The sequence below is a fragment of the Curtobacterium sp. BH-2-1-1 genome (assembly GCF_001806325.1).
In the GTDB taxonomy this organism is placed as follows: Bacteria; Actinomycetota; Actinomycetes; order Actinomycetales; family Microbacteriaceae; genus Curtobacterium.
The window spans coordinates 2,937,485-3,168,170 of the sequence record NZ_CP017580.1; the positions used below are offsets into that span (position 1 = coordinate 2,937,485).

The window sequence follows — 230,686 nt, forward strand, 5'->3', positions numbered from 1 at the left end:
ATCGTGCAGAACGTGTCCGAGGCCGTCACCGGGCGGACCGACATCTCGTTCACGCTGCCGAAGGACCAGGGCCAGGGCGTCCTGACCGCGCTCGAGGTCGCGAAGGCCGACATCGGCTACGAGGGCATCCAGTACGACGACCAGATCGGCAAGCTCGCCCTGGTCGGCGCCGGCATGCGCACGAACGCGGGCGTCTCCGCGGCGCTCTTCCGCGCCCTGCACGAGGCGTCGATCAACATCGAGATGATCTCCACGTCGGAGATCCGCATCTCGGTCGTCACCCGTGCCGACACCCTCAACGAGGCCATGCGCGTGGTGCACAACGCGTTCGGCCTCGACGCCGACTCCGAGGCCGTCGTCTACGCCGGCACCGGCCGCTGACCCGTCAGGAGCACCGCATGAGCACCCTCACCGTCGCCGTCGTCGGCGCCACCGGCCAGGTCGGCGCCGTGATGCGCCGCCTGCTCGAGGAGCGCGCGTTCCCGGCCGACCACGTCCGGTTCTTCGCGAGCGCCCGGTCCGCCGGCACCACGCTGCCGTTCCGCGGCGAGCAGATCGTCGTCGAGGACTCCGAGACCGCCGACCCGTCGGGCATCGACATCGCACTGTTCTCGGCCGGTGCCACCGCCTCGCGGGCACTCGGGCCGAAGTTCGCCGCCGCGGGCGCCCTCGTCGTCGACAACTCCAGCGCCTGGCGCATGGACCCGGACGTCCCCCTCGTCGTGAGCGAGGTGAACCCGCACGCCATCGACGATGCGCCGAAGGGCATCATCGCGAACCCGAACTGCACGACGATGGCGATCATGCCGGTCCTCAAGGTGCTCGACACCGAGGCCGGCCTCCGTCGCCTCGTCGCCACCACCTACCAGGCGGTCTCGGGTTCCGGGCTCGCCGGCGTCGAGGAACTGCTCGGCCAGGCGCGGGCAGCGCTCGAGCAGGACACCGCGGTGCTCACGCACGACGGCTCCGCCGTGACCTTCCCCGAGCCGGTCAAGTACGTCCGCCCGATCGCGTTCGACGTCATCCCGCTCGCGGGCAGCATCGTCGACGACGGGCTGGGCGAGACCGACGAGGAGAAGAAGCTCCGCAACGAGAGCCGCAAGATCCTCGAGCTCCCCGACCTGCTCGTCGCCGGGACCTGTGTCCGCGTGCCCGTCTTCACGGGCCACTCCATCTCGGTCAACGCCGAGTTCGCGCGTCCGCTGTCGCCCGAGCGTGCGACCGAGATCCTCGCCGACGCACCCGGGGTCGAGCTCGCCGACGTCCCGACGCCGCTGCAGGCCGCCGGGCAGGACCCGTCCTTCGTCGGCCGCATCCGTGCGGACCAGTCCGCACCCGAGGGACACGGCCTCGCGCTCTTCGTCAGCAACGACAACCTCCGCAAGGGCGCCGCGCTGAACGCGGTGCAGATCGCCGAGGCGATCGTCGCGCGCCGGACGGTCGCTGCGTAACCCTGTGCGATCCAGGAGGCGCGGTGCCAGCTGGCACCGCGCCTCCTGGCGTTCCCGGCCCGGCTTGTCAGCCGACGCCGCTAGCATTGTCGGGTGGCAGTGAAGCAGGTGGACCCCATCGACGTCGTCCTGGTCGGGGGAGGGATCATGAGCGCCACCCTCGGCGCCATCATCCACCGGCTCGAACCCACCTGGAAGATCCGCGTCTACGAGCGCCTCGGCACCGTCGCGCAGGAGAGTTCGAACCCGTGGAACAACGCCGGGACGGGCCACTCCGCGCTCTGCGAGCTGAACTACACGCCGGAACTGTCGGACGGCCGTGTCGACATCAGCAAGGCCGTGACCGTCAACGAGCAGTTCCAGGTCTCGCGCCAGTTCTGGGCCCACCTCGTCGAGACCGGTGACCTGCCGGAACCGTCGAACTTCATCAACCCCACGCCGCACATCTCGTTCGTGTGGGGTGCCGACAACGTCGAGTACATGCGCAAGCGGTACGAGGCGATGAAGAACCACCCGCTCTTCGCCGGGCTCGAGTTCTCCGACGACCCGCAGCAGATCCGGAAGTGGGCGCCCGCGCTCATCCCGGGTCGGAAGAAGGACCAGCCGATCGCGGCGACGTACTCCGCCGCCGGGTCCGACGTGGACTTCGGGTCGCTCACCCGGCAGCTCTTCGACCAGCTCGAGATCGACGGTGTCGAGTTCGAGCCGTCGCACCAGGTCACGAAGCTCACGCGTTCGACCGTCAGCGAGGGCTGGGTGCTCGACGTCCGCAACGAGATCGGTCGGTCGACCCAGCGCATCGCGGCGAAGTTCGTCTTCGTCGGCGCCGGGGGCGGGGCCCTCCACCTGCTGCAGAAGTCCGGCATCCCGGAGATCCGCGGGTACGGCGGGTTCCCGGTCTCCGGCGAGTTCCTCCGCACCGACGATCCCGAGGTCGTCCAGAAGCACTCGGCGAAGGTCTACGGCAAGGCCAGTGTCGGTGCGCCGCCGATGTCCGTCCCGCACCTCGACACCCGGATCGTCGACGGCAACGCCTCGCTCATGTTCGGGCCGTACGCGGGCTTCAGCCCGAAGTTCCTCAAGCAGGGCTCGCTCTTCGACCTCGTGAAGTCGATCCGGCCGCACAACCTCCGGCCGATGCTGAGTGTCGCGTTCTCCAACTTCGACCTGGTGCGCTACCTGATCGGGCAGCTCCTCGCCTCGAAGCAGACGAAGTTCGACGCCCTGCGCGACTTCATGCCGAGCGCCGAGCCGGGCAACTGGCACCGCATCACCGCCGGACAGCGCGTGCAGGTCATCAAGCCCGACAAGGACAAGGGCGGCGTCCTGCAGTTCGGCACCGAGGTCATCACCTCGGCCGACGGCTCGATCGCCGGCCTGCTCGGTGCGAGCCCGGGGGCGTCCACCGCGGTGCCGATCATGCTCGGCCTGCTCCGGAAGTGCTTCCCGGACCGCTGGGACCGCTGGGAAGCCGCGGTCCGCGTGATGGTGCCCACCTACGGGCAGGACCTCGGGTCCGACGCGGCGCTCGCCGACGCGACGCTCGAGCGCACGGCGAAGGTGCTCGGACTCCACCACTGAGCCGCTCCCGCTTGCGTGTCGTTCGAACGTGTGTTCGAATGACTGCATGCGGTGGAGTGGGCAGGCGATCGATGCCTCGCGGAGCGATGCGCTCCCCGGGCTCGAGTCGAACAGCGGGTTCGTCCGGAGCGTGACGACGCCGGAGTTCGCGGGTGTCACCTTCCACGAGGTCCTGGCCAAGAGCGCGCTGAACCGCGTCCCGAGCGCGGACGGCAGCGGGACGTACGGGTGGACGATCAACCCGTACCGGGGCTGCAGCCACGCGTGCGTGTACTGCTTCGCCCGCCCGACGCACACCTACCTCGAGTTCGACGGGGGAGCGGACTTCGACCAGCAGATCGTCGTGAAGACCAACGTGGCCGACGTCCTGCACCGCGAGCTCACGAAGCCGAGCTGGGACCGACACCCGGTCGCGCTCGGCACGAACACCGACCCGTACCAGCGGGCCGAGGGCAAGTACCGGCTGATGCCCGGTGTGATCCGTGCCCTGGCCGACTCGGGCACGCCGTTCAGCGTCCTGACGAAGGGCACCCTGCTGCGCCGCGACATCCCGTTGCTGGTCGAGGCCGCGCGGTCGGTGCCGGTCGACCTGGCGATGTCGATCGCGGTCTACGACGACGAACTCCAGCAGCAGGTCGAGCCAGGCACCCCGACGACGGCGGCGCGCCTGGCGACGGTCCGGGCCATCCGTGACGCGGGCCTGACGTGCTCCGTGTTCCTCATGCCCGTCCTGCCGTACATCACCGACACCCGTGCCCACCTCGACGACGCCGTCGGGCGAGCCGCGGCCGCTGGGGCGTCGAGCGTCATGTACTCCGCACTCCACCTGCGTCCCGGCGTGAAGCCCTGGTGGTTCGCGTGGCTCCAGCGCACCCGGCCGGACCTCGTCGAGCGGTACCGGTCGATGTACCTCGACAACACCTTCGCGCCGAAGGACTACCGGCGCTGGTTGTCGGAGCGGGTCCGTCCGATCCTGCGCGCGCACGGCATGGGGCTCGGCCACGTCGATCCGGCGACGGGCTCGATGGGGTTCTCGAACCGGCTGAGCGACCCCGGGGCAGCGCCCGCGACGCCGGCGGGAGCGATCTCCGGACCGTCGCCGTTCGAGGAGCAGTCCCGTCCGACGTCCTCGCCGCTCAAGCGCGCCGATCCGGGGTTCGACCAGCGCCTGGTCCCACGCACTGCACCGGTCGTGCCGACGCTCTTCTGACGGGCGTCCGGCACGAGGGCGTCGGTCCGCGTTCGGGGGACACCGGGAACACCCGTGTGCCGGTATCATCGAGCGGGTCGCCGATCACTCCGACAATCGGGGTACACGGTCGCACCAACCGTGGTTGGATCGTGGGCGGCGTTCCCCCACGTCCGGAAGGACCCCCACCCGTGCTCGGCATCCCCACGCACCTCGCTCCGCGAGTGAACGCGTGGTCGACCGTGCGGGCCTTCCACGCCGCGGCGATCGGTTCGCTCGCCGCCGCCGCGATCGCCCTGGTGCTCTACCGCCTGGCCGAACCGGACGTCCGGGTGATCGGTGCCGTGCTGGCGCTGGTCCCGATGCTCGGAATGATCGCCGTCCACGTGCAGTTCGGCACGTGGCGGTCGGCCGTCGCGTTCCTCGTCGTCGGCGGGGTGTGCGCGTGGTGGTTCGCCGTGGTCGTGCAACGCGAGGTCCCCGCCGGGTGGGTCGCCTCGTACCTGCTCTCCCTGTCGATCATCCCGCTCGTGCTGGTGGGCGGTGCCGGCGCGGTCGCGGGGCGGGTGGCACTGTGGTCGATCGCCGGGTTCCTGGTCGGTCGGGTCGCGACGTCGATCGCGATCGCGCAGGCGGGCGGTCCCACGCACCCCCTCGTGCTCGCGTGGGTGACGCTCGCGTTCGTCATCGCCCTCGTGCTCATCACGAGCCGCAACACCGCCCGCTCCGAGCGTGTGCAGCCCGAGCTGCTCCGTTCCGCGCGCGAGGAGCACGTCTCCGCGTACCGCGCCGGGGTCGAGGCCGAGGCAGCGGCCATCCTGCACGACACGGTCCTCAACCACCTCGGTGCGATCGCCCTCGCGCCCGACGGCCCGATGGACCCGCAGCTCGCCCGCACGGTCGAGGCGGACGTCGCGATGCTCACGGGCAAGGAGTGGCTCGCGCCGGGGGCCCGCCCGGCCCGCGCCGAACCCGGTGCCGCGGTGCGCGCGTTCGAGCAGATGGTCGACGACCACCGGGCGCTCGGACTCACGGTGACCGTCACCGGTGACCCCGCGGCCCTCGTCCGGTTGGACCAGGCGGCGATGACGGCGATCCTCCGTGCCGTCGGCCAGTGCCTCGCGAACGTCCGGAAGCACGCGGGCACCGACGCGGCCGAGGTGAGCGTGTTCGACGACGGGGTGGCGTGCACGGTCATGGTGGTCGACGACGGGCGCGGTTTCGACGAGTCCACGACGAGCCCCGACCGGATGGGCCTGCGCGGGTCCGTGCGGGAGCGGATCGGCCGGGTCGGCGGCGACGTCCAGGTGTGGTCGTCACCGGGCTCGGGGACGAGCGTCATGATGTCCGTGCCGTACGGTGCGGTCACCGGGACGACCCCGGTGCCGAACGCCGGGTCCGAGGTCGGCCGGTGACGCGCCCCGGTCCCGCCCGCGACGCCGGCCGCACCGCGCAGCAGTACGACCCGCTCGGCGCGATGGGGTCCCGCCCGCTGGCGATCGTGCTCGGCGCCTGCGGTGTGCTGTGGGCGCTGTTCGTGTCCGTCTTCGACCGGGACGTGGTCGGCAGCCCCACCCTGAGCGCCCTCACCGTGCTGCTCGTCGCGGCCTCCGGAGCGGTCGTGTTCGTCGCGTCGAGTCCGTTCCGCGCACCGTTCCCGCGCTGGGCGTTCGTGGTGCACGTGCTGCTCCTCGCCGCGGCGACGATCACGAGCGTCGCCGCCCAGTGGGGTCCGGACCGCAGCGCACTGAACGACTTCATGTCCCTGCTCGCCGCGACCGGCATCGTCATGACGGCACCGTACCGACCCTGGACGGACCTGGCCCTGGGCGGCCTGCTGCTCGCGGTCGTCACCGGGGTCTCGTGGGGCATCGTGGCGTGGGCGTTCCCGCACCACGTCCCGATCGGCGTCGCGGCGTTCCTGGCGGCAGCGCCGACGCTCGTGCTCACCGCGGCCTCGGCGGTGTTCGCGTGGACGTTCGCCGGGCTCGCCGAGCGCGTGCAGATCCGTGCCGGGTCGTACTCGGTCGAGCGTGCGGAGCGCGACGGCATCGACGCCAGCGTGCAGCAGGACCGTTCGACGATCCTCGCCCGCGACGTCGCACCCTTCTTCGCCGAGCTCCGCACGCGCGAGGTCATCACCGACGCCGACCGCGCCCGGGCCCGGTCGATCGCCGACGGCATCCGGCGCTCGATGGTGGCCGACGCCGACCGGACCTGGTTCGAGCAGGCCGTCCGCACCGACGGGGGCACCGACGCCGTCGTCGACGACCCCGACGGGCTCATCGCCACCCTCGACGCCGACCAGCGCACCGTCGTCCGGACGTTCCTGCGGGCCGCACTGCGTGCCTCCACGGTCGACCCCGCCGGGTTCCGCGCCACGATCCGACGGACGGGGACGGACGACGGGGCGGCCGGTGACGCGGACGGAGGCGCAGGCGGCGACGAGCGCACCAACGGCACCGCGCAGCCGCCCGCGACCGGCCGCGGAGTGACCGTCGCGATCGACCTCGCCGTCGCCGATTCCGACGTCGGCATCCACCGCACCTTCGACCCCTACTTCGCGGTCCTCCGCGTGACGTTCCCCGATCTGGACGTCGCGGTCCGACCCTCCGCCCTCGCACTAAGGTTCTCGTATGACCAGCACTGACCCGAGCCGGATCACGGATGGTGCGCCCGCCGTCCCGAACCCGGGGACACGACGCGTGCGGCTGGCGATCCTCGACGACCACGAGGTGCTGTTGGACAGCCTGTCGAGCTGGATCGCGGTGAACGCGTTCGACTTCGACCTCGCACTGACGGCCCACACGTGGCTCGAGATGGTGCACAGCGAGAACTTCCCGACCGACCTGGTGTTCCTCGACTTCCAGCTCAAGGAACCCGTCTCGATCGAGGCCCGCGTGCGCACCTGCCGTGCCGCCGGGGCCAAGGTCATCGTCCTGTCGAGCGTCGACAGCCGTGAGTCCCGCGACCGTGCGCTCGCCGCCGGCGCCGCCGCATTCCTGTCGAAGTCGCTCCCCATGCGCGAGGTCATGGACGTCGCGCGCGAGATCATGGGCGTCGCGCGGGACACCCCGCCGCAGCGCGACTGGCGTCCGTTGCCGACCGGGGCGAACGCGCACCAGCGGCCGAAGCTCAGCCACGGCGAAGAGGAAGCGCTGCGCCTGTACGTGTCGGGCTACTCGACGAACGAGGTCGCCGCGCAGATGAACGTGCAGTACGAGACCGCGAAGACCTACCTGCGCCGCGTGCGCGAGAAGTACAGCAAGGTCGGCCGGCCCGCGTCCAAGAAGTCCGACCTCATTCGTCGTGCGGCCGAGGACGGGTTCCTCGCGTAGTGGCGAAGCTCTACTTCCGCTACGGCGCCATGAACAGCGGCAAGAGCACCGGGCTCCTGCAGGCGGCCTACAACTACGAGGAACGCGGTCACCGGGTCCTGCTCGCGAAGCCGTCGGTCGACACCAAGGGCGACCGTGAGATCGTCTCGCGCCTCGGGGTGACCCGCACCGTCGACATCGTGTTCACGCCCGACGCCGACGTCCGTGCGGCGGTCACCGAGGCCGGTGCCAGCGATCCCGAGTCGGACCGGCTCGACGGCATGGTCCGGCCGGTCAGCTGCGTGCTCGTCGACGAGGCGCAGTTCCTCACGCCCCGCCAGGTCGACGACCTGCTGCGCATCGCCGTCCTCGACGAGGTGCCGGTCATCACGTACGGCATCCGGACGGACTTCCGCACCGAGGCGTTCCCCGGCAGCGCCCGCCTGCTCGAGGTCGCGCACTCGCTCGAGGAACTCAAGACGATCTGCCGCTGCGGCCGCAAGGCGGTCTTCAACGCCCGCAAGGTCGACGGACGGTTCGTCTTCGACGGATCGCAGGTCGCGATCGACGGGGTGGACGTCACCTACGAGTCGCTGTGCGCCAACTGCTACCTCACGGAGTCCGGCGGACGCCTCGACGGCGACTGACGGGTCCGCCGGCCCGCCTTGAGCAGACGCGACCGTCTGCCGGCCTGGAGGCGCGGGTCGGCGCCGACCCGCGCCTCCAGGCCCGCACACGGTGCGGAATGCACGTCGGCCGGGTGGCGTTGGCGACTGCATGAGCGACGCATCCGTGCACCTGTCCGTCCTCGACCTGGCGACCCGCGAGTACGGCCAGTCCAACACCGAGGCCCTGCAGGGCTCCATCGACATGGCGGTGCACGCCGAGAAGCTCGGCTACGAGCGCTTCTGGGTCGCCGAGCACCACGGCATGCCGGGGATCACGTCCTCCGCGCCGGCGGTGCTGCTCAGCGCCGTGGGTGCCGCGACGTCCACCATCCGGATCGGTTCCGGCGGCGTCATGCTCCCGAACCACGCGCCGCTCGTCATCGCGGAGCAGTTCGGCACGCTCCGCGCGCTCTACGGCGACCGGGTCGACCTCGGCCTCGGGCGTGCCCCGGGCACCGACGGCGCGACCGCGATGGCGCTGCGCCGCACCGACCGGCTCGACGTCGACGACTTCCCCGACCGGCTGGCCGACCTGATCGGCTTCTTCACCGGGATGGACCCCTCGAACCCCCTCGCCAGGATCCAAGCGGTGCCGGGCTACGGCGACGTGCCGGAGTTCTGGCTGCTCGGGTCCTCCGGGTACAGCGCGCAGGTCGCCGGTGCCCTCGGTGTCTCGTTCGCCTTCGCGCACCACTTCGCGTCGGACAACACCGAGGCCGCGCTCGCGCTCTACCGTGACTCCTTCCGGCCGTCGCGCTTCCGGCAGACCCCGAACGCGCTGATCGGCGTGCAGGTCGTCACCGACGAGGACCCCGCCGTGATCGACGAGCAGAGTGCCCCGGGCATGATCTCGTTCATCCGGATGCGGCAGGGCGCGAAGCCCGAGCCGGTGTCCATGGAGGAGGCCCGCGCGTACGAGTTCAGTGACCTCGAGCGGCGGTTCATCCAGGCACGGACCGAGCGTCAGGCGTACGGCACCGCGGACGAGGTCGCGGCGAAGATCAACGCCCTCGTGGCCTCGACCGGGGCGAACGGCATGATCGTCGCTCCGGGGGCTGCCCAGGCGCGGTACCGGCACCAGGCGCTCGACGTGGTGGCGGGGCTGCACGCGGAGGGGCGGCTCGTGGCTGCGGGGGAGGGCGCGTCGGTCTGACGCCCTGGCGAAAGCAGAAGGCCCTGGTTCCGGAGAACCAGGGCCTTCTTCATACTGTCTCAACACAGTGTCGGGGTGACAGGATTTGAACCTGCGACCTCCTCGTCCCGAACGAGGCGCGCTACCAAGCTGCGCCACACCCCGCGGTGTGGTCACTCCGTACCGGAGCAACCCCAGAAGTCTATCCGATGATCGGGGGTGGTCGTGACCATCCGGCGAACTCCCGGGCGCGTCGTGTTCAGTCCGTGCGGGCGGTCAGGGTGACCACGACGGCCTCGGGTCGGCAGGCGAAGCGGACCGGCGCGTAGATCGACGTGCCCAGGCCCGCAGAGACCTCGAGCCACGACCAGTGCCCACGGTGCTGCCACTTGTGCAGCCCGCTGACGTACCGACGCGGCAGGTCGCAGTTGGTGACGAGCGCGCCGACACCGGGGACCTGGACCTGTCCGCCGTGGGTGTGCCCGGCGAAGATGACGTCGGCGCCCTGGGTGACGAAGGCGTCGAGCACCCGGCGGTACGGCGCGTGGGTGATGCCGAGGGCGACGGGGGAGGGACCGTCCTCGTCCTCCGACCAGGGCACGTCGCCGCGCATTTCGTCGACGTTGGTCGGCAGCAGGTCGAGCCGGTCCCAGTCGCGGTGGGCGTCCGACGTCCCGAAGAGCTCGAACCGCGATCCGCGGAGTTCGATGGCGTGTGCCTGGTCGTTCACGTCCAGCCAGCCGAGGGACTCGAAGAACGCCGTCTGCCGGTCGATGTCGAGCTCGACCGGGCGGGTGCCGTGCTTGTGGGTGCTCGGGCCGCCGAAGTACTTGAGCGGGTTGCGCGGCGTCGGCCCGTAGAAGTCGTTCGACCCGTACGCGAACGCGCCGGGGACGCCGCGGAACGGCTCGAGCGCGTACTCCACCGCAGCGTTGGCCGTGGGGTGCCCGAGGTTGTCGCCGGTGTTGACGATGAAGTCGGGCTCGACGAGGCTCAGGTCACGCAGCCACTGCTGCTTGTCGGCCTGCCACGGCGCCATGTGGATGTCGGACAGGTGCAGCACGGTGACGTCGCGCGACCCCGGCGGGAGCACCGGGATGGTCTCCCACCGGATGCCGAACCGACGTCGCTCGACGAGCGTGCCCCAGGCCGCCGACGCGGCACCGACGGCCGCGCCCGCTGCGATGACCCCCAGCGCAGCGCGACCGCGACTCACTTGCAGTCCTTGGGCGCCTTGCCGTTCTTGTCGCCGTAGAGGGTCAGCGTCACCGCGGAGTCCTTGCTCGCCGCGGCGTGCACGCCCGGGTCGACCGAGGCCACACGGCACGTCTTGCCGGCGCCGCCCTTGACGTACGAGTCGGAGATGCTCACGTTCGAGAATCCGAGCTCGTTGAGCTTCGACCGTGCCGTGTCCAGCGTTGCTCCGGCGATCGCGGGCATGACGATCTGCGAGCCGTCGGAGGTGTAGACGGTGACGCTCGAACCGCTCGAGAGCAGCGAGTTCGCCGACGGCGAGGTCGACGAGACGGTGCCGGCCTTCGCGGAGCCCGGCTGCGCGCCGCCGTCCACGTAGGTGAACCCGGCGCCGGCGATCGCGGCCTTCGCCTCGGCAGCGGTCTTGCCGGTCACGTCCGGGACGGCCTTCGCGTTGCCGCGCAGGGCCGAGGACGACGGGTCCGTGAAGGCACCGGCCGGGTACAGCGCGTTCATCGGGGTCTGCGCCTGCCGCCAGACGTCCGCACGGGCGCTCGCGTAGGTGCCGCTGACACCGTTGCCGTAGTGACGGAGGTTGTTCTTGCCACCGTCGGTGTTGCCCTGCCAGTAGGCCGTGGCGACGCGGGTGCTCGACCCGACGAGCCAGATCTGGTCGGCGTCGTCGGTGGTGCCCGTCTTGCCGAACAGCTGGGTGCCGTCGTAGGTCTGGGCGCCGACCGCGGTACCGCCGGAGATCGTGCCCTTCATCGCGTAGACCGCGGTCTGCGCGACGGAGGGGTCGAGGACCTGCTTGCAGGCCTTCGGCTGGCCGCCGAGGCTCTTGCCCTCGGCGTTGGTGACGTTGTCGATCGCGATGGGCTCGCAGAAGGTGCCGTTGTTGGCGACGCCGGCGTACGCGGCGGCCATCGTCAGCGGCGCGATGTTGTTCGTGCCGAGGATGGACGACGGGTACGAGTTGAGCTCGGTCTTGTCGTCACCGGAGTGCACGCCGAGGTCCTGCGCGGTCTGCTTGATGTCGCAGAGGTCGAGCTTGGCGGCCATCGAGGCGAACGCTGCGTTCACCGACAGGGCGGTCGCACGGGCGACGGTGTAGTTGCCGTTCTCACCCGCGGAGTCGTTCTTCGGCGCCCAGTTCGTGTAGCTCGGTTCGCCACAGTGCTGCCAGACGGCGGTGTTGTGCGGCGTCCCGTTCACGGTCTCGTTGAGGCCGTGACCGGCCTTGAGCCACTGCAGGAGCGTGAAGAGCTTGTACGTCGACCCGACCTGGAAGCCGATGCCGCCGCCGTACTTCTTGTCGACGCTGTAGTTGATCGACGTCGACGTCGGCGGGGACTGCAGCGACTGGTCGTAGTCCTTGTTCTGCGCCATCGTCAGGATGCGACCCGTGCCGACCTCGACCGAGTCGAGCGCTGCGCCGAGCTTGAAGTTCGTCTCGGCCTTGTTGTCGTAGGTGTTGAGCACCTGCTTCTGCTGCGCGTTGGCGTCGATGTCGAGCGTCGTCTGGATCTTGTAGCCGCCGTTGCGCCAGGCGGCGTCGCGCTCCTTCTGGGTTGCGCCGAGCTGCGACATCTCCTTGACGACCTGCACGGCGTAGTCGCAGAAGAACTGCGAGCCGTCGCCGACCGAGGCCTTGCAGCCCTGGGACGGCTGCGTCAGGTGGACGTAGTCCTTCGGGTTCGACTTGACGGCTTCGTCGTACTCGGCCTTCGTCAGGTGCTTCTGCGCGTACATCGACTTGAGGATGACGTTGCGGCGAGCGACGTTGGCGTCGTAGTACTTCGGGTTCGACAGGTTGCGCGTGTTCGGCGACTGCACGATCGCGAGGATCGAGGCGGCCTCGGCCGGGGTCAGGTCGGTCGCGCTCTTGTTGTAGTAGTGCTGCGCGGCGGCCTGCACGCCGTAGGTCTGGTCGCCGAAGTAGGCGATGTTGAGGTACCCGGTGAGGATCTCCTTGTGGGTGTACTTCTTCGCGAGCCCGATGGCGAGCTTCATCTCCTCGAGCTTGCGGGGGATGGTCTGCTCGACCGCGTCGTTGTACGCCTTGAGACGCTCTTCCGGAGTGGTGAGCTCGAGCGCCTGGTTCATCTTGATGTTGCGGACGAGCTGCATGGTCAGCGTCGACCCACCGCCCGACTCGCCGAGGCCGCCCGCGAGGGAGCCCACGCCCGCACGGACGAGCGAGGTCATGTCGACGCCGCCGTGGTCGTAGAAGCGCTTGTCCTCGCCGTCGATCGCCGCGTTCTTCAGCTGGTCGCTGATCTGGTCGAACTTCAGCTCCTGACGGTTCTGGTCGTAGACCGTCGCGAAGTGCACGCTCTTGCCGCCCTGGTACGCGTACAGCTCGTTGCGCTGCGGGAGGTCACCGATCTCGATGTACTCCGGCAGGGACTCGAACACGCCGATCGTCGACGTCGTCGTGACACCGGCGACCGCGATGGCCGGGGTGACACCGATCGTGACGAGCAGACCGGCGAGCACGCTGAAACCGACGAAACCGACGAAGGCGCCGACTGCAGAGACGGGCTTGGTCCGCGAGGCAGACGTCTTCTGGGCAGACATAGGATGCAGCCTAAACGACACCGCCGACTGAAAGGCTGGCAAGGATCTCCATGACTCGCTGGGAATACCTCACGACCCCGTTGATCATCCACAACACCACCGCCATCCTCAACAACTTCGGTGACGAGGGGTGGGAACTCGTCCAGGTCGTCACCGGCCCCGAGGGCGGACTCGTCGCCTACCTGAAGCGCCCGAAGGCCGACGCATGACCGTCGCCGACCGGCTCGCCGAGCTCGGGCTGACCCTGCCGGCGGTCGCGGCCCCCGTCGCGGCCTACGTTCCCGCCGTCGTCACCGGCCGGTACGTCTACACGGCCGGTCAGTTGCCGTTCGCGGACGGTTCGCTGCCGGTCACCGGCAAGGTCGGCGGCACGGTCGACGCCGAGACCGCCACGGCCCAGGCGCGGGTGGCGGCGCTCAACGCCCTCGCCGCCGTCGAGTCGGTCGCCGGTTCGCTCGACCGGGTCGCCCGGGTCGTCAAGGTCACGGTGTTCGTCGCGTCCGACGCGTCCTTCACCGGCCAGCCGGGTGTCGCGAACGGTGCATCGACGCTCGTCGGCGACGTGTTCGGTGACGCCGGCGTCCACGCGCGGAGCGCGGTGGGCGTCGCCGTGCTCCCGCTGGACGCGCCGGTCGAGGTCGAGCTGGTGGTGGAGCTCACCGACTGACGGACCGTCAGCAGCGCACGTCACGCGAGCCGTGCCTCCAGTCCGATCGGACAGGAGGCGCGGCTCGCGTCGTTCCTGCTACATGAGTTCCGAGATGGTCGCCATGATCGTCGGGTCGGCCAGCGTGGTCGTGTCGCCGATGCGACGGCCCTCGGCCGCGTCGCGGAGCAGGCGACGCATGATCTTGCCGGAGCGTGTCTTCGGCAGCTCGGGCACGATCACCACCTGCCGGGGCTTCGCGATGGCGCCGATCCGCTTGCCCACCCAGTTCCGGAGCTCCGCGGCGGCGGACTCGCGGTCGACGTCGGCCGCCGCCTCCGACGTGAGGATGACGTAGGCGACGACCGCCTGCCCGGTGGTCTCGTCGGCGGCACCGACGACCGCGGCCTCGGCCACGCCCTCGTGCCCGACGAGGGCCGACTCGATCTCGGCCGTCGACAGGCGGTGTCCCGACACGTTCATGACGTCGTCGACCCGACCCTGGATCCAGATGTCGCCCTGGCCGTCGAGTCGGGCGCCGTCGCCTGCGAAGTACCGACCGGGGAAGCGTGACCAGTAGGTCTCGACGAAGCGGTCCGGGTCGCCCCAGATGCCGCGCGCCATCGACGGCCACGGCTCGGTGATGGTGAGGTAGCCGCTCTCGCCGGGGTCGGCGCGGTGGCCGTCGTCGTCGACGATCTCGGCGACGATGCCCGGCAGCGGTGTCTGGGCTGCTCCGGGCTTGAGCTTCGTGACGCCGGGCAGCGCGGAGATCATGATCGCGCCGGTCTCGGTCTGCCACCACGTGTCGACGATGGGCGTGCGGTCGTGGCCGATGACCTGGCGGTACCAGTTCCACGCCTCGGGGTTGATCGGTTCGCCGACGCTGCCGAGCAGGCGGAGGGTCTCGAGGCTCCGGGCCTCCGGGACCGCGCGGCCGGCCTTCATCGCGGCGCGGACCGCGGTCGGAGCGGTGTAGAGGACCGTGACGCCGTACGCGTCGACGATGTCCCACCAGCGGCCGGGCTTCGGCTCGTCCGGGGTGCCCTCGTAGAGCACCTGCGTGACGCCGTTCGCGAGGGGGCCGTAGACGACGTAGGAGTGCCCGGTGATCCAGCCGATGTCGGCGGTGCACCAGTAGACGTCCTTCTCCGGGTGCATGTCGAACACGTTTTTGTGCGTGTACGCCGCCTGGGTCAGGTACCCGCCGGAGGTGTGCACGATGCCCTTCGGCTTCCCGGTCGTGCCCGAGGTGTAGAGGATGAAGAGGGGCGTCTCGGCGGGGAAGGCCTGCGCCTCGTGGGTGGGGTCCGCCTTCGCCAGTTCGTCGTGCCACCAGAGGTCGCGCTCGTTCCAGGCGATGTCGTTGCCGCCGCGCTTGACGACGAGGACGTGCTCGACGCTGTCGGTGCCTTCGCCCTCGAGTGCCTCGTCGACCGCGGGCTTGAGTGCTGAGACCGCGCCACGGCGCCAGCCGCCGTCGGCCGTGACGACGAGCTTCGCGCCGGCGTCCTCGATGCGGGCGCGGAGGCTCTCGGCGCTGAAGCCACCGAACACGACCGAGTGCACGGCGCCGATGCGGGCGACGGCGAGCATCGTGACGACGGCCTCGGGGATGAGGGGGAGGTAGACGACGACGCGGTCGCCCTGCCCGACGCCGAGGTCGGTGAGCATGTTCGCGGCGCGCTGCACGTCGGCGGTCAGCTCGGCGTAGGTGATGCGTCGGGTGTCCCCGGGAGCACCCTCGAAGTGGATCGCCACCCGGTCGCCGTTGCCCGCGCGGACGTGCCGGTCGAGGCAGTTCTCGGCGACGTTGAGCGTGCCGTCGGCGAACCACTTCGCGAACGGGGCTCCGGACCAGTCGAGGGTCTGGGTGAACGGCGTCCGCCAGTCGAGGAGCGCGCGGGACTGGTCCGCCCAGAACGCCTCGCGGTCGGCGGAGGCGGCCTCGTGCAGGTCCTCGTGTGCGACGGCGTCGGCGACGAACTCCGGCGACGGGGGGAACGTGGCGTCTCGGCCTGCGTCCGGGGTGCCCGGGCTGCCGGGGGCTCCGTCGCTGCGGGGGTCGGTCTGGGTCGGAGCGGACATCGATGTCCTTTCGCGTCGTTGCGGCAGGGGTGCAGTCGGAGACTACCCCTCGGCATGGGCGCGGGTCGGCGGGGGCGTGTGCGGCCGTGGCGGTCCTGTTCGCTCTGGGCGTGCACCGCGGCACGCCCAGAAGTCGATCCGGGGGTTGCTTCCGGAGGCCGATCATGGGGTACAGTAGTTCCCGCTGGACTCGTTTCCGGCGGCAACGGTTCGGATTCCCCCCAATCCACCGATGTCAAGGCGGCACCTGTTCCCCCCAACCGGTGCCGCCTCTTCTCGTTTCCGGGCCGGTTCGTGCCACGGATGACCGCGCTCGTGGTCGGTGACACGCGTCGATCCGCGCGGGCATGCCGAAGCGTGGACAGACCTGTCCATGCTCCTGCATGGAACGGCGCGTCGGGTTGTTCGACACGTGTTGCACAACCGAACTCGGCCCCGCTCGGTGGGCCGTGGCGTGCGGGTGTTCCGGTGCTGGGACACCGAGTGGGGTACGGCAATGCGTGCCGGGGTACAAAACGGTCCGTTGCTCGCCGAGCGGGCAGCTCTCCACAGAAGGTGGAGTGGACCGCCGAACGGCGACGGCCGTTCCCTACTCTCTGGTCGCATGCACCGACACCGTGCCGACGCCCCGTTCCTGCCCGGCGCCACGCGACCGATCCGGAGTCGGGACGTCGTCGCCGCCGAGTTCGAGGAGCTCGCCGCGCTCGTCGGCGACGCGGGCGTCACCGACGTGCTCGTGGTCGGCGGCCGCGGGACGTGGGTCGACCGGGGGCGCGGGCTCGAACGAGCCGGACCCGAGCTGCCCGAGCGGCGTGCGCGGGAACTCGCGACCGAACTCGTGGCACGGGGCGGGCGGCACGTCGACGAGACCACGCCCTGCGTCGACGTGCGCCACGGCGACGGCATCCGCGTGCACGTCGTGCTCGCACCCGTCTCCGTCGGTGGGACCGCGGTCTCGATCCGTCTGCCCGCGCCGACCCGGCCGACCCTGCAGTCGCTCGAGGCGCTCGGAGCGTTCGCGCGCGTCCCTCGGTCGGTCCTCGAGCGAGCGGTCGACGAGCGCCGCAACGTGCTCGTCACCGGCGCGACAGGGAGCGGCAAGACCACCATGCTCGCCGCGATGCTGGCGGCCGTCCCGCCCGACGAGCGGATCGTCACCGTCGAGGACGTCGCCGAACTCCGGATCGACCACCCGCACGTCGTCACGCTCGAGGCCCGGCAGGCGAACGCCGAGGGTGCCGGTGCGCTCGGCCTCGACCGGCTCGTCCGCGAAGCGCTCCGCATGCGACCCGACCGCATCGTCGTCGGGGAGTGCCGGGGCGCCGAGGTCCGCGAGCTCCTCTCCGCCCTGAACACCGGGCACGACGGGGGAGCGGGGACGGTGCACGCCAACGGGATCGCCGACGTGGCGGCGCGGCTCGAGGCACTCGGTGCGCTCGCCGGGCTCGGGCCGGAGGCGCTCGCCCGGCAGGCGGTCAGTGCGCTCGACCTGGTGGTGCACGTCGAGCGGCACGCGGGTCGGCGGCGGTTGGGCGCGGTGGGTGCGTTCCGTGTCGGTCCGGACGGGAGGCTCGTGGTCCGTCCGGTGGACCGGTCGCGGTGAGACGGTCGGTGCGCCCACGGCGCGCGGCGCTCGACCCAGCGGCGGCAGCCCGGACGCTGGACCGGGTCGCGACGCTCGTCGCCGCCGGCGTCCCGCCCACGCGGGCGTGGGCACTGGTGGGCGGATTCCCGCAGGACGCCGGCCCCGCGTGGCAGGACGTCGCCGCCGTGCTCCGCGTCGCCGAACACACCGGGGCGCCGTCGGCGGGCACCGTCCGCGCACTCGCCGGAGCGCTCCGGCGGTCGGCGGCATCGGACCGCGCCGTCCTCGTGGCACTCGCCGGTCCACGAGCGAGCGCCCGGGTGGTGCTCGCGTTGCCGCTGCTCGGCCTCGCGCTCGGGTCGACCTGGGGATCGGGTGCCGTCCAGGTACTCGTGGCGTCGCCGATCGGCTGGACCTGCGTCGTCCTCTCCACCGCGCTGGTCGTGCTGGGGCGGGCGTGGACCGCGCGCCTCGTCCGTGCGGCGACGCCCGACGGGCACCTGCCGGGCGTGCTGCTCGACGCGTGGGCGGTCGCGGTGTCGGGTGGTGGGTCGTGGGCGGACGGGGGAGCGGCCGTGCGGACCGCCTTCGCCGACCGACCGTGCCGTGCTGCGGACGGCGAACACCTCCGGGAGGTCCTCGCACTCGCGCAGCGTGCCGGGGTCCCGGCGGCGTCGCTCCTCCGCGCGGCCGCCGAGGACGTCCGCGACGACGTCGCCGCCGCGGGCCTCGCCGCCGCGGAACAGCTCGCGGTCCGACTCGTCCTGCCGCTCGGGGTGTGCGTGCTCCCCGCGTTCGTCCTCGTCGGGGTCGTCCCGGTGGTGGTCGGGGTCCTCTCCTCCACCGTCGTCGACGTCGGCTGATCCTCCACAGATCCGGTGACCGGTCCCGTGTCGAGGGACGCCCGCGGCGAGGCTGGTCGCATCGCACCAGGAAGGACAGTCACATGACCGACACACCCAGCACGCACCGCCAGCCCCTCGGCGCCCGACTCCGGCGACGACTCGACGACGACCGGGGATCGGCGACGGCCGAGTACGCGGTGGTGATCCTCGCCGCCGTCGCGTTCGCCGGGGTCCTCGTCGCCGTGATGCGCTCCGGAGAAGTGCAGAGCATCCTCACGGAACTCGTCCGTGGTGCCCTGTCCCTCTGACCCGTACGCGGCTGACCCGCGCCCGGCGGCGGACGGGGAGCGCGGCACCGTGAGCGTCGAGTTCGCGGTCGTGCTCCCCGTCGTGGCCCTCGTCCTGACCTCGCTCGTCGCCGCGGTGCTCGTCGTCGACGGCCTCGGACGCCTCCAGCTCGCGGCGGCCACGGCGGCACGAGCGTTCGGTCGCGGGGACGACGACGCCGGGCGCGCCGCACTCGAGCACCTCGCACCCGGGGCCGGCATGACGGTGCACCGCGACGGTGGCGTCGTCTGCGTCCGGGCAACACGAGGGGCCGCGGGGCCGTTCGAGGCCGTCCCGCTCCGTGCCACCGGCTGCGCCGCGGAGGACGGACGGTGAACGAGCGCGGGTCCGCCACCGTCCTCCTCTCGGCGGTCGTCGGCGTCGTCCTCGTCGTCCTGACGGCGGCGCTCGCCGGAGCCGGACTGCGCGTGGCCACGATCCGCGCCCAGGCCGCTGCCGACGCCTCGGCGCTCGCCGCTGCGGCGGCCCTCGTCGGGCTCGTCCCGGGCGAACCCTGCGCCGTCGCGACGCGCGTGGCCGCGCGGAACCAGGCAGCCCTCGACACCTGCGTCACGGCTGCCTCCGCCGCCCGGGTCCGGGTCGTGGTCGGCGGCGGACCGTTCGCCGTGGGCGCAGTCGCAGTCGCCGGTCCGGCGGACGACCAGCCCGAACACTATGTGTATGGTGTGCCTGTCGGCCCCCGGTCATCGGTGCCCCGGTCGACCCGGACGCGCTCGTCGTCCAGGGCCGACGCGCACCATCGATCAAGGAGACACGTGCCAGGCACGAAGAAGCTCGTCATCGTCGAGAGCCCCGCGAAGGCCAAGACGATCGCGCAATACCTCGGTGACGGATACGAGGTCCAGGCGTCCGTCGGACACATCCGGGACCTCGTCGAGCCCAAGAACCTGCCGGCGGAGCTCAAGAAGGGCTCGCTCGGCAAGTTCTCGGTGGACGTCGACAACGGCTTCGAGCCCTACTACGTCGTCTCGGACGCGAAGAAGAAGACCGTCTCCGAGCTGAAGCGTGCGCTCAAGGAAGCCGACGAGCTCTACCTCGCAACTGATGAGGACCGCGAAGGCGAGGCCATCGCGTGGCACCTGCTGCAGGTCCTCAAGCCCAAGGTGCCGGTCAAGCGCATGGTCTTCCACGAGATCACGAAGGAGGCGATCCAGCGCGCGCAGGAAGCCACCCGTGAGCTCGACACCGCGCTCGTCGACGCGCAGGAGACCCGCCGCATCCTCGACCGTCTCTACGGGTACGAGGTCTCGCCCGTGCTCTGGCGCAAGATCGGTCCGGGGCTCTCGGCTGGTCGCGTGCAGTCCGCTGCCACGCGTCTCGTCGTCGACCGTGAGCGCGAACGCCTCGCGTTCGTGTCCGCCAACTACTGGGACCTCAGCGCGCGCTTCGAGAAGGAGGGCGACGCCGCCTTCACCGCTCGACTCGCGCGGGTCCAGGGGACCCGGGTCGCCTCCGGTCGTGACTTCGACGACCGCGGTGCCCTGAAGGGCGAGGCCGTCCGCCTCGACGAAGCCGCCGCGGCCGCGCTCACCACCGTGCTCGAGCGTGCCGGTGACGCCACCGTCCGCAGCGTCGAGTCGAAGCCCTACACGCGCCGCCCGGCAGCACCGTTCACGACGTCGACCATGCAGCAGGAAGCGGCGCGCAAGCTCCGCCTCTCGCCGCGACAGACCGCCCGTGCGGCGCAGACGCTGTACGAGAACGGCTACATCACCTACATCCGTACGGACTCGGTCAACCTGTCGAAGCAGGCGCTCGACGCCGCTCGCAAGCAGGCAGCGGACCTCTACGGCGCCGCGACCGTGCCGGACAAGCCGCGCGTCTACGCAAGCAAGAGCAAGAACGCGCAGGAAGCGCACGAGGCGATCCGCCCCGCCGGCGACACCTTCCGCACCCCGTCGCAGCTCGAGGGGACGCTGACCGGTGTCGAGTGGCGCCTCTACGACCTCATCTGGAAGCGCACCATCGCGTCGCAGATGGCGGACGCCAAGGGCTCCACGGCGTCGATCGTGCTCGGCATCTCCTCCGGGGAGTCCGTCGAGGGCATCCCGGCCACGGCGAACGGCACCGACGCCGAGTTCACGGCGTCCGGCACGGTCATCACCTTCCGCGGGTTCCTCAACGCCTACGAAGAGGGCAAGGACGAGGACCGCCACGAGTCCTCGGACCGCTCGGGCAACGACGTGGCGCTGCCGGACGTCAAGGAAGGCGAGCACCTCGCCGTCGACGATGTCGTCGCGAAGGGCCACGACACCACCCCGCCGCCGCGCTACACCGAGGCGAGCCTCATCAAGACGCTCGAAGACCTCGACATCGGTCGCCCGTCGACCTTCCCGACGATCAGCCCGACGATCATCGACCGCGGCTACGTGTCGCTGCGCGGGACCCAGCTCGTGCCGAACTGGATCGCGTTCAGCGTGGTCCGGCTGCTCGAGGAGTACTTCGGTGACCTCGTGCAGTACCAGTTCACGGCCGACATGGAAGCCGACCTCGACCGGATCGCGAACGGCGACGCCGACCGGGTCGACTGGCTCAAGGAGTTCTACTTCGGTGGTGGCGACCAGCGCGGGCTCCGCACGGTCATCGACAACCTCGGCGAGATCGATGCGCGCGAGATCAACTCCGTCGAACTGGCGCCGGGGCTGACCCTCCGCATCGGTCGCTACGGCCCCTACATCGAGGTGCCGAGCGACGACCCCGAGAAGCCCCGTCGCGTCAACGTGCCCGAGGACCTCGCTCCCGACGAGCTCACCGCCGAGAAGGCCCGCGAGCTCGTGGACGCCCCGGTGCTCGGTGACCGCGTCGTCGGCATCAACCCCGAGACCGGAAAAGAGGTCCTCGCGAAGGACGGCCGGTTCGGTCCGTACGTGACCGAGCGCACCCCGGAGCCGGAACCCGCGGTCGACGCCGCGACGGGCGAGGTGCTCGACGCGCAGGCCACGCCGGCCGCCGCCGAGGCGGAGCCCGCAGCGAAGACCACCGCGAAGGGTGCCGCGAAGAAGGCACCGGCGAAGAAGACCACGAAGAAGCCCGCGGCGACCAAGGAGCGCACGGCGTCCCTCTTCAAGTCGATGGACCCGCAGACGGTCGACCTCGAGACGGCGCTGAAGCTGCTCGACCTGCCGCGGGTCGTCGGCAAGGACCCCGAGTCCGGCGACGACATCACCGCGCAGAACGGCCGCTACGGTCCGTACCTCAAGAAGGGCACGGACACCCGGACCCTGCCGGGCGAGGACGCGATCTTCGACATCGACCTCCCCGGTGCGCTCGAGCTCTTCGCCCAGCCCAAGTACGGCGGCCGCAGCTCGGCGAGCGCAGCGCTCAAGGAGTTCGACGCCGACCCGGTGTCCGGCAAGCCGATCAAGATGAAGGACGGACGGTTCGGTCCCTACGTCACGGACGGCGAGACCAACGCGACGATCCCGCGCGGCGAGGACGTCGAGGCGGTCGACCACGCCCGCGCCGTGCAGCTCATCGCGGACAAGCGCGCCAAGGGACCGGTGAAGAAGAAGGCACCGGCGCGGAAGCCTGCGGCCAAGAAGAAGTGACCGGCCGGTTCATCACGCTCGAGGGCGGTGACGGTGCGGGCAAGACGACGCAGGCGGAGCTGCTGACCGCCTGGCTCGAGGAGCACGGCCGGACAGTGGTGCGCACCCGTGAGCCGGGCGGCACCGACCTCGGCACGCGGATCCGCGAGATCGTCCTGCACGAGCGCGGCCACGTCGCGCCTCGGGCCGAGGCCCTGCTCTACGCGGCCGATCGCGCGCACCACGTCGAGACCCTCGTCCGCCCCGCCATCGCTCGAGGCGACGTGGTGCTGCAGGACCGGTACATCGACTCCTCGGTGGCGTACCAGGGGGTCGCGCGCGGCCTCGGCGCCGAGCACATCCGTTCGGTGTCGGACTGGGCGTCGGACGGGCTCACGCCGGACCGCACGATCCTGCTCGACCTCGACGTCACCGTCGGGCGTGCGCGGGTGGCCGCGGCGCGCGGCGACACCTTCGACCGACTCGAGTCCGAGGCCGAGACGTTCCACGAGACGGTCCGCCAGGCGTTCCTCGACATGGCCGCCGCCGAGCCCGAGCGCTTCCTCGTCGTGGACGCGTCCGCCCCGGCCGCGGACGTCCAGCGCGCGATCCGTGCCGCGGTCGGTCCACTGGTCGGGATCGTCGAGGGATGACGGTGGCGGCTGGCAGGATGATCCCGTGAGCGTGTGGGACGGCCTGACAGGGCAAGAGGAAGCGGTCGCGTCGCTCCGCAACGCGGCCGAGTCGCCCGACGGCACCGGTGGCATGACGCACTCGTGGCTGATCACCGGGCCCCCCGGCTCCGGCCGGTCGAACGTCGCGTCCGCCTTCGCCGCCGCACTCGTCGGCAACGGTCCGGACGACGACCACACGCTCCAGCAGATCACCGCGAAGACCCACCCCGACGTCTCGGTCCTGACGACGCAGCGGGTCATCATCACCATCGACGAGATCCGGCAGCTCGTCACGTCGTCGCACTACTCGCCCTCCGTCGGCCGGTACCGCGTGGTGATCATCGAGGACGCGGACCGCATGACGGAACGCACGTCGAACCTGCTCCTCAAGGCGCTCGAGGAACCGCCGGAGCGCACCGTGTGGATCCTCTGCGCCCCGAGCGAGGCCGACCTGCTGCCGACGATCCGGTCGCGCGTGCGGTCGGTCCGCCTCCGCGTGCCGGGCATCGAGTCCGTCGCAGACCTGCTCGTCGCCCGGACCGGTGTGGACCGCGTCCTCGCGATGGACGCCGCACGCCAGGCGCAGAGCCACATCGGCATGGCACAGCGTCTCGCCACCAGCGAGGACGCCCGCGACCGTCGACGCCGCACGCTCAGCACAGTGCTCGGCGTCCGGACCGTCGGAGACGCCGTGATGGCCGCCGCCGACCTGCTCGCCGTCGCCGACGAGGACGCCAAGGCGATCACGCAGCAGCGCGACGCCGAGGAACGTGACGCCGCGATGCGCTCGCTCGGCATCGAGCCCGGCGGCACGATCCCGCCGGCACTCCGTTCGCAGCTGCGCCTGCTCGAGGAAGACCAGAAGCGTCGGGCGACGCGGAGCCTCCGGGACGGGCTGGACCGGATCCTCGTCGATGTCTCGTCGCTGTACCGTGACCTGTTGCTGCTCGGGCTCGGGGCGCCGGCGGAACCGGTGAACCTCGCGATGCGGGAACAGCTCGACCACGCGCTGCAGTCGGTGCCCCCGGCCGCTGCGCTCGAGGTGCTCGACGCCATCGCGCTCGCTCGGCAGCGCATCGCCGCGAACGTGGCGGCCCTCCTCGCGCTCGAGGCGCTGCTCGTCACCATCGCCCGCGCGCGCCGCTGACCCGCGCCCTGGGCGGGACCACCTGCCCGAGGTGAGATGCAGGACGCGCTCACACCGCGCCTCCAGGCCGTCCCGAACCGCACCCTGTGACGTTCCCCATCCGCCCGCGCCCCCGCGCATGGGACAATCACCGCATGTCCGACGCAGAACCCGGCCTGCGCGAGCGGAAGCGCCGCGCCACCCGACTCGCGATCCAGCAGGCCGCGCTCCGCATCGCGATCGAGGAGGGGCTCGCGGCGGTGACGGTCGACGAGATCTCGCGGCGTGCGGACGTGTCGCCGCGGACGTTCTTCAACTACTTCTCGAACAAGGAAGGCGCGATCCTCGGCGACGATCCCACGCTGCCGGACGACGACACCCTCGCGGACTTCGTGGCCGGTGGGCCGACGGGGGACCTGCTGGCCGACCTCGGGGCGTTGCTCGTGCACTCGACGCGCGAACTCATCGAGGAGCGCGGGCTGATCGAGGAGCGGCAGCAGGTGCTCCGCGCCGCGCCGGAGCTCTTCAGCCGGCGGATGGAGTCGATGAAGGAGTTCCAGGCGGCGATCGAGGGGGCCATCGTGGCGCGCTTCGCGGCGGCCGCGGACGGAGCTCCGGACGCCTCCGGCGAGACCCCGGAGCGGCGTCGTCGGGCGCGGCTGGCGTCCCTCGTGGCACTGGCTGCGCTGCGGCACGCGTGGTGGGAGTGGTCGGACGCGGGGTCGGACACCCACCTCGTCGACGAGCTCGAACGGTCGTTCGCCGACCTCGACGCGCTCGTTTCGCGTTCGCTCGTCTGAACCTGTATAGTCGTGTCCCGTGCCGCTCCGGCAACGGAGCGTCCGCCGCCTTAGCTCAGTCGGCAGAGCGATTCACTCGTAATGAATAGGTCGTCGGTTCGATTCCGACAGGCGGCTCCGAGAAGCCCCGGTCAGACAGTGTCTGACCGGGGCTTTCTGCTTCCCGAACCGGGCGCCGGGCGCCGGGCCCGGCCCGGCCGCCGGGCCCGAGCCGGGCCCGAGCCGGGCCGGGCGCCTGCGCGCCGGGCCCGACCCGGCCTCAGGGTAGGTAGTACGTCGGGTTCGGCAGCTTCACACTCCGGTCCGCGGACCCACCGAGCAGGTCGCTGTACTGGTCGCCGAAGTTCGCCACCACGTCGTACCGCCCACCCGAGCGCGACTCGATGTGCGCACGGGTCTGCGACTTGTACTCGACGGTGGTGCACTTCGCCGTGGCGCAGGTGATGTACGACGGCTGCTGCGAGGCCCCGACGCCGGTCCACTTCGTGTAGTACGTCTGCGTCCCGCGCTGCGTCGCCGCGAACTGCGGGTACCCGACCTTCTGCAGGTTCCCGATCGTGGCGGTCTTCTGGTCGTCGTTGCGCCCGGTGAGCCCGATGATCGTGCAGCCGGAGCGCTGGGCGATCGACACGAGCGAGGTCATCGACGGGGTGGCGGGGAAGCGCTCGTCCTGCACCCACTCGTCCTGGCGGGCGGGATCGAACACGAAGTGCATGTCGGCGACCTCCATGTCGTAGGTCCACAGGGTGGTGTCGTCGGCGTCGAGCACGATGGCGGGGTTGCGGTGGAGCTTCCGGCCGACGGCGCACTGGGCGGCGACGACGGGAGCCTGCTTCCGGACGATGGAGCGCATCTCGCGGATGTAGGGCGAGTCGGTGCGGTTCGCGAAGCCGGTGCCGGGGTCGCCGTAGTACGTCGCGATGGTCGACTTCACGGAGTCGATGTTCGGGATGCCCTCGCCGCTCTGGGTGGCGCCGGAGGAGCCGTCGGCGGCCATGGTGAAGTGCGTGCGGGGCGTCAAGCGCGGCTCGGACAGGCCGGGCAGGTCGGCCGAGGGCAGGTAGTAGGTCGGGTTCGGCAGCTTCACGGAGCGGTCGGCGTACCCGCCCTGCAGGTCGCTCCACTGGTCACCGACGTTGAGCGCGATGTCGTAGCCGAGGTCCTGCTCGATGTGCTTCCGCGTGAGCGCCTTGTACTCGACGGTCGTGCACTTCGCCGTGGCGCAGGTGATGTACGACGGCTGCTGGGACGCACCGACTCCGGTCCACTTCGTGAAGAAGCGGTCCTGGGCGAACGCGGTGTAGCCGACCTTCGACAGGTTCTGGACGGTGGCGGCCTTCTGGTCGTCGTTCCGACCGGTGAGTCCGAAGACCGTGAACCCGAGCGACTGCGCCCGGTTCACGAAGCCGACCATCGACGGCGTCGGGGGGAAGCGCTCGTCCTGCACCCACTCGTCCTGGCGGGCCGGGTCGAACACGAAGTGCATGTCCGCGACCTCCATGTCGTAGGTCCACAGCGTCGTGTCGTCGGCGTCGAGGACGATCGCGGGCTTCTCGCCGCGACGGACCGCGGCGTCGTGGATGCGCTGCAGCTGGGCGCTCTGCCGGTCGATGATGGACCGCATCTCGCGGATGTAGGGGGAGTCGGTGCGGTTCGCGAGTCCGGTGCCGGGGTCGCCGTAGTACGTCGCGATGGTCTTCTTGACCGAGTCGATGTTCGGGATGCCCTCGCCGCCCTGGCTCGCGCCGGAGGAGCCGTCGGCCGCCATCGTGAACTGCGTCCGGGGCTGCAGTCCCGCGTCGGCCGAGTGTCCCGGCGGTGCCCAGCCGTGTCCGGGCGATCCCCAGTCGTGCGCGGTCGCCGGGGTGACACCGACGAGGGTCGAGGTGATGACGATGGCCGCGCTCGTGGCGACGACGGACAGGACGGATCGGCGCATGGAGGACCTGATCGCTTTCTGCTGGGGGAGCGGCCGTCGGACGCGACCGCTGGACCCCCGTTCAGGGGGTGCAGCAGCACGCTAGCTGGCAATCACCAGTGCAGTCCATACCAAAGTGCTGCGGGCGGACCGCGGTGTGCCGACAGTGGCCCCTGGTAGACAGGTCCTATGACGGTTCGCTGGGGAGTCATCGGTACGGGCGGCATCGCACGGTCCTTCGTGGGCGACTGCACGGCCGCGGGGGTCGAGTTCGTCGCGGTCGGCAGCCGGACGCTCGCGAGCGCCGAGACGTTCGCGGCCGAGTTCGGGATCCCGCGGGCGCACGGCTCCTACGAGGACCTCGTCGCCGACGACGGCGTCGACGCCGTGTACGTCGCGACACCGCACTCGCGGCACGCGGCGGACGCACTGCTCGCCATCGAGGCCGGCAAGCACGTCCTCGTCGAGAAGGCCTTCACGATCACGGCGGACGAGGCCCGCCTGGTGGTCGACGCCGCCCGGCGCGCCGACGTCGCCGTCATGGAGGCGATGTGGACGCGCTTCCTCCCGCAGATGTCGATGATCCGCGAGCTCGTGGCCGAGGGCCGCATCGGGCGGGTCCGGCTCGTCGAGGCGACGCACCACCAGGCGCTGCCGTCCGACCCGGCACACCGGTTGAACGACCCGGCGCTCGGCGGTGGCGCGATGCTCGACCTCGGCATCTACCCGATCTCCTTCGCGGTCGACGTCCTCGGCGTGCCCACGTCGGTCGTCGCCGCGGGCACCCTGAGCGAGCAGGGCGTCGACACCCAGATGGGCCTGGTGCTGACGCACGAGGGCGGGACCCAGTCGATGCTCCACTTCGGGCTCGACCTCCGCAGTCCGAACACCGCCTCGGTCATCGGCGAGGACGGCCGCATCGACCTGGACTCGACGTGGTTCACGCCGACGACCTGGCGGCTCCGCGACCGCGACGGGAACGTCGTCGAGGAGTTCGACGGGCGCGAGGAACTCACCGGCTACGCGCACGAGGTCCGCGCGTTCGAGTCGATGGTCGAGTCCGGCACCCACGAGGGCGGCCCGATGGACCCCGAGGAGACCGTCGCGATCATGGCCCTCATGGACGAGGCCCGCCGACAGGTCGGCGTCCGGTACCCGGCCGACGGCTGACGCGACCGACCGACGGCTGACGCCCGGAAGGGCGCGGAACGTCCGGATCCGGGAAGTGGGCCTGGAGGCTCCTCCCGCAGTTCCGTAGGATCGTTCGCGATGTCCGACCAGCAGCCTTCACCGCGCGGCGTCGCGGACCGCCTCCGCGACGCGCGCACCGCCGTCCGCGCCTCGTTCGCCCGCCGCCCGGTGCCGTGGATCGCGGGTGGCCTCGCGGCCGTGCTCGTGCTCGGGTCCGGCGGTGCCGTGGCCGTGGCAGCGGCGACGATGCCCACCCCGACCACCACGGCGGCCGCGACGGCGTCCGCCACCGCGTCGAGCAGCCCCGCACCGACGACGGCCGCCCCCACCCCGACACCGACGCCGAGCGGCCGCGCGGTGCCGGACGACGCCGCGGGCCCCTCCGCCCTCCGGACCTGCACGATCACGAACGCCGCCTCGGCGAGCGGCCTCGGCGCGTTCGAGGGGTACGTCATGAACGCGAAGACCGGCGAGGTGCTGTTCTCGCGCAACGGTGACGAGGCCGCACAGACCGGCAGCGTGATGAAGACCCTGACGACGGCGACCGCGCTGGCCGTCCTCGGCGGCGACCACCGCATCCCGACCACCGTGACGAAGGAGTCCGGCGGTGCGATCGCCCTCGTCGGCCACGGTGACGCCACGCTCTCGGCAGGCGGAGCGACGGTGTACCCGGGCGCCCCGACGCTCGCGCAGCTCGCCCAGCAGGTGAAGGCGAAGCTCGGCAACACCCCGGTGACGACGATCGTCACGGACGACACGTACTGGAACGACGCCGACGCCTGGGACCCCACCTGGCCGGTGAGCGAGCGGACGATCGGCTACCAGCCGAACGTCACGGCGCTCATGGTCGACGGTGACCGCGCGAACCCGGGTGCCCAGACCTCGCCGCGCTCCACCGACCCGGTCGGTCGCGCCGGGGACCTGTTCCGCACGGCCCTCGCGAACGCCGGGGTCGCCGGTGCGGGGAACGCGCAGATCGTCAAACGTGCGACGACCAGCACGGACACGATCGCCACGGTCTCCTCGCAGCCGGTGTCGACGCTCATCGGGCAGATGATCCCGAACTCGGACAACACCCTCGCCGAGATGCTCGCGCGGATCTCGTCGAAGGAGTCCGGCTCGGACGGCTCCGCGGCCTCGCTGACCGCCGTGTACCAGGCGGCCCTGAAGTCGTACGGCGTCGACCCGGCCGGCATCGTCATCAAGGACGGCTCGGGGGAGAGCGCCGCGAACGCCGTGTCGCCGAACTTCGTCGCGCACCTCATGGTGCAGGTCGCCGCTGGTGCGAAGGGCCTCGGGACGCTCGCGAACGCCCTGCCGGTGTCCGGGCAGTCCGGCACGCTGGCCAGTCGGTTCACCGGGGCGAACGCCGTCGCCCGGGGCAAGGTGCACGCGAAGACCGGGTGGATCGACAGCGCCAACACCCTCGGCGGCTACATCGACGCGGCCGACGGCACCCGGCTGACGTTCGCCTTCTACGCGATCGGGTCCTCGCGGGCCGCGGCGCTGCCCGCACTCGACGCGGTGACGGCGGCGACGTACTCGTGCGGGAGCAGGCTCACCGGCTCCTGAGGCCGCGGGTGTTGGATGGACCCATGTCCAGGGCACTCCTCGTCGTCGACGTCCAGAACGACTTCACCGAGGGCGGTGCCCTCGGTGTGACCGGCGGGGACGACCTCGCGCGACGCATCACCGCGTTCCTCGGTCGGCACGCCGACGAGTACGACCTCATCGTCGGCTCCCGCGACTGGCACCACGGCGACGACGACAACGGCGGCCACTTCGCCGGTCCCGAGGGTCCGGACTACGAGACGACCTGGCCGGTGCACTGCGTCGCCGGGACCCCGGGGGCCGAGTACCACCCGCGGCTCGACACCGCTCCGATCGACGTGCACGTCTTCAAGGGGCAGGGCACGCCGGACTACTCGGCGTTCCAGGCGCGCACCGAGGACGGCGTCCCGCTGCCCGAGGTCCTCGCCGAGCGCCGCGTCGTGACGATCGACGTGGTCGGCATCGCCACCGACCACTGCGTGCGCGCCTCGGCGCTCGACGCCCGGGCGGCGGGATACGACGTCGCGGTCTACGACGACCTGGTGGTCGGGGTGGACGACGCCCGGAGTGCGCGGGCGCTCGACGAGATCCGCGCCGCAGGTGGGCACGTCGACCACAGCGACATGGACGAGGGACTGGCGAACCCCGACGGCGCGCTCCTCTGACCCCAGCGCGCGGAAGTCGGGCGGTGGCCCTCCGCGGCTTCAGACGAGCAGCTGGTGCTTCGCCAGGTCGCGGTAGAGCGGCGTCGACTCGACGAGTTCCGAGTGGGTCCCGACGCCGACGACCCGGCCGTGCTCGAGCACGACGATCACGTCCGAGTCCACCACCGTGGACAGTCGGTGCGCGATCACGAGCAGCGTGCGGTCCTCGGCCACGGCGTCGATCGCGAGGCGCATCTTCTGCTCGTTGACGCCGTCGAGCGACGAGGTGGACTCGTCGAGCAGCAGGATCGGCGGAGCGGCGAGGAGTGCCCGGGCGATCGCGAGCCGCTGCCGTTCACCGCCGGAGAGCATGACGCCGTCCTCGCCGACCTGGGCGTCGAGGCCGCGGGGGTCGCGGTGCAGGACCTCGCCGAGGTTGACGGCCTCGAGCACGCGGACGCAGTCGTCCTCGGTGGCGTCCGGTGAACCGAGCAGCAGGTTCGCCCGGATCGTGCCGGCGAGCACCGGAGCGTCCTGTTCGACGTACCCGATCTGCGCGCGGAGCTCGGCGCGGTCGAGGCCACGGACGTCGACGCCGCCGAGCCGGATGACGCCGTCGGTCGGGTCGTAGAACCGTTCGATGAGGGCGAGTGTGGTCGACTTGCCCGCGCCGGACGGACCCACGAGTGCGACCCGCGATCCGCGGGGGACCCGGAAGGACACGTCGTGCAGCACCACGTCGTCGGAGGCGGTGTCGTCGTCGACGGCCGGCTCGGCGCCGTCCGCACCGGAGGCCTGGGCCGGACGCGCGTACCGGAACGACACGTGTTCGAAGGCGATCGCGTCGTCGCTCTCCACCGCGGCGGCGACGCGGACGGCCTGGTCGTCCTGCGCCTCGGTCGGGAGGTGCAGGATCTCCTCGATCCGGCCGAGCGCACCGAGCGCCTGGGCGACGGCGACGGCAGCGCCCATGGCCTGGCCGAGCGGCATGATCATCATGAAGAGCAGCAGGATGAACGTGATGAGCGTCGCGATCGTGATGGTGCCGGCTGCGACCTGTGCACCACCGACGCCGAGGACGGCGATGAACGCGACCTGCATGACGATGCTCGCGACGGGCACCACGAACGCCGACATCCGCGCGATGTCGAGGCCACGACGGTAGGCCTCGGTCGCGTGGCCGTCGACCTCGTGCACCTCGCGCTCGGTGGCACCGGCGGCACGGATCGTGCGGACGGCACCGATGCCGCGTTCGACCGCCGCGGTGAGGTCGCCGACCTTCTCCTGCGCGCGCTTCGACGCGACGCGGATGCGGCGGCTGAGCCCGCCGACGACGACGATCGCGACGAGCACGATGACGACGACGATGCCGAGGAGCAGCGGGTCGATGACGGCCATCGCGATGATGGCGCCGATGAACGTCAGGGCGCCGCCGATCGACTCGATGAGGCCCTGCGTCAGCACGGCGCGCAGCAGTGTCGTGTCGCTGCCGACGCGGGAGACGAGGTCGCCGGTGCGGCGCGTGTCGAACTCGGAGATCGGCAGGTTGAGGATGCGAGCGATGAGCTTCCGCCGGGTGGACAGGACGACGCCTTCACCCGCGCGCTGCAGCAGGAAGTGCTGCACACCGTTGAGGACACCCGCGACGATGACGAGTCCGACGAGCAGCCAGACGAGGGTGCTCAGCGTGTTGCCGTGCTGGACGGCGGTGATGACCTGGTTGACGAGCAGCGGCTGCGCGAGGGACGCACCGGCACCGAGGACGCTCAGCACGATGATGACGACCATCGCGGGCTTGTTCTCGAACAGGTAGCTCAGCAGTCGGCCGAACGTGGCGCGGGGACCGTCGGTCTTCTTGGGTCTGGCGAAGGGGGAGCTCATCGTGTTCCTAGTTTCTGCCGTACTTCTTGTGCACTGCCTGGCGGCTGACGCCGAGCAGCGTCGCGATCTCCTGCCACGAGGCGCCGGCGTTCCGGGCACGTCGGGCGGCGAGTTCCTCGGTCCGGTCGAGCTCACGACGGAGTTCGCGCACGCTGGCGAGGGCGGAGAACGGGTCGTCTCCGGCTGCGCCGGCGGCGAGGCTCGTGATGGTCGGTCGGTCCACGCGTGTCAACCTACATTGACACACCGACGGATGTCAACCCGGGTTGACGACGGACGGGAGGCGCGGTGCCAGCCGGCACCGCGCCTCCCGTCTGTGCAGGTGGTCGCGTCAGGCGCGCGCGTCCACCGGTGCTGCGTCCGGTTCACCGGCGGTGTCCGCCGCGTCGAGCGCGGCGCTCTTCGTCTCACGGATGAAGAACAGGGCGACGAGCGTCACGACCGCGGCGATCGTGAGGTAGAGCCCGACCAGGAAGATGTTGCCGTCCGGCTGCCACAGCGCGAGCGCGATGGTCGGAGCGAGCGAAGCGCCGAGGATCGACGCGACGTTGTAGGCGATCGCCGAACCCGTGTAGCGCACGTTCGTCGGGAAGAGCTCCGGCAGCAGGGCGCCCATCGGACCGAACGTCAGGCCCATCAGCGACAGTCCCACGATCAGGAACGTCACCACCGTGATCGGACCGGTCGACGCGGCGAACCAGAACTGGAACGTCAGGCCGAAGAGCGCGATGCCGATCGTGGTCGGGATGAGCGTGCGACGACGACCGAACTTGTCGGCGAGGATGCCTGCGATCGGCGTGAAGATGCCGAAGAACACGACGCCGATCATGAGCAGCGTGAGGAACTCGCCACGGGTGTAGCCGAGGCCGATCTTCGGGACGAGGGGGCCGGCCTCGGCGCCCGTGGTGCCGTAGGACAGCGTGAACGTCGTCATGAAGTAGAAGAGGACGTAGGTCGCGACCATGCCGAAGGTGCCGACGATCACGGCGCGCCACGAGGTGCGGAACACCCGGCCGAGCGGGACCTTGGCGACCGAACCGGACTCCTGGACGCCACGGAACACCGTCGACTCGACGAGCTTGAACCGCACGTAGAGGCCCACGATCACCAGGACGGCCGACAGCAGGAACGGGAGTCGCCAGCCCCAGGCCTGGAAGTCCGGGTTCGGGGTGCCGTCGGCGCCGGCGGGCATCGCCGCGTTGATCGCGATGAACAGGCCGTTGGCGAGCAGGAAGCCGATCGGGGCACCGAGCTGCGGCATCGAGCCGAACACCCCGCGCTTGCCCTTCGGGGCGTTCTCGGTCGCGAGCAGTGCCGCCCCCGACCACTCGCCACCGAGCCCGACGCCCTGGGCGAAGCGCATCACGGCGAGGAGCACCGGCGCCCAGATGCCGATCGAGTCGAACGTCGGCAGGCAGCCGATGAGGAACGTCGCGGTGCCCATCACGAGCAGGGACGCCACGAGGGTCGCCTTGCGGCCGACGCGGTCGCCGAAGTGGCCGAAGATGATCGACCCGACCGGGCGGGCGAAGAACGCGAGGGCGAACGTGACGAACGAGGACAGCTGCGATGCCGTCGGGTCCTCGTTCGGGAAGAAGAGCGTCGGGAAGACGAGGACCGCGGCGGTCGCGTAGACGTAGAAGTCGTAGAACTCGATGGAGGTGCCGACGAGGCTGGCGATCACGACGCGGGAGCGCGGGTTGCCTGCGGTCTTCGGGGATGCGGGTGCCGGTGCGGCGGACATGGGGTGAGGAGACTCCGTGGATGACGCTCGGGGGGAGCGCAGCGGTGTTCCGGACGGCGGACACCGATCGGTTCGCGCGGGGTGGCGCGGGCACTGATCGGGTGCGTTCGGTTCGGGGTGGTGTACCGCTTGTGACGGGGGCCACCATTGTACGACAGATGTCGTGAACCTGCGAATCCGCTGGATCGTGGCCGGGTCGGGCCGGCGCTCGGTCAGGCCAGCGGGCTGCCCGCTTCGAGGTGCGCGGGGAGCTGGTGCCCCATCCGGTCGCGCTTCGTGTCGAGGTACGCCGCGTTCTGCGCGGAGACGCCGACGACCAGCGGCACCAGGCTCTCGACCGTGATGCCGTGCTCCTCGAGCTGGCGACGCTTCTCCGGGTTGTTCGACAGGAGGCGGACGGTGGTGATGCCGAGGTCGGCGAGGATGCCGGCCGCGCCGCCGTACGCCCGCGAGTCGGCGGGGAGACCGAGCGCGAGGTTCGCGTCGAGCGTGTCGAGGCCGTCCTCCTGCAGGCGGTAGGCCTTGAGCTTGTTGATGAGACCGATGCCGCGGCCCTCTTGCCCGCGGAGGTAGATCACGACGCCGCCCTCGGCCGCGATCGTGTCGAGCGCGGCGTCGAGCTGCGGGCCGCACTCGCACTTGAGGGACCCGAACGCCTCGCCCGTCAGGCACTCCGAGTGCACCCGGACGAGGGCGCCGTCGCGCGGTGCTGCGCCGTCCGGGCCGGTGGCGATGATCGCGACGTGCTCGGCGCTCGTCACGAGGTCGCGGTACGCGCGCATCTCGAACGTGCCGTGCGTGGTCGGGACGTTCGTCGACACCTCGAACTGGACCGGGCTCCCGGGGGTGGGGGAGGTGAGTGCATCGGTCATGTGGTGCTCCGGTCGTTCTGGGGCCCCGCGATCCCGGGCTCGGCCGCCGCCGGCCGGGGTGCGCGGTGGGGTCGTGCTCGGACCAGCAGGTCGGGGCCGAGGCTGGTGGTCGATAGTACGTCCAACCGCCGACGCTCGCCGATGCTTCCCACACCGACGTCACGGAGGGCGACACGGGGGCCGCCGAGCAGGACGGGCGCGAGGTAGACGAGGTACTCGTCCACCAGACCCGCCGCGATGAGCGCCGAGGCGACGGTGGGTCCGCCCTCGACGAACACCGAGTGCACGCCGTGGTCCCGCAGTGCCTGGAGCGAGGCGGCGAGGTCGTGGCCGGACAGCGTCAGCAGGGCGCGAGGGTGGCGGCGGACCGCGGCGTCGTCCGGGACCGGCCGGTCGCCGAACACCACCGGGACGGGCTGGTCGGCGAGGAGTTCCCCGGCGTCGCCCCGCGCGGTGAGGCTCGGGTCGTCGGCGAGGACCGTGCCCGTCCCGACGAGGATCGCGTCGTGCGCGGCGCGCTGTTCGTGGACGTGCTGGCGTGCGGCCGCACCGGTGATCCACTGGCTCGTGCCGTCTGCTGCTGCAGCCCGGCCGTCGAGGCTCGATGCCCACTTCACCGTCACCCACGGGCGTCCGAGGCGCACCGAGAGGAGCCAGCGCTCGAGGAAGTCCTCGACCTCGTCGGCGAGGACGCCCGAGACGACGTCGACTCCGCCGGACCGGAGTCGCTCGGCACCCCCGTGGGCTGCCGGCCCGGGGTCGTCGACGGCGTACACGACGCGGCCGATCCCCGCTTCGAGCAGGGAGACGGCGCACGGACCGGTGCGACCGGTGTGGTTGCAGGGTTCGAGGGTGACGACGGCGGTCGCGCCGACCAGGTGTGCGGGGTCGACCTTCGACATCGCGTCGACCTCGGCGTGCGGGGTGCCGGCGCCCTTGTGCCAGCCCTCGGCGAGGACCGCTCCGTCGGGGGAGAGGATCACGGCGCCGACGCGGACGTGGTCACCGACCGCGGGGCCGAGGGCCGCGAGCTCGAGGCCACGGCGCATCGCACGGAGCTCGGCCGGCGAGACCGAGGGGTGCGCTGCGGGGGAGGCCGCGGAGTCCGACGGCCGAGGGGTGACGGTCACGGTCCGAGACTATCCGCGAACGGTCGGTGACGCGTCATCCGGGCGTGCCGTCGTCGTCTCGGCCGGCCACGGCAGGTCGGACGCGGGAGCGCCGTCGGCCCGCCGGAGCCCCTTCCACGCTGTCGTCGGAGCGCCGTCCCGCCCGGGGATGAGCGCGTCGCCGGTGCCGGTGTACGAGAACCCCGCGGCACGGGCGACCGAGGCCGAGGCGGTGTTGCCGGCGTAGCACTCCCAGTACACGTCCGGCGCACCCTGCGCGAAGGCCCAGTCGAGCACGAGGCTCACGGCGTCGTGCATCAGTCCGGCGCCGCGTGCGGAGGGTGCGAGCCAGAAGCCGAGGTCGCGCCGCGCAGTGCGGTACCCGATGATCCCCTCGAGCCAGGTGGACCCCGTCCGACGGATCGCCCAGGTGTACTCGCGGTCGGAGGCCCAGCCCGGACCGACGAGCGCGTCGACGAAGGTCGTGGCGTCCCGGGCGGTGTACGGCGTGGGGATCGTCGTCCAGCGCACGATGTCCGGGTCATGGCAGGCCTCGGTGATCGCCGTCGCGTCCGCCCGGGTGGGCACGTCGAGGTGCACCCGGGCAGACGACAGCGTGACGGGGCGCACGGTCAGCGCCGGGTGCGGGGCACGAAGCCGATGCGCTCGTAGACCTTCGCGAGGGTCTCGGCGGCGATCGACTCGGCACGCTCGGCGCCGACGGCGAGGAGCCGGTCGAGCTCGGCCGGGTCGTCGAGCAGCTCGAGTGTGCGGGCACGCACGGGCTCGAGCTCGGCCACGACGGCGTCGGCGACCTCGCCCTTCAGGTCGCCGTAGCCCTTGCCTTGGAACGACTCCTCGAGCGCGGCGACCGGGGTGCCGGTGAACGCCGAGAGGATCGACAGCAGGTTCGTCACGCCCGGCTTCGCCTGACGGTCGGCCCGGATCTCGCGCTCGGTGTCGGTGACCGCCGAGCGGATCTTCTTCGCGGTGCGCTTCGGGTCGTCGAGCAGGCGGATGAGGCCGTTGTCGGACGCGGCCGACTTGCTCATCTTGCTCGTCGGGTCCTGCAGGTCGTAGATCCGCGCCGTGTCGGTGAGGATCCGGGCCTCCGGTACGACGAACGTGTCGCCGAACCGCGAGTTGAAGCGCCCGGCGAGGTCGCGGGTGAGCTCGACGTGCTGCCGCTGGTCGTCACCGACCGGCACGACCTTCGTGTCGTACAGCAGGATGTCCGCCGCCATCAGGATCGGGTACGTGAAGAGCCCGACCGACGCGGCTTCGGTGCCCTGCCGGGCGGACTTGTCCTTGAACTGGGTCATCCGGCTCGCCTCGCCGAAGCCGGTGAGCGTGTTCAGCACCCACGCGAGCTCGGCGTGCGCCGGGACGTGCGACTGCACGAACAGCGTCGCCTTGGTCGGGTCGATGCCCGAGGCGATGTACTGCGCGGCCGTCGCCCGGGTGTTCGCGCGGAGCTCGGCCGGGTCCTGCGGGGACGTGATCGCGTGCATGTCGACGACGCAGTAGATGGCGTCGTAGTCGTCGAGCAGCGTCCGCCACTGCATGAGCGCGCCGATGTAGTTGCCGAGGTGGAGGGAACCGGCCGAGGGCTGGATGCCCGAGAAGATGCGCGTCTTGGTCATGGTGCTGTCCTGTGCTGGAGAAGTGTGGGGGTGCGGGTCAGAGTTCGTAGTCGACGACCACGGGGGCGTGGTCGGACCATCGCTGGTCGTACGCGGCGGCGCGGTCGACCGTGTACTGCGTGACCTTCGCGGCGAGCTCCGGGGTCGCCATCTGGTAGTCGATCCGCCAGCCCGTGTCGTTGTCGAACGCCTGACCGCGCCACGACCACCACGTGTACGGCCCCTCGACGTCGCCGGCCTGGGCGCGACCGACGTCGACCCAGCCGAGACCGGGCCCGGTGGTGCCGTCGGCGCCCTCGACCTGGGCCCCCTGCTCGCCGAAGAACCGCGAGAAGTAGGCACGCTCACGCGGCAGGAAGCCCGCGCGCTTGACGTTGCCCTTCCAGTTCTTGATGTCCCGCTGGTCGTGCCCGACGTTGAGGTCACCGACGACGACCGCGAGCGGGTTGTGCTCGCGGAGCTTCGGCAGCCGCTCGGTCATCGCGTCGAGGAACTTCCACTTCTCGTCCTGCTTCGGGGTGTCCACCTCGCCCGAGTGCACGTACGTCGAGACGACCGTCACCGTGGTGCCGCCGATCTCGTAGTCGGCCTCGAGCCAGCGCCCGGCGGAGTCGAAGTCGTCCGCACCGAGCGCGACGCGGTGCACGTGCGCGCTGTGGCGGGAGGCGATCGCGACGCCCGCCCGACCCTTCGCGGTCGCGGGGTCGTGCACGATGTCCCACTCGTCGCCGAGGAGCCCGGCGAGGTCGTCGCTCGACGCGCGGACCTCTTGCAGGGCGAGTACGTCGACGTCGCGGGTGGCGAGCCAGTCGCCCATGCCCTTCCGGAACGCGGCACGGATGCCGTTCACGTTGACGGATGCGAGGCGCAGGCGTGTCATGCAGAACACCCTATCGGCGGGTGCCGACACGGCTGCGCCGGTCGTAGGCTCGCGCCGTGACCGTCGTGATGACCGTGGGGGAGCTGCTCGCCGCGTTCCGTCCCGTGGCCGAGCAGATGCTGCGTCCGGAGGAGTTCCGGGGAGCGGAGTTCTGGGTGTACAGCGACTGGTCCGAACGACTGCGGCGGGTGGTCGACACCGAGGTCGCCGACGAGGGGATGGCGCTCGCCTGGTCGATCGCCGGGGACGACGGCGATTCGTGGCTGTGGCTCCGCGACGGGGAACCGGAGATGCTGCTGAAGATCGCCGACGACCTGCAGGACTTCATCGCTGAGAGCGCCTTCGCCTGGGGCGAGCTGCGCCCGATCCCGCCGCTGGGGCAGGAGCAGTAGGGGCGACCGGACGACGGACGGGAGGCGCGGTGCCAGCTGGCACCGCGCCTCCCGTCCGTCCTGTCGTCAGGCCGCGTCGTGGTCCGTCTTGAGGAACTCGACCAGGCTGTCCGCGGTGGTCTCGGCGTCGTCGCCGTTCACCGTGAGGGTGACCTCGTCGCCGTTCTCGATGCCGAGGCCGAGGAGCGCGAGGATGCTGCCGGCGTTCCCGGACTTGTCGCCCTTCGCGATCGTGACCTGGTGGCCGGACGCGGTCACGGTCTGGACGAAGAGGGAGGCCGGGCGTGCGTGCAGGCCGGACGCGCTGGCGACGGTGACGGTGCGGGTGGCTTCGGACATCGATGTACTCCTGTCGATGGGTGGTTGGCTCATGGTAGCGAGCGCGGGGTGGGCGGTTCCGGGGCGGGACGCAGGGTCAGTCGCGGCCGGGCCAGAAGACCTCGGTGCCGGCGGCCTCGACCTCGCGGACGAGGTCGGCGTTCACGCCGGGATCGGTGATGATCGTGTCGATCGCGGCGAGCGGGGCGACGCGGCCGAACTCCTCGCGACCGAACTTGGTGTGGTCGGCGAGCAGGATGCTGCGGCGCGCGGACTTGATCATCGCGGACTTCACGGCGGCCTCGGCCATGTTGTGCGTCGTGAGGCCGCGCTCGGGCGTGATGCCGTTGATGCTGATGAACGCGACGTCGACGCTGACCATCCCGATGAGCTGGTGCGTCCACGTGCCGACGCCGGCGAGCGAGTCGCTGCGGATGTTGCCGCCGAGCAGGTGCAGGTCGATGCCCGGTCGGTTCGCGACCGCCATCGCCACGGGCAGGGAGTGCGTCACGACGGTGAGGCCACGGTCGGTCGGGAGCAGCTCGGCGAGGCAGATCGTCGAGGTGCCGGCGTCGATCATGACGGACCCGTTCTCGGGCAGCTCGCCGAGCGCGGCCTCGGCGATGACCATCTTCTCGGCCTGGTTGATGCCGCCACGGTCGCCGACCCCCGGGTGCAGGGTGATGCGCTCGACGGGGATCGCGCCACCGTGCGCACGTCGGACCAGCCCGCGCCGCTCGAGCGAGGTGAGGTCGCGGCGGATCGTCTCCGGGGTCACCTCGAGCAGCTCGGCGAGGTCCTTGACGTCGACCCGGCCCTGCGCACGCGCCTGTTCGACGATGCGCTGGTGGCGCTCTGGTGCGTACATCGGGGCCTCGTCGTCTCGGAAGCGGTGGGGGAGTCGGAACGGAACGGACACGACCGGGCACGTCTTCGGCGACCGCGATCCGAACGGATCCGCCACCAGACGCAAACGGGCATCTGTTTCTGCATTTTTATCCCCGGATGTGTTTGTTTGTCAACGTGGATCGGGGTATGGTGCTGCTCAGCCGCACCGGCGGGGTCTCGTCTCCGCGCTGCGCGCACCGAACGAACCACCCCACCGCAAGCGCGCGTGAGATGAAGGAGTCTCGAATGTCCGAACTGCTCGGCACCGGCGTCGGCCGTGGCGTCGCCCACGGCCCCGTGCTCCGCATGGCCGACCCGCTCGGCGAACCGTCGAAGGACGCCCTGACCGGTTCGGCGGACGACGCGAAGCAGGCCGTGGCCGCCGCGATCGCAGCGGTGGCGGAGGACCTCAACAAGCGGGGGCAGCTCGCCGGCGGGGACGCCCAGGCCGTGCTCGAGGCGCAGGCGCTCATGGCGCAGGACCCGACCCTCCTCGACGACGTGCACGCCCGCATCGACGGCGGCACCAACGCCGAACGCGCCGTGTTCGAGGCGTTCGGCCAGTTCCGCGACCTGCTCGTCTCGATGGGCGGGTACATGGGGGAGCGCGCCGCCGACCTCGACGACGTCGCCCAGCGCATCATCGCCAAGCTCCGCGGCGTCCACGCCCCGGGTGTGCCCGAGTCGGACACCCCCTTCGTGCTCGTCGCCCGCGACCTCGCGCCGGCCGACACCGCACTCCTCGACCTCGACAAGGTCCTCGCCCTCGTCACGCGTGACGGCGGCCCGACCTCGCACACGGCGATCCTCGCCCGCGCCAAGGGCATCACCGCGATCGTCGGCGTGACCGGCGCGGACGACCTGTCCGACGGCACGGTCGTCGTCGTGGACGCCGCCGCCGGCACCGTCGTGACCGACCCGTCGGCCGAACTCGTCGCCGACGTCGAGCAGCGCATCGCCGACCGCCTCGCCGCGGCCGCAGCGCCCCTGACCGCCGGCGCACTCGCCGACGGGCACACCGTCCCGCTGCTCGCGAACCTCGGCAGCCCCGCCGACGCCGCGGGCGCCGTTGCTCTCGGTGCGGAGGGCGTGGGGCTCTTCCGCACCGAGTTCCTCTTCCTCGACTCGCCGAAGGCGCCGACCGTCGACGAGCAGAAGGACTCCTACAAGCAGCTGCTCGAGGCCTTCCCGGGCAAGAAGGTCGTCGTCCGGGCGCTCGACGCGGGTGCCGACAAGCCCCTGCCGTTCCTCACCGACAAGGACGAGGAGAACCCGGCCCTCGGTCGACGCGGTCTCCGGGCGCTCCGGAACCACCCCGAGGTGCTCCGCGACCAGCTCACCGCGCTCGCCCAGGCCGACGCCGAGACCGAGGCCGACCTCTGGGTGATGGCCCCGATGGTCGCCGACGCCGAGGAGACCGAGTACTTCGTCGACCTCGCCCGCGAGCTCGGGATCCGCACCGCCGGTGTGATGGCCGAGGTCCCCTCGCTCGCGCTGATGGCCGAGCAGGTGTTCACCTCCGCCGACTTCGTGTCGATCGGCACGAACGACCTGACCCAGTACACGATGGCCGCCGACCGCATGCTCGGCACCGTTGCGTCCTACCAGGACCCGTGGCACCCCGCCGTGCTCCGCCTCGTCGCGCAGCTCGGCGCAGCGGGTGCGGACGCCGGCAAGCCCGTCGGCATCTGCGGCGAGGCAGCGGCCGACCCGCTGCTCGCCGTCGTGCTCGTCGGTCTCGGCGCCACGACCCTCTCCATGACCCCCGCGGCCCTGGCCGACGTGCGCGCCGAACTCGGCAAGCACACCCTCGACCAGGCCCGCGAGATGGCACAGGCGGCACTCGCCGCGAGCACGGCGGCGGCCGCCAAGTCCGCCGCGGCCGCGACGCACGCCGCCTGATCCGACCCCCCCCCCCCCAGCACCACCTCCCCTCCACACGCAGCAGCAGCACCTCACAGAAAGTCACCGCACATGACAACGTCGTCCGTTGCAGCGCCCGACGCCCCCGCGAATTCGCGGGGCGGCGCACGCGTCGCCGTTCAGAAGTTCGGCACGTTCCTCTCCGGCATGGTCATGCCCAACATCGCGATCTTCATCGCGTGGGGCATCATCACCGCCTTCTTCATCGAGACCGGCTGGACGCCCGTGGGCATCCTCGGCGGCTTCGGTGAGACGGGCGGCGTCGCGAACGTCGGCCTCGTCGGCCCGATCCTGACCTACCTCATCCCGCTCGCGATCGCGATCCAGGGTGGCCGGATGGTCTACGAGACCCGTGGTGCGGTGGTCGGTTCGATCATGACCATGGGTGTCATCATCGGCGCCAACGGCACGACGATGATCCTCGGCGCGATGATCTGCGGGCCGCTCGGCGCGTACCTCATCAAGCAGATCGACAAGCTCTGGGACGGCAAGATCAAGCCGGGCTTCGAGATGCTCGTGAACAACTACGCGGCCGGCATCCTCGGCTTCGGGTTGGCCATGGCCGGGTTCTTCTGGCTCGCGCCGCTGTTCAAGCTCATCGCCGAGGGCCTCGGCGACGCGGTGAACTTCCTCGTCCAGCACTCGCTGCTCCCGCTCGCCAGCGTGATCATCGAGCCGGCCAAGGTGTTCTTCCTCAACAACGCCATCAACCACGGTGTGCTCGACCAGCTCGGCGCGCAGCAGGTCCAAGAGTCCGGCAAGAGCATCCTCTTCCTGCTCGAGGCGAACCCCGGCCCGGGTCTCGGCATCCTGCTCGCCTTCACCTTCTTCGGTGTCGGCATCGCCCGCTCGACCGCTCCCGGCGCGATCATCATCCAGTTCCTCGGCGGCATCCACGAGATCTACTTCCCGTACGTGCTGCAGAAGCCGGTCCTGTTCATCGCCGTCATCCTCGGTGGTGCCACGGGCGTCGCGACCAACGTCGCGTTCCACTCCGGTCTCGTCGCCCCGGCGTCGCCCGGATCGATCTTCGCGGTGCTCGGTGCGACGGCGAAGGACAGCTTCCTCGGCGTCATCCTCTCGGTCATCCTGTCCGCAGCGGTGTCGTTCGCGGTCGCGTCGTTCTTCCTCATCGCGACCCGCAAGCGTGACCTCGCGAACGGTGGCGGCGACATGAGCGCCGCGATGGCGAAGCTCCAGGCGAACAAGGGCCGCGACGTCAACGCCGCGACCTCGGGCCTGCTCGGCAACAACTCCCCGGCGAACGAGGAGGAGGCCGAGGCCTCGCTCGGCGGCGTCGGTTCGGCGACCACCGCGACCGCCACCCGCGTCCAGAACCTCGTGTTCGCCTGCGACGCCGGCATGGGCTCCAGCGCGATGGGCGCCAGCGTCCTCCGCAACAAGATCAAGAAGGCGGGCATCGAAGGGGTCACGGTCTCCAACAAGGCGATCGCGAACCTCTCCGGTGACGAGGACCTGATCATCACGCAGGAGGAGCTGACGGAGCGCGCGAAGCAGAAGAACCCGAACGCACAGCACGTGTCGGTCGGCAACTTCATGAACGCGCCGCAGTACGACCAGGTCGTCGAACAGCTCAAGAACCAGTAACGAAGTGCAGTATCGGAGGGGACGGGCCACGGCTCGTCCCCTCCACACGTCCACGACGCCACGTCACGAAGCAAGGAGAACCCCGATGCCCGTCCTGCAGGAGAGCCAGATCCGGATCCACACCGAGGACACCGCACCGACCAAGTCGGAGGCGATGAAGGAGGCTGCCGAGATCCTCGAGGCTGCAGGCGCGGTCACGGCGGACTACTACCCGGCGATGCTCGAGCGCGAGAAGAGCGTCTCGACCTACATGGGGAACTTCCTCGCCATCCCGCACGGCACGAACGACGCGAAGGACGCCATCAAGTCCTCGGCGCTGTCGTTCATCCGCTACGCGACCCCGATCGACTGGGACGGCAACCCCGTCCGCTTCGTCGTCGGCATCGCGGGCGTCAACAACGAGCACCTCGACATCCTGTCCAAGATCGCGATCGTGTTCAGCGACGAGGACGAGGTCCAGAAGCTGACCGACGCACCGGACACCGCCGCGATCCTGTCGATCCTCGGTGAGGTCAACGAGTGAGCACCCCCACCGCCGTCCACTTCGGCGCGGGCAACATCGGCCGCGGCTTCGTCGGCCTGCTCCTGCACGAGGCCGGCTACGAGGTCGTCTTCGCCGACGTCGCCGCGCCCCTCATCGACGCTCTCGCCGCTGCCGACTCGTACACGGTGCACGAGGTCGGTCAGAACGCGCGCGACCACGAGGTCACGAACTTCCGTGCCCTGAACAGCGCCCAGGACGAATCGGCCGTCGTCGCCGAGATCGCCACGGCGTCCATCGTCACCTGCGCCGTCGGACCGAACGTCCTGAAGTTCATCGCGCCGGTCATCGCGAAGGCGCTCCAGCAGCGCGACGCGGACGCCGCGCCGATCGCCGTGATGGCGTGCGAGAACGCCCTCAACGCCACCGACCGCCTGCGCGAGTTCATCGTCGAGGCGCTCCCCGCCGACGTCCGCGACCAGGCCCTCGCCAAGGCTGTCTTCGCGAACACCGCGGTCGACCGCATCGTCCCGGCGCAGCCCGAGGGCGCGGGCCTGGACGTCACCGTCGAGACCTACTTCGAGTGGGCCGTCGACCGCACGCCGTTCGGCGGGAACGAGCCGGAGATCCCCGGCGCCCACTACGTCGACGGCCTCGCCGCGTCGATCGAGCGCAAGCTCTTCACGGTGAACACCGGGCACGCGACCGTCGCGTACCACGGCTTCCTCGCCGGGGCGGACAAGATCTCGGACGCCATCGCGATCCCCGCGGTCCGGTCCGAGCTCGAGTCCGTGCTCGCCGAGACGAGCGACCTGCTCGTCCGCCGCCACGAGCTCGACCCCGAGGTGCACCGTGCGTACGTGCAGGCCATCATCGGGCGCTTCGAGAACCCGCACCTGCCCGACACCGTGACGCGCGTCGGCCGACAGCCGCTGCGCAAGCTCTCCCGCGACGAGCGCTTCGTGTCGCCCGCCGCCGCCCTCGCCGAGGACGGCACGGAGCCGACGGCGCTGCTCGACGCCATGGGCGCCGCGCTGCATTTCGACGTGCCGGACGACGAGCAGAGCGTCGAACTCCAGGCGCTGCTGCGCTCGGACCGGAGCGACGCCGAGGTCGTGACCGAGATCACCGGGCTCGACGAGCAGCACCCGCTGCACGCCGCGTTCGCGGACCGGGTGCGGTCCGCGCGCGCCTAGCGTCCTCGACGCAACCACCTGACGGACTGGAGGCGCGGTGCCGGCTGGCACCGCGCCTCCAGTCCGTCACGCGCCCACGTCGGACCGCCGTGTCAGGCCGTCCGCAGCACGAGACCGCCGTGCTCGACGCGCAGGCTGGCAGCGGCCACCAGGCCGAACGGATCACCGTCCAACTGCAGCTGTTCGGGCTCGTCGAGCACGAGGTCGAGTCGCCGCGCCGTCGTGTAGCCGAGCGTCCGCGACCGCGGCAGGAAGCGCGCGAGCAGCCGTCCGAAGCGCGTCCGGTGGTAGAAGCGGTTGAGCGACAGGCCGTAGCCGATCTTCGTCCAGCCGAAGGCGCCACGTGGGCGGAACGCCACCGCGTCGAGGAGCCCGTCGTCCGGCTGCGCTTCGGGGAGGAGCAGCAGGCCGGCCGTGAGGGTCCCGCAGTTGCCCACGATGACGGTGTGCGCCCGCATGCCGTGCTCGTCGCCCTCGTCGAGGCGGTACCGGAGGTCGACCTGGCGGTTGCCGACCACGGACCGCATGATCGGGTCGGAGTAGGCGAGCCAGCCGAAGCGCTTCTTCAGGCCGGCGTTCGTGTCCGCGGCCATCCGGGCGTCGAGCCCGATCCCCGCCATCACGAGGAACGCGTGCTCGGTCGTGTCCCCGTCGGCGGTGGTGAGCGCGGCGAACGCGACGTCGACGGCACGGTCAGCGCCGTGGAACGCCGACCGGACGGCCGCGGTGACGTCACCGATCGGGATGCCGAGGTTCCGTGCGTAGAGGTTGCCGGTGCCCGTCGGGAGCAGGGCGATCGGGATGCCGGACCCGTGCAGCACCTCGGCCGCGACCCGCAGCGTGCCGTCGCCACCGACGACCAGCACGACGTCGGGTGCGCTGTCACGAGCGGCGCGTGCGGCGGCGCGGCCGTCGTCGTCGGCCGCGGTCTCGAACCAGGCGGTGTCGGCCCAGCCGAGCGACCCCTGCTCGGTGGCGACCGCCGAGCGGAGGGCGGCGAGGTCGACCGCGGAGGGGTTCACGACGACGGCTGCGTGCTGCGGGCCGGCCGTCCGGTGCGTGCGGTCGGGGGCTGCGGGAGTGGAGGGCACCAGTCGACGGTACCGCCGGACGCGAGGCGATCGCGCCGCGGACCGGTGTGTCCGATCCCCGCGGATCCGCCGAACCTGGCAATCGGGACCCTCACGCACAGGTGCGCGAGCGAGACTCGCGGCACGGCGAGTGCCGGGTGACTTCGACACCTGTGCGGTACCTCTCCTGAACAGGCAGGGGCCGTCATGGCCAGCACGCCCATCGTCCGCTCACTCGCCCTCATCGGCACCGGGATCGGACTGGCGGCAGCGCTGGCGCTCGCGTCCTCCGGTCCCGCCTCGGCCGCGACCGTCATCGACGGTCCGATCGGGCTCGGCACGGCCGCGACGTACGGCGTCCTCGGCGCCTCGACCGTCACGAACACCGGACCCACCACCGTCCAGGGCGACCTCGGCCTCTCCCCGGGGACCTCGATCACCGGGTTCGGCGGACCCGGCAACGGGATCGTGAACGGCACGGTGCACCAGACCGACGCGGCAGCGACCCAGGCGCAGGCCGACACCACGACCGCGTACAACGTCGCTGCGTCGCTGACCCCGACGCAGACCGGCGTCTCGGAGCTGAACGGGCTCAGCCTGTCGCCCGGCGTCTACACCGGCGACGCACTTCGGCTCGCGGACACCGGGACGCTGACGCTCGCGGGCAGCGCCGACTCCGTGTGGGTGTTCCAGGCCGCATCGACGCTGACGATCGGATCGGGCACGCGCATCCTCACCACGGGTGGCGCGAGCTCCTGCAACGTCTTCTGGCAGGTCGGCAGTTCGGCCACGATCGGCAGCGCCGCACAGTTCCAGGGCACGGTCCTCGCGGACCAGTCCGTCACGGCCACCACGGGTGCGACGGTCGTCGGGCGTCTGCTCGCGCGCACCGCGGCCGTCACGCTCGACACGAACACGATCACCGCGCCGACCGGGTGCCCGGCCCCCGGCACCCCCTCCGAGACGGTGGCTCCGACCATCACGTCCGGCACCCCCACGGCCGCGACCGCCGGCACGCCCTACTCGTTCCCGGTGACGGCGACCGGGACGCCCGCGCCGACGTACTCGGACGGCGGGACCCTGCCGCCCGGGCTCACGATCAACCCCACGACCGGGGTCATCTCCGGCACCCCGACGACGCCCGGCACCACGACGGTGACGATCACGGCGGACAACGGCACGGCCCCGGCCGACACCGAGACGTACGTGCTCACCGTCCGCGCTCCCGCGGTGGTCCCGACGCCGACCCCCACTCCCTCGGCACCGACGTCGAGCGCTCCGGCCGTGCCGGTCGCTGCGGGCTCGGGCAGCGGTGGTCCCGGGAACTCCCCGGCGGAACTCGCCTTCACCGGCAGCGACCCGACGGTGCCGCTCACGATCGCCGGAGCACTCCTCGTCGCCGGCTCCGCACTGCTCGTGCTGCGGTCCCGTACCCTGCGTGCCCGACGACGTCCGGCACCGCGCGCGTAGCGTCGGGAGAATGACGAAGCACTGGGTGGCCCCGCGGTTCGGCGGCAGCGAAGTCCTCGAGTACGTCGAGACCGAGGTGCCGGCCCCGGGGCTCGGCGAGGTGACGATCGACGTCCGCGCTGCGGGCATGAACCCCGCCGACACGAAGCACACCCGACAGGGCGACCCGTCGGACCTGCCGATCGCGATCGGCTACGAGGTCGCGGGCGTCCTGAGCGCCGTCGGTCCGGACACCGAGATCGCGTCCGGCGGGGGAGCGGTCGGTGACGAGGTCCTCGCCTTCCGGGTCGCTGGTGGCTGGGCCGAGCGACTCACGGTGCCGGCACGGGACGTGTTCGCCAAGCCCGCGGCCCTCGGCTTCCCCGAAGCCGCGAACCTCCTGCTCGCCGGCACCACCGCCGCGGACATGCTCCGGGTGACCCGGGCCTCGGGGAACGACACGGTCCTCGTGCACGGTGCCGCCGGTGCCGTCGGGGTCAGCCTCCTGCAGCAGCTCCGCCTCCTCGGGGCGCGGGTCATCGGCACCGCATCCCAGCGCAACGCCGACACCGTCGCGGACTTCGGCGGTGAGTGGATCGCCTACGGCGACGGACTCGAGGACCGGGTCCGGGCACTCGTGGCCGACGGCACGGGCGACGGCGTCGACGTGGCGCTCGACTGCGTCGGGACCGACGAGGCCGTCGACGTCTCGCTCGCGCTCGTCGCGGACCGGTCGCGCATCGTCACGATCGCCGCGTTCGGTCGTGCGGGGGCCGACGGCATCCGGGCGATCGGCGGAGCCCAGCCGGAGAGCAAGGCGTTCCGAGACTCGGTGCGGCAGCGACTCATCGACCTCGCGGGCGACGGGCAGCTCGCCGTCCCCGTCGCGCGGACGTTCCCGCTCGCCGAGGCGAAGTCCGCGGCCGAGGTGCTCGAGTCGCAGCACCCCGGCGGGAAGCTCGCGCTCGTCCCCTGACCCCGCGCGGACGTGGCCGGGGCGTTCTGGTTGAATCGCACTCGTACTTCAGCCAACACCCGAGGGGGACCCATGACCGACCAGTACCCGCCGCAGAACCCGTACGGCCAGCAGCCCGCACCGACCGGGCCCGGGGGCGAGCCGCCGATCTGGGCGCCCTGGTACGGCATCTCGTTCGGCAAGGCGTTCTCGCGCTTCTTCAAGAAGTACGCGACGTTCAGCGGCCGCGCGAGCCGCAGCGAGTACTGGTGGTGGTACCTCTGGAGCGCCATCATCGGCACGGTGGCGTCGATCATCACGGGCATCCTGACGGCGGCCACCGGCACGACGACCACCACGACCTCCTCGACGTACGTGGGCTTCTCGACGATGTCGACCAACCCGCTCGCCGGGACGGCCTTCTGGATCGTCGGACTCGCGCTCATCATCCCGACGCTGGCGCTCATCGTGCGACGCCTCCACGACGCGAACATCAGCGGGCTCTTCGCGCTGCTGCTGCTGATCCCGTTCCTCGGTGCGGTCGCGGTGTTCATCATGATGTTCCTGCCGTCGAACCCGCAGGGCGCCCGGTTCGACCGACCGACCGGGTCGCGATGACGACCGGCGGCGAACCCGGGTGGGGACAGCCGGACGGGCAGCAGCCGCCGGCCGGGCAGCCGTACGGCCAGCCCTCGGCGCCGTACGGGCAGCAGAACGGCCAGCAGTACGGCCAGACGTTCCCGCCGTACGGCCAGCCGTACGCGCAGCTCCAGCCCCCGATCCCGGTCGGGCCGGACGGCACGCCCCCGCTCTGGGCACCCTGGTACGGCATCGGCTTCCTCGACGCCGCCACGCGCTTCTTCAAGAAGTACGCGCGGTTCGACGGGCGCGCCAGCCGGAGCGAGTTCTGGTTCTGGGCGCTCGCCAACGGGCTGGTCAACCTCGTCTTCCTCGGCGCCTACCTCGTCGCGCTGTTCTCGTGGATCGCGGCGAACACCTCGACCGACGCGTACGGCGTGGCACGGTCCGACGCCGTGGGGCCGCCCGTCGTCGCGCTGCTGATCGGCGGGGTCTGGGGGCTCTGGTGGCTCGCGACGATCGTGCCGAGCCTGGCCCTGGGGTGGCGCCGGGTGCACGACGCGAACCTGGCCGGACCGTTCTGGCTCATCGCGCTGTTCGTCGGGATCGCCGGGATCGTCTTCGGTGCCCTCGAGTCGAACCCGGCCGGTGCGCAGTACGACCGCCCCGACCTCGGGTAGCACGACCACCACGACGAAGCGGCCCGCCCCGGCGGGGGGCGGGCCGCTTCGTCGTGGTGCGGTCGGGGCGCGGGTCAGACCACTCGGAGCCGCGAGAGCGAACCGTCCACGACCAGGTCGCGCACCGTGACGGACGGATCCGCCGTCTGGAAGCGCAACGCGCCTCCGGGCTGGTCGAACCAGGGCTGGACGAACCGGACCGTCACCAGGAACGGCCGTTCGACCAGGTAGCGGTGCGTCTCGGGTGCCGACGCGACGTGCGGCGGCAGTGAGCGCTGCGGCAGCGGGGTGTCGAGCGGGTGCAGCAGGTAGCCGTCCGGGCCACCGACGCGGTCCACCGGCACGCCGGCCGGCACCTGGATCGTGAGGCCCTGCTCGCCCGCCTGCGCCACCTGCTGCGCGAGCTGCGGGTACGTCGACGCCGCCCGGTCGCGGAGCCCGTCGAGCTCGTACCGGGGGATGTCCTTCGGCGCCGGGAACGGCCGGTTGAGGAAGCGACGGAGCATCTCGACCGCGTCCGCCTCGCCCCGGGCGGTCGCGAGACGCCGCGCGGTGCCGTAGTCGACGACCTCGAGCGCGAAGTCGCCCGTGCCCTCGACCGCGACGACGCGGAGCGCGCCCTCGACCGGGGGCTCGTGCAGGGTCTCTCCGGGGAGCTGCACGTAGCGGATCGTGTAGCCGAGCTGGTCGAGGATGGGGCGGGTGTCCGCGAAGGTCATGGAGCGGAGCCTATCGGTGGTGCCCCTGACGTGCCTTGGACGGAGCCGAGCGTCGGCCCCGTCCCGGCGACGTCGTCAGGCCCGGCCCCGCATGACGGCCTGCTTGACCTCGGAGATCGCCTTCGTGACCTGGATGCCGCGCGGGCACGCGTCGGTGCAGTTGAAGGTCGTGCGGCAGCGCCACACGCCCTCCTTGTCGTTGAGGATGTCGAGCCGGACGTCGGCCGCGTCGTCGCGCGAGTCGAAGATGAACCGGTGCGCGTTCACGATGGCGGCGGGACCGAAGTACTGGCCGTCCGTCCAGAACACCGGGCAGGACGACGTGCACGCGGCGCAGAGGATGCACTTCGTGGTGTCGTCGAAGCGCGCACGGTCGGCCACCGACTGGATGCGCTCCTTGCCCGGGGTGGGGGCGGTCGCGGGCTGCAGGAACGGCTGGACCTCACGGAAGGACTTGAAGAACGGCTCCATGTCGACGACGAGGTCCTTCTCGAGCGGCAGGCCCTTGATCGCCTCGACGTAGATCGGCTTCGACACGTCGAGGTCCTTGATCAGCGTCTTGCACGCCAGCCGGTTGCGTCCGTTGATGCGCATCGCGTCGGAGCCGCAGACACCGTGCGCGCAGGAGCGCCGGAAGGTCAGGGAGCCGTCCTGGTCCCACTTGATCTTGTGGAGCGCGTCGAGGATGCGGTCGGTCGGCAGCATCATGACGTCGAAGTCCTGCCAGCGCGGCTCGTCGTCGACGTCCGGGTCGAAGCGGCGGATGATGAGCGTCACCGGGAACGATCCGGGAGGGGCGTCCTGCACGGTGTCGGTGCGGGGTGCGTCGGAGACCGGGGTGTCGGTCATCTCAGTACTTCCTCTCCATCGGCTGGTACCGCGTCACGACGACTGGCTTCCAGTCGAGGGTGATGTGGTCGTCGGCGAGTGACGAGTGCGGGTCGCCCGTCAGGTACGCCATGGTGTGCTGCATGTAGTTCTCGTCGTCGCGCTTCGGGTAGTCGTCACGCATGTGGCCGCCGCGGGACTCCTTGCGGTTCCGGGCGGAGTACACGACGACCTCGGCGAGGTCGAGCAGGAACCCGAGCTCGACGGCCTCGAGCAGGTCGGTGTTGAACCGCTTGCCCTTGTCCTGCACGGAGACCTGCAGGAAGCGGTTCCGGAGCGTGTGGATGGTCTCGGTGACGCGGGCGAGCGACTCGTCGGTGCGGAACACCTGCGCGTTCTTGTCCATCTCGTCCTGCAGTTCCTTGCGGAGCACGGCGATGCGCTCGGTGCCGGTCGAGGCACGGAGCTGCGCGAGCATGTCGCGGACGCCGGCGGCGGGGTCCTCGGGCAGGGGGAGGAACTCGGCGGTCTTGACCCACTCGGCCGCGTTGTTGCCCGAGCGCTTGCCGAAGACGTTGATGTCGAGCAGCGAGTTGGTGCCGAGGCGGTTCGAACCGTGGACGGACACGCAAGCGCACTCGCCGGCGGCGTAGAGCCCGGGGACGACCGTGGTGTTGTCGTACAGGACCTCGGCGTCGGTGTTGGTCGGGATGCCGCCCATCGCGTAGTGCGCCGTCGGCATGACGGGCACCGGCTCGACGACCGGGTCGACACCGAGGTACGTGCGCGCGAACTCGGTGATGTCCGGGAGCTTGGTCTCGAGCACCTCGGCCCCGAGGTGCGTGCAGTCGAGCAGCACGTAGTCCTTGTTCGGCCCGGCGCCACGGCCCTCGGCGACCTCTTGCACCATGCACCGGGCGACGATGTCACGCGGGGCGAGGTCCTTGATGGTGGGGGCGTAGCGCTCCATGAACCGCTCGCCCGAGGCGTTGCGGAGGATCGCACCCTCGCCGCGGGCGCCCTCGGTGAGGAGGATGCCGAGGCCGGCGAGCCCGGTCGGGTGGAACTGGAAGAACTCCATGTCCTCGAGCGGGAGGCCGGTGCGCCAGACGATGCCGACGCCGTCGCCGGTCAGGGTGTGGGCGTTCGAGGTGGTCTTGTACATCTTGCCGAAGCCACCGGTCGCGAAGATCATCGCCTTGGCGTGGAAGACGTGGAGGTCACCGGTCGCGAGCTCGTACGCCACGACACCGGCGGGCTGCTTGCGGGTGACGCCGTCCTCGCCGACGACGTCGACCATGATGAGGTCGAGCGCGTAGAACTCGTTGAAGAAGTTCACGCCGAGCTTCACGCAGTTCTGGAACAGCGTCTGCAGGATCATGTGGCCCGTGCGGTCCGCCGCGTAGCAGGCCCGGCGGACGGGGGACTTGCCGTGGTCGCGGGTGTGACCGCCGAAGCGCCGCTGGTCGATCTTGCCCTCGGGCGTGCGGTTGAACGGCAGCCCCATGTTCTCGAGGTCGATGACCGCGTCGATGGCTTCCTTCGCGAGGATCTCGGCGGCGTCCTGGTCGACCAGGTAGTCGCCGCCCTTGATCGTGTCGAAGGTGTGCCACTCCCACGAGTCCTCTTCGACGTTGGCGAGCGCCGCGGCCATCCCGCCCTGCGCCGCACCGGTGTGCGAACGCGTCGGGTACAGCTTCGAGATGACGGCCGTCTTCGCCTTCGGGCCGGCCTCGATGGCGGCACGCATGCCGGCACCGCCCGCGCCGATGATGACGATGTCGAACTGGTGGTGGTGAACGGTGGTCTCGGTCACTGGGGCCTTTCAGGAGTGGTGCCGCGCCGACAGGGGCGTGCGGCAGCGAGGTCGAGGACGCGTGCTGCGGCTACTGGGCCGGGCAGAACGACGGCAGGTCCGCGGCGGCTGCGCCGGCGGGGCACGGGTCGAACGTCCAGCACACGAGCAGGCCGAGCACGATGAGCACGACGCAGGCGATGAGGATCGCGACGAGCAGGGTCTTGCGGATGCCCGGCTTCGAGACGTAGTCGTTGACGATCGTCCGCATGCCGTTCGAACCGTGGATCAGCGCGAGGACGAGCATGAGCGAGTCCCACACCTGCCAGAACGGCGACGCCCACTTGCCGGCGACGAACGCGAAGTCGATCTGCTTGACGCCCTCGCCCGCCACCATGTTGACGAAGAGGTGCCCGAAGATCAGCACGACGAGCAGGACGCCCGAGCCGCGCATGTAGATCCAGCCCCACTTCTCCCAGTTGGTGGAGCGGCGGGCTGCTGCTGCCGAGCGCGGGGGCTCGATGGTCTGCGTGGTCATCCGGATGCCCCCTAGTTGAAGTCCGCGACGAGGTTCATGAGCTGGCGAGGCAGGAAGCCGGCGATGGCGATGGCCCAGAGGACGATCACGATCCAGAACATGGCCCGCTGGTACTTCGGGCCCTTCGACCAGAAGTCGATGAGGATGATCCGGAGCCCGTTGAACGCGTGGAAGACGATGGCCATCACGAGCGCGATCTCACCGAGGTTCATGATCGGCGTCTTGTACGTGCCGATGACCGCGTTGTACGCCTCGGGGGAGAGTCGCACGAGGGCGGTGTCGAGGATGTGCACGAGCAGGAAGAAGTAGATCGCCACACCGGTGATGCGGTGCAGGACCCAGGACCACATGCCGGTGGACCCCCGGTAGAGCGTCCCCTGCGGTGTCCGAGAAGCGCGCGGCGCCTCGATCGTCACCCGGGGTGCGGCGGTCGCCGTACCCCCTGCGGTCTGCTCGGCCATGAGCTCGTCCTCCCATAGGACGGGCTCGCCCGATCGGCGAGCCCTTGCCGTTCGTGTTCGTGTGGAACACGACCCATCCTATGCGCGTGCGCTGACCTTCTCGTGCCAACCGGTCCGGGCACCCCGCGTCGTGGCGGGCGGCGCGCCGATCGTGCGGGCCGTGTCGTGGTGGTCGAGCAGTTCGTCGCCGATCGCCTCCCACGTCGTCCCCTCGACCCGGAGCCGCCCGGCGGAGCCCATCCGCTCGGCCAGGGCGCGGTCGTGGTGCAGGGCGAGGACGGCTCGACGCAGGGCCTGTGGCTCGTCCGGGTCGTACAGCTCGCCGTCGAGTCCCGGCGCGACGAGGTCGAGCGGCCCGCCGGCGCTCGGCGCGACGACCGGCAGCCCGCTGGCGTGCGCCTCCTGCAGGGTCTGGCCGAAGGTCTCCGCCGGTCCCGTGTGGACGAACAGGTCCAGGGCCGCGTAGGCGTCCGCGAGCGCGTCCCCGCGGAGCGGACCGGTGAACGTGACGTCCAGGTGGCGGAGGCGCCGTTCGAGCGCGGCCCGGGAGGGACCACCGCCCGCGACCACGATCCGGATCCCGGGGATGCCGCCGAGCTCGGCGAGCCGCTCGACCTCCTTCTCGGGCGCGAGCCGCCCGACGTACCCGACGATGGTCTCGCCGCGCGGGGCGATCCGCCGCCGGAGCGCCCGCACGTGCGCCGACGAGCGGCGCGCGGGGTGGAACAGCTCGGTGTCGACGCCGCGGCCCCAGCGCGCGACGCGGGGGACGCCGTCCTCGGCGAGCATCGCCGCGGTCGCGCTCGACGGCGCGAGCGTCAGCGAGGCGCCGGCGTGGATGCGTCCGAGGATCTTCCGCACCAACGGGACGGTCGCGGTCAGGCCGTTGCGGCGGGCGAACCCGGCCACGTCGGTCTGGAAGACGGCGACGGAGGGGATGCCGAGCCTCCCGGCCGCCGTGATCGCGCGCCCGCCCAGCAGGAACGGACTCGCGGCGTGGAGCACGTCGGCGCCGGAGGCGGCGAGGATCGTGTCGAGCACCGGATGGGGGAGCGCGACCGGGAACTGGCGGTAGGCCACGGCCGGGACCCGGTGGACGTCGAAGGAGCGGTACCGCTCCACCGCGGTCCGCGAGCGGAACTGCGCGATGCCGGGGGTGTCCGGCGCGATGACGACCGCGCGGTGACCGCGGCGTTCCAGGTGGTCCAGCACCGCGAGGACGCTGGTGGTGACGCCGTTGAGGGTGGGCAGGAAGCTCTCGGTCACGACGGCGACGGTCCGTTGGGACGTGCCGCGCTCCACGCTGCGTGCGTTCATGGCGGTGTCCATGGTCCGCGCGCGGCGTGTCCCCGCGGGGCCGTCGACGTGAACGCCCGGCACGCAGGCGGTGAACAGCCGCGTCGGCGGGTGGCGAACGGTCGCGTCCGCGCGTGGTGGACGACCGGACTGGAGGCGCGGCGCACGACCGGCGGGCCGGCTGCGGTGGCCGTGTGCGGACTCCCGCACCGCGTGCGTGCGGGAAGCGTGCGGGAACCACCCAGGTCGCGCCCGGCCGCACCGGTACGGTGAGCACGTGGCAGACGCACTCGAGGACTTCTACGCGATCATCCCCGCCGGGGGCATCGGATCGCGGCTCTGGCCGTTGTCGCGTGCCGACGCGCCTAAGTTCCTGCACGACCTGACCGGGTCCGGCACCTCGCTGCTCCGGCAGACGTGGGACCGTCTCGCGCCCCTGGCCGGCGAGCAGCGGATCATGGTCGTCACCGGCCGTGCGCACCGGGTCGCCGTCGAGTCGCAGCTTCCCGGCGTCGAGGACCACAACGTGGTGCTCGAGAGCGAGCCGAAGGACTCCACGGCGGCCATCGGCCTCGCCGCGGCGATCCTGCGCCGCCGCGAGCCGGACGTCGTCATCGGCTCCTTCGCGGCGGACCACGTCATCGGTGACGCCCGGGGCTTCCGCCGGTCGGTCCGCGAAGCGGTCGTCGCCGCACGCGCCGGCTACATCACGACGATCGGCATCACGCCGACCGAGCCGGCGATCGGCTTCGGCTACATCCACGCGCACGACGACCCGATCGGCATCGAGGGCGCCCCGACCGCCCACGCGGTGCGCTCCTTCGTCGAGAAGCCCGACCTCGACACCGCGCGCTCGTACGTCGAGCAGGGCACCTACCTCTGGAACGCGGGCATGTTCATCGCCCGCGCCGACGTGCTGCTCGCCGAGATCGGCCGGACGAAGCCCGAGCTGCTCGCCGGCATCGAAGAGCTCGCCGACGCGTGGGACACCTCGGCCCGTGGTGCCGTCGTGGACGCGGTGTGGCCGAACCTCGAGAAGATCGCCATCGACTACACGGTCGCCGAGCCCGCCGCCGCCGCAGGGCGCATGGCGGTCATCCCCGGCGACTTCGACTGGGACGACGTCGGCGACTTCGCCTCGCTCGCGAAGCTGCAGTCCGGCGGCCGCGCGAACAACCTCGCGGTGCTCGGGGACGGCGCTCGCATCCTCGCGGACTCGTCGAGCGGCATCGTCGTCTCGCACAGCCAGCGGCTCATCTCGCTCATCGGCGTCGAGGACATCGTCGTCGTGGACACCCCCGACGCCCTGCTCGTGACCACCAGTGCGAACGCGCAGCGCGTCAAGGGTGTGGTGGATGCACTGAAGATCAGCGGCCGCGGCGACGTCCTGTAGCGCTCCACCACGAAAAGCGCTTGACGTCCCCCGAACTGGGGGCAGAACCGTGACTTCGCGTTACGGGCGCGTTTCGGCGCGGTCGCGATCCCGTAACTGATCCCAGGAGTCCCTCAGGGGCGTTCTGTACCGGCCGGGCGGTCGTGTACTGTCGCCACGATCGCCCGGAACGCACGTGGTCCGGGCACGCTCCCCGGAGGAACCCACCCGTGACATCTCGTACCCGTCAGGTCCTGCTGAGCTCCCTCGCGCTCGCCGGTACCGTCGCCGTCCTCGCCGGTTGCTCGGCCGCCCCGTCCGACACCGCGTCCGGCGACAACAAGACCAGCTTCCGCCCCTGCATGGTCTCCGACGCCGGTGGCTTCGACGACAAGTCGTTCAACCAGCTCGGGTTCGAGGGCATGAAGGACGCCGCGTCCGACCTCGGTGCCACCTACAAGTCGGCCGAGTCCAAGGACGCCACCGTCTACGACTCGAACATCGAGCAGCTCATCGGCCAGAACTGCAACCTCATCGTCACCGTCGGCTTCAACCTCGCCGACGCCACGAAGAAGCAGGCCGCGGCGAACCCCGACACCGACTTCGCGATCATCGACGACAACTCGATCGACGCGAAGAACGTCAAGCCGATCACCTTCGACACCTCGCAGGCGGCGTTCCTCGCCGGCTACGCGGCCGCCTCGTACTCGAAGAGCGGCGTCGTCGGCACCTTCGGCGGCATGCAGATCCCGACCGTCACCATCTTCATGGACGGCTTCGCGGACGGCGTGAAGTACTACAACGAGCAGAAGTCGAAGGACGTCAAGGTCGTCGGCTGGGACGTCGACAGCCAGAAGGGCTCCTTCACGGGCGGCTTCGAGGCCGGCACGCAGGCCAAGGCCGTCGCGCAGACCCTGATCGACCAGGACGCCGACGTGATCCTGCCCGTCGGTGGCCCGATCTACCAGTCGGCAGCCGAGGCCATCAAGGACGCGAACAACGGTTCCGTGCTGATCGGTGCGGACAGCGACCTCTACGAGGCCGACCCGCGCTACAAGGACATCGCGTTCACGTCCGTCGAGAAGGGCATGCGCCCCGCCGTCAAGGACGTCGTCGAGCAGGCCGCCGACAAGAAGTACTCCAACGAGCCGTACGTCGGCACGCTGAAGAACGACGGCGTCGGCATCGCGCCGTTCCACGACTACGCCGACAAGGTCGACAGCGGCCTCGAGAAGGAGCTCGACACCATCAAGTCGGGCATCATCGACGGCTCGATCAAGGTCGAGACCAAGGCGACCGTCAAGTAGTCCGGTGAACGCGGGCGGGGGAACCTCCCTCGCCCGCGTTTCCGTGCGTCGATCACAGAAACAGACCCAGAGAACATGAAGCTCGAACTCCGCGGCATCACGAAGCGGTTCGGCCCCCTCGTCGCCAACGACCACATCTCGCTCACCGTCGAGCCCGGTGAGGTCCACTGTCTCCTCGGGGAGAACGGCGCCGGCAAGTCGACCCTGATGAACGTCCTGTACGGCCTGTACCAGGCGGACGAGGGCGAGATCCTCCTCGACGACGTCGTCCAGGACTTCGACGGACCCGGTGACGCCATGCGTTCCGGCATCGGCATGGTGCACCAGCACTTCATGCTCGTCCCCGTCTTCACCGTCGCCGAGAACGTCATGCTCGGCCAGGAGCAGACCGCGTTCGGCGGCCGGCTCGACCTCGCCGGCGCCCGCAAGCGCGTGCGGGAGATCTCCGAGCGCTTCGGGTTCGACGTCGACCCGGACGCCAAGGTCGAGGACCTCCCCGTCGGCGTCCAGCAGCGGGTCGAGATCATCAAGGCGCTGTCCCGCGACGCCTCGGTCCTGGTGTTCGACGAGCCGACGGCCGTCCTCACCCCGCAGGAGACCGACGAGCTGATGGGCATCATGCGCCAGCTCCGTGCGGCCGGCACCGCGATCGTGTTCATCACCCACAAGCTGCGCGAGGTCCGCGAGGTCGCCGACCGCATCACCGTGATCCGCCTCGGCAAGGTCGTCGGCGAGGCATCGCCCACCGCGACGAACAACGAGCTCGCGGCGCTCATGGTCGGCCGTGCCGTCTCCCTCGTCGTCGACAAGGCACCGGCCACCGGTGGTGAGGACGCCCTCGTCGTCGACGGGCTGACCGTCACCGACCCGTCCGGCATCGTCCTCGTCGACGACGTCTCGTTCACGGTCCGGCGCGGCGAGGTCCTCGCCATCGCCGGGGTGCAGGGCAACGGCCAGACCGAGCTGACCGAGGCGATCCTCGGCCTCGAGCCGGTGCACGCCGGCCACGTCGCGCTCGACGGGCGCGAGCTCACCGGCCGCACCGTCAAGCAGATCCTCGACGCCGGAGTCGGCTTCGTCCCGGAGGACCGGAAGGAAGACGGGCTCGTCGGCGAGTTCACCATCGCCGAGAACCTCATGCTCGACCGTGCCGACCACGCCGAGTTCGTCCGCGCCGGCACGATCCGATCGGCGGAGCGCGACGCGTTCGCCGACGAGAAGATCGCCGAGTTCGACATCCGCACGCCGAGCCGCACCACCGCGGCAGGCCGGCTGTCCGGCGGCAACCAGCAGAAGATCGTCCTCGCCCGCGAGCTGAGCCGTGACCTGCGCCTCTTCGTCGCGGCACAGCCGACCCGCGGCATCGACGTCGGGTCGATCGAGTTCGTGCACAAGCGCATCGTCGCCACGCGCGACACCGGTGTCCCGGTCATCGTCGTCTCCACGGAGCTCGACGAGGTCGTGGCACTTGCCGACCGGATCGCCGTGATGTACCGCGGCGGGATCGTCGGCATCGTCCCCGCGGACACCCCGCGCGACGTCCTCGGCCTGATGATGGCCGGAGAACTCCCAGAAGGAACGGAGCTGGCAGCGTGAGCACCCCCACGCCAGACAACACGCAGCCGGATGCCCAGCCGACGGCCGACACGCAGCCGGACGCACCGCTGACCGACGACCGCCTGCAGGACGTCGAGTCCACCCCGCACCTCATGACGGACTCCGCCGAGGACACCGAGCGACGTCAGGGCAGCGACCGCTGGCAGGCCGCACTGCACGGCATCGTCAACGGCTCCGCGCTCGTCACGGTCCTCGCCGTCGTGCTCGCCCTCGTCGCGTGCGGCATCCTCATCGCCATCACCGACGAGAACGTCCGCTCGGCCGCCGGGTACTTCTTCGCCCGTCCGGCCGACACCTTCCGGGCGATCGGCACCGCGGTCGGCGGCGCGTACGCGTCGCTGTTCGAGGGGTCCGTCGTCAACTTCGGCGCGTCGAGCTTCCAGCAGGCCATCGTGCCGCTGACCCGCTCGATCGACTACGCCGTGCCGCTCATCGCGGCCGGCCTCGGCATCGCGCTGTCGTTCCGCGCCGGCCTGTTCAACATCGGCGGCCAGGGCCAGATCCTGATGGGCGCCGCGGCGGCTGGCTGGGTCGGCTTCTCGTTCGACGGCCCCGCGGCGATCCACATCCCGCTCACGATCGTCGCCGGCATCGTCGGCGGTGCGGTGTGGGCCGGGATCGTCGGCGTCCTCAAGGCGCGGACGGGTGCCAACGAGGTCGTCCTCACGATCATGCTCAACTACGTCGCGCTGTACCTCGTGAGCTACCTGCTCCGCACGCCGGGCCTGCTGCAGGCGCCGGGCAGCCCGAACCCGATCTCGCCCGCGACGAAGGACAGCGCGGTGCTCCCGCCGCTGTTCGGGGTGCGCTACGGCGTGGACCTCGGCTTCGTCGTGGCGATCATCGCGGTCGTCGTCGTGTGGTGGCTCGTGAACAAGTCCTCGCTCGGCTTCCGCTTCCGCACCATCGGTGAGAACCCGCGTGCCGCTCGCGTGGCGGGCATGAGCGTGCCGTCCCTGACCATCTGGGTCCTCGTCATCTCCGGTGCCCTCGTCGGCATCGCCGGCGCGTACCAGGTGCAGGGCGCGGTCACGACCGGGTTCACCTCCGGCATCGACGCCGGCATCGGGTTCGACGCCATCACCGTGGCGCTGCTCGGCCGGTCGAAGCCGTGGGGCGTGTTCTGGGCCGCGATCCTGTTCGGCGTGCTGAAGAACGGCGGCTACGCCATGCAGGCCGCGAACGGCATCCCGATCGACATCGTGGGCGTCATCCAGGCCCTCATCGTCCTCTTCATCGCGGCACCGCCGCTCGTCCGCGCGATCTTCCGGATCCCGCAGCCGGGTGCTCGTCGACGCGTCTCCACGAAGAACAGCAAGAAGGCGGTCGCCGCGTGAGCACCCTCAGCCCCACCGCGCCCAGCGCGTCGCCGGTCGCCGGCCGTCCGGTCGAAACCACCCGCAGCTGGAAGCTCGCGATCGGGTACGGCGTCTTCACGCTGATCGCCCTCGTGCTCTTCGCGCTGTTGCCCCGCACCGGGACGACCACGTTCCGCCTCGCCAACAGCGGCGACTTCTTCGCCCTGCCCGACGTGCCGCTGCCGGCCGTGGGCACCGGGATCGTCGTGGTCGTGCTGCTCGCGATCCTCACCGTCTACGCGGTCGTCGAGACCCGTGCGGTGCGCCGCGTGCCGATGTGGGTCACCGCGGTGTTCGCCGTGGTGTTCGTCATCGGGTTCCTGACGTGGGCGGCCGCCGGCAAGTCCCTGCCGATCCCCGGCCTGCTGCTCGGCGCGCTGAGCCTCAGCGTCCCGCTGGTGTTCGGTGCCCTCGGCGGCGTCATCTCCGAGCGCGTCGGTGTCGTGAACATCGCGATCGAGGGACAGTTCCTCGCCGGCGCGTTCAGCTCCGCCATGGTCGCGTCCATCACCGGCTCGCCCTGGGTCGGCCTCGTCGCGGCGCTCGTCGCGGGCACGCTCGTGTCGTTCATCCTCGCGGCGTTCAGCATCAAGTACCTCGTCGACCAGGTGATCGTCGGTGTCGTCATCAACGCCTTCATCTCCGGCCTGACCGGCTTCCTGTACTCGCAGGTGCTCTCGCCGAACGAGACCACGCTCAACGTCGGCGTCCGGTTCCCGATCATCCCGATCCCGGTCCTGCACCAGATCCCGGTCATCGGTCCGGTGTTCTTCGAGCAGCGGGTCACGGTCTACCTGGCCTACGTGGCGGTCGCGGTCGTGACGTTCGGGCTCTTCAAGACCCGCTGGGGCCTGCGGCTCCGCGCGGTCGGCGAGCACCCGCAGGCGGCGGACACGGTGGGCATCAACGTCACCGGGACCCGGTTCTGGAACGTGTCCCTCGCCGGAGCGATCGCGGGCCTCGGCGGCGCGTACTTCACGCTCGACGCGGTCGGCCCGTTCACCAAGGACATGACCGCCGGCGCGGGCTACATCGCGCTCGCGGCGGTCATCTTCGGTCGCTGGGACCCGATCAAGGCGACGTTCGCGGCGCTGCTGTTCGGGTTCGCGTCGAACCTGCAGAACACCCTCGGCGCGATCAACTCGCCCGTGCCGAGCGAGTTCCTGCTCATGCTCCCGTACGTGGTGACGATCTTCGCGGTGGCCGGCCTGGTCGGGCAGTCGCGTGGGCCGGCAGCGTCCGGCAAGCCGTACATCAAGAGCTGACGGCCAGGAGGCACGGCACATGACCGACACGCACGCTGCGGGCGACGACCAGATCGCGTCCACCGACGCGACCGGCTGGGCGGACCCGGCCACGGCCCTGGACGGGCGCGGCGGCCGGACCGCCGCCGACGGGACGGGGGCCGAGCCGCGGCTCCCGTCCGACGTGGACTGGACCGCCCTGCGGACCGCAGCGACGGCCGCGATGGGCCACGCCTACGCGCCGTACTCGTCGTTCCCGGTGGGCGCCGCGGCGCTCACCGACGACGGCCGGATCGTGTCCGGCTGCAACGTCGAGAACGCGTCCTACGGGGTGACGCTCTGCGCGGAGTGCTCGCTCGTCTCGCAGCTGCACATGACCGGCGGCGGCAAGCTCGTGGCGTTCACGTGCGTCGACGGTGACGGGGCGACCCTGATGCCGTGCGGCCGGTGCCGCCAGCTGCTCTTCGAGCACTCCACCGAGGGCATGCTGCTCGAGACCGTCTCCGGCATCCGCACCATCGACGAGGTCCTGCCGGACGCCTTCGGGCCGCGGACCCTCGCCACCTACCAGCAGGAGCACTGATCCACATGGCCGTCGAGCCGTTCGACACCGTCGACCTCATCCGCACGAAGCGCTCCGGGGGCGCCCTGAGCACCGCCGAGGTCGACTGGCTCGTCGATGCCTACACGCGCGGCTACGTCGAGGACCCGCAGATGGCGGCGATGGCGATGGCGATCTTCCTGAACGGGATGGAGCGGCGCGAGATCAAGGACCTCACGCTCGCGATGATCGCGTCGGGGGAGCGGATGTCGTTCTCGTCGCTCGGCAAGACGACGGTCGACAAGCACTCGACCGGTGGTGTCGGCGACAAGATCACGCTGCCGTTGGCGCCCCTCGTGGCGTCGTTCGGGGTCGCGGTACCCCAGCTGTCGGGCCGCGGGCTCGGGCACACCGGCGGGACGCTCGACAAGCTCGAGTCCATCCCCGGGTGGCAGGCGGCGCTGTCGAACGACCGTCTCCTCGAGGTGCTGACCGACGTGGGGGCGGTCATCTGCGCCGCCGGTACCGGCCTGGCGCCGGCCGACAAGAAGCTGTACGCCCTGCGGGACATCACCGGCACCGTCGAGAGCATCCCGCTCATCGCGTCGAGCATCATGTCGAAGAAGATCGCCGAGGGCACGGGTGCGCTCGTGCTCGACGTGAAGTTCGGGTCGGGGGCGTTCATGCCCTCGTACGAGGCGTCGCGCGAGCTCGCGCAGACGATGGTCGACCTCGGGAACGACGCCGGGGTGAAGACCTCGGCACTGCTGACCGACATGGAGGTCCCGCTCGGGCTGACGATCGGCAACGCGCTCGAGGTGCGGGAGTCGGTCGACGTGTTGGCGGGCGGGGGTCCAGCCGACGTCGTCGCGCTGACCGTGGCGCTGGCGACCGAGATGCTCACGCTGGCCGGGCTGCCGGACGCCGACCCGGCCGCCGCACTGGCCGACGGCCGCGCGATGGACACCTGGCGGCGGATGATCCAGGCGCAGGGCGGGGACCCCGCAGCCGCGTTGCCGGTCGCCCGCGAGCATCACGTCGTCACCGCGCCGTCGTCGGGAGTGCTCGCGCAGCAGGACGCCCTGCCGTTCGGCGTCTCGGCCTGGCGCCTGGGTGCCGGCCGTGCGCGCGCGCAGGACCCGGTGCAGGCCGGGGCGGGCATCGAGCTGCACGTCAAGCCCGGTGACACCGTCGCCGCGGGGCAGCCGCTCTGGACGCTGCACACCGACGACGCGTCGCGGATCCCGCGGGCGCTCGAGTCGCTCGAGGGTGCTTGGTCGATCGGCACCGAGGCGCCTCGGCGTGGGCCGATCGTGCGCGAGCGCATCGCGGGCTGAACCCGGGCCGTGGGACCGGCCACCGGCCGGGCTGCGGCTGCCTGCCCGGCTGTGGAGAGCCTCCAGCGGGTCCCGTCGTCTGTTGTGCACAGGTGCCTGCGCGCGGTCGGTGACCACCGATAGCCTGGGTGCATGAGCTCCGACGCCACGACCTACCGCCTGCCCGACGCCGGAGCGGTCATCAACGACCTGCCGAAGGTCTCGCTGCACGACCACCTCGACGGTGGCCTGCGCCCGGCGACGATCGTCGAGCTCGCCGGTGCCGCGGGCGTCACCCTGCCGACCACCGACCCGGCTGAGCTCGGGCAGTGGTTCGCCGACCAGTCGAACTCCGGCTCGCTCGTCGAGTACCTGAAGACCTTCGACGTCACGATCTCGGTGATGCAGACGGCGCCGCAGCTGCACCGCATCGCGAAGGAGTTCGTCGAGGACCTGGTCGCCGACGGCGTCGTCTACGGCGAGGTCCGCTGGGCGCCCGAGCAGCACCTGCAGGGCGGGCTCACGCTCGACCAGGCGGTCGAGGCCGTGCAGGCCGGCATCGAGGAAGCGGTCGACGCCGCCGGCGGCAGCATCCGCGTCGGTCAGCTCGTCACGGCGATGCGCCACGCGGACCGTGCACTCGAGATCGCCGAGCTCGCCGTCCGGCACCGCGACGGCGGCGTGGTCGGCTTCGACATCGCCGGTGCCGAGGCCGGGTTCCCGCCCTCGAACCACCGTGCGGCGTTCGACTACCTCGCGTCCGAGCTCTTCCCCGTGACGGTGCACGCGGGCGAGGCCGACGGGCTCGCCTCGATCCGCTCCGCGCTCGTCGACGGGCGGGCACTGCGCCTCGGCCACGGCGTCCGCATCTTCGAGGACGTCATCCTGTCCGACGCCGGTGACGGCTCGACGCTCGCCTCCCTCGGCGAGGTCGCCTCGTGGGTGCGCGACCGTGAGATCCCGCTCGAGGTCTCGCCGTCGTCGAACCTGCAGACCGGGGCCGTCGCGGCGTGGGGCGACGACCTCGCCGACCACCCCTTCGACGTCCTCTACCAGCTCGGCTTCCGGGTCACGGTGAACACGGACAACCGCCTGATGAGCGACACCTCGCTCTCGAAGGAGCTCGCGCTGCTCGCGGGCACGTTCGGCTACGACCTCGACGACCTCGCGGCGTTCCAGATCAACGCGGCGCTCGGCTCGTTCCTGCCGCTCGAGGACCGCGAAGAGATCATCGCCACCATCACGGCCGGTCACCAGGAGGCCTGACGCATGCCACTGCCGCCGCTGCCGGACTCCGCCGTCGTGCTCGGGGCGACCGCGTCCTCGTGGCGCGACGCGCTCCGGCTGGCCGGCGGTGCCCTCGTGTCGTCGGGAGCGGCCACCGAGCCGTACACCGACGCCATGATCGGCCTGGTCGAGGAACACGGGCCGTACATCGTCATCTCGCCCGGGCTGGCGTTCGCGCACGCCCGGCCGGGGCCCGCGGTGCTGCGTGACGGGCTGTCCGTCGTGACGCTCGACGCGCCGGTGTCGTTCGGGCACCCGCACAACGATCCGGTCCGCGTGGTCCTCGGGCTCGCGGTCGCCGGGGTCGGCACCCACCTCGAGTCGATCGGGGAGATCGCGAACCTGTTCAACGACGCCTCGGTGACCGGTCGGATCGCCGATGCCGCCACCGCGGACGAGGTCCGCGCGATCATGGGGGTCACGGCATGAAGATCGTCACCATCTGCGGCGCGGGCATCGGTTCCAGCGCGATCCTCAAGGTGAACGCCGAGAAGGCCCTCGCGGCCCTCGGGCTGACCGCGTCCGTCGTGGCGGCCGACGTCGCGTCCGTGCAGAAGGTGTCCGACGACGCGAACGTGATCCTCACCAGCCAGGAGTTCGTCGAGGCGATCGGGTCCACCTACGCCGAGGTCATCGTGATCCGGAACCACTTCGACCAGGCCGAGATCACGGCCGCGGTGGACCGGGCGCTCGGCGAACACTGACGCCGGTTCCGTGGCCTCTAGAGTTGGGGCATGAGCACGGAGAACCCGCTGAACGACCCCGCCGCCGACCCGTTCGAGGTCGCGCGTGATGCCGCCGAGGTCATCGCCTCGAAGTCCGGCATCGAGCGCCACGACATCGCCCTGACCCTCGGGTCCGGGTGGGGGAAGGCCGCGGACCTCATCGGCGAGACCGTGTCCGAGATCCCCGCGTCCGAGGTCCCCGGCTTCAGCGCCTCGGCCGTCCCCGGGCACTCCGGTACGGTCCGCTCGATCCGTCTCGCCGACGGCCGGCACGCGCTGGTCATCGGGGCGCGCACGCACTACTACGAGGGCCACGGGGTCCGTCGGGTCGTGCACAGCGTCCGGACCGCGGCGGCGACCGGCGCCTCGATCATGGTCCTGACGAACGGGGCTGGGGGCATCAAGGAGCACTGGACGCCCGGCACGCCCGTCCTCATCAGCGACCACATCAACCTCACCGCGGACAGCCCGCTCGAGGGCGCCACGTTCGTCGACCTCACCGACCTGTACTCGGCGCGGCTCCGCTCGGTTGCTCGCGGCGTGGACCCGTCGCTCGACGAGGGCGTCTACACCCAGTTCCGCGGTCCGCACTACGAGACGCCGGCTGAGGTCCAGATGGCGAAGACCATCGGCGGCCACATCGTCGGCATGTCCACCGCGCTCGAGGCCATCGCGGCGCGGCAGGCCGGCATGGAGGTCCTCGGCTTCTCGCTCATCACGAACCTCGCCGCCGGCATCCAGAAGACGCCGCTGTCCCACGCCGAGGTGCTCGAGGCCGGGCGCGAAGCCGAGCCGGTGATCGCCGACCTGCTCGCCCGCGTGGTGACCGCGCTGGGCTCCGCGTCGTGAAGCTCGACGTCGACGGCGTGCTCGCTGCTGCTCGTGCCTGGAGCGCGCAGGACCCGGACCCCGAGACCCGTTCCTCGCTCGATGCGGCGATCGACGCGGCGGCGACCGGCGACGGTCCCGCCGTGCAGGACCTCGCCGCGCGGTTCGCCGGGCGCCTGGCGTTCGGCACAGCCGGCCTCCGCGCCGAGCTCGGGTACGGACCGCTCCGGATGAACCGGGTCGTCGTGACCCAGGCCGCCGCGGGACTCGCGCGCTTCCTCATCGACACCGGTCGTCGACGCAGCGTCGTCATCGGGTACGACGGTCGGGTGAACTCGGACGTCTTCGCCCGCGACTCCGCCGAGGTCATGCGCGGCCTCGGGCTCGAGGTCACCCTGCTGCCGTCGGCGCTCCCCACGCCCGTGCTGGCGTTCGCCGTGCGGCACCTCGACGTCGGTGCCGGGGTGATGGTGACCGCGAGCCACAACCCGCCGCGGGACAACGGCTACAAGGTCTACCTCGGCGAGGACGACGAGGGGTCGCAGATCGTCCCGCCCGTCGACGCCGACATCGCCGCCGCGATCGACGCCGTCGCCGCTGGCTCGATCGCGGACCTGCCCCGTGCCACCGACTACACCGTCGCCACGTCCGAGCTGCTCGGCGCCTACGTGTCCGCCACCGCGGCGACGGTGGCAGCGCCCGGGCTCGCTCCGGACGCGCAGCCGAAGGTCGTCTACACGGCCATGCACGGCGTCGGGTGGGAGACCGCCCGCGCGGTGTTCGAGGCGGCCGGGTTCGCCCTGCCGGTGACCGTGCCCGAGCAGATCGAGCCGGACGGGGCGTTCCCGACGGTGTCGTTCCCGAACCCCGAGGAACCGGGGGCGATGGACCTGTCGATCGCCCGCGGGGTCGCTGTCGGTGCGGACCTCGTCATCGCGAACGATCCGGACGCCGATCGGCTGGCGCTGGCGATCCCGGACGGCGACGGTTCCTTCCGCAGGCTCTCGGGCAACGAGGTCGGCTGGCTCCTCGGGTGGCGCGCTGCCGCCCGGGCGTCCGACGACGGTGTGCAGGGAACGCTCGCGGCGTCGATCGTGTCCTCGCCGGCGCTCGCACGGGTCGCGGCGCGGCACGGGCTGGAGTACCGCGACACCCTCACCGGCTTCAAGTGGGTCTCCCGCGTCCCCGGGCTGCTGTTCGGGTACGAGGAAGCGCTCGGCTACCTGGTCGACCCGGAGGTCGTCCGCGACAAGGACGGCATCTCGGCGGCGCTGTCCCTGCTGTCCCTCGCCGCGGACCTGGCTGCCTCGGGGTCGTCGATCGCCGGGCAGCTCGACGCCTTCGCGGCCGAGTTCGGGGCGTTCGCGTCCGGGCAGGTGGCGACCCGGGTGGACGACCTCTCCCGCATCGGGTCGATCATGGCGTCCCTGCGGTCGACGCCGCCGACGACGCTGGGCGGCCTGTCGGTGCTGTCGGTGACGGACTACGCCGGTGGTGTCGAGGGCTTCCCGCCGTCGGACATCCTCCGCTACGACCTGACGGGTGACGCCCGCGTGATCGTCCGGCCGAGCGGGACCGAGCCGAAGGTGAAGGTCTACATCGACACCGTCGCGGCGACCCCCGCCGAGGCGCAGTCGCTCGTCGACGCCCTCGCTGCCGACATCCGCCCCCTGGTGTCGTAGGCGCGGCCGCGCCTACGGCGGCGCTGGCGGCTCTGGCGGCGCTGGCGGCTCACCGCGCGTCGAACCACGTTTCCGACGTCGAACCAGCTCGTGCCGCTGGTTCGACGTCGGAAACGTGGTTCGACGTTTGTGCGCGTGCGAGTTGTGAGCACGTGACTTCTCCACAGATCGAGCGTCGGGTACGGGGGCGCGACCCGAGCCCGCACAGGCTCGGACCATGGTGGTCCCCGTCGTCGTCCCCGTGCACCCCGACCCGGCCGCGGCCCGCACGCAGCAGCGAGCGTTGCGCGACGGGCAGTTGATCCGCGTCGGCCACGGCGCCTTCGTCCACCGCCAGGACTGGGAGCGCGCGACCGCTTGGGAGCAGCACCTCGCACGCGCGGCGGCGGTGCACGCCGTCACGCCTCGTGCCGTCGTGTCGCATGCCTCCGCCGCGATCGCGCACGGACTGCCGTGGATACAGCCCGTACCGGAACGCGTGACCGTGCTCGATCCAGTGCGTCGGACCGCGCAGCGCACGAGGTTCGCGGACAAGGCCGCTGCGGCCGGACGACACGTGGCGCCGGTCGTCGTCGGAGGGCTGCCCGTCACGACCTTGGTCGACACGGTCGTGGACATCGCGCTGCGGTACGACCGCGGCCGAGCACTCGCGGTGGCGGACGCGGCGCTCCGACGTGGCGTGCAGCACGACGCGATCGAGGACGAGTTGGCGGCACGCGGCCCGGTTCGCGCGGGGCGACGAGCGCGTTCGGTGCTGGAGTTGGCGGCGGGCACATCGGAGTCGGCGGGGGAGAGCGTCGCTCTGCTCGTGATGCGCGACGTCGGGTGTCCGGCGCCGGTCCAACAGCACGAGTTCCGCGACGACCGCGGTGTCATCGGCAGGGTCGACTTCTGGTTCCCGGACCAGGGCGTGATCGTCGAGTTCGACGGTCTCGTGAAGTACCGTGACGCCGGGATGCGCAACGGCCGCTCCGTCGAAGAAGTCGTCATCGCGGAGAAGGTGCGGGAAGATCGGCTGCGCGCGCTGGACGACGTACGCCGCGTCATCCGGCCGATCTGGCGTGACGTCGTGCCCGGCGGCGCGTTCCCGGCGATGCTGGCGGCGGCAGGTCTCCCGGTCCGGCGGGGCGTCCGAACGACGCCCGCGTGGTGAGCGGCCCCCGGCGTGGAACCACGAATCCGACATCGAACCGACCAGGCGCGGTGGTTCGATGTCGGATTCGTGGTTCGAAGCGCAGCGGCGCGGCCGCCCCGCGCGGCGCAGCCGCCTACGCGAGCTCGAGCAGCACGTGGCCGGACGAGATCGTCTGGCCGACGGGGGCGTTCAGCCCCGTGACGACGCCGTCACGCGGGGCAGCGACGGGCTGCTCCATCTTCATGGCCTCCAGCACGACGAGCAGGTCGCCCTTCACCACGGTGTCACCCTCGGCGACCGCGAGCTTCACCACGGTGGCCTGCATCGGGGACGTCACGGAGCCGGACGACGCCAGGCCGCCACGGACCCCAGACGACCGGCGCTTCGGCGGAGCGGACGGCCCGGCCGGACGACGACCGGCAGCACCGGCGGCGCCACCGGCGACGATCGACGGCATGGTGACCTCGATGCGCTTGCCCTGCACCTCGACGACCACGCTCTCGCGGGCTGCCGGTGCGGGGAGCTCCTCGGGGGAGCCGCTCCACGCCGGGATCTCGTTGACGAAGTCGGTCTCGATCCACTGCGTGTAGATGCTGAACGGGGTCTCGTCGGGCGTCGCGAACGCCGGGTCCGACACGACCGCACGGTGGAACGGCAGCACGGTCGGCAGGCCGGTGACCTCGAACTCGGCGAGGGCACGACGCGACCGCTCGAGCGCCTCGGCGCGCGTGGCGCCGGTGACGATGAGCTTCGCGAGCATCGAGTCGAACGAGCCGGAGACGACGTCGCCCGAGACGACGCCCGAGTCGACGCGGACACCAGGGCCGGACGGCGCGTGGAACGCGTGCACGGGGCCCGGCGCCGGGAAGAAGTTGCGACCCGGGTCCTCGCCGTTGATGCGGAACTCGAACGAGTGCCCCCGCGCGACCGGGTCGGAGTAGTCGAGCACGCCGCCCTCGGCGATGCGGAACTGCTCGCGGACGAGATCGATGCCGGTGACCTCTTCGGAGACGCAGTGTTCGACCTGCAGGCGGGTGTTCACCTCGAGGAACGAGACGGTGCCGTCGGCGCCGATGAGGAACTCGCACGTGCCGGCACCGACGTAGCCGACCTCGCGGAGGATCGCCTTCGACGACTCGTACAGCCGTTCCTCCTGCGACGCCGTCAGGTACGGCGCGGGCGCTTCCTCGACGAGCTTCTGGTGTCGACGCTGCAGCGAGCAGTCGCGCGTCGAGACGATGACGACGTTGCCGTGCTCGTCGGCGAGGCACTGCGTCTCGACGTGGCGCGGCTTGTCGAGGTACTTCTCGACGAAGCACTCGCCGCGGCCGAACGCCGCGATGGCCTCGCGCGTCGCCGACTCGAAGAGCTCTTCCACCTGGTCGCGCGAGCGGACCACCTTGAGACCACGGCCGCCACCACCGAACGCCGCCTTGATCGCGACGGGCAGCCCGACCTGGTCGACGAAGTCGAAGACCTCGGAGACGTCCTGCACGGGCTCGATCGTGCCGGGCGCGAGCGGCGCGCCGACCTTCTCGGCCACGTGCCGAGCGGAGACCTTGTCGCCCAGGCGCTCGATCGACTCCGGCGAGGGGCCGATCCAGGTCAGCCCGGCGTCGATGACGGCGCGGGCGAAGTCGGCGTTCTCGGCGAGGAACCCGTAACCCGGGTGCACGGCGTCGGCGCCGGAGCGTCGGGCGACCGAGATGATCTTGTCGATGACGAGGTAGGTGTCGGCGCTCGTGGTGCCGTTCAGCGCGTAGGCCTCGTCGGCGAGGCGTGCGTGGAGGGCGTCACGGTCCTGGTCGGCGTAGACCGCGACCGATGCCTTGCCTGCGTCGCGGGCCGCGCGGATGATGCGGACGGCGATCTCGCCGCGGTTCGCGATGAGGACCTTGCTGATACGGGGCATGGTAAGTCAGCGTATTCGTGCGGCAGGGGCGCGAATTGACTGGCACCCACAAAGAACAGGCGCGAAGAAGTGTGGATGTCTACAGTGCCCAGAGGTCGTGCCACGCGATGCCGAACCCCCGCAGCAGCATCGAGCGCAGCACCGGGAGCGAGAGCCCGACCACGGCGGACGGTGCGCCGTCGATCCGGGTGATGTAGGCGGCGGCCCGACCGTCGATGGTGAACGCCCCGGCGACCTCGAGCGGTTCGCCGGTGGCGACGTACGCGTCGATCTCCGCGGGCGACATGTCGTCGGCGAAGGTGAGCACGGCGCTGTCGACCGCCACCACCTGGTCGCCGTCGGCGACCATCGCCGACCCGCCGGGCGCGACGCCCGCGACGAAGGCAGCAGCGCCCAGCGGCCCGCCGCCCGACGCGTCCACGGTACGGACGGGAGGCACGGTGCCGGCCCGACCAGCGCCTCCAGGCCCCGGATCGGGCGCGTCCAGGGCGTCGGGTGCGTCCGCGGCGCGGCGCCGGTCCACGACGCAGTGCCCGCTCCAGAGCGTGCCGCCGCCGGCGGCGAGCATCTGCCGCCACCGCTCCCGCGCGACCTCCGGGTCGTGGGGCTTGCCGTACAGCACGCCGTCGACCTCGAACGCGGAGTCCCCGCCGAACACGAAGCCGTCGACCGGGGAGCCGTCGACCGGGGCGTCCGCGACGGCCGAGGCCTTGGCGACCGCGAGCATCGCCACCAGCTCCGGCCCGGTCAGGTCGCGTCCGAGCGACGCGGCGGCCGCGGCGACCGCGGCGTCCTCGTCGACCCCCGGCGCGACGAGCACCGGCTCGATCCCGGTCTGGGCGAGGAGGGCGCGGCGGGCGGGGGAGGTACTCGCGAGGTACAGACGCATGGGAACATCGAACCATGGGTGAATCCGTCGGAACGCTGCTCGACCTCGACGTCACCGGGATCGCCCACGGCGGCATCTCGGTGGCACGGCACGAGGGGCGGGTGGTCTTCGTGTCGGACGCGATCCCCGGCGAACGGGTGACCGCCCGCGTGACCGAGGACCGGAAGAAGTCGTTCTGGCGTGCCGACACCGTGTCGGTCGAGACGCCGAGCGAACACCGCGTCGACCACGTCTGGCCCGAGGCCGCCCTCGACCGCGACCCGGCCGTCCGCGCCGGCGGTGCCGAGTTCGGGCACATCGCCCTCGGCCACCAGCGCACGCTGAAGCACGACGTCCTCGTCGACTCCTTCGCGCGCTTCGCCCGCACGGACCTCGCTGCCGTGCTCGGCCACGACGTCGTGGTCGAGGCAGCCCCCGGCGACGACGAGTCGAACGGCACCGGCTGGCGCACCCGCGTCCGCCTGCACGTCGACGAGGACGGCACCGCCGGCCCCTTCGCGGCCCGGTCGCACACCGTCGTGCCCGTCGCGTCCCTCCCGCTCGCGAGCCGGGTCGTGCAGGAGAGCGCGCCGCTCGGCCGCGGCGCGATGCCCGGCGCGTCCGTCGTCGACGTCCTCGCGCCGAGCGGCTCCGAGGGTGCGCGACTCGTGATCGACGAGCAGAAGCCGACCGTCGTGACCGAGGTCGTGGGGGAGCGTTCGTTCTCGGTCGACGACAACGGCTTCTGGCAGGTCCACCGTGCGGCTCCGGCCGTGCTGACCGCGGCCGTGCAGGACCTCGTCGACCGCGACCGGCTCGACCCCGAGGGGCAGCACCTCGACCTCTACGGCGGTGTCGGCCTGCTCGGCGCCGCGCTCGGCGACCTCGTCGGGCCGCGCGCCAAGCTCACCAGCGTCGAGAGCTCGGAGCGTGCCACCGAGCACGCGCAGGAGAACCTCTCCGAGTGGATCGGCGCCCGCGCCGAGACCGGCCGCGTCGACCGCTGGCTGCAGCGCACCGTCTCGACCCTGTCCGCCGGCGAGCGGCAGCGCCACCGCGCCGGGACGATCGTGCTCGACCCGCCGCGCTCAGGTGCCGGGCGCGAGGTCGTCGTGCAGATCGCGGCCCTCCAGCCGGCGCAGGTCGTCTACGTCGCCTGCGACCCGGTCGCGTTGGCGCGCGACGTCGCGACGTTCGCGGACCTCGGGTACCGCCTGGAGGCACTGCGCGCCTTCGACCTCTTCCCGCACACCCACCACCTCGAGGCCGTGGCGCGCCTGGTGCCCGTCGCCTGACGTCGATCGCGGGTCGCCTCCAGGGCGGCGGCCGCGCGCTCGACGGCGGTCGCGCGGGCGCCGCGCCGACCTGGCCGATTTGCGCGACGCGTGTCCGAGCGCACGACGACCGGCCGTGTCACGACCGCGTCGCGCCGCTGCCTGAGTCCGACCTGGGTATCCTTGGTCGTTGATGGCGAACCGGTTTCAGGGGCCGGGGAGCGCATCGACCAGAGAGGCCACCGTGGCAACAGACACGACCACAACCGGAACGACCGGACTGGCGACCAAGCCCGTCCGTGTCGCGATCGTCGACGACCACGAGTCCGTGCGGCTCGGGATCCAGGCAGCCTGCCAGAACGAGGGGTTCGAGGTGGTGCTGACCGCCGCGAGCGTGCCCGAGTACATCGAGAACCTCGGTGGGCGTGAGGTCGACGTCGTCGTCCTCGACCTGTCCCTCGGCGACGGCTCGACCGTGACCGCGAACGTGAAGGGTGTGCAGGGCACCGGTTCCGCCGTGCTCGTGCACTCGATCGCCGACCGCGTCGCGAACGTCCGCGAGGCACTGGCCGCAGGGGCGGCCGGCGTCATCCCGAAGTCCTCGGCGACCAAGACCGTGATGGCCGCCGTCGCCACCGTCGCCCGCGGGGACGTGCTCAACAACCTCGAGTGGGCCAGCGCGATCGACGCCGACCGGGACTTCGCGAAGGCGCAGCTCGGACGCCGCGAGCGCGAGATCCTGCACCTCTACGCCTCGGGCCTGCCGCTCAAGCTCGCCGCGCAGCAGCTCGGCATCGGCTACTCCACCGCCCGCGAGTACCTCGACCGCATCCGTGTGAAGTACGTCGAGGTCGGTCGACCGGCACCGACGAAGGTCGACCTCCTGCGCCGTGCGGTCGAGGACGGCATCCTGCCGGGGCTCGACTCGGGCATCGACCCCGACGGCGACGGCCGCTGAGCAGCATGACGGCGGCTGACGCTGCACCCGGGGCCGGGGCCGGGGCCGGGGCCGGGGCCGCCCGGACCGCGGCCGGGCGGATCGAACCCGCGCCGTTCGGGGCCGATCCCGCGCGGAGCGTCCGCGCGTCCATCACCCAGGCGTCCGTCGAGCGCGCGTTCGCGATCCTCCTCGCCGTGGCCGCACTCGGCTTCGGCGCGACGACCGTGCCCGCGGTGCTGTCGCAGCTGCCGTACCTCGACCCGGTGTGGGGTCCGGTCGTCGCGTTGGCGCTCGCCGCGTCGTTCCTCTTCGTCGGGGCGTCCGTCTTCGCGAGGCGCCTGGCGCAGATCGCGCAGATCGTGTGCGCCCTGGTGTTCCTCGTCGCCCTCGTCACCTGGCCGTTGACCGTGCAGGAGCCGATCCCGTCCGACCAGGCACCGTGGCCCTGGTGGCTCTGCACCGTGGGGTCGACCGCGGCCGCGATGGGTTTCGCCCCGTGGCGGGCGTCCGTCTACACCGCGCTCGTGCCGGCCGTGTACGTGGCCATCCGGTTCACCCCGCTGGGCGGCGACGCGGGTGTCGGGGCGTTGCTCAACGGCTTCTACACGGCGATCCTCAGCGGGGCCGCCCTCATCATCGTGATCGTGCTCCGCCGTGCAGCAGCAGCCGTCGACGCCGCACAGGCCACGGCCGTCCGGCGGTACTCGCACGCGATCCGCGAGCACGCCACCGAGGTCGAGCGGGTCCAGGTCGACGCGATCGTCCACGACAGCGTGCTCACGACGCTCCTCTCCGCCGCCCGGGCCGACACCCGCGACGCCGAGATGCTCGCCGCGCGGATGGCCAGGAACGCCATCGACCACCTCGAGGCCGCGGCGGCGGACGGCCCAGGGGACGCACCCCCGGTCTCCCTCGTGGACCTGCGGACCCGCATCTCCGACGCCGTCGGTGCGCTCGCGGCGCCGGTGCGGGTCGACCGTGGGCACGTCGGGTCGATCCGGGTGCCCGCGATCGTCGCGGACGCCGTCGCCTCGGCGGCCGTCCAGGCAGCGGTGAACAGCGTGCAGCACGCCGGTCCGGCCGAGGTCGACCGGTGGATCGTCGTCGAGCAGCTCGGCGCCGGCGTCCACGTCGAGGTCGGGGACGACGGTGCCGGCTTCGACATCGCGGGGATCCCCGCCGAACGACTCGGCGTCCGCCGTTCGATCGTGGAGCGGGTGGTCGCCGCCGGGGGCACCGCCGAGATCGTCACCGCGCCGGGGGCGGGCACCCGTGTGCTGCTCGACTGGGCGCCGGCGGCGGGGGAGCACCGGTGAAGGCCTCACTCCCGGCCGGGGTCGCGATCGGGCTCGCGACGCTCTTCTCCGTCTACCACCTCGTCCTCGCGGCGACGACGCTCCCCGGAGCCGCCCAGATCGGGCCGGTCGTCGCGTGCATGGTCCTCTACGCTGCGGCGACCGGTGTCGCGGTGTTCGTGCCCGGCCGGCCGCTCCCGGTCTGGGCGACGTGCTTCGCGCTCGCGACGGCCGTGGTGCTGCCCGTCGTCGCCTCGCCCACGGTCGACCTGACCGCCGGCCCGGGGAACGGCACGTGGTGGATCGCCGCGGTCGGCACACTGATGGTCGTCCTCGTCGTGCGTGCGCGCGTCGCGTTCGCCTGGGTCGGTGTCGGGTTCCTCACCGTGCACGCCGTCGCCTGGGCCGGACTCGGGGCGCTCGGCTCGCTCGGCGTGCTCGGCAGTGTGGTGTGGGTCGTGATCGCCACCGGCCTCACGGCCGCGATGAGTCGGGCCACCCGTGTCACGCGCGACTTCGTCCGCGCCGAGCAGGAGACCGCCGACTGGCAGGCGGCGCAGGACGCCCACGTCTTCGAGCGGCAGTTCCGGCTCAGCCAGACGACGCGCATGGCGCTGCCGATGCTGCAGCGGATCATCGAGACCGGTGGTGACCTGGACGACGCCGAGCGTGCCGAGTGCCTGCACCTCGAACAGGCCATCCGCGACGAGATCCGGGGCCGGTCGCTGCTGTCGGAGGACGTCCGCGACGAGGTCATGCGCCTCCGTCGTCGTGGCGCCACGGTGCAGCTGCACGACGACGGCGGTCTCGACGACCTCGAGATCGACGACCTGCGCCGGGTGCACGCCCGCATCGCCGAGGCACTGCGCCAGGCGCGGGAGGCCGACAACGTGATCATCCGGACCGTCCCCGAGGGGTCCGAGTCCGCCGTGACCGTCGTGGGGCTGCGGCTCGATCTCGCGGCGAGCGAGTCGGCGGCGCTCGGGGCGGGGATGGACGACGAGGACGGCGACGAGGACGAGTCGGTCGTCGTGTGGCTCGAGATCCCGCGGCACGAGACCGTCTGAGGCGGGCCGACACCGGACGTCGTCGGCGCCCGCGCGGACTCCAGCGCCCGGAAACGGGGAACGGGCCGGTCGGATACCGACCGGCCCGTTCACGACCCGAGTCTGAGCGACAACCCGAATATCGCCCTGACTCGTAGCTGGTAGGTGGCTTCGTACCCTAGTCGGCCACCGACCTGCGATGTTCTTCGTTGAAGGACACCGAACACGAACTACTATGCCCGCAGCCGAACGCTCTGTCAGTCGTCATTATGGGGGACAAAATCGGCCATTTCCGCCGCCCTCGGCCCCTGCTGTCCCCCGTCTGCGGGGAGACCGACCGGGAATCCCGCGGTCGGGGCACCGAGACCGCCCGGTACCCAGGGGTACATGGTCGCCCGCACCGTGCGGCACGCGCAAGCCCCCGGAGCGGCTCAGCGGAGCGATCGGCCCCAGGCGCCGGCACCGTGCTCGAGCGGTCGGCGGAGACCCCGGGCGGACACGTCCCACCCCGAGCGCGGCGACACGGTGACCTCGGGACGACCGAGCGACGCTGCCTCGTCCGCCTGACGCTGCAGGACGGCGATGACGGCGGCGAGCTCCTCCGGCGTGGGCTCACCGGAGACGACACGGACGTCGGCGGCGGCCGCGACCGCCTGCTCGACGGGGACCGCGGGGACCACTGCTGCGTGGCGGCCCATCAGCGTGCGCCCGTCACAGCGGGATGTTCCCGTGCTTCTTGGGCGGCAGCGTCGCGCGCTTGCCACGGAGGGCCCGCAGCGCCTTGACGACCGAGACGCGCGTCGCGTGCGGCTGGATGATCCCGTCGAGCTCGCCGCGCTCGGCGGCGAGGTACGGGGACGCGACGTTGTACGTGTACTCGTTCGCGAGCTTCGCACGGACGGCCGCGACGTCCTCGCCGGACTCCTCGGCGCGCTTGATCTCGGCGCGGTACAGGATGTTGACGGCGCCCTGGCCACCCATCACGGCGATCTCGGCGGTCGGCCACGCGAGGTTGATGTCGGCACCGAGCTGCTTCGAGCCCATGACGATGTACGCGCCGCCGTACGCCTTGCGGGTGATGACGGTGACGAGCGGCACGGTGGCCTCGGCGTAGGCGTACAGGAGCTTGGCGCCGCGGCGGATGACACCGGTCCACTCCTGGTCGGTGCCGGGCAGGTAGCCGGGCACGTCGACGAGGGTGAGGATCGGGATGCCGAACGCGTCGCAGAACCGGACGAAGCGCGCGGCCTTCTCGCCGGCGTCGATGTTCAGCGTGCCGGCCATCGCCTGCGGCTGGTTCGCGATGATGCCGACCGTGCGGCCCTCGACCCGACCGAAGCCGATGAGGATGTTCGGCGCGAAGAGCGGCTGGACCTCGAGGAACTCGCCGTCGTCGACGATGTGCTCGATGATCGTCGTCACGTCGTACGGCTGGTTCGTGGAGTCCGGGATGACCACGTCGAGCTCGCGGTCGGCGTCAGTCGTCTCGAGCTCGGGCGCGACGTCGTAGGCCGGCGCGTCGGACAGGTTGTTGTCCGGCAGGAAGCCGATGAGCGAGCGGGCGTAGTCGAGCGCGTCGGACTCGTCCTCGGCGAGGTAGTGGGCGACGCCGGAGATCGCGTTGTGCGTCTGCGCGCCGCCGAGCTCCTCGAAGCCGACGTCCTCGCCGGTGACGGTCTTGATGACGTCGGGGCCGGTGACGAACATGTGGCTGGTCTTGTCGACCATGATCACGAAGTCCGTGAGGGCGGGGGAGTACACCGCACCGCCCGCTGCCGGGCCCATCACGATCGAGATCTGCGGGATGACGCCGGAGGCCTGGGTGTTGAGGCGGAAGATCTCGCCGTACTTGCCGAGGGCGACGACTCCTTCCTGGATGCGGGCGCCGCCGGAGTCGAGGATGCCGATGATCGGCACGCCGGTCTTCAGCGCGTGCTCCATCACCTTGATGATCTTCTCGCCGGCGACCTCGCCGAGGGAGCCGCCGAAGACGGTGAAGTCCTGCGCGTACACGGCGACGTTGCGGCCGTGGATGGTGCCGAAGCCGGTGACGACCGCGTCGCCGTAGGGCCGCTTCGACTCCATGCCGAAGGCGTGGGTGCGGTGGCGGACGAACTCGTCGAGCTCCACGAAGGAGTTCTCGTCGAGCAGCTGCTCGATGCGTTCGCGCGCCGTGGTCTTGCCCTTGGCGTGCTGCTTCGCGATGGCGGCCTCGCCCGCGGCGGTCACTGCTTCGTGGTACCGCTCGCGGAGGTCGGCGAGCCGGCCGGCCGTCGTCGAGAGATCGGGGGTGTCTCCTGGGGTCACCCGCTCACCCTACCGGCGGCGACGGCGGGGTCGGTTGGAGGACCCCCACGGTTCCTGCCCGTAGATTTGCTGCATGTCCACACCTGCGTCGTCGACGTTCCCGCTGAGCCGAACCGTCGTCGAGGCCGCGGGCGCGGTGCTCACCGAGCCGGTGACGACCGGGTCGACGAACGCCGACCTGCTCGCCCTCGCGACGACGCAGCCGCACGGCAGCGTCGTGGCGACGCTCGACCAGACCGCGGGTCGCGGCCGCCTCGACCGGACCTGGTCGGCACCCGCCGGCCAGACGCTCGCGGCGAGCGTGCTCGTCCGCGCGGACCTCGACGACCGCGACCGCGGGTGGCTGCCGCTCGTCGCCGGCGCCGCGATGCGCGACGCGATCGTCGCCGTGCTGCACGGTCCGGAGCGTGTCGCGGTGAAGTGGCCCAACGACGTCCAGGTCGACGGCCGCAAGGTCTGCGGCATCCTCTGCCAGGTCGCCGCCGACGGCAGCGTCGTCGTCGGCGCCGGCGTGAACCTGACCATCCCCGCCGACCGGCTGCCGACGCCGACGGCGACCTCGCTCGCGGTCGCCGGTGCGACGGGCTCGGCACCGGACCTCGCCGACCGTGTGCTGTCCGCGTTCCTCCGCGCGGTCCAGGAGGCCGTGGTCGCCCTGGTCGCCGGCGGTGCGGCCGCGGACGGGGTCCGGTCCCACGTCCGGTCGGCCTGCGGCACGATCGGGCAGCGGGTGCGCCTCGAGCTGCCGGACGACACCACCTCGGAGGGGGACGCGACCGGCATCGACGACGACGGCCGGATCACGATCCGGGATCGAGCGGGCGTCTCCAGGGGCGTCGCCGTGGGGGACGTCACCCACCTGCGGTATGCATGACGGCATGACCGACGAGCCGCCGCCCGAACGCGTGGTCGCGCGGCTGCGCCCGCACGCTCGCCGGCTCGTGCGCCCCGCGGTGTTCGTGGTGCTCGTCATGCTCGCCGGCGGGTTCGGCTTCGGGGTGTTCCGGGCGCAGCTCGCCTGGCTGAACGCCGTCGTCGCCGGTCTTGTGGTGCTCCTCGTGTTCCTCGGCGGCGCGATGCCGCTGTTCCGCTGGATGTCGGAGCGCTACGTGGTGACCACCAGGCGCCTCGTCGTCGTGCACGGACTCGGCACGCGCACCCGGCGGGAGCTGCTGCACTCGCGGGGCTACGACGTGACGGTGCGTCGGCGCGGCCTGCAGGGGGTGTTCCGGTCCGGCGACGTCCTCGTGTTCCCCGGCGACGAGCCGGCCCTGGTGCTCGGCGACGTGCCGCACGCGGACCTCGTCGTGGCGGTCCTGCACGACCTCGTCGAAGCGCACGAGGCCCGGCGACGGCACCGCGAACCCGACTGGGACGAGATCGTCGGCGGGGCGGATCGACCGCGATGGGGCGACGTCAGACCCTGACGATGTCTCGACAGCGGGCGGTGCGGACCAGAACTGCGCCGAGGTTCCGGTACCGTCTTCCCGTGCGTATCTCTGTCATCGGCTGCGGTTACCTCGGTGCCGTGCACGCCGCCTCCATGGCCAAGCTCGGGCACGAAGTCGTCGCAGTCGACGTCGACCCGGTCAAGATCGAGCGGCTCGCCGCGGGTGAGGCTCCCTTCTTCGAGCCCGGTCTCCCCGAGATCCTGAGCGAGGCGCTGGCCTCCGGCCGCATCCGCTTCACCACCGACATGGCCGAGGTCGCCGGTGCGCGCGTGCACTTCCTCGCCGTCGGCACGCCGCAGGGGCCGACCGGCGCCGCGGACCTCACGTACGTCGACGCCGCCGTCGCCGCGCTCACGCCGCACCTCGCCGCCGGCGAGTTCGTCGTCGGCAAGTCGACGGTCCCCGTCGGCACGGCTGCGCGCCTCGCAGCCGAGGTGTCCGAGGCGGTCCCCGGTGCGACGCTCGTCTGGAACCCCGAGTTCCTCCGCGAGGGCTTCGCGGTGCAGGACACGATCAGCCCGGACCGCTTCGTCTACGGCGTGCCCGACGGCGACGCCGGACAGGCCGCGGTCGAGGCCCTCGACGAGGTCTACGCCGAGGCCCTGGCGAGCGGCACGCCCCGGCTCGTGGTCAACCTGCCCACGGCCGAGCTCGTGAAGATCAGCGCGAACGCGTTCCTCGCGACGAAGATCTCGTTCATCAACTCGATGGCGGAGATCGCCGAAGTCGCCGGTGCCGACGTCACGGCGCTCGCCGACGCGATCGGCCACGACGCCCGCATCGGCCGCAAGTTCCTCAACGCCGGCCTCGGCTTCGGCGGCGGGTGCCTGCCGAAGGACATCCGGGCGTTCCAGGCGCGGGCGGACGAGCTCGGTGTCGGGGAGTCCCTGGCGTTCCTGGCCGACGTCGACGCCACGAACCTCCGTCGTCGCGCGCACGTCGTCGAGCTCGCGCAGGAGCTCCTCGGCGGGGCCGTCGCGGGCAAGCGCGTCGCCGTGCTCGGCCTGGCCTTCAAGCCGAACTCCGACGACGTCCGCGACTCGCCGGCGCTCGACATCGCCGCCCGGCTGCTGGGTCTCGGTGCCTCGGTCGCCGCGTACGACCCGGAAGCCGTCGTCACGGCGCGCCGCGTGCACCCCGAGCTCGACTACACCGAGAGCGCGACCGATGCCCTGCGTGACGCCGACCTCGTGCTCGTCCTCACCGAGTGGACCGAGTTCCGCGAGCTCGACCCGGCCGTGGCCGCCTCGCTCGTGGCGACGCCCGTCGTGATCGACGGGCGCAACTGCCTCGACCGCGACGCCTGGACGGCTGCCGGCTTCACCTACCGCGGCATGGGCCGCTGAACACCGCGCGGGGGAGCAGCATGACGATCGACGACGCCGTGACGACCGAGGACCCGGTCGTCGACGCTCCCGTGGAGCACCGACGCCGCTTCGGGGCCTTCCACGAGGGACGGCGCCCGTCGCGGGTGTCCCTGCTCGCGAACGGTGCACTGCTCCTCGTCGCCTCGCTGCTCGTCGCCGTGATCGCGTTCCGCACGCGGCTCGAGATGACGAACATCGACGGCATCTCGTACATGTCGATCGCGAAGCAGTACGCCGAGTGGCACTGGGCGGACGCCGTGAACGGCTACTGGTCGCCGATGGTGTCCTGGCTGATGGCGCCGTTCATCGCCGTCGGCGTCGGGCAGACCACGGCCTTCGCGATCGTGAACACGCTGTCCTGCGTCGCCGTGATGGCGATGGGGGCGTGGCTGCTGCTCCGGACGACCGGCAACGGCTGGACCGCCGCGTGGTCGATCGCCGCGACGGCACCGCTCCTGATGGCGAACGTCAGCCTGCAGACCCCGGACACCCTCGTGCTCGTGTGGTGCCTCGGGTTCCTCTGGGCCCTGCTCGCGGCCGACCGCGCCTGGCACGGCTCGGTGCGACGGATCGTGCTCACCGCGGTGCTGCTCGGCGCCGTGTGCGCGTTCGGGTACTTCACGAAGGCGTTCCTCGTCCCGGTGTTCCTCGTGGTGGTGCCGGTGTGGGCGGTCGTCCGCTGGTTCCAGGACCGCCCCGAGGCCCGTGAGCGCCGGTCCGTCCTGCTGCCCGTCGTCGCCCTCGTCGCCGTGGTCCTCGTCTCCGCGCCGTGGGTCATCGCCCTGTCGGTGAAGTTCGGCGGCATCGAGGTCGGCTCGTCGCTGACCGTGAACGTCTCGGGCAAGTTCAGCGACACGTCGAGCACCGACGGCGACGAGTACCGCATCGCGACGCCGCCGAACGCCCGCGCGGTGTCGCCGAACGAGGACCGCACGCCGTCGATCTACGACGCCGGGATCCTCGAGGCCGAGCGCACGCTTCCAGCGGTGCCGCAGCCGGGCGCCGAGGCCGCTCCGACCGAGAGCCACACCACGACCCTCGTCGGCAAGGTGCGGTACTACGTCGAGCAGCGACTCGAGGCATTGCCCTACTACTTCAACCGCATCGGGTCGTTCGCACCGTTCGCGCTCGCGATCGGCGTCGTCTTCGTCGGCGCGGTCGTGGCGGGCGTCGTGCACTACCGCCGGTTCGTCTTCGCGAGCATCGTCGGCATCTTCTCCGGGGTGTACCTGCTCGGCTACGCGGGGATCGCGACGGTGGACACACAGGGCGGCAACGCGCGCTACTACCTCCCGCTCTTCATCGGGTCGGTCCTGATCGCCGGGGCGCTCCTGCCCGCGTTCTGGCGCGCGGCTCGTCGGGGACGTCGTGTGCGGCAGGTCGTCGCCGTGGCCGCGTGCGCCGTCCTGGTCGTCGCCGCGTACAGCCAGAACGTCAACGGCGTGAAGGCGCCCTTCTCGACGATGGGCACGCGCCCGTCGGGCATCCCGGTCGGGCAGGTGTTCGGCGGGGTCATCACCCCGGATGAACCGCTCTCGGACCTGCTGCTGGCCAACCACACGCTGCCCGCCGGCAGCACGATCCTCGGGACGAACACCCGGGACGCCACGCTCGTCGCGTTCCGCACCGGCACGCAGATGTACGGCGAACCGGGTCAGGAGTACGACTACCAGGACCCGTCGTTCGTCGCACTGCTCAAGAAGTCGGGCGTGCAGTACTTCCTGAACTACACGAACGCCCTCATCCCGAAGGACCGGGACTACTCGGCGATCGGCACGCTCGAGGACAGCTTCACCGTCCAGCAGACGTGCCAGGACATCCGGTCCGCGCCGGTCCAGGCCTGCCGGGTCGACGTCGTCAAGGTGTCGGGGAACTGACCTCGGTCGGCGTGCTGCGGGTCGGGGTGACCCACACCCGCAGCACGCCGCCGGTCAGCCCGACCGCGACGAGCACCGCGACGACAGCGACCACGGCGAACGGCACCGGGCCCCACGACTCGTAGCGGGCGATGCTCGCGGCCGAGAGCGGTCCGCTCGCGGCGTTCCAGAACCACCCGGCGGCGACCGCGAGGCCCCAGAGCCCGATGGCCGGCAGCGCCACGGCCAGTACCCGGGGCAGCACGGCCGTCCCGCGCCCGGGCAGGGGCAGCCGCCGCCACGCCACGGCGCTCAGCACGACGAGGCAGAGCAGCGCCGGGAACAGGTAGCGGCCCTGCGTACCCGCGACCTCGGTCGTGTCGAGGTAGGCCTTCGCGCTGCTCGCGGTCTGCAGGAGCAGCAGGAGCGCGGGGAACACCGCGAGTGTCCAGGCGGTGCGCCGGGTCCGGCCACGGCGGAACGCCCAGCCGACGAGCACGACGAGCGCGACGAGCGTCAGGACCGCCGTGAGGAGGTCGCCGATGCTCACCTGCGCGCGCTGCCCCGGGGAGCCCCAGAAGGTCCGGGCGAGGGTGCCCCAGCTGACGTCGAGGAAGTGCCACACCGAGGGCCCCTGGCCGTCGGGGAACGGGCGGTCGGGTCGGATCGCGGCGTAGCCGTCCGGCTGCAGGGTGCGGAACAGCCAGAGGTTGCGCAGCCACCACCAGGCGCCGATCACCGCGGCCACGCCGAGGGCGACGGCGGCGCGGAGGACGCGACGGCGGAGCGGGACGACACCCGCACCGGCGACGAGGGCCACGACCGCGACGAACGGCACCGCCGGCAGCCCCGTGCCCTTCGTCCAGACGAGCAGTCCGAGCGCGACCCCGAGCCAGACCAGCGTCCGGCGCCGCAGGTCCCCGGTGAGGAGCCGCGTCGCGAGCCACACCACGACGCCGCCGAGCAGGAACGTCAGGGCGTCGTTCGTCACGGAGGCCCCGATCGACGCCAGCTGCGGCGTCGCGAACAGCGCGAGTGCGCCCATCAGGCCCGCCAGCGGCGACCGGGTGACCCGCCGGACCGAAGCCCACGCCAGGAGCGCGAGCGGCGTCACGAGCAGCGCGTCCACGAGCCGGAGCGCGACGAGGGCGTGGTCCCAGCGGAGCGAGCCGTAGTGCAGCACGCGGAGCACGACGGCGTCCACCACGTAGGCCGTCGGCGGGTGCTGCGTCATCTGGTCGACCGTCGTGGAGTCGCCGGGGTGCGCCGCGAGCAGCTCGCTCACGGTCGACCACGTCGAGGAGTCCCCGGCGACCTGTTCCCGTTGCGCGGCCTGCACGGCGTTCGACACGTGCAACGTCCCGGGTGCCGGCCAACCGGAACCGGTGGCGACGTGCACGGCGGCGTCGAGGTGCGCGGGCTCGTCCGGTGCCTGGAACGCCGGCACGACGATCGCCCAGAGCACCAGCCAGAGCCCGAACACCGCCGTCAGGACGGCGACCCACAGCCCCTCGCTCCGCGAGACGACGGGGTGCGGTTCGGACTGCATCGAGCGGACTCCCGGGGTCGGCGACGCCACCGGTGTCGGTGGCGCGTCGAGCCTACTGGCCCACGACCTCGGAACCCGCGGTGGAACCAGTCGTCTCGGCGGCGGGTACGGCCCGGTCGTGTCCGCGCTCGGGGTGGTACACCCACACCTTGTAGAGCCAGAAGCGGAACACCGTGCCGAGCACGAGTCCGATCACGTTGCCCGAGATGTTGTCCGCCAACGCCGAGGTCAGCCCGAGCACGTAGTGCGAGATGCCCAGGCAGCCGAGCGAGATGACCATGCCGCCGAGCGACACGACGACGAACTCGATGCCCTCACGCGTGGCCACCGCCCGCCGCTGCTCGCGGAAGGTCCAGTAGCGGTTGCCCATCCAGTTGACGAAGATGGCCACGATCGTCGAGACGACCTTCGCCCAGAACGGCCCGGAGTGGACCTCGTCCGGGCTGAGCACCGTCGCCCGCAGCACGTTGAAGATGCCGGTGTCGACGACGAACCCCACCGCGCCGACGACGCCGAAGCGTGCCAGTTGGGCCACCAGTCGCCGCACGGTCTCTCCCGGGTCCGTAGAGTTGTCGCTGGTCGTGCTCACGAGGGCCGACCCGCAGGTCGCACAGGACGGCGACCCGAACAGCGATTCTAGACAGCGCGTTCTCGCCGGACGGTGTGAACGACGGAAGGAACACACAGCATGGCGTTGCGCGTCGGGGTCATCGGTGGGGGACAGCTGGCACGGATGATGGTGCCGGCCGCGGTCGAGCTCGGTCTCGACATCCGGGTGCTGGCCGAGGGCCCGGGCATGTCGGCCGCGATCGCGGCCACCGCCGAGGGGGACTACCACGACGCCGCGACCGTGCTCGCCTTCGCGCGGGACGTCGACGTCGTCACCTTCGACCACGAGCACGTGCCGCAGGACGTCCTCCGTGCCCTCGTCGACGCCGGCGTCGCCGTGCACCCCGGCCCGGAGCCGCTCGCCGTCGCGCAGGACAAGATCACCATGCGCACGCGCCTGTCCGAGCTCGGGCTGCCGGTGCCGGACTGGGCCGCCGTGCACGACCCCGACGAGCTGCAGGCGTTCCTCGACGACCACGGTGGACGTGCAGTCGTGAAGACCGCCCGTGGCGGGTACGACGGCAAGGGCGTCCGGGTGGTCACCGACCCGGCCGACGTCGCCGACTGGTTCATCGCCGTCGCCGAGGCAGGCGGCGAGCAGGCGCTCCTCGTCGAGGAACTCGTGCCGTTCACCCGCGAGCTCGCCCAGTCCGTCGCCCGACGCCCCTCCGGCGAGGTCGTCGCCTGGCCGCTCGTCGAGACCGTGCAGCGCGACGGCGTCTGCGCCGAGGTCTTCGCCCCCGCCCCCGACAGCGCCGGACGCATCGCCGACATGGCCGAGGACATCGCCGTGCGGATCGCGACGGAGCTCGGCGTCACGGGTGTGCTCGCGGTGGAGCTGTTCCAGACCGACGACGAGCGCATCCTCATCAACGAGCTCGCCATGCGCCCGCACAACACCGGTCACTGGACGATCGACGGCGCCACGACGAGCCAGTTCGAGCAGCACCTGCGTGCCGTGCTCGACCTGCCGCTCGGTGCCACCGGGTCGTTCGCCCCGGCCGCGGTCATGATCAACGTGCTCGGCGGTCCGGCGGACGGCGACCTCGCGGCGCGGTACCCGGGTGCGCTCGAGGCCTTCCCCGAGGCCAAGTACCACTTCTACGGCAAGGCTCCCCGGCCGGGTCGCAAGATCGGGCACGTGACCGTCATCGGCGACGACCTCGACGACGTCACGTACCGCGCCCGGTCCGCAGCGGCCCACTTCGACGACTGAGGCTGCGGTCCGCGCGGACGGTGCGCTCGGACGGTCCGCAGAAGGGCGGACACCCGCTCGGGTGGCACCCGATCTGGCGTGTGTACCCCCGCGCGTCGGCGTGCTCCCATGGACGGGACAGGGTCCACCGTCCACAGGGAGTACGTCATGCGCCGCGCCAGTGTGTTCGCCACCACGGGAGCGGTGAGCGCCTTCGTGGCGCTCGCCGCGGGAGCGCTCACGCCGACCACCGCCGTCGCGGCGACGAGCGCCGCCACGATCCGTGCGGCCGCTGCGTCGTCCCTCTACGCCTCCGGTCCCTACCGTTCCGACACGAGCGAGGCGGCGAAGCACGCGACCGCCCTCGCGACGAGCGACCCGAGCGGCGCGGCCGCGGCGAAGACGATCGCGCAGTACCCGGTCGCGATCTGGCTCGGGGACTGGACGCAGGGGGCGACGCTGACGCGGACGATCGACGCCGCGATCGCGGGTGCCGAGCGCACCGGGACGACCGCGGTCTTCGTGACGTACGCCATCCCGCAGCGCGACTGCGGCGGGTACTCCGCCGGCGGCTTCGACGAGGCGACGTACGACGCGTGGGTCGACCAGATCGTCGCCCGCGTCGCCGGGCACCGAGCGGCCGTGATCGTCGAGCCGGACTCCCTCGCGATGCTCAGCAACAGCGCGTGCAGCGAGACCCTCGACGCCCAGCGGTACCGCATCCTCGCCCGCGAGGTCGCTGCCTTCACGGCGGCCGGCGTGCCGGCCTACCTCGACGCGGGGAACTCGAACTGGGTCCCGCCGGCGGTGATGGCGTCCCGGCTGAACAGCGCCGGGGTCCAGCGCGCGCGGGGCTTCTTCACGAACGTCGCGAACTACTACCCGACCGCGCAGGAGCAGGCGTACGCCGAGAGGGTCTCCGCGGCCACGGGCGGGTCCCACTACGTGATCGACACCTCCCGGAACGGCCAGGGCTGGCGCGGCACCTGGTGCAACGGTCCCGGCTCCGGGCTCGGCACCTCACCGCGGGTGGTGTCGGACGGTTCGGCCCTCGACGCGCTGCTCTGGGTGAAGACCCCCGGTGCGAGCGACGGCACGTGCAACGGCGGGCCGGCGGCGGGGAAGTGGTGGTCCGCGTTCGCGAAGTCCCTCGTGGCGAACGCGCGGCTCGGGACGCCGGTCGCCACGGCTGCTCCGGCTCGGACCGCTCCGTCCGTCGCGCCGACCGTGCACCGGGACTCGGTCGCGTCGGCCGCGAAGCGGCGCGTGACGGTGTCGGGGTGGACGTTCGACCGCGACGACCTCACGAAGCCGGTCACCGTGCGCGTCACGGTCGGCGGGAAGGTGGTGGGGACCGCCACGGCGGACGCCTCGCGGCCGGACGTCGACCGGGTGCACCGGGTCGGGCGGAACCACGGGTTCCGGGCGACCGTGGCGGTGTCGAGCGGGAAGCGGAGCGTGTGCCTGACGGCGGTCGGGATCGGCCGGGGCGGGGACACCTCGATGGGGTGCACGACCGTCACGGTCCGCTGAAGCCACCGGATCGCGGGAGGATGGGCGCATGCCGCGTGATCTCGTCCGCCGTGCCGCCCGTCGACTCCGTCGCTCCCTGACCGGGGCACGGTCGGCCCCGGTCACGGAGCCCGTGCGACTGCCGGTCCTCGGCTACGTCGTGGCCGGAGGCGGTGGGGCGCACCCCGCCTCGGCGCACGTGCGGGTCGTCCGCCGCACCGAGCACCTCGCGCGCACCGGTGCGGCCGAGGTCCGGCAGGTCGACCCCGCCGCGTTCGTCGACGGGACCGACACGACCGACTACCGGGCCGTCCTCGTGCAGCGGGACGCCCTGCCGCGGGACCTCGTGGCACCCTTCCTGGCCGCAGCCGCCGAGCGGGGGACCCGGACCGCCGCCGAGGTCGACGACGACTTCTTCACGGACTCCGGCCGCGACCGTCTGGCCCGGGCCGAGTACGACCCGGACCGGCTGGCCTCGATCGACGCCCTCGTGCGCGGCGCCGACCTCGTTGTCGTCAGCACCGAGGAGCTCGCAGCGCTCGTGCGGCCGCTCGCGCACCGGGTCGTGGTGGTCCGGAACGCCCTGGACCCGACGATCTGGACCCCGGGCGAGCCGGCCGCCGACGACGATCGCCCCGCCGACGAGCACCGGGTGCTCTACATGGGGACGCTCACCCACGGCGCCGACCTCGAGTTGCTCCGGGACGTCTTCACCGAACTGACCGCACCCGATGGCACGCCGATCCGCCTCGAGGTGATCGGTGTGACCGAGGACGCCGACGATCCCGGCTGGTACCGCCGCGTCGAGGTGCCGGACGGCCACTACCCGGCGTTCGCCCGCTGGCTCGTCGACCACCGGCAGCGCTGGCGCGCGGGCGTCGCTCCGCTGCGTGACGAGGAGTTCAACCGGGCGAAGAGCGACCTCAAGGCGCTCGAGTACACCGCGCTCGGGCTCCCCGCGGTCGTCTCCGACCGGCCGTCCTACCGGGACGCGCGCGGGCACGGCGTCGTGGCGGTGCCGGACGACGTCGGTGCCTGGCGCGACGCGGTCCGGAGCGCCGTCGACTCCGGGTCCGCCGACGCCGTAGCCGCCCGCTGGGTCCGCGACGAACGGACGATCGGCGACGACGGGGACGCCTGGCGGTCCGCCCTGCTCGACTAGGCTCGTCGCGTGACCGACACCGCAGCCCCCGTCCAGCCGCTCGTCTCGATCATCATGGGGTCGGACTCCGACTGGCCGACGATGCGCGCCGCGGCGGACATGCTGACCGAACTCGGCATCCCGTTCGAGGCCGACGTCGTGTCCGCCCACCGCACGCCCGACAAGATGACGCGGTTCGCCCGCGGCGCCGCTGCCCGGGGCATCCGCGTGGTCATCGCCGGCGCCGGTGGGGCGGCGCACCTGCCGGGCATGGTGGCCTCGATGACGACGCTCCCGGTGATCGGCGTGCCCGTGCAGCTCGCGCGCCTCGACGGACTCGACTCGCTGCTGTCCATCGTGCAGATGCCCGCCGGCATCCCGGTGGCGACGATGGCGATCAACGGAGCGGCGAACGCCGGGCTCCTCGCCGCGCGCATCATCGGCTCGGCCGACCCCGCGATCGCGGCGCGCCTCGGCGAGTACGCCGAGGGGCTCGAGCAGCTCGTCGAGGAGAAGGCGCGGCGCCTGCGCGACTCGCTGTAGCCGGCGGCACCCCGGCAGCAGGGACCGACCGCTAGAGGTCGGCGTGCAGCTGCCAGGTCTCGGCAGCCGAGTCCTTCCAGTCGTACATGCGCGCCCGGTCCGGACCCGCGACGGCCAGCTGCCCGGCGAGCAGCGGGTCGTTGACGACCTGGTAGACCGCCTGCGCCAGTCGTTCGGGGTAGGAGTCGCGGGGATCGCGGGCGACCGTCACACCGGCGTCCGACGCGACCTCGCGCACGGCGTCGTCGTCCGAGTGCACCACCGGCGTGCCGAAGCTCATCGCCTCGATCACGGGGAGCCCGAACCCCTCGGCGAGGCTCGGGAACACGAACACCGTCGCCCGGTCGTACGCCACGGCGAGGTCCTGGTCGTCGATCCGTCCGAGCACCTTCACGCGGTCGCGGGACAGCCCTGCGCGCTCCGCGGTGCCGTACACGTCGACGTCGCCCCAGCCGTCCGGGCCGGCGATCACGAGCGGGACGTCGGCGGGGGCGTCCGGGTGTGCCATCGCCTCGATCAGGTACTGCAGGCCCTTCCGGGGCTCGAGCGTGCCGACCGCGAGCACGTAGCGCTCCGGCAGGCCGAGCCGCTCGGCACGGAGGTCGGCGTCGACGGGGGTCCGCAGTCGCCCGCTCGGCGCGCCGCCGATGACCCGGAGCCGTTCGTCGAAGCGATGGATGCCGTTCAGCGTCGCCGCGACCGCGTGGGTCGGCACGACGACGGCGTCGGCGTGCTTCCACGCGCGCTTCACCATCGCCCGGTGGAAGTGGACGCCGCGGGGCGTGAGGGTCTCGGGGTGGGTCCACGGCACGGTGTCGTGCACGGTGACGACCGTCTGCCGGCCCGGATCGCTGAACCGGTCGTGCTTGACGAGGGGCGCGAGCACGCTCGGCGCGTGCACCATGCCGCGTCCGACGCCGCCGACGAAGCCGCCCTGCCACGCGAGGGAGAGCTCACGGCGGGGGAGCGCCAGGCGGTCGAGGTCGCCGAGACCGGGGAGCAGCGTGCGGATGTGCGCGAGCTCGTCCTTGCCGACCGCCGAGACGATGCCGGCGACGTCGGCACCCTCCGGGGCACCCGCGATGAGGTGCCGTGTCAGTTCTTCGGCGTACCGACCGATGCCGCCGGGGACGGGGGCGACGATCTGGTCCACGACGACGTGGAGTGTTGTCATGCGGTGCGCCTCCTCGTGGTGCTGTGGTGCGCACTGCGCGGCCGGAAGCCGACCATATCAGTCCGCGCGGGGAGGGACCGGGGCGCCGGATCGGGGCGTGGCGGCGGCGGTCACGCGGCGGTGCCGGGCGGCGAGGGCGGCCCCGACACCGGCGAGCACGACGTCGCCGATCGTCATGAACACCCGGCTGATGACGGCGAGCGCGAGCGGGGCGGAACCCCCGGCGACGCTGCCGAGCAGGAGCACGAGGATGCCCTCGCGGGGGCCGATGCCGGCGGGGGCGATGACCACGATGAAGCCGACGAGCCAGGCGACGGCGTACGCACCCACGGCCACCGGGAACAAGGTCGGGGAGTCGGCGCCGAAGACCCGGAGCACGACCGTGGCCTGCACGCCGTACGCGATCCACATGACGAGCGACCAGACGAGCGACATGACCGTGCCGGACCAGGTCAGGGTGGTGTCCTGCGGCGGGCGGCGGAGCACCCGGAAGGCGATCGCGATGAGCCGACCGAGCACGGGCGGGGTGAGGCACACCAGGCCGACGACGATCACCGGGATGAGCCACCAGAAGGTCGCGAACCCGGTCGACGAGGCGAGCAGGACGGCGACGATCCCGACGACCGCGGCCGTGACCATGCTGACGAGCATCGAGGCCAGTGCCGCGACCGCGCTGCCGGTGCGCTGCAGCCCGTGCGCACGCCCGAGCTCGGCCTGGGCGGCGATCGACCACACGCCGCCGGGGATGTACTTGCCGAGCTGCCCGACGAAGAAGATCGAGGACGCCGCGGCCAGGCGCACCCGGTACCCGCTGGCGGCCATCATCGCGCGCCAGGACAGCATGTTCGCGACGAGGGCGACGATGGTGAAGACGATGCCGACGACCACCGTGAGGGCGTCGAGCCGCACGAAGTCACGGGCGATGTCGTCCCACTGCTTCGCGATGCTCCAGACCAGGAACACGACGGCCACGACCGCTGCAGCCCACTTCACGACGGTCAGCACGCGAGCGCGCCGACCGGTCGTCGGCACCGCGCCCGTGGCGACGTCGGAGGAGGTGTCGAGCGGGTCCGGTGACCCTGCGGCCGACCCCGTAGGCTGTTGTGCGTCCATCGACCGACAACTCTAAGGGAGCGCGCTGGATGCGACCCGATCCGGATCCCCGTCCGACCCTCCTCGTCGCCGCGTCGACCTTCCCGGCCGAGGCCGGCGACGGCACGCCCGGCTTCGTCCTCGACCTCGCGACCGCCCTCTCGGACGAGTACCGCGTCGTCGTCGTCGCCCCGATGACGAAGGGCGCCCGCGCGCACCAGCGGATCGGTGACGTCGAGGTCCGTCGGTATGGGTACTTCCCGGCCCGGTGGCGCGACCTCGCGGACGGTGCGATCGTCGACAACCTCAAGGCGAAGAAGTCCCGCTGGCTCCAGGTCCCGTTCTTCTTCGGCTCGATGGCCGCCGCGCTCCGCCGGGAACGCCGGCGCTCACAGCCCGACGTCGCCCTGCTGCACTGGATCATCCCGCAGGGTGCCGTCGGCCAGCTCGTGCTCGGTGACCTGCCCCGCGTGGTGACCACGCTGGGCGGCGACCTGTACGCCCTGCGCAACCCGGTCCTCCAGCGGGTCAAGCGCTCCGTGATCCGCAGCGCCGCGTCGGTCACCTGCATGAGCACGGACATGGCGCGTGAACTCGGCAAGCTCGGCGCCCGCGACGACCAGGTGCACGTCGTGCCGATGGGCGTCGACCTCGAGCCGATCACCCGCGCGGTGGCGCGCGAGACCCGCGTCCCCGGCCGGGTGCTCTTCGTCGGCCGCCTCGTCGAGAAGAAGGGCGCGATCGTCCTGCTCGATGCCCTCGACCGGATGGCCGAGCAGCCGGCCGAGGTCGCCGTCGTCGGCGACGGTCCGCTCCGCGCGCAGCTCGAGGCCCGGGCCGGGTCCGCCGTCACGTTCCTCGGTGCCCGCGGCAAGGAGGACCTCGCGTCCGAGTACGCCAAGGCCCGCATCGCACTCTACCCGTCCGTCCCCGCCGCGAACGGCGACCGCGACGGCCTGCCCGTCGCCCTGCTCGAGGCGATGTCCGCAGGGTGCGCGATCGTCGCGTCGGCCGTGCCCGGCATCGTCGACGTCATCGAGGACGGCGTGAACGGCCTGCTCGTCGAGCCCGGCGACGCCGCGGCGCTCGCGGCTGCCGTGGACCGCCTGCTCGCCGATCCCGAGCTCGCCGAGCGGCTCGGCCGTGCCGCGGCCGAGACCGCGGCCGCGCACACCGTGGACGCCGTCGGCGACCGGTACCGCGAACTGCTGGCGGCCGCGCGCCGCTGACGCACGTCCCTGCGGGTCAGGAGGGGGCCCCACCAGCCGGTACCGGCGCACCGCGCCAGCGGGGTGACGGCCGTGTCTGGAGGGACGGTGCGGGCCCGCACCGCGCCTCCTGGACCGCATCAGGTCACCGCGAGAACGACGCGAGCTTCTGCTTGAGCTGCTGGTCGATGTACGGCTCCAGCGACTTCGCCCAGGTACCCGTGATGTGGCTCGTGTCGCGGTAGACGAGCACACCGCCGATCACGGCCGGGCAGGTGGTGTCCGTGCAGTAGTACTTCGTCAGGTCGAGCACGCTGCCCGTGCCTCCGGCGGCGGTGAACGCCGCCATCGCCTCGGCCGACGAATCGGTCTGGGCGAGGGCCACGGACCGCGGGTTGTCGCAGGACGAGTCGGTCGGGCCGGTCATCCGGCTCACGCACGCCACGACGTCGCGTCGGGGGACCGGGTTGTCGCGGACCGCGATCACGGGGAGGTCGTCGCCCGCAGCCTGCTGCCAGGCGTCGAGGAGACCGGCACGGGTGGCGTCGTCGCGCTGCTGGCCCTCGGGGGCGTCCACCGGCATCTGGGTCGTCGAGTGCGCGACGATCAGGGCGTCGGCGTCCCGGTGCTGCTCGACGAACGCGATCGCCTGCTGCTTCCAGCGGTCGCAGCCGCGACCCGAGGCCGGGCTCAGGGACTGCTGGTGCGCGGTGGTCAGGTAGCACCCGCCGATGCCGGCGAGGTCGATCCGCCAGTCGTTCTTCGCGGCCAGGTCGCGGTAGACGCCGAGCAGGGTGTTGCTGTGCGAGTCGCCGATGACGAGCAGGTGCTTCGAGTAGCCGGTGGTCTTGCCGAGCACGCAGGTCTCGAAGCGGCCGCTCCAGCACTTCTTGATGTTCGGGTCCGGCTCGTCGGGTGACGGGTTCGGGTCGTCCTCCTTGGCGGCGGACGGCGCCGGGACACGGACGTCGGCGAGTTTCGGGTCCACGCACGGCTTCGCCGCGCTGATCTGCGCCGCAGCCCCGAAGCACGAGACCTCGCCGTCCTGCAGGCGCTTCGTGAAGGTCGCGGCCTGGACCTCCTGGACGTGCACGGCGGTCAGCGTCGAGACGCCGAGTGCCGCGACGACCACGGTGCAGACCACGCCGAGGACGGCGACGCGACGCGGGCGCAGGGTGCGCACCCAGCCGGAGAACCGGAGCGGCTCCTCGAACCACACCGTCGTGACCGCCGCGAGGACGAGCGAGACCACCAGGACCGCGAGCTTGCTCTTCCAGCCGAGCGGGTGGTCGAGCCAGATCGGCACGATGACGACGAGGGGCCAGTGCCACAGGTACAGCGAGTACGAGATGCGCCCGACGAACGCGATCGGGCGGACCGCGCCGAGGAGCTCGAACAGCGTGCCGGCACCGAACGTCACCATCAGGGTCGCGCCGACGACCGGGAGCGCGGCGGCGATGCCGGGGAACGGCGTCGTCGGGGTGATCACGACGAGCGAGGCGAGGAGCGCGAGCGCCCCGGCGATCGCGGCACCCGAGCGGACGGACCGGGCCACGACCGTGCGCGGTGCGGGGAGCGCGACGGTCGCGGCGAGCCCGCCGAGCGCGAACTCCCACGCGCGGGTGGCCGTCGAGAAGTAGGCGACGCCGGGGTTCGTGTTCGTCTGCACGATGCACCAGACGAGCGAGACCACGACGACCGTGCCGAGCAGGATCCGAGCCGTGGTGACGGGGGAGACCCGCTTCCGCACGACGAGCGTGAGCAGGAGCAGCAGGAGGGGCAGCGCGATGTAGAACTGCTCCTCGACCGAGAGCGACCAGAAGTGCTGGAACGGCGAGGCCTGGTTGTCGGCGTCGAGGTAGTCGACCGAACTGGCCGCCAGCTCCCAGTTCTGCGCGTAGACCGTCGAGGCGATCAGCTCGCGGCCGTACTGCGACCAGAGGGCGCTCGGGACGACGAGGAGCACAGCGGCGCCCGTCGCGAGGATCGTCAGGAACGCGCCGGGCAGCAGCCGCTTCGCCCGCCGGGACCAGAACTGCCCGAGTCGGATCCGGCGGGTGGAGAGCTGCTCGCGCAGCAGGTGGCCGGTGATGAGGTAGCCCGAGATGACGAAGAAGACGTCGACGCCGACGAACCCGCCGTGCAGCCGGTTCGGCCAGAGGTGGTAGACGACGACGGCGAGGACTGCGAACGCCCGGAGCCCCTGGATGTCCCAGCGGGTGGTGTCCCGGGCGCGGTGTGCGGGTCCGCGGGGGTCCTCGGTTGCAGTGCTCACTGACGGAATCCTACGAGTTGTCGTGCGATCCTCGGAAACGGACGCGGCTTCGGGGACGTTCAGATCCGGGCGGCACGCAGGGCCTCGACGGTGTTGCGGACGCCCTGGGCGAAGTCGGTGAAGTCACGGGCGTCCACGGTCGGCAGCACCCGGGAGGCGAACCGGAGGTCGAGGCCCTGGTAGGTCGCCGAGGGGTCGGCACCGTGGCGGACGTCGAGGGGTTCCCCGAAGGCGTCCTCGACCGCGGCGACGACCTCGGTGATGGTGGCGCTGCGGCCGGAGGCGAAGATCTTGGTGACGGCGGTGCCGGCGGTGGTCGACCGTTCGGTCGTGTCCAGCGCGTCCAGCACCATCGCCGCCGCGTCGTCGATGTAGAGGTAGTCCCGCGTCGTCTCCGTCGGGACGTAGATCGACGACGGACGACCCTCGAGGTGCGCGAGCGCCAGCTGCGACACGAGCCCCTGCGCCTTGCCGAGGTTCGCACCCGGCCCGTACAGGTTCGAGAACCGTCCGACGAGCAGCCGCGCACCGGTCGACCCGGCCCAGGTGCGGAACCGCGCTTCCGACGCGAGCTTCGACCGGCCGTACGGCGCGAGCGGAGCCGGCTCGGAGTCCTCGTCGAAGGGGGCCGGCGAGGAACCCGCGTAGACGGCACCTGCCGAGGACGCGAAGAAGAGCGTGCCCGGAGCGGCCTCGTCGCCCGCGAGGGTCTCGAGCACCCGCCCGATGAGCTGCTGCTCGGCCTCGAACACCTCCGCACCGGTCGCGACGACCCCCGTCCCGGCGCACCAGACGACGCGCCAGGGGGAGTCCGGCGTGCGGACGCCCCGGATCGCCGTCACGAGCGCCTCGACCGCGGCGTCCTGGTCGTCCCATGGGACCGAGGCCGCGCGGACGTCGGTCCCGGGTGCCGCCTCGGCCGCCGCACGACGGACTGCGCGCCCGAGGAAGCCTCCGGAGCCGACGACGAGCGTCGCCGGGGTCGACGAGGCCGTCACGCTGCGAAGACCCCGGCGGCCGTCGCCGCGTGCAGCGCCTCGCGCCAGTCGCGCATCGGCGCCAGGCCCGCGCGGGACCAGCCGCCGTGCCCGAGCACGCTGTACGCCGGACGCGGTGCGGGACGCACGAAGGCGGCGCTGTCGGTCGGGAGGACGCGGTCCGGGTCGAGCCCGTTCTCGGCGAAGATCGCCTTGGTGAAGTCGTACCAGGACCCCTGGCCCGAGTTCGTGCCGTGGTAGGTACCAGCCGGGGCGTCCGCGTCGACGAGCTCGACGATGCGCGCCGCGAGGTCACCGGTCCACGTCGGCTGCCCGACCTGGTCGGTCACGACGGACACCGTGTCGTGCGTCTGCGCGAGCCGGAGCATCGTCGCCGCGAAGTTCGGCCCGTGCGCGCCGTAGATCCACGCGGTCCGCACGATGTACGACGAGTCCGGAGCGATCCGGCGGACGTGGGCCTCGCCCTCGGCCTTGGTCCGGCCGTAGGCGTTCAGCGGGTCCGTCGGGGCGTCCTCGGCGTAGGGCGCGGTGCCGTTGCCGTCGAAGACGTAGTCCGTCGAGATCGTCACCAGCTTCGCGCCGTGCCGGACGGCCGCCTCGGCGAGGAGCCTCGGGCCCGTCGCGTTGACCGCTGCGGCGTCGGACTCGTGCGTCTCGGCGTCGTCGACCTTGGTGTACGCGGCCGAGTTGATCACGACGTCGTGGCCGGCGACGGCGGCGTCGACCGCGTCGGGGTCCGTGATGTCGAGGTCGGCGCGACCGAGCGCGGTGACGTCACGACCCTGCAGCGCGAGCTGCAGGTCGCGACCGAGCATGCCGGCGGCGCCGGTGATCAGGGTGCGGGTCATCGTGGCGTCCGGGCTCAGGCGAGCGCCGCGCGCTCCTTGAGGGGCTCCCACCATGCGCGGTTGTCGCGGTACCACTGGACGACGTCGGCGAGACCCTGCTCGAACGGCACCTGCGGCTCGTAGCCGAGCTCCGCCTGGATCTTCGAGATGTCGACCGAGTAGCGGAGGTCGTGGCCGAGGCGGTCGGCGACGCGGTCGACGTACGACCAGTCCTTGCCGGTCGCGTCGAGCAGCAGCTGGGTGAGCTCCTTGTTGGTGAGCTCGGTGCCGCCGCCGATGTTGTAGATCTCGCCCGCGCGGCCCTTGGTGAGCACCAGCGCGATGCCACGGGTGTGGTCGTCGACGTGCAGCCAGTCGCGGATGTTGTTGCCCTCGCCGTAGAGCGGGACGTGCTTGTCGTCGATGAGGTTCGTGACGAACAGCGGGATGACCTTCTCGGGGAAGTGGTACGGCCCGTAGTTGTTCGAGCAGCGCGTGATCGAGAGGTTCAGCCCGTGCGTGCGGTGGTAGCTGCGGGCGAGCAGGTCGCTGCCGGCCTTCGACGCCGAGTACGGCGAGTTCGGCTCGAGCGGACGCTCCTCGTCCCACGAGCCCTCGCTGATGGAGCCGTAGACCTCGTCGGTGGAGACGTGCACGAAGCGCTCGGTGCCGTGCCGGAGCGCGGCGTCGAGCAGACGCTGGGTGCCGACGACGTTCGTCTCGACGAAGATGCCGGAGTCGCGGACCGAGCGGTCGACGTGGGACTCGGCGGCGAAGTGCACGATGGCGTCGATGCCGGGGATGACCTCGTCGAGCTTCGCCGCGTCGCGGATGTCGCCCTGCACGAAGGTGTAGCGCGGCGAGTCCGCGACGGGGGCGAGGTTCTCGAGGTTGCCCGAGTAGGTCAGGGCGTCGTAGACGACGACCTCGGCGCCCTCGAGTCCGGGGTACGCGTCCTGCAGGGTGCGACGGACGAAGTTCGAGCCGATGAAGCCGGCTCCGCCGGTGACGAGGATCTTCACGAGGTCAGGTTCCTTTTCGGAGTCGGTGACGTTGGATCGATGGACGAGTGTAGCGGGGCGTCCCGGAGCAGCAGGTTCCGGCGGGCCTCGACGAGCGCCCAGACCACCGCGACGGCGGCGAGGAGCAGCACCACGACGAAGCCGTACCGGCCGGCGGGCGTCAGGTTCACGAGTCGACCGAGACCGGCGACCGTGACCTGCAGGTGGGTGTTCTCGTAGAAGCCGCGGTAGGCGACCGTCAGGCCGTAGAGCCCGATCACGGGGAAGCCCCAGAGCGCGAAGGAACCGACGCGGCCGCGCTCCGGTGCGCTCGTCACGAGGTTCCGCCACGCGATCGCGCTGACGGCGATGAGCGGGACGAGCCCGATGAACAGGTAGCGGCCCTGTGCGCCGGCGATGAGCTGCGTGTCGTCGTACGAGGAGAAGTTGTTCTGCAGCTGGATCACGAGCGTCAGCGCCGGCAGGACGAGCAGCACGATCGCCGTGCTGCGCTGCGCCGTGCGACGGAACGCCCACCCGACGATCACGGCGAGGGCGATGACGGTCAGGGAGTCCGTGAGGATCTGCGTCATCGGGTAGCGGAGCGCACCGAACTGCCCCCAGAACGACGAGGTGAGGCGGTCCCACTCGACGTTCATGAACTCGCCGAAGTTGGCGCTCGTCTCGCGGCCCCACGGCTTGTCCTGGCGGACGGCGCTCACGCCGTCGGGCTGGAGCGTGCCGAAGAGGACCAGGTTGCGGATCCACCACCACGAGCCGGCCGCGGCGACGATCGCGCCGGCGACGGCGGTCCGGCCGATGCGGGCGCCCCACGACAGGGTCCCGTGGCCGGCGACGAGCAGGGCGATCGCGACGAACGGCACCGTCGGCAGCCCGGTGCCCTTCACCGAGCAGACCGCGGCGACGGCCACCCCGAGCCACACGGCGATGCGCCACCGATGGTCGCCGGTGAGGGCTCGGGCGGCCAGCCACGAGATCACGGCACCGAGCACGATGACGGGCGCGTCGTTCGTGACGGACGAGCCGATCTGCGCCAGCTGCGGCACGGCGAACAGGGCGAGGACGCCCACGATCGCGGTGCGCGGGGAGCGGGTGACCCGCCGGACGGTCGCCCACGTCAGGAACGGCAGCGGGAGCAGCATCACGACGTCCATCAGGCGCAGGGCCATGACGCCGATGTCCCAGCGCAGGTGGAAGAACCCGATCGCCTTGAGCACGACCGCACCGACGCCGTAGTACGTCGGCGGGTGCTGCGACATCTGGTTGACGAAGTCGTGGTTGCCCGGGTTCTCCGCCGTGAGCTGTGCGACGGTCTCGCGGTCCGCCGCGGCGACGTTCGTGGACTGCCCCTGCTCGACGTACGTCGTCTTGAGCAGGTCCATGTCGCCCGGCGCCGGCCACCCCTTGCCGAGCGCGAGCTGTTCGGCGGCGTCGAAGTGCGCTGCCTCGTCCGGGGCCGCGAACATCGGCGTCAGGAAGGCCCACAGCGTGAGCAGCAGCGCGAACGCAGCCGTCAGTGCGATGACGGCGCGTCGTTCCCCCCGGGTCACCGGCAGTGCAACGGTGACCTCAGTCGCCATAGCGCTGGAGTTTCTGCAGGTCGAGCTGTTCCTCGGCCAGCGTGCGGTTGAGCCGCGTGAGGTCGGCGACGACGCCGATCACGATGCTGAGCACCGCGGTGATGAGCAGGACCACCCCGAGGATGATCGACTGCAGGTGGTTGCCGCCGGTGTGCATCGCGAGGAGCACCAGGTACCGGACGAGCGGCCACGCTCCGAGCGCGCCGAGGATCGCCGCGACCCAGAGGAAGAGCGCCATCGGGCGGTACATCAGGTACACGCGGGCGATCGCCGACCCGGACTGGAACATGTGCTGCCAGATGTTCTTGAACAGGCGGGACTCGCGCGTCTTCGGGTTCGTCGTGATCGGGATCGACGCGATCGCCAGGCGCTTGTACCCGGCCTGCACGATCGTCTCCATGCAGTAGCTGAAGCGCGTCACGATGTTGAGGCGGATGAGCGAGTACTTCGAGTACGCGCGGAACCCGCTCGCGGCGTCCGGCAGGTCGAGACCCGCCGCGCGCGAGGCGACCCACGAGCCGAAGCGCTGCATGAGCTTCTTGAACCCGGAGAAGTGCTCGATCGTCCGGGTCTGGCGGTCGCCGATCACGATCTCGGCTTCCTTGCGGAGGATCGGCTGGACCAGCTCGGCGATGTGCGCCTGCGGGTACTGGTTGTCACCGTCGGTGTTCACGACGATGTCGGCGCCGTGGAGCAGCGCGTAGTCGACGCCGTCCCGGAACGACCGGGCGAGGCCCATGTTCGTGGTGTGGTGCACGAAGTGCCGGACACCGTGCTCCTTGGCGACCTCGACCGTGCGGTCGGTGCTGCCGTCGTTGATGACCAGGATCTCGATCTCGTCGATGCCGTCGATCTGCTTCGGGATCGAGTCGATGACGCTGGCGAGGGTGTTCTCCTCGTTGAGGCAGGGGATCTGGACGAATAGCTTCACGGGCTCGCTTGGTCTCGTTTCGGGAGTCGGCAGTGCGCAGAACCATGACAGCCTATGCGAACTCGCGCCTTGCTAGGCTTCCCCGGTGCAGATCCGCGAACTGAAGATCCCCGGCGCGTGGGAGTTCACGCCCGTCCAGCACGGCGACGCACGAGGAGCATTCCTCGAGGCGTACCGGGCCGACGTCCTCGAGGAGACGGTCGGCCACCCGCTCGACCTGCGGCAGGTGAACATGTCGATCTCGGCGGCCGGCGTCGCACGGGGCATCCACTACGCCCTCGTCGCGCCGAGCCAGGCGAAGTACGTCACCGCCGTCCGCGGGGCGTTCATCGACTACATCGTCGACATCCGCGTGGGCTCCCCGACGTTCGGGCAGTGGGACTCTGTCCGCATCGACGACGTCGACCGCAAGGCTGTGTACCTGTCCGAGGGGCTCGGGCACGCGATCGTCGCGCTCGAGGACCAGTCGACGGTGAACTACCTGGTCAGCGCGCACTACAACCCCGAGCGCGAGAAGGGGATCACGATCCTCGACCCGACCGTGGGACTCACGCTGCCGGACGGGCTCGGCGAGCCGGTCCTCTCCGAGAAGGACACCAGCGCACCGACCCTCGAGCAGGCTGCCGCCGCAGGGCTGCTCCCCACCTACGAGGAGTGCTTGGCCTACACCGAGTCCCTCCGTACGACGAAGTAACGAAGCAAAGGACGCACCCGTGAAGGGCATCATCCTCGCCGGGGGTTCCGGCACCCGTCTCTGGCCGATCACCAAGGGCATCAGCAAGCAGCTCATGCCGATCTACGACAAGCCGATGGTCTACTACCCGCTGTCGACGCTGATGATGGCCGGCATCCGCGAGGTGCTGGTCATCACGACGCCGGAGTACAACGACCAGTTCCGCGCGCTCCTCGGCGACGGCTCGGCCCTCGGCATGGACATCCAGTACGCCGTGCAGCCGAGCCCGGACGGCCTCGCGCAGGCCTTCGTCATCGGCGAGGACTTCATCGGCAACGACAGCGTCGCGCTGGTCCTCGGCGACAACATCTTCCACGGCACGGGCCTCGGCACGAACCTCCGCAAGAACACCGAGGTCGAGGGCGCGACCATCTTCGCGTACCACGTGGCCGACCCGAAGGCGTACGGCGTCGTCGAGTTCGACGACAGCTTCACCGCGGTCTCCATCGAGGAGAAGCCGACCGAGCCGAAGTCGAACTACGCCGTCCCCGGCCTGTACTTCTACGACAACAAGGTCATCGAGATCGCGAAGACGATCGAGCCGAGCGCCCGCGGGGAGCTCGAGATCTCGACCGTGAACGAGCGCTACCTCGACGCCGGCGAGCTCGGCGTGCAGGTCCTCGACCGCGGCACGGCCTGGCTCGACACCGGCACGTTCGAGTCGATGATGCAGGCGTCCGAGTACGTCAAGGTGATCGAGGACCGTCAGGGCTTCAAGATCGGCTGCATCGAGGAGATCGCCTGGCGCAACGGCTGGATCGACGACGCACAGCTCGCCGACCTCGCCGCCCCGCTCGTCAAGGGCGGCTACGGCGTCTACCTCCAGCGGCTCCTCTCCGCCTAGTCACACCCCGTGGCCCTCTTCCGCCGGAACCGTCGCCGTGCAGACACGGCCGGTTCCGGCGTCGGCCAGGAGGCGCGACCCACCCCGGCACCGGGATCCGACGTCGAGCGGGTGGCCGGGTGGGGCAGCGCGCCACCGATGCTCGACGTGCCGGTGACGGTGCTCGTCACGACCCGCTCGGACCGGCACGCCGAGGTCCGACGGCTCGTCGACGTCGCCCGGACGGCCTTCGGCACCGAGGCGGACGTCCGGGCGGTGTCCTACGTCGCCGACGCCTCGCCCGTGGACGCGTTCGACCGCGCGCTGCCGTGGGTCCGGACGGCTCCCGTGGACGGTATCGGTTCGGCCATCAACGCCGGGGTGGCGGCCGGTGTCGGCAGGGTCCTCGTGCTCGTCGACACGTCGGTCGTGATCGACGCCACCGCACTCGCGGCGCTCGCGCACGACGTCGGACGGCCGACGCAGGCGCTGGTCACGACGGCCGAGGGAGCACGACGCAACGGTGCCCGACTCGTCCGGCCGGGTGCCCTCCCGTGGTCGGACGACCGAGCGGACCCCGACGACCTGGTGTTCGGCGCGGACCAGCCGGTGGTGTCGATGCCGCAGCGTGCGTTGGTGCCGGCGCAGTGCCTCCTGGACGAACGCACCACGCTCACGGCCTGGACCGCTGCGGCGGCCGACGCCGTGTCGATGGCCGTGCGTACCCGCGACGTCGGCTCCGTCACCCGCGTCGTCGAGCCGGGCCGCACGGTGGACGCCGACGTGGTGGACGTCGTCGCGGCCTGGCGGGACAGGGCCCGGATGCCGGTGCCCTCGCTCGGATCCGGAGTCGTCGCCGGAGCGCCGCTCCCACCGTGGGGAGCGCGCCCGGTCGCACCGGCGCGTCGTGCCCGTGCCGACGGCGACGTCCTGATGTGGTCGCTGAAGATCGCCGCGCCCGCCGGACCGGAAGGCGACGGCTGGGGCGACGTCCACTTCGCCGCCGAGCTCGCCGCCGCGCTCGAGCGGCTCGGACAGCGGGTCCGCGTCGACCGCCGCGACGCCCACGTGCGGGACGACGACGGCGCGGACGACGTCACGCTCGTCGTGCGCGGGCTCGACCGGGTGCCGCCGAACCCGGCGTCCGTGAACCTGCTCTGGGTGATCAGCCACCCGGACGACGTCGCGGACACCGAACTGCGGTCGTTCGACCAGGCGTTCGCGGCGGGTCCGGCATGGGCCGCCGCGGCGAGTGCGCGGTCGGGCGTGCCGGTCCGGACGCTGCTGCAGGCGACCGATCCGGCGGTGTTCCGCCCGGGCGTGTCGTCGGGTCCCGACGCCGGCCGCGTCGTCTTCGTCGGCTCCACCCGCGGCGCCGCTCGCCCGGTCGTCGCGGACGCGGTCGCACTCGGTGCCGACCTGCGCGTGCACGGGCCCGGGTGGGAGGACGTCGTGCCGGAGTCGTCCCTCGGGACGCCGTCGTTGTCCCGGGCCGAGGTGGCCCGTGCCTACGCGTCCGCCCGTGTCGTGCTGAACGACCACTGGCCGGACATGGCCGCCGGGGGGTTCGTGTCGAACCGGGTGTTCGACGTCCTGGCCGCCGGGGGAGTCGTGGTGACCGACCCCGTCGTCGGGCTCGGCGAGGTGCTCGACGTGCCGACGCTGGCGGTGGCGGGGTCGCGGGAGGACCTCGCGGCGTTGCTCGACCCGGCGTACCCGTGGCCCGACGAGGCCTCGCGTGCCGAGGTGGCCGCGCGCATCGCCGCCGAGCACTCCTTCGATGCCCGTGCCCGCGTGCTGCTCGACGCCGCGCGCGCCGAGCGCGCGCGCCTGCGGCGCTGAGCGCGCAGGCGCGCGGCGCTCCGCGCGCCTGCGGCGCCGCGCTCCGCGCGCCTGCTGCGCCGCGCGCGCGGGCGCGGCGCTGCCGCCGCCGCCGCGGCGGCGAACCACGTTCTCGACGTCGAACCAGGCCGCGCGCCCGGTTCGACGTCGGATTCGTGGTTCGACGCGGGCGCGGCTGCGCCGTCGCACAACCAAAGCCGCGCCGAACCGGGGGAAGGCCCGGCGCGAGGTGGTTTCGGTTGTGCGACGCCAGGCGGCGCGGCGCGGCGCGGCGCCCCGCGCGGCGCTGCCGCGGCGTCGAACCACGTTCGCGACGTCGAACCAGGCCGCGCGCCTGGTTCGACGTCGGAATCGTGGTTCGACGCGGGCGCGGCTGCGCCGCCGCACAACGAAAGCCGCGCCGAACCGCGGGAAGGCGCGGCGCGAAGTGGTTTTGGTTGTGCGCAGCGCCGCGCGCCGGGCCGCACCGCGCCGCGCGCTGCCGCGCGCTACTTGCGCGTCACCCAGCGCGCCCGGACGGCGAGCCCCACGCGCAGCACCGCCCGCAGCGGCCACAGCCACCACGCCCGGTACTTCCGCGACAGGAAGCGGTAGGCGCTCCGGTGGTGCTCGATCTCCATGCGGCGCCGGTTCGACGAGGTCGAGTGCGCCCCGGTGTGCGTCACCACGGCGGTCGGCACGTACACGTTCGCCCGCCCTGCGAGCCCCACGCGCTGCCCGAGGTCCACGTCCTCGAAGTACATGAAGTACGACTCGTCGAAGCCCCCGAGCTCGCGGAACAACGACGTCCGGATGAGGAAGCACGCGCCGGACAGCCAGCCGGCCTCGCGCTCGACGACCTGGGTGGTGGACCAGTACCGCTGGCTCCAGGGGTTCGCCGGCCAGAAGCGCGAGAACGCCGCGTGGCCGAGGCCGGTCCGGAGCGACGGGAGCTGGCGCGCCGAGGGGTAGGTGTCGCCCTGCTCGTCGAGGATCCGCGGACCGAACGACCCGCCGGACGGCAGACGGTCCGCAGCCGCGACGAGCTCGTCGATGGAACCGGGCGCGAGGACCACGTCGGGGTTCGTGACGAGCAGGAACTCCGGCCGGACGTCGGGGAGCACGTCGTCGAGCGCGCTGAGGGCCGCGTCGATCCCGCCGCCGTAGCCGCGGTTGCCCCCGGAGGACACCACGACGGCGCCGTACGACTCGCCGATCGCCCGCAGTGCGTCGAGGTCGGCCGAGCCGTTGTCCGCGATCACCACGGCCACGGGGTCACTGGACGCCGCCTCGATGCTCGCGAGGAACGGCCGGATCGTCTCACCGGTGTTGTACGTGACGGTGAGCACCGCGACCCGGGTCATCGGACACCCCCGGAGCCGCCACGAGCGACGGCGGCGTACGCGTCGACGTGCACGGCGGCCGTGGCCTCCCACGTGAACGAGGAGGCCCGGCGGAGTGCGGCGGCGCGGTGTGACGCGACGCGTGCGGAATCGTCGAGCAGTGAGGCCATCGCCGCCCCCAGCGCAGAGGCTGACGGCTCGGTGTACACGGCGGCGTCGCCCCCGACCTCCGGCAGCGACAGGCGCCTGGTGGTGAGCACGCACGCGCCGGTCGCCATCGCCTCGACCACCGGCAGGCCGAAGCCCTCGCCGAGGGACGGGTACACGACGAACTCCGCGCCGCCGAGGAAGCCGGACAGGTCCTCGAGCGGGAGGTACCCGGCCTCGATGACGTGGTCGGCGTCCTGCAGCGCGTCGAGCCGTGCGATCGCGGCCTCGTCCCAGCCGCGTGCACCGGAGAGCACCAGCCAGGGTGTGTCCGACCCCGTGACCGCACGAGCGTCGCGGACCGCGGCGTAGGCGTCGAGCAGTGCGGTGACGTTCTTGCGCGGCTCGATCGTGCCGAGGAACGCGATCCAGGACGCGTCGTCGGGGAGCGTCGCGGCGATGCGGGCGTCCTCGACCTCGGCGGTGGACGGCTCGTGGAACACGGTCCGGTCGACCCCGAGCGGGGCGACCCGGACGTCCGCACGGATGCCGGACACCACGCGTGCGGCCTCGGTCGCAGTGGCGGCGCTCGGCACGATGACGACCGGACGGGTCCGGAGCGATCGGCGGCTCCACCAGGTGAAGAACGTGCGCTTCAGGCGGGAGTGCCACTCGGGGTTCGAGAAGAACGTGGCGTCGTGCAGCGTCACCACGGAGCCACGGCGCCACGAGAACGGGAACGTGTAGTGCGGGGAGTGCAGCACCGCCGCGCCGATCCGCCTGCCGAGTGCCGGCAGCCCGGTCTGCTCCCAGAGGAAGCGCAGCGGCACGGAGTCGGTCCAGGCCGGTGCCGTGTGCAGCGTCACGTGCGGTGCGACGTCGCGGAAGTGCGCGGCGTGCACGGGCCGGACGACGAGGTGCACGTCGAGCGACGGGTCGGTGAGGTGCGACGCGACCCCCTCGACGTAGCGTCCGACACCGCCGAGGTTGCGCGGTACCGCGGTCCCGTCGATGAGGACGGTGAGCTGCGGCACGCGAGGTTCCTTCCGGCCGGGGACGCCGCGGCCGGGACCGTCGACGGGGGAGTCCCCAGGATAGCCCGCTCCGCTCATGCGTCCGGGTCCACGGCGCTCCGCGGGACGGACGCGACCCGCGTCTCGCGGAGCCGCCGCGCGAGGTGCGCGGGGAGGTGCCCCGTCACGTCGGCCAGCGCTGCCAGGACGAGCCGCGCCTCCCGTCGGGTGCGACCGGACCGCAGTCCGACCAGGCCGCGCGCGGTCGTCCGGACCGCAGCCCGCACGACCGTCGGCCACGGTGCGTGCCACAGGGCGACGACCAGCCGGTTGCGGGCGTTGCGGAAGACGAACAGGTCGCTCTGCACGCCGGACGACGCCGAGTGGTCGTGCTCGACGACCGCGTCGGCCGCGTACTCGACGCGCCACCCGCGGCGGCGGAGCCGCCAGGCGAGCTCGGTGTCCTCGTAGTACATGAACAGCGACTCGTCGAGGAGTCCGACGTCGTCGAGCGCGGCCTTCCGGAGCGCGGAGGCGCCGCCCGAGAACCCGAACACGTCGCGGTCCGCCGCCTGGTCGGCCGCGCCGAACCAGTCGCGGTCCATGCCGTTGCCGTCGCGGTCGACCCGCACGCCGGTCGAGTTGAGGCGGACCTCGCCGTCGGCGTCGGGCACCCACAGGTGGCCGGTGTGGTCGCGCAACGCCCGTCCGGCGGGGGCCGGGGCACCGGCCTGGAGGCGCGACCAGCGCCCGGCGAGCACGATGCGGCCCGTCACGGCCGCCACGGCCGCAGGGGCGGCGTCGAGGTGGTCGCGGAGGGCCGCGACGAAGCCCGGAGCCGGCTCGGCGTCGTTGTTGAGGAGGACGACGACGTCGGCGTCCGCGTGCCGGATGCCCGTGTTCGCGCCCGCGGCGAACCCGCCGTTGGTGTCGCGGACCAGCACCGTCGCCTCGGGCAGCTCGCGGCGGAGCACGGCGACGGAGTCGTCCGACGACCCGTTGTCGACCACGATGACCTCGTCGGCCGCGCCGTCGTCGAGCACGGCCCGGGCGGCCCGGGTTGTGAGGTCCGCACGGTTCCAGTTGACGACGACGACCGCGGTGCGGGAGGCGCCGTCGGTGGGCGTCAGCCGAGCTCCTCGATGGAGGGCTTCGCGTAGACGCTGCCGACGGCGTCGCCGAACGACGGGACCTCGAACGAGTCGCACTCCGGCAGGTCGTGCAGGTGCCGCCCGGCGGAGTCCATCATCGACACGTTGATGAAGTACTTGCCGGTGCCGAAGTTCGTGTCCGTGATCCGGAGGCGGAGTTTCCGGCGCCCGTGCAGCGGCTGGAGCGTGACGCCCATGATGCCGGTGGTGGTGCCGTAGACGACCTGACCGGCGGTGTTGTTGATCTGGACGGCGGCTTCCCAGTCGGCGACGCCGTCGAGGTGCTCGAACTCCATGTCCACGACGAGGTCGTCACCGGGCAGGACGTCGGCGCGGTGCTCCTTGCCGTCGGCGTGCACGGTCGCCCCGAGGACGGTGCCGCGGCCCACGGCGACGTCGGCGCTGAGCTCGCCGGACCGGCGCTCCTCGAGCACGTCGCGGAACTTGCTGACCGCCTGGACGGCGTCCCCGTCGTGCAGGACCTTGCCCTTGTTGAGCAGCACGACCCGGTCGCACATCTCCTGCACCTGGCTGAGCGAGTGCGTGACGATGATGATCGTCTTGCCCTGCTCCTGGAACGAGCGGATGCGGTCGAGGCACTTGCGCTGGAACGCCTCGTCGCCGACGGCGAGGACCTCGTCGACGAGCAGCACGTCGGGGTCGGTGTGCACGGCCACGGCGAACGCGAGTCGCACGTACATGCCGGAGCTGTAGAACTTCACCTGGGTGTCGATGAAGTCGCCGATGCCGGAGAACGCGAGGATGTCGTCGAACCGCGCCTCGGTCTCCTTGCGGCTCAGACCGAGCAGCGCCGCGTTGAGGTAGACGTTCTCGCGGCCGGACAGGTCCGGGTGGAAGCCGGCGCCGAGCTCGAGCAGCGCGGCCAGCCGCCCCCGGCGCGAGACGGTGCCGGACGTCGGCTGGATGATGCCGCCGATGGCCTTGAGCAGCGTCGACTTGCCGGAGCCGTTCTGGCCGATGAGGCCGACGGTGGTCCCGGCCTGGATCGACACGGTGACGTCGTCGAGCGCCCAGAAGTCCTGGCGGTGCTTGCGACCGGCGCGGCCGAGCGTGACGATCCGCTCGCGGATGGTGTTGTCCTTGCGGACGGTGAAGCGCTTCCGGACGTGGTCGATGACGATGACGTCGGGGCGCTCGTCGCCGCGCTGCTGGGCGGTGGGTGCGACGGGGGTGCTGATGGCCATGGGTCTAGAGCTCCTGCGCGAAGTTGCCCTGCAGGCGCGAGAACACGCGCTGCGCGCCGATGAGGCAGAACAGGCCGATGACGAACGCGATGCCGAGTCGGAGCATGAGGTGGTCGGGGTAGACGACCTTCGCCGGGTCGTGCAGCCAGATGGCGTTCTGCATGCCGAGGACGGACAGCGTGAGGGGATTGTTCGTGTACACCGCGAGGATCCAGTCGACCTTCAGCCGCTGGACGACCATCGAGTACGAGTAGACGATGGGGGACGCCCAGAGCAGGACCATGAGGCCCACGTCGATGAGGAACTGCACGTCGCGCAGGTAGACGTTGAGGGCCGCGAGCACGAGCCCGATCGCGGCGCCGTACACGAGGATGACGAGCAGCGAGGGGATCAGGTAGACGAGTCCCTCGTGCCAGGGGAACACCCCGATGACGAGGGTCGCGGCGATGAGGATGGCGAACTGGATGACGTAGTTCACCAGCGCGGCACCGACGCTCGCGAGCGGGAAGACCTCGCGCGGGACGTAGACCTTCTTGATGAGCCCGCTGTTCCCCACGATCGAGCTGGTGGAACCCGCGACGATCTCGCTGAAGAGCGTGTAGGCGCTGAGGCCGGTGAAGACGTAGATCGCGAAGTTGTCGATGCCCTTGGCCGCGCCGAGGATCTGCCCCATCACGAAGTAGTAGATGAGGAGCTGGGTCAGCGGGCGCACCAGCGTCCACACGAACCCGAGCGCCGAGTCCTTGTACCGCGCCTTGAGGTCGCGGCGCACGAGCATGCCGAGCATCTCGCGCTGCCGGAAGACGTCGCGCAGTTCTCGCCAGGTTCCTCGGATGGCACTCGTCGGAGCGCCGACCACGACCAGGGGCTCCTTCGCGAGCGCGGCCATGCGGGCTTGATCGACCATGTGTCTCTTCGTTCGTGGGGGCAGGACCGGAACAGCATACTCACCGCATCACCCAGGACGCCGGTGCGCGCTGCGGACCGGGCGACACCTGTCGTCCGCCCCCGTGCGGGGGTGAATGTGCGCGGATTGAACCCTCAACCTTCACTTTGGGGTTACCGTTGACGCAACCCGGACCCTTGTCAACATCCACAGGACGGCCCGTCAGCATGCACTTCGCGTCACGGCCGATCGCTGCGTTCGCGGTGGTCGGTGTTCTCAGTCTCCTCGCGGCGGGTTGTTCCGCCACGAGTGACGACGACCCCACCGCGTCGCCCACGCGGTCCGCCTCACCGACTCCGACCGCGTCGGCGACCGCGACGTCCGCGCCCTCGTCGACCCCGTCGCCGAGCAGCTCCGACGACGCGGACGACAGCCCCTCGGCGTTCCCGGGCTCCGGCCAGACGACCGAGCCCGACGACGACCCGTCGGACTTCCCGGCCACCGCCGTCGTCACGTACGCCGGGTGGGACACGGGCAGCCGGACGCTCCAGGCCGGTGGACTCGTCTCCGGCACGACGAACACGTCGGGCACGTGCACGTTCACCGCGACGAAGAGCGGTGTCACCCGGACCCTGACCAGCACGGCGGAGGCGAGCGCGTCCTCCGTGAACTGCGCGCAGGTGTCCTTCCCGGCGGCCCAGGTGTCCAGCGGCACCTGGTCCATCACCCTCGACTACCGGGTCGGCGCGCAGTCGACCACGTCCGACCCGATGACGGCGGAGGTGCCGTGATGCGATCCATCCGAACCGACGGGCGACGACGCCCGCTGCGGTCGTCCCTCGCCCTGGTGGCCGCCCTCGCGGTCGCCGTGAGCGGCCTGACCTTCGGCACGGTGCTGTCCGAGCAGACGACGACGGAGTCCGCCTCGGCCGCGACCGCCGCGTCGTTCGACCCGGGCAACATCATCAGCGACGTGAACTTCTACAACGGGTCGGCGATGAGCTCGTCGTCCGTGCAGTCGTTCCTCAACAGCGTCGCGCCGAACTGCAAGCAGGCATCGGGCGGCCCGGCGTGCCTCAAGAACTTCTCGCAGAACATGAGCGGCATCGCCGCCGTGTCCGGTCGGTGCTCCGCGATCAACGGCGGCGTGAAGTCGGCGGCCACGGTCATCGCGCAGGTCGGCGCCGCGTGCGGCATCAGCCAGAAGGTCCTGCTCGTGCTCCTGCAGAAGGAGCAGGGCATCGTCACGACGAACAGCCCGACGAGCTACATGTACCTGCACGCCACCGGCTTCGCGTGCCCGGACACCGCCCCGTGCGACCCGAAGTACTACGGCTTCGGCCAGCAGGTGTACGCCGCCGCGCTGCAGTTCAAGCGCTACCAGGCCTCGCCGACGTCGTGGGCGTACCAGGCCGGCCGCAACAACTCGATCCTCTACAACCCGAACGCCGCGTGCGGTCGGAAGACGGTCTACATCAAGAACCAGGCGACCGCCGGGCTGTACATCTACACGCCGTACACCCCGAACGCCGCCGCGATGTCGAACCTCTACGGCACGGGTGACGGCTGCTCGGCGTACGGCAACCGGAACTTCTGGCGCATGTACACCGACTGGTTCGGCTCGCCCACCGGTGGCAGCTCGCCCGCCGGGCACGTCGACTCCGCGACCGCCGGGTTCCGCCAGGTCACGGTGGGCGGCTGGGCGTACGACCCCGACGTCGCGACGAGCCCGATCCGGGTGGCGTTCTACGTGGACGGCGTCGGCAAGAAGACCATCACGGCCGATGGGGCGCGTTCCGACCTGGGCAGCCAGCTCGGCGCCGGCAACACCAGCCACGGGTTCTCGACGACCCTCACCGGGATCTCCGGGGGCAGCCACAACGTCTGCGTGTTCGGCATCAACCAGGGCGCCGGTGCCAACGCACTGCTCGGCTGCCAGCAGGTGACCGTCCGGACCGGGGCGCCGTTCGGCAAGCTCGACCAGGCCACCCTCGCAGCGGACAAGCTCAGCGTCCGCGGCTGGGCGATCGACCCGGACACGAAGTCCTCGATCCCCGTGCAGCTCCGCGTGGACGGCGTGGCGAAGAAGGCCTGGACCGCCAGCGCCTCGCGCACCGACGTCGGGAAGATCTACCCGGGCTGGGGCAACGCGCACGGCTACTCGGCGACGATCAGCGGCATCGGCGCCGGGAAGCACACGATCAGCACGTGGGCGAAAGACACCTCCACGGGCAAGTGGACGCAGCTCGGGGCGAAGACCGTGACGAAGGCGAGCGGTTCGCCGTGGATCGTCATCGACGAGGCATCGTCGACCGCTCCGGGCAAGCTGAAGATCCGCGGCTGGACGGCCGACCCGGACACGATCGCGCCGCTGCGCGTCCACCTGTACCTGGACGGCAAGGCCCTGACCTCGTTCACGGCCGACCAGACCAAGGCGGGCCTCGACAAGGCACTGCCCGGCTACGGTGACGACCACGCGATCCTGTTCACCCGCAGCAGCGTCCCGGCCGGGAAGCACCAGCTCTGCATCATCGCGATCAACGTGGGACCCGGCGGCAACAGCAACGTCTGCACGACGTTCCAGACGCCGACCGGCCCGCCGAAGGTGAAGATCGAGTCTGGTTCGTCGCCGACGCTCGGCTCGTTGCAGGTCAGCGGCTACGCGGTCGACCCCGACACGGTGCAGCCGATCGGTGTGACGTACACGGTCGACGGCAAGAAGGTCACCACCGGCACGGCCGACCAGGCCAGCGCCACCGCGGCGAAGGCGTACCCCGGGTACTACTCGAAGCACGGCTTCCAGGCCACGCTCACCGGCATCGGCCCGGGCAAGCACACCGTGTGCGTCGTCGGGACGAACGTCGGGGGCGGGAAGGACGCCAGCGCCTGCAGCACGGTCGCGATGACCTCCGGCAACCCGGTCCTGCTGCTCGACGAGGTGTCCTCGCCCGCGGCCGGCCAGGTCAAGGTGCGCGGGTGGACGATCGACCCGGACACCGCGTCCCCGATCCAGGTGCACGTGTACGTGAACGGCGCCGGCGCGAAGTCGCTCACCGCGAACGAGGCGAAGGCGTCGCTCGCCACCACCTACGGCGGGTACGGCGCGAACCACTCGTTCTCGACGACCGTGTCCGGCTACAGGGCGGGCAGCACGCAGGTCTGCGTCTACGCGATGAACACCGGCGCGGGAGCGAACACCACGCTGTGCCGGACGATCACGGTGAAGTAGTGCGCTGACGGTCCGACGGACCACGATGCGAGACGGGAGGCGCCCCACCAGCCGGTGGGGCGCCTCCCGTCTCGTCCGTGGTCGGCTCAGCCGCGTCCGGTGCCGCGGCGCACGGCGCGCGCCAGACCGCCGAAGCGGTGCAGCAGGCGGTACTCGGCCGACCGGGTGAGCTCGTCGTACCGCAGGGCGATCGTGTCGCGCTCCTCCTCCGCACGCCGACGCGCGGCGTCGAACGACGCCACCGCCTGCTCGGCCACGACGAGCCGCTCGTTGATGTCGCGGACGCCCTGCAGGTGCACGTCGCGCTCGAGCTCGGCGACCCGCAGGACCTCGCGCTCGTTCGTCGCCCAGCGGAGGAACGGGGACCGGCTGCCGGTCCGGGACCGTGCGTGCTCGATCGCCGCCTCGAGGACCGGGCGAACCTGCTCCGCACGCGCCGCGAAGGAGTGTCGCTCGACCACGACGGCGCGCAGCCGTTCGACCAGCGCCGTCCGCTCGTCGGCGGGCATCGCGAGCGCCCGCTCGAGCGACGCGGCGTCCTCGAACACGGGGACCTCGCCGAGGCCGAGCTCGTCGAGTCCGAGCGCGCAGTCCGTCACGGGGAGCGCCCCGGACGCGAGCGACTCGTAGAGGCGGGAGTTCAACGTGCCGTACTCGGCGGCGGGCGCGATGACGTCGTCGACGACGAAGGCCGCCGACCGGTAGACCTCGGGGAGCGCGAAGTAGGGGACCATCGGCCGCAGCTCGACGCCGGGGGACGGGTCGACGTGCTCGGCGTTCGCGGCGAACCAGACGATCGGCTCGGCCGGACGGACGTCGTCGAGGACGTCCTGCACGTGGCGGCGGACGCCCCAGAAGTTCACGGTCGCCACCGCACGGTCGCTCCGCGGGGTAGCAGGGTCGGTCGTGAAGAGCTCGAGGTCGACGCCGATCGGCACGACCTCGACCGGGCCGTCGTAGTGCGCGGCGACGGCGTCGCGCGCGGTCCTCGACGACGTCCAGATCGCCTCGAACTCGTCGAGGTACGGCAGGGCCGCCCACTTCGCCGTCCAGTTGCGCACCCACGCCACGAGGGCGGTGGACGGCGGCACCCGGCCCGGCACGAAGGACTCGATCATCACGACCACGACGGCGGTGTCGTCCGGGACCGGGTCGGCCCAGCGGGTGATCGGCCACATCGCGACCCCCCACCCGGCGTCCCGCAGCGCCCGGGCCAGCCCGAGCGCGACGTAGAGGTCGCCCTTGCCCTCGGCCGGGTCGTCCGTCGACACCGCGAACCGGACGGTCCCGCGCGGCCCCTCGGCGTGGTCGCCCGCGGCGATCGCGGCGTAGTCCGCGGCGAGGGGGGAAGACGTGGGAGCGGTCGGGATGCTGGTCGCGGTCACCGAGCCATTCTGCACGAATCGGCGCTGATCACAGGGGAGCGCGGGCGCGCGCCTTGTAGGGTGTCATCGGCCGTCGGCACCCCGCGGCCGACCCGTCGACCCGCGCCAGGTGCGCGGCAGCTGCTGGAGGAACCGCGTGACAGAGCGCAAGCCGGGAGTCGTGTCCGTCATCCTCGTGAACTACAAGGGCACGGACGACACCCTGACGAGCATCGCGGAGCTCCGCAAGCAGGACTGGCCGCAGGACCGGCTCGAGGTCATCGTCGTCGAGAACGGTTCCGGCCCCGAGCACCTCGGTCGGCTGAAGGCGTCGGAGCTCGACTTCACGCTCGTCGACGCCGGTGCGAACCTCGGCTTCACGGGCGGCTGCAACCTCGGCGTCGAGAAGTCCTCCGGCGAGATCGTGGCGTTCCTCAACAACGACGCCCGACCCGACACCGGCTGGGTGCGCGAGGCCATGGCGACGTTCGCGTCCGGCGCGGACATCGGCGCCGTGGCGTCGAAGGTCCTCGACTGGGAAGGCGTCAACGTCGACTTCACCGAGGCCGCGATGACCTGGTACGGCATGGGTTACAAGCCGTTCGCGGGCTCGCCGGACACCGGGCGCTGGGAGTCCGAGACCGACGTGCTGTTCGGCACCGGCGCGGCGATGTTCATCCGGGCGGAGCTCTTCGAGCAGCTCGACGGCTTCGACGACCGCTACTTCATGTTCTACGAGGACGTCGACCTCGGCTGGCGGCTCAACCTGCTCGGCTGGCGCTTCCGGTACCAGCCGAAGTCCGTCGCGTTCCACAAGCACCACGCGTCGATGAACAAGTTCGGCGACTTCCGCGAGACCTACCTGCTCGAGCGGAACGCCCTCTTCACGCTCTACAAGAACCTCGGTGACGAGCAGCTCGCAGCGGCCCTCCCCGGCTCGCTCGCGCTCGTCGTCCGTCGCGCCGTCGGTCGTGGCGAACTCGACTCGACCGAGCTCGACCTCCGCAACCCCGGCGACGACAGCGTCCCGACGATCCCCGTGCCGAAGACGGCGATGGCGGGCATCTACGGCGTCGACCAGTTCGTCGAGCAGCTGCCGTCGATGACCGAGTCGCGTCGGCAGATCCAGGCGACCCGCGTGCGCAGCGACCGCGAGCTCCTGCGCCTCTTCGGCAACCGCGACGAGCCCGCGTACCCGATCGAGAACTACCTGGCCGGCTACGACAAGATCGTGCACTCCCTCGGCGTGCTCGAGGTCGGCACCCGGCGTCGGATCCTCATCATCACGGGCGACTCCATCGGCGAGAAGATGGCCGGTCCGGCGATCCGTGCGACCCAGATGGCGAAGCAGCTCGCCGGCGAGCACGACGTCCGGGTCATCAGCCTCACGCGCTCGTCGCAGATCGACCCCTCGTACGAGGTCGTCACGGTGCCGCACCGCCACCCGCGCCAGATGGTCGAGCACGAGGCCTGGGCCGACGTCATCATCGTGCAGGGCCACGCGCTCCGCCTGTTCCCGGTGCTCGAGTCGACGAGCAAGATCCTCGTCGTCGACGTCTACGACCCGCTGCACCTCGAGCAGCTCGAACAGGGCCGCAGCGACGACGTCGACCAGTGGAACCGGCAGATCCTCGACGCGTCGGACACCCTGAACCACCAGCTCGAACTCGGCGACTACTTCATCTGCGCCTCCGAGCGGCAGCGCATGTTCTGGCTCGGCCAGCTCGCCGGCTCGGGCCGTGTGAACGCCCGGACGTACTCGCGCGACCCCGACCTCCGCTCGCTCATCGGCGTCGTGCCGTTCGGCCTGTCGTCGACGCCGCCGGTGCACGACCAGCAGCGGGTCAAGGGCGTCGTCCCCGGCATCGGGAAGAACGACAAGCTCGTCGTCTGGGGCGGCGGCATCTACGACTGGTTCGACCCGATCACGCTCGTCCGTGCCATCGGCCGGCTCGCCGCGAAGAAGCCGAGCGTCAAGCTCTTCTTCATGGGCGTCCAGCACCCGAACCCGGACGTGCCCGAGATGGACATCGTCGCCAAGGTGCGCGCCGAGGCCGACGCGCTCGGGCTGACCGGCACGAACGTGTTCTTCAACGACGCGTGGATCCCGTACGAGGAACGCGGCGCCTACCTGCTCGAGGCCGACGCCGGCGTCTCGACGCACTACGAGCACCTCGAGACCACGTTCTCGTTCCGCACCCGCATCCTCGACTACCTGTGGGCACGTCTGCCGATCGTCACGACCGCCGGTGACTCCTTCGGTGACCTCGTCGCCGAGGAGAAGCTCGGCATCGCCGTGCACGAGCAGGACATCGACGGCCTGGCCGCAGCGCTCGAGACGGCGCTCTTCGACAAGAAGGCCCGTGCCGAGTTCATCGGCAACGTCGACCGCGTGCGCGAGCAGTTCACGTGGGAGAACGTCCTCGCCCCGCTCGTCGAGTTCTGCCGGAACCCGATCCGCGCGGCCGACAAGAGCGTCCGCGACACCTCGTCGACGATCCAGCCGCACGCCATGCGCGTGCGCGTCCCGGACCGCAAGAAGCTCTACGGCGTCCGCCACGACCTCGGTCGCGCCGTGCACTACTTCCGGACCGAGGGCCCGCGGAGCGTCGCGGGCAAGATCAAGCGTCGGCTGCAGAACCGGTGACCGCGGGCGCCACGGCGCTCGTCATCGTCCCGACCTACAACGAGGCCGAGAACGTCCGCACGATCGCCGCAGCCGTCCTGGGCGCGCTGCCGGACGCACACCTGCTCGTCGTCGACGACGCCAGCCCCGACGGCACGGGTGACCTCGTGCGGCAGCTCGCCGCTGCGGACGACCGGGTGCACCTGCTCGAACGCTCCGGCAAGCTCGGCCTCGGGACGGCCTACGTCGCCGGCTTCCGGTGGGGGCTCGAGCGCGGGTACCCGCTGCTCGTCGAGATGGACGCGGACGGCTCGCACCCGGCCGACCGGCTCCCGGCACTCGTGGCCGCGGTCGACGGCGCCGACGACGTCCTGCTCGCGATCGGGTCGCGGTGGGTCCCCGGGGGATCGGTGGTCGACTGGCCGCTCCACCGCGAGGTCCTCAGCCGTGGCGCGAACACCTACGCCCGGTTCGTGCTCGGCACCGGCGTGCGGGACGTCACCGCGGGCTTCCGAGTCTACCGCGCCGACGCGATCGCCCGGATGGACCTCGACTCGATCGACTCGAAGGGGTACTGCTTCCAGGTCGACATGACGTTGCGGGTGGACGACCTCGGCGGCCGCATCGTCGAGGTCCCGATCCGGTTCCGCGACCGCGTGCACGGCGTCTCGAAGATGAGTCGGTCGATCGTGCTCGAGGCCATGCTCCGCACCACCCAGTGGGGCCTGCAGCGGCGCTTCGGTCGCCGACGCGGCGCACGTCGCTGACGCGACCCCTGGACGGACGGGAGGCGCGGTGCCAGCTGGCACCGCGCCTCCCGTCCGTGAAGGGGATGCGTCTCAGACGCAGCTCACGTTGTAGTCCTGGTTCCCCACGACGTACTGGGCCATCCGCACCTGGCTGCCCGCGGTGAGGCCGCCGGCCGAGCACGCCTTCTGCGCCGCCGCGACGCCGTCGTTGCCCACCGCGATCCAGCTCGGCAGCCCGCGGAGCGTCGAGGTCGACGGGACGGTCCCCACGATCTGCCCGAACTGGTACCCCGTCGAGTAGATACCGATCGTCGAGACGCCCGCGGCCTTGAGCGCGGCGACCATGCCCTCGATGTCGGCGCGGTTCTGCGTCTGGTAGTCCTTCGCGTCGGAGGCCCCGAGCCACGAGAGGCCCGTCTCGACGTCGATCCACCAGCGGTACGACGAGGGGTTCGGGACGCCGCGGGTGTTCGCGGCCTCGTAGGCGCGGGTGTAGCCGTACATGTACGAGCAGGCGCTGGTGTACGCCTTCGCCGTGCAGGTGCCGTACGGGTTGGACACGGTCGTGCCCGACGGGTCCCGGTTGGACGACGGCCAGACCGAGGCGGCCTTGCCGGGGTTCGCGGCGAGGGCGTAGAGCTGCGCCTTCGGCTGCGACGTGCCGCCGGCCGACCCCGCGGCCCACGCGAGCTGCGGGGTCAGGTACTGGTTGTCCTGGTTCGGCAGCGAGCCGTTCACGCCGACGACGCCGAACGCCTGGTTCGACGGGTAGTTCGACGAGGACCCGCCCTGCGGCCACGAGACGTCGGCCCCGAAGCCGGAACCGCTCGACCCGTCGAGGAAGTACCCCGCGACGTCGAGGTGCAGCTGCGCGGACCCCTTCGACACCTTCGCCTGCACCCGGCGGTCGACGCTCGACCCGGTGACCTTCGCGACGACGAGGTTCGCGACCGAGGTGCCGGCGTCGAACACCTGCGTCGCGACCTGGGGGTCCTGGCCCGCGGGCGTGACGCGGAGGTACGCGGCGGTGGTGGGCTTCGTCGTCTCGGCGTTCGCGACGACGGCCGTGGCGGTCCCGGGGACGCCCGCGACGCCGGACAGTCGGATGGTCCCCGCGGTGGCGGACACCGAACCGGCGAACGCGCGGGTTGTGTCGATCGGGACGAACACCGAACCGGTGGACGAGTTCGAGTAGTAGCCGGCGACGTCCATGTAGACCGTGCCCGAGCCCTTCGAGAGCTTCACCTGCGCGGCACCGTCGTCGGAAAGCTTCACGATCGCGAGGTTCGACAGCGCCTGACCAGCCGAGTAGAGCTGCGTCACGACGGAGGGGTCCTGCCCGGCCGTGGTGACGCGGACGTACCCGGCGACCGTCGGGTTGCTGACCTGCACGTTCACGGCGACGGCGGTCGCGTCGGCGGGGATCCCGGCGCGGCCGGCGAGGGGCACCTGCGTCGGCGTGGTGCCCACCGTGGCGCCGAACACCCGCGCGGCGTCGAGCGGGGTGTAGGTGGCACCGGAGCCGTCGGCGTAGTACCCGGCGACGTCGAAGTACCCGCTCGCCGTGCCCTTCGAGAGCTTCGCCTGGATCGAGCCGTTCACGAGCCGCACGGTGACGAGGTTCGCGATCGTCTGCCCGGCGGCGAAGTCCTGCGTCGCGACGGTGGCGTCCTTGCCCGCGGGGGTGACGCGGACGTAGCCGGCCGCGGTGGGCTTGGCGACCTCGACGTTGACGACGACGGCCGTGGCGTTCGCGGGGACCCCCGCGTTCCCGGCGATCTCCACCACCTTCGGCGACGTCGTCAGGGCGCCCGACCAGACGCGGGTCGTGTCGATCGGCGTGTACCGGCCGGTCGTCGGCGCCGCGGCCTGCGCGGTCGAGACCGGTGCGACGACGGCGACGGCGGTGGCGACGAGCGCGGTGGTCAGGGCGAGTGCGAGGCGACGGTGCAGGCGCATGTGGTTGTTCCCCAGGTTCGTGGACCGCCCCCTGACGGTCTCCGGCAGTCTAGGTGCACGATGCAACGGACAGGGGATCGCGGAGCACACCTGTGCACTCCGACACAGTCGCTCAGCCGCGCGGCAGGTGCCGCCGCCACGACCGCCGCCGCGCGGCGATCACGAGCACGGCGACGAACACCATCAGCCCGGCCCCGTGCAGCAGGTAGCTCTCCGCCGCACTCGTGACGCCCAGCAGCACCAGCACCGCCGCCGGCCACACGTAGGCGACCCCCGGGAACGTCGTCGCCGTGACCCAGGCCCGCGCGAACGCGAGCAGCGCCGTCACCGCGAGGATGATCGTGCCCGCGAGCCCGATCTGCAGCCACGCGTCGACGAACGCGTTGAGGCCAGACGTGAACCGCTGCCCCGCCGGGTCGATGAACGTCACGTAGGGCACCACGGCCTCGTGCGGCCACGTGCCGACCCAGCCCCAGCCCTGGATCGGGAACTGGCTCACGAACACGCGGATCTGCGCCCAGAGGTCCACCCGGGTCGCCGTGCCCCCGGCCGCACCGATCTCGGCGAGGACCCGGTGCCGGGCGACGATGCCGAGTCCGATCATGAGCAGGACCGCCCCGCCGAGCACGCCGTTCACCACCGGTCGCGTCGTCGGTCGGGCGTGCCGGAGCGACCACAGCGCGAGGGCGGTCACGGCCAGGGCGATCATCGCGAGCCCGGTGATGGGGGACTGCACGAGCATCAGGGCGATGACGGCGAGGGTGGTCGAGCCGATCGCACGCCACATCGTGACCGAGCGGGTGAGGAACTCCACCACGAACGTCACCAGCGCCATCGCGGCGATGAACCCCATGAAGTTGCGGGTCCCGCCGATGCCCTGGATCGGGCCGCCGTACGCGATGTTGCCCTGGATGCCGAACGCCGGGATCGGGGTGTCGAGGACGAGGCCGGAGAGGACCTCGAGGCCGAGCGCGACCACCAGCAGGATCCGGAAGGCGTCGCCGGACGCCCGGATGACCTGCACCAGGTCGCGGCCGAGCGCGAGGTAGAGCCCGAGCCCGATGAAGCAGACGGTCCCGACCAGCCCCCGCAGCGCCACCCACGAGTACTCGCTCCAGAGGACGCTCAACGCGCAGTACCCGACGAACGCCAGGAGCGAGAGGGGGAGCACCCCGTGCCACTCGATCCGGTAGCGCTGCCCGAGCAGGCTCAGGCCGGCGAGGACGAACAGCGTGACGAGCACGGCCCACACACCGGCACGACCGACGAGCGCGGTCACCGTCGGCTGCGCGAACGCGAAGAGCACGATCACGGTCGCGAGTGCCTGGCTGAACCGGCCGCCCGCGGAGAACCCGATCCACGCCGACAGGTACCGTCGCGCGAGCACGCGTCTGGTCACCCGGCCGTCCGTCACCTCACCATCTTGGCCCATCCGGCCTCGTCGGCAGGTGGACGCCCCGGCGTCGCGCCCTGCACCGCGCCGGCGGCGGCCCCGATCGGCGTGCCCCGGACGTCCGCGACACGACGGGTGCACCCCCGCGCGGATATCCACGATCCGCGATGTCGGCGGTACGATCGCCGCACCATGGCGCGCGGGTGGCGGCTGCACGGCGCACCGACGGTCGCTGCGGTCGTCGGTGGGTCCGCCACGGCCGTGGCCTGGTGGCGGCTCGGCCCGGTGACCCGCGGGACGGTGTGGGCCGAGGACGGCGGGGTGTTCCTCCGCGAGCGGCTCGCACTCGGCCCTGGCACCGTCCTGGAGCCGTACGCCGGGTACCGCCACCTCGTCCCGCGCATCGTCGTCGACCTCGCCTGGCTCCTGCCCGTCGAGCGGTACGCGGTCGCGGTGTCGGGCCTGGCCTGCCTGGTCGTCGGGGTCGTCTGCGCGCTCGTGTTCCTGCTCTCCGGCGACGTCGTCCGGCCGTGGCCGCTCCGGGTCCTGCTCGCCGCGGTCCCCGTCGTCCTGCCGCTCGCCCCCGTCGAGATCAGCGGCACCGCGGCGAACCTGCACTGGTACGTGCTCGTCCTGGTGCCGTGGCTGTACACGCACCGTGCCCGGACGTGGTGGGGAGCGGTGGCGCTCGCCGTGGTCACGGCCCTCGGTGTGCTCAGCGAGGTCCAGGCGACGCTGTTCCTCCCGCTCCTGCTGGTCTCCTGGCTGCCGCTGCGACGCACGGCGACCGGACGGGTGGACCTCCGCCCGCTGCCGGTCACCCTGGCGGCGGTGCTGGGCAGTGGGGTGCAGGTCGCGACGGCGCTCACGGATCCGCGAGCGTCCCGGCCGGGCGACCCGGGCGCCTCCGACGTGCTCGCCGGGTACCTGCTCCAGCCGCTCGGGGGCGCGTGGGACCGTCGGGTCGGTGTGGTGGCGGAGACGGTGCACGCGCACGGGTGGGGCGTGGTCGTCCTGCCGACCGTGCTGCTGGTGGTCGTGCTCGTGACGGCCGTCGTGCTCGGCCGGGGGCGTGCGCGGTGGGTCGTGGTCGCCCTCGCCGGAGGCTCCCTCGTGGTGTGGTGGGCGGCGCTCGTGGCGAACGGGTCGGCGGTGCAGGACTGGGTGGCCCTCGGGCCGGCCGCGCTGGCGGCGGGGCCGCAGCGGTACGCGGCAGCGTCCGGGCTGCTGCTCGTGTCGGGAGCGGTGGTGGCGGCGTCCGTGGTCATCGGGTCGGTGGGAGTGCCAGGAGGCGCGGGTCGGCCCGGTGCGGGTCGGTCCGGTCCGACAGTCGGCCGGTCGGCGGCCGCGGGCCGGTCGGCGGCCGCGGGCCGGCTGGTCGCGGTCGTGCTCGCGTGGTGCGTGGTCGCCGCGGTGGTCGGCGCCGCCGTCTGGAACGCCGCTCCGGGGACGACCCGGCGGAGCGCCGGCCCGGTCTGGTCCGCGCAGGTCCCCGCGGCCGCCGAGGCCTGTCGTGCCGACCCGACGCTGCCGTCCGTCGTGCTCCGGACCGCGCCGTGGCGGGCCGCGGTGCCGTGCGACCGCCTGGTCGAGCGGCCGTGACGACGGGACCGGTGTCGGGGGCCGGGGCGGGCTCGGGTCAGCGGCGCGCGGGCGTCCGGAACTCGCGGCGGGCCGGGGGCGTGCGGGGACCGTCACCGGCGGACACGGGCTCCTCGCCGACGAGCACGATCCGGGTCTTGATCGCGATGAGGGCGAACAGGACCCAGTTGCCCTGGTAGAGCAGTCTCGACTCGGCGACCGACTGCACGAGCAGCGCCACGACGACGAGCAGCGGCAGGAGCGACACCGGGTCGAACGGACGGGGGGAGAGCGACGCGTCGTAGCCGATCCGGGTGGCCGAGGCCCACGACCGGCTGAGGGTCGTGACCACGTAGACCACGAAGATCGCCAGCCCGATGACACCGGTCTGCATCCACACGTCGAGGTAGGCGTCGTGCGCCTGCAGGTAGGTCACGCCCTTGCGGTGCGCGAGGTCCGCGAGGGTCGGGATGCCCGGCCACCAGTAGCCGATCCACCCCCAGCCGACGACGGTGTGCTCCTGGATGAGCCCGATGACCCGCTCCCAGATCACGCCGCGGCCGGTCGCGTCCGAACCCTTGCCGAGCAGCTCGGACACCTGGCCACGGGCGAGGAACCCGAGCACGGCGACGACCACGGCCCCGACGGCGACGGCGAGGTAGCGCGGTGTCCGTCGTTCGGTCGGGGCCCGGCGGATCCAGAGCGCGACGGCGAGCGCGACGAGGACGACGAGCCCGGCGGCCAGCACGGTCGAGGAGCGGGTGAGTGCGAGGACGACGAGGGCCACGACGGTCCAGCCGATCGCGCGGTTGCGTCGGAGTCGCCCCTCGGCGTACTGGATCGCGACGGCGATCACGGCGAGGAGCGCGACCATCGCGAGCAGGTTCGCGTTGCCGGGGAGGCCCTGGATGCGCCCGCCGGTGAAGAGCTCGGCCCGTGAGAAGTAGAAGGCGTCCGGGATCTTCCGGTCGCCGTAGTCCGTCCACGCCGGTGCGATCGGGTGCCGGAGGACGACCGCGACGAAGGCCTCGAAGAGCAGCGACCCCATCAGGACCCAGCGCAGCGCGAGGCTCAGCGCGTCGGTGATCCGCCGCCACGTCATGGTCGAGGCGATCGCGAAGGCCGCGCCCGCGCAGATCACCTGGACCGCGAGGCTCGAGATCGTCGCGAACCGCCAGTGCGACCACACCACGGACACCAGGCACCAGGCGAGGAAGAGCCAGAGCGCACGCGGTGTCCGGGTGAGCGGCGGGCGGGCCCGGACGATGATCGTCGTGGCCCAGACCGCGGCGGCCGCCCAGAGCAGTCCGGCGCCGACCCACGTGAGCGTGTTCGGCACGGCGTCGCCGGCGAAGAGCACGAACAGGATCGTCGCGCCGAATGCGAACGCCTCGCGCTCGGGCACGGATCCGCGCGCCAACGGCCAGGTGTTCGTCACGACGCCAGGGTACCCGGGGAGCGCACGTCGACCGCCGATAGGCTCGTGCGCATGTTCCTCGGCATCACGAACACGCCCCGCGACTACGCCTGGGGATCCGTCACGGCCATCCCCGAGCTCCTCGGCCGGACCGTCACCGGCGCACCGCAGGCCGAACTCTGGCTCGGCGCGCACCCGGGCAGCCCGAGCGTCGTCGTGAACCCGGCGATGGTCGGCGGCGCGGACACGCTCCTCGACTGGATCACCGCGGAGCCCCGGGACGCCCTCGGACCGGACCGCACGGAGCTCCCGTTCCTGCTGAAGGTCCTCGCGGCCGCCGCCCCGCTCTCGCTGCAGGCCCACCCGACACCCGAGCAGGCGCGCGAGGGGTTCGAGCGCGAGGAGGCGGCGGGTGTCCCGATCGACGACCCGGCCCGCAACTACAAGGACCCGTTCCCGAAGCCCGAGCTCGTCGTGGCGCTCAGCGAACGCTTCGAGGCGCTGAGCGGCTTCCGCCCGGTGGCCGAGACGCTCGCCGACGTCGAGACGCTCGACGCCGGGTCCGGTCGGCTCGGCCCCCTGGTCGTGCACCTGCAGCACGGGCTCGAGGACACGGTGCGGTGGCTCGAGACCGGCGACTCCTCGGCGCAGGCCGTCGTGCAGGCCGTGAGCGACCTCGCCGCCGCGATCCCCGACGACGCCGTCACCCCGAACACCGCGACCGTGCGCGACCTCGGCACGAGCTACCCGGGCGACCCCGGCATCGTGGTGTCCCTGCTCATGCACCGCGTGACGCTCGCCGCGGGTGAGGCGATGTACCTGCCGGCCGGCAACATCCACGCCTACCTCGACGGGCTCGGCATCGAGCTCATGGCCCCCTCCGACAACGTCCTGCGCGGCGGGCTCACGCCGAAGCACGTCGACGTCCCGGAGCTGCTGCACGTCCTCGACTTCACCGGGTACCCGGCACCCGTCCTGACCCCCGAGTCGGTCGCCGCCGGCGTCGAGCGCTTCGCGCCGGACGGCGTCGGGTTCGCGCTGCTCCGCGTCACGGGGGACGGACGCCCGGTCGGCCTGGCCTCCGGCGGGGTCGCGCCGCTGCACGGCCCCTCGATCGCCATCTGCACGGCGGGCGCGGTGACGCTCGTCGGGGCGCAGTCCGCGACGCTGCTGCGCCAGGGGGAGTCCTGCTACATCACCCCCGACGAGGGCGACGTCACGGTCGAGGCCGACAACGGCAGCGGTCTGGCGTCGACGGTCTTCATCGCGACGGGTGCGTGAACCCGCAGCGCGTGGCGGTCTGACGCCGCGCCGGTTCCGCTAGCGTGGCCAGCATGAGTTGGCTGGTCACCGGCGGCGCCGGGTACATCGGGTCCCACGTCGTCCGAGCACTGCGTGCGGCGGGCATCGACACCGTCGCGTTCGACGACCTCTCGAGCGGCTTCCGGGCGTTCGTGCCCGAAGACGTGCCGTTCGTCGAGGGCACGATCCTCGACGGTGAGCTGGTGGCCCGGACGCTGCGCGAGCACGCCGTCACCGGTGTGGTGCACGTCGCGGGCTTCAAGTACGCGGGGGTGTCGGTCGAGCGACCGCTGCACACCTACGAGCAGAACGTCACCGGCATGGCGACGCTCCTCCGGGCGATGGCGGAGAACGGCGTCACCAAGGCGGTGTTCTCGTCGAGCGCCGCCGTCTACGGCACACCGGACGTCGACACCGTGGTCGAGGACACCCCGAAGGCGCCGGAGTCGCCCTACGGCGAGTCGAAGCTCATCGGCGAGTGGCTGCTGCGCGACATGGAGGTCGCCGCGGGCTTCACCACGACGTCGCTGCGCTACTTCAACGTCGTCGGGTCGGGGGAGCCGGACCTGTACGACGCCAGCCCGCACAACCTCTTCCCGCTCGTCTTCGACGCCCTGCTCGCCGGTCGCACGCCGCGGATCAACGGCGACGACTACGCCACGCCCGACGGCACCTGCGTGCGGGACTACATCCACGTCGCCGACCTCGCGCACTCGCACGCGGTCGCCGCGCAGAAGCTCGAGGCGGGCCAGACCCTCGAGCGCGCGTACAACCTCGGCAGCGGCGACGGGGTCAGCGTCCGGCAGATCATGGACGCCATGGCGAAGGGCACCGGCATCGCGTTCGAGCCCGAGATCGCGCCGCGACGCGCCGGTGACCCCGCGCGGATCGTCGCGACGGGCGAAGCGGCTGCGCGTGACCTCGACTGGGCGATGCGCCACACGCTCGACGAGATGGTCACGAGCGCCTGGGAAGCCCGGCGCCGCATCGGCTGACGGGCCGTCGCGGCCGGCTGAGGGGGCGTCAGTTGTCCCCCGAAACCCCGACAGACCGGCCGCGACACGCCCGTACGGGGGACATGACACGCCGGAACCGTCAGTGCCTTCTATGATCCGCGACTTGACTCTCGCGAATGACACCGCTGTAATTACAGGCAACGACAGCGATCGTTGTGGTCCCGTTATCGAGACGTCAGGGGTGATCAGGGTGAACGGTTCCGACTTCCACGCCGGAGTACCGGAGGACTGGCACGTCGACCCCGTGTCGCTCGGCGTCCCGGGTGTCCGGCGTCCGGAGACCGACGACGAGGAGAACCCGCTCGCCTGGCAGGTGGACTCGCTCTGCGCGCAGACCGACCCCGAGGCGTTCTTCCCCGAGAAGGGCGGCTCGACGCGCGAGGCCAAGAAGATCTGCACCTCGTGCGAGGTCCGGGCGCAGTGCCTCGAGTACGCGCTCGAGAACGACGAGCGCTTCGGCATCTGGGGCGGCCTGTCCGAGCGCGAGCGCCGCAAGCTCCGCAAGCGGGCGTAGCCGCGCACCTGGCCAGTCCAGGAGGCACGGTGCGCGTCCGACGCGCACCGGTCGTTGATGGCTCCCACAGGTTCACGGCGCGCCGCCGTCCGCAGGCCGAGCCGCGCCTCCAGACCGTAGAGTGACGCCCGTCATGCAGCCCAGAGTCACCGCGATCCTCGTCGCCGCCAACGGGGCGGACCACCTCGACCGGACCCTGGACGCGCTCGCCGCCCAGACCCGTCACCCCGAGAACCTCGTCGTCGTCGACCTCGGGTCGACCGACGGATCGACCACCGACCTGTCGTTCGGCGGCTCCGCCGAACTCCTGCGCCTGCCCGCCGGTCGCCCCTTCGGCGAGGCGGTCGCCCGCGGCGAACGCGAGGCCCCGCCCGCGGTCGCGGACGAACCCGTCGACGAGTGGCTCTGGCTGCTCGGCCACGACAACGCGCCGGCGCCCACCGCCCTCGCCGACCTCCTGTCCGCGGTCGAGATCGCGCCGAGCGTGGTCGTCGCGGGGCCGAAGCTCGTCGACGTCGACGACCCGTCGCGGCTCCGGGCGTTCGGCGAGAGCATGACCCGCTTCGGCCGGTCGATCGTCCTCGTGCAGGACGAGCTCGACCAGGGCCAGCACGACCGGAACACCGACGTGATGGCGGTCGCCGCCGGCGGGATGCTCGTCCGACGCTCGGTGTGGAACGAACTCGGCGGCTTCGACCCCGCCCTGCCGAACGTGGACGCCGCGCTCGACTTCTGCGTGCGCGTGCGCCTCGCCGGACACCGGGTCGCCGTCGTCCCTGAGGCCCGCGTGACGAGCGCCGGGCCCATCGAGGAGTTCGGGCGCAAGCGGGTCTCCGAGGGGCGGCGCGTCCGGATGCACCGGCAGGCGCAGCTGCACCGCCGGATGACCTACGCGTCCGCCGGGGTCCTCTGGATCCACTGGCTCACGCTCGTGCCGTTCGCGATCGGCCGCGCGATCGGGCACCTCGTCGCCAAGCACCCGGCCGCGGTCGGGGCCGAGCTCGCCGCGGCGTTCTCGGTCGCCTTCGGCGGCGGGACCGGACGCTCGCGACGGGTCCTCGCACGCGGCAAGAAGCTCGGGTGGGCGGCGGTCGAGCCGCTCCGCGTCAGCTGGCGCCGGGTGCACGAGCGGCGGACCACGTCGCGCGACGTCGAGCTCGCCCGGGTCGAGGACGCACCGATCGCCCGGGCGTCGTTCCTCGGTGACGGCGGCATCTGGGTCGTGCTCGCCGCGGCGGTCCTGAGCGTCGTGACCCTGTACCCGCTGCTCGGCTCGCCGGCGCTGACCGGTGGCGGGCTCCTGCCCCTGAGCACCGACGTCGCCCGGCTGTGGCAGAACGTCGGCTACGGCTGGCACTCGATCGGCACCGGCTTCACTGGGCCGAGCGACCCGTTCGCCGCGGTCGTCGCCGTGCTCGGCTCGATCACGTTCTGGTCGCCGTCGACCTCGGTCGTGCTCGTGATGCTCGTCGCGTTCCCGCTCGCCGCGCTCGGCGCCTGGTTCGCGGTGCGGAAGCTGACGACCCGCACCTGGGTGCCGGTGATCGGCGCGGCGCTGTACACGATCGCCCCGACGCTCGTCGGTGCCGTCACGAGCGGGCACCTCGGCGCCGTGATCGCGCACGTCCTCCTGCCCTGGCTGTTCCTCGCCGTGCTCGAGGCGCACCGCTCGTGGGCCTGGGCCTCGGGCGCGTCCCTGCTCTTCGCCGTCATCGCGGCCTCGGCGCCGTCGCTGCTGCCGGTGCTGCTGCTCGGCTGGCTCGTGTCGCTCGCCGTCGGGTGGCGTCGTGCGCACCGTCGGGTGTTCATCCCGGTGCCGGCAGCCGTGCTCTTCCTGCCGCTCGTGCTCGCGCAGGTCGCCCGCGGCAACGTGCTCGCCGTCTTCGCCGACCCGGGCGTGCCCTCGGCCACCCGCGCACCCTCGGCCTTCCAGCTCGCCATCGGCCAGCCGGTGCCGGACTGGAGCGGGTGGCTGCCCACCACGTCCGGGCTCGCGCTCGCCGCCTGGATCCTGCCGGTCCTCATGGCGGTGCTCGCGCTCCCGGTGGCCGTCGCCGCCATCGGCGCGATGCTCGGCCACCGCTGGGCCGTCGCGGGAGCCACGCTCCTCATCGCGCTGGCCGGCTTCGCCACCGCGTTCGCCGCCACCCACGTCACCGTCACCGGGGTCGGGTCCACGACCACGATCATCTGGCCGGGCAGCGGGCTGAGCGTGTACTGGTTCGGCATCGTCGCCGCCGCCTGCATCGGGATCGACGTGCTGCCGCGGATCGCGCCGGTCGCGGGACTCGTGACGACCGTGGTCGCCGCCGTCACCGTGGCACCGGCGTTCGGGGCGTTCTACCTCGGCAACGCGGTGATCCAGCCGACCTCCGGCCGGGTGCTCAGCGCGTACGTGAACGCCGAGGCGCAGGCCAACCCCGACGTCGGCACGCTCGTCGTCGACCCGCAGGACGACGGCTCGCTTGCGGTGTCGCTCGAACGCGGTCAGGGCTCGACGCTCGACGACCAGACCACCCTCGACTCGACGGCGCTCACGCTCAGCCGGTCCGGTGCGCAGCTCGCGACCCTCGCCGGCAACCTGGCGAGCCGGAGCGGGTACGACCCCGAGCCCGCACTGCGGCAGCTCGGCGTGAGCTTCGTCCTGCTCGACGACGCCCCCGACGGTTCCTCCGCGCAGGAGGTCCACGACCGTGCAGCCGGGGCGATCGGCCAGAACGCGCTGTTCACGAGCATCGGTGAGACGACGAGCGGCCAGCTGTTCCACTACGAGGGCGACGTCGACCGCCCGTCCACCGGGTCGGCCGGGGCACAGGCGACGCACGTGCTCTACCTCGTGGTCCTCGGGGTCGTGTTCGGCGCCGCGGCGCTGCTGGCGGTGCCCACCGCGCCCCGTCGACGCCGTGCCACCTCGAACGTCATCGAGGCCGAGGAACCCGCCACCACCTTCGACGAGGAGCGCGACGAATGAGCCGTACCCCCGCCTCCGTCCGCCGCTGGGTCGTCCGCGGCACGGCGACCGCGATCGCCGTCGTGGTCGCCGCCGGAGCCGTCACCGCGGCGCACGCCCTCGGCACCGACACCGACCCGGGTCGTCCCGCGGGCAAGACGGTGACACCCGTCCCGGCCGACGCCGAGCGCGTCTGCGCCGGCAACGCGCTCCGGCTCTCGGACGACGCCGGCAACGACGCGACGAAGGCGAGCACCGTCGGCTCGGCCACCGTCGCCACCGCGACCACCGGGTCGAGCGTCGAGCGCTCCGGCCTCGACGACTCCGCGACCGGCGGGAGCAAGCCGCGCCTCCTGACCGCTCCGGCGGGGGACACCACCCCGCAGGTCGCCGGCAGCAGCTACCAGAGCGTCGCGAGCGGGGACGTCGTCGGCGTCGGTGCCGCGTCGTGCGACGACCCGAGCCAGTCCACCTGGCTGGTCGGTGGGTCCACCGAGACCGGCCGCACGAGCCTCGTCACGCTGTCGAACCCGACCGACGTGAACGCGACCGTCGACCTGTCGATCTACGACGGTTCCGGCACGGTCAGCGCCCCTGGCACGACCGGCATCGTCGTCGCGCCGAACACCCAGAAGGTCGTCCCGCTGTCCGGGTTCGTCTCCGACCAGGGCTCGACCGTCGTGCACGTCGAGTCCTCCGGCGGCCAGATCGTCGCCCACATGCAGGAGTCCATCGTCCGCACCCTCACCCCCGGTGGGTTCGACATCATCTCCGGCGGTGCGGCGCCCTCGACGTCGCAGATCATCCCGGGCGTGGTCCTCGACGGCGCCCAAGAGGCCCAGCGCGGCGACGACACGGCCGACGCCGCACCCATCGTCCGGCTGTTCGTGCCCGGCACGAAGGCGGCCCGCGTGACCCTCGGCATCACGACCGCCGACGGGGGCGGGTCCACCGTGAACGCCACCGCCGAGCCCGGTGTCGTCACCGACGTCACGCTCGACGACTTCCCGGACGGTCGCTACGCCTTCACCGTCACGTCGACCGAGCCGCTCGTCGCCGGCGCCCGCACGACCACGCCCACCTACGACGGACGCACGGACGTCGGGTGGTTCGCCTCCGCCGACCCGCTCGGCGAGTCCACCATCACGGCGGTGGCGCCCGGTGAGAACCAGCGCCTCACGCTCGTCAACCCGACGCGCTCCGACGCCGACGTCACGATCCGCTCCGGCGACGAGACGCAGGACGTGCAGGTCGTCGCCGGTGGTGTGCGCACCGTGGTCGTCCCGGTCGCGAAGCAGCTCGAGCTGCAGGGGACCGAGGGGCTCGTCGCCGGGGTGACGTACATGGGCGACGACGGCATCGCAGGGTTCCCGGTGCGGGCGGCGACCGAGGTCTCGACGCCGGTCCGGGTCTACCCCTGAGCCGTGGCGCTGGCGCGCTGCGTCACCAGTGACGGTAGCGGTCCGGCGCCAGGTCCCACGGGTCCTTGTCGATCAGCTCGCCCACGGCGCGGAACACCGCGGTCTCGATGATGATGCGCTTGTCGGTGTCGTCCTTCTCGGGACTGCGGGTGACCCGCTCCACCGGGACGCGGAACACGGTCACGCGGCGCTGCTCGCGGTCCACCCGCCACCGGGGCATGTGGTCCGGCAGGGTCGAGTCCGTCGGCATGTCCGCGACCTGGAACACGACGCCCTCGAGTTCGGCCGGCCAGAGCCCGAGCAGGTAGTGCGCGGTGTCCCCGACGATGCGGTCGAACGTCTCGGCGCGGGTGATGATCGGCGCGAGGTCCGGACCGGTCACGCTGGACCGTCCGCCGCGTCCGTGCCGGGACCGACCGCGGCCCCGGTCGACGGGTGTGACGAGACGAGTCCTGCGACGCATCCCCACATCGTACGCGGCGCGGGCGGTGCCGCCCTGCTCCGATAGGGTCGGTGGCGGTATGGACGTGAGGATCTGCAGCAAGGTCGCCTGTGGCGCGAGCGCCTCGGCGACCCTGACGTACGACTACGGGGACTCCATGGTCGTCGTCGGCCCCCTCTCCACCCGCGTCGAACCCCACGGCTACGACCTCTGCGCCCGCCACGCGGCGCAGCTGCGCGTCCCGCGCGGGTGGCAGGTGGTGCGGCGCGAGCCGCTCCGTCGCGACGCGGACTGACGCGGTCGGGTCCGGTCCTCCACAGGGGGATCCCTGGAGGCGCGGCTCACGGCACCGACGTCGGCTGACGACCCGCGCCTCCCGGCGTGGAAGACTGGGCCGCATGCCCACCGAAGCCCGTACCGCAGCACCGTTCCGCGTCGCCGACCTCGCCCTCGCCGAGGCGGGGCGCCACCAGATCCGCCTCGCCGAGAACGAGATGCCGGGGCTCATGTCCCTGCGCGAGGAGTTCGGCGCGTCGCAGCCGCTCGCCGGCGCGCGCATCGCGGGCTCGCTGCACATGACGGTGCAGACGGCCGTCCTCATCGAGACGCTCGTCGCGCTCGGTGCGCAGGTCCGGTGGGCGAGCTGCAACATCTTCTCCACGCAGGACGAAGCCGCCGCGGCCATCGCCGTCGGTCCGACCGGCACGCCTGAGTCGCCGGCCGGTGTCCCCGTGTTCGCGTGGAAGGGCGAGACGCTCGAGGAGTACTGGTGGTGCACCAGCCGGATCTTCGACTGGTCGGCCGAGGCCGCAGCCGCCGGCGCCGACTGGATCGGCCCGAACCTCATCCTCGACGACGGCGGCGACGCCACGATGCTCGTGCACACCGGCGCCGATGCCGAAGCCGCCGGCCGTGTGCCCGATGCCGGGGCCGACGCGAGCACCGAGTGGAAGATCGTCCTCGACACCGTCGCCGCCTCACTGCAGGATTCGTCGGACCGCTGGACCCGCATCGCGGCCGACATCGAGGGCGTGACCGAGGAGACCACCACCGGCGTGCACCGCCTCTACGAGCTGTCGCGCACCGGCGAGCTGAAGTTCCCGGCGATCAACGTCAACGACTCCGTCACGAAGTCGAAGTTCGACAACAAGTACGGCATCCGGCACTCGCTGCCCGACGGGCTCAACCGGGCGACCGACGTGCTGATCGGCGGCAAGGTCGCGTTCGTCGTGGGCTACGGCGACGTCGGCAAGGGTGCGGCCGAGGCGCTCCGCGGGCAGGGCGCCCGCGTGATCGTGTCCGAGGTCGACCCGATCTGCGCGCTCCAGGCCGCGATGGACGGGTACCAGGTGGCGCGCCTCGCGGACGTCGCCGACCAGGTCGACATGGTCGTCACGTGCACGGGCAACCTCGGCGTCGTCGGTGTCGACGAGATGCTCGCGCTGAAGCACCTCGCGATCGTCGCGAACGTGGGGCACTTCGACAACGAGATCGACATGGCGGGCCTCGAGTCCCTGCCGGGCGTCGAGAAGGTCGAGATCAAGCCGCAGGTGCACGAGTGGCGTCTGCCGACGGGCCGGTCGATCCTCGTGCTCTCCGAGGGGCGGCTCATGAACCTCGGCAACGCCACGGGGCACCCGTCCTTCGTGATGAGCAACTCCTTCACGAACCAGGTGCTCGCCCAGATCGAGCTGCACACCCGCCGCGCCGAGTACCCGACGGGGGTGTACGTGCTGCCGAAGCACCTCGACGAGAAGGTGGCGCGGCTGCACCTCGACGCGCTCGGGGTCGCGCTGACCGAGCTCCGGCCGGAGCAGGCGGCGTACATCGGTGTCCCGGTCGAGGGCCCCTACAAGCCCGAGCACTACCGGTACTGACGCGGGCGCGCCGCGGGCGCGGCGCGGGCGCGCTGCCGCCGCGCGGCGGGCGCGCTGCCGCACCGCACAGCCAAAGTCGCCCGGAACCACGCATCCGCGCGGCTCCGGGTGTTTTGGGTTGTGCGCCGGCAGCCGCCGGCGGCCGCCGGCTGCCGGCCGCCGGCACCCGGCGCGACCGAGCGCGGCTCGCGGCCCGCGGCCCGCGGGCCGCGGCGACGAACCACGTTTCCGACATCGAACCAGCCTCCCGCGCTGGTTCGACGTCGGAAACCTGGTTCGATAGCCGGACGCGAGCCGCGCCGCCGCGACGCCCGCCGCGGCGCCGCGCGCCCGCCGCCGCGCGCCCGCGGCGCAGCGCGTCAGCGCGGGAACCCCGGCGGCCGCGCCGTCGCCGCCGCCGACGCCCGGTCGAGCACCGCCGCCCGACCCCGCAACGCGCGCAGGTCCCGCTCCCGCCGCAGCACGACCACCCCGGCGAGGAACACCTCGGGGTGGACCGCCGGCACCGGGTGCGCGTACTCGGCGACCGCTGCCGCGAGAGACCGTGCCGCCGCCTCCCGGAGCTCGGGGCGGAGGTCGGCAGCACCGCGGAAGAACGCCCCGAGCCGGTTCTCGAGCCGCTGCGGCAGCGCCGACACGTCCGCGACCCCGGCCCAGGCGACGAGCTCCGCGGGCATGAGGACCTCGGGGGACCGCTGCTTCGCCGCCCGCTCGTGCTGCACGAACGTCCCGGCGAGCAGGTCCCCGATCCGCCGCGGACGGGATCCGAACAGCGCCACGAGCAGCGCCACGGAACCGAACGTCATCCACAGCTCGAACAGCCCGACGAGGGCACGGGTGAACGCGTGCCGGAACCCGATCGCCCCGCCGTCGAGCCGGACGACCCGGGTGCCGGTCGCGTACCGGCCGACGCTCTTGCCCCGGGTGACGGTCTCGAGCGCCGCTGGGACGAGCACGAGCACGAAGACGAGCACGCCGATGCTGAGCGCCGCTGCCCAGGCCTCGTCGAGGTCGCTCGGCCAGACCCGCGACAGGCCGATCATGAGCATGACGTAGAGCGCGAGCAGGCAGACACCGTCGAGGAGCGCCGCCGCGAGCCGCAACGCGATGCCGGCGGGCTGCACGTCGAGTGCGACGGCCTCGCCGACGACGAGCTCGTCGTTGGTCTCGTCGAGCGCGACGACGAACCGACCGTCGGCGAGGTCACGCGGCACGCGGGTCTTCGGCATGGGATCATTCTGTCGGAGACGCACGCCCACCGCCCGGACGGCACGGACGCGCGAACACCGGAACGAGCGGGGGAGACGCTGTGGACCTGGACGCCTACACCGAGGTGCACCGCGACCGATGGCAGGAACTCGACCGGCTCGCCCGCACCCGCCACGCCTCCGGTGCCGACGTCGACCGCCTCGTCTCCGGCTACCAGGCGGCGGCGACCGACCTCTCGCGCATCCGCGGCGCCGCCCCGCGCACCGCGGTCGGCGACCGGCTCTCGCTGACACTGTTCCGCGCCCGACTCCGGTTCACCGGCGCCCCCGTCGACCCGCTCGCGGCGCTGACGTCCTTCTTCGTCCTGCAGCTCCCCGCCGCCCTGTACCGGATCCGCTGGGTCGCGATCTGGGTGGCGGCCGCCACGGCGGCGATCGCCGCGATCACGGCGGTCTGGATCACGACCACCCCGGGCGCCGTCGACACGTTCGGCACCCCCGAGGCCCTCCGGCAGTACGCGACCCGGGACTTCCAGGCGTACTACTCCGACCACGGCCTCGGTGCCTTCACGGCACAGGTGTGGACGAACAACGCGTACATCGCCGCCACCATGGTCGCCTTCGGGATCACCGGACTCTTCGTGCCGTTCTCGATCGGCCAGAACGCGATCAGCCTCGGCGTCTCGGCGGCCGTCCTGCACGACCAGGGCCGCCTCGGTGACTTCTTCCTCTACATCGCCCCGCACGGGCAGCTCGAGCTGTACTCGATCTTCCTCGCGGCCGCCGCCGGCCTGATGATCTTCTGGTCGTGGGTCGCCCCCGGGGCCCGCACCCGCGGACAGGCCCTCGCCGAGGACGGCCGAGCCCTCATCACGATCGCGGTCGGCCTCGCCCTGACGCTCCTGCTGTCCGGTCTCGTCGAGGGCACGGTGACCCGGCAGGACTGGCCGTGGCCCGTCAAGATCGGGATCGGCACCGTCGCCCTCGCGGCCGTGCTCTGGTACCAGTGGGGCCTCGGCGGTCGCGCGTACCGCGCGGGGCAGCGCGGCGACCTCGAGGAGTTCGAGCGCGGAACGTCCGCGCTCGTCGCCGACTGACGGACGCCTAGAGCCGTCCGGTCGCCTTCGCGCGGATGTACGCGTCCGCGACCAGCGGCGGCACCTGCTCGGGTGCGGCCCGGACGACCTCGGCCCCGGCGCGGCGCGCCACGTCCGCCACGCCGTCGGCATCGAGGAGCGTGCGTTCGGCGGCAGCGCGTCGGTACACGTCGCGCTCGGCACGGCCCTGGAGGGACGGCACGCGTCCGCCCCGCCGCCCCGGTCCCGAGACCGCCGGGCCCACCGCCCCGCTCGCCATCCGCTCGACGGCCGGGTCCGTCACGCTGGTGACGACGACCGCGTGCCGCCGCGTCAGGCGGGGGAGCACGGCGAGCAGGTCACCCGACGCGCCGACCGAGTCGAGGCTCGACACGAGCACCACGAGGGCCCTGGAGGTGGTGATCGAGTCGACGAGCCCGGGCACCGCCGACCAGTCGGTGGCCGCGATCCCGGGTTCCGCGAGCGCGAGCGTCTCGCCGAACCGCTGCACGACGTCGGTGCGCGTGGCACCGTGGACGCGACCCCGGACGGCGTCGTCCAGCACGGCGAGGTCCACCCGGTCGCCCGCGGCCGCCGCGAGTGCGCCGAGGAGCAGCGCGGACTCGATGAACGTGTCGAGCCGCGGTTCGTCGTCGACTCGGCCGGCACCGGCACGCCCGGCGTCGACGACGACGATCACCCGACGGTCCCGCTCCGGACGCCAGGTGCGCACCACGAGGTCCTGGCGGCGGGCGGTCGCACGCCAGTCGATCGACCGGACGTCGTCGCCGCGCACGTAGTCCCGCAGTGAGTCGAACTCGGTGCCGTGGCCCCGCAGTTGGAGGGTGGTCTCGCCGTCGAGTTCCCGCAACCGCGCGAGCCGCGAGGGCAGGTGCCGACGCGACCGGAACGGTGGCGTGACGACCAGCTCGGCGGGCGCCACGAGGACGCGTTGGCGTGCGGCGAGCCCGAGCGGCCCGAACGCACGCACGGCGACGCCGGCGGAGGCCCGGCGGCCGCGACGGAACGGGGCGAACCGCATGCGCGCGGTCCGCCGTTCCCCGGCGGGCACCTGCAGGTCGATGCGGCGCGGGGCCTGCCCGGCGGACGGCTCCCACATGTCGCGCACCACACCGCGGAGCGTCCGGCGGCCGTCGTTGGCGAGCACGAGGGTGCCGTCGGCGGTGGTGTCCCGGCGGGCGAGCCGGGGCATCCGCCGCTCGACGCGCACGGCGGTGAGGTCGGCGGCGAGCAGCACGTCGAGCAGGGCCGCCAGCACGACCACGCCCGCCCAGGCCGCACCCGCCCATCCCGTGCCGAGCAGCACGGTGGGCACGATCGCGACGGCGAGGAGCGCGACGAACCGGCCGGAGATCGCCACTAGATCGGCACCCGGACCTGCTCGAGCACCTGCTGCAGCACCCCGTCGGCACCGACGCCCTCGAGCTCGGCGTCGGCGGCCACCCGCAGCCGGTGCCGCCACACCGGCAGGAGCATGGCCTGGACGTGGTCCGGCGTGATCGCGTCGTAGCCGGTGAGCCAGGCCCAGGCCTTCGCGGCGGCGAGCAGGGCGGTCGCACCGCGGGGGCTGACCCCGACCCGGACGGACGGCGCCTGCCGGGTGGCGCGGGCGAGGTCGACGATGTACGCGAGCACGTCGTCCCGCGCCCCGACCCCGCGGACCGCGCGCTGTGCGGCGAGGACCTCGTCGACCCCGAGGACCGGTGCGATCCCGGCCGACCGGACGTCCCGCGGCACGAAGCCGTCCGCGTGCCGACGGAGCACCTGCCACTCGACGTCCCGCGGCGGGACGTCGAGCGTGAGCTTCATGAGGAAGCGGTCGAGCTGGGCCTCCGGGAGCGTGTACGTGCCCTCGAACTCGATCGGGTTCATCGTCGCCGCGACGAAGAAGGGATCGGGCAGCACCCGGGCGTCGCCGTCGACGCTGACCTGGCGTTCCTCCATGGCCTCGAGGAGTGCGGACTGGGTCTTCGGCGGCGTCCGGTTCACCTCGTCGGCGAGGAGCACGTTCGTGAACACCGGTCCCTCGCGGAACGGGAAGGTGCCCGTCGAGGCGTCGTACACGAGCGAGCCGGTGACGTCGCCGGGCATCAGGTCCGGCGTGAACTGGATCCGCTTCGTGTCGAGCGACATCGCGGCGGCGAGGCTCCGGACCAGCAGGGTCTTCGCCACGCCGGGGACGCCCTCGAGCAGGACGTGCCCCTGCGCGAGGATGCCGACGATCATCCCGGAGACGGCGCCCTCCTGCCCGACGACGGCCTTGCCGACCTCGGCGCGCAGCCGTCCGAACACGTCGCGCAACGGATCACCAGCGGGGGTCGCCTGCGGGGTCTGGGTGGTGGACGGATCGGTCACGGTCGTGCTCCTCGGTGGTCTCGGTCGGTCTGCTGGGCGCCGGTGGTCGCGGCGAGGACGGCGCGCTCGAGGTCGTCGAGCGCCGCTGCCCCGGCGGTGAGGGCCCGGTCGTCGGTGGCCGGGCCGCCGACGAGGACCGCCCCGACGCGCCGGTCGGGGATCCCGGTGGCGCGTGCCGCGGCCCGGACGACCTCGTCGACGTGGGCCGACCGGGGGAGCCCGAGCCGGCGTGCCGTGCGACGGAGGGCCGCGATCCGGAGCGTGTCGAGCGCGTGGGTCCGGTCGCCGGTGCGTGCGGCGAGCCGGGCACGGCCCTCGGTGGTCTCGGCGGCACGGACGACGACCGGCATCCGCTCGACCACGAGCGGGCCCAGCCGGCGGCCGCGCCAGACCGCGGCGGCGACGGCGACGAGTCCGAGCAGCACGAGTGCGCTCGGTACCCACGGCGGTGCGAGCGACCCGAGGGTCGGTGCCGCGTCCGACGTGCCGGGGGTCGGCGTGTACCAGGTGAGCGTCGCGTCGTCGCCGAGCAGGCCGAGGGCGAGGGTGGCGTTGCCGGCGGTGGTGATCGTGTCGTTCCGGAACGCCGCCGTGGTCCCGACGAGCGTGACGTCACCGGCCGGGGTCGCCGTCCGGACGAGGCCGTAGGCCCGGTCGCCGCCCGAGCCGGACGGTGCGCAGAGGTCGGTGCCGCTGGGGGCCCGGCCGCCGTCCGGCACGGCGTACCCGGTGCCGCCGAGGGTCACACGCTCGGCCCCGGCAGCGGCCGGGATCGCGCACGAGGCGGTGGACACGGTGTCGTCCCCGCCGACCTGCGTGACCGGCTCGACGTCGAGCCCGAACGCCTCGAGCGTCGCGGGGGCCGTCGACACGAGGACGACGTGGTCCGCCTGCCGAGCGATCCGCCGCGCGACGCCTCGGTCGAGGACGCCCTGCTCGTCGTCGACGAACACGGTGCCGTCCCCGATCCGGTCGGCGCGGTCGACGATCCGGACGTCGGTGCCCTGCTGCTCGAGCACCCGCACGAGTGCCTTCGCGCCGCTCGACGTCGCGGAGGTCGGGTCGAGCGGCGCCTGCCCGGGACCGGTCCGCCCGACGACGGCCGTGAGCACGGCGAGCACCGTGCCGACCAGGACGATGGCGACCCAGAAGCCGACGCGGAGCCCACGGCCCGCGCGGCGCGGCGCGGTCGAGGTCGAGGCTGCTCCCGACGGTGCGGACGGGGTGGCGGTCGCGGTCACGCGGGGACCGCCGGGGTCGTCGTCCGTGCGGGGCGTGCCGTCCGGACGGCGTGCTCGGTGTCCAGGACGTCGCGGGCGCTCCGCTCGGTCGCGTCGGCGCCGAGGTACCGCACCTCGTCGAAGGTGGCCGCGGCGCGCTCGAGCCGCGCGGCCTCGGCCGGGAAGACCACGGCCGCCCGGCCGGCGATGGCACGCGCGGTGGCGCCGGGGACGTCGGGGACGAGGTCGCGCTCCCCGAGCCCACGGGCGAGGGCACGGTACCCGTCGAGCACGGCGCGGGACCAGTCACCCGCGCGCAGGGCTGCTCGGGCGTCCTCGGCGATGGCACCGGCGGGACGCAGGTCGTCGTCGTCGAACACCCCGCCGACCTGCCCGTCCGCGAGCCGAGCGCGACGCCGGGGGAGTCCGCGGGCGACGACCACGAGGACGACCACCGCGACGAGCACGACGACGGCCGTCCAGAGCAGGGTGTGCGCGACCGCGGGGGAGCCGAGGCCGTCCGCGCGGAGCGAGCCGAGCCAGTCGAGGACCGCACGCGAGGCACGGTCCCACCACGTCACGTGGGCACCGTCGTACTCCGACCGCTCGAGCTCGCGTTCGAGGAGCCGTCGTGCGTCGTCGGGGTCGATCGTCATGCGCGGCCGTCCGGCGGGTACCGTCCGGGTTCGCCGCCCCACTGCGGCGGCGTCGGGCCGCCCGGCTGCTGGCCGCCCGCGCCCGGCTGCCCCGGCCACGGCTGGCCAGGCCACGGCTGCTGCGGACCCGGACCGCCACCGGGCCAGGTCGGCCCCGGCCACGGCTGCTGCGGCCCCGGACCGGCACCCGGCCACCCCTGCCCCTGCCCCGGCCACGCCGGCCGGTCCACCCGCGGCGACGGCGCGAACGGGTCTCCCGGCTGTCCGGTCTCGAGGTGCGACGCGATCCGCTGGTCGAGCGCCTCGGTCCGGATGCGGCGGTCGATCGCCAGGAAGGTCACGACGGACGCGGAGAGCACGTCGGTGATGCACTGCACCGCGATCCCGAGCAGGCTCCCCACGACGATCGCCACGAGCCCGCCGACCCCGGCTCCCGACCCCGCATCGGTCTGCCCGAGCGGGTCGAACGTGCCGCCGACGAGCGTCGCACCGATCGTGAGCGGGACCGAGGCGATCGACACCGCGAAGGCGAACATCACCTGCACGAGCAGGATGATGCCGAAGGTGCGCCAGAAGGCTCCGCGGGTGAGCCGCCACGACTGCGCCGCGGCCTGGAAGACGGGGCGTCCCTCGAGCGCGATGGTCGGGACGGTGAACGCGAACTTCGTCCCGAGCCAGACGAGCACGACCGTGAAACCGAGGCCGAGCACGAAGAAGGTGAGCAGGAAGCCGCCGATGCCCGACCCGTTGCCGGAGAGCCCGGCGGCGGCGCCGACCAGCACGAGCACGAAGACGATCCCGATGACGGCACCGGCTGCGAGCTGCAGGAGGATCCAGGCGACCACCGACCAGCGTCGTCCGGCGAGGAGCGCCCAGAGCCCGCGGAAGGTGGCGCGCCGTCCGAGGATGCGTTGTCCGGTGTCCGCGGCGACCGGGGCGACGAGGAAGCCGCGCCCGAGGTAGGCCAGGAACGGGAGCCCGATCGACAGCACCAGCCAGAGCGTCACCGATCCGGCGAGGATCGACGTCTGGCCGTCCACGTCGCCGTCGACCGCCGAGAGCATGCGGGACTGGATCGCACGCTGGCCGAACGCACTCGCGATGGTGGAGAGCAGCCCGAGGACCCCGCTGAGCAGCACGCTCCAGAGCAGGAGCACCCGCGCGTTGCGGCGGAACACGGTGAAGGCGCCGCTCAGGACGTCACCGAGCCCGAGCGGTCGCAGCGGGATGACCGGCCGCGACCCGGCCGGCGGCGGCCCCGGCGGCCGACCCGGCCCACCGGACTGGCCCGGCCACGGGGCGGACGGCTGCTGCCCCGGGGGCCGAGCCGCGCCTCCTGGGCCGTTCCCCCGACCGTCCTGCGGACCGCCGGGCGCCCCCGGTACCTGCCAATCGGACATCGCCGCCCCCTCGTGGTCCCGACCGAGCACGCGGAAGGCGCGGTCGACACCCATCCTGTCGGAAAACGCCGTCGCACGGGGCCTCGGCTATCGTGAGTGGTCAGGTGCCGACCGGGTACCGTTGCACGTCACACGGAGTCCCCATCACATGACACCGCGCATCCTCGTCGTCGACGACGACCAGGCCCTCGCCGAGATGATCGGCATCGTCCTCCGCTCCGAGGGCTACGAACCCGAGTTCAGCGCCGACGGCAACGACGCCATCGACGCGTTCCACGGGACGAAGCCCGACCTGGTGCTGCTCGACGTGATGCTCCCGGGCATCGACGGCATCGAGGTCTGCAAGCGCATCCGCGCCGAGAGCGGCACGCCGATCATCATGCTCACCGCCAAGGGCGACACGTCCGACGTCGTCGCCGGGCTCGAGAACGGCGCCGACGACTACGTCGTGAAGCCCTTCAACCCGAAGGAGCTCGTCGCCCGCATCCGCACCCGGCTCCGCCCGACGGCCGCCGACGCGACGGTGCTGCACGTCGGCGACCTCACCGTCGACGTCGCCGGGCACGAGGTCCGTCGCGGCGACGCCGTCATCGCGCTGACCCCGCTCGAGTTCGACCTGCTGCGGGCGCTGTCCGAGAAGCCGAACCAGGTGTTCACCCGCGAGATGCTGCTCGAACAGGTCTGGGGCTACCACTACAAGGCGGACACCCGCCTGGTGAACGTCCACGTGCAGCGCCTCCGCGCGAAGATCGAGCACGACCCCGACAACCCGAAGATCGTCACCACGGTGCGCGGCGTCGGGTACCGGGCCGGAGGAGCCTGAGCACCGTGCCATCCGCAGCGTCGACCGGCGGCGTCGCCGTGCAGGGCAGGCTCGCCCGTGCCGGCCGTCGCCTTCGACGGTGGGTCCGGCGTGGCTGGCGGGCCGCGGCGTACGTGTGGCGCCGGTCCCTGATGTTCCGGTCGGTCGCGATCACGGTGATGACCACCGGCCTCGCGGTCGCGATCATCGGCACGGCCGTCATGATCAGCATCTCGAACAACGTCTACTCGCAGCGCCGCGACCAGATCGAGGCCGAGTCGGCACGCGCGACGATCGTCGCGCAGGGCATCTTCGACGCGGCCACCGCGGGCGAGGACAACAACCAGAGCGAGCTCGAGACCCTGCAGAGCGAGGCGCAGCAGGCGATCCTGTCGAACACCACGAGCCCCGGCGGCACGAGCATCGCCATCGAGCGGAGTCCCGACCAGCCCGGGCCGCAGACGGTGCAGAACGTCGCGAGCCAGGGCTTCCCGGACGCCGTGATCACCGACGCCCTCCGGAAGCAGGTCGGCAAGAACACCGGCACGCTCAGCCTGCAGCCCGTGCGCCTCGACGACGACGGCCGCCACCAGCCCGGCCTCGCCGTCGGGTCGACCCTGCAGATCCCGAGTGCCGGTCAGTACGAGCTGTACCTCGTCTACGACCTGTCGGACGCCCAGCAGACCCTCGACTTCGTCTCGCAGACGCTCTCGATCGGCGGTGTCGCGCTCATGGTGCTCATCGCCCTCGTGACCTCGCTCGTCGTCCGGCTCGTGGTCGTGCCGATCCGGGGCGCGGCCGAGACGAGTCGGAAGATCGCCGCCGGCCGGCTCGACGAACGCATCCCGGTGCGGGGCAACGACGACATCGCCACCCTCGCCCGCAGCTTCAACGGCATGGCCGACGCGGTGAGCCGACAGATCACCCAGCTCGCCGAGCTCTCCCGCGTGCAGCAGCGGTTCGTCTCCGACGTCTCCCACGAGCTCCGGACCCCGCTGACGACCATCCGGCTCGCCGGCGACATGCTGTTCGACTCCCGTCACGCCTTCGAGCCGTCGGTCGGTCGGTCCGCCGAGCTCCTGCACGCCCAGGTGGAGCGGTTCGAGCTCCTGCTCGCCGACCTCCTCGAGATCTCACGGTTCGACGCGCAGGCGGTGCACCTCGATCCCGAGCCCGTCATCCCCGCGGCCCTGGCGACCGACATCGTCGACGAGTTCCGGCCGCTCGCCGAACGCGCCGGCATCGACCTGCAGCTCGCCACACCCGGCGGGCACACCACCATGCAGCTCGACGCGAAGCGCATCCGCCGCGTGCTCCGCAACCTCGTCGGCAACGCGATCGAGCACGGCGACGCGAAGCCCGTGCAGGTCGTCGTCGACAGCGACGCCCGCTCGGTCGCGATCGCCGTGCGCGACCAGGGCGTCGGCATGCCGCCGGAGGACGCCGCCCGCGTGTTCGACCGGTTCTGGCGCGCCGACCCGAGCCGCAAGCGGACGATCGGCGGGACCGGCCTCGGACTCGCGATCTCGCTCGGCGACGCGAACCTGCACGGCGGCCGCATCGACGTGTGGTCCCGCCCCGGCGAGGGCTCCACCTTCGTGCTCACGCTGCCGCGCAACGACCGCGTCACCGTGACGACCTCGGCGATCCCGCTGCCAGACCTCGACGAGTCGTACGACGGCCCCCGCGCCGTCAGGGAGGACGACTGATGCGCACCCGCTTCCGCACCCTGGTCGCCACGGTGCTCGCCGCGTTGACGATCGTCGCCGTGTCCGCCTGCGCCGCGATCCCCACCGACGGCGCGGTGCGCTCCGGCGGCGTGATCAAGGACCAGTCGGTGTCCGGCGTCGACTACCGGCCCGGCAAGCCCGTGCCCGGCGCCGACCAGACGACGATCCTCCGCGGCTTCATCGCGGCCGGCACCGGTGCGGCGGACGACTACGCCGTGGCCCGGGAGTTCCTCGCCTCGAACTTCTCGACGAAGTGGAACCCCCGGCGCTCGGTGACGATCCAGCCCGGCAACCCGGCGATCGAGCGGGTCGGCGAACGCGAGCTGACCTACACCCTCACCGCCAGCGCCTCGGTGGACGCCGACGGCGAGTACACGCAGGCGGTCCGACCGACCTCGTCCACGCTGACGTTCCAGTTCACCCGCGAGGACGGCGAGTGGCGCATCGCCTACGCCCCCGACGGCATCATCCTGTCGCCGGTGAACTTCGAGTCGGTGTTCCAGCAGCACGCGCTCTACTTCTACGACCCGACGTACAAGTTCCTCGTGCCCGACGAGCGCTGGTTCCTCGCCCGGTCGTCGACGAGCACCCGCATCGCGAGCGCGCTGCTCGCCGGACCCGCGAGCTGGCTCAAGGGGGCCGTGGTCACCGCCTTCCCCGAGGGCACGCAGCTCTCCCTGAACGCCGTCACGATCCAGAGCGGGACCGCCCTCGTCGACCTGTCCAGCGACGCCCTGCGCGCCAGCAGTCAGGACCGGATCCGGATGCGCGAGCAGCTGAGCAAGTCGCTCGCCTCGGTCGCCACGGTGTCCTCCGTCGACATCACGGCCGAGGGCACGACCTTCGCCGTCCCCGACGGCAGCGGGTCCGACGCGCAGCAGAACCCGGACGTCGATGCCCGCCCGCTCGTCGACCAGGACGGCACCGTGGGCTACTCGGCCCTCGGCGGCGGGAAGATCGCACCGCTCGGCAACGGCATGGGCGCGGAGATCGGCGACCTCGGGCCGTCCTCGTTCGCGCTGTCCGCGTCCGGGACCGCTGCGGTGGTCGGGAACGGCGACGGCGTGACGGTCGTGCGCGGACGCTCGCACCTGCGCATCGACGCGACCGACGGCCTGGTCCCGCCGTCGATCGACGACCTCGGGTTCGTCTGGGTCGCGTCCGAGAAGAACACCCGCCGGGTCACGGCCTACGGCCTCGGCGGCGATCCGCACGCGGTGAACACGACGCTCCCGGCCGGCGACCTCGTGTCGTTCCAGGTCTCGCGCGACTCGACCAGGGCCCTCGCGCTCATCCAGACGAACGACGGACCGAGCCTGTACGTGATGGCCATCGTCCGCGGCGCCGACCGCACACCGACCGCGCTCGGCTCCCCGGTGCGCGTGCAGGCCGCCACGGGCAACGCCGTCGGCGCCGCCTGGATCAGCGACTCCGACGTCGCCTCGGTCGGGCAGACGTCCTCCGGCCCGGACGTCGTCCGCTCCACTATCGGTGGGCAGTCGAGCACCCTGCCGAAGCCCGACGGCCGGGCGACCGAGATCGTCGGCGGGAGCGGCGGCTCGATGCTCCTGCGGATGTCCGACGGGTCGGTCCTGCAGTCGACCGGCGGTGGCTGGGTCACGACCGGGATCAGTGCGGACGTGCTCGGCGTGCAGCGCTGAGGTCGCTCCTCCACAGGGCGGCGGTCCAGGAGGCGCGTCCCCAGCCCCACGGATCGGCCCCCGCCCGGTGGTGGGTGGCGGTCAGGATCGTCGGCATGACGACACGGGACAGGCTGCGGCCGTGGCTCGACGCGGCCGTCGCGGTGCTCGGGCTCTTCCTGCCGGTGGACTGCGTCGGGTGCGGCCGGCCCGACCGGGCACTCTGCGCCGCGTGCCGACACGCGCTCGACGCGATGCCCCGCCGGGTGCGTCTCGTCGCCGGGGTCCGGCTGGACGCGGCGTTCGAGTACACGGGACTCGTGCGGACGATGCTCCTCGAGCTCAAGCTGCGTGGGCGGGTGGACCTCGCTCGGCCCCTCGGCGCCCGGTTCGGTGGGCTCGTGCGGGCGGCGCTCGCCGACGCCGGTCCCGGGGCCGTACTGCTGCGGGTACCGCCGTCGCGGCAGGGTGCTCGGCGGCGGGGGTTCGACCCCGTCGTGCTGCTGGCGGCGCGCGGGGGAGTGCGGCGGTCGCGGGCGATGTCGCGGGTGCGGGCAGGAGGGCTGGTGCGGCGCCGCGCCGGCGTCGTTGCCGGCGTCGGTGCCGGTGCAGGTGTCGGCGTCGGTGCCGGCGCAGTGCGCGGTGGGCAGAAGGAACGGAGCGCTGTGGAACGGGTGGCCGCGACGGTCGGCACCCTCTCGGTGACGGGCGTTGCCGGTCGAGCCGTCGTCGTGGTGGACGACGTCGTCACCACCGGCGTCACGATGGCTGAGGCCGTCCGCGCCGTGCGTGCCGCCGGTGGCCGGGTCGTGCGGTGCGTCGCGGTCGCGAGCGTCGACGACTGAGGTGCGCCCGTCGAAGACCCTCGGCGCATCGGTGAACGCTCGGCGGCCACTGTGTGTCCGGTGGGTGTCCTGGCGACTCACCGACATCGCGTGACGCCGGAGCGCCACCGGGTCTAGCCTCGCGGCAAGGCGTTCAGGATCGCCGGATGGAGGCGACGCGCTGAGTCTGGATGGGAGCCGCCACATGGACGTGACGATCACGGGCCGGAACATCGGGGTCACCGACCGATTCCGCACCTACGTCGAACAGAAGTCCGAGAAGATCGACGTGCTCGCCGACCGCGCCCTCGCCTTCGAGGTGCGCATCAGCCGCCACAACGAGAAATCGGGCGGTTCCCAGGGCGAGGACCGCGTCGAGCTGACATTGATCGGCCCCGGCCCCCTCGTACGGGCGGAGTCCGCAGCGTCGGACAAGTACGCCGCCTTCGATCTGGCCTTCGCCCGGATCATGGAACGACTCCGCCGAGCACGCGACCGCCGCAAGGTGCACCGCGGCCGCCACCGTCCGACCTCCGTGTCCGAGGCGTCCGGCACCGCGTTCGAGCGCATGGGCGTCGTCCCGGCCGACGGCAAGCTCATCGAGGACGTCGCGACGGGTGCCGTCCCGGTGGTCGACGCGAACGCCGAGGACGACGAGAACGAGGTCTACAGCCCCGTCGTGATCCGGCACAAGGTCTTCGAAGCCGGTCCCATGACGGTCGACGACGCCCTGTACTTCATGGAGCTCGTCGGGCACGACTTCTACCTGTTCGTCGACGCGGAGACGCACCGGCCGAGCGTTGTCTACCGCCGCAAGGGCTGGGACTACGGCGTGATCGGCATCGACGACCCGTCCACCGAGCACGCTCCGGCAGCGGCGTCGGAGTCCGAGCCGGCGGTCGCGATCGCCTGACGATCGCTCAGTACGGCAGACCGAACCCGGGTGTGCGCGGACCGTTCGCGGGCCGCGCACACCCGCGCTGTTCACAGCGGCCGGAGTCGACGGGTTGCTAGCATGACTGGCTGTTCGCATCGCGCAGGTCGCGCGTGACGATCTCGTAAGGAGCTCACGTGGCAAACGTGCTGGAGAAGGTCCTCCGCATCGGCGAAGGACGCACCCTCCGACGGCTGAAGGCGTACGCCTCGGCCATCAACGACCTCGAGGACGACTTCGCGAGCCTCACCGACGAGGAACTCCAGGACGAGACCAAGGAGCTCCGCGAGCGCTACGCGAACGGCGAGACCCTCGACGACCTGCTGCCCGAGGCGTTCGCCGCCGTGCGGGAAGCAGCGAAGCGCACCCTCGGCATGCGGCACTTCGACGTGCAGCTCATGGGCGGTGCCGCGCTGCACCTCGGCAACATCGCCGAGATGAAGACCGGTGAAGGCAAGACCCTCGTCGCCACGACGGCCGCGTACCTCAACGCCATCCCGTCGCGCGGCGTGCACGTCATCACCGTCAACGACTTCCTCGCGTCGTACCAGTCCGAGCTCATGGGCCGCGTGTTCCGTGCGCTCGGCATGACGACCGGCTGCATCATCGCGAACCAGTCCCCGGCCGAGCGTCGCGAGCAGTACGCCGCAGACATCACCTACGGCACGAACAACGAGTTCGGCTTCGACTACCTCCGCGACAACATGGCGTGGCAGGCATCCGACATGGTGCAGCGCGGCCACTTCTTCGCGATCGTGGACGAGGTCGACTCGATCCTCATCGACGAGGCCCGCACGCCGCTCATCATCTCCGGTCCGTCCTCGGGCGAGGCCAACCGCTGGTTCACCGAGTTCGCGTCCATCGCGACCCGCCTCACCCCGGGCGAGGACTACGAGGTCGACGAGAAGAAGCGCACCGTCGGCGTGCTCGAGCCCGGCATCGAGAAGGTCGAGGACTACCTCGGCATCGACAACCTGTACGAGTCGGCGAACACCCCGCTCATCTCGTTCCTGAACAACTCGATCAAGGCCGTCGCCCTCTTCAAGCGGGACAAGGACTACGTCGTGATGAACGGCGAGGTGCTCATCGTCGACGAGCACACCGGCCGCATCCTGATGGGCCGTCGCTACAACGAGGGCATCCACCAGGCGATCGAGGCGAAGGAGAAGGTCGAGGTCAAGGCCGAGAACCAGACCCTCGCCACGGTCACGCTGCAGAACTACTTCCGCCTCTACCAGAAGCTGTCCGGCATGACGGGTACGGCCGAGACCGAAGCGGCTGAGTTCATGTCGACGTACAAGCTCGGCGTGGTCCCCATCCCGACGAACAAGCCGATGCAGCGCATCGACCAGACCGACCTCGTCTACAAGAACGAGAAGGCGAAGTTCGAGCAGGTCGCCGAGGACATCGCCGAGCGCCACGAGAAGGGCCAGCCGGTCCTCGTCGGCACCACGAGCGTCGAGAAGTCCGAGTACCTGTCGAAGCTCCTCGCGAAGAAGGGCGTCAAGCACGAGGTCCTCAACGCGAAGAACCACGCGCGTGAGGCCGCGATCGTCGCCCAGGCCGGTCGACTCGGCGCCGTGACGGTCGCGACGAACATGGCCGGTCGTGGTACCGACATCATGCTCGGCGGCAACTCGGAGTTCCTCGCCGTGCAGGAGATGCACGCCAAGGGTCTGTCCCCGACCGAGACTCCGGAAGAGTACGAGGCCGCGTGGGACGACGTGTTCGACCGCGTCAAGGCCGAGATCAAGGACGAGGCCGACAAGGTCCGCGAGGTCGGCGGCCTCTACGTCCTGGGCACCGAGCGCCACGAGTCCCGTCGCATCGACAACCAGCTGCGCGGTCGATCCGGCCGTCAGGGTGACCCGGGCGAGAGCCGCTTCTACCTGTCGCTCACCGACGACCTCATGCGCCTGTTCAACTCCGGTGCCGCCGAGAGCCTGATGGGCCGCTCGAACGTCCCGGACGACCTCGCGATCGAGAACAAGCTCGTCGGCCGTGCGATCCGGTCGGCCCAGGCGCAGGTCGAGGGCCGCAACGCCGAGATCCGCAAGAACGTCCTGAAGTACGACGACGTCCTCAACCGCCAGCGTGAAGCGATCTACAGCGACCGCCGCCACATCCTCGAGGGCGACGACATCCACGACCGTGCGCAGTCGTTCCTCAAGAGCGTCGTCGACGACGTGATCGACTCCCGCACCGCCGAGGGCAACGCGGACGACTGGGACCTCGACGCCATGTGGACCGAGCTCGGGACCCTGTACCCGATCTCGATCTCCATCGACGAGGTCATCACCGAGGCCGGCTCGAAGGGCAAGGCCTCGCGCGAGTTCCTCGGCCGCGAGATCCTCTCCGACGCCAAGCTCGCCTACCAGCAGCGCGAGGAACTCCTCGGCGACGAGGCCATGCGTGAGCTCGAGCGCCGCGTCGTCCTCTCGGTGATCGACCGCCGCTGGCGCGACCACCTCTACGAGATGGACTACCTCAAGGACGGCATCGGCCTCCGTGCGATGGCACAGCGTGACCCGCTGGTCGAGTACCAGCGCGAGGGCTACGCGCTCTTCCAGAGCATGATGGGCCAGATCCGCGAAGAGTCGGTCGGCTACCTCTTCAACCTCGAGGTGCAGGTCCAGTCCGACGGCGAGAACGCCGTGATCGAGGCCAAGGGCCTCGGCGAGGACGAGGTCTCCGGTCTCGAGTACTCCGCTCCGTCGATCGACGGCGAGGTCGAGGTCCGCGACGAGCGCGGTCGCCTCGAGCAGGCCGCGACCGCGCGGGCGCAGAAGGCGCAGGCCGAGGCCGAGGCGGCCGCCGGGCCGGAGCAGGGCTCCGCGTTCGGCAACGCCGCGACCGCGTCCGGCCAGGCTGCCGCGGGCAACCGTGCCGAGCGTCGTCAGGCCGCCAAGAAGGGCTGACGCGACCACGTCCCGACAGGAGGCGCGGTGCCGGCTGGCACTGCGCCTCCTGTCCGTCTCCCGGTCACGTCACGGGCGTCACAGGACCCCGACCGCCGTCGCGCGCCAGCGACCCTGCCGTTCCTCCAGGCGCATCGCGACCGCACGGGCGTGACTGCGCGTGTGCACGACGACCGTCGCCTCGGCGACCCCGTCGGCCGGGCGGCACACGATGACGCTGCCGACCCGGAGCAGCGCCCGTCCGCGCGACCGGCTGCCGAGCTGCCGGGCCCGCGCCGCCACAGCCGCCCGCTGCTGCAGGTGCCGGTGCACCTCGTCGGTGATCCACCGGGCGATGCTGTCGACCTCGCGTGACCCCGTCAGGATCTCGGCGACGCAGAGGCCGAGCGCGCGAGCGGTGTCCTCGACGTCGGTCGGTGGCGGTACCGCGCTGAGTCGCGGGACGTCCCCCATCGGCTCTGCGTCATTGATCCGGCGTGCTTCCTCGGCCACCCCTGCCCCTTTCGTCGGGGCTGAGCGTAGAGCGAGTACAACATGAGAAATATGACTGTCATCGTGCCTGTGGAGAGAGCGGAGTTGTCCACAGTGGTGCGCACCTAGACTGGGCGGGTGTCGACCCTCAGTGACCTCGTCCTCGCACAAGGCCGTTCCTCCGAAGCCGACGTGGAGTGGCTCCACCTGCTCGTCGGGGACTGGCAGCTGCTCGCCGACCTGTCCTTCGCGGACATGGTCCTCTGGGTCCCGACCGCCGAGGACGGCTCGTTCGTGGCGGTGGCGCACGCTCGCCCGAGTTCCGCGGCGACGCTCTTCTACCGCGACATCGTCGGGCAGGAGATCCGCGAGGAGTGGCGCGAACAGGTCACCGAGAGCTTCGTCGGCGCGAAGGTCGTCGACTCCGCCGAGCCGGACTGGTACGAGGACACCCCGACGCGCGTCCGGGCGATCCCGGTGCTCCGGCGGCTGAGCGCGAACAGCGCCGAGACGACCGAGCGCCCGATCGCGGTCGTGACGCGGCACTCGAACCAGGACGAGATGCGCACCCCGAGCCGCCAGGAGCTCAACTTCACCGCGAGCGCGAACGACCTGTTCGGCATGATCGCCACGGGTGACTTCCCCGACATCGGTGCGCCGGCCGGACCCCGACGCGGTGCACCGCGCGCCAGCGACGGCCTGCTCCGCCTCGACACGAACGGGATCGTCACGTTCGCCAGCCCGAACGGCCTCAGCGCCTTCAACCGGATGGGCTTCGAGGGCGAGCTCGAGCGGAAGTCCCTCGCCGAGGTCACGACCGAGCTCATCGGTGCGCAGCTCGACGTCGACGAGTCGCTGCCCCTGGTCGTCACCGGCCGTGCCCCGTGGCGTGCCGACGTCGAGTCGAAGGGCGTCACGGTCTCGCTGCGGTCGATCCCGCTCCGTGACCACGGCGAGCGGATCGGTGCGATCGTCCTCTGCCGCGACGTCACCGAGCTGCGGCACCAGGAGCGCGAGCTCATCACCAAGGACGCGACGATCCGCGAGATCCACCACCGCGTGAAGAACAACCTGCAGACCGTGGCGTCGCTCCTGCGCATCCAGGCGCGCCGCACCCACTCGGACGAGGCCCGGACGTCGCTGCAGAACGCGATGCGCCGCGTGGCCGCGATCGCCGTGGTGCACGACACCCTGTCGACCGGCCTCAGCCAGAACGTCGACTTCGACGAGGTCTTCGACTCCGTGCTGAAGCTCGTGACCGAGGTCGCGGCGTCGCACAACACGACCGTCCGCCCGAAGAAGACCGGGGAGTTCGGGGTGCTGCCCTCCGAGGCGGCGACCCCGCTCGCGCTCGGGCTCACCGAGCTGGTCACGAACGCCGTCGAGCACGGGCTGGACGGCCGCGACGGCGAGGTCGAGATCGTGGCGGAGCGCTTCGACGACCACCTCGACATCCAGGTCCGCGACAACGGACGGGGTCTGCCCGAGGGCAAGGTCGGGTCGGGCCTCGGGACGCAGATCGTCCGGACGCTGATCCAGGGCGAGCTCGGCGGCACCATCGACTGGCACACCCTGACCGGCAGCGGCACCGAGGTGACCATCACGATCCCGTTCCGCTGGCTGACGGCGACGCCGGGCGCCGCGTAGCGCGCTCCGCGCCCGCGCCCAACCGCCTGAAGGCGCGGCGTGTGCCCAAACCGCGCGGTGGCGCGGCGTCGCCTGCTTTCCGTTGTGCGCAGGCACGCGCAACCGCCTGGAGGCGCGGCGTGCGCCCGCCAGGGCCGCATCGAACCACGTTCCCGACGTCGAACCACCGTCCGGCCCTGGTTCGACGTCGGGAACGTGGTTCGTCGCGCGGCGCGCGCCGGCGCGCACGCCTCGACGGCAGCCGCGGCGCGCGGCCGCACAACGAAAGCGCGTCCGGACCGCGCGATGCCGCGGTGTCGCGTGTTTTCGGTTGTGCGCAGGCACGCGCAGCCGCCTGGACGCGCGGCGTGCGCCCGCCAGTCCTGCATCGAACCACGTTCCCGACGTCGAACCACCGTCCGGCCCTGGTTCGACGTCGGTTCCGTGGTTCGTCGCGCGGCCGCGCTACGGAAGTGCGTCCGAACCACGCAATGCCGCGGCGTCGCCTGCTTTCCGTTGTGCGGAGGCCTGCGCAGCCGCCTGGAGGCGCGGCGTGCGCCCGCCAGGGCCGCGTCGAACCACGTTCCCGACGTCGAACCGCCGTCCGGCCCTGGTTCGACGTCGGTTCCGTGGTTCGCCGCGCCGCGCGTCGGGCGGCAGCACAACGCAAGTGCGTCCGAACCGCGCGATGGTGCGGCGTCGCGTGCTTTCGGTGCTGCGCAGGCGTGCGCTACCGCCTCGCGCCGCGCGCGGCGCAGCCGCCCCGCGCACGACGACGCCCGCCGGCCCCGAGGGAGCGGCGGGCGTCAGGCGCGCAGCAGGCGCGGGGTCAGGAAGCGCGGCGAGCGCGGGCGGCGCGACGCTTCAGCGCGCGGCGCTCGTCCTCGCTCAGGCCACCCCAGACACCGGAGTCCTGGTTGTTCTCGAGGGCGTACTGCAGGCACATCTCGGTGACCGTGCAGCGAGCGCAGACCGACTTGGCCTTCTCGATCTGATCGACGGCCGGTCCGGTGTTCCCGACGGGGAAGAAGAGCTCGGGGTCCGCGGTGAGGCAGGCTGCCTGGTCACGCCAGTCCATGTGTGGTGCTCCTTGAAATCGATGCTCGAACGGCAGGCCGGGGCCGTGGTTCGGGGATCGGAACGCTGAGCATGCGCGAGGCACGAGGGGACACCCGTGGGGGAGGAGTCCGCTGGAAGCGAGTCTGACGCCCGCAGAACGCTCGGGGGAGGAGCGTCGAACCACGGGAGACGCACACCACATCGTGCCGTCCAAACGACCTCGAATATCGTTCCATACTGGTAGGGCCAAATCAAGGGTTCCGACGCTGGAGGAATGCTGTGCCCGACACCACCCCGATCGAGCCCGACCACGTCGAGCGGCGGTCGCCTGCCCTCCTGGCGCTCCTCGTCGTCGTCGGACTCGAGTTCGCCGCCCTCGTCGTCGTGACGATCGTCCTCATCGTCGAACTCATCGTCGCGCCGGCCACGAGCATCGCGTCCGGGATCGCGCTGACGGTCCTCGCGGCCATCGCGGCGCTCTGGCTCGGCTCCCTGTTCATCGGCCTCCGCAACCGTCGTCCGTGGGTGCGGTCCGGGATCATCGTCTGGCAGGTGCTGCAGGGTGCGCTCGCGATCGGGGCGTTCCAGGGCGTCTTCCGCGTGCCCGCCGTCGGCTGGTTCCTGCTCATCCCCGCGCTGCTGGGTATCACGCTGGTGCTGTCGCGACCGGTGACGGACGCGCTCGCCCGACCGGTCGAGTAGACGGTCCCGATCCACGGACGGGAGGCGCGGTGCCAGCTGGCACCGCGCCTCCAGTCCGTCGATCAGCCGGGTCTCAGACCAGGCCGAGCTTCTTCCGCAGGCTCGCCACGTGCCCCGTCGCCTTGACGTTGTAGAGCGGCAGCTGCACGGTGCCGTCCTCGTCGACCACGATCGTGGAGCGGATCGTGCCGGTGACGATCTTCCCGTAGTTGTTCTTCTCACCCCAGGCGCCGTACGCCTTGTGCACGGCGAGGTCCGGGTCGGTCAGCAGCGGGAAGGTCAGGGCCTGCTCGTGCTGGAAGGTCTTGAGCGCCGGCAGGTCGTCCTTCGAGACGCCGAGCACCTCGTACCCGGCGGCCTGCAGCGAGGACATGTTGTCGCGGAAGTCGCACGCCTCCGTGGTGCACCCCGGCGTCGACGCTGCCGGGTAGAAGTACACGATGACCTTCTTCCCACGCAGGGCCGAGAGGGAGTGCTCGGTGCCGTCCTGGTCCGGCAGGGTGAAGTCGGGGGCGGTGTCGCCGGCGGCGAGACGGTCGGTCATGGGGCTCCTGTTCGTGGTCCGTGCCCCGAGTGGTCAAGAGCACGCGAAACCCATGCTATTGTTGTTTCCCGTTGCAGCACGGAAGCGCAACATGCACCTCTAGCTCAATTGGCAGAGCAACTGACTCTTAATCAGTGGGTTCTCGGTTCAAGTCCGAGGGGGTGCACCAGCAAGGCCTCGACTCATCGAGTCGGGGCCTTCGTCGTTCCCGGCGTGCGGTGCCGCACGGTGAGACACGCCCGGAGTGCGATTCGGCCGCGACTCCGCGTGCGGATCAGTCGGCGGGGACGTCGACCACGCGCTCCTCGCCGACCACCGGGTCGAGCGCTCCCGCCGAGGTCGCGGCGAGGTCGGCACGCAGCGGTTCGATGCCGTCGCCCGGCACCCAGAGCTCGAACGTCGCGGCGGCGCCGTACGCGGGGTCGCCGAGCGTGGCTCCGTGGTGCCGGACCCAGTCGCGCAGCACGTTGTCGATCCGGCCGGCGTCGGCGTGCGGGACGTCCACCGTCACCCGGGTCAGTGCGCGCCGGTGCACGAGCGTCGCGCGGTCGAGGGCCTCGGACACCGAGGTCGAGTAGGCACGGACGAGGCCGCCGGCACCGAGCTTCACGCCCCCGAAGTACCGCGTGACGACCGCGACGACGTCGGTCAGACCGCGGCGCCGGAGCACCTCGAGCATCGGGACGCCGGCGGTCCCGGAGGGTTCACCGTCGTCGCTCGACCGCGCCTGGTCCCCGAGCACGCCGGTGACCATCGCGGTGCAGTTGTGCCGGGCGTCCCACCGCCGGCGGCGGACCTCGGCGATCACCCGGTCCGCGTCCGCGACCCCGGACACCGGCGCCACGGTCGTGATGAAGCGCGACTTCGTGATGACGATCTCGTGTTCGACCGGGGCGGCGACCGTGGACGGGTACGGGGTGCTCACACCGTCGAGGCTAGCGAGGTCCTCGTCGGCGGCTCGCGCTACCATGTCCTGCACGACGTGCGGCTGGGGAGGAGTCCGATCGACATGGCGACAGCAGATCCGAGGGGTGGCGTGCTCGACGCCGCGGAACTCGCGCGCCGGCTGAACCTCCTCCTCGACTTCGAGGAAGCGCAGCGCGGTGCCCCCGTCCCGTTCGCGGCGATCGAGGAGTACGTAGCGGCCCAGGGTGGCTCGCTGTCCCGGGCGAAGTGGACGTACATGCTCTCCGGCGACGGCCGTCGCAACCGTGACACCGGGCTGCTCCGCCTGCTCGCGGGCTTCTTCGAGGTCGACGAGCGCTTCCTGCTCGAGGACAGCGACGTCCCCGAGCGCATCGGCGCCCAGCTCGCCCTCGTCCGCTCCCTCCGATCGGCACGTGTCAGCGGGTTCGCCGCCCGGACCTTCCCCGGTGAGCTCTCGCCCGAGGCGCTCCGTCGCATCGCCGAGGTGCTCGAGGAGGAGTCCGCCCGGGGGAGCGTCGCATGAGCGCGCCGACCGACCTCGTCGAGGCGTTCTGGGCGCGTGGCGCGGCCGAGGGGTGGTCCGACGTCGACCAGGCCGTCGCCGCCGCGGCCGAGGTGGTCGGCAAGCCGATCGTCGTCCGTGAAGAGGCGTTCCTCGCCGCCGAGCCCGTGTGCGGCTTCGTGGCGACGCTCGAGCGGCAGCACCTGGTGATGATCTCCCCGACGGCCTCGCGGACGTTCCGCTCGTTCGTCATCGGCCACGAACTCGGCCACATCCTGCACCGCCACCAGGACCACGCACCCCAGGCGGCCTACATCCGCGACGTCATCCCGGACCTGCCGGAGTACAAGGTCGAGCGGGCACTCGCCCGCGGGCTGTTCTCGAACGAGTACGAGCACGAGGCCGAGGTCTTCGCCGACCGGCTCGCCGGGCTCATCCGCGGCCACCGCGACCGTCCGAGCGCGTTCCGCGGGGTGTTCGGGTGATCGTCTCCCTCGTCCAGGCGCTGCTCCTGATCGCGGGCACGGTCACGCTGTTCGTCCTGCAGCGCGGGCAGGACCGCACGCTCGCGGTCACCTTCCTGCTGTTCGCCGCGACGATCGTCACGAACGTCGACCCGCTGTACCGGTGGCTCGATCCGCTGTTCGGCGGGTTCAACGTGGTCACGGTCGTCAGCGACTGCCTGATGGTCGCGGGGACGAGCACCCTGCTCTGGGGTGTGGCGAAGGCCGTCGGTGCCGCACGGCCGTGGCTCCGGAACGCGATCGTCGCGACGTGCGCGGTCGTCGTCGTGGTGGTGATCGTGGCGTTCACCGTCCTCGACAAGCCCGCGACGACGACGACCTTCATGCTCGACGCCGGATCGCACCCGGCGGCGACGGTCTACTCGATCGCGCAGACGGTCTACCTCGGGGTGGCGCTCGGCGCGACCGGACTCATCTGCGTCCTGCACCTGCGCGAGGCCCGCACCACCACCGACCTCGTCGGCCTGTGGGTCCTCGTGCTCGGTGGGGTCCTCGGTGTCGTGCGGATGGTCGTCGTCGTGGTGATGGACCTCGCGCACGTCCTGGGCGACCTCGGCCTCACCCGGGCCCTCGCGCTGCCCTACGACGTCACGACCCCGGGTGCGGTGATCTGCGTGTCGTCCGGGATGCTCCTGCTCGTCATCGGCCACCAGGTCTCCCGTCGTCGGCGCTCCCGCCGGGTGGAGACCGCCCTGCGCGCCCTCACGCCGTTGCATGCGCGGATCGGCACCGACAACGCCTACCCCGACTCCGGCGACCCGGCGACGCGGCTCAGTCGGCTCATCGTCGAGATCAACGACGGCGCCCGTCGCGCCCGGCAGTCGCTGAGTGAGTCGGAGCAGCGGGTCCTGGCCGACGCCGAAGCGGCCCTCGACGCGGCGTAGCGCCAGTCGTTACCAGAACGGGACATCGATCCCACTGGATGGGTCGACGTCGTCCGGGCCGCCGTGTAGGGTCTGTAGCAGGTGCTACACGCGATGTGGCAGCACGGGGTGGGACTCGGCCGCGTTGGGGGCGGCCGAGCACCACCGGCCCCGGAGCGGCTCCGCCCGGCGCCCGACCCGGTGCCCCGCGGTGTCTAGGATCGTCGGGTGACCGTCTTCGCAGCCCTCGTCCTGTTCATCGGTGCCGTCTTCAACGTCGTCACCTGGCCGCGCTTCTTCCAGCGGGTCGCGAAGGACTCCCGGGCGCGTGACGCCGCCGGCAAGCCGACGACGTTCTACACGGTGCACCTCGTGCTGCTGCTCATCGCGCTGGCGATCGCCGTCGCGGCCGTCGTCGCGGGGATCCTCCTGCTCGTCTGAGCCGGTCCCGACTGGCCTCGCCGGCCCGGCCGGCTGCGAGCGTGTCCGTCGCCGAGGGAGCAGGATCGGCGCTGGTACCGTCGCCGCCGGAGGCCGGGCCAGAACCCGAATCCGTCCCGGGACCCGGCGACGACGGGGCTGTGGAGGCGACCCGGTGCCGGCCAGGAGGCGCGGTGCGGGCTCGCACCGCGCCTCCTGGCCCGCGACCGGTCGCGTCCAGGACGCTTCAGGCCTGCTTCAGCGGCGCACGGCAGGATCGGGGCATGCGTGTCCTGGTGGTCGACGACGAGGTGCGGCTCGCCGACGGCGTCCGTCGCGGGCTGGAAGCCGAGGGGTGGGCGGTCGACGTCGCCCACGACGGCGTCGACGGACTGTGGCACGCCCGCGAGTTCGGCTACGACGCGATCGTGCTCGACCTGATGATGCCCGGCCTCAGCGGCTGGGCCGTGTGCGCGCACCTCCGTGCCGACGGCGACTGGACGCCCGTCCTCATGCTGACGGCGAAGGACGGCGAGTGGGACCAGGTCGAGGCGCTCGACGCCGGGGCCGACGACTACGTGACGAAGCCGTTCTCGCACCCGGTCCTCGTGGCGAGGCTGCGTGCCCTGGTGCGCCGCGGTGCGCGCGAGCGCCCGGCGGTCCTGACGCTCGGCGACCTCGTCGTCGACCCGGCCGCCCGGACGGTCTCCCGGGCGTCGACGCCCGTCGAGCTGACGAGTCGCGAGTTCGCCGTCCTCGAGTTCCTGGCGCGCCGCGCCGGCGAGGTCTGCTCGAAGCGCGACGTCATCGAGAACGTGTGGGACGTCGACTTCGACGGCGACCCGAACATCGTCGAGGTGTACGTCGGACACCTGCGTCGCAAGGTCGACCGGCCGTTCGGTCGCACCGCGATCGAGACGGTGCGCGGCGCCGGCTACCGGTTGGCGGCGGACGGTGGCTGACGGCGGCCGCCGGCGCTTCCGGTCCGTCCGGGCGCGGACCACCCTCGGGGCGGTCGTCGTCGTGCTCGCGGCGCTGCTCGTCGGCGCGGCGGCGTTCGTCGTCGTGCTCCGCCTCGTCCTCCTCGACGGGGTGCGGACCACGGCGGAGTCGGGGCTCGAGCAGGCCTCGGCTCGTGTCGAGGCCGACGGCGCCGGGGTCGTGAGCGGCTACGAGGACGTCCTCGTGCAGGTCGTGGGGGACGACGGATCCGTCCTCGCCCACGGGGACGACGCCGATCCACCGGCGCTCCCGACGGCCGACGAGTCCCGCTGGACCCATGACGGCGAGCGGTGGCTGCTCGTCGCCGACGACGTCGACCTGCCCGGCGGCGGGGACGCGACGCTGGTCTACGGGGTCTCCCTCGACCAGACCGACGCCGCCGTCGGTGCCGCGGTCGCGCTGCTGGCCGTGGGCGTCCCGGTGCTCGTGCTCGTGATGGGGGCCGTCACGTGGGTGGTCACCGGCCGGTCGCTCCGCCCGGTCGAACGCATGCGCACCGAGGTCGAGACGATCCGCGCGGCACGACCGGACGCCCGGGTCGCCGTCCCGGACACCGGCGACGAGATCGCCCGGCTCGCCACGACCATGAACACCATGCTCGACCGGCTCGACCGTTCCGCCGCGGGGCAGCGGCGGTTCGTCTCCGACGCCTCCCACGAGCTGCGGTCGCCGATCGCGACCATCCGCCAGCACGCCGAGGTCGCCGCGGCGCACCCCGACCGCGCCGACGTCGTCGAGCTGTCCGAGGTGGTGCGCTCGGAGGCGCTCCGGCTGCAGGACCTCGTGACGGGCCTCCTCGAGCTCTCGCGGCTCGACGAGGGCGACGTGGGCGTCCGGCGTCCGGTGGACCTCGACGATCTGGCGCTCGACGCCGTGGCCCGGGCGCGTGGACGGCTCGGCGGGAGCACCGACGGGTCGATCCGGGTCGAGGGGTCCGGGATCGGGCCGGCCCGTGTCCTCGGGGACGAAGGGCTCCTCGCCGCCGTGGTCCGCAACCTCGTCGACAACGCCGTCCGGCACGCCGAGGGTCGGGTCGTCGTGGCGCTCGCCGAGCAGGACGGACGCGCCGTCCTGACGGTGGACGACGACGGGGCGGGCATCGCTCCGGCAGACCGTGACCGCGTGTTCGAACGTCTCGTCCGGCTCGACGAGGCGCGCAGCCGGGACGCGGGCGGCGCGGGGCTCGGCCTCGCGATCGTCCAGGACGCAGTCCGGGCACACGGCGGGGACGTCGTCGTGACGGACTCGCCGCTCGGCGGCGCCCGGTTCGCGGTCCGCATCGCACTCGGCGGCTGACCAGGGGGCTTCAGCCGTGCTTCAGCACCCGCCCGGCACCCTGGTCGCATGAACGCACTCCGCACCACCACAGCCCGCTCCACCCGTCGTGTCGCCGGCATCGCCGCCCTGCCGCTCGTGGCGTCCCTCGCCCTCGTCGGGTGCTCCACCGCGCAGTCCGACGGGGCCTCGTCCACGACGTCGTCCTCGTCCTCGTCCGGATCGGCGTCCGGCGGCGCGACCGCTGCGTCCGCCACGTCGAACGACGCCCTGCGTGCCGCCGTCGCCACCGCCCGCGACGCCGTGGGGTCTGGCACCGTGCTCTCGGTCGAGCAGGAGCAGAACGGCACCGCGTACGAAGTGCTGGTCGTCACCGACGACGGCACCGAGCACGAGGTGCACACGAACGAGGCCGGCACGGCGGTGTCCGGATCGCCGCGCACCGAGACCTCGGACGCCGACGACCGGGCCGAGAACGAGCGCTTCACGGCCGCTGCCGACCTGACCGTGGACGACGCGGTCGGCCGGTTCGAGGACCTGCACGCCGGCACGATCACCGAGCTCGGGCTCGACGACCACCTCGGGAAGGTCGTCTGGGAGGGCGACGTCCGCGACGCCTCGGGCACGAAGCACAGCGTCCGCCTCGACGCGGGCACCGGCAAGGTCGTCACGGACGAGGTCGACACCGACGACTGAGGCGCGGGCGCCGGCGCGAGCGCGGCCGTGGGCGCGGGCGCGGGTGCGAGGGCGTCGGTGGTCCGCGGTAGACCTGGGGCATCCGGCCACGCGCCGGCTCACCCGGGAGCGACGATGACCGACCAGACCCCGCGCACGTACCCCCAGGGCGTCCCCAGCTGGATCGACGCCCGACAGCCGGACCCGGACGCAGCCCAGGCCTTCTACGGCGGGCTGTTCGGCTGGGACTTCGAGGAGCGACTCCCGCCGGGGGCGCCGGGCTCCTACCGCATCGTGTCGATCGACGGGCACGAGGTCGGTGCCGTCGCGTCGAGCGACGAGCCGGCTACGTGGCTCACGTACATCGCGGTCGACGACGCCGACGCCGTGGCCCGTCGCGTCACGGAGCTCGGCGGCACCGCTGGTCCCGCCGAGGACGCCGGACCCGGGGGAGCGGCCGGCCGCAGTGTCGACTGCGTCGATCCCCGTGGTGCCGCGTTCGGGCTCTGGCAGGCGCGCGCCCGACTCGGCGCGCAGCACATCAACGCCCCCGGTGGGTGGGTGTTCAGCGACCTCCGTTCGACCGATCCGGAGCAGGCGATCGGGTTCTACGAGCAGCTCTTCGGCTGGCAGGTCTCCGGCATCGAGGAAGGCCCGAGCGCGATGGTCCGGCTGCCCGGGTACGGCGACCACCTCGCGGCGACCTCGGACCCGGACATCCGCGAACGCCAGGTCGGCGCGCCGGAGGGGTTCGCCGACGTCATCGGCGCGCTCGCCCGGCTCGACGCCGGTGCCGACGACTGGCACGTGTCGTTCAGCGTGGCGGACCGCGACGGTGCCGCGGCGCTCGCCGAACAGCTCGGTGGCCGGGTGCTGGGCTCGTGGGACGGCTCCTGGACCCGGGCTGCGGAGCTGCAGGACCCGCAGGGTGCGACGTTCCGCGTCACGCAGTTCGCGCCGCAGGACGGCTGAGTCCCGCCACGAGTCACAGGTCGCCGACCTCGACGCGGTGTGGGGACGTCGGCTCGCGGACGGTACAGCCCACCCGTCCTGGCCGTGAGCGCCCGCCGGTCGGCGGTGGGCGTCAGGACGCGGACGGCAACGGCGCGCCGAGGGCTCGGCGCAGCGCCAGCCCGGCGACCTGCTCGTCCGTGGTGTCGAGCAGCACCCGGTAGGTCTCCCCGGGCGTGACGAACTCGACGCACACCGCGTCGAAGTCGCACGGTTCGATCCGCCACCCGCGCACGGACTCCATCGGCACCGGCGTCAGGGCGTCCCGCTCGTAGCTGGTCTCGGCGGCGACGCGGTCGTCGAACACCCGGACGCGGCCGAAGGTACCGCGCCAGGTGAGCTGGAGGTCGAGCGTGGGGGAGACAGATGGGTCCGGCACCCGCCGATCGTACCGACGGGTGCCGGACCCTCTTGCACGCCCCGGGCGCGCTGTTTCGCTATCCGGACACTCCGCGCGTTCGCCGGTCGAGCCGACGGACGGGGGAGCTGCCGGTGATCAGGCCCGGTGGTCGTCCGACCCGGCGTCCGACCCGGCGTCCGGACCAGCGGACGCATCCGTGGACCCGGTCGAGGAACCGTCCGTCGCTGCGGTCGAGGAGCCGTCCGTGCCGGCGCCGCTCCGACGCACCTGGTTCGCCGGATCCCGACCGGTCACCGGGTACGGACCCGTGATGCCCGAGCGGAGCGAGGCGATCCGGAGGATGCGGTCGCGCTGCAGGAACCAGCCGAGGATGAGCAGCGGGATCACGATGATGAGCGACGCGATCGTGTACGTGCCGATCGGGTAGTCGATCGCCATGAGCACGATGACGGTCGCGAGGAACACCAGCGTCAGCCAGGACGTGTACGGCGCGCCCGGCAGCTTGAACGACGGCTCCTTCGCGAGCCCCTGCTTCGCCCACGACCGCAGCTTCATCTGGCAGAGGATGATCGTGCCCCAGGCGGTGATGATGCCGAGGCTCGCGATGTTCAGGGCGATCTCGAACGCCTGCCCGGGGACGAACAGGTTGAGGATGACGCCGACCAGCGTGAACGCCGAGGTGAGCAGGATGCCGGCGAACGGCACGCCGCCCTTCGTCATCTTCGTGGTCCACTTCGGCGCGGAGCCGTTCATGCCCATCGAGTGGAGTGCTCGTCCGGTCGAGTAGAGCCCGGCGTTCAGCGACGACAGCGCCGCGGTGAGGACGACGAAGTTCATGATCGAGCCGACGACCTGGCCGACCTGCGGGTTGCCGATCGACGAGAAGAAGGTCACGAAGGGGCTGACGCCGTCCTTGTACGACGTGTACGGCAGGAGCAGCGAGAGCAGGACGACCGACCCGACGTAGAACACCGCGATGCGGAAGACGACCGAGTTGATCGCGCGGGGGATGACCTTCTCGGTGTCCTGCGTCTCGCCGGACGCGGTGCCGACGAGCTCGATCGCGGCGTAGGCGAACACGACGCCCTGCACGACGAGGACCGCCGGGAGCAGGCCGGTCGGGAAGAGGCCGCCGTTGTCAGCCCAGATCTTGAACCCGGTCCGGACCGTCTCGCCGCCCGTCTCGACGGGGAACGCGAACACGAGCCACACGAGCGCGACGATGAGGAAGGCCACCAGGGCGGCGACCTTGATGATCGCGAACCAGAACTCCAGCTCGCCGAACACCTTCACGGCGACGAGGTTCGCGGCCAGCACGACGACGAGCGCCGCGAGGGCCAGCGCCCACTGCGGGATCGCGCGCGGTCCGGCCCAGTAGTGCAGGTAGAGCGCGACCGCGGTGGTGTCCACGATCGAGGTCATCGCCCAGTTGAGGAAGTACATCCACCCGGCGGCGTACGCGAACTTCTCCCCGAAGAACTCGCGGGCGTACGAGATGAACGACCCGGACGACGGTCGGTGCAGCACGAGCTCACCGAGTGCCCGGAGGATGAAGAACGCGAAGATGCCCGCGATGAGGTACACGACCGCCAGGGCCGGCCCCGCGGTGTGCAGGCGACCGCCCGCGCCGAGGAAGAGCCCCGTGCCGATCGCGCCGCCGATGGCGATCATCTGCAGTTGCCGGGGCTTCAGCCCGTGCTGGTAGCCCTCCTGCTCGTGCGAGAAGTCGTTCGCGGGCGCGCGGTCCACCCCGGTGTCGTTCTGCGCTGTCATGCGCGACACGCTACAGGTGCGTCGAACCGGGGTGGCACACAACCATGCGAGTCTCCTGAAAAGTAACGAGCCGGTCACGATCGCGATCCCCGCACCGGTGGGCGACACGCCGTGAACGGGGTACACCGGTGCCGGGATTCCGGCGGACCCGGATTCGCGACGGGGGACAAGCGCCGATAGCCTTGAACGTCCCTTCAGGGGACACCGACGATCAGGACGCGTCCACCGCAGCAGCACAGCGGGGGCCGTACGGTCGGCTGGACCGGGGTCGTCCCGAGTACGACCCCCGCGTGCGTGATCGCTCGCCCTGCGCCGTTGCGCGGGCTCGATGCGATGCCGCCGAACACGGTGCCGGGCGACCCGTCCGCAACCACCGGTACCGCCGTGCGCCGTTCCGCGCCGCGGTCCCGCGAGGAGCACCGTTGACCATCGCACCACCCCAGGACCGGCGTGCCGTCACGCCGGACCACCCCACCGACGTCCCGGCCGTGTGCGTGCACGGCGCCTACAAGGTCTTCGGCCGCCGACCCGGTGAAGCGGTCCGCCGTCTGGCCGACGGCGCCACCCGTGACGAGGTCCGTGACCTCGGCTCGGCAGCCGTCATCGACGCGTCCTTCGACGTGCGTCCCGGCGAGATCTTCGTCGTCATGGGCCTGTCCGGCTCGGGCAAGTCGACGCTCATCCGCATGCTGAACGGCCTGCTGGAGCCGACCGCGGGCAGCGTCGAGATCGGCGGCCGGACGGTCACCAAGGCGACGCCGAAGGAGATCCGCGAGATCCGCCGCACCAGCGTGTCGATGGTCTTCCAGCACTTCGCGCTGCTGCCGCACCGCACGGTGCTCGAGAACGTCGCGTACGGCCTCGAGGTCAACGGCGTCGACAAGGCCACCCGGCTCGCCAAGGCCCGCGAGGTCATCGGCCTGGTCGGACTCGACGTCTGGTCGGACGCCAGGCCCGACGAGCTCTCCGGCGGCATGCAGCAGCGCGTCGGCATCGCCCGCGCCCTCGCCGCCGAGACCGACGTCCTGCTGATGGACGAGGCCTTCAGCGCCCTCGACCCGCTCATCCGCCGCGAGATGCAGGAGCAGCTCGTCGACCTGCAGCAGCGCCTCGGCAAGACGATCGTCTTCATCACGCACGACCTCAACGAGGCGATGTTCCTCGGCGACCGGATCGCCGTGATGCGCGACGGCCGGATCGTGCAGATCGGTTCGCCGGAGGACATCCTCACGGACCCCGCGAACGACTACGTCGCCCAGTTCGTGCAGGACGTCGACCGTGCCCGCGTGCTCACCGCGTCGAGCGTCATGGAGCCCGCACGTGCCGCGGTCCCGCTGACCGTCGGCCCGCGTGGCGCGCTCCGGACCATGCGCGACCTGCAGACGGCCGCGGTCTTCGTGACCGGACGCGGCCGGAAGCTCGAGGGCTGGGTCCGCGACCGGCACGTGATGCGCCAGGTCAAGGCCGGCGACACGAACCTCGACGCCATCGTCAACACCGAGTACGCCCGGGTCGCGCCGGAGACCGCGCTGACCGACCTGTTCGAGCTCGCGGTGGAGTCGCCGCTGCCGATCGCGGTCGTCGACGACGAAGGGCGCCTGCTCGGGGTCGTCCCGCGCGTCACCCTGCTCGCCGCCCTCGGCAACGTGCCGACGGCGACGATGCCCATCCCGGTGCTCGAGCCGGTCACCCGCATCTCCGACTCCGACATGGACTCGACCCTCGCCGAAGGAGACCACGCATGATCACCCCCGGTACCAACTCCTTCGGCGCCTTCCACCTGCCCCTCGGCACCTGGGTCGCAGCGATCGTCGACTGGATCACCACCTACCTCTCCGGCTTCTTCGACGTCGTCCGCTACGTGTTCACGTGGATGGACGCGTGGATGGAGTACTTCCTCTCCACGCCGCCGTTCTGGGTGGTCGTCGCGATCCTCGTGGTCCTGGCGTTCGTCGCGAAGGGCTGGAAGCTCGCGCTCGGCGCCGCCGTCGGTCTGCTCTTCATCGTGAGCGTCGGCCAGTGGACGAACGCGATGGACACCCTCGCCCTCGTGATCGTCGCCGCGGGGCTCGCTGTCGTGTTCAGCATCCCGCTCGGCATCTGGGCCGCCCGCTCGGACACCGCCAGCCGGATCATCCGCCCGGTGCTCGACTTCATGCAGACCACCCCGGCCTTCGTCTACTTGATCCCGGCGCTGCTGCTCTTCCGCGTCGGCGTCGTCCCCGGCATCGTCGCGACGATCGTGTTCGCGATGGCTCCGGGCGTCCGGCTCACCGAGCTCGGCATTCGCGGGGTCCCGAGCGAGGTCGTCGAGGCGGGCGCCGCGTTCGGGTCGAGCCCGTGGCGCATCCTCCGCCAGATCCAGCTGCCGCTCGCGAAGGCCAGCATCATGGCGGGCGTCAACCAGGTCATCATGCTGTCGCTCTCGATGGTCGTCATCGCCGGCATGGTCGGCGCCGGGGGACTCGGCGAGCAGATCGTCGCCTCGCTGAACCGCATCGACGTCGGTCTCGGCGCGGAAGCCGGCCTGTCGGTGGTGGTGCTGGCGATCCTGCTGGACCGCCTGACCGCAGCGCTCGGCGGTGACTCGGGCCGCGCCTCCAGGCTCTTCGGACGTGCGAAGCGGAAGCCCACCGCGACCGCGACGCCGAACGCGGCGACCGCCCAGACCGCCGCCACCACCGAAGCGGTCACCGACCGCCAGACCGTCGACGCGTGAGGAAGGAACAGATCATGAAGCGAACCAAGCGCACCCTCGCGGCCGCCGCGCTCGCCGCCGCCACCGCCCTCGGCCTGTCCGCGTGCATGCCGCCCGGGTACTACGGCGCCTCCGGCACGCTCGACAACGGCGACCAGAAGTCCATGCACGTCGTCGTCTTCAACGGCTGGGACGAGGACACCGCCGCGAGCTACCTCTGGAAGCACGTCCTCGAGCAGAAGGGCTACGACGTCCAGCTCACGAACTCCGACGTCGCGCCCGCCTACACGGGCCTCGCATCCGGCGACTACGACGTCGTGTTCGACACCTGGCTGCCGAACACGCACAAGGAGTACATGGACACGTACGGCAAGGACCTCACGGACCTCGGCGCGTGGAACGAGCAGGCGTCGCTCGAGCTCGCCGTGCCGGAGTACTCGGACATCGACTCGATCGACGAACTGCAGGCGAAGGCCTCGGACTTCGGCAACAAGATCGTCGGCATCGAGCCCGCGGCCGGCGAGACGAAGGTCGTGCAGGACCAGGTGATCCCGAAGTACGGCCTCGACGGGATGGACTTCATCACGAGTTCGACGCCGGCGATGCTCGCCGACCTCAAGGCCGCGATCGCGAAGAAGGAGGACGTCGTCGTGACGCTGTGGCGTCCGCACTGGGCGTACGACGCCTTCCCGATCAAGGACCTGGAGGACCCGAAGGGCGCCCTCGGCAAGAACGAGGAGATCCACACCATCGCCAAGAAGGACTTCGCCGACGAGTTCCCGCAGGCGTCGAAGTGGATGGAGAACTTCGCGATGGACTCCGACACGCTCTACTCACTCGAGAACGCGCTCGTGAACAGCGGTGCGAAGACGAGCGAGTACCCGGCGATCACCGCGAAGTGGGCGTCCGAGCACCAGGACTACGTGGACTCGCTCACCTCGACGAAGTAGCAGCAGCCCCTGCCAGGAGGCGCGGTGCCGGTCCGGCGCCGCGCCTCCTGTCGTGCGGGTGGTCGCGTTCCTGAACGACGTCCGTCGTCCACCGCTTCGATGGAGGGATGGACATCCTCCTCCGGCTCCTCGTCGCGATCGGCGTCGCGCTGCTCGTCACCGCCGCCGCCGCGCTCGTCCTGCACCTCGTCTTCCGCGCACTCGCGCGGCGGGAACGCTGGGCGGCCGTGCTCTCCCGACGCATGAAGCACCCGTTCCGCACCGAACTGCTCGTCGTGCTCCTCTGGGTCGCGTTCGTCACGAGCGTCCCGAACCGGCCGGACGCCTTCCCGTGGCGCGCGCCGGTGTCGCACGGCTTCCTCATCGCCACGATCGCCGCGGGTACCTGGCTGGCGTGCCAGATCGCGATCTTCCTCGAGGACCTCGGCCTGCACCGCTTCCGCATCGACGTCCCGGACAACCGGCAGGCCCGCCGCATCCGCACGCAGGTCCTCGTGATCCGCCGGCTGACCGTCGCGGTGCTCGTGATCATCGGCATCGGCGCGATCCTGCTGACCTTCCCGGGGGTCGAGGCAGCCGGGGCGAGCGTGCTCGCGTCGGCGGGGCTCATCTCCGTCATCGCCGGCCTCGCGGCGCAGTCGACGCTGGGCAACGTCTTCGCCGGCATGCAGCTCGCGTTCTCCGGGTCGATCCGTGTCGACGACGTCGTCGTGGTCGAGCAGCAGTGGGGGCGGATCGAGGAGATCACCCTCACCTACGTCGTCGTGCACCTGTGGGACGACCGACGCTTCGTGCTGCCGTCGACGTACTTCACGAGCACGCCGTTCGAGAACTGGACCCGGACCAACAGCGAGCTGCTCGGTGCCGTCGAGCTCGACCTCGACTGGCGGGTCCGGCCGGGGGAGATGCGGGCCGAGCTCGACCGGATCCTCGACCGCACCGAGCTCTGGGACCGCCGGGTGAAGGTCCTGCAGGTCACCGACGCCGTGCAGGGGTCCGTGCGTGTCCGGGTCCTCGCGACCTCGCACGACGCGCCGTCCCTGTTCGACCTGCGCTGCTACATCCGCGAGGAGCTCGTCGACTGGATCCAGCGGACCCATCCCGACGCGCTGCCGGTCCAGCGGGTGCTCATGGTGGACGAGGTCGCGGCGCCGCGACGGCGCGCGGCGTCGACCGCGTCGGAGTCCGCGCTGTTCACGCCGGACCAGGACGACCGTGCGGCGCTCTTCACGGGGCCGATCCAGACCTCGGACATCCCGCGGTCGGAGCGCTGACCGGCCGGCCCGGAACCTGACGGACGGGAGGGACGGTGCCAGCTGGCATCGTCCCTCCCGTCCGTCACCGGGTCGCGTCCCGTCACCGGGTCGCGTCGCGGTCTACGGCTGCTTGGCCTTGACGGCGCGGTCGTCCTCGACGACCGTGCCGATCGCCACGAGCGTCGTCGCGATCCACGCCACCCACGTCAGCGCGAGGCGCCAGTCACGCGGGCCCTGCCGCGTGGTCTGCACCACGCTGTAGCCGCTGATGATCGAACTCCACACCGCACCGCTGAACATGAACTTCCGCACGGGTTCCTCCTGTCGTCGTCCCGTCAACGCTACCGGCCAGTACATTGGAGCGCCGCCGGACGCCCTGCCCGGCGCACTCGTGGAGGAGTCGTCGTGCGCCAGGCCGTCATCGGGGGAGTCCTGCTCGTGGTGGGCGCGGTGTGCGTCGCCCTCGGGCTGCTCCCACTGTCCGACCTCGCCGAGCTCGCCGACCGGGTCGTCCCGGTGCTGGCCTTCGTGCTCGGACTCACCGTCGTCGCCGAGCTCGCGGCGGACGCCGGCGTCTTCGACCGGCTCGCCGACGTCGCCGCACGGGTCGGGGGCGGTCGGACGATCGGGCTCTGGGGCGCCGTGGTCGTGCTCGCGGTCCTCTGCACCGTGTTCCTGTCGATCGACACCACGGCCGTGCTCCTCACCCCGATCGTCATCACGCTCGCCCGGCGGGTCGGACTCCCGCCGATGCCGTTCGCGCTGACGACCGTGTGGCTCGCGAACACGGCGTCGCTCCTGCTGCCGGTGTCGAACCTGACGAACCTGCTCGCCGTCGACCGCATCGGGCTCGACGGGCCGATCCCGTTCGCCGGGCTCATGGTGTGGGCCGCCCTCGCCGGTGTCGTGATCCCGTGCGCCGTGCTCCTCGTGGTGTTCCGCGGCAAGCTCTTCGGTCGGTACACGCCGGTCTCGGTCCGGGCGGCGACCGACCCGGTGTTCTTCTGGTCGGCGTCGGCGGTGCTCGTCGCGCTGGTGATCGCCCTGACCGCCGGCGTCACGGTGTGGATCGCCGCGATCGCCGCGGCGGTCGTGCTCGTGGTCGTCGCGGCCTTCCGGGCGCCGTCGGAGCTCAAGCCGTCCCGCGTGCCGTGGTCGACGCTCGTCTTCGCGGCCGGGTTGTTCGTGGTCGTCGAGACGCTGCACACGACCGGCATCACCGACCCGATCGTGGCTGCGCTCTCCGGTGGCACCGGGACGGGGTCGCTCCTGGTGCTCGGCGGTGCCGGCGCGCTGGCGGCGAACGCGATCGACAACCTGCCCGCCTACCTGGTGCTCGAGCCGGCCGCCGGGCACGAGGCCCTGCGCTACGCGGCGCTCCTCGTCGGGGTGAACGCCGGCTGCCTCATCACGCCGTGGGCCTCGCTCGCGACGCTGCTGTGGCACGCACGACTGTCGTCCGAGGGCGTCCACCTGTCGTGGGGGCGGTACATGGCGCTCGGGTGCATCGTGGCACCGCTCACCGTCGTCGCCGGGGTCCTCGCGCTGCGGCTCTAGAGCCAGTCCTTCGCCTTGAAGACCCGGTACAGCGTCAGCGATGAGGCGATGATGAGCCCGAGGGAGAAGTAGAGCCCGCTCCACTCGCCCATTCCCGGGAACTTCAGGTTCTGGCCGAAGAACCCCGTGATCGCCGTCGGGATCGCGATGATCGCCGCCCAGCTCGTCACCTTCTTCATGACCGTGTTCTGCCGGTTCGACGCCAGGTTGAGGTTCGTGTCGAGGACGCTCGACACCGCGTCGCGGAGCTGGTCGACGGAGTCGGTGATCGACACGAGGTGGTCCTCGACGTCGCGGAAGTAGGGGCGGATGCCGTCCGAGATCGTCTCGGCGTCCCCGTGCAGCAACGATGCGACGCTGTCCCGCGTGGGGACCACCTGGCGGCGCAGGACGCCCAGGGCCTTGCGGAGGCGGAACGATCGCCGCTGGATCTGCTTCTCACGCGGGGTGCCGTGTTCGAAGAGGTCCTCCTCGAGCGCGTCGATCCGGCGCTCGATGTCCTCGACCGTGTTCGTGGCGTGGTCCGTGACCGCGTCGAGCAGGCCCCACATCAACCACGGGACGCCGTGGTCGGCGATGTCCGTGGTCGCGTCGAGCCGGCGCTCCATGGCCCCGGTGTCGACGTCGCTGCCGTGGATCGTGACGAGGGCGTGCTCGGTCACGAAGGCCTTCACCTCGTGCGTGGTGAGGTCCCCGGCGTGGTCGAGGCCGCCCACGTCGTAGACGACCAGGAAGAGGCTGTCGCGGTACCGGTCGAGCTTCGGGCGCTGGCCGCGCTCGACGGCGTCCTCGACCGCGAGCGCGTGGATGCCGAGCTCGGCCTCGACGTGCTCGAGGTCGGACGGCTCGGGGTCGGTGTAGTCCACCCACACGAAGGTGCCGTCCTCGGCGATGAGCTCGGAGATCCGGTCGACCGGGAAGTCCCGTTCCGCCGCGGTGCCGTTCCGCCACGCCCGTGTCATGACCATGGGGTCGAGCCTAGTGAGACGGCCGACCCCGGGACTCCAGGGTCGGCCGTGCAGGCGGTACGGGCTCTCAGTACGCCGAGACGAGCTTCCCGTCCTCGACCTTCAGGTAGACGTCCACGTCGAACGTGTCCTCGCTCTTCTGCGGGTCGCCGAAGTAGTCCGTGTACGAGTACCCGATCCTGCCGTCCGCGGTGCTGGTCACCTCGACGAGTCCGCCCCCGGAGGACTGCACCTCGAGATCCGGCTTCGACCGGACGTCGTACTGCACCGCGCCGTCCGCGTCGTACGGGCCGTACCAGGGGCAGCCGTCCGCGTAGCTGATGTCGGTCTTCGCCGCGCAGTCGTCGATGAGGTCCGACACGTACTGCTCGGCATCGGTCTCGAGCTGCTTCGTGGGCTTCGCCTCGAAGTCGGCGTACGGCGAGCTCGACGACCCCACGCGGAGCGTCTCGGTGCCGCCGGTGAAGTACTCCGTGCCGCCGACCTCGACCTGGTAGCTGCCGGGGTAGGCGAGCGACGTGAAGGCGCCGTTCTCGATCTCGCCCACCTTCTTGCCGCCGATCGTCACGTCGGCGCCCTCGAGGACCGTTCCGGCCGTGATGGTCACGCGGTCCGTGAGCGGCTCCGTGACGCGCCACTCGTCCTTCACGAGGAACGACGTGCCGGTCCGCTCGAGGACGATCTGGCCGGAGCGCTGCGCGTCGCCCTGCCGGAAGGTGACGTTCGCGTACGCGGTGTCCCCGCTGGTCGACACCCGGCCGACGCGGACGTCGGTGGGACGGTCCTTCGCGCTCTCCAGCACGGCGGAGTCGAGCATCGAGGCGTCGCCGGTCACCTCGCTCAGGCTCGCCGCGGTGTCCGCGTCGCCCTGGGCGATCGCGTCGACGTACGACCGGGCCGTGGGTCCGGGGCCCCAGACGGTGGTGCGGAGCACGCCTGTGGTGATCGCTCCCGCCACGACGACCACGACGACCGCGCCGCCCGCGACGAGGGAGCGCACGAGGACCTTCTTCGCGTGCGGGGACATCGGCGCGGGGGCGGGGGCGCCCTGGCCGACGAAGGGCTGGCTCGGGTGCGGCTGGCCGACCGGCGCACCGGGCTGGACGGACTGGACGGGCTGGTCCGGCTGCGACGGGTCTGCCGTGGCCGCCGGGGCCGCCGGGGCCGCCGCATCGTCGGGCACCGCCCACACCGGAGCGGCACCGTCGGCCGGAGCGGTCGGCCGAGCCGGCACCGGCGCCAGCACCGGGTCGGTCCCGACCACGCGCGCCGTCCGCAGCAGCACGCCGCCGCCGACGCGGGGGAGCAGCACGGGCGCGACGTACCGGGCGACGACCTCGATGACCCCGCCCCAGAGCGCGAAGACGACGGGCGTCCACGGGGTCACACCGACCGAGCCGGACCCGCCGACTGCACTCGAACCGGTCACCTGGTAGGACACCACGCCGGTGCCGAGCACGAACAGCACGAGTCCGGCGACGAACCAGACCACGGGCGTCGCGACCCAGTCGAGCGTCGTGCGGACCCGGTCGTTCCGGCGCACCGCGAGCGCCAGACCGGCCGCGAACGAGCTCACGACGACGAGCAGGACGACGAGCCAGGTCCAGCCACCGGCGCCCGCGAACACCGAGGCGTCGCTCCCGGCGGCACCGAGACCGGACGTGCCGACCCCGCCGAGGAAGCCGAGCGCGGTCAGGGCGACGGCCGTGTTGCCGAGCAGCAGCGGCAGGGCGGCGCCCCACGACGGCTGCGCGACGAGCGCCACGACGACGAGCACGAGGGCGAGCAGGACGAGGAGCCCGCCGAGCTGCCACGCGGCGACCCGCAGGGCACCGAGTGCCCGGGCGACGGAGGTGCTCCGGCCGACGAGGAGCGACGGACGGGCGAGCAGCACCGCGAGGGTGCCGATCACGAACGACCCGAGCACGCTGCCGATCCCCACGGCGTGCACGGGGTCGATCTGCACCCCGGAGACGGCGGGGAACCGGATGGCGAGCACGAGGCCGGCGAGCGTGGTGACCGCGGTGGTCACGAGCCCGGCGACGACCGCCGTGACGACGAGCTGCGGGAGCGCGAGGACCCGGCTCCGGATGCGGCGCGTGAGCACGACCGCGAGCACGACCTGCGCCGCGAGCACCAGCACGGGCACGACGCCGACCGACCCCGACCCGGAACCGAGCAGCAGGATCGAACCGGAGCCGTGCAGCCGCCCGAGGTCCGCGAGGGCGACGAGCTGCGCCGGGGACCCCAGCAGCACGCTCACCCCCGACAGGAGCGACTGGACGTCGGGTGCCCCGGCCGACCCGAGGTCGGAGCCGCCGGTGCCGAGGCCCGAGGACGAGCCCGTGGACACCGGACCGGAACCGGCGGCGGCCACGGCGACCGTCAGGAACAGCGAGATCGCCGCGACGACGTACGCCGCGACCCACCCGCCGACGGCCGCGACGACGGCGGCGACCCAGTCGCGACCGGGGACGGCGCGGAGCAGGCGACCGAGCGGGTCCGACGCTGCCGGCGCGGCTGACGGGGGCCCGGGCGGAACGGGCGGGACGGGCGACTGATCGCTCACGACGGTTGGGTCCTCTCTCGTCGAGAGGGCGGTGACGACCCCGTGCGTCACCTGCGTGTCCCCCCGACACGATGGACGCAGCGTACCGGAAGCCGTCGATCCGCCGTGAATCCGCTGTCGGCACGCTGGTAACTTCGGCACCGAACCCGGCGATCGTGCCGGGCGGAACGGAGAACCCAGCACCCCATGGCAGCACCCCGCACCGAACAGACCCGCTACGCCTTCGTCGTCGCCTCGAACCGCCTGCCGGTCGACCGCATCGTCGACGAGGACGGCAACGAGGGCTGGCGGCACTCGCCCGGCGGCCTCGTCACCGCACTCGAGCCGGTGATGCGCGCGAACGACGGTGCCTGGGTCGGCTGGGTCGGCCAGCCCGACGTCGAGGTCGCCCCGTTCGACAACGAGGGCATCCACATCGTGCCCGTCCCGCTGAGCAACGACGACGTCGAGGAGTACTACGAGGGGTTCAGCAACGACACCCTCTGGCCGCTCTACCACGACGTCATCGAGCACCCGAGCTACCACCGCGACTGGTGGAACGCGTACAAGCGCGTGAACCAGCGCTTCGCCGAGCAGATCGCCGAGATCGTCGAGCAGGACGGCATCGTCTGGGTGCAGGACTACCAGCTGCAGCTCGTCCCCGCGCTCCTCCGCGAGCTCCGCCCGGACCTGACGATCGGCTTCTTCAACCACATCCCGTTCCCGCCCGTCGGCATCTACGCCCAGCTCCCGTGGCGCGCACAGATCCTCGACGGCCTGCTCGGGGCGGACGTGATCGGCTTCCAGCGGCACGACGACGCGAGCGACTTCCTCCGGGCGGTCCGGCACATCAAGGGCTACACGACCAAGGGGCAGACGATCGACGTCCCCGTCGACGACCCGGACGCACCGCGCAGCCGCAAGGGCATCACGGTGCGGCACGTCGAGGCCCGGCACTTCCCGATCTCCATCGACGCCGCCGGCTTCGAGGAGATCGCGCACCGACCCGAGGTGCAGGAGCGCGCCCGTGAGATCCGTGCGAGCCTCGGCAACCCGAAGACCGTGCTGCTCGGCGTCGACCGCCTCGACTACACGAAGGGCATCCGCCACCGGATCAAGGCCTTCGGCGAACTCGTCGAGGACGGCCGCATCGCGGTCGAGGACGCCACCCTCGTGCAGGTCGCCAGCCCGAGCCGCGAGCGCGTCGACACGTACGCCACGCTCCGCGACGAGATCGAGCTCACGGTCGGCCGCATCAACGGCGACCTCGGCGTGATCGGACACCAGCCGATCGCCTACCTGCACCACGGCTACCCGCGCGAGGAGATGGTGGCGCTCTACCTCGCCGCCGACATCATGCTCGTCACGGCCCTCCGCGACGGCATGAACCTCGTCGCGAAGGAGTACGTCGCGGCCCGGTTCGACAACGACGGCGTCCTCATCCTGTCCGAGTTCGCCGGTGCCGCCGACGAACTGAAGCAGGCCGTCATCGTCAACCCGCACGACATCGGCGCGCTGAAGGACTCGATCCAGCGCGCGATCGAGATGCCCCGACGCGAACGCTCGACCCGCATGCGGGCCCTCCGCAAGCGCGTCCGCGACAACGACGTGGCGCGCTGGTCGCGCTCGTTCCTCGAGGCGCTCGACCGCCACGCCCCGAAGAACGCGCAGATCGACCCCTCCGCGGCGGACCCGAAGGACCAGCACCGCGAGGCGCAGACGGACAACATGTCGATCTTCGACCAGGACGCCCAGACGGCGCGTGCTGCCGAGGACACCCGGGAGGCGCGTGATGCCTGAGACGACCACCGACCAGACCGCCATCGACCGGGCCCTCGAGACGCTCGCGGCTGCGCCGCGACTCATCGTCGCCCTCGACTTCGACGGCACGCTCGCGCCGTTCGCCGACGACCCGTCGCAGGTCGGCGCGCTGCCCGGCTCGTGGGCGGCCGTCCTCACCCTGCACCGGGCGAAGGACACCGAGGTCGTCCTGGTCTCCGGGCGTCCGCTGGACAGCCTCGCCGCGGTGACGCACGCCCCCGCCGAGATGGCCCTCGTCGGGTCGCACGGCGTCGAGTGGCGCGTCGACGGGCACGACGAAGCGGCCCTCACCGACGACGAGCAGGCCCGGGTGGCCCGGATCGGCACCGCGCTCGACGCGGTCGGGGAGCGGTTCCCGGGTGTCGTCATCGAGCACAAGCCGGCCGGCCACGGCGTGCACACCCGCCGGGTGAGCGCCGAGGTCGCGGCCGAGGCGAACGCCGCCGCGAGTGCCGCCGCGCACGAGGCCGACCCGGACGTCCTCGAACGCGGGGGCAAGGACATCCTCGAGTTCGCCGTCCGGCACGTCACCAAGGGTGACGCGATCGCCAGGCTGCGCGACCTGCACGGTGCCGACGCGGTGTTCTTCGCCGGCGACGACGTCACCGACGAGGACGCCTTCCGGGTGCTCCGCGACGGCGACGTCGGCGTGAAGGTGGGGGAGGGCGACACGCTCGCCGGGTACCGGGTCGCCGACCCCGCGGCGCTCACCGACGTGCTGAAGCAGCTCGCCCGGATCCGCGCCACGCGCTGACCCGCAGCGACCCGGCGGACCCGACCCGCGCCTCCTGGACCGCCCGTCACCCATGCGGATGCATGGAGTTGTCGGCTTGGTATCCCAACTGCGCCTAGACTCACCCCATGCCTGATATCGACGTCAAGCCGCGCAGCCGGGTCGTCACCGACGGGATCGAAGCAACCACCTCGCGTGGCATGCTGCGTGCCGTCGGGATGGGGGACGAGGACTGGGAGAAGCCGCAGATCGGCATCGCCTCCTCGTGGAACGAGATCACCCCGTGCAACCTCTCCCTCGACCGCCTCGCGCAGGGGGCGAAGGAGGGCGTCCACTCCGGCGGCGGGTACCCGCTCCAGTTCGGCACCATCTCCGTCTCCGACGGCATCTCGATGGGCCACGAGGGCATGCACTTCTCCCTCGTCTCGCGTGAGGTCATCGCCGACAGCGTCGAGACCGTCGTGAACGCCGAGCGGCTGGACGGCACCGTCCTGCTCGCCGGCTGCGACAAGTCCCTGCCCGGCATGCTCATGGCGGCCGCGCGCCTGGACCTCGCGAGCGTCTTCCTCTACGCGGGCTCGGTCATGCCGGGCTACGTGAAGCAGGCCGACGGCTCCTTCAAGGAGGTCACGATCATCGACTCCTTCGAGGGCGTCGGCGCGTGCAAGGCCGGCACCATGTCGGAAGAGGAACTCAAGAAGATCGAGTGCGCGATCGTCCCGGGCGAGGGCGCCTGCGGCGGCATGTACACCGCGAACACCATGGCGTCGGTCGCCGAGGCCCTCGGCATGTCGCTCCCCGGCTCGGCAGCGCCGCCCAGCGCCGACCGTCGTCGTGACTACTACGCGCACCGCTCCGGCGAGGCCGTGGTCAACATGCTCCGCCTGGGCCTCACCGCCCGCCAGATCCTCACGAAGGAGGCGTTCGAGAACGCCATCGCCGTCGCCATGGCACTCGGAGGCTCCACGAACGTCGTCCTCCACCTCCTCGCGATCGCGCACGAGGCCGAGGTCGAGCTCTCCCTCGACGACTTCAACCGCATCGGCTCGAAGGTCCCGCACCTCGCCGACATGAAGCCGTTCGGCAAGTACGTCATGGTCGACGTGGACCGCAACGGCGGCATCCCGGTGATCATGAAGGCGCTGCTCGACGCCGGCCTGCTGCACGGCGACGTCATGACCGTCACCGGCAAGACCCTCGCCGAGAACCTGGCCGAGATCGACCCGCCGGAGCTCGACGGCGAGGTGTTCCGGACGCTCGACAACCCGATCCACGCCACCGGTGGCCTGACGATCCTCCAGGGCTCCTTCGCGCCGGAGGGCGCCGTGGTGAAGACTGCCGGCTTCGACGCCGAGGTCTTCGAGGGCCCCGCGCGGGTGTTCGACCGCGAGCGCGCCGCCATGGACGCCCTCACCGAGGGGAAGATCCAGAAGGGCGACGTCGTCGTCATCCGGTACGAGGGCCCCAAGGGCGGCCCCGGCATGCGCGAGATGCTCGCCATCACGGCGGCCATCAAGGGCGCTGGACTCGGCAAGGATGTACTACTGTTGACGGACGGACGATTCTCAGGCGGCACAACCGGCCTGTGCATCGGCCACATCGCACCGGAAGCGGTGGACGCAGGTCCAGTCGCATTCGTGCGCGATGGCGACCGCATCCGTGTCGACATCGCGGCTCGCTCGCTCGACCTACTGGTCGACGAAGCCGAGCTGGAAGCCCGCCGAGAAGGCTGGGCCCCGCTGCCCCCGCGCTACACCCGCGGAGTCCTCGCGAAGTTCGCGAAGCTCGTCCAGTCCGCCGCCAAGGGCGCGGTCACGGGCTAGCGTCGACACACGCACCATCGCCATCACTCCAGGCAAGGAACACCTCATGCCCACGGAAGCCACTCCGCTGTCCGCGGCCGCCGGTGCACGCCGGACGCCGGAGATCCTGACCGGCTCGGGAGCCGTCCTCCGGACGCTCGAGCACCTCGGGATCACCGACGTCTTCGGCCTGCCGGGCGGTGCGATCATCCCGTTCTACGACGAGCTCATGGCGTCGCAGACGATCCGCCACGTCCTCGTCCGCCACGAGCAGGGCGCCGGCCACGCCGCCGAGGGCTACGCCTCGGCGTCCGGCAAGGTCGGCGTCGCCATCGCCACCTCGGGCCCCGGCGCGACGAACCTCGTCACCGCGATCGCCGACGCCTACATGGACTCGGTGCCGTTCATCGCGATCACCGGCCAGGTCTTCTCGACCCTGATGGGGACGGACGCCTTCCAAGAAGCCGACATCGTCGGCATCACCATGCCGATCACGAAGCACTCGTTCCTCGTGACCGACCCGGCCGACGTGCCGGCGACCCTCGCCGCGGCGCACCTCATCGCGACGACCGGACGCCCCGGCCCCGTGCTGGTCGACATCACGAAGGACGCCCAGCAGAAGTCGGCGCCGTACGTCTGGCCGCCCAAGATCGACCTGCCCGGCTACCGTCCGGTCACCAAGGCGCACGGCAAGCAGATCACCGCGGCCGCGCAGCTCCTCGCCGAGTCCGAGCGCCCGGTGCTCTACGTCGGCGGCGGCGTCATCCGCTCCCGGGCGACCGCCGAGCTGCTCCGCTTCGCCGAGGCCACCGGTGCGCCGGTCGTCACGACCCTGATGGCACGGGGCGCCTTCCCCGACTCGCACCCGCAGCACCTCGGCATGCCCGGCATGCACGGCACCGTCCCGGCGGTGCTCGGCCTGCAGGACAGCGACCTCATCATCGCGCTCGGTGCCCGCTTCGACGACCGCGTGACCGGCAAGGCCGACGAGTTCGCGCCGAACGCCAAGGTCGTGCACGTGGACATCGACCCGGCCGAGATCTCGAAGATCCGCTTCGCCGACGTCCCGATCGTGGGCGACGCGAAAGAGGTCCTGGTCGACCTGCTCGACGCGTGGGGCGGCATCCCGACCGACCAGCGTGCGAGCACCGCCGAGTGGTGGGCGAAGCTCGAGCAGCTCAAGGTCGACTTCCCGCTCGGCTACGCGGAGCCGACGGACGGACTGCTGGCGCCGCAGGCCATCATCAAGCGCATCGGCGAGCTGAGCGGCCCCGAGGCGATCTACGCCTCCGGCGTCGGGCAGCACCAGATGTGGTCGGCGCAGTTCATCAAGTACGAGCGTCCGAACGCCTGGCTGAACTCCGGCGGCGCGGGCACGATGGGCTACTCCGTCCCCGCCGCGATGGGCGCGAAGGTCGCCGAGCCGGACCGCGTGGTCTGGGCGATCGACGGCGACGGCTGCTTCCAGATGACCAACCAGGAGCTCGCGACCTGCGTCATCAACGACATCCCGATCAAGGTCGCGATCATCAACAACTCGTCGCTCGGCATGGTGCGGCAGTGGCAGACGCTGTTCTACGACGGCCGCCACTCGTTCACCGACCTCGAGACCGGCCACGACTCGCGCCGCGTGCCCGACTTCGTGAAGCTGGCGGACGCGTACGGTGCCCTCGGCATCCGCGTCGAGAAGGCGGACGAGGTCGACGCCGCCATCCAGCTCGCCCTCGAGACGAACGACCGCCCCGTGGTGATCGACTTCGTCGTGAGCCGCGACTCGATGGTCTGGCCGATGGTCCCGCAGGGAGTCAGCAACTCGTCCATCGAGTACGCCCAGGCCCTCGCCCCCACCTGGGACGACGAGGACGCCGACATGACGGGGGAAACCGCATGAGCCACGTCCTCTCCCTCCTCGTCGAGGACAAGCCGGGTCTGCTGACCCGCGTCGCCGGGCTGTTCGCGCGCCGCGGGTTCAACATCGAGTCCCTCGCGGTCGGCAACACCGAGGTCGACGGCCTCAGCCGGATCACGGTCGTCGTCGACGTCGAGGACCTCCCGCTCGAGCAGGTGACGAAGCAGCTCAACAAGCTGGTCAACGTCATCAAGATCGTCGAGCTGGACTTCTCCCAGTCCGTCCAGCGCGAGCACATGCTCGTGAAGGTGCGGGTGGACAACCAGACGCGCTCGGCCGTGCTCGAGGCAGTGAACCTGTTCCGTGCGCAGGTCGTCGACGTCGCGAACGACTCGCTCATCGTCGAGGTGACCGGCGACCCCGGCAAGATCCAGGCGATCCTCCGCGTGCTCGAGCCCTACGGCATCAAGGAGCTCGCCCGTGCGGGCCTCCTCGGCATGGGCCGTGGGCCCAAGAGCATCACCGACCGGGTGCGCTGACCGCGACCCGTGACGGACTGGAGGCGCGGGTCGCCACCCGCACCGCGCCTCCAGTCCGTCTCCTCCCGACTCACCGCAACCAACGCTTCCCGAACCGACCACAGGAGAACCACCACCGTGACTGACATCGTGTACGACGCCGACGCCGACCTGACGCTCATCCAGGGCAAGAAGGTCGCCGTCATCGGGTACGGCTCGCAGGGCCACGCCCACGCCCTCAACCTCCGCGACAGCGGCGTCGAGGTCAAGATCGGCCTGCAGGAGGGCTCGAAGAGCCGCCAGAAGGCGGAAGAGGCCGGCTTCGAGGTCCTCACCCCGGCCGACGCCACGGCCTGGGCGGACGTCGTCGTCATCCTCGCGCCGGACCAGGTCCAGCGCATCGTCTACAAGGACGACATCGAGCCCAACCTCAAGCCGGGCGCCACGCTCGTCTTCGGCCACGGCTTCAACATCCGCTTCGGCTACATCCAGGCGCCGGAGGGCGTCGACGTGTCGCTCGTCGCCCCCAAGGGCCCGGGGCACACCGTGCGCCGCGAGTACGAGGCCGGCCGCGGCGTCCCCGTGATCGTCGCCGTCGAGGTCGACGCGTCCGGCTCCGCCTGGGACCTCGCGTGGTCGTACTCGAAGGCCATCGGCGGCCTCCGCTCCGGCGGCATCAAGACGACCTTCACCGAGGAGACCGAGACCGACCTGTTCGGCGAGCAGGCCGTCCTGTGCGGTGGCACCTCGCAGCTCATCCAGTACGGCTTCGAGACCCTGGTCGAGGCCGGCTACCAGCCGCAGATCGCCTACTTCGAGGTCTTGCACGAGCTCAAGCTCATCGTCGACCTCATCTGGGAGGGCGGCCTCACGAAGCAGCGCTGGTCGATCTCCGACACGGCCGAGTTCGGTGACTACGTCTCCGGCCCGCGCGTGATCTCGCCCGAGGTCAAGGAGAACATGAAGGCCGTCCTCGCGGACATCCAGAACGGTGCCTTCGCGAAGCGCTTCATCGACGACCAGGACGCCGGCGCGCCGGAGTTCAAGGCACTCCGCGCCAAGGGCGAGGGCCACCCGATCGAGGCGACCGGTCGCGAGCTGCGCGCCCTCTTCGCGTGGAAGTCGAACGACGCCGACTACGTGGACGGTTCCGCCGCGCGGTAGTCTTCGCAACACCACTCGACGACGAGGCGGCGGTGCACCCGCACCGCCGCCTCGCGATGTGACCCGAACGTTATGCAGCACTTCACCACCAGCCCTGACGCCGCCCACCGGCGTCCCCTCGGCGTTCCCGGGGACGTTTCGCGACGACCGTCGTCCGGCCCGGACATGGGCGGTCCTCAGGTCGTCGTCCAGCATGGGAGGATCGTCGGATGGCGGTGACGAAGCGAGCGGTCCACATCGGCGCCGGCAAGATCGGACGCGGGTTCGTGGGGCAGTTCCTGGTCGCGAGCGGCTACGAGCTCACCTTCGTGGACGTCGACGACCGCGTCGTCTCGGCACTGAACGAAGCCGGCCGGTTCGTCGTGCACGAGGTCGGCGAGATGCCGGTCGAGCACCTCGTCTACGGGTTCACGGCACTCAGCAGCAAGACCGACCGCGAGCAGGTCGTCCGGGCCATCGCCGAGGCCGACGTCGTCACGACCGCGGTCGGCGCCCGGACCCTCCCGCTCGTCGCCCCCGTCATCGCCGAGGGGCTGGCCGCCCGGCCGCTCGACCGTGGCGACGTCACGATCGTGGCGTGCGAGAACGCCTTCAACGCGACGGACTCCCTGCACGCCAGCATCCGCCGTGCCCCCATCCTCGAGGACCGCGACATCGCCGCCGTCTTCGCGAACTGCGCCATCGACCGCATCGTCCCCGACCAGTCCGGGGTGCTCGGCCAGTCCGGCGGCCTCGACGTCGTGCTCGAGCCGTTCTACGAGTGGGTCATCGAGCGCACGCCCTTCGCCGACTCCGACGCCGAGCCGCCCGCGATCGACGGCGTGACCTGGGTCGACGACCTGCAGCCGTTCGTCGAGCGCAAGCTCTACACGGTGAACACCGCGCACGCGACGGCCGCCTACCACGGCTACGTCCGGGGCATCCGCCTCATCCGCGAGGCCCTCGAAGACGAGGCGGTCCGCGCCGAGGTCGACGGCGTCCTCGCCGAGACCACCGCGCTCCTCGTCGCCAAGCACGGCTTCGACCCGGAGGAGCACGCGCGCTACGTCGCCGCGAACCTCTCCCGCATCGCGAACCCGCACCTCCCGGACACGACCGTCCGCGTCGGACGCAACCCGCTCCGGAAGCTCGGCCGCCGCGAGCGCTTCGTCGGCCCGGCCGCGCAGCTCGCCGAACGCGGGCTCCCCGTCGACCACCTGCTCGGCGCCGTGCGCGTCGCGCTCGACTTCGACGACGAGAACGACCCCGAGTCGATCGAGCTGCACGCGCTGCTCCGCTCGGGTGCGACGGCACACGCCCTCACCGAGATCCTCACCGGCCTGATGGAGAGCCACCCGCTGTTCCCCGCGGTGCGCGAGGTCGTCGCCGAGGTCCTCGAGACCCAGCCCGCCGACGTCTGACCGGCGGCCGCACAGGTCGTCCGTGGTCGAGCCGGAGCGGCACGCCTCGTAGAATCGAGGCATGACCACGGCAGCATCCCCGCCCGACGGCTCGGTCGACCACGACGACGACGCCCTCAGCTGGGGCGACGCCGACGACGCGACCCACGTCGACGCGGCGCACAACCCGGTCACCGTCAAGGAACGCTCCGGCCGTGACCCCGAGGCCCCCGAGACCTCCGGCGCGCTCATCGGGTTCGGCGTCTTCGGTGGCCTGTACCTGCTCTACACGGTGGCCTGGCTGCTCACGGCCTCGACCTCGTACGTCTCGGACGTCGACACCGTGCTGACCGTCTTCGTCGAGGTCCTCCGGTTCCTGTCGATCGTCGCACCCGCGCTGTGGTTCACCGTCGTGCTCTGGGCCGGCCGTGGACAGCGCACGCGGAGCCGTCTGCTGTGGATGCTGCTCGGCGCCCTCGTCCTCTTCCCGTGGCCGTTCCTCATGACGCGGAGCTTCGGGTGACCGCCGCGACGCCGACCGTCCGTCGGTCGTCCCGGGCGTTCGTCGGCAAGGTCGTCGTCTGGCTCGTGTTCGCCCTGCTGTTCGCGTACATGACCGTGCAGAGCGTCGGCAACCTCGTGACCGTCTCGCAGTCCGTCCGCGCGTTCAACGCGTTCCTCGGCACGACGTCCGGCGGCGACTCTCTGGCCCGCAGCACCCCGTGGGTGTGGCTCGTGCTGGACATCGCGATCGCGCCGATCGCGTTCGTCGTCGCGCTGTGGGTGAGCCGTCGCGCGCGGCTCGCGGTGACGATCGGCGTCTTCGTCCTCGCGTTCGCCGCCGCCGGCGCGCTGTGGCTCGATCTGCAGCTCTTCGTGCCGCGGCTGCTGGATTTCTGACGGTCCGTCCGACGGCCAGGAGGCGCGGTGCCGGCTGGTACCGCGCCTCCCGTCCGTCGTGTGGTCGCCCACCGGACCGCCCCTGCGGTCGTAACCACGAGCGCACGTCGATACGATGGTGGGATACCGCCCGTCTCGTGTGAGGAAACTGCAGCTGTGCCGAAGCCGGTCGTCCTGATCGCCGAAGAACTCTCGCCCGCCACAGTCGACGCCCTCGGGCCCGACTTCGAGATCCGGAACGTGGACGGTACCGACCGCCCCGCCCTCCTGGCCTCCCTCGCCGACGCGCACGCCATCCTGGTGCGCTCCGCCACCAAGGTCGACGCCGAGGCGATCGCCGCGGCCCCGAACCTCAAGGTCGTCGCCCGTGCCGGTGTCGGCCTCGACAACGTCGACATCAAGGCGGCCACCACCGCCGGGGTGATGGTCGTCAACGCGCCGACGTCGAACATCATCTCCGCCGCCGAGCTCACGGTCGGCCACATCCTGTCGCTCGCGCGCCACATCCCGGCCGCGCACGCGTCGCTCGCCGCCGGCACCTGGAAGCGCTCCGCGTACACCGGTGTCGAGCTGTACGAGAAGACCGTCGGCATCATCGGCCTCGGCCGCATCGGTGCGCTCATCACCCAGCGCCTACAGTCGTTCGGCGTCCAGGTCATCGCGTACGACCCGTACGTCACCACGGCCCGTGCCCAGCAGCTCGGAGTCGAGCTCGTCTCGCTCGAGGACCTGCTCAAGCGCGCCGACTTCACCACGATCCACATGCCGAAGACGCCGGAGACGGTCGGCATGATCTCGGACGACCAGTTCGCGCTCATGAAGCCGACCGCGTTCGTCGTGAACGTCGCCCGTGGCGGGCTGATCGACGAGGGCGCGCTGCACCGCGCGCTCACCTCGAACACGATCGCCGGCGCCGGTCTCGACGTCTTCGTGTCCGAGCCCCCGAAGGACTCGCCGCTCGTCGCGCTCCCGAACGTCGTCGTCACGCCGCACCTCGGTGCCTCGACGGACGAAGCGCAGGAGAAGGCGGGCGTCTCGGTCGCCAAGTCCGTGCGGCTCGCCCTCGGCGGAGAACTCGTCCCCGACGCGGTCAACGTCGCCGGTGGCGTCATCGACCCGTACGTGCGCCCGGGCATCCCGCTCGTCGAGAAGCTCGGTCAGGTGTTCACCGGCCTCGCGACGTCGCCCGTTACCAGCATCGACGTCGAGGTGCACGGCGAGCTCGCCGAGTTCGACGTCAGCGTGCTGAAGCTCGCGGCGCTCAAGGGCGTCTTCACCGACGTCGTCAGCGACCAGGTGTCCTACGTGAACGCACCGTTGATCGCCGAGCAGCGCGGGGTCACCGTGCGGCTCATCACCGACTCGGACAGCCCCGAGTACCGGAACGTGCTCACGATCCGCGGGGCCCAGTCAGACGGCCCGGCGATCAGCGTGTCCGGCACGCTCACCGGCCCGAAGCAGGTCGCGAAGCTCGTCGAGATCAACGGTCACGACGTCGAGGTCGCCCTCGCCGAGCACCACGTGGTGATGGAGTACACCGACCGGCCCGGCATCGTCGCGGTCTACGGCAAGGAGTTCGGCGACGCCGGCATCAACATCGCGGCGATGCAGATCTCGCGGGAAGCCGCCGGCGGCCAGGCGCTCAGCGTCCTCACCGTCGACTCGCCGGTCCCGGCCGAGATCCTCGAGCACGTCCGGTCCACGATCGACGCGGCCTCGCTCCGCGAGATCGACATCACGCTGTAGGGGAGTGGCGGACATGACGCAGACGGTGAAGCTCGCGGTGATCCGCGGGGACGGCATCGGACCCGAGGTGGTCGACGAGGCACTGAAGGTGCTGCACGCCGTGCTGCCGGACGACCTCGTGGTGGAGGAGACCCCGTTCTCCCTCGGTGCCGACCGGTTCCTCGAGACCGGCGACATCCTCACCGAGGACGACATGTCCGCCATCGCCACCCACGACGCGATCCTGCTCGGCGCGGTCGGCGGCGACCCCCGCGACCCCCGGCTCGCCGGCGGGATCATCGAGCGCGGGCTGCTGCTGAAGCTGCGGTTCGCCTTCGACCACTACGTGAACCTGCGCCCGACCGTCGTCTACCCGTCGGTGACGACGCCGCTGACGTCCCCCGGTGACGTCGACTTCGTCGTCGTGCGCGAGGGCACCGAGGGACCGTACGTCGGCAACGGCGGCGCCATCCGCGTCGGGACCCCGCAGGAGATCGCGACCGAGGTCTCGTTGAACACCGCGTACGGCGTCGAGCGCGTCGTCCGGTACGCGTTCGAGCTGGCGGACCGGCGGCCGCGCAAGCACCTCACGCTCGTGCACAAGAGCAACGTCCTGGTGCACGCCGGAGCCCTCTGGCAGCGCACCGTCGCGGCCGTCGGGCAGGAGTACCCGGACGTCACGGTGGACTACCAGCACGTCGACGCCGTCACCATCCACATGGTGCGGGAACCTGCTAGGTTCGACGTCATCGTCACCGACAACCTCTTCGGGGACATCATCACCGACCTGGCCGGCGCGATCAGCGGCGGCATCGGTCTGGCGGCCTCGGGCAACATCAACCCGGACGGCACCTTCCCCAGCATGTTCGAGCCGGTCCACGGCTCCGCGCCGGACATCGCGGGTCAGCAGAAGGCCGATCCCACGGCCGCCATCCTGTCCGTCGCACTGCTGCTCGACCACATCGGTCGCAGCGACCTCGCGGCGGCGGTCACGCGGGCGGTCGAGGCCGACCTCGCCGACCGGGGCACCTCGCAGCGTCGCACGGCCGAGATCGGCGACGCCATCGCCGCCGCGGCCACGGCACGCACCACCACCGCCTGACAGGAGTCTCCCCGTATGAGCACCGACACCGACTTCGGACTCGCGTTCGCCACCACCCCCTCACCCGATCGCCGTGCCTCCGCCGAGCGCGAGGAGATCCTCGCCGACCCGGGCTTCGGCAAGCACTTCACGGACCACATGGCCACCGTGCAGTGGACGCTGGACGCCGGGTGGCACGATGCCTCGGTCCACCCGTACGGGCCGATCAGCCTCGACCCCAGCGCGAGCGTCCTGCACTACGCGCAGGAGATCTTCGAGGGGCTGAAGGCCTACCGGCACGCCGACGGCTCGGTCTGGACGTTCCGCCCGGACGCCAACGCCAAGCGCTTCCAGCGGTCCGCGCGGCGGCTCGCGCTGCCGGAGCTGCCGGTGGAGACCTTCGTGGACTCCATCCGCGAGCTGGTCCGGACCGACGTCGACTGGGTGCCCTCGGCGGCCGAGACGAGCCTGTACCTGCGGCCGTTCATGATCGCGACCGAGTCGTTCCTGGGGGTGCGTGCGGCACAGGCGGTGGCGTACCACTGCATCGCGAGCCCGGCGGGGGCGTACTTCACCTCCGGACCGAAGCCGGTGTCGATCTGGCTGTCCACGAACTACGCGCGGGCCGGCAAGGGCGGCACGGGTGCGGCGAAGACCGGCGGCAACTACGCCTCGTCGCTCCTGCCCCAGCAAGAGGCGTACGAGCACGGCTGCCAGCAGGTCATGTTCCTCGACTCGGTCGAGGGCAAGTACCTCGAGGAACTCGGGGGCATGAACGTCGTGCTGGTCAAGTCGGACGGCACGCTCGTCACGCCGGACTCCGACTCCATCCTCGAGGGCATCACGCGTGACTCGATCCTGCAGCTGGCGGAGGACCGCGGGCTGCGCGTCGAACGCCGTCGGGTGACCCTCGACGAGTGGCGTGACGGCGTCGAGGACGGCTCCATCACCGAGGCCTTCGCGTGCGGGACCGCCGCCGTCGTGACCCCGATCGCGGAACTCCGCGGCGAGGGCTTCACGATCGGGTCGCCGACCGTCGGGGCGGGCGAGCTGACGATGTCCCTGCGCGACGAACTCACCGACATCCAGTACGGCCGCCGTCCCGACCCGCACGGGTGGATGACGCGCCTGACCGCCCCGGCCTGAACGCACACCACACGTCGATAGGCTCCAACGGTGAAGATCGCACGGTTCAGCAGCAAGGGCGAAGACCCCCGGTACGGCATCCTCGACGAGCGCGACCTGGTCGTGCTGGCGGGTGACCCGATGTACCAGGGGTTCGAGACCACGGGGGAGCGGGTGCCCCTGGCGGACGCCAAGCTCCTCGCACCCGTCATCCCGCGGTCGAAGGTGATCGGCGTGGGGCTCAACTACGCCGAGCACGCGTCCGAGATGGACGAGCGCTCCGGGGACGACCCGGTGGTGTTCCTCAAGCCCAACACGTCGGTGATCGGCCCGGAGGACCCGATCCGTCTCCCCGCAGGGGTCGGACGCGTCGACCACGAGGGCGAGCTCGCCATCGTGATCGGGTCGCTCGCGAAGAACGTCACGCGCGAGGACTTCGCGAGCGTGATCCTCGGCTACACGATCGCCAACGACGTGACCGCCCGTGACCTGCAGGCGCGCGACGGCCAGTGGACCCGGTCCAAGGGCTTCGACACCTTCTGCCCGCTCGGGCCGGCGATCGAGACCGAGATCGACCCGTCGGACATCCGCATCGAGACCCGCGTGGACGGCGACCTGCGCCAGGTGGGCTCGACGAGTGAGATGGTGCACGACATCCCGTCCCTCATCGAGTTCGTCTCGTCGATCTGGACGCTCCTGCCTGGCGACGTCATCCTGACCGGCACCCCTGCCGGCGTCGGCGAGATCCGCGACGGCGAGGTCGTCGAGGTGACGATCGAGGGGATCGGCACACTGAAGAACCCGGTCATCGCCAAGCACTGACACGCGTCACCGAACGGCCCGCTCCCACCGTGGGGGCGGGCCGTTCCGCGTCTCCGCGCGGATCGGCCCGTGCGACACGCCCGGGGTGCGGGACGGTTGGCGGGGCCCCCGGGGCGTGTGTAGAGTAATCACTCGTTGCCGCTGAGGCGGAGAACGGAACGGCCGAGACGGTCACCGGAGCGAACGCCCCGGAGATGCAGTCCGGACGGGGTCCCGCCCAGGCAACGAATCCCGATGACGATCCACTCTCGAAGTGGTCTGTTCGGGGTGAGACGAAATGCCTCTCTGACGACGCTCGTGTTCCACGGGTCGAGTGGGGAGTGCGTCTGGTCCTTGAGAACTCAACAGCGTGCACATTGTCAATGCCAATTTATTGACCCCGTGACTCATCAGTTTGCTGGTGGGTTCGGAGACAATTCCTTTTGGATAGACAGAATTGTCAGTAGACAGTTCTTTTTGTCAGAATCAACTCGCTGACATCTTCGGGTGTTGGTTGTAATTTTTTACGGAGAGTTTGATCCTGGCTCAGGACGAACGCTGGCGGCGTGCTTAACACATGCAAGTCGAACGATGATGCCCAGCTTGCTGGGTGGATTAGTGGCGAACGGGTGAGTAACACGTGAGTAACCTGCCCCTGACTCTGGGATAAGCGTTGGAAACGACGTCTAATACTGGATATGATCACTGGCCGCATGGTCTGGTGGTGGAAAGATTTTTTGGTTGGGGATGGACTCGCGGCCTATCAGCTTGTTGGTGAGGTAATGGCTCACCAAGGCGACGACGGGTAGCCGGCCTGAGAGGGTGACCGGCCACACTGGGACTGAGACACGGCCCAGACTCCTACGGGAGGCAGCAGTGGGGAATATTGCACAATGGGCGAAAGCCTGATGCAGCAACGCCGCGTGAGGGATGACGGCCTTCGGGTTGTAAACCTCTTTTAGTAGGGAAGAAGCGAAAGTGACGGTACCTGCAGAAAAAGCACCGGCTAACTACGTGCCAGCAGCCGCGGTAATACGTAGGGTGCAAGCGTTGTCCGGAATTATTGGGCGTAAAGAGCTCGTAGGCGGTTTGTCGCGTCTGCTGTGAAATCCCGAGGCTCAACCTCGGGCTTGCAGTGGGTACGGGCAGACTAGAGTGCGGTAGGGGAGATTGGAATTCCTGGTGTAGCGGTGGAATGCGCAGATATCAGGAGGAACACCGATGGCGAAGGCAGATCTCTGGGCCGTAACTGACGCTGAGGAGCGAAAGCGTGGGGAGCGAACAGGATTAGATACCCTGGTAGTCCACGCCGTAAACGTTGGGCGCTAGATGTAGGGACCTTTCCACGGTTTCTGTGTCGTAGCTAACGCATTAAGCGCCCCGCCTGGGGAGTACGGCCGCAAGGCTAAAACTCAAAGGAATTGACGGGGGCCCGCACAAGCGGCGGAGCATGCGGATTAATTCGATGCAACGCGAAGAACCTTACCAAGGCTTGACATACACCGGAAACGGCCAGAGATGGTCGCCCCCTTGTGGTCGGTGTACAGGTGGTGCATGGTTGTCGTCAGCTCGTGTCGTGAGATGTTGGGTTAAGTCCCGCAACGAGCGCAACCCTCGTTCTATGTTGCCAGCGCGTTATGGCGGGGACTCATAGGAGACTGCCGGGGTCAACTCGGAGGAAGGTGGGGATGACGTCAAATCATCATGCCCCTTATGTCTTGGGCTTCACGCATGCTACAATGGCCGGTACAAAGGGCTGCGATACCGTAAGGTGGAGCGAATCCCAAAAAGCCGGTCTCAGTTCGGATTGAGGTCTGCAACTCGACCTCATGAAGTCGGAGTCGCTAGTAATCGCAGATCAGCAACGCTGCGGTGAATACGTTCCCGGGCCTTGTACACACCGCCCGTCAAGTCATGAAAGTCGGTAACACCCGAAGCCGGTGGCCTAACCCTTGTGGAAGGAGCCGTCGAAGGTGGGATCGGTGATTAGGACTAAGTCGTAACAAGGTAGCCGTACCGGAAGGTGCGGCTGGATCACCTCCTTTCTAAGGAGCATCTGGCTCGTCGTGTCCTTCGGGGGACGGTGGGTCCAGGCGCCGGATCGAGACGAACGTTCTCGCCGGTAGCTCATGGGTGGAACATTGACAGTGCAGTCGGGAGCGCAGCTTCTGACCTCAGTACGCCGGGGCCTTCGTGGTTCGGGTTGGAACGGGTTGGGGGTGAGCGGGTCGGCTGGTGCACGTTGTTGGGTCCTGAGGGACCAGGCTTCCCGGCCGAGTGTGGTCGGGGGTTGAGCCGTGACTGGGGCCTTTGGGTTCTGGTTGGGTTCTTCGGTGGGCCGCATGATGCTGGGAGCGTTGTTCCTGGGGGAGTGTGGTGCCGATCGTATGTTGAGAACTACACAGTGGACGCGAGCATCTTAGATCGCTCGTGACGATGATCAGGCCCTTTGGGTGTGGTGATTGTTCGAGTCGATCGCAATTTTAATCTTTGTGGTCAAGTTTCTAAGAGCAAACGGTGGATGCCTTGGCATCTGGAGCCGAAGAAGGACGTAGAAATCTGCGATAAGCCTCGGGGAGCTGATAATCGAGCTGTGAGCCGAGGATTTCCGAATGGGGAAACCCCGCTGGGCGCTTTTGTGACCTGGTGACTCCCGCCTGAATATATAGGGCGGGTAGAGGGAACGTGGGGAAGTGAAACATCTCAGTACCCACAGGAAGAGAAAACAACATGTGATTCCGTGAGTAGTGGCGAGCGAAAGCGGATGAGGCTAAACCGATCATGTGTGATAGCCGGCGGGCGTTGCATGGTCGGGGTTGTGGGACACGTCGCTCAGTTCTGCCGGACTGGGGCGGTTACAGCGCATCATAGTCGAACCGGTTTGAAAGCCGGGCCGTAGTGGGTGCCAGCCCCGTAGACGAAATGGTGTTATGGCCGGATGTGTATCCCAAGTAGCACGGGGCCCGAGAAATCCCGTGTGAATCTGTCAGGACCACCTGATAAGCCTAAATACTCCCAGATGACCGATAGCGGACAAGTACCGTGAGGGAAAGGTGAAAAGTACCCCGGGAGGGGAGTGAAATAGTACCTGAAACCGTTTGCTTACAAACCGTCGGAGCCTCCTTGTAGGGGTGACGGCGTGCCTTTTGAAGAATGAGCCTGCGAGTTAGTGATATGTGGCGAGGTTAACCCGTGTGGGGCAGCCGTAGCGAAAGCGAGTCTGAATAGGGCGATTTGAGTCGCATGTCCTAGACCCGAAGCGAAGTGATCTATCCATGGCCAGGTTGAAGCGACGGTAAGACGTCGTGGAGGACCGAACCCACTTCAGTTGAAAATGGAGGGGATGAGCTGTGGATAGGGGTGAAAGGCCAATCAAACTTCGTGATAGCTGGTTCTCTCCGAAATGCATTTAGGTGCAGCGTTGCGTGTTTCTCGCCGGAGGTAGAGCTACTGGATGGCCGATGGGCCTCAACAGGTTACTGACGTCAGCCAAACTCCGAATGCCGGTGAGTGAGAGCGCAGCAGTGAGACGGTGGGGGATAAGCTTCATCGTCGAGAGGGAAACAACCCAGACTACCAACTAAGGCCCCTAAGCGTGTGCTAAGTGGGAAAGGATGTGGAGTTGCATAGACAACCAGGAGGTTGGCTTAGAAGCAGCCACCCTTGAAAGAGTGCGTAATAGCTCACTGGTCAAGTGATTCCGCGCCGACAATGTAACGGGGCTCAAGCACACCGCCGAAGTTGTAGATTTCGCACACTCGATAAGCCTTCGTGGTTCAGTCGTGCGGAGTGGTAGGAGAGCGTCGTGTGGCGAGTGAAGCGGCGGAGTGATCCAGCCGTGGACGCTACACGAGTGAGAATGCAGGCATGAGTAGCGAAAGACGGGTGAGAAACCCGTCCTCCGAAAGACCAAGGGTTCCAGGGCCAGGTTAATCCGCCCTGGGTAAGTCGGGACCTAAGGCGAGGCCGACAGGCGTAGTCGATGGACAACGGGTTGATATTCCCGTACCGGCGAACAACCGCCCAAGCTAATCCAGTGGTGCTAAGAGTCCTAACCCGCATTGACCGGATCCCTTCGGGGTGATGGCGTGCGGTCTAACGCTCGACCCCATGCTGGTGCGGTTAGCGTATGAACAGGTGTGACGCAGGAAGGTAGCTGAGCCAGGCGATGGTATCCGTAAGGTGATCCTGGTGTAAGGATGTAGGGCTGACGATAGGCAAATCCGTCGTCTGTATGCCTGAGATCCGACGCGTACCCGTAAGGGGAAATCAGTGATCCTATGCTGCCGAGAAAAGCATCGACGCGAGGTTGCAGCCGCCCGTACCCGAAACCGACTCAGGTGGTCAGGTAGAGAATACCAAGGAGATCGAGAGAATCGTGGTTAAGGAACTCGGCAAAATGCCCCCGTAACTTCGGGAGAAGGGGGGCCGGACACGTGATGCGGACTTGCTCCGCTGAGCGTTGAAGGCCGCAGAGACCAGTGGGAAGCGACTGTTTACTAAAAACACAGGTCCGTGCGAAGTCGCAAGACGATGTATACGGACTGACGCCTGCCCGGTGCTGGAAGGTTAAGAGGAAGGGTTAGCCTTTGGGCGAAGCTCTGAATTTAAGCCCCAGTAAACGGCGGTGGTAACTATAACCATCCTAAGGTAGCGAAATTCCTTGTCGGGTAAGTTCCGACCTGCACGAATGGCGTAACGACTTCCCAGCTGTCTCAACCGCGAACTCGGCGAAATTGCACTACGAGTAAAGATGCTCGTTACGCGCAGCAGGACGGAAAGACCCCGTGACCTTTACTACAGCTTGGTATTGGTGTTCGGTGTGGCTTGTGTAGGATAGGTGGGAGACTGTGAAGCGGGCACGCTAGTGTTCGTGGAGTCATTGTTGAAATACCACTCTGGTCACTCTGGATGTCTAACGTAGGACCCTGATCGGGTTCATGGACAGTGCCTGGTGGGTAGTTTAACTGGGGCGGTTGCCTCCCAAAGAGTAACGGAGGCGCCCAAAGGTTCCCTCAACCTGGTTGGCAATCAGGTGGCGAGTGTAAGTGCACAAGGGAGCTTGACTGTGAGACTGACAGGTCGAGCAGGGACGAAAGTCGGGACTAGTGATCCGGCAGTGGCTTGTGGAAGCGCTGTCGCTCAACGGATAAAAGGTACCTCGGGGATAACAGGCTGATCTTGCCCAAGAGTCCATATCGACGGCATGGTTTGGCACCTCGATGTCGGCTCGTCGCATCCTGGGGCTGGAGTAGGTCCCAAGGGTTGGGCTGTTCGCCCATTAAAGCGGTACGCGAGCTGGGTTTAGAACGTCGTGAGACAGTTCGGTCCCTATCCGCTGCGCGCGTTGGAAATTTGAGAAGATCTATCCCTAGTACGAGAGGACCGGGATGGACGAACCTCTGGTGTGTCAGTTGTTCTGCCAAGGGCACCGCTGATTAGCTACGTTCGGACCGGATAACCGCTGAAAGCATCTAAGCGGGAAGCCGTCTTCGAGATGAGATTTCCATGCACCTTGAGTGTGAGAGGCTCCCAGCAGACTACTGGGTTGATAGGCCGGATGTGGAAGCGGGGACTAACGACCCGTGGAGCTGACCGGTACTAATAAGCCGAAGACTTGACAATACAACTATTTCCCACACTTCGGTGTGGGGCTCGCGTCCACTTTGTGGTTCCCGACAGACGATCGGGAACAAGAAACTGAACACCGCGCATGCGCGGAACAGCTTTCGAATTTCCAAGCGATTGGGTCGAAGGTGTTCCGGTGGTCATAGCGAGAGGGAAACGCCCGGTCACATTCCGAACCCGGAAGCTAAGCCTCTCAGCGCCGATGGTACTGCAAGGGGGACCTTGTGGGAGAGTAGGACGCCGCCGGACTCAACGTTACGAATACCAGGGAACCCCTGACCACCACGTGGTCAGGGGTTTTCTGCGTTTCCAGGCGCGTTATGATCGGCCGACGAACGAAGGGGACCGATGACCGAGCAGCTCGATCGAGCAGCGATCGACCCGGGTCCGGTGTGGCCGGTGTTGACCGATGCGACGAGGTCCGCCCTGCGCGAGATCCTCGTGCACGGTGTGCTCTCCCGTGCGGAGATCGCTCGGTCGCTCGGCCTCTCGCGGGCGAGTCTCACGCGGGCCGTGCGGACGCTCCAGGAACACGGGTTCGTGATCGAGGTCGGTACGGGGGTGCGTGGCGCCACCGGTCGGCCGTCGGAGCTCCTCCGGACGAGCGAGGGCGTGTGGGAGTTCGTGGGCGTGAAGCTCACGCAGGACCGTCTGTACGCGGCGGTCACGGACCTCGCGGGACGGGTACTTGCGCTGCACGAGGAGGTGCTGCGCGACGCATCGCCCGACGCGCTGGTCGCCCAGGTCGGCGAGGTCGTCGACCGGCTCCGGGCAGCGTCGCCGGCGATCTGCTCGCTCGGCGTCTCGGTGCCCGGCGACGTGGTCACCCGTGACGGCGTGACCCTGGTCGAGGTGTCGCAGTTCCTCGGCTGGCGCGACGTCCCGCTGTCGGACATGCTCGAGCGCCGGACGGGGCTCGTGACCTTCACGGTGAACGACGTCGACGCGCTCACGGCGAAGGAGCACTGGATCGGCGCCGGCGCGGGCGTCACCTCGATGGCACTCGTCACGGTCGGGGCGGGCGTCGGGTTCGGGTTCGTCACGAACGGCGAGGTGTCGGAGGGCGCCCACGGTCGGTTCGGTCGCGTCGGGCACCTGCCCGTGTACGGCGGCGGTCCGGACTGCGGGGTCGGGCACGCGGGCTGCGTGTCGAGCTACTTGCCGAGCTCCATCGTGGCGCGGAACGCCGGCCACGAGGACGCCGGGTACGACGCGGTGGTCGACCTGGCCCGCGCGGGGGACGAGCGGGCGCTCCAGGCCCTCCGCGACGCCGGCACCGCCCTGGGTGTCCTCCTGTCGACGGTGGTGACGCTGGTGGACCCGGAGTCCATCGTGCTGACCGGCGACGGCCTGCCCGTGTACGACCTCGCCCGCGCCGAGGTGGACGCGGCGTTCTGGCAGGGCCTCCGCCCGTACGAGCCCGCCGTGACCATCGTCGTGCAACCGTTCGAGTTCTCCGAGTGGGCGCGTGCGGCCGCGGTCCTCGCGGTCCGCCGACTCCTCCGCTTCTGACTTAGTTACCCGAGTTGACAAACGCCTTCGACGGGCGGGATGCTGGTCCGGTCCACCCGTCGAAGGAGATGTCGTGACCCCTGCTCGTTCCGTGCCCTGGCCCACCGAGGACCTGTCGTTCGGTGGTGACTACAGCCCCGAGCAGTGGCCGCGCTCGGTGTGGGACGAGGACGTCCGACTCATGCGCGAGGCCGGTGTGAACCTCGTCACGGTCGGGGTCTTCTCGTGGGGGCTCCTCGAGCGGTCACCGGGGGAGTACACCTGGGACTGGCTCGACGACGTACTCGACCTGCTGCACGACAACGGCATCGCGGTGGACCTCGCGACACCGACCGCCGCCCCGCCGAACTGGCTGCTCACGGCGCACCCCGAGATCCTGCCCGTCGACGCGACCGAACGCCGCGAGCGTCCCGGTGGCCGACTCGGCTGGTGCCCGGCCTCGCCGGTGTTCCGCGCGCACGCGCTCCGGATCGCCGGCGCCCTGGCCGAACGGTACGGGGAGCACCCCGCGGTCCGGCTCTGGCACGTGAGCAACGAGCTCGGCGGCGGGAACGGCCGCTGCTACTGCGAGGTCTCGGCAGCCGACTTCCGGCGCTGGCTCCGCGCGCGGTACGACGACGTCGGCGCAGCGAACGCCGCGTGGGGCACCGCCTTCTGGGGGCACACCTACACGTCGTTCGACGAGGTCTCCCCGCCGCGCGGCGTCGGTGGGGCGCCGAACCCGGGGCTCGCCCTCGACTTCGAGCGCTACTCGTCGGACGCGCTCCTCGCCCACTTCGAGGCCGAGAAGGCCGTCATCGAGCAGCACTCGGCGGCACCCGTCACGACGAACTTCATGGTGGGCGCCGGTTCCCAGGTCGTCGACTACGCCGAGTGGGCCCGCCACGTCGCGATCCCGGCGAACGACCACTACACGCTGGTCGACGACCCCGACCGCGCCGAGGACCTCGCGGCCGCTGCCGACCGCATGCGCGGGATGACCCGCGACGGCGGTCCGTGGCTGCTCATGGAGCACTCGACCGGGGGCCCGAGCTGGCAGCAGCGGAACCGGGCGAAGGAACCCGGCGAGATCCTCCGCAACTCGCTCGCCCACGTCGCACGCGGGTCGGACGGCGCGCTCTTCTTCCAGTGGCGCGCGTCGACCGCCGGCGCCGAGCAGTTCCACTCCGCGATGGTCCCGCACGCCGGCACCCGGAGCCGCGTCTGGCGCGAGGTCTGCGCCCTCGGCCGCGCACTCCGCGCCCTCGGGCCGGTCCAGGGCGCCCCGGTCGAAGGTGCCCGCGTCGCGATCGTCGTGGACGAGGCGTCCGGCTGGGCGCTCCAGTCCGGACTGAAGCCGCACCGGGGACTCCGGTACGGGCACGAGCTCCGTGCCTGGCACACCGCGTTCTGGCGCCGCCAGGTCCTGACCGACGTCGTCCCGCTCGACGCCGACCTGTCCGGGTACGACGTCGTGGTGCTCCCGACCCTCTTCGTCGTCGACGACGCGGCCGCGGCGCGGATCAGCGCCGTCGTGGAGCACGGCGCGACGCTCCTGGTGACCTACGCCTCGGGGATCGTGGACGAGACCGCGCGGGTCCGCACCGGTGGCTACCCGGGTGCGTTCCGCGACGTGCTCGGCGTGTGGTCGGAGGAGTTCACCCCGCTGCAGCGCGACGAGCGCGTCCTGCTCGACGACGGCACAGTCGTCACCGACTGGGCGGAGGACGTGGTCGTCGAGGCCGCCGACGTCGTCCTCCGGCACGTCGACGGGCCGCTCGCGGGCCGCCCCGCGGTCACACGCCGCGCCGCCGGCGGCGGCGCCTGGTACGTCTCGGCGATGCTCGACGCGGACGGGGTGCAACGGATCGTGGACCGGATCGTCGAGGAGCGCGCGATCGCGCGGACCGTCACCGCGCCTCCAGGCCTGGAGGCAGTGCGTCGCGTCCGGCAGGACGGCACCGGGATCCTGTTCCTCCTGAACCACCGCACCGACGACGTCGTCCTGTCGGCCGCCGGGACCGACCTGCTCGACGGCTCCGGGCACGGCCCGGAGACCGTCGTGCCCGCCGGCGGCGTCCGTGTGCTCCTCGAGGAGGCGACGGCATGACCGTCGTGGACGGCGAGGAGGCGCGGGCAGCCGTGCCCGCGGCGGTGACGCGCGTCCACGCGCTGCGCGCAGCCGGGGTGGGTGTCGTCGTCGCGACCCGTGTCGACGGCCTGCCCGAGGTGCTGCACTGGGGGCGGGACGTCGGCGAGGTCGTGCCGGAGGACGCGGACGACCTCGTGCTCGCCGTCGCGCGGGCGGTCTCACCGAGCGCGTTCGACGCCCCGTGGCCGGTGACGATCCTGCCCACCGAACAGGACGGGTGGGAGGGGCGGCCCGGGATCGCCGGACAGGTCGGCGGTCGTCCGCTCGTCCCGGTGTGGCGCGACGTCGTGGTGCACGTCGAGGGACAGCTGCTCGTGGTCGACGCCGCGTCGGACGAGGTGGCGCTGCACAGCGAGTTCGCCCTCGACGACGCCGGGGTCCTGCGGGTGCGGCACGCGCTGACGAACAGCGGCACGGCCGACGTCGAGGTGCAGGCGCTCGAAGCGGTGCTGCCGGTGGGGGAGCGTGCCGCCGAGGTGCTCGACCTCGCCGGACGGTGGACCCGCGAGCGGACCCCGCAGCGGCGGGCGATGACCGACGGTGTGCACGTGCGCGAGAGCCGCCGGGGGCGGACCGGGCACGACGCCCCGACCCTCACGGTGCTCGGGACCCCGGGGTTCGACGACACCACCGGCGAGCTGTGGGCGGTGCACCCGGCGTGGAGCGCGGACTCCGTGCACCGGTACGACCAGCTCGCCGAGGCCCGTCCCGTGCTCGGCGCGGGGGAGCTCCTGCGCGCGGGCGAGGTCTTGCTCCGTCCGGGCGAGACGTTCACCACGCCCGACACCGTCTTCGTCTGGACCGACGGCGGGCTCGACGGGGTCGCCGCCCGCCTCCACGACTCCCTCCGCGCGCGCCCCGGGCACCCACGGACCCCGCGTCCCGTCGTGCTGAACACCTGGGAGGCCGTCTACTACCGGCAGGAGCTGGAGCCGCTGCTCGCACTCGCGCGGGTCGCTGCAGACGTCGGTGTCGAACGGTTCGTCCTCGACGACGGCTGGTTCACCGGGCGCCGCTCCGACACCACGGCCCTCGGCGACTGGACGGTCGACGCCGACGTCTGGCCGCAGGGCCTCGGCCCGCTCGTCGCCGGAGTCCGATCGCTCGGCATGGACTTCGGGCTGTGGTTCGAGCCGGAGATGGTGAGCCCGGTGTCCGAGCTCGCGGTCGACCACCCGGACTGGCTCCTGCAGGACCCCGGGCGCACTCGGACGTGGCGGCACCAGTACGTGCTCGACCTCGCCCGCGCGGACGTCCGCGAGCACGTGCTCGACCGGATGTCGGCGGTGATCGGCGCGCACCACGTCGACTTCGTGAAGTGGGACCAGAACCGCGACGTCGTGCAGACCGTGCACGCCGGCCGGGTCGGCCTCGACGCGCACACCCGCGGTGCCTACGCGGTCATGGATGAGCTCCGTCGCCGACACCCCTGGCTGGAGATCGAGGCGTGTGCGTCCGGCGGCGCCCGGGTCGACCTGGGCGTCCTCGAACGCGCCGACCGGGTGTGGGCCTCGGACTCGAACGACGCGATGGAACGGCTGCCGATCCAGCGGTGGACCGAGCTCCTGCTGCCGCTCGAGCTCATCGGGTCGCACGTCGGCCCGGAGGTGTCGCACACCACCGGGCGGCACCTCGACCTCGACTTCCGGATGGCGGTGTCGCTCTTCGGCAGCGCCGGCATCGAGACCGACGTCACCCGGTGCAGCCCCGCGGAGCTCGACCGGCTGCGGGAGTGGACCGCGCTCTACAAGCGGGAGCGGGGACTGCTGCACTCCGGGCGGCTGCACCACGTCGAGCTCGGGGACCCCGGGCTCGCGACGACGGCGGTCGTCGCGCGCGATCGGTCTCGAGCCCTCGTGCGGGTCGCCCGGACCGTGACGGGTCCGCGGTCCCTGGCCGTGCCGCTGCGCCTGCGCGGACTCGACCGGGAGCGCCGGTACCGGGTCGCGCCGGTGACGGGGTTGCGGGTGCCGAAGGGGGTCGACGTGACCCGGACGCCGTGGATCGAGCGGGGGAGCGTGGAGCTGTCCGGCGCGGTGCTCGAGGACGTGGGGGTGCGGCTGCCCGCGCTGGCGCCGGGAACCGCGCTCGTGCTCGAGGTGCAGGCGACCGGCTGACCGGGGTGGACGGGCCGGGCACGCGCCCGGCCCGTCCACGCCTCAGGGCAGGAGGTCGCCCGCGTGCCGGAGCACCAGGTGCCCGGCCAACGCCTCCACGTCGATGCCCGCCGCGCGCGTGACCTCGAACACCGCCGACTCGCCGGGCAGCAGCGACACCAGCCCCTCGTCGACCCGGGCCGTGGCGACCACCCGGTCCGGGAACAGCGCGAGGTCCCGCACGTACGCCGTCGCCGTGACCGTGACCCGCGCTCCCTCCGGCGTCGCCGCGACGTCGACCGAGAACGGTCGACGCCCGAGGCGCTGGTCGACGACCTCCGCGAAGTCGTGCACACGCCGCCCCGAGGTCGACCCGGTCACCACGAGCACCTCACCCGAGCGGTCCTGCGGCGCCGCGACCTCGACGGGCAGCGTGATCCGGACCGCGTCCGCCGGGTCGACCGAGACGGTCGCCGTGGTCGTCGCGAGCACCGTGCCGTCGAACGCGCGGCGCTCGACGACGACCTCGTCGGTGACGGGCGCACCGCCGGCGTTCACGACGACGACGTCGAGCCCGTCGCCCGCCGTCGACCGCTGGACCGTCGCGAGGACCTCGCGGTAGGCCTGTCGGACCGCGTACCAGACCGGCTTCCGGTGCCCGGCGTGGTCGACGAGTGCCCAGGACACCACGGGCCAGTCGTCGTTGAGCTGCCAGACGACCATGCCGGTGTTGTCCGGCGTGCGGGACCGGAACCACTCCATGCCGAAGCGGATCGCGTGCGCCTGGTTGAGCTGCGCGGCCCAGTGCCAGTCCTCGATGGTCGTCGGCGCCGGGAGGTGCCCGCGCATGCCGTCGGCGAGCTTCCGGTTGCCCTCGTGCGCCTTCTGGTGCACGAGCATCTCGTGGCCGTCCGGGTCGAGCGGCTCGTCGTGCACCACCGCGGTGAGGGTCGACCACGCGGGCGGCCCCTGGAACCCGAACTCGGCGACGAACCGCGGCTGCCAGTCGGCGTAGGCGGTGTAGTCCTTCGTGTTCCAGACGTCCCAGATGTGCACGCTGCCGTTCCGCTCGTCGTTCGGCGTCAGGTACTCGTCGAACGAGAACGGGCTCCCGGGGGTGTACGGCCGGGTCGGGTCGAGCTCCGCGACGATCGCGGGCAGCAGGGAACGGTAGTACCCGTTGCCCCAGGTGCGACCGACGAGCGACGGCCGCCACCCCCACTCGGCGTACGCCACGAGGTTCTCGTTGTTGCCGTTCCACACCACGAGCGAGGGGTGGGGACTGAGGCGGGTGACGGCCTCGCGGACCTCGGGCTCGACCTCGTCGGCCAGCCAGGGTTCCTCGGCGTAGGCCGCGCAAGCGAACAGGAAGTCCTGCCAGACGAGGATCCCGAGCTCGTCGCACCGGTCGTACAGGTCGTCGGACTCGTAGACCCCGCCGCCCCAGATCCGGAGCAGGTTGACGTTCGCCTCGACCGCGTCGTCGATCCGCTCGGCGTAGCGCTCGGCCGTCATCTCGGTGAGGTACGCGTGGTCCGGGATCCAGTTCGCCCCGCGCACGATGACGGGCCGGTCGTTGACCCGCAGGAGGAACGGCGCGCCACCCGCGTCGGCAGCCGTGTCGAGGGTGACGGTCCGGAACCCCACCCGGCCGGTCCAGACGTCGTCACCGACCTCGACCCGGACGTCGTACAGGGGCTGGTCGCCGTGGCCGCGCGGCCACCAGACGGCGACCTCGGGGACCTCGAGCCGCACGACGGCGGAGCCGGTCGTGCGGTCCGGACCGGTCGCGACGGGTCGCGCGCCGACGACCCGGCCGGCGGTGTCGGCGGGGTCGGTGGGGCGGACGGGAGGCGCGGTGTCGGAACCGGGGTGCGCTGCGGACGCGTGGTGCGGGGCCAGGGTGATCCGGGCCTCCAGTCCGGCATCCGCGTCACCACCCGCGGACGCGACGGGCGCGCTGCCGATGGCCTGCGAGAAGGCGCCGGAGGAACCGGCGAACTCGACGTCGACGTGCGCCGTGAGCACGCCGGTGGTGCCGTCGACGTCGACGAGCGGGCGGACGGCCGCGATGCGGACGCCGCTCCAGGACTCGATGCCGATCGACTTCCAGATGCCGCTCGTCGCGACGTCGACGCCCCAGTCCCAGCCGAAGTTCGACGCGTTCTTCCGCAGCGCGTTGTACGGGTGGTGGTTGACGTGCGGGAGCTCGCCGCCGTGCAGCTCGGAGAGCCGGACGGCCGCGGGCACGGGCGCGTCGAACGTGACGACGAGCTCGTTCGCGCCCGGTCGGAGCAGGTGTCCGACGGGGAACCGGTACGAGCGGTGCTGGTTCGCGGTGGTGCCGACGACGATGCCGTTGAGCTCGATCGTCGCGAGCGTGTCGAGTCCGTCCGCGACGAGGTCGTGGCGGCGCAACCCGGTGCCGTCGGCCCAGTCGAACGTCCGCCGGTACCGCCAGACCGTGTCGCCGATCCACTGCGTCGCGGCCTCGCCGTCACCGTCGAACGGATCGGGGATCCTGCTGGCGCGCAGCAGGTCGGTGTGCACGCAGCCGGGCACCACCGCCTGCACCGGGTCGCGGTGGGCATCGGCCTCCGGTGGACCGGCCACCGCCTCGAGGGTCCAGTGGCCGTCCAGTGTCGTGCGCTCCATCGCGCCTCCTCACGTCGTCGTGCAAGCTCTTGACCGGGTTAGTTTAGCCGTGTAACAATCGCGGTCACAACGACCAGGCCTGCGACGGAGCAGACCGAGAGGACAACGATGTCAACACCAAACCGTTCCCGGCGGCTCGCCATCGCGGCCGCGGCCATCCTCACCACCGCGGGACTCGCCCTCACCGGCTGCAGCTCGAGCGGGACCGCGGCGTCGTCCGACTCCGCGTCGACCCTGATCGCGTACACCGGACAGTCCGGCGACTACCAGATCAACTACAACCCCTGGTCGCCGTCGAACATCGGTGGCGTCGGGACGATCTACGAGGGCCTGTTCTTCATCACGAACGTGAACACGAACGACCCGAAGCCGCTGCTCGGCAAGAGCTATGAGTGGAACGCCGACGGCACCCAGCTGAGCATCACGCTCCGCGACGACGCGAAGTGGAGCGACGGGAAGCCCTTCACGGCGAAGGACGTCGTGTTCACCCTCGACATGCTCAAGAAGTACAAGGCGCTGAACTCCATCGGGTACGACGGCACCGCGAAGGCCGAGGGGGACGACAAGGTCGTCGTGTCCTTCGCGAAGCCGTCCTTCGTGCTCGGCCCGAACCTGCTCGGCAAGACCTGGATCGTGCCGGAGCACCTCTGGAAGGACATCGACCCGACCACCGACGTCGTGCGCAAGCCCGTCGGGACCGGCCCGTACACGCTCGGCACGTTCAAGGCGCAGGCGTTCACCCTCGAGGCGAACAAGGACTACTGGGGCGGTGCCCCGGCCGTGAAGACGATCCGCTACCTGTCGCTCTCCGGCAACACCGCGGGTGCCGACGCCCTGTCGCAGGGCTCGATCGACTGGCAGACCGGCCCGGTCCCGAACATGGACGACATCCCCGGCCACTACCAGGGCTACGACGGCATCACCGTCGGCCAGAACCAGATGGCCCTGCTGACCTGCTCGTCGACGGCGCTCGGCTGCTCGGGCCCGCAGACCGACCCGGCCGTGCGGCACGCCATCGCCGACGCGATCAACCGCAAGCAGCTCAACTCCCTCGCGTTCTCGAACACCGCCAGCGAGATCTCGCCGACGTTCGCACTGACGACGACGCAGGAGGACATGATCTCGAAGGACGTCTCGCCGGCCGTGATGCCGTCCGGTGCCGACACCGACGCCGCGGCCTCGACGCTCGAGGACGCCGGGTACGCCAAGGGTGCCGACGGCATCTACGCGAAGGACGGCGAGAAGCTGTCCCTGACGGTCGAGGTCGTCACCGGCTGGACCGACTACATCACCGCGATCGACACGATGACGCAGCAGCTCAAGGCTGCCGGCATCGAGCTCAAGGCGCAGCAGTCGTCGTGGAACGAGTGGACCGACAAGAAGACCAAGGGCAACTACCAGCTCGCGATCGACTCGCTCGGCCAGGGCCCGACCGCGAACCCGTACTACCTCTACAACAACTACTACTCGACCGCGAACACCGCGAAGGTCGGCGAGGCGGCCCCGATGAACATCGCCCGTTACAGCAACCCCGAGGTCGACGCCGCGCTGCAGAAGCTCGCGACGATCAACCCGGAGGACACCACGGCGACCCAGCCCGAACTCGACGTCATCCAGCAGCACGTCGTCGAGGACATGCCGTACATCCCGATCATGACCGGCGGCACGACGAGTGAGTTCCACGCCGCGAAGTTCACCGGCTGGCCGACGAAGGACGACCTGTACGCGTTCCCGGCGGTCTGGGCGAGCCCGGACAACGCCGAGATCTTCAAGGCCCTCAAGCCCGCCAAGGGCTGAGGCGAGGACTGCGACCGAGGAGCGCTCGTATGCACTACTTCCTGCGCAAGATCGGCTTCTACATCGTGGCCCTCTGGGCGGCGTTGACGCTGAACTTCATCATCCCCAGGCTCCTGCCCGGGAACCCGGTGGACATCCTGCTCGCCAAGCTCCAGCAGCGCGGCGGGCAGGTGACCCCGGCGACCCGGCAGGCGTACGAGCTGCTCCTCGGTGGCAACTCCTCGGAACCGATCCTCGCCCAGTACGGCCAGTACCTGGGCAACGTGTTCCGCGGTGACCTCGGGGTATCGGTGAGCTACTTCCCGGCACCGGTGACCGAGGTCATCGGGAGCTCCCTGCCGTGGACGATCGCCCTCGTCGGCATCGCCACCGTGCTCGCCGCCGTCATCGGGGTCGCCCTCGGCGCCTTCGTCGGGTGGCGACCGGGCACCTGGCTCGACTCGTTCGTGCCGGCCACCACCCTGCTCGCCGCGGTGCCGTACTTCTGGCTCGCGCTGATCCTCGTGTACTTCTTCGCCACCGGACTGCACCTGTTCCCGGCCCAGGGCGGCTACGACGTCGTCCTCACGCCGGGGTTCAACGGCGAGTTCCTCATGTCGGCGCTCAAGTACGGCGTGCTGCCCGCCGCGACGATCGTGCTCGCCTCGCTCGGCGGCTGGCTGCTCGGGATGCGCAACATGATGGTGTCCACGCTGTCCGAGGACTACATCACCACGGCGCTCGCGAAGGGCCTGCCGCACGGCAAGGTCCTCCGCAACTACGCCGCCCGCAACGCCGTGCTGCCGTCGGTCGCCGGGTTCGCGATCTCCCTCGGGTTCATCGTGTCCGGGTCCGTCGTCACCGAGCAGGTGTTCTCGTACCCCGGCATCGGGTCGAAGCTCCTGTCCGCGGTGACGAACAACGACTACGCGCTCATGCAGGGCATCTTCCTGTTCATCACCCTGGCGGTCCTCGGCGCGAACCTCGTCGTCGACCTGCTCTACGGGCTCATCGACCCGCGCACCCGGGCCCGGAGCTAGGAGGACACGACCATGACCAACATCCAACAGGAGACCGAACCCACCATCGGCGCCCTCACCGAGGAGGCCGAGGCCGGTTCCACCCGGAGCATCGCGACCGCTCGTCGTGGCCGGCCGAAGGGCGGCCTCCGCCGGTTCCTCCCCACGCTGACGCCGTGGCTCGTCACGGGCATCGTGCTCATCGTCGGCGTCGCCCTGTTCGGGCTGCTCGGCCCGCTGCTCGTCGGCGACCCGAGCGCCATCCGCGACTCGGGCATGCAGCCGCCGAGCGCCGACAACCTGCTCGGGACGACCCAGACCGGGCAGGACGTCCTCGCCCAGCTCGCGTTCGCCACCCGGGGCAGCCTGCAGATCGGCCTCATCGTCGGTGTCCTCGCCACGGTGCTGTCGGCGTTCTTCGGCATCCTCGGCGCGTACCTCGGCGGGATCATGGACGAGGCGTTCTCGCTCTTCTCGAACGTGTTCCTCGTGATCCCGGGCCTGCCGCTCGTCATCGTCATCTCGGGCCTCGTCCCGCAGGAGGCCCGAGGCCTCTGGACCATCGCCATCGTCCTCGCGATCACGTCGTGGGCCGGGTCCGCCCGGGTCCTGCGCGCGCAGACGATGTCGATCCGGAACCGCGACTACGTGTCCGCTGCGCGGGTCGCCGGGGAACGACCGTGGCGGGTCATCGCGGTGGAGATCCTGCCGAACCTGCTGCCGGTGCTCGCGTCGCAGTTCGTGTTCGCCGTCATCGCCGCGATCCTCGGCGAGGCCGGGCTGTCCTTCCTCGGCCTCGGCGCCTCGAACTCGTCGACGCTCGGCACGATGCTCTTCTACGCGCAGAACGGCTTCGCGCTCGCCCAGGGCGCCTGGTGGTGGTTCGTCCCGCCGGGGCTCCTCATCGCACTGCTCGGCATGGGCCTCTCCCTCGTCAACTTCTCGATCGACGAGGTCATCAACCCGCGGCTCGCGAACGTGCGGGCGCAGCGACGGCGTGAACGTCGCGCACGTCGTGCGGCCCGTCGTCCGGGCCCAGGAGGCGCGGCTCGCCTCACCGAGACCACCACCGACCGGAAGGGGGTCGCCCGATGACCCGGGACGCCGTCCTCACCATCGACCACCTCGACGTCGTCTACGAGACCGAGCACCCGGTGCACGCCGTCAAGGACGTCTCGCTGACGCTCGCGCCCGGGGAGATCCTCGGGCTGGCCGGGGAGTCCGGCTGCGGCAAGACGACGCTCGCCTACGCCATCACCCGGCTGCACAAGCCGCCGGCGAAGGTGACGTCCGGCAGCATCACGTTCCACGACCGGGACGGCAGCGACGTCGACCTGCTCGGCCTCGGCGACGAGCAGCTCCGTGCCGTCCGCTGGTCGAAGCTGTCGATGGTGTTCCAGGGGGCTATGAACGCGCTCAACCCGGTCACCACGATCCGGGCACAGCTCGACGACGCGCTCGTCGAGCACCGCCGCGGCATGCCCCGCAAGGAGCGTCGGGCGATCGCGGAGGACGCACTCCGCCGGGTCGGGGTCGACCCGTCCCGCATCACGGCGTACCCGCACGAACTCTCCGGCGGCATGCGGCAGCGCGTGATGATCGCGATGGCGATGCTGCTCGAGCCGCAGGTCATGATCATGGACGAGCCGACCACCGCGCTCGACGTCGTCGTGCAGCGGGAGATCCTCCGCGAGATCGTCCGCCTGCGCGACGAGCTCGGCTTCGCGGTCGTGTTCATCACGCACGACCTGCCGCTGCTGCTCGAGATCAGCGACCGGATCGCGATCATGCTCCGCGGCGAGGTCGTCGAGTGCGCCACCGCCGACACCATCCAGCACGACCCGCAGCACCCCTACACCCGGCGGCTGCTGCAGTCCTTCCCGAGCCTGTCCGGCGCCCGCGGCGACTTCATCCGCACCGGGGCGAGCATCGACGGCTCGGACCTCGACACCCAGGAGGTCGTCCGATGACCAGTGTGACCGTCAGCCACCTCGGTAAGGACTTCCACACGCGGAAGGGCCTGCGCCGGACCACCCTCCGCGCCGTCGACGACGTGTCGTTCGAGCTCCTGCCCGGACGCACCGTCGCCCTCGTCGGGGAGTCCGGTTCGGGCAAGTCGACGATCGCCCGGATGCTCGCGAAGCTGGAGAGCACCACGCGCGGCTCGATCGACGTCCGGCTCGAGGACGGCACCCCCGTCGTCGGCAGCATGTACCGCCGGCACGTGCAGATGGTGTTCCAGGACCCCTTCGCGTCGCTCAACCCGTTCCACTCCATCGAGCACCACATCGCCCGCCCGCTGCAGCTCCACCACCGTGCGCGCGGCGCCGAGGAGACCGCCGAACGCGTCCGGGAACTGCTCGGCCGCGTGAACCTCGACGAGGACTTCGCGTCCCGCCGCCCGCACGAGCTCTCCGGCGGGCAGCGACAGCGCGTCGCGATCGCCCGGGCCCTCGCACCCGGCGCGCAGGTGCTCATCGCCGACGAGCCCGTGTCGATGCTCGACGTGTCGATCCGGCTCAGCGTGCTCAACCTCATGGGCCGGCTGCAGCGCGAGGACCACCTCGCCGTGCTGTACATCACGCACGACCTCGCCACTGCGCGGCACTTCTCGGACGAGATCCTGGTGCTGTACCGCGGCCGGGTCGTCGAACGGGGCCCCTCGGACGCGGTCATCCTCGACCCGCAGCACGACTACACCCGGCTGCTCGCCGAGGCCGCCCCCGACCCGGAGCGCACCGACCGCCGGGTGACCTCGGGACCGGCACTCGACCGCTCCACGATCGACAACACCACCTGCTACGACCACACCCTGGGGGAGTGGGTGACGAGTTCGCCGGCACCGGTCGGGGCGGTCCGGGCCGGGACGCTGTGAGTCCATTCGTCGACTGGGTCACGCCCGGGTTCTCGGCACGGTTCCGGATCGCGTCGGACCGACCGGTCGCCCTGGTGTCGTTCGTGCCGACGGGCGGGGCGCTCGCCGACGGCCCCGAGGACCCGCAGCCGCTCGTCGAGCTGACCACCATCGGCCACGGCAGGTTCCCCGGCGGGTTCCGGCACGTCGACTCCACCATCGGCGCACGGCTCCGGTACGTGTCGCACGACGACGCCCCCGTGTCCGTGGGCGGGACCGGATCAGGGCCCGCGGACACGACCGGGGCGGTGGACGGGACCGACCTGTGGTTCCGGATCGTGCAGGAGGACGCGGCCACGCGCCTCCAGGTCGTGTCCGTGTTCTGCGCGCGTGCCGGCGTCGGAGCGTTCCGGACGTGGACCGAGGTGTCGGCGCCGGAGGGCGAGCACGTCGTCGACTTCGTCTCGTCCTTCGCGACCGGGGCGTTCCTGACCGACTCCGGTGCGACGGTCGACGAGCTGTCGTTGACCCAGGCCGGGAACGACTGGGCAGCCGAGAGCCGGTGGCGCACCGATCCGCTGCGGTCGATCGGACTCGCCCGCATCGATCGCGAGGCGCAGCACCACCCGCCCCGCAGCCGCGCCGTCGTGCAGAACCGCGGCTCGTGGTCCACCGGTGAGGCGCTGCCGATCGGCGTGCTGCACGCTGCCGACTTCGCGCTCGTGTGGCAGGTCGAGCACAACGGGCCGTGGCTCTACGAACTGGGGGAGACCCGGCGGCGCGCGTACGTGCTGCTGAGCGGACCGACCGACCAGGAGCACCAGTGGAGCGCCGTCGTCGCTCCGGGACAGCCGTTCGTGTCCGTGCCGGTGTCGGTCGGGATCGCCGGCTCGGTCGGCGACGCGTTCGCGGTGCTCACCCGGCAGCGTCGGGCGTTCCGGCACGTGCGACTCGCCGACCACACGCTGCCGCTCGTGTTCAACGACTACATGAACACGCTCATGGGCGACCCCACGACCGAGAAGCTGCTGCCGCTCATCGACGCGGCCGCCGACGCCGGTGCCGACCTGTTCTGCATCGACGCCGGCTGGTACGCCGAGGGGCACTGGTGGGACACCGTCGGCGCGTGGGAGCCCGCGGCGTCGCGGTTCCCGACCGGGCTCGGCTCCGTCATCGACCACATCCGTTCGCGCGGCATGCAGGCCGGGCTCTGGCTCGAACCCGAGGTCGTCGGGATCCACTCGCCGCTGGCGTCGTCGTTGCCGTCGTCCGCCTTCGTGCACCACCGCGGGGTGCGGGTCGCGGAGCACGGCCGGCACCTGCTCGACCTGCGCTCGCCGGATGCCCGGGCGCACCTCGACGCGGTCGTCGACCGGCTCGTCGGGACGCTCGGCGTGACGTTCTTCAAGATGGACGACAACACGATGACGGGGTCGTTCGACGGGCAGCTCGAGCACCAGCGGGCGCTGCTGGACTGGCTCGACGACGTGCAGGCCCGCTACCCGTCGCTCCTCATCGAGAACTGCGCCTCGGGAGCGATGCGCGCCGACTTCGCGATGCTGTCCCGGTTGCACATGCAGTCGACCTCGGACCAGCAGGACCCGGTGCTGTCCGCCACGATCGCCGCCGCAGCGCCCGCGGCGATGCTCCCCGAGCAGGCGGGGAACTGGGCGTACCCGGCGCCGTCGATGTCCGACGACCTGTTCACCCTGTCGCTCGTCAACGGCGTACTCGGGCGGATGTACCTGTCCGGGTACCTCAACGAGATGTCAGCGGCGCAGCTGGGTGTCGTGGCGGCGGCGATCGAGGCGCACCGGACCGTGCTCGCGGACGTGTCGTCGGCGCTGCCGGTGTGGCCGCTCGGGCTGCCCGGGTGGGAGGACACCTGGGTCGCGCTCGGCCTCGACGTGCCGGACGGGGATCTGTACCTGTCGGTGTGGGCGTTGCCGGGGGCGTCGTCGTCGGTGTCGTTGCCGCTGCTGGCGCTCGTGGGGCTGCCGGTGGAGGTGTCGCCGCTGTTCCCGACGGCGCTCGGGGCCTGGGAGGTCTCGTGGGACGCCGACGCGGGGGTGCTGCACGTCGACCACGGCGGGGCCACCCCGACGGCCCGGGTGTTCCGCGTCCGGCGGGACCCGGGCGTCCGGTCGGGAGGGGCCGGCGCGCGGCGGTGACCGGGGCGCGCGCCGGATGGCAGACGGCGCGTGTTCCGGGACGGGAGGCGCGGTGCGGGCAGGCGCCGCGCCTCCCGTCCGGTGAGGCCGAGGCGGGCGCGCGGCGCGCCGCGGTGCGGTTCGGTGCGGCGCGGACGGGATCGTGTGGTCGCCTCTGACCGTTCTGGTTCGGGATCCCCGGGATTCGCGAACCGGAACGGTCACGCGCTCAGGCTGGTCCGATCGGTCGAGCGTCCATCTCTGTCGGGCCTCGTCGATGTCGAGCCGGAACTGCCAGTGCTCCCGCGGTGACTCCTGGTGGACGCCGTCGATGACGGTTCGTCCCCGTCGTCGGAGGGCGGCGAGCTCCTGGGCGACCGCGGGACCGCCGGGGCGGGGTCAGCGCAGCAGGCCGAGCTCCATCGCGCGGGTCACGGCGCGCGTCCGGTCGTTCACGCCGAGCTTCTCGAACACGTGCCCGAGGTGCGTCTTGACGGTGGTCTCGCTGAGGAAGAGCGTGCGGCCGATCGCCGGGTTCGAGTTGCCCTGCGCGACGAGCTGCAGGACCTCGAGCTCGCGCGGTGACAGCGTCGGCCCGGTCGTGGGCTTGCCGGTCGCGCGGCGGACGAGGGCAGCTGCGGCCGAGGGTGCGAGTGCCGTCCCGCCCCGTGCCGTCGCGCGGAGGCCCGCGAGGATCTCCGACTCCGGCGCCGCCTTGAGCAGGTACCCCGCGGCACCGGCCTCGATCGCGGCGAGGATCTGGTCGTCCGACTCGTACGTCGTCAGGATGAGCACGCGGACGCCCGGCTCGCGGGCGAGGATCCGCGCGGTCGCGTCGTCGCCGTCGAGGCCGGGCATGCGGAGGTCCATCAGGACGACGTCGGGTCGTTCGGCGAGCGTGATCGCGACCGCCGCCTCGCCGTCGCTCGCCTGCCCGACCACCTCGACGTCGTCGGCGTCCTGGAGCAGCGCGACGATGCCGGCGCGGACGATCGGGTGGTCGTCCGCCACGACGACGCGGATCACCGGTGCACCTCCGTCAGTGGTGCGCCGACTGCCGGGAGGCGCGGCTCGGCCCCGGTGGGCAACGTCACCTCGACGACGGTGCCACGTCCGGCCTCGCTCGTGATCGCGCAGGTGCCGCCGGCGAGGGCGAGCCGCTCGCGCAGGCCCCGCAACCCGTGGCCGGCGGTCGGGAGGGACGCGTTGAAGCCGACGCCGTCGTCCGAGACCCGCAGGCCGACCCTGTCGGCCGCCACGTGCAGTGCGACCCGCGCCGTGGCGGCGTGGGCGTGCGCGCGGACGTTGGCCAGTGCCTCCTGGGCGGCGCGGAGCAGCACCACCTGCGCGTCGCGGTCCAGCGCGCAGTCCGCTGCCTCGACCGTGACCGGGACGCCGGTCTCGCGCGTGAACCGCTCGCCGAGGCGGTGCAGGGCGGCGCCGAGTCCGTCGCCCGCCACCCCGGCAGCGCCCGCAGCGACGAGGGTGCGGGACTCTTCGAGCGCTGCGCGGGCTGACTCCTCGAGGATGGTGAGTCGCTCGTCGAGTCGGTCGACGCGTTCGGCCGCGAGGTCCCCGCGGGCGCGCTCGGTGAGCATGACGATGCCGGCGAGGTTCTGTGCGACGGTGTCGTGGATCTCGCGGGCGAGGCGTTCGCGTTCGCTCGTCACGCCGGCGCTGCGGTGGGCCTCGGCGAGGGAGTCCTGGGTCGCACGGAGTTCGTCGAGCAGGCGGCGTCGCTCGTCGGAGAGTTCGGCGATCCGGGTGATCCAGAGTCCGAGCGCGCAGGCACCCGCGATGCTGACGCCCTCGATGAGGACCGTGCTGACGAGGCTGTCCGGGCCGCTCGCGATCTGGAGCCCGATCCCCGCGGCGACGCCGATCGCGACCGACACCACCACCGCCGTCCGTGTCCGCTCGATCTGGCACCACGCGACGGGGAAGAGGATGCACTGCACGAGGGCGGTGCTCGGGACGACCGCGGGGAGCACGAGCGCCGCGAACACCAGCAGCGGCACGAAGCCGGCGGCAGCGCGGGGGACCTCGTAGCCGCGCCACCCGTACGCCGCGTAGGCCACGGCGAGGACGCCGAGCATCGCGAACGCCGGCCACCGGTCCGTCCACGGGGACCACCCGAGCACGGTGATCACCGCGACGAGGGCGATCGTGACGCCGAACGCCACGTGCAGGCCCCAGTTGCGGTGCGCCGTGATGCGGTCCATGGCCTCAGCATCCCATCGCCCGGATGCCGCCGAGCGGTTTTCCACAGGCCGGATCACGCGTCCTTGCGATTCCACCGGAACGTCAGCAGGCAGGCCACCGTGCCCAGGACCAGCCACGCTGTCAGGACGAGGGCTCCGAGGCCGAGGTGCCACGCGCCTCCTGGCTCGGCGGACGCGAACGCGTCGGGCAGGAAGACCGACCGCATGCCGGACGCCATCCACCGCAGGGGGAAGACGGACGCGACGTTCTGCAGCCAGTCGGGGAGCTGCGTGAAGGGGAGGTAGACGCCGGAGATGAACTGGAGGACCAGGACGATGGGGACGATCGTGGCGGTGGCGCGGCGGCCCTCGCGGGGGAGCGCCGAGATCGCGATGCCGAGGACGCAGCTCGTCGCGACCCCGAGGAGCATGATGCCCGCGAAGTGCGCCCACGCGCCGCCGTCGGTGGGCAGGTCCACGCCGAAGACGAGGCTCGCGATCGCCAGCAGCAGGGCGGTCTGCACGACCGTCGTGACGAGGACCATGCCGATCTTGCCGATGAAGTAGCTCACCACCGGCAGGGGTGTGCCGCCCAGACGCTTCAGCGTGCCGTCGCTGCGTTCGCCCGCGATGTCGACGCCGAGGGACTGCGTGCCGGACAGCAGGAAGCCCGTCGCGACCAGGCCGGGCAGGTAGTACGTGGCGTAGTCGACGCTGACGTTCGGGCCCGCCTGGATGTCCGGCGCGCTGCTGAACGCGACCGAGAAGAGCGCCAGCATGACGATGGGGAAGAGGAAGGTGAAGAAGACGGCGTCGGGGGCTCGGAAGTACGAGCGGAGTTCGTAGCCGATGCGGTGCGCGCCGATCGTGGCGGCGTTCGCGGTGGTCGTGTTCGTCGTCGCGGTGCTCATCGGTGGCCGACCATTCCGAGGTAGACGTCCTCGAGGGACGGGCGGATGACTTCGAGGTCGTGCATGGGTTCCGGGGTGCTCCGGATCAGGGCGGTCGGTTCGTTCGTGCGCCGTTCGTGGGGTTCGCCGACGTCGTCACGCCACCTGACGCGTGGGGTGCGGGCCTCGGCACCGCCGATCTCGTCGATCGGGGCGATGTCGAGCAGCCGGCCGTCGGCGATGACCGCTGCCCGGTCGGCGAGGTGTGCGGCCTCGTCGAGGTAGTGCGTGGTGAGGAGGATCGTCGTGCCCTCGCGCTTGACCTCGTCGATGAGCTCCCAGAAGCGGCGCCGGGCCTCCGGGTCGAAGCCGGTCGTGGGCTCGTCGAGGAAGAGGACCTCGGGGTGGCCGATGATGCCGAGGGCGACGTCGACGCGGCGCCGTTGGCCGCCGCTCAGTCTGCTGATGCGGGTGTTGCGCTGCGGCTCGAGCCCGGTCCTCTCGAGGAGCTCCTCGACGCTGCGGTGCCGCGGGTACAAGGTCGTGAAGTGCCGGAGCTGTTCCGCGACGGTGACGTTGGGGGACTCGGCGCTGGTCTGCAGGACGATGCCGATGCGTGCGTTGTGGCTGCGGCTCGTGCGGGCGGGGTCGTGGCCGAGCACCCGGACGTCACCGTCGGTGCGGGTGCGGTAGCCCTCGAGGATCTCGACCGTCGTGGTCTTGCCGGCGCCGTTCGGGCCGAGGAGCGCGAAGGTCTCGCCGCGGAGGATGTCGAAGGAGACGTCGTCCACGGCGCGTTTGCCGGTGGCGTACTGCTTCGTGAGGTGGTGGACCTCGATGGCGGGGGTGTCGGGCATGGGTCCAGCCTGGCCGGTCGTGCACGGTGGTGGCTCGGCCGGGTGGCTCGACCCGCATCCTCCGATCGGGGGATGCCGGTGCACCGCCGATGGGCACCGATCTGTGCACAGTGATTCGTCCGAGATGCCGATACTGATATGTTGCCGGTGGGATCGCGACGGAGGGCGTTGCGACGGACGGGGGAGACGATGGCTGATCTGCGGGTCTCGTACGCAACGCTCGACGGCGTGCACGACGCGCTGGACGCAGCGCAGGAGTTGTTCGCCAACGCCTCGGTGCCCACCGACGCCGGAGCGTTCGGCGCGGACGAGGTCGCCGACGCCTTCACGGTGTTCCGTACATCGCAGGAGCGCTCGACCGGGTGGCTGGCGGACACGAGCCGAACGCTCGCGCAGTACGCGCACGACACGAAGTCGCTCGTGCAGGACGCCGACGCCGAGCTCGCGGGCAAGGTCGGCGGCAAGTGATGACCGCCGACCCGTTCGCCGGCGACCCCGGTGCCGTCGCGAAGCTGTCGAGTGGTCTCGCCGGTCACCAGGACGACCTCAGCGCCGGAGCCCACAGCGTCGCCCGCGCCGCGGAGGATGCGGACGACTGGAGGGGCACCTCGAAGGATCGCTTCTCCGTCACCGTCGGCACCGTCCCGCGCGCGGCTCGACGCATCATCGGCCGGCTCGACGCGGCTATCGACGTACTCGACACCTACGCCGACGACGTGCGGGCTATCCAGGACGAGGCGGAGCGGATCCGTGCGGCACAGTTGACGAACGCCATGGAAGTCGCTGCGAACACCGTGTCGCTCTCGGCCGCGGTGGGGGCCGCCGCGGGGAAGGACGCCACGGAGGCTGACGGACGACAGGCCCGACGGCTGCGGTCCGACGCGGACGACCTCGCGGCGACGGCTTCGCGGCTGCAGGCGGAATGGGACGCGCTCGTCGAACGACGGGCCGCCGCGGACCGTGCTGCGTCGGCCGGGCTGTCCGACACCGAGGTGCTCGGCTGGGCACCGTCGTACTCGGGGACGCTCGGCAGGATGAGCGACGCCGACTTCCTCGCTGCCGTCGCCGCGATGCCGCCCGAGGTCCTGGCGGCGCAGGATCGGTCAGTCGGTGATCGGCTCGCCGGGCTGCCGCCCGAGACGGTGCAGGCGTGGTGGGACGGTCTCGGTGGCCGGGGATCCGGCGGGGTGCACTCGGCGGCGCAGGACGCGCTCATCACGGCGTTGCCGGCGGTGATCGGGAACCTGGACGGCGTGCCGTACTGGGCGCGGGACCAGGCGAACCGGTTGAGCGCGCAGCGGGCGTCCGCGCGGGCGCAGGACGACGTGGACGCGGCGCGGAAGGCGCTGCACGCCGCGGGACCGAGCGCCCGGCGTGCGGCGCAGCAGGAGCTCGACGACGCCGCGGAGCGGCTCGCAGCTCTGGACAACTTCATCGCTGCATCGCGGACGACCCTCCGCGACGTGGACGGCATGGCTCGGCAATTCGTCTCGTTCATCGACGGGCAGCCTCCCCTCGGAGCGGTGTCGATCGGCGACCTCGACACGGCAGTCAACGTCAGCTACCTCGTGCCCGGAATGGGCACCACCCTCGAGGACACGACCGTTCTGATGAAGGCGGGTTCCAACGTGATCGCAACGCAGCAGCTCTCCGAGGGGGGACGAGACACCGCGATGGTCACGTGGATCGGGTACGACGCGCCGCGCAACGCGCTGACGACAGGCGATCTCGGCGTGTTCGGATTGGCTGACGCGGCGGCAGGGGCAGACCGTCTCGCCGCGGATCTCGGTGGATTCCGAGCGACCCGGCCGGACGCGAAGCTCAACGTTGTCGCGCACTCGTACGGATCGACGACGGCATCGATCACCCTGCACGAGCATGCCGATCTCGGCGTGGGCAGCTTCGTGACACTGGGCTCCGCGGGCATCCCCGGGCACATCCCGAACGCCGGAGCGATCCACGCCGAGCGCATGTACGCGGCGCAGGCCGAAGAACGGTTCAACGTGGCGCACATCGGACAGGTCCTGAGCTACCCCGAGCGCATCGACCCGACCTTCAAACCGTTCGGCGCGACCGAGATCGACGCGTCGCACGTCAACGGATCCTCCGCGGTCAACGTGCACGACCTGTACGTGAACCCGAACGGCGCCGACGACGCAGATCACGGCTACCTCGACCTCGACACCAACACGTTGATCGAGACGGCGAAGGCGACGCTACGGTGAATCCGATGACGACGCGCGCGCACACGACCATCGCAGTCGCCATCCTGGCCGCTGCTGCCAGCCTCGCGCTCTCCGGGTGCGGGACGACGAGAGCGGGACAGCCCATGACGATCGACGAGGCACAGGCGGAGGCAATCGCGGAATTCCGATCCGCGCTCGCGTTGGCTCCGGACACGTGGCCGCAAGAGGTGCCGAAGCCGGCCGTCTTCGACTGCCGGATCGATGGGGTGCGAGCCGTGCAGTTCAGCTACTTCGTCGCGGTCGAAGCGCCGGCCGCTCCTGGCGTGCTCGTCGCGCAAGCCGGCGAACATTGGGAGCGCGAGGGCTACGAGTTGTCGAAGACACAGACGGAGATGGACCCGGAGACCGGTCAGGTCTACGCCGTGGTGGCGCGAGCCGACGGCAAGCCCCGTGCTTCGATGGCAGCCACCAAGGTCCGCGCGCACGTCAACGTGGACTCGCGCTGCGTCCTCGGCGACCCGGACGACTACCGGTGACGGCCGGGGAACCCGAGTCCACCGCCGGGGAGAGCGCGACGGCTGACGACCTGCGGCTCCGGCGCAACCGGCTGATCTTCGGGATCGTCGTCGCGCCGATCGGAGTCCTGATCGCACTCTTCCTGTCGTTCGTGGTGCAGATCAGCTACGCGTGGCGATCGACGAGCGACGGCGGGGCCGCGGCCGGACCGCAGATCGTGGCGATCGTGATCGGCCTGCTCGCCACAGTCCCAGCGCTCATCGCCGGGATCCGAGCGCTCCGTGATCGAGTGCTCGAGGTGGCGGCATCGGGAGCGACGGTGGTCGCGGGCCTCGGGTTCGTCGCAGTCGTGCTGCTCGTCGTCGTGCCGGCGTTCGACGTCCTGCCGCGAGCCGCGCGTGAGGCGGACGCGTACCAGGAACAGCAGCGGCTGGACGAGCTCGACGACGTCGACTCCGGATTCGGGCCCGGATCGGCCGAGGAGGCGGGCCAGGAGATGCAGGAGTACGTCGACGATGCGCTGCGGCTGCTCGAAGTGGCGCCGAGCGCGGTACGGACGAGCACCTGGTCCACGAGCGGCACGACCGCCGCGGGCAACACCTGTCGGGCCTTCCACGAGCGCATCCGGCTCGGGGACGAGGTCGACCGTTCGAGCACGGCGGAGACCCTGCGGACGGCGTGGAAGGCCGAGGGCGACCAGACCGGGTTCGATGAGCGGAACGGCCGCCTCGAGCTCAGTGTCTCCTCCGCCGACGCCACGATCTCGTGGCTCAAGGCCGACAACGTGCTGCTGGTGGAGAGCGACTGCATTCCGTCCGGGGCGCCCTGACGGGCAGCGATGTGCCCTCAGCGCAGGCGCGTGGACGCGATCCCACCGTCGACGTCGAGCGTCCCGCCGTTCACGAACGCCGCCTCGTCCGACACCACCCACCGGACGGCGCGGGCGATGTCGACCGGCTGCACCGGCACCCCCGCGGGCGTCCCCTGCGTCATCGCCGCGAGCACGTCCGCCGAGTCTGCGTTCCCCGGCGTGGCCGTCGCACCCGGCGCCACCGTCACGACCCGCACTCCGCGCTGCCCGTACTCGGCCGCCCACGCCCGGGTCAGCTGCTCGACCGCGGCCTTCGTCGCCGGGTAGAGGCCCATGTACGGCACCCCGACCCGGGCCATCCACGAGCCGATGTTCACGACGACGCCGGACCCGCGCGCGGCCATCCCCGGGGCGAGCGAAGCCACGAGGACGTGCGGTGCGCGGACGTTCGTCGTGAGCAGCGCGTCGACGGTGTCGTCGGACAGGGACTCCGTCGGACCGCCGGGGTAGACGCCGGCGTTGTTCACGAGGACGTCGACGTGACCGCCGAGCAGCTCCCGGGCCGAGGCGGCGAACGCCCGGACGTCGGGAGCACCCGCGGAGAGGTCCGCCACGATCGGGAGGGCTCGGCCACCCCGGCGCTCGATGTCGTCGGCGACAGCACGCGTGCGGACGGCGTCGCGGCCGTGCACGGCGACGGTCATGCCGGCGGCCGCGAGCTCACGGGCGACTGCCTCACCGATGCCGCTCGAGGCGCCGGTCACGAGGGCAGTGCGGACGGTGGTCTGGTCAAGGAGTGCAGTGGTCATGCATCGATGCTCGATCCCCGCGCAGCCCCGCACCTTGCCGGATCCAGCGGGAACCTTGCCGGATCCCGCACGAGTTCCTCGACGCCGGGGACACGACTTCCTCGACGCCGGGAGAACTGCGTAGCGTGGGCACGTGGATGATCGCACGGCGCAGCACCTCGACCGCGCGGTGGAAGTGGCCTCGCGGCACGCCGCCGTGCTCGACCGGGCGTCCACCGTCGACACCGTCGCCCGTCCCGCCTCGGTGCAGCGGGCCGAAGCACTGGGCCTGACCGTCTCCCGCGTCCACGAGCCGACCGGACTCTTCGACCGGCGGTACGTGCCGTCGTTGTCCGTCGTCCTCCGCGGCCGGAAGCGCTCGATCGTCGGGGACGACGACCAGGTCTGGGGTCGCGAGCGGTTCATCATCACGCCGGTGGACCTGCCCGTGGTCGCCGGGGTGCTCGACACGGCAGGCAGCGACGGCTTCGTCTCGGCGGTCTGGAAGCTCGACCCGGTCGTCGTCGGCGAGGTCGTGGCGTCGATGTCGAGCACGATTTCCAGCACGAGCCGCACGGACCTGCCGCGACTCGGCACGTGGACGGCCCCGCTCGCCGATGCCGTCAGCCGCCTGCTCGCGTTGCTCGACGCCCCCGAGGACATCCCCGTCCTGTTCCCCCTCGTCTCGCGCGAGATCATCCTCCGCCTGCTGCAGACCTCGCAGGCGCCACGCATCGCCGCCGCGCTCGACCGCGCCGGAGCCGACGCCGGACTGGTCACGGCGGCGACCGCGCTCCTGACCGGGCGGATGGACGAACCGTGGACGATGGAGCGCCTCGCCCGCGTACTCCGGGTCAGCGAGAGCACCCTCTTCGCCCGCTTCAAGCAGGCCACCGGCATGTCACCCGCGCAGTACCTCAAGCGGACCCGACTCGGGGAAGCGCGTCGCCGCATGGTCCTGCACGCCGACACCGCGACCCGCGCCGCGGCCGCCGTCGGCTACCGCAGCGCCTCCCACTTCTCGCGGGACTACCGCGAGGCGTACGGCCGGCCCCCGGCCGCCGACGCCGTGGTGGCGCGCGAACAGCTGGCGCTCGCCCCCGCCGTGTAGCCGGCCCAGTGCCGGATTGGAGGCGCGGGTCGGCGGTGATTCGCGCCTCCAGTCCGACGGATGGTGCGTCCCGACCACCGCCACCGGCTCGCTCGCTGGGTACGGCTGAGCGACGTCCGGTAGACCGGAACGGTGAAGGTCGTAGGAGTCGAACAGTTCGGAGGGCCGGAGGCCCTTGCCGTCCACGAGGTGCCGGAGCCGCACGCCGGTGCGGGGTCCGTGCGGATCCGGGTGCAGGCGTTCGCCGTGAACCCGACCGACACCGGTGTGCGCGCCGGCCAGCGGGACAGCTCGCAGGCCTCGGCGCCGTACGTGCCGGGGATGGACGCCGCCGGGGTCATCGACGAGGTCGGGCCCGACGTCTCCGGGTGGGAGGTCGGCGACGAGGTCATGGCGATCGCGCTGCCGCTCAGCGCCCACGGGGGTGCGTACGTCGAGGAGCTCGTCGCGCCGGTCGGGTCGTTCACGCGGATCCCTCGGGGGACGTCGCTTCCGCTCGCGTCCACCGTGCCGATGAACGGGCTGACGGCGTTGCAGATCCTCTCGCGAGCGGGACTCGTTCCCGGGCAGACGCTCGCCGTGACCGGGGCTGCGGGGTTGCTCGGGAACTACGTCGTGCAGCTCGGGGTCGCTGCTGGCCTCACCGTCATCGCGGATGCTGCTCCTGCGGACGAAGCGCTGGTCCGGTCGCTCGGGCCGTCGCACATCGTGGCGCGTGGGGATGGGTTCGCTGCTGCGGTGCGTGCGCTCGTGCCGGACGGGGTCGATGCGCTCGCCGATGCTGCGGTGCAGCGGACCTCGGTGGTCGATGCCGTGCGCGACGGGGGAGTGTTCCTTGACGTGCGGGGGTGGGAGGGCAACGGGGCTCGCGGGATCCGGTTCGAGCAGATCGCCGTGTTCGCGGAGTACCGGTCGTTCGAAAAGCTCGATCAGCTGCGGCATGCGGTGGAGAGTGGGACGGTGACGCCGCGGGTTGCGGAGGTGGTGCCGGCGTCGCGGGCGGCGGAGGCGCACTCGCGGCTGGAAGCGGGTGGGACGCGGGGGCGGTTCGTGTTGACGTGGTGACGAGTCGCGGAGGTTGCATTGTTGATATCCAGGATTTCAGATTCGCGCCGACTTCTGTTTCACTCCTGACGACCGCCTGATCACGGGCGAACGAAGGAGAACAGATCAATGAACAAGCACGTGTTGCGCCTCGCCACCGCATTCGCAACGGTCGCGGTGCTCCCCGCACTGACCATGACGGGACTCGCCCACGCGTCCGTTGACGGTAGCGCCGCGACGAGCGGGAGCGCGACCGCGGACGAGGTAACGGTGCGCGGCGCGACCGAGGTCGTCGGTGGGGGCACGTGGTCGTACGGGGTGGACAGCACCGATGTGTTCTCCGCGTACGACAACCGCAAGGTGACGCACAGCACCGCGGTGCGGTCGTGGGGCTCGACCGTCAGCTCAGGAAAGGTCGCCAAGGGGAAGATCGCCTGGGCAAGCAAGGGCAAGGCGCCGTTCGGGAACACCTCGTACTGGAACATCCACTGATCCGGAGTTTCGCGACCGTCACGGTGCTTGCCGTGACGGTCGCCGTCCTCCTAGCGACCGGTCTGGCCGTTTTCGCGGTCGGGCACGCCGAGGCCCTCGGACTCACCAGCGGCCGGACGACCATCGATCTGATCGACGTTCCGTTCGGGCCGACGAAGGCGGAGCACGTGAACGAGCTCCGCGACGTTGCCCGCTCGCACAACGTCGACTTCGCGCTCGTGACACCGGCGCGCAACGGGGCGCCGGCGGAGTTCGACGCCTACGTGTTGTCCGGAGGCGTCGCACCGTCGACCTTCTGGACACGAACGGCGCAGCACTCGAGCGCCGAGGTCGGGGACGCGGTGATCCTCTGGACCTACGCGATCGACGGCACACCGAGTGACATCGTCGCGTTCTTGCAGTCCCTGCGAGCGGCAGGATTCGAGTACTCGGTCGTCGCGCTCGAGCCGGTGACCGTCCTCGCATCGACGGTTCTGCGCCCCGGTATCGCCGCAGTCACACTCGCGACGATCGCCGGTCTGCTCATCGCACTCGTCGCCGAGTCGCGCCGACGGCTGCCACGCAACCGCGCGCGATCGATCGTCGGCTGGTCGCGGCGCCGGATCGCATCGCGTGAGGCGCTCGACGGCGTCGTCCTCGTCGTCGCGTGTGCCGTGCCGGTCGTGGGCGGCCTCTTGGCCTTCGTCGCGATCCGTGGTGCGTCCCCGGCGCTCATCGCCTTGCTCGTTCCGGTGACGGCGGCGCTCATCATCAGCCTTGCAGCCTTCGTGGTCGTCGTCAGCGCAGGCTCGACGGTGCTTCCCGAGCGCTTCGGAACGCTGATCGCCAGGGGCACCGCGCACACCGCGATCGTCTCGACGGCCGGCGTGCTGCTCGTCGTCCTTCTGACTTCGACCAGCCACACGCTCTTCGATCAGGTCCAGACGACCCGTGTCCTCGATGTTTCGCTCGCCGCGGAGGCGACTGCAGGTGACGACGTCACGCTCGGCGTCGGCTTCGCGAGCGAGGAGCAGGACCTTGCGCTCGGAACGATCGGCGCTGGGGCGCTGGAGCACGGCACGGCGCGGATGTCCATGACGAACTTCGCGCCGGACTCGCTCCTGATCGCCGGTGCTCCCACGGATCCGTTGCTGGACGGCGGCACGTCGCCGGCACGCGACGGCGTGACCGTCCTCGTGCCCGAACGTCTCGCGAGTGATCGGGCGCGGATCCGAGCGACGGTCGCTGAAGCGTTCGCCGACGGCTGGGAGGTCGACGACACCGAGCCGACCCGTGCAACGCCGATCGACGTCGAGATCGTCGCCAGCACCGCACCGCTCGTGCAGTCGGCGGATCGGTGGGTCACGTGGCTCGCGCCGCGGAACGACGGCTCCGACGACGTCCCCGTGATCGTCCTGCACACCCTCTCCGATCTGGCGCCCAACCGCTTCGGCACGGCCGTGCACAACGGCGAGGTCCGGTTCGCCGATCGGGACGCGCTGGTGAGTGACCTCCGCGAAACGTCGGCCATCGACGTGGTCACGCAGATCAACCGCGTCGGAGCGACCATCGAACGGGAACGTGCCACCGTGCAGATCGACACGATGATCGCGATCGGTGCCGCATGTGCGGGAGGGGCCTCGATCCTGTTCGCCGCCGTCCAACTCGTCGGAGACCACCGCCGGCGAACCGCTCCAGTGCTGCGGCTGCGAAGCCTGGTAGGACGTCGATCGGCTGCGACGCACGTCCCGTTCGTGGCCGTCTGCGCACTGGTCTCCGCCTGCGCTGCTTCGGTGACCTCCGCGAAGGAGAACGGGCTTCTCGCCGCTGGCCTCGACGCACTGACAGCCGGCCTCGGAGTGGTCGGCGTCCTCACCGTGGTCCTCGGGGTGACCACCCATCGAGATCGGATCGGCAGATGACTCCTGAACCGTATGTCCGCGTCGCGGAGCTCGAGTACGGCCTCGGACCGCGAACGCTGTGGGGCGGAGTCGCGTTTGACGTCGGACCTGGCTGTTCCCTCGCGCTGCGCGGCGCCTCGGGCTCGGGGAAGAGCACCCTCCTCCACTGTCTCGCCGGTATCGACCGGGGGTACAGCGGATCCGCCGTCGTCCTGGGAATGTCGCTCGCAGACGCATCGGAGCGGGTGCGACGGCGTCTTCGTCGGAGTGACGTCGGTTGCGTCGTGCAGGACCACGCCGTGGTGCCCGAATGGACGGTCGAGGCGAACCTGCGCGTGCTCCAGCTGCCGGGCGTCGGGCGGGCCGAGCTCGACGCGCGGATCGGCCACGCGTTGCTGGCCGTCGGGCTCGGGGACCGACGGAGAGCAAGGGCGGGACTGCTCAGTGGTGGTGAGCAGCAGCGGGTCGCGGTGGCTCGTGTGCTCGTGCAGCGGCCGCGGGTGGTGTTGGCGGACGAGCCGACGGCGTCGCTGGATCGGGAGAGCGCGGCGCGGGTGCGGGCGGGGCTCGACGTGCTTCGGGCCTCGGGGAGTGCGGTGGTGGTGGCGACGCATGATGCGGAGCTCGTGGAGTGGGCGGGCGATGCAATCGAGTTGGACCCGCGGTGACGTTCCGGAGTCCGGCTCCGCGCAGCATCGTGTTCTCCGTGCTCTCCTTCTGCGCACCGATCGTCGTCGCGGCGACGGCGGGAGCCGCCGTGACGGGCTTCGACGGCACCTCGATCGTCGTGCTCGTGCTGCTGGTCGGCGGCGTGGGAGTCGCCATCTGCGGAGCGAGGCGGACCGCGGCGTTCGTCTCCGTCAGCGAGCACGACGTGACTCTCGGGCTCGCGCCGTTCTGGTGGACTCGACTCCCGCTCCGCGCGGTGCGTGGGGTGACGCTGGTGAACGTCGACGCGTGCGCGGCGTGGGCGGGTATCGGCATCAAGGGGCGCCAGCGTACTCGGCCCGGACGGCTCTACTCCGTGGGCGGTGCGCACGGCGTGGCGATCATCATGGACGACGGGCGACGCGTCACGGTGGCATTTCCTCGGCGTGAGACCGCTCTGCGTGTGGTCGAGGCCATCGATGCCATGAGGAGCGCCGTCCGGTTGCAGTCGTGACGTCGTCCGTCAACCGTCGGCCGTCGGCCGTTCGCCCCAGCCGATCTGTTCGTCCGGCAGTTGCTCGCCGCGTCGGCGGCTGTGGTCGACGAACTCCTCCGACGCGGAATCGTTCGGACATGGAACTCGCCGCTCGGCGACCTCGACGGATGGATCGCATTCCGCGCGTCCGGAGGCGGGCTCGCGTCCAACTCCGAGAAGGGCTACGACCTCTCGTGGAACGATGGCGAGCGCGTTCAGGTCAAGGGCCGCCTCGTCGACCGCGCTGATCGACGCCTACAACCGTTCTCGGCGTTCCGGTCGTGGGCCTTCGACATCGCGGTGTTCGTGCTTTCCTGTGTGCGGACCTACGACATCATCTGGGCACGGGAGCGCATTCACTTCGAGCCGGAGCAGTTCGCGAGGCGCGTCGAGCACGCCAACCCTCGGCAGTGCTCGTCCGACGCATCGCGTCCGAGGGCCGGGACGTGTCGCATGCTGGCGTTGGACAGCCCGGACGAGCCTGGCTGAGATCACGAAGCGCTCAGCGACCGCTCCCCGCCCCGTTCCGGACCCCGACCCACAGCCCGTCCCGCGCCCGCGTCATCCCCACGTACAACTCCCTCCGGCCGCGCTCTCGCCGCTCCCGATCCGTCTCGGACGGCTCACCCGTCACCGGATCCAGCAGCCGACGGTCGACGTGCGCCAACAGCACCTGCTTGAACTCGAGCCCCTTCGCCCGCTTCACGGTGCCGACCCGTACGGCGTCGGACGTCCTGCCGGAGTACTCGTCGAGCATGATCACGGGGATGCCGGCATCCCGCAGGACGCCCCGGACGTCGTCCGCGTGCCGCTTCGTCGCGGTGAGGATCCCCACGTCACCGTGCCCCGTCCCGATCAGCCGGAGCACCTCGCTCAGCCGCGCGATCATCGAGCGGTCGTGCTCGGCCCGGCTCGAGAACCGGTGGAACGCCGGCGTGGGACCGGAGCGCGAGACGTCGGACACTGCATCGCCGACACCGTCCACGCCCTCGATGTCGACGAACTGGTCGTCCGCCACCATCTCCTTCGCGAACTCGAGGATCGCCGCCGTGTTGCGGTGGTTCACGTCGAGCACGACACCGCGTCCGGAGAGGCTGATGCCGACCTCGCCGAGCGTGTAGCCGCCCGGGTAGATCGTCTGCTGGCCGTCCCCGATGAGCGTCAGCCCGTCGGCTCGGTCCCCGACGAGGTGGTGCATAAGCGAGACCATCGCGCACGACAGGTCCTGCGCCTCGTCGACGATCACCGCGTCGTACCGCTCGAGCGGCACCGCCGCGACTGCATCGCGCGCGAGCAGGACGATGTCCTCCCAGTCGTGCGCGCGCCGCTCGCGCAGGCCGCGCGAGTACGCCTCGTAGAGGTCCCACACCGCCTGCCGCGTCTCCACGGGCAGCGCGTGCTTGCGCCCGACGCGCGCCAGGTCGGCGTACTCGTCGAAGCGCGTCAGGCCGCGCCCCTTGATGACGTGCTTGATCTCGTCCTCCCAGTAGGAGCGCGAGAAACGCGAGGACCGCAGTGGACTGGAGGCGCGGATCGCGTTCCAGGCGTCGTCGAACGCGAGTCGCGCCTCCCGTCCGGGCGTGCGGAACGCGATCCCGCGTTCCTTCAGCAGGCGCGTGGCGAACGCGTGGACGCCCATGAAGTCGACGCGACCGACCATGTCGGGCGCGAGGCGCTCGAGGAGTGACTCGAGGACTCGCGGCAACGTCTTGATGTAGGTGGTGAAGAGGACGCGGCCGCCGGTCGAGCGTGCAAGGTAGGCGGCGCGGTGGAGGCCGACGACGGTCTTGCCTGTGCCGGCGGCGCCGCGGATGCGTGCCGGGCCGTTGAAGCTGCGGCGGACGAGCTTCGCTTGGGCGGGGTCGAGGAAGGCCATCCAGTCCTCGATGGGCGCTTCGAGGACGCCGTCGAGGAGCTGGTCCGTAAGCTCGTCGTCGAGGGTGATGATCGTTGGGTCGGGTTCGCGGGGGAGGACGGCAGCAGGGACGACGATCTGCGGCGGGGTCGCTGCCTCCTCGCCGATCACGGGGAAGTGGGTGAGCATCGCGGCGAGGACCTCGTCGACGCGTGATGCCGAGAGCCGGGCGCCGCGCTTCGTGATGTGGCCGACGAGGTCGTGCGCGCCGATGACGTCGACGGACGCTATGCGGGCGTGCATGCGCTTCTGTCCGGCGAGGGCTGCGACGGCGTGGACCTCGCCCGGCGCGAGACCAATAGGTCGGCGAGGCGGGCACTTGGGTCACCCTTGAATCAGACCAGCAGCGACCAGTTCAGTGCGGAGCGCATCTTTCCAGTTCAGGCCCGGGTACTCGACGTAGCTGAGCCCAGCCAAGTCGGAGGGCCGCTCCACATCAGCATCGACCACGACGACGTTCTTGCGGCCGATCTTGCCGATGAAGTAGCCCAGTTCGAGGACTACGTTCTGACGTGCACGCGGATTCGGTTCGGTACCCGCTTGGTGATTCCCGATGGTTTGACCCACATCGTCAGGCGTGAGCAGAACGATCACGAAAGAAGTGGCGTCTCCGTAGGTCTCGAACTTCTCGATGATCGTCTGCCCGCGGCCGGCTTCCTCCGCAAGCGAAGTAGGCATGATGCCCGTGTGCTTATGAACGAAGATTCGGATCGAGTTCAGCGCTGCATCGTCGTGGCCGTGAACGATGAAGATCGAATCTGGCTGCTCAGCCGCATCTGCAGGCGAGAGGGTTTCTAAGGGAGTCGACTCGGCCGCGGGCGAGGGGTTTGCCGACGGAGTCGACTCGGTTACGACCCATGGCAGCACCGGGTCAGGCCTCGGATCCCGGTCACGCCACTGAGCAAAACGTGCCCGGGCTTCCCACTCCTCGTCTTCCTCGTCGAAGGCGGAGGTGTCCCGCCAAGCAGCGGGGATTTCCGATTGATCCCGCGATTGCAGGTAGTCCTTGAAGAGCTTCCTGGTCCGGGTCGGCGCGTGCTCCTGCACCCACGTCACTAAGTCCGGCATGGAATCGGCGAAGAGTTCCATTCGGCCCGCTTCGCCTGACTCGTCTTCCACAGCTTCGGAGGCGAAAAGCTGGCCGACCACCTCGATCGCAGCATCCGGGTAGTCGTCATCCCCGAAGCCCAGGGAGCGGTACAGCCGCGGGTGACGGCTGATGATATCGCTTGTCCCGGTCTCGCGACCTAGCGCACGCCAGTTCGAGTCGTTCCAGTTGTCGGCCGCGTAAGCAGCAATAGCGTTCTGCAGGGGGTCCACACGAGCCATGCTCAGAGTATATGAGGTGGCCGCTAGCGATCGCATATGAGCAGGTGTGCATGCGCGGCCTTTGGAGGACTGTCGCGGTGCGTTCCGTGATCTCGGAGCGAGCCGCGCGCTGCTCGGCGGCGTGGTTCGACACCTGCTCTCGTTCCTCGGGAAGTGGACGAGAGTTCCTCGGGAAGTGTACGAGAGCGGTACGGATCTCATTCATCTCCTGTTCGGGGGAGTTGCGGCATGGCGCACGAATCTGCGGCGGAGAGGCGTCGCCGCGCGCCGGTCGGGAAATTACCGTGATGCCCTAGCATCTGGAACGTGAGGACCCCTCCCGAAGGTCCGCAGATCAGGAGCATCCCGTGTCAGTCCAACAACTGCAGGACGAGCGACTGCTAACGGGGCTGCGCTTCCTCGTCGAGCACCCCGAGCCGTTTCGTCGGCGAGCCCTGTGGGAAGCCGTCGTCGCTGACATCCCCGACCGGCGCCGAGGCGACATTCGTCGCGTCACGGCCTGAGCCCCGTGGACGGAACGCTTTCTGGTTCGGCACCTCGATGCTCGGCCGCGCGGGCCTACTGCAGAAGGCCGGTGACGGCCGCTGGAAGATCACAGGGACGAGCCGTCGCGCAGTAGCAGGATCCCGATCCGACGGAGTTCCGGAAGGAAGCCGCTCGATCCACGCGTGCGACGACAAAGACGCTGATGGCCGATCGCGCAGCTCGACTTGGTGTCGCGATCCTTCCACCGGACTCAGGCGCGGAGCGGGTCCGCGAAGCGTCCGAACGATTCCGAGAGCGTGGTCTCGTCGGCTGGAATCTGTCGAGCGGACGTCAGTGCCGAGCTCATCCGTTGCTTCGTCAATCGCGAGGAAGTCGCGGGTGAAGCCTTCATCGACAAGCTCCGCGAGCAGTTCGTGGATGCGACTGATGATGCGCGACTGCTCATGGCAGAGCTGGTCGCGTGGCAACTCCTCCCGTTGCAGACTCCGGGCGAGCGGAGAAAGCGCGAAAGCGTGGAAGTCCTGCTGAGCCTCATGCGCGAGCCGGTCGTCATCCCGCCCGAAGTCGACCAGGTATTCCGCTCGGGATCGTTCAATCCCGGCCAGGGGACGGCGCGGAGAGTTTACAACGCACTCTCGATCCGAATTGTTCCTTTTAACGAGACGCATGTCACTGCCGCCCTGACTCGGGCTGACGGCGATCCAGATTCTGTAGCGCACTGGGTTGTTCAGAGAGATGTTCACTGCCACCTCCGGTTGAGCAGCGCATGGGCACAGGATCTCGACACCTGTGGCTTTGGGCTCCGCTTGACCGCAGGACCGCTCCACCTTCGCTTACGGTTCCGCGTGCGACGGATCAGGAGCGATAACTCCCGTCGAGTCCATGGAAACAGTGTTAAGCAGCCGCAGTGAGAAGACGGTTGAATCCATCGGTCGGCGCTCAGCTGACGTTATGAGCCGGGACGTCACTGCGACTCGCGAATTGACGTCGCCTCGGCGGCTAAATAAGTCAGGGCGGGAAGCGTGACCCGCATTTCGGTGCCCGGTAGCCAAGGCCTCCAGCAGGCGGTCGGTGGG

At 71.2% G+C, this 230,686-nt stretch carries 196 protein-coding genes, 3 tRNA genes, 3 rRNA genes and 1 pseudogene (2 of these 203 cut by a window edge); 132 read left to right on the forward strand and 71 right to left on the reverse strand.

The window, feature by feature from the left end; genetic code table 11:
* The 9 genes from BJK06_RS14055 to BJK06_RS14095 all read left to right on the forward strand — a co-directional run.
* Nucleotides 1–381, forward strand: the end of a protein-coding gene (locus tag BJK06_RS14055) for an aspartate kinase (protein WP_070418403.1). Its footprint begins 885 nt before the window's first position; the window shows 381 of its 1,266 coding nt (coding positions 886–1,266); its start codon lies off the left edge, out of view; it ends in the stop codon at nucleotides 379–381.
* A 17-nt stretch (nucleotides 382–398) separates the two neighbouring features.
* Nucleotides 399–1,451 carry an aspartate-semialdehyde dehydrogenase gene (locus BJK06_RS14060; protein WP_070418404.1) on the forward strand — a complete coding sequence of 351 codons (1,053 nt, stop codon included), beginning with the start codon at nucleotides 399–401 and terminating at the stop codon, nucleotides 1,449–1,451.
* A gap of 93 nt (nucleotides 1,452–1,544) precedes the next feature.
* Nucleotides 1,545–3,032 (forward strand): malate:quinone oxidoreductase, encoded by a 1,488-nt coding sequence (locus tag BJK06_RS14065; protein ID WP_083295273.1) that lies wholly within the window; start codon nucleotides 1,545–1,547, stop codon nucleotides 3,030–3,032.
* Nucleotides 3,033–3,078: 46 nt separating this feature from the next.
* Nucleotides 3,079–4,242 carry an Rv2578c family radical SAM protein gene (locus BJK06_RS14070; protein WP_070418405.1) on the forward strand — a complete coding sequence of 388 codons (1,164 nt, stop codon included), beginning with the start codon at nucleotides 3,079–3,081 and terminating at the stop codon, nucleotides 4,240–4,242.
* A gap of 170 nt (nucleotides 4,243–4,412) precedes the next feature.
* Nucleotides 4,413–5,636, forward strand: coding sequence for a sensor histidine kinase (locus BJK06_RS14075; protein WP_070418406.1), 1,224 nt, complete (start codon nucleotides 4,413–4,415; stop codon nucleotides 5,634–5,636).
* A complete protein-coding gene (locus BJK06_RS14080) occupies nucleotides 5,633–6,871 on the forward strand; it encodes a hypothetical protein (protein WP_070418407.1) in 1,239 nt (412 codons plus the stop codon). The genes BJK06_RS14075 and BJK06_RS14080 overlap by 4 nt, the downstream gene beginning before the upstream one ends.
* Entirely contained in the window at nucleotides 6,858–7,559 is a 702-nt protein-coding gene (locus BJK06_RS14085) for a response regulator transcription factor (protein ID WP_229086463.1), read from the forward strand. The genes BJK06_RS14080 and BJK06_RS14085 overlap by 14 nt, the downstream gene beginning before the upstream one ends.
* Nucleotides 7,559–8,185 carry a thymidine kinase gene (locus BJK06_RS14090; RefSeq protein ID WP_070418408.1) on the forward strand — a complete coding sequence of 209 codons (627 nt, stop codon included), beginning with the start codon at nucleotides 7,559–7,561 and terminating at the stop codon, nucleotides 8,183–8,185. Before BJK06_RS14085 ends, BJK06_RS14090 begins: the two co-directional genes overlap by 1 nt.
* Before the next feature lie 130 nt (nucleotides 8,186–8,315).
* Complete coding sequence (locus BJK06_RS14095) at nucleotides 8,316–9,359, forward strand: LLM class flavin-dependent oxidoreductase (RefSeq protein WP_070418409.1); 1,044 nt, start codon at nucleotides 8,316–8,318, stop codon at nucleotides 9,357–9,359.
* A gap of 70 nt (nucleotides 9,360–9,429) precedes the next feature.
* Here the strand turns inward: BJK06_RS14095 and BJK06_RS14100 are convergent.
* The 3 genes from BJK06_RS14100 to BJK06_RS14110 form a co-directional block, all read right to left on the reverse strand.
* A tRNA-Pro gene (locus tag BJK06_RS14100) sits at nucleotides 9,430–9,503 on the reverse strand.
* A 94-nt stretch (nucleotides 9,504–9,597) separates the two neighbouring features.
* On the reverse strand, nucleotides 9,598–10,554 hold the full coding sequence (locus tag BJK06_RS14105; protein WP_070418410.1) for a metallophosphoesterase: 957 nt from the start codon (nucleotides 10,552–10,554) through the stop codon (nucleotides 9,598–9,600).
* On the reverse strand, nucleotides 10,551–13,112 hold the full coding sequence (locus BJK06_RS14110; protein WP_070418411.1) for a transglycosylase domain-containing protein: 2,562 nt from the start codon (nucleotides 13,110–13,112) through the stop codon (nucleotides 10,551–10,553). The genes BJK06_RS14105 and BJK06_RS14110 overlap by 4 nt, the downstream gene beginning before the upstream one ends.
* A 50-nt stretch (nucleotides 13,113–13,162) precedes the next feature.
* Here BJK06_RS14110 and BJK06_RS18865 point away from each other — a divergent pair, with 50 nt between their 5' ends.
* Together BJK06_RS18865 and BJK06_RS14115 are read left to right on the forward strand one after the other, a co-directional pair.
* Nucleotides 13,163–13,321 carry a hypothetical protein gene (locus BJK06_RS18865; RefSeq protein ID WP_022907077.1) on the forward strand — a complete coding sequence of 53 codons (159 nt, stop codon included), beginning with the start codon at nucleotides 13,163–13,165 and terminating at the stop codon, nucleotides 13,319–13,321.
* The gene (locus BJK06_RS14115) at nucleotides 13,318–13,779 is read left to right on the forward strand and encodes a RidA family protein (RefSeq protein WP_070418412.1); all 462 of its coding nucleotides are present in this window, start codon (nucleotides 13,318–13,320) and stop codon (nucleotides 13,777–13,779) included. Before BJK06_RS18865 ends, BJK06_RS14115 begins: the two co-directional genes overlap by 4 nt.
* Before the next feature lie 78 nt (nucleotides 13,780–13,857).
* On the opposite strand, the gene acs is transcribed toward BJK06_RS14115, so the two are convergent.
* Complete coding sequence (gene acs / locus BJK06_RS14120; protein WP_070418413.1) at nucleotides 13,858–15,846, reverse strand: acetate--CoA ligase; 1,989 nt, start codon at nucleotides 15,844–15,846, stop codon at nucleotides 13,858–13,860.
* 604 nt (nucleotides 15,847–16,450) lie between these two features.
* Between acs and BJK06_RS14125 the strand changes: the two genes are divergently transcribed.
* The 9 genes from BJK06_RS14125 (at nucleotide 16,451) to BJK06_RS14165 (ending at nucleotide 24,868) form a co-directional block, all read left to right on the forward strand.
* A complete protein-coding gene (locus tag BJK06_RS14125; RefSeq protein WP_083295274.1) occupies nucleotides 16,451–17,449 on the forward strand; it encodes a TadA family conjugal transfer-associated ATPase in 999 nt (332 codons plus the stop codon).
* Nucleotides 17,450–17,457: 8 nt separating this feature from the next.
* On the forward strand, nucleotides 17,458–18,294 hold the full coding sequence (locus tag BJK06_RS14130; protein WP_070418414.1) for a type II secretion system F family protein: 837 nt from the start codon (nucleotides 17,458–17,460) through the stop codon (nucleotides 18,292–18,294).
* 83 nt (nucleotides 18,295–18,377) lie between these two features.
* The gene (locus tag BJK06_RS14135) at nucleotides 18,378–18,584 is read left to right on the forward strand and encodes a DUF4244 domain-containing protein (protein WP_070418415.1); all 207 of its coding nucleotides are present in this window, start codon (nucleotides 18,378–18,380) and stop codon (nucleotides 18,582–18,584) included.
* Nucleotides 18,585–18,633: 49 nt separating this feature from the next.
* The gene (locus BJK06_RS14140) at nucleotides 18,634–18,939 is read left to right on the forward strand and encodes a TadE family type IV pilus minor pilin (protein WP_083295275.1); all 306 of its coding nucleotides are present in this window, start codon (nucleotides 18,634–18,636) and stop codon (nucleotides 18,937–18,939) included.
* Between the two features lie 440 nt (nucleotides 18,940–19,379).
* Nucleotides 19,380–22,172, forward strand: coding sequence for a type I DNA topoisomerase (gene topA / locus BJK06_RS14145; protein WP_070419502.1), 2,793 nt, complete (start codon nucleotides 19,380–19,382; stop codon nucleotides 22,170–22,172).
* Nucleotides 22,169–22,804 carry a dTMP kinase gene (gene tmk, locus BJK06_RS14150; protein WP_070418417.1) on the forward strand — a complete coding sequence of 212 codons (636 nt, stop codon included), beginning with the start codon at nucleotides 22,169–22,171 and terminating at the stop codon, nucleotides 22,802–22,804. Before topA ends, tmk begins: the two co-directional genes overlap by 4 nt.
* A gap of 25 nt (nucleotides 22,805–22,829) precedes the next feature.
* Nucleotides 22,830–23,972 carry a DNA polymerase III subunit delta' gene (locus BJK06_RS14155; protein ID WP_070418418.1) on the forward strand — a complete coding sequence of 381 codons (1,143 nt, stop codon included), beginning with the start codon at nucleotides 22,830–22,832 and terminating at the stop codon, nucleotides 23,970–23,972.
* A 134-nt stretch (nucleotides 23,973–24,106) separates the two neighbouring features.
* The gene (locus BJK06_RS18680) at nucleotides 24,107–24,751 is read left to right on the forward strand and encodes a TetR/AcrR family transcriptional regulator (protein WP_070418419.1); all 645 of its coding nucleotides are present in this window, start codon (nucleotides 24,107–24,109) and stop codon (nucleotides 24,749–24,751) included.
* 44 nt (nucleotides 24,752–24,795) lie between these two features.
* Nucleotides 24,796–24,868 (forward strand) — tRNA-Thr (locus BJK06_RS14165).
* Nucleotides 24,869–25,010: 142 nt separating this feature from the next.
* On the opposite strand, the gene BJK06_RS14170 is transcribed toward BJK06_RS14165, so the two are convergent.
* Nucleotides 25,011–26,690: an HAD family acid phosphatase gene (locus tag BJK06_RS14170; protein WP_083295276.1), complete on the reverse strand. Its 1,680-nt coding sequence runs from the start codon at nucleotides 26,688–26,690 to the stop codon at nucleotides 25,011–25,013.
* Nucleotides 26,691–26,858: 168 nt separating this feature from the next.
* Between BJK06_RS14170 and BJK06_RS14175 the strand changes: the two genes are divergently transcribed.
* The 3 genes from BJK06_RS14175 to BJK06_RS14185 all read left to right on the forward strand — a co-directional run bounded on the left by BJK06_RS14175 (nucleotide 26,859) and on the right by BJK06_RS14185 (nucleotide 30,076).
* Nucleotides 26,859–27,839, forward strand: coding sequence for a Gfo/Idh/MocA family protein (locus BJK06_RS14175; protein ID WP_070418420.1), 981 nt, complete (start codon nucleotides 26,859–26,861; stop codon nucleotides 27,837–27,839).
* 99 nt (nucleotides 27,840–27,938) lie between these two features.
* Nucleotides 27,939–29,432: a D-alanyl-D-alanine carboxypeptidase/D-alanyl-D-alanine-endopeptidase gene (gene dacB, locus BJK06_RS14180; RefSeq protein ID WP_083295277.1), complete on the forward strand. Its 1,494-nt coding sequence runs from the start codon at nucleotides 27,939–27,941 to the stop codon at nucleotides 29,430–29,432.
* A 23-nt stretch (nucleotides 29,433–29,455) separates the two neighbouring features.
* Nucleotides 29,456–30,076, forward strand: coding sequence for an isochorismatase family protein (locus BJK06_RS14185; RefSeq protein WP_070418421.1), 621 nt, complete (start codon nucleotides 29,456–29,458; stop codon nucleotides 30,074–30,076).
* Nucleotides 30,077–30,115: 39 nt separating this feature from the next.
* Here the strand turns inward: BJK06_RS14185 and BJK06_RS14190 are convergent, their stop codons facing one another.
* The 8 genes and pseudogenes from BJK06_RS14190 to BJK06_RS14225 all read right to left on the reverse strand — a co-directional run bounded on the left by BJK06_RS14190 (nucleotide 30,116) and on the right by BJK06_RS14225 (nucleotide 38,184).
* Nucleotides 30,116–31,936: an ABC transporter ATP-binding protein gene (locus tag BJK06_RS14190; RefSeq protein ID WP_070418422.1), complete on the reverse strand. Its 1,821-nt coding sequence runs from the start codon at nucleotides 31,934–31,936 to the stop codon at nucleotides 30,116–30,118.
* Nucleotides 31,937–31,943: 7 nt separating this feature from the next.
* Nucleotides 31,944–32,159, reverse strand: a complete 216-nt coding sequence (locus BJK06_RS14195) for a hypothetical protein (protein WP_022907338.1) — start codon at nucleotides 32,157–32,159, stop codon at nucleotides 31,944–31,946.
* Between the two features lie 108 nt (nucleotides 32,160–32,267).
* A complete protein-coding gene (locus BJK06_RS14200; RefSeq protein WP_070418423.1) occupies nucleotides 32,268–33,680 on the reverse strand; it encodes an MFS transporter in 1,413 nt (470 codons plus the stop codon).
* A gap of 212 nt (nucleotides 33,681–33,892) precedes the next feature.
* Nucleotides 33,893–34,519: pseudogene (gene ribA / locus BJK06_RS14205) on the reverse strand (GTP cyclohydrolase II); the annotation flags it as partial.
* 29 nt (nucleotides 34,520–34,548) lie between these two features.
* Nucleotides 34,549–35,601: a bifunctional diaminohydroxyphosphoribosylaminopyrimidine deaminase/5-amino-6-(5-phosphoribosylamino)uracil reductase RibD gene (ribD, locus tag BJK06_RS14210; RefSeq protein ID WP_070419504.1), complete on the reverse strand. Its 1,053-nt coding sequence runs from the start codon at nucleotides 35,599–35,601 to the stop codon at nucleotides 34,549–34,551.
* Nucleotides 35,602–35,691: 90 nt separating this feature from the next.
* Nucleotides 35,692–36,291: a GNAT family N-acetyltransferase gene (locus BJK06_RS14215; protein ID WP_070418425.1), complete on the reverse strand. Its 600-nt coding sequence runs from the start codon at nucleotides 36,289–36,291 to the stop codon at nucleotides 35,692–35,694.
* Nucleotides 36,292–36,293: 2 nt separating this feature from the next.
* A complete protein-coding gene (trpS, locus tag BJK06_RS14220; RefSeq protein WP_070418426.1) occupies nucleotides 36,294–37,304 on the reverse strand; it encodes a tryptophan--tRNA ligase in 1,011 nt (336 codons plus the stop codon).
* A gap of 37 nt (nucleotides 37,305–37,341) precedes the next feature.
* Nucleotides 37,342–38,184 carry an exodeoxyribonuclease III gene (locus BJK06_RS14225; protein WP_070418427.1) on the reverse strand — a complete coding sequence of 281 codons (843 nt, stop codon included), beginning with the start codon at nucleotides 38,182–38,184 and terminating at the stop codon, nucleotides 37,342–37,344.
* Nucleotides 38,185–38,240: 56 nt separating this feature from the next.
* On the opposite strand from BJK06_RS14225, the gene BJK06_RS14230 reads away from it, so the two are divergent.
* A complete protein-coding gene (locus tag BJK06_RS14230; protein ID WP_070418428.1) occupies nucleotides 38,241–38,576 on the forward strand; it encodes a hypothetical protein in 336 nt (111 codons plus the stop codon).
* Between the two features lie 66 nt (nucleotides 38,577–38,642).
* Here BJK06_RS14230 and BJK06_RS14235 read toward each other — a convergent pair whose 3' ends face one another.
* The gene (locus tag BJK06_RS14235; RefSeq protein ID WP_070418429.1) at nucleotides 38,643–38,915 is read right to left on the reverse strand and encodes an HPr family phosphocarrier protein; all 273 of its coding nucleotides are present in this window, start codon (nucleotides 38,913–38,915) and stop codon (nucleotides 38,643–38,645) included.
* A gap of 76 nt (nucleotides 38,916–38,991) precedes the next feature.
* The gene (locus tag BJK06_RS14240; RefSeq protein WP_070419505.1) at nucleotides 38,992–39,762 is read right to left on the reverse strand and encodes a DeoR/GlpR family DNA-binding transcription regulator; all 771 of its coding nucleotides are present in this window, start codon (nucleotides 39,760–39,762) and stop codon (nucleotides 38,992–38,994) included.
* A gap of 266 nt (nucleotides 39,763–40,028) precedes the next feature.
* On the opposite strand from BJK06_RS14240, the gene ptsP reads away from it, so the two are divergent.
* From ptsP to BJK06_RS14260, 4 genes are all read left to right on the forward strand, one after another.
* A complete protein-coding gene (gene ptsP / locus BJK06_RS14245; RefSeq protein ID WP_083295279.1) occupies nucleotides 40,029–41,684 on the forward strand; it encodes a phosphoenolpyruvate--protein phosphotransferase in 1,656 nt (551 codons plus the stop codon).
* 72 nt (nucleotides 41,685–41,756) lie between these two features.
* Nucleotides 41,757–43,313 (forward strand): PTS mannitol transporter subunit IICB, encoded by a 1,557-nt coding sequence (locus tag BJK06_RS14250; RefSeq protein WP_070418430.1) that lies wholly within the window; start codon nucleotides 41,757–41,759, stop codon nucleotides 43,311–43,313.
* An 85-nt stretch (nucleotides 43,314–43,398) separates the two neighbouring features.
* The gene (locus tag BJK06_RS14255) at nucleotides 43,399–43,836 is read left to right on the forward strand and encodes a PTS sugar transporter subunit IIA (protein ID WP_022907882.1); all 438 of its coding nucleotides are present in this window, start codon (nucleotides 43,399–43,401) and stop codon (nucleotides 43,834–43,836) included.
* A complete protein-coding gene (locus BJK06_RS14260; RefSeq protein WP_070418431.1) occupies nucleotides 43,833–44,990 on the forward strand; it encodes a mannitol-1-phosphate 5-dehydrogenase in 1,158 nt (385 codons plus the stop codon). The genes BJK06_RS14255 and BJK06_RS14260 overlap by 4 nt, the downstream gene beginning before the upstream one ends.
* 92 nt (nucleotides 44,991–45,082) lie before the next feature.
* On the opposite strand, the gene BJK06_RS14265 is transcribed toward BJK06_RS14260, so the two are convergent.
* Nucleotides 45,083–46,081, reverse strand: coding sequence for a diacylglycerol kinase family protein (locus BJK06_RS14265; RefSeq protein WP_083295280.1), 999 nt, complete (start codon nucleotides 46,079–46,081; stop codon nucleotides 45,083–45,085).
* Between the two features lie 186 nt (nucleotides 46,082–46,267).
* Between BJK06_RS14265 and BJK06_RS14270 the strand changes: the two genes are divergently transcribed.
* From BJK06_RS14270 to BJK06_RS14285, 4 genes are all read left to right on the forward strand, one after another.
* Nucleotides 46,268–47,530: an ice-binding family protein gene (locus BJK06_RS14270; RefSeq protein WP_070418432.1), complete on the forward strand. Its 1,263-nt coding sequence runs from the start codon at nucleotides 46,268–46,270 to the stop codon at nucleotides 47,528–47,530.
* Between the two features lie 10 nt (nucleotides 47,531–47,540).
* Entirely contained in the window at nucleotides 47,541–48,485 is a 945-nt protein-coding gene (locus BJK06_RS14275) for an NADP-dependent oxidoreductase (RefSeq protein ID WP_070418433.1), read from the forward strand.
* 72 nt (nucleotides 48,486–48,557) lie between these two features.
* A complete protein-coding gene (locus BJK06_RS14280; protein ID WP_070418434.1) occupies nucleotides 48,558–49,082 on the forward strand; it encodes a DUF805 domain-containing protein in 525 nt (174 codons plus the stop codon).
* Nucleotides 49,079–49,723 carry a DUF805 domain-containing protein gene (locus tag BJK06_RS14285; RefSeq protein WP_083295281.1) on the forward strand — a complete coding sequence of 215 codons (645 nt, stop codon included), beginning with the start codon at nucleotides 49,079–49,081 and terminating at the stop codon, nucleotides 49,721–49,723. Before BJK06_RS14280 ends, BJK06_RS14285 begins: the two co-directional genes overlap by 4 nt.
* 74 nt (nucleotides 49,724–49,797) lie before the next feature.
* Here BJK06_RS14285 and BJK06_RS14290 read toward each other — a convergent pair whose 3' ends face one another.
* From BJK06_RS14290 to BJK06_RS14315, 6 genes are all read right to left on the reverse strand, one after another.
* Entirely contained in the window at nucleotides 49,798–50,442 is a 645-nt protein-coding gene (locus BJK06_RS14290; protein ID WP_070418435.1) for a TNT domain-containing protein, read from the reverse strand.
* Between the two features lie 75 nt (nucleotides 50,443–50,517).
* The gene (locus tag BJK06_RS14295; protein ID WP_070418436.1) at nucleotides 50,518–51,291 is read right to left on the reverse strand and encodes a succinate dehydrogenase iron-sulfur subunit; all 774 of its coding nucleotides are present in this window, start codon (nucleotides 51,289–51,291) and stop codon (nucleotides 50,518–50,520) included.
* 1 nt (nucleotide 51,292) lies between these two features.
* Nucleotides 51,293–53,086, reverse strand: coding sequence for a succinate dehydrogenase flavoprotein subunit (gene sdhA / locus BJK06_RS14300; protein WP_070418437.1), 1,794 nt, complete (start codon nucleotides 53,084–53,086; stop codon nucleotides 51,293–51,295).
* Between the two features lie 70 nt (nucleotides 53,087–53,156).
* A complete protein-coding gene (gene sdhD / locus BJK06_RS14305) occupies nucleotides 53,157–53,603 on the reverse strand; it encodes a succinate dehydrogenase, hydrophobic membrane anchor protein (protein WP_070418438.1) in 447 nt (148 codons plus the stop codon).
* A gap of 11 nt (nucleotides 53,604–53,614) precedes the next feature.
* Entirely contained in the window at nucleotides 53,615–54,064 is a 450-nt protein-coding gene (sdhC, locus tag BJK06_RS14310; protein ID WP_083295282.1) for a succinate dehydrogenase, cytochrome b556 subunit, read from the reverse strand.
* 78 nt (nucleotides 54,065–54,142) lie between these two features.
* Nucleotides 54,143–55,381, reverse strand: coding sequence for a glycosyltransferase family 1 protein (locus BJK06_RS14315; RefSeq protein WP_229086419.1), 1,239 nt, complete (start codon nucleotides 55,379–55,381; stop codon nucleotides 54,143–54,145).
* Nucleotides 55,382–55,637: 256 nt separating this feature from the next.
* Between BJK06_RS14315 and BJK06_RS14320 the strand changes: the two genes are divergently transcribed.
* The 13 genes from BJK06_RS14320 to BJK06_RS18685 all read left to right on the forward strand — a co-directional run bounded on the left by BJK06_RS14320 (nucleotide 55,638) and on the right by BJK06_RS18685 (nucleotide 69,790).
* The gene (locus BJK06_RS14320; RefSeq protein WP_070418440.1) at nucleotides 55,638–56,753 is read left to right on the forward strand and encodes a mannose-1-phosphate guanylyltransferase; all 1,116 of its coding nucleotides are present in this window, start codon (nucleotides 55,638–55,640) and stop codon (nucleotides 56,751–56,753) included.
* A gap of 209 nt (nucleotides 56,754–56,962) precedes the next feature.
* The gene (locus tag BJK06_RS14325) at nucleotides 56,963–58,039 is read left to right on the forward strand and encodes a BMP family protein (RefSeq protein WP_070418441.1); all 1,077 of its coding nucleotides are present in this window, start codon (nucleotides 56,963–56,965) and stop codon (nucleotides 58,037–58,039) included.
* 75 nt (nucleotides 58,040–58,114) lie between these two features.
* Nucleotides 58,115–59,635 carry an ABC transporter ATP-binding protein gene (locus BJK06_RS14330; RefSeq protein WP_070418442.1) on the forward strand — a complete coding sequence of 507 codons (1,521 nt, stop codon included), beginning with the start codon at nucleotides 58,115–58,117 and terminating at the stop codon, nucleotides 59,633–59,635.
* The gene (locus BJK06_RS14335; protein ID WP_258027645.1) at nucleotides 59,632–60,993 is read left to right on the forward strand and encodes an ABC transporter permease; all 1,362 of its coding nucleotides are present in this window, start codon (nucleotides 59,632–59,634) and stop codon (nucleotides 60,991–60,993) included. Before BJK06_RS14330 ends, BJK06_RS14335 begins: the two co-directional genes overlap by 4 nt.
* Nucleotides 60,990–62,279 carry an ABC transporter permease gene (locus tag BJK06_RS14340; RefSeq protein ID WP_070418443.1) on the forward strand — a complete coding sequence of 430 codons (1,290 nt, stop codon included), beginning with the start codon at nucleotides 60,990–60,992 and terminating at the stop codon, nucleotides 62,277–62,279. The genes BJK06_RS14335 and BJK06_RS14340 overlap by 4 nt, the downstream gene beginning before the upstream one ends.
* 202 nt (nucleotides 62,280–62,481) lie before the next feature.
* Nucleotides 62,482–62,841 (forward strand): cytidine deaminase, encoded by a 360-nt coding sequence (locus BJK06_RS14345; RefSeq protein WP_229086469.1) that lies wholly within the window; start codon nucleotides 62,482–62,484, stop codon nucleotides 62,839–62,841.
* Between the two features lie 5 nt (nucleotides 62,842–62,846).
* Nucleotides 62,847–64,136, forward strand: coding sequence for a thymidine phosphorylase (locus BJK06_RS14350; protein ID WP_070418444.1), 1,290 nt, complete (start codon nucleotides 62,847–62,849; stop codon nucleotides 64,134–64,136).
* A gap of 132 nt (nucleotides 64,137–64,268) precedes the next feature.
* Nucleotides 64,269–65,381, forward strand: coding sequence for an adenosine deaminase (locus BJK06_RS14355; RefSeq protein ID WP_070418445.1), 1,113 nt, complete (start codon nucleotides 64,269–64,271; stop codon nucleotides 65,379–65,381).
* A 3-nt stretch (nucleotides 65,382–65,384) separates the two neighbouring features.
* The gene (locus tag BJK06_RS14360) at nucleotides 65,385–65,831 is read left to right on the forward strand and encodes a PTS sugar transporter subunit IIA (protein ID WP_070418446.1); all 447 of its coding nucleotides are present in this window, start codon (nucleotides 65,385–65,387) and stop codon (nucleotides 65,829–65,831) included.
* Nucleotides 65,828–66,106, forward strand: coding sequence for a PTS sugar transporter subunit IIB (locus BJK06_RS14365; protein ID WP_070418447.1), 279 nt, complete (start codon nucleotides 65,828–65,830; stop codon nucleotides 66,104–66,106). The genes BJK06_RS14360 and BJK06_RS14365 overlap by 4 nt, the downstream gene beginning before the upstream one ends.
* Before the next feature lie 30 nt (nucleotides 66,107–66,136).
* Nucleotides 66,137–66,976 (forward strand): purine-nucleoside phosphorylase, encoded by an 840-nt coding sequence (locus tag BJK06_RS14370; RefSeq protein WP_070418448.1) that lies wholly within the window; start codon nucleotides 66,137–66,139, stop codon nucleotides 66,974–66,976.
* A complete protein-coding gene (locus BJK06_RS14375; protein ID WP_070418449.1) occupies nucleotides 66,973–68,637 on the forward strand; it encodes a phospho-sugar mutase in 1,665 nt (554 codons plus the stop codon). Before BJK06_RS14370 ends, BJK06_RS14375 begins: the two co-directional genes overlap by 4 nt.
* A 217-nt stretch (nucleotides 68,638–68,854) precedes the next feature.
* Complete coding sequence (locus BJK06_RS18685) at nucleotides 68,855–69,790, forward strand: hypothetical protein (RefSeq protein ID WP_070418450.1); 936 nt, start codon at nucleotides 68,855–68,857, stop codon at nucleotides 69,788–69,790.
* A gap of 115 nt (nucleotides 69,791–69,905) precedes the next feature.
* On the opposite strand, the gene BJK06_RS14385 is transcribed toward BJK06_RS18685, so the two are convergent.
* Both BJK06_RS14385 and BJK06_RS18690 read right to left on the reverse strand, forming a co-directional pair.
* Nucleotides 69,906–71,684: a biotin carboxylase N-terminal domain-containing protein gene (locus tag BJK06_RS14385; RefSeq protein WP_070418451.1), complete on the reverse strand. Its 1,779-nt coding sequence runs from the start codon at nucleotides 71,682–71,684 to the stop codon at nucleotides 69,906–69,908.
* Nucleotides 71,685–71,763: 79 nt separating this feature from the next.
* Nucleotides 71,764–72,573 (reverse strand): nucleoside triphosphate pyrophosphatase, encoded by an 810-nt coding sequence (locus BJK06_RS18690; protein ID WP_070418452.1) that lies wholly within the window; start codon nucleotides 72,571–72,573, stop codon nucleotides 71,764–71,766.
* Nucleotides 72,574–72,587: 14 nt separating this feature from the next.
* Here BJK06_RS18690 and BJK06_RS14395 point away from each other — a divergent pair, with 14 nt between their 5' ends.
* The 4 genes from BJK06_RS14395 to BJK06_RS14410 all read left to right on the forward strand — a co-directional run bounded on the left by BJK06_RS14395 (nucleotide 72,588) and on the right by BJK06_RS14410 (nucleotide 77,128).
* Nucleotides 72,588–73,847 (forward strand): class I SAM-dependent RNA methyltransferase, encoded by a 1,260-nt coding sequence (locus tag BJK06_RS14395; protein ID WP_070418453.1) that lies wholly within the window; start codon nucleotides 72,588–72,590, stop codon nucleotides 73,845–73,847.
* 172 nt (nucleotides 73,848–74,019) lie between these two features.
* A complete protein-coding gene (locus BJK06_RS14400) occupies nucleotides 74,020–74,784 on the forward strand; it encodes a response regulator (RefSeq protein ID WP_374115184.1) in 765 nt (254 codons plus the stop codon).
* A 5-nt stretch (nucleotides 74,785–74,789) separates the two neighbouring features.
* Entirely contained in the window at nucleotides 74,790–76,082 is a 1,293-nt protein-coding gene (locus BJK06_RS14405; RefSeq protein WP_070418454.1) for a sensor histidine kinase, read from the forward strand.
* Nucleotides 76,079–77,128, forward strand: a complete 1,050-nt coding sequence (locus tag BJK06_RS14410) for a hypothetical protein (RefSeq protein ID WP_070418455.1) — start codon at nucleotides 76,079–76,081, stop codon at nucleotides 77,126–77,128. The genes BJK06_RS14405 and BJK06_RS14410 overlap by 4 nt, the downstream gene beginning before the upstream one ends.
* 410 nt (nucleotides 77,129–77,538) lie before the next feature.
* Here the strand turns inward: BJK06_RS14410 and BJK06_RS14415 are convergent, their stop codons facing one another.
* Complete coding sequence (locus tag BJK06_RS14415; RefSeq protein ID WP_083295286.1) at nucleotides 77,539–77,805, reverse strand: acyl-CoA carboxylase subunit epsilon; 267 nt, start codon at nucleotides 77,803–77,805, stop codon at nucleotides 77,539–77,541.
* 13 nt (nucleotides 77,806–77,818) lie between these two features.
* Nucleotides 77,819–79,414, reverse strand: coding sequence for an acyl-CoA carboxylase subunit beta (locus BJK06_RS14420; RefSeq protein WP_070418456.1), 1,596 nt, complete (start codon nucleotides 79,412–79,414; stop codon nucleotides 77,819–77,821).
* A gap of 73 nt (nucleotides 79,415–79,487) precedes the next feature.
* Between BJK06_RS14420 and BJK06_RS14425 the strand changes: the two genes are divergently transcribed.
* The 4 genes from BJK06_RS14425 (at nucleotide 79,488) to BJK06_RS14440 (ending at nucleotide 84,109) form a co-directional block, all read left to right on the forward strand.
* Complete coding sequence (locus tag BJK06_RS14425; protein WP_083295287.1) at nucleotides 79,488–80,288, forward strand: biotin--[acetyl-CoA-carboxylase] ligase; 801 nt, start codon at nucleotides 79,488–79,490, stop codon at nucleotides 80,286–80,288.
* Between the two features lie 4 nt (nucleotides 80,289–80,292).
* Nucleotides 80,293–80,841 carry a PH domain-containing protein gene (locus BJK06_RS14430; protein WP_070418457.1) on the forward strand — a complete coding sequence of 183 codons (549 nt, stop codon included), beginning with the start codon at nucleotides 80,293–80,295 and terminating at the stop codon, nucleotides 80,839–80,841.
* 62 nt (nucleotides 80,842–80,903) lie between these two features.
* Nucleotides 80,904–82,211 carry a UDP-glucose/GDP-mannose dehydrogenase family protein gene (locus tag BJK06_RS14435; RefSeq protein WP_070418458.1) on the forward strand — a complete coding sequence of 436 codons (1,308 nt, stop codon included), beginning with the start codon at nucleotides 80,904–80,906 and terminating at the stop codon, nucleotides 82,209–82,211.
* Nucleotides 82,212–82,231: 20 nt separating this feature from the next.
* Nucleotides 82,232–84,109, forward strand: coding sequence for a hypothetical protein (locus tag BJK06_RS14440; RefSeq protein ID WP_070418459.1), 1,878 nt, complete (start codon nucleotides 82,232–82,234; stop codon nucleotides 84,107–84,109).
* Here BJK06_RS14440 and BJK06_RS14445 read toward each other — a convergent pair.
* Both BJK06_RS14445 and BJK06_RS14450 read right to left on the reverse strand, forming a co-directional pair.
* The gene (locus tag BJK06_RS14445) at nucleotides 84,090–85,637 is read right to left on the reverse strand and encodes a DUF2142 domain-containing protein (RefSeq protein ID WP_156794871.1); all 1,548 of its coding nucleotides are present in this window, start codon (nucleotides 85,635–85,637) and stop codon (nucleotides 84,090–84,092) included. The genes BJK06_RS14440 and BJK06_RS14445 overlap by 20 nt on opposite strands.
* 52 nt (nucleotides 85,638–85,689) lie before the next feature.
* Entirely contained in the window at nucleotides 85,690–86,172 is a 483-nt protein-coding gene (locus BJK06_RS14450; protein WP_254789528.1) for a GtrA family protein, read from the reverse strand.
* 153 nt (nucleotides 86,173–86,325) lie between these two features.
* Between BJK06_RS14450 and BJK06_RS14455 the strand changes: the two genes are divergently transcribed.
* From BJK06_RS14455 to purE, 4 genes are all read left to right on the forward strand, one after another.
* Nucleotides 86,326–87,462 (forward strand): 5-(carboxyamino)imidazole ribonucleotide synthase, encoded by a 1,137-nt coding sequence (locus tag BJK06_RS14455; RefSeq protein WP_070418462.1) that lies wholly within the window; start codon nucleotides 86,326–86,328, stop codon nucleotides 87,460–87,462.
* A gap of 147 nt (nucleotides 87,463–87,609) precedes the next feature.
* On the forward strand, nucleotides 87,610–88,974 hold the full coding sequence (locus BJK06_RS14460; RefSeq protein ID WP_070418463.1) for a glycoside hydrolase family 6 protein: 1,365 nt from the start codon (nucleotides 87,610–87,612) through the stop codon (nucleotides 88,972–88,974).
* A gap of 28 nt (nucleotides 88,975–89,002) precedes the next feature.
* Nucleotides 89,003–90,115: a glycosyltransferase gene (locus BJK06_RS14465; protein ID WP_070418464.1), complete on the forward strand. Its 1,113-nt coding sequence runs from the start codon at nucleotides 89,003–89,005 to the stop codon at nucleotides 90,113–90,115.
* Between the two features lie 9 nt (nucleotides 90,116–90,124).
* Complete coding sequence (gene purE / locus BJK06_RS14470) at nucleotides 90,125–90,637, forward strand: 5-(carboxyamino)imidazole ribonucleotide mutase (RefSeq protein ID WP_070418465.1); 513 nt, start codon at nucleotides 90,125–90,127, stop codon at nucleotides 90,635–90,637.
* A gap of 31 nt (nucleotides 90,638–90,668) precedes the next feature.
* On the opposite strand, the gene BJK06_RS14475 is transcribed toward purE, so the two are convergent.
* Both BJK06_RS14475 and BJK06_RS14480 read right to left on the reverse strand, forming a co-directional pair.
* Complete coding sequence (locus tag BJK06_RS14475) at nucleotides 90,669–91,811, reverse strand: glycosyltransferase family 1 protein (RefSeq protein WP_070418466.1); 1,143 nt, start codon at nucleotides 91,809–91,811, stop codon at nucleotides 90,669–90,671.
* 57 nt (nucleotides 91,812–91,868) lie between these two features.
* Nucleotides 91,869–92,924 (reverse strand): YbhN family protein, encoded by a 1,056-nt coding sequence (locus tag BJK06_RS14480; protein ID WP_083295289.1) that lies wholly within the window; start codon nucleotides 92,922–92,924, stop codon nucleotides 91,869–91,871.
* A 29-nt stretch (nucleotides 92,925–92,953) separates the two neighbouring features.
* On the opposite strand from BJK06_RS14480, the gene BJK06_RS14485 reads away from it, so the two are divergent.
* Nucleotides 92,954–94,132: a glycosyltransferase family 4 protein gene (locus BJK06_RS14485; protein WP_070418468.1), complete on the forward strand. Its 1,179-nt coding sequence runs from the start codon at nucleotides 92,954–92,956 to the stop codon at nucleotides 94,130–94,132.
* 124 nt (nucleotides 94,133–94,256) lie between these two features.
* Here the strand turns inward: BJK06_RS14485 and BJK06_RS14490 are convergent, their stop codons facing one another.
* Genes BJK06_RS14490 through BJK06_RS14515 form a run of 6 tightly spaced genes read right to left on the reverse strand, consistent with a single transcriptional unit; the run spans nucleotide 94,257 to nucleotide 101,744 of the window.
* Nucleotides 94,257–96,386 carry an acyltransferase family protein gene (locus BJK06_RS14490; RefSeq protein WP_070418469.1) on the reverse strand — a complete coding sequence of 710 codons (2,130 nt, stop codon included), beginning with the start codon at nucleotides 96,384–96,386 and terminating at the stop codon, nucleotides 94,257–94,259.
* Nucleotides 96,387–96,445: 59 nt separating this feature from the next.
* Nucleotides 96,446–97,384 carry an NAD-dependent epimerase/dehydratase family protein gene (locus tag BJK06_RS14495; protein WP_070418470.1) on the reverse strand — a complete coding sequence of 313 codons (939 nt, stop codon included), beginning with the start codon at nucleotides 97,382–97,384 and terminating at the stop codon, nucleotides 96,446–96,448.
* Complete coding sequence (rfbD, locus tag BJK06_RS14500) at nucleotides 97,381–98,232, reverse strand: dTDP-4-dehydrorhamnose reductase (protein ID WP_070418471.1); 852 nt, start codon at nucleotides 98,230–98,232, stop codon at nucleotides 97,381–97,383. Before rfbD ends, BJK06_RS14495 begins: the two co-directional genes overlap by 4 nt.
* 14 nt (nucleotides 98,233–98,246) lie before the next feature.
* Nucleotides 98,247–99,233: a dTDP-glucose 4,6-dehydratase gene (gene rfbB, locus BJK06_RS14505; protein WP_070418472.1), complete on the reverse strand. Its 987-nt coding sequence runs from the start codon at nucleotides 99,231–99,233 to the stop codon at nucleotides 98,247–98,249.
* Nucleotides 99,230–100,783: a DUF2142 domain-containing protein gene (locus BJK06_RS14510; protein WP_181015097.1), complete on the reverse strand. Its 1,554-nt coding sequence runs from the start codon at nucleotides 100,781–100,783 to the stop codon at nucleotides 99,230–99,232. Before BJK06_RS14510 ends, rfbB begins: the two co-directional genes overlap by 4 nt.
* 19 nt (nucleotides 100,784–100,802) lie before the next feature.
* Nucleotides 100,803–101,744: a glycosyltransferase family 2 protein gene (locus BJK06_RS14515; protein WP_070418474.1), complete on the reverse strand. Its 942-nt coding sequence runs from the start codon at nucleotides 101,742–101,744 to the stop codon at nucleotides 100,803–100,805.
* Between the two features lie 85 nt (nucleotides 101,745–101,829).
* On the opposite strand from BJK06_RS14515, the gene BJK06_RS14520 reads away from it, so the two are divergent.
* The 3 genes from BJK06_RS14520 to BJK06_RS14530 are packed head-to-tail and all read left to right on the forward strand — an operon-like array spanning nucleotide 101,830 to nucleotide 105,142.
* Nucleotides 101,830–102,438, forward strand: a complete 609-nt coding sequence (locus BJK06_RS14520; RefSeq protein ID WP_070418475.1) for a dTDP-4-dehydrorhamnose 3,5-epimerase family protein — start codon at nucleotides 101,830–101,832, stop codon at nucleotides 102,436–102,438.
* A 19-nt stretch (nucleotides 102,439–102,457) separates the two neighbouring features.
* On the forward strand, nucleotides 102,458–103,321 hold the full coding sequence (gene rfbA / locus BJK06_RS14525) for a glucose-1-phosphate thymidylyltransferase RfbA (RefSeq protein WP_070418476.1): 864 nt from the start codon (nucleotides 102,458–102,460) through the stop codon (nucleotides 103,319–103,321).
* A gap of 9 nt (nucleotides 103,322–103,330) precedes the next feature.
* Nucleotides 103,331–105,142: a glycosyltransferase gene (locus tag BJK06_RS14530; protein WP_156794872.1), complete on the forward strand. Its 1,812-nt coding sequence runs from the start codon at nucleotides 103,331–103,333 to the stop codon at nucleotides 105,140–105,142.
* A 488-nt stretch (nucleotides 105,143–105,630) separates the two neighbouring features.
* Here BJK06_RS14530 and BJK06_RS14535 read toward each other — a convergent pair whose 3' ends face one another.
* From BJK06_RS14535 to BJK06_RS14555, 5 genes are all read right to left on the reverse strand, one after another.
* Nucleotides 105,631–106,485 carry a glycosyltransferase family 2 protein gene (locus BJK06_RS14535; RefSeq protein WP_070418478.1) on the reverse strand — a complete coding sequence of 285 codons (855 nt, stop codon included), beginning with the start codon at nucleotides 106,483–106,485 and terminating at the stop codon, nucleotides 105,631–105,633.
* Entirely contained in the window at nucleotides 106,482–107,645 is a 1,164-nt protein-coding gene (locus BJK06_RS14540) for a glycosyltransferase family 1 protein (protein WP_070418479.1), read from the reverse strand. The genes BJK06_RS14535 and BJK06_RS14540 overlap by 4 nt, the downstream gene beginning before the upstream one ends.
* A gap of 74 nt (nucleotides 107,646–107,719) precedes the next feature.
* Nucleotides 107,720–108,667, reverse strand: coding sequence for a glycosyltransferase family 2 protein (locus BJK06_RS14545; protein ID WP_070418480.1), 948 nt, complete (start codon nucleotides 108,665–108,667; stop codon nucleotides 107,720–107,722).
* An 83-nt stretch (nucleotides 108,668–108,750) separates the two neighbouring features.
* Nucleotides 108,751–109,980, reverse strand: coding sequence for an ABC transporter ATP-binding protein (locus BJK06_RS14550; protein ID WP_070418481.1), 1,230 nt, complete (start codon nucleotides 109,978–109,980; stop codon nucleotides 108,751–108,753).
* A 4-nt stretch (nucleotides 109,981–109,984) separates the two neighbouring features.
* Complete coding sequence (locus tag BJK06_RS14555; RefSeq protein ID WP_070418482.1) at nucleotides 109,985–110,887, reverse strand: ABC transporter permease; 903 nt, start codon at nucleotides 110,885–110,887, stop codon at nucleotides 109,985–109,987.
* A gap of 206 nt (nucleotides 110,888–111,093) precedes the next feature.
* Here BJK06_RS14555 and BJK06_RS14560 point away from each other — a divergent pair, with 206 nt between their 5' ends.
* Entirely contained in the window at nucleotides 111,094–111,657 is a 564-nt protein-coding gene (locus tag BJK06_RS14560; protein ID WP_070418483.1) for a hypothetical protein, read from the forward strand.
* Entirely contained in the window at nucleotides 111,657–114,095 is a 2,439-nt protein-coding gene (locus BJK06_RS14565) for a hypothetical protein (RefSeq protein WP_070418484.1), read from the forward strand. Before BJK06_RS14560 ends, BJK06_RS14565 begins: the two co-directional genes overlap by 1 nt.
* Nucleotides 114,096–114,181: 86 nt before the next feature.
* Here the strand turns inward: BJK06_RS14565 and BJK06_RS14570 are convergent, their stop codons facing one another.
* Complete coding sequence (locus BJK06_RS14570) at nucleotides 114,182–115,480, reverse strand: glycosyltransferase (RefSeq protein WP_070418485.1); 1,299 nt, start codon at nucleotides 115,478–115,480, stop codon at nucleotides 114,182–114,184.
* 136 nt (nucleotides 115,481–115,616) lie between these two features.
* Here BJK06_RS14570 and BJK06_RS14575 point away from each other — a divergent pair, with 136 nt between their 5' ends.
* Both BJK06_RS14575 and BJK06_RS14580 read left to right on the forward strand, forming a co-directional pair.
* Nucleotides 115,617–118,106, forward strand: a complete 2,490-nt coding sequence (locus BJK06_RS14575; protein ID WP_070418486.1) for a glycosyltransferase — start codon at nucleotides 115,617–115,619, stop codon at nucleotides 118,104–118,106.
* A complete protein-coding gene (locus BJK06_RS14580; protein WP_070418487.1) occupies nucleotides 118,103–118,852 on the forward strand; it encodes a polyprenol monophosphomannose synthase in 750 nt (249 codons plus the stop codon). Before BJK06_RS14575 ends, BJK06_RS14580 begins: the two co-directional genes overlap by 4 nt.
* Nucleotides 118,853–118,924: 72 nt before the next feature.
* On the opposite strand, the gene BJK06_RS14585 is transcribed toward BJK06_RS14580, so the two are convergent.
* Both BJK06_RS14585 and BJK06_RS18695 read right to left on the reverse strand, forming a co-directional pair.
* On the reverse strand, nucleotides 118,925–120,793 hold the full coding sequence (locus tag BJK06_RS14585; protein ID WP_070418488.1) for a hypothetical protein: 1,869 nt from the start codon (nucleotides 120,791–120,793) through the stop codon (nucleotides 118,925–118,927).
* A 112-nt stretch (nucleotides 120,794–120,905) separates the two neighbouring features.
* On the reverse strand, nucleotides 120,906–122,192 hold the full coding sequence (locus BJK06_RS18695; RefSeq protein WP_139202026.1) for an O-antigen ligase family protein: 1,287 nt from the start codon (nucleotides 122,190–122,192) through the stop codon (nucleotides 120,906–120,908).
* A 186-nt stretch (nucleotides 122,193–122,378) separates the two neighbouring features.
* Between BJK06_RS18695 and BJK06_RS14595 the strand changes: the two genes are divergently transcribed.
* Complete coding sequence (locus BJK06_RS14595; RefSeq protein WP_070418489.1) at nucleotides 122,379–123,788, forward strand: hypothetical protein; 1,410 nt, start codon at nucleotides 122,379–122,381, stop codon at nucleotides 123,786–123,788.
* A gap of 37 nt (nucleotides 123,789–123,825) precedes the next feature.
* On the opposite strand, the gene BJK06_RS14600 is transcribed toward BJK06_RS14595, so the two are convergent.
* Nucleotides 123,826–125,205, reverse strand: a complete 1,380-nt coding sequence (locus tag BJK06_RS14600; protein ID WP_070418490.1) for an O-antigen ligase — start codon at nucleotides 125,203–125,205, stop codon at nucleotides 123,826–123,828.
* A gap of 51 nt (nucleotides 125,206–125,256) precedes the next feature.
* Between BJK06_RS14600 and manA the strand changes: the two genes are divergently transcribed.
* The 5 genes from manA to BJK06_RS14625 all read left to right on the forward strand — a co-directional run bounded on the left by manA (nucleotide 125,257) and on the right by BJK06_RS14625 (nucleotide 132,387).
* Nucleotides 125,257–126,465 carry a mannose-6-phosphate isomerase, class I gene (gene manA / locus BJK06_RS14605; protein WP_070419515.1) on the forward strand — a complete coding sequence of 403 codons (1,209 nt, stop codon included), beginning with the start codon at nucleotides 125,257–125,259 and terminating at the stop codon, nucleotides 126,463–126,465.
* A gap of 53 nt (nucleotides 126,466–126,518) precedes the next feature.
* Nucleotides 126,519–127,481: a UDP-glucose 4-epimerase GalE gene (galE, locus tag BJK06_RS14610; protein ID WP_070418491.1), complete on the forward strand. Its 963-nt coding sequence runs from the start codon at nucleotides 126,519–126,521 to the stop codon at nucleotides 127,479–127,481.
* 202 nt (nucleotides 127,482–127,683) lie between these two features.
* Nucleotides 127,684–128,016 carry a WhiB family transcriptional regulator gene (locus BJK06_RS14615; RefSeq protein WP_083295294.1) on the forward strand — a complete coding sequence of 111 codons (333 nt, stop codon included), beginning with the start codon at nucleotides 127,684–127,686 and terminating at the stop codon, nucleotides 128,014–128,016.
* Between the two features lie 133 nt (nucleotides 128,017–128,149).
* Nucleotides 128,150–130,987 carry a glycosyltransferase family 2 protein gene (locus BJK06_RS14620; RefSeq protein WP_070419517.1) on the forward strand — a complete coding sequence of 946 codons (2,838 nt, stop codon included), beginning with the start codon at nucleotides 128,150–128,152 and terminating at the stop codon, nucleotides 130,985–130,987.
* Nucleotides 130,984–132,387 carry a DUF5719 family protein gene (locus tag BJK06_RS14625; protein WP_070418492.1) on the forward strand — a complete coding sequence of 468 codons (1,404 nt, stop codon included), beginning with the start codon at nucleotides 130,984–130,986 and terminating at the stop codon, nucleotides 132,385–132,387. Before BJK06_RS14620 ends, BJK06_RS14625 begins: the two co-directional genes overlap by 4 nt.
* A 22-nt stretch (nucleotides 132,388–132,409) precedes the next feature.
* Here BJK06_RS14625 and BJK06_RS14630 read toward each other — a convergent pair whose 3' ends face one another.
* Complete coding sequence (locus tag BJK06_RS14630; protein WP_254789530.1) at nucleotides 132,410–132,769, reverse strand: metallopeptidase family protein; 360 nt, start codon at nucleotides 132,767–132,769, stop codon at nucleotides 132,410–132,412.
* 139 nt (nucleotides 132,770–132,908) lie between these two features.
* Here BJK06_RS14630 and BJK06_RS14635 point away from each other — a divergent pair, with 139 nt between their 5' ends.
* Both BJK06_RS14635 and ahcY read left to right on the forward strand, forming a co-directional pair.
* Entirely contained in the window at nucleotides 132,909–133,124 is a 216-nt protein-coding gene (locus tag BJK06_RS14635) for a DUF3499 family protein (RefSeq protein WP_070418494.1), read from the forward strand.
* Between the two features lie 103 nt (nucleotides 133,125–133,227).
* Nucleotides 133,228–134,706: an adenosylhomocysteinase gene (ahcY, locus tag BJK06_RS14640; protein WP_070418495.1), complete on the forward strand. Its 1,479-nt coding sequence runs from the start codon at nucleotides 133,228–133,230 to the stop codon at nucleotides 134,704–134,706.
* Between the two features lie 359 nt (nucleotides 134,707–135,065).
* Here ahcY and BJK06_RS14645 read toward each other — a convergent pair whose 3' ends face one another.
* Nucleotides 135,066–135,935: an RDD family protein gene (locus tag BJK06_RS14645; RefSeq protein ID WP_070418496.1), complete on the reverse strand. Its 870-nt coding sequence runs from the start codon at nucleotides 135,933–135,935 to the stop codon at nucleotides 135,066–135,068.
* Between the two features lie 80 nt (nucleotides 135,936–136,015).
* Between BJK06_RS14645 and BJK06_RS14650 the strand changes: the two genes are divergently transcribed.
* The gene (locus tag BJK06_RS14650) at nucleotides 136,016–137,011 is read left to right on the forward strand and encodes a stage II sporulation protein M (RefSeq protein WP_070418497.1); all 996 of its coding nucleotides are present in this window, start codon (nucleotides 136,016–136,018) and stop codon (nucleotides 137,009–137,011) included.
* Nucleotides 137,012–137,018: 7 nt separating this feature from the next.
* Here the strand turns inward: BJK06_RS14650 and BJK06_RS14655 are convergent, their stop codons facing one another.
* From BJK06_RS14655 to BJK06_RS14675, 5 genes are read right to left on the reverse strand one after another with little or no spacing between them, the layout of a single operon-like run.
* A complete protein-coding gene (locus BJK06_RS14655) occupies nucleotides 137,019–138,371 on the reverse strand; it encodes a DUF58 domain-containing protein (RefSeq protein WP_070418498.1) in 1,353 nt (450 codons plus the stop codon).
* Complete coding sequence (locus BJK06_RS14660) at nucleotides 138,371–139,366, reverse strand: AAA family ATPase (RefSeq protein WP_374930683.1); 996 nt, start codon at nucleotides 139,364–139,366, stop codon at nucleotides 138,371–138,373. Before BJK06_RS14660 ends, BJK06_RS14655 begins: the two co-directional genes overlap by 1 nt.
* Nucleotides 139,363–140,607, reverse strand: coding sequence for a DUF4350 domain-containing protein (locus tag BJK06_RS14665; protein ID WP_070418499.1), 1,245 nt, complete (start codon nucleotides 140,605–140,607; stop codon nucleotides 139,363–139,365). The genes BJK06_RS14660 and BJK06_RS14665 overlap by 4 nt, the downstream gene beginning before the upstream one ends.
* Nucleotides 140,604–141,242 (reverse strand): DUF4129 domain-containing protein, encoded by a 639-nt coding sequence (locus BJK06_RS14670; RefSeq protein ID WP_070418500.1) that lies wholly within the window; start codon nucleotides 141,240–141,242, stop codon nucleotides 140,604–140,606. Before BJK06_RS14670 ends, BJK06_RS14665 begins: the two co-directional genes overlap by 4 nt.
* Nucleotides 141,239–142,642 (reverse strand): glycerophosphoryl diester phosphodiesterase membrane domain-containing protein, encoded by a 1,404-nt coding sequence (locus BJK06_RS14675; RefSeq protein ID WP_181015098.1) that lies wholly within the window; start codon nucleotides 142,640–142,642, stop codon nucleotides 141,239–141,241. Before BJK06_RS14675 ends, BJK06_RS14670 begins: the two co-directional genes overlap by 4 nt.
* A gap of 148 nt (nucleotides 142,643–142,790) precedes the next feature.
* Between BJK06_RS14675 and mtrA the strand changes: the two genes are divergently transcribed.
* From mtrA to secA, 6 genes are all read left to right on the forward strand, one after another.
* The gene (mtrA, locus tag BJK06_RS14680) at nucleotides 142,791–143,465 is read left to right on the forward strand and encodes an MtrAB system response regulator MtrA (protein ID WP_070418502.1); all 675 of its coding nucleotides are present in this window, start codon (nucleotides 142,791–142,793) and stop codon (nucleotides 143,463–143,465) included.
* A gap of 5 nt (nucleotides 143,466–143,470) precedes the next feature.
* Complete coding sequence (gene mtrB, locus BJK06_RS14685; protein WP_254791888.1) at nucleotides 143,471–145,153, forward strand: MtrAB system histidine kinase MtrB; 1,683 nt, start codon at nucleotides 143,471–143,473, stop codon at nucleotides 145,151–145,153.
* A complete protein-coding gene (locus tag BJK06_RS14690; RefSeq protein ID WP_070418503.1) occupies nucleotides 145,153–146,835 on the forward strand; it encodes an LpqB family beta-propeller domain-containing protein in 1,683 nt (560 codons plus the stop codon). Before mtrB ends, BJK06_RS14690 begins: the two co-directional genes overlap by 1 nt.
* Before the next feature lie 95 nt (nucleotides 146,836–146,930).
* Nucleotides 146,931–147,659, forward strand: coding sequence for a ComF family protein (locus tag BJK06_RS14695; RefSeq protein WP_070418504.1), 729 nt, complete (start codon nucleotides 146,931–146,933; stop codon nucleotides 147,657–147,659).
* A gap of 184 nt (nucleotides 147,660–147,843) precedes the next feature.
* A complete protein-coding gene (gene hpf, locus BJK06_RS14700; protein ID WP_070418505.1) occupies nucleotides 147,844–148,551 on the forward strand; it encodes a ribosome hibernation-promoting factor, HPF/YfiA family in 708 nt (235 codons plus the stop codon).
* 158 nt (nucleotides 148,552–148,709) lie between these two features.
* On the forward strand, nucleotides 148,710–151,490 hold the full coding sequence (secA, locus tag BJK06_RS14705) for a preprotein translocase subunit SecA (RefSeq protein WP_070418506.1): 2,781 nt from the start codon (nucleotides 148,710–148,712) through the stop codon (nucleotides 151,488–151,490).
* A 78-nt stretch (nucleotides 151,491–151,568) separates the two neighbouring features.
* Here secA and BJK06_RS14710 read toward each other — a convergent pair whose 3' ends face one another.
* A complete protein-coding gene (locus tag BJK06_RS14710; RefSeq protein ID WP_070418507.1) occupies nucleotides 151,569–151,943 on the reverse strand; it encodes an Rv3235 family protein in 375 nt (124 codons plus the stop codon).
* 156 nt (nucleotides 151,944–152,099) lie between these two features.
* Between BJK06_RS14710 and BJK06_RS14715 the strand changes: the two genes are divergently transcribed.
* Nucleotides 152,100–153,608 (forward strand): sensor histidine kinase, encoded by a 1,509-nt coding sequence (locus BJK06_RS14715; protein ID WP_070418508.1) that lies wholly within the window; start codon nucleotides 152,100–152,102, stop codon nucleotides 153,606–153,608.
* Between the two features lie 808 nt (nucleotides 153,609–154,416).
* Here BJK06_RS14715 and BJK06_RS14720 read toward each other — a convergent pair.
* Complete coding sequence (locus tag BJK06_RS14720) at nucleotides 154,417–154,665, reverse strand: WhiB family transcriptional regulator (protein ID WP_022904217.1); 249 nt, start codon at nucleotides 154,663–154,665, stop codon at nucleotides 154,417–154,419.
* 260 nt (nucleotides 154,666–154,925) lie between these two features.
* Here BJK06_RS14720 and BJK06_RS14725 point away from each other — a divergent pair, with 260 nt between their 5' ends.
* Nucleotides 154,926–155,348: a hypothetical protein gene (locus BJK06_RS14725; RefSeq protein WP_083295296.1), complete on the forward strand. Its 423-nt coding sequence runs from the start codon at nucleotides 154,926–154,928 to the stop codon at nucleotides 155,346–155,348.
* 73 nt (nucleotides 155,349–155,421) lie between these two features.
* On the opposite strand, the gene bcp is transcribed toward BJK06_RS14725, so the two are convergent.
* Entirely contained in the window at nucleotides 155,422–155,892 is a 471-nt protein-coding gene (gene bcp / locus BJK06_RS14730; protein ID WP_070418509.1) for a thioredoxin-dependent thiol peroxidase, read from the reverse strand.
* 93 nt (nucleotides 155,893–155,985) lie between these two features.
* Between bcp and BJK06_RS14735 the strand changes: the two genes are divergently transcribed.
* A tRNA-Lys gene (locus BJK06_RS14735) sits at nucleotides 155,986–156,061 on the forward strand.
* Nucleotides 156,062–156,166: 105 nt separating this feature from the next.
* On the opposite strand, the gene BJK06_RS14740 is transcribed toward BJK06_RS14735, so the two are convergent.
* On the reverse strand, nucleotides 156,167–156,817 hold the full coding sequence (locus tag BJK06_RS14740; RefSeq protein ID WP_070418510.1) for a YigZ family protein: 651 nt from the start codon (nucleotides 156,815–156,817) through the stop codon (nucleotides 156,167–156,169).
* Between the two features lie 84 nt (nucleotides 156,818–156,901).
* On the opposite strand from BJK06_RS14740, the gene BJK06_RS14745 reads away from it, so the two are divergent.
* The 8 genes from BJK06_RS14745 to BJK06_RS14780 all read left to right on the forward strand — a co-directional run bounded on the left by BJK06_RS14745 (nucleotide 156,902) and on the right by BJK06_RS14780 (nucleotide 163,052).
* Entirely contained in the window at nucleotides 156,902–157,342 is a 441-nt protein-coding gene (locus BJK06_RS14745; protein ID WP_070419521.1) for a hypothetical protein, read from the forward strand.
* The gene (locus BJK06_RS14750; RefSeq protein ID WP_022905932.1) at nucleotides 157,339–157,806 is read left to right on the forward strand and encodes an ImmA/IrrE family metallo-endopeptidase; all 468 of its coding nucleotides are present in this window, start codon (nucleotides 157,339–157,341) and stop codon (nucleotides 157,804–157,806) included. Before BJK06_RS14745 ends, BJK06_RS14750 begins: the two co-directional genes overlap by 4 nt.
* Nucleotides 157,803–158,729, forward strand: coding sequence for a hypothetical protein (locus BJK06_RS14755; RefSeq protein ID WP_070418511.1), 927 nt, complete (start codon nucleotides 157,803–157,805; stop codon nucleotides 158,727–158,729). The genes BJK06_RS14750 and BJK06_RS14755 overlap by 4 nt, the downstream gene beginning before the upstream one ends.
* A 207-nt stretch (nucleotides 158,730–158,936) precedes the next feature.
* Nucleotides 158,937–159,149 carry an SCO4848 family membrane protein gene (locus tag BJK06_RS14760; protein ID WP_070418512.1) on the forward strand — a complete coding sequence of 71 codons (213 nt, stop codon included), beginning with the start codon at nucleotides 158,937–158,939 and terminating at the stop codon, nucleotides 159,147–159,149.
* A gap of 263 nt (nucleotides 159,150–159,412) precedes the next feature.
* A complete protein-coding gene (locus tag BJK06_RS14765; RefSeq protein WP_070418513.1) occupies nucleotides 159,413–160,090 on the forward strand; it encodes a response regulator transcription factor in 678 nt (225 codons plus the stop codon).
* On the forward strand, nucleotides 160,083–161,426 hold the full coding sequence (locus tag BJK06_RS14770; RefSeq protein WP_070418514.1) for a cell wall metabolism sensor histidine kinase WalK: 1,344 nt from the start codon (nucleotides 160,083–160,085) through the stop codon (nucleotides 161,424–161,426). The genes BJK06_RS14765 and BJK06_RS14770 overlap by 8 nt, the downstream gene beginning before the upstream one ends.
* A gap of 48 nt (nucleotides 161,427–161,474) precedes the next feature.
* Complete coding sequence (locus BJK06_RS14775) at nucleotides 161,475–162,101, forward strand: PepSY domain-containing protein (RefSeq protein WP_070418515.1); 627 nt, start codon at nucleotides 161,475–161,477, stop codon at nucleotides 162,099–162,101.
* 114 nt (nucleotides 162,102–162,215) lie between these two features.
* Nucleotides 162,216–163,052, forward strand: coding sequence for a VOC family protein (locus BJK06_RS14780; RefSeq protein WP_070418516.1), 837 nt, complete (start codon nucleotides 162,216–162,218; stop codon nucleotides 163,050–163,052).
* Nucleotides 163,053–163,164: 112 nt separating this feature from the next.
* Here BJK06_RS14780 and BJK06_RS14785 read toward each other — a convergent pair whose 3' ends face one another.
* Complete coding sequence (locus BJK06_RS14785; protein WP_070418517.1) at nucleotides 163,165–163,470, reverse strand: hypothetical protein; 306 nt, start codon at nucleotides 163,468–163,470, stop codon at nucleotides 163,165–163,167.
* Nucleotides 163,471–163,587: 117 nt separating this feature from the next.
* Nucleotides 163,588–165,225, reverse strand: coding sequence for an amino acid permease (locus tag BJK06_RS14790; protein ID WP_083295299.1), 1,638 nt, complete (start codon nucleotides 165,223–165,225; stop codon nucleotides 163,588–163,590).
* Between the two features lie 428 nt (nucleotides 165,226–165,653).
* Here BJK06_RS14790 and BJK06_RS14795 point away from each other — a divergent pair, with 428 nt between their 5' ends.
* From BJK06_RS14795 to BJK06_RS14810, 4 genes are all read left to right on the forward strand, one after another.
* Complete coding sequence (locus BJK06_RS14795; RefSeq protein ID WP_374930698.1) at nucleotides 165,654–166,970, forward strand: glycine betaine/L-proline ABC transporter ATP-binding protein; 1,317 nt, start codon at nucleotides 165,654–165,656, stop codon at nucleotides 166,968–166,970.
* A complete protein-coding gene (locus BJK06_RS14800; protein ID WP_070418518.1) occupies nucleotides 166,967–167,944 on the forward strand; it encodes a proline/glycine betaine ABC transporter permease in 978 nt (325 codons plus the stop codon). Before BJK06_RS14795 ends, BJK06_RS14800 begins: the two co-directional genes overlap by 4 nt.
* 14 nt (nucleotides 167,945–167,958) lie before the next feature.
* Nucleotides 167,959–168,873: a glycine betaine ABC transporter substrate-binding protein gene (locus BJK06_RS14805; protein WP_070418519.1), complete on the forward strand. Its 915-nt coding sequence runs from the start codon at nucleotides 167,959–167,961 to the stop codon at nucleotides 168,871–168,873.
* Between the two features lie 107 nt (nucleotides 168,874–168,980).
* Nucleotides 168,981–170,147: a mechanosensitive ion channel family protein gene (locus BJK06_RS14810; protein WP_070418520.1), complete on the forward strand. Its 1,167-nt coding sequence runs from the start codon at nucleotides 168,981–168,983 to the stop codon at nucleotides 170,145–170,147.
* 102 nt (nucleotides 170,148–170,249) lie between these two features.
* Here the strand turns inward: BJK06_RS14810 and BJK06_RS14815 are convergent, their stop codons facing one another.
* Nucleotides 170,250–170,441: a hypothetical protein gene (locus BJK06_RS14815; protein WP_070418521.1), complete on the reverse strand. Its 192-nt coding sequence runs from the start codon at nucleotides 170,439–170,441 to the stop codon at nucleotides 170,250–170,252.
* A gap of 93 nt (nucleotides 170,442–170,534) precedes the next feature.
* Here BJK06_RS14815 and BJK06_RS14820 point away from each other — a divergent pair, with 93 nt between their 5' ends.
* Entirely contained in the window at nucleotides 170,535–171,686 is a 1,152-nt protein-coding gene (locus BJK06_RS14820) for an SLC13 family permease (protein WP_070418522.1), read from the forward strand.
* Here the strand turns inward: BJK06_RS14820 and BJK06_RS14825 are convergent.
* Nucleotides 171,683–172,654 (reverse strand): magnesium transporter CorA family protein, encoded by a 972-nt coding sequence (locus BJK06_RS14825; protein WP_070418523.1) that lies wholly within the window; start codon nucleotides 172,652–172,654, stop codon nucleotides 171,683–171,685. The genes BJK06_RS14820 and BJK06_RS14825 overlap by 4 nt on opposite strands.
* Nucleotides 172,655–172,721: 67 nt before the next feature.
* The gene (locus BJK06_RS14830; protein ID WP_156794874.1) at nucleotides 172,722–175,223 is read right to left on the reverse strand and encodes a hypothetical protein; all 2,502 of its coding nucleotides are present in this window, start codon (nucleotides 175,221–175,223) and stop codon (nucleotides 172,722–172,724) included.
* Nucleotides 175,224–175,409: 186 nt separating this feature from the next.
* Here BJK06_RS14830 and otsA point away from each other — a divergent pair, with 186 nt between their 5' ends.
* The 19 genes from otsA to BJK06_RS14925 all read left to right on the forward strand — a co-directional run bounded on the left by otsA (nucleotide 175,410) and on the right by BJK06_RS14925 (nucleotide 201,488).
* The gene (otsA, locus tag BJK06_RS14835; RefSeq protein WP_070418525.1) at nucleotides 175,410–177,002 is read left to right on the forward strand and encodes an alpha,alpha-trehalose-phosphate synthase (UDP-forming); all 1,593 of its coding nucleotides are present in this window, start codon (nucleotides 175,410–175,412) and stop codon (nucleotides 177,000–177,002) included.
* Nucleotides 176,995–177,777, forward strand: coding sequence for a trehalose-phosphatase (gene otsB / locus BJK06_RS14840; RefSeq protein WP_070418526.1), 783 nt, complete (start codon nucleotides 176,995–176,997; stop codon nucleotides 177,775–177,777). Before otsA ends, otsB begins: the two co-directional genes overlap by 8 nt.
* Nucleotides 177,778–177,884: 107 nt before the next feature.
* Nucleotides 177,885–179,579 carry a dihydroxy-acid dehydratase gene (gene ilvD, locus BJK06_RS14845; protein ID WP_070418527.1) on the forward strand — a complete coding sequence of 565 codons (1,695 nt, stop codon included), beginning with the start codon at nucleotides 177,885–177,887 and terminating at the stop codon, nucleotides 179,577–179,579.
* Nucleotides 179,580–179,625: 46 nt separating this feature from the next.
* A complete protein-coding gene (locus BJK06_RS14850) occupies nucleotides 179,626–181,449 on the forward strand; it encodes an acetolactate synthase large subunit (RefSeq protein ID WP_070418528.1) in 1,824 nt (607 codons plus the stop codon).
* Nucleotides 181,446–181,946, forward strand: a complete 501-nt coding sequence (gene ilvN, locus BJK06_RS14855) for an acetolactate synthase small subunit (protein ID WP_022907763.1) — start codon at nucleotides 181,446–181,448, stop codon at nucleotides 181,944–181,946. Before BJK06_RS14850 ends, ilvN begins: the two co-directional genes overlap by 4 nt.
* A 117-nt stretch (nucleotides 181,947–182,063) precedes the next feature.
* The gene (gene ilvC / locus BJK06_RS14860) at nucleotides 182,064–183,089 is read left to right on the forward strand and encodes a ketol-acid reductoisomerase (protein WP_070418529.1); all 1,026 of its coding nucleotides are present in this window, start codon (nucleotides 182,064–182,066) and stop codon (nucleotides 183,087–183,089) included.
* 209 nt (nucleotides 183,090–183,298) lie between these two features.
* Nucleotides 183,299–184,489 carry a mannitol-1-phosphate 5-dehydrogenase gene (locus tag BJK06_RS14865; RefSeq protein ID WP_070418530.1) on the forward strand — a complete coding sequence of 397 codons (1,191 nt, stop codon included), beginning with the start codon at nucleotides 183,299–183,301 and terminating at the stop codon, nucleotides 184,487–184,489.
* A 61-nt stretch (nucleotides 184,490–184,550) separates the two neighbouring features.
* Nucleotides 184,551–184,991 carry a hypothetical protein gene (locus BJK06_RS14870; protein WP_070418531.1) on the forward strand — a complete coding sequence of 147 codons (441 nt, stop codon included), beginning with the start codon at nucleotides 184,551–184,553 and terminating at the stop codon, nucleotides 184,989–184,991.
* A complete protein-coding gene (locus BJK06_RS14875; RefSeq protein ID WP_070418532.1) occupies nucleotides 184,988–185,368 on the forward strand; it encodes a hypothetical protein in 381 nt (126 codons plus the stop codon). Before BJK06_RS14870 ends, BJK06_RS14875 begins: the two co-directional genes overlap by 4 nt.
* 156 nt (nucleotides 185,369–185,524) lie before the next feature.
* Nucleotides 185,525–187,114, forward strand: coding sequence for a phosphoglycerate dehydrogenase (gene serA / locus BJK06_RS14880; RefSeq protein ID WP_070418533.1), 1,590 nt, complete (start codon nucleotides 185,525–185,527; stop codon nucleotides 187,112–187,114).
* 13 nt (nucleotides 187,115–187,127) lie between these two features.
* A complete protein-coding gene (locus BJK06_RS14885; RefSeq protein ID WP_070419523.1) occupies nucleotides 187,128–188,195 on the forward strand; it encodes a 3-isopropylmalate dehydrogenase in 1,068 nt (355 codons plus the stop codon).
* A gap of 15 nt (nucleotides 188,196–188,210) precedes the next feature.
* The gene (locus tag BJK06_RS14890) at nucleotides 188,211–189,320 is read left to right on the forward strand and encodes a branched-chain amino acid aminotransferase (protein WP_070418534.1); all 1,110 of its coding nucleotides are present in this window, start codon (nucleotides 188,211–188,213) and stop codon (nucleotides 189,318–189,320) included.
* A gap of 30 nt (nucleotides 189,321–189,350) precedes the next feature.
* Complete coding sequence (locus tag BJK06_RS14895; RefSeq protein WP_070418535.1) at nucleotides 189,351–190,121, forward strand: fumarylacetoacetate hydrolase family protein; 771 nt, start codon at nucleotides 189,351–189,353, stop codon at nucleotides 190,119–190,121.
* A 502-nt stretch (nucleotides 190,122–190,623) separates the two neighbouring features.
* Nucleotides 190,624–192,145, forward strand: a 16S ribosomal RNA gene (locus BJK06_RS14900).
* Between the two features lie 449 nt (nucleotides 192,146–192,594).
* Nucleotides 192,595–195,725, forward strand: a 23S ribosomal RNA gene (locus BJK06_RS14905).
* A 135-nt stretch (nucleotides 195,726–195,860) separates the two neighbouring features.
* Nucleotides 195,861–195,977, forward strand: a 5S ribosomal RNA gene (rrf, locus tag BJK06_RS14910).
* The 16S, 23S and 5S rRNA genes sit together here, the layout of an rRNA operon.
* A 99-nt stretch (nucleotides 195,978–196,076) precedes the next feature.
* Complete coding sequence (locus BJK06_RS14915) at nucleotides 196,077–197,240, forward strand: ROK family transcriptional regulator (RefSeq protein ID WP_083295300.1); 1,164 nt, start codon at nucleotides 196,077–196,079, stop codon at nucleotides 197,238–197,240.
* Between the two features lie 73 nt (nucleotides 197,241–197,313).
* Nucleotides 197,314–199,329, forward strand: coding sequence for a beta-galactosidase (locus BJK06_RS14920; RefSeq protein WP_083295301.1), 2,016 nt, complete (start codon nucleotides 197,314–197,316; stop codon nucleotides 199,327–199,329).
* Nucleotides 199,326–201,488: an alpha-galactosidase gene (locus BJK06_RS14925; RefSeq protein WP_181015099.1), complete on the forward strand. Its 2,163-nt coding sequence runs from the start codon at nucleotides 199,326–199,328 to the stop codon at nucleotides 201,486–201,488. Before BJK06_RS14920 ends, BJK06_RS14925 begins: the two co-directional genes overlap by 4 nt.
* Nucleotides 201,489–201,530: 42 nt before the next feature.
* Here BJK06_RS14925 and BJK06_RS14930 read toward each other — a convergent pair whose 3' ends face one another.
* Nucleotides 201,531–204,122, reverse strand: coding sequence for a glycoside hydrolase family 2 protein (locus BJK06_RS14930; RefSeq protein WP_070418537.1), 2,592 nt, complete (start codon nucleotides 204,120–204,122; stop codon nucleotides 201,531–201,533).
* 108 nt (nucleotides 204,123–204,230) lie between these two features.
* On the opposite strand from BJK06_RS14930, the gene BJK06_RS14935 reads away from it, so the two are divergent.
* The 6 genes from BJK06_RS14935 to BJK06_RS14955 are packed head-to-tail and all read left to right on the forward strand — an operon-like array spanning nucleotide 204,231 to nucleotide 211,942.
* Nucleotides 204,231–205,919, forward strand: a complete 1,689-nt coding sequence (locus tag BJK06_RS14935) for an ABC transporter substrate-binding protein (RefSeq protein WP_070418538.1) — start codon at nucleotides 204,231–204,233, stop codon at nucleotides 205,917–205,919.
* Between the two features lie 29 nt (nucleotides 205,920–205,948).
* Complete coding sequence (locus BJK06_RS14940; protein WP_070418539.1) at nucleotides 205,949–206,938, forward strand: ABC transporter permease; 990 nt, start codon at nucleotides 205,949–205,951, stop codon at nucleotides 206,936–206,938.
* 12 nt (nucleotides 206,939–206,950) lie between these two features.
* A complete protein-coding gene (locus BJK06_RS18935) occupies nucleotides 206,951–208,012 on the forward strand; it encodes an ABC transporter permease (RefSeq protein ID WP_219810643.1) in 1,062 nt (353 codons plus the stop codon).
* Nucleotides 208,009–208,887: an ABC transporter ATP-binding protein gene (locus BJK06_RS18940; RefSeq protein ID WP_092387808.1), complete on the forward strand. Its 879-nt coding sequence runs from the start codon at nucleotides 208,009–208,011 to the stop codon at nucleotides 208,885–208,887. The genes BJK06_RS18935 and BJK06_RS18940 overlap by 4 nt, the downstream gene beginning before the upstream one ends.
* Nucleotides 208,884–209,792, forward strand: coding sequence for an ABC transporter ATP-binding protein (locus tag BJK06_RS14950; protein WP_070418540.1), 909 nt, complete (start codon nucleotides 208,884–208,886; stop codon nucleotides 209,790–209,792). The genes BJK06_RS18940 and BJK06_RS14950 overlap by 4 nt, the downstream gene beginning before the upstream one ends.
* Nucleotides 209,738–211,942, forward strand: coding sequence for a glycoside hydrolase family 36 protein (locus BJK06_RS14955; protein WP_070418541.1), 2,205 nt, complete (start codon nucleotides 209,738–209,740; stop codon nucleotides 211,940–211,942). The genes BJK06_RS14950 and BJK06_RS14955 overlap by 55 nt, the downstream gene beginning before the upstream one ends.
* Before the next feature lie 378 nt (nucleotides 211,943–212,320).
* On the opposite strand, the gene BJK06_RS14960 is transcribed toward BJK06_RS14955, so the two are convergent.
* The 4 genes from BJK06_RS14960 to BJK06_RS14975 are packed head-to-tail and all read right to left on the reverse strand — an operon-like array spanning nucleotide 212,321 to nucleotide 215,869.
* Entirely contained in the window at nucleotides 212,321–212,947 is a 627-nt protein-coding gene (locus BJK06_RS14960) for a response regulator transcription factor (RefSeq protein ID WP_070418542.1), read from the reverse strand.
* Nucleotides 212,944–214,143, reverse strand: a complete 1,200-nt coding sequence (locus BJK06_RS14965) for a sensor histidine kinase (RefSeq protein WP_070418543.1) — start codon at nucleotides 214,141–214,143, stop codon at nucleotides 212,944–212,946. The genes BJK06_RS14960 and BJK06_RS14965 overlap by 4 nt, the downstream gene beginning before the upstream one ends.
* 53 nt (nucleotides 214,144–214,196) lie before the next feature.
* Nucleotides 214,197–215,033 (reverse strand): ABC transporter permease, encoded by an 837-nt coding sequence (locus tag BJK06_RS14970; RefSeq protein ID WP_070418544.1) that lies wholly within the window; start codon nucleotides 215,031–215,033, stop codon nucleotides 214,197–214,199.
* Nucleotides 215,030–215,869 (reverse strand): ABC transporter ATP-binding protein, encoded by an 840-nt coding sequence (locus tag BJK06_RS14975; RefSeq protein ID WP_070418545.1) that lies wholly within the window; start codon nucleotides 215,867–215,869, stop codon nucleotides 215,030–215,032. Before BJK06_RS14975 ends, BJK06_RS14970 begins: the two co-directional genes overlap by 4 nt.
* 189 nt (nucleotides 215,870–216,058) lie before the next feature.
* On the opposite strand from BJK06_RS14975, the gene BJK06_RS14980 reads away from it, so the two are divergent.
* From BJK06_RS14980 to BJK06_RS14995, 4 genes are read left to right on the forward strand one after another with little or no spacing between them, the layout of a single operon-like run.
* Entirely contained in the window at nucleotides 216,059–216,337 is a 279-nt protein-coding gene (locus tag BJK06_RS14980; protein WP_070418546.1) for a hypothetical protein, read from the forward strand.
* The gene (locus BJK06_RS14985) at nucleotides 216,337–218,094 is read left to right on the forward strand and encodes an alpha/beta hydrolase (RefSeq protein ID WP_070418547.1); all 1,758 of its coding nucleotides are present in this window, start codon (nucleotides 216,337–216,339) and stop codon (nucleotides 218,092–218,094) included. Before BJK06_RS14980 ends, BJK06_RS14985 begins: the two co-directional genes overlap by 1 nt.
* Before the next feature lie 5 nt (nucleotides 218,095–218,099).
* Nucleotides 218,100–218,591 carry a hypothetical protein gene (locus BJK06_RS14990; protein ID WP_070418548.1) on the forward strand — a complete coding sequence of 164 codons (492 nt, stop codon included), beginning with the start codon at nucleotides 218,100–218,102 and terminating at the stop codon, nucleotides 218,589–218,591.
* Nucleotides 218,588–219,400 (forward strand): hypothetical protein, encoded by an 813-nt coding sequence (locus BJK06_RS14995; RefSeq protein WP_070418549.1) that lies wholly within the window; start codon nucleotides 218,588–218,590, stop codon nucleotides 219,398–219,400. Before BJK06_RS14990 ends, BJK06_RS14995 begins: the two co-directional genes overlap by 4 nt.
* 17 nt (nucleotides 219,401–219,417) lie before the next feature.
* On the opposite strand, the gene BJK06_RS15000 is transcribed toward BJK06_RS14995, so the two are convergent.
* Nucleotides 219,418–220,191: an SDR family NAD(P)-dependent oxidoreductase gene (locus tag BJK06_RS15000; protein WP_070418550.1), complete on the reverse strand. Its 774-nt coding sequence runs from the start codon at nucleotides 220,189–220,191 to the stop codon at nucleotides 219,418–219,420.
* A gap of 133 nt (nucleotides 220,192–220,324) precedes the next feature.
* On the opposite strand from BJK06_RS15000, the gene BJK06_RS15005 reads away from it, so the two are divergent.
* From BJK06_RS15005 to BJK06_RS15035, 7 genes are all read left to right on the forward strand, one after another.
* Nucleotides 220,325–221,281 (forward strand): AraC family transcriptional regulator N-terminal domain-containing protein, encoded by a 957-nt coding sequence (locus tag BJK06_RS15005; RefSeq protein ID WP_070418551.1) that lies wholly within the window; start codon nucleotides 220,325–220,327, stop codon nucleotides 221,279–221,281.
* 132 nt (nucleotides 221,282–221,413) lie between these two features.
* Nucleotides 221,414–222,346 carry an NADP-dependent oxidoreductase gene (locus BJK06_RS15010; protein ID WP_070418552.1) on the forward strand — a complete coding sequence of 311 codons (933 nt, stop codon included), beginning with the start codon at nucleotides 221,414–221,416 and terminating at the stop codon, nucleotides 222,344–222,346.
* Between the two features lie 249 nt (nucleotides 222,347–222,595).
* Nucleotides 222,596–222,817: a lactococcin 972 family bacteriocin gene (locus tag BJK06_RS18870; protein WP_181015100.1), complete on the forward strand. Its 222-nt coding sequence runs from the start codon at nucleotides 222,596–222,598 to the stop codon at nucleotides 222,815–222,817.
* Nucleotides 222,712–224,718 carry a hypothetical protein gene (locus BJK06_RS18875; RefSeq protein ID WP_181015101.1) on the forward strand — a complete coding sequence of 669 codons (2,007 nt, stop codon included), beginning with the start codon at nucleotides 222,712–222,714 and terminating at the stop codon, nucleotides 224,716–224,718. Before BJK06_RS18870 ends, BJK06_RS18875 begins: the two co-directional genes overlap by 106 nt.
* Complete coding sequence (locus tag BJK06_RS15025; protein WP_070418555.1) at nucleotides 224,715–225,365, forward strand: ABC transporter ATP-binding protein; 651 nt, start codon at nucleotides 224,715–224,717, stop codon at nucleotides 225,363–225,365. The genes BJK06_RS18875 and BJK06_RS15025 overlap by 4 nt, the downstream gene beginning before the upstream one ends.
* Nucleotides 225,362–225,859: a hypothetical protein gene (locus BJK06_RS15030; protein ID WP_070418556.1), complete on the forward strand. Its 498-nt coding sequence runs from the start codon at nucleotides 225,362–225,364 to the stop codon at nucleotides 225,857–225,859. The genes BJK06_RS15025 and BJK06_RS15030 overlap by 4 nt, the downstream gene beginning before the upstream one ends.
* Nucleotides 225,860–225,940: 81 nt before the next feature.
* Nucleotides 225,941–226,369, forward strand: a complete 429-nt coding sequence (locus tag BJK06_RS15035) for a hypothetical protein (protein WP_156794876.1) — start codon at nucleotides 225,941–225,943, stop codon at nucleotides 226,367–226,369.
* Nucleotides 226,370–226,382: 13 nt separating this feature from the next.
* On the opposite strand, the gene BJK06_RS15040 is transcribed toward BJK06_RS15035, so the two are convergent.
* From BJK06_RS15040 to BJK06_RS18330, 4 genes are all read right to left on the reverse strand, one after another.
* Nucleotides 226,383–228,038 (reverse strand): UvrD-helicase domain-containing protein, encoded by a 1,656-nt coding sequence (locus tag BJK06_RS15040; RefSeq protein ID WP_070418558.1) that lies wholly within the window; start codon nucleotides 228,036–228,038, stop codon nucleotides 226,383–226,385.
* An 81-nt stretch (nucleotides 228,039–228,119) separates the two neighbouring features.
* The gene (locus tag BJK06_RS18325; protein ID WP_181015102.1) at nucleotides 228,120–229,124 is read right to left on the reverse strand and encodes a TIR domain-containing protein; all 1,005 of its coding nucleotides are present in this window, start codon (nucleotides 229,122–229,124) and stop codon (nucleotides 228,120–228,122) included.
* A gap of 380 nt (nucleotides 229,125–229,504) precedes the next feature.
* The gene (locus BJK06_RS18700; protein WP_156794877.1) at nucleotides 229,505–230,353 is read right to left on the reverse strand and encodes a hypothetical protein; all 849 of its coding nucleotides are present in this window, start codon (nucleotides 230,351–230,353) and stop codon (nucleotides 229,505–229,507) included.
* Between the two features lie 221 nt (nucleotides 230,354–230,574).
* On the reverse strand, nucleotides 230,575–230,686 hold the 3' end of the coding sequence (locus tag BJK06_RS18330) for a DUF3883 domain-containing protein (RefSeq protein ID WP_181015103.1). The gene runs 806 nt beyond the window's last position; 112 of the gene's 918 nt are visible here — the last part of the coding sequence; the start codon falls outside the window, past its right edge; it ends in the stop codon at nucleotides 230,575–230,577.

Coding starts and splice junctions, on each gene's coding strand:
- BJK06_RS14060 (WP_070418404.1), top strand. CDS start 399: ATGAGCACCCTCACCGTCGCCGTCGTCGGCGCCACCGGCCAGGTCGGC.
- BJK06_RS14070 (WP_070418405.1), top strand. CDS start 3,079: ATGCGGTGGAGTGGGCAGGCGATCGATGCCTCGCGGAGCGATGCGCTC.
- BJK06_RS14085 (WP_229086463.1), top strand. CDS start 6,858: ATGACCAGCACTGACCCGAGCCGGATCACGGATGGTGCGCCCGCCGTC.
- BJK06_RS14095 (WP_070418409.1), top strand. CDS start 8,316: ATGAGCGACGCATCCGTGCACCTGTCCGTCCTCGACCTGGCGACCCGC.
- BJK06_RS14110 (WP_070418411.1), bottom strand. CDS start 13,112: ATGTCTGCCCAGAAGACGTCTGCCTCGCGGACCAAGCCCGTCTCTGCA.
- BJK06_RS18865 (WP_022907077.1), top strand. CDS start 13,163: ATGACTCGCTGGGAATACCTCACGACCCCGTTGATCATCCACAACACC.
- BJK06_RS14115 (WP_070418412.1), top strand. CDS start 13,318: ATGACCGTCGCCGACCGGCTCGCCGAGCTCGGGCTGACCCTGCCGGCG.
- acs (WP_070418413.1), bottom strand. CDS start 15,846: ATGTCCGCTCCGACCCAGACCGACCCCCGCAGCGACGGAGCCCCCGGC.
- BJK06_RS14125 (WP_083295274.1), top strand. CDS start 16,451: ATGCACCGACACCGTGCCGACGCCCCGTTCCTGCCCGGCGCCACGCGA.
- BJK06_RS14135 (WP_070418415.1), top strand. CDS start 18,378: ATGACCGACACACCCAGCACGCACCGCCAGCCCCTCGGCGCCCGACTC.
- BJK06_RS18680 (WP_070418419.1), top strand. CDS start 24,107: ATGTCCGACGCAGAACCCGGCCTGCGCGAGCGGAAGCGCCGCGCCACC.
- BJK06_RS14170 (WP_083295276.1), bottom strand. CDS start 26,690: ATGCGCCGATCCGTCCTGTCCGTCGTCGCCACGAGCGCGGCCATCGTC.
- BJK06_RS14175 (WP_070418420.1), top strand. CDS start 26,859: ATGACGGTTCGCTGGGGAGTCATCGGTACGGGCGGCATCGCACGGTCC.
- dacB (WP_083295277.1), top strand. CDS start 27,939: ATGTCCGACCAGCAGCCTTCACCGCGCGGCGTCGCGGACCGCCTCCGC.
- BJK06_RS14185 (WP_070418421.1), top strand. CDS start 29,456: ATGTCCAGGGCACTCCTCGTCGTCGACGTCCAGAACGACTTCACCGAG.
- BJK06_RS14190 (WP_070418422.1), bottom strand. CDS start 31,936: ATGAGCTCCCCCTTCGCCAGACCCAAGAAGACCGACGGTCCCCGCGCC.
- BJK06_RS14200 (WP_070418423.1), bottom strand. CDS start 33,680: ATGTCCGCCGCACCGGCACCCGCATCCCCGAAGACCGCAGGCAACCCG.
- ribD (WP_070419504.1), bottom strand. CDS start 35,601: ATGCGCCGTGGCCTCGAGCTCGCGGCCCTCGGCCCCGCGGTCGGTGAC.
- trpS (WP_070418426.1), bottom strand. CDS start 37,304: ATGACCAAGACGCGCATCTTCTCGGGCATCCAGCCCTCGGCCGGTTCC.
- BJK06_RS14225 (WP_070418427.1), bottom strand. CDS start 38,184: ATGACACGCCTGCGCCTCGCATCCGTCAACGTGAACGGCATCCGTGCC.
- BJK06_RS14235 (WP_070418429.1), bottom strand. CDS start 38,915: ATGTCCGAAGCCACCCGCACCGTCACCGTCGCCAGCGCGTCCGGCCTG.
- BJK06_RS14240 (WP_070419505.1), bottom strand. CDS start 39,762: ATGTACGCACCAGAGCGCCACCAGCGCATCGTCGAACAGGCGCGTGCG.
- ptsP (WP_083295279.1), top strand. CDS start 40,029: ATGTCCGAACTGCTCGGCACCGGCGTCGGCCGTGGCGTCGCCCACGGC.
- BJK06_RS14250 (WP_070418430.1), top strand. CDS start 41,757: ATGACAACGTCGTCCGTTGCAGCGCCCGACGCCCCCGCGAATTCGCGG.
- BJK06_RS14255 (WP_022907882.1), top strand. CDS start 43,399: ATGCCCGTCCTGCAGGAGAGCCAGATCCGGATCCACACCGAGGACACC.
- BJK06_RS14270 (WP_070418432.1), top strand. CDS start 46,268: ATGGCCAGCACGCCCATCGTCCGCTCACTCGCCCTCATCGGCACCGGG.
- BJK06_RS14275 (WP_070418433.1), top strand. CDS start 47,541: ATGACGAAGCACTGGGTGGCCCCGCGGTTCGGCGGCAGCGAAGTCCTC.
- BJK06_RS14280 (WP_070418434.1), top strand. CDS start 48,558: ATGACCGACCAGTACCCGCCGCAGAACCCGTACGGCCAGCAGCCCGCA.
- BJK06_RS14285 (WP_083295281.1), top strand. CDS start 49,079: ATGACGACCGGCGGCGAACCCGGGTGGGGACAGCCGGACGGGCAGCAG.
- BJK06_RS14290 (WP_070418435.1), bottom strand. CDS start 50,442: ATGACCTTCGCGGACACCCGCCCCATCCTCGACCAGCTCGGCTACACG.
- BJK06_RS14295 (WP_070418436.1), bottom strand. CDS start 51,291: ATGACCGACACCCCGGTCTCCGACGCACCCCGCACCGACACCGTGCAG.
- sdhD (WP_070418438.1), bottom strand. CDS start 53,603: ATGACCACGCAGACCATCGAGCCCCCGCGCTCGGCAGCAGCAGCCCGC.
- sdhC (WP_083295282.1), bottom strand. CDS start 54,064: ATGGCCGAGCAGACCGCAGGGGGTACGGCGACCGCCGCACCCCGGGTG.
- BJK06_RS14315 (WP_229086419.1), bottom strand. CDS start 55,381: ATGAACGCACGCAGCGTGGAGCGCGGCACGTCCCAACGGACCGTCGCC.
- BJK06_RS14330 (WP_070418442.1), top strand. CDS start 58,115: ATGAAGCTCGAACTCCGCGGCATCACGAAGCGGTTCGGCCCCCTCGTC.
- BJK06_RS14345 (WP_229086469.1), top strand. CDS start 62,482: ATGGGCCACGCCTACGCGCCGTACTCGTCGTTCCCGGTGGGCGCCGCG.
- BJK06_RS14350 (WP_070418444.1), top strand. CDS start 62,847: ATGGCCGTCGAGCCGTTCGACACCGTCGACCTCATCCGCACGAAGCGC.
- BJK06_RS14355 (WP_070418445.1), top strand. CDS start 64,269: ATGAGCTCCGACGCCACGACCTACCGCCTGCCCGACGCCGGAGCGGTC.
- BJK06_RS14360 (WP_070418446.1), top strand. CDS start 65,385: ATGCCACTGCCGCCGCTGCCGGACTCCGCCGTCGTGCTCGGGGCGACC.
- BJK06_RS14365 (WP_070418447.1), top strand. CDS start 65,828: ATGAAGATCGTCACCATCTGCGGCGCGGGCATCGGTTCCAGCGCGATC.
- BJK06_RS14370 (WP_070418448.1), top strand. CDS start 66,137: ATGAGCACGGAGAACCCGCTGAACGACCCCGCCGCCGACCCGTTCGAG.
- BJK06_RS18685 (WP_070418450.1), top strand. CDS start 68,855: ATGGTGGTCCCCGTCGTCGTCCCCGTGCACCCCGACCCGGCCGCGGCC.
- BJK06_RS14385 (WP_070418451.1), bottom strand. CDS start 71,684: ATGCCCCGTATCAGCAAGGTCCTCATCGCGAACCGCGGCGAGATCGCC.
- BJK06_RS18690 (WP_070418452.1), bottom strand. CDS start 72,573: ATGCGTCTGTACCTCGCGAGTACCTCCCCCGCCCGCCGCGCCCTCCTC.
- BJK06_RS14395 (WP_070418453.1), top strand. CDS start 72,588: ATGGGTGAATCCGTCGGAACGCTGCTCGACCTCGACGTCACCGGGATC.
- BJK06_RS14400 (WP_374115184.1), top strand. CDS start 74,020: ATGGCGAACCGGTTTCAGGGGCCGGGGAGCGCATCGACCAGAGAGGCC.
- BJK06_RS14405 (WP_070418454.1), top strand. CDS start 74,790: ATGACGGCGGCTGACGCTGCACCCGGGGCCGGGGCCGGGGCCGGGGCC.
- BJK06_RS14415 (WP_083295286.1), bottom strand. CDS start 77,805: ATGGGCCGCCACGCAGCAGTGGTCCCCGCGGTCCCCGTCGAGCAGGCG.
- BJK06_RS14425 (WP_083295287.1), top strand. CDS start 79,488: ATGTCCACACCTGCGTCGTCGACGTTCCCGCTGAGCCGAACCGTCGTC.
- BJK06_RS14430 (WP_070418457.1), top strand. CDS start 80,293: ATGACCGACGAGCCGCCGCCCGAACGCGTGGTCGCGCGGCTGCGCCCG.
- BJK06_RS14440 (WP_070418459.1), top strand. CDS start 82,232: ATGACGATCGACGACGCCGTGACGACCGAGGACCCGGTCGTCGACGCT.
- BJK06_RS14445 (WP_156794871.1), bottom strand. CDS start 85,637: ATGCAGTCCGAACCGCACCCCGTCGTCTCGCGGAGCGAGGGGCTGTGG.
- BJK06_RS14455 (WP_070418462.1), top strand. CDS start 86,326: ATGGCGTTGCGCGTCGGGGTCATCGGTGGGGGACAGCTGGCACGGATG.
- BJK06_RS14460 (WP_070418463.1), top strand. CDS start 87,610: ATGCGCCGCGCCAGTGTGTTCGCCACCACGGGAGCGGTGAGCGCCTTC.
- BJK06_RS14465 (WP_070418464.1), top strand. CDS start 89,003: ATGCCGCGTGATCTCGTCCGCCGTGCCGCCCGTCGACTCCGTCGCTCC.
- BJK06_RS14475 (WP_070418466.1), bottom strand. CDS start 91,811: ATGACAACACTCCACGTCGTCGTGGACCAGATCGTCGCCCCCGTCCCC.
- BJK06_RS14480 (WP_083295289.1), bottom strand. CDS start 92,924: ATGGACGCACAACAGCCTACGGGGTCGGCCGCAGGGTCACCGGACCCG.
- BJK06_RS14485 (WP_070418468.1), top strand. CDS start 92,954: ATGCGACCCGATCCGGATCCCCGTCCGACCCTCCTCGTCGCCGCGTCG.
- rfbD (WP_070418471.1), bottom strand. CDS start 98,232: ATGACCCGCACCCTGATCACCGGCGCCGCCGGCATGCTCGGTCGCGAC.
- BJK06_RS14535 (WP_070418478.1), bottom strand. CDS start 106,485: ATGACCCGGGTCGCGGTGCTCACCGTCACGTACAACACCGGTGAGACG.
- BJK06_RS14550 (WP_070418481.1), bottom strand. CDS start 109,980: ATGGCCATCAGCACCCCCGTCGCACCCACCGCCCAGCAGCGCGGCGAC.
- BJK06_RS14555 (WP_070418482.1), bottom strand. CDS start 110,887: ATGGTCGATCAAGCCCGCATGGCCGCGCTCGCGAAGGAGCCCCTGGTC.
- BJK06_RS14560 (WP_070418483.1), top strand. CDS start 111,094: ATGCACTTCGCGTCACGGCCGATCGCTGCGTTCGCGGTGGTCGGTGTT.
- BJK06_RS14565 (WP_070418484.1), top strand. CDS start 111,657: ATGCGATCCATCCGAACCGACGGGCGACGACGCCCGCTGCGGTCGTCC.
- BJK06_RS14585 (WP_070418488.1), bottom strand. CDS start 120,793: ATGCGCCTGCACCGTCGCCTCGCACTCGCCCTGACCACCGCGCTCGTC.
- BJK06_RS14595 (WP_070418489.1), top strand. CDS start 122,379: ATGGCGCGCGGGTGGCGGCTGCACGGCGCACCGACGGTCGCTGCGGTC.
- manA (WP_070419515.1), top strand. CDS start 125,257: ATGTTCCTCGGCATCACGAACACGCCCCGCGACTACGCCTGGGGATCC.
- galE (WP_070418491.1), top strand. CDS start 126,519: ATGAGTTGGCTGGTCACCGGCGGCGCCGGGTACATCGGGTCCCACGTC.
- BJK06_RS14620 (WP_070419517.1), top strand. CDS start 128,150: ATGCAGCCCAGAGTCACCGCGATCCTCGTCGCCGCCAACGGGGCGGAC.
- BJK06_RS14625 (WP_070418492.1), top strand. CDS start 130,984: ATGAGCCGTACCCCCGCCTCCGTCCGCCGCTGGGTCGTCCGCGGCACG.
- BJK06_RS14635 (WP_070418494.1), top strand. CDS start 132,909: ATGGACGTGAGGATCTGCAGCAAGGTCGCCTGTGGCGCGAGCGCCTCG.
- ahcY (WP_070418495.1), top strand. CDS start 133,228: ATGCCCACCGAAGCCCGTACCGCAGCACCGTTCCGCGTCGCCGACCTC.
- BJK06_RS14645 (WP_070418496.1), bottom strand. CDS start 135,935: ATGCCGAAGACCCGCGTGCCGCGTGACCTCGCCGACGGTCGGTTCGTC.
- BJK06_RS14670 (WP_070418500.1), bottom strand. CDS start 141,242: ATGACGATCGACCCCGACGACGCACGACGGCTCCTCGAACGCGAGCTC.
- BJK06_RS14675 (WP_181015098.1), bottom strand. CDS start 142,642: ATGTCCGATTGGCAGGTACCGGGGGCGCCCGGCGGTCCGCAGGACGGT.
- mtrA (WP_070418502.1), top strand. CDS start 142,791: ATGACACCGCGCATCCTCGTCGTCGACGACGACCAGGCCCTCGCCGAG.
- BJK06_RS14690 (WP_070418503.1), top strand. CDS start 145,153: ATGCGCACCCGCTTCCGCACCCTGGTCGCCACGGTGCTCGCCGCGTTG.
- BJK06_RS14695 (WP_070418504.1), top strand. CDS start 146,931: ATGACGACACGGGACAGGCTGCGGCCGTGGCTCGACGCGGCCGTCGCG.
- hpf (WP_070418505.1), top strand. CDS start 147,844: ATGGACGTGACGATCACGGGCCGGAACATCGGGGTCACCGACCGATTC.
- BJK06_RS14710 (WP_070418507.1), bottom strand. CDS start 151,943: ATGGGGGACGTCCCGCGACTCAGCGCGGTACCGCCACCGACCGACGTC.
- BJK06_RS14720 (WP_022904217.1), bottom strand. CDS start 154,665: ATGGACTGGCGTGACCAGGCAGCCTGCCTCACCGCGGACCCCGAGCTC.
- bcp (WP_070418509.1), bottom strand. CDS start 155,892: ATGACCGACCGTCTCGCCGCCGGCGACACCGCCCCCGACTTCACCCTG.
- BJK06_RS14745 (WP_070419521.1), top strand. CDS start 156,902: ATGGCGACAGCAGATCCGAGGGGTGGCGTGCTCGACGCCGCGGAACTC.
- BJK06_RS14750 (WP_022905932.1), top strand. CDS start 157,339: ATGAGCGCGCCGACCGACCTCGTCGAGGCGTTCTGGGCGCGTGGCGCG.
- BJK06_RS14765 (WP_070418513.1), top strand. CDS start 159,413: ATGCGTGTCCTGGTGGTCGACGACGAGGTGCGGCTCGCCGACGGCGTC.
- BJK06_RS14775 (WP_070418515.1), top strand. CDS start 161,475: ATGAACGCACTCCGCACCACCACAGCCCGCTCCACCCGTCGTGTCGCC.
- BJK06_RS14780 (WP_070418516.1), top strand. CDS start 162,216: ATGACCGACCAGACCCCGCGCACGTACCCCCAGGGCGTCCCCAGCTGG.
- BJK06_RS14790 (WP_083295299.1), bottom strand. CDS start 165,225: ATGACAGCGCAGAACGACACCGGGGTGGACCGCGCGCCCGCGAACGAC.
- BJK06_RS14800 (WP_070418518.1), top strand. CDS start 166,967: ATGATCACCCCCGGTACCAACTCCTTCGGCGCCTTCCACCTGCCCCTC.
- BJK06_RS14805 (WP_070418519.1), top strand. CDS start 167,959: ATGAAGCGAACCAAGCGCACCCTCGCGGCCGCCGCGCTCGCCGCCGCC.
- BJK06_RS14810 (WP_070418520.1), top strand. CDS start 168,981: ATGGACATCCTCCTCCGGCTCCTCGTCGCGATCGGCGTCGCGCTGCTC.
- BJK06_RS14825 (WP_070418523.1), bottom strand. CDS start 172,654: ATGGTCATGACACGGGCGTGGCGGAACGGCACCGCGGCGGAACGGGAC.
- otsA (WP_070418525.1), top strand. CDS start 175,410: ATGGCAGCACCCCGCACCGAACAGACCCGCTACGCCTTCGTCGTCGCC.
- otsB (WP_070418526.1), top strand. CDS start 176,995: ATGCCTGAGACGACCACCGACCAGACCGCCATCGACCGGGCCCTCGAG.
- ilvD (WP_070418527.1), top strand. CDS start 177,885: ATGCCTGATATCGACGTCAAGCCGCGCAGCCGGGTCGTCACCGACGGG.
- BJK06_RS14850 (WP_070418528.1), top strand. CDS start 179,626: ATGCCCACGGAAGCCACTCCGCTGTCCGCGGCCGCCGGTGCACGCCGG.
- ilvN (WP_022907763.1), top strand. CDS start 181,446: ATGAGCCACGTCCTCTCCCTCCTCGTCGAGGACAAGCCGGGTCTGCTG.
- BJK06_RS14865 (WP_070418530.1), top strand. CDS start 183,299: ATGGCGGTGACGAAGCGAGCGGTCCACATCGGCGCCGGCAAGATCGGA.
- BJK06_RS14870 (WP_070418531.1), top strand. CDS start 184,551: ATGACCACGGCAGCATCCCCGCCCGACGGCTCGGTCGACCACGACGAC.
- BJK06_RS14885 (WP_070419523.1), top strand. CDS start 187,128: ATGACGCAGACGGTGAAGCTCGCGGTGATCCGCGGGGACGGCATCGGA.
- BJK06_RS14890 (WP_070418534.1), top strand. CDS start 188,211: ATGAGCACCGACACCGACTTCGGACTCGCGTTCGCCACCACCCCCTCA.
- BJK06_RS14915 (WP_083295300.1), top strand. CDS start 196,077: ATGACCGAGCAGCTCGATCGAGCAGCGATCGACCCGGGTCCGGTGTGG.
- BJK06_RS14925 (WP_181015099.1), top strand. CDS start 199,326: ATGACCGTCGTGGACGGCGAGGAGGCGCGGGCAGCCGTGCCCGCGGCG.
- BJK06_RS14930 (WP_070418537.1), bottom strand. CDS start 204,122: ATGGAGCGCACGACACTGGACGGCCACTGGACCCTCGAGGCGGTGGCC.
- BJK06_RS14935 (WP_070418538.1), top strand. CDS start 204,231: ATGTCAACACCAAACCGTTCCCGGCGGCTCGCCATCGCGGCCGCGGCC.
- BJK06_RS14940 (WP_070418539.1), top strand. CDS start 205,949: ATGCACTACTTCCTGCGCAAGATCGGCTTCTACATCGTGGCCCTCTGG.
- BJK06_RS18935 (WP_219810643.1), top strand. CDS start 206,951: ATGACCAACATCCAACAGGAGACCGAACCCACCATCGGCGCCCTCACC.
- BJK06_RS18940 (WP_092387808.1), top strand. CDS start 208,009: ATGACCCGGGACGCCGTCCTCACCATCGACCACCTCGACGTCGTCTAC.
- BJK06_RS14950 (WP_070418540.1), top strand. CDS start 208,884: ATGACCAGTGTGACCGTCAGCCACCTCGGTAAGGACTTCCACACGCGG.
- BJK06_RS14965 (WP_070418543.1), bottom strand. CDS start 214,143: ATGGACCGCATCACGGCGCACCGCAACTGGGGCCTGCACGTGGCGTTC.
- BJK06_RS14970 (WP_070418544.1), bottom strand. CDS start 215,033: ATGAGCACCGCGACGACGAACACGACCACCGCGAACGCCGCCACGATC.
- BJK06_RS14975 (WP_070418545.1), bottom strand. CDS start 215,869: ATGCCCGACACCCCCGCCATCGAGGTCCACCACCTCACGAAGCAGTAC.
- BJK06_RS14980 (WP_070418546.1), top strand. CDS start 216,059: ATGGCTGATCTGCGGGTCTCGTACGCAACGCTCGACGGCGTGCACGAC.
- BJK06_RS14985 (WP_070418547.1), top strand. CDS start 216,337: ATGACCGCCGACCCGTTCGCCGGCGACCCCGGTGCCGTCGCGAAGCTG.
- BJK06_RS14990 (WP_070418548.1), top strand. CDS start 218,100: ATGACGACGCGCGCGCACACGACCATCGCAGTCGCCATCCTGGCCGCT.
- BJK06_RS15000 (WP_070418550.1), bottom strand. CDS start 220,191: ATGACCACTGCACTCCTTGACCAGACCACCGTCCGCACTGCCCTCGTG.
- BJK06_RS15025 (WP_070418555.1), top strand. CDS start 224,715: ATGACTCCTGAACCGTATGTCCGCGTCGCGGAGCTCGAGTACGGCCTC.
- BJK06_RS15040 (WP_070418558.1), bottom strand. CDS start 228,038: ATGCACGCCCGCATAGCGTCCGTCGACGTCATCGGCGCGCACGACCTC.
- BJK06_RS18325 (WP_181015102.1), bottom strand. CDS start 229,124: ATGGCTCGTGTGGACCCCCTGCAGAACGCTATTGCTGCTTACGCGGCC.